This window comes from Solibacillus sp. FSL K6-1523, from assembly GCF_038005225.1.
Classification (GTDB): Bacteria; Bacillota; Bacilli; order Bacillales_A; family Planococcaceae; genus Solibacillus.
This window is the reverse complement of sequence record NZ_JBBOSU010000001.1, coordinates 3512615-3743300: the sequence shown is the minus strand read 5'-3', so window position 1 is coordinate 3743300 and position 230686 is coordinate 3512615. Positions and strand designations below refer to the sequence as shown.

Genomic DNA, 230686 nt, shown 5'->3' with positions numbered 1-230686 from the left:
CGCAAGCAATGAATGCCATGGATTTTACGATGATGCGAGAATTAGCCGAATGCTTTGAATCGCTACATAACGAAAAGGATGTGCAAATCCTTGTTGTTAAAGGAGAAGGTAAAGTGTTCTCTGCAGGTGGAGACGTAAAAATGATGGTGGCATCAGAAGACTTTTCTGATTTTGGCTCGATTATGGGGACGATTACACGTCTTGTAAAAGCTTACTATACGTTACCGATGATTACGATTGCACAAATTCATGGTGCAGCAGCAGGACTTGGTTTGAGCTTAGCGTTAGGAAGCGATATTATCGTAGCAGAACAACCGAGTAAAATTGCGATGAACTTCATTGGGATTGGTTTAATTCCAGATGGAGCGGGTCATTTCTTTATGAAAGAACGCTTAGGAACGGTACAAGCAAAGCAAATGATTTGGGAAGGCAAAGTGCATAATGGGGAAGAGGCACTTGCGCTTGGTTTAATTGATCATAATGTGGAGGAAGGGATGGCAGCAGCTACGGTTGATCAGCTCGTTGGAAAATTATTAGCCTCCCCGATTTTAGCGATGATTGAGACGAAGGGGATTTTACATCAAGCGAATTTAACAGAGCTTGAAATGATTTTACAAGGTGAGGCACAAGGACAAACGAAAATGCGCCAAACTACAGATCACCTTGAAGGGATTAAAGCTTTTGTTGAAAAACGAACACCAGTATTTTTAGGGAAATAACAAAAAAAGTATCTCGTCTTAACTGACGGGATACTTTTTATTATGAATACTCTTAGACGTGGAATAAAATTAACTTGCCCGCTGAATTCACTAAACGATGCGTTTTTTCAGTAACACCATTATCGTCAATCTGTTTCTGTCCTTCAATTTTTGCCGTTTCGTCGTTTGCAAAAGTCCATACTTCATCAAATAAAGTTTCTCCAGTTTTTTCGAATGCAGTAAAACGATAATTTTCCATGTAAACCACCCTTTTTAAGCAAGATAGGTTTAATTATACACGAAATAATTTGATAATTCACGAAATAATATGAAAAAATTAGTAAATAAATAGAATTTAAGGCATGTTTATGTACGAGGTTTCGACCTTTTTTATCGTAAACTAAACAGAAAGCATGTTACAATAAATAGTAATAGAGTATAAAGGAGCGATTGCTTGTGAATGAAATTACAAAACTCCAGCCTGGTGAACAAGTGGACCAATTTTTATTAATTAAAGAGGCAAAAAAAGGAGTCACGACGGTTGGAAAGCCATTTATGTCTCTTATTTTACAAGATCGTAGTGGAGATATTGAGGCCAAGCTTTGGGATACAAATGAAGAGCATGAAAGTTTATATCGCGCACAAATTATCGTCAAAGTGGGCGGAGAAATTCATGATTATCGTGGGAAAAATCAACTTAGAATTAAACAAATTCGTCCTGTACGAGGAGACGAAGGGGTTCAAATTAGTGATTTACTACCAACATCGGCTATACCAAAAGAAGAATTATACGAGCAGTTAACACAATTTTTCTTCCAAATTCAAAATCCGAATATTTCACGAATTACACGTCATATTATGAAGAAACATTATGAGGATTTAATCATTTTCCCTGCAGCAACGAAAAATCATCATGATTATGCATCAGGTTTAATTGATCATGTTGTTTCGATGCTAAAATTAAGTAGCGCAATTTGTGATCTATACCCAACATTGAACCGTGATTTATTATATGCGGGTGTCATTTTACATGATATCGGTAAAGTGATTGAGTTATCTGGTCCTGTGGGCACTGCCTACACAGTGGAAGGGAACTTATTGGGGCATATTTCCATTATGGTCAATGAGATCGGTCTCACGGCAACTGAACTGAAAATTGAAGGCGAAGAAGTGATGTTACTTCAACACCTAGTGCTGTCTCATCATGGGAAGGAAGAATGGGGGAGCCCGAAAAAGCCAATGATTCAGGAAGCAGAAATTTTACATTATATTGATAATATTGATGCGAAAATGAATATGCTAACGCGTGCTTTAGATAAAGCGAAGCCAGGCGAGTTTACAGAGCGTTTATTCCCATTAGATAACCGTTCGTTTTATAAGCCAACTATTTAAAAAAGGACATCCACGACTTTTCGAGTGGATGTCCTTTTTATATTTACTGTTTATTGATTTTCTTGTTGGAATTTCACCATGAAATCAGCTAATGCTTGGCAAGTTTCTACCGGTACAGAATTGTATGCAGATGCGCGACAACCGCCAACTGAACGGTGACCGTTTAAGCCAACAAATCCAGCATCTTTTGCTTCAGCTAAAAATTTCTTTTCTAAAGCTTCATCTGCTACGCGGAATGTAATGTTCATTAATGAACGAGAATCTTCCGTTGCGTGACCGTAATAGAAGCCATTTGATTGATCGATTGCATCGTAAATTAATTGCGCCTTATCTTCATTGCGTTTTTCGATAGCGTCTAATCCACCTTGTTCTTCAACCCATTTCAATACTTCACCAAGCATATAAATGCCGAATGTTGGCGGTGTATTGTATAAAGAGTTATTTGCAACATGTGTATCATATTTTAACATTGTTGGAATGTTTGGATTTGCTTTTTCTAGGAAATCTTTACGGATAATAACAACTGTTACACCAGAAGGACCTAGATTTTTTTGAGCACCCGCATAAATCATCGCGAAATTTGAAACATCTACTTTTTTAGATAAAATATCAGATGACATATCTGCAATCAATGGCACATCACCAGTCGTAGGGAATGTTTTCCACTGTGTACCGAAAATTGTATTATTTGAAGTTAAGTGCACATATGCTGCATCTTGTGTTACTTCAATGTCTTCAAGTGCAGGGATGTTTTTGTAATTATTTTCTTTCGTGCTTGCTGCTTCAACTGGTGTACCGAAAAACTTTGCTTCTTTGATCGCTTTTTCTGACCATGCACCTGTTTGAATATAGCTTGCTTTTTGATCTTGTGCCAGGAAGTTCATAGGGATCATCGTAAATTGAAGGCTAGCTCCACCTTGTAAAAATAGCACTTCGTAGTTTTCTGGAATTTCGTAAAGTTTGCGTAAACGTGCGATTGCCTCGTTATGTACCGCTTCAAATGTAGCGCTACGGTGGCTTAACTCCATTACTGACATACCTGTTTCTTTAAAATCAACAAGTTCTGCCTGTGCTTTTTGTAATACTTCAAGTGGTAATGCAGATGGACCTGCATTAAAGTTATATGCGCGATTCGTTGTTACTGTCATTGGAAACACTCCTTGTGTAATTAATAAATACCTACCTTGATATTATACTCTTTTCTTGAATATGTGGGAAAATTCGCGAAATTCTATTTGGAAAGTACATAAAAGAGAATAATGAATGTTAATTATACGAATTTTGGTGTGAATATACAATAAAATGTTCGTGTTTTAATGAATAATAATGTGTTAAATTTTATAAATAATTTAGAAAATGTCGAAAAGGTGAATATTCATATATTTCACACTTAAATGAGTTACATACATTATGAGATTATATTGTTATAATTTTGATGAATATATCGTAATAATGAGGTGGTCAAATGACTGAAACTTTTCACGCTATTGCAACAGTAGCAGAAAAAAAGGCGAAAATGATTCGAACGTCAAAGTTTGGATTTTTGATGCTCGCATTTTATGGGGGATTATTTATTGGATTCGGCATTATCACATTTATTGTAATTGGAGGATTGCTATCACCTTCCAATGTACCAAGCATGAAAATTATTCAAGGGTTAGCATTTGGTGTGGCACTTTGTATGGTGACACTTAGTGGAGCGGATTTATTTACAGGGAATAATTTGGTTATGGCTATTGGAACATTAGAAAAAAGGACGGGCATACGAGATTTAATTAATGTATGGACATATAGTTATGTTGGCAATTTTATTGGTTCGGTTATTTGTGCGTGGTTATTTTTTATGTCTGGTATGGCAATAGGAGAAACCGCCAATTTTGTTGGAAAAGTGACAACGGCAAAAATGTCTGCACCTGCGATGGAACTTTTCTTTCGAGGCATTTTATGTAATGCCCTCGTTTGCGTAGCAGTATGGTGTACGTATCGCTTAAAAAATGAAGTAGCTAAAATTATGATTATTTTTTGCTGTATTTTCCCGTTTATTATGTCGGGCTTTGAACATAGTATCGCCAATATGACGTTATTTACGTTAGCGTTCTTTATCCCACATGGGGAGGCAATTACTCTGAGCGGCGCCATTCATAATTTAGTGCCAGTCACTGCGGGAAATATTATCGGAGGTGCAGTCGTTTTAGGAGTAGGGTTATGGCTAACGGAGCAAGGGAAAAGGAATAGAGATTAAGAATATATATATGTTGAACTTATGAAACTAACATCACATTAGAATGAAAATCTGACTGAGAATACGTCGCCTCCCACGGCAGCGACGCACTCAATTGAGGAAGATCTTTTAGAACAGATAGATATTATACAGGGCTGGCCTCACACAAAGCACACAGATGAGTCGTATAGATTTGTGCTAACATTGTCTGTGCGCCTCATGTGCTTGGCCAGCCTAAACTAGCAAATACTTTATTAGAAGTTTTATTAGAACATTTACATCATAAGGATAGGATCTTTTGTTTAACTTATATAGCTCAGTATGACTAGTTGAGTCTGACAATAAGTTGAGTAGATTGTTGACCCGAATAGGGCTCAAATATACTTAGTTTTGAGCGAAAAAAGTACATTAAGCAGCATCGACTTGTTATTCGTTTGTAAATATGCCAGTATAGAGGAAGTATTAACTGGAGGTTAGGATAATGGAAAAATTACCAAATTGCCCGGAATGCGGCTCAGAATATACGTATGAAGATGGACAAATGTTCGTTTGCCCTGAATGTGCACATGAATGGTCACAAGCAGAAGTAGTTGTTGAAGAAGGACTCGTTGTTCGTGATGCGAATGGAAACTTATTAGCAGATGGCGATAACGTAACGGTTGTTAAAGATTTAAAAGTAAAAGGTAGTTCATCTACACTTAAAATTGGCACACGTGTAAAAGGAATTCGCTTAGTAGAAGGCGATCATAACATTGATTGTAAAATTGATGGTTTCGGTGCAATGAAGTTAAAATCAGAATTTGTGAAGAAAAACTAAATAATAGTTCATAAGAAAAGACACAGCCAAGGTTTTAATCACCTTACAAGCTGTGTCTTATTTTGTAGATTTATTTTGCTTCAATACCAGAAAAGGCATTTTTTAAGTCAGTATCTTTTACTTTAATATCTGCTTCTTTCAGTAATTCAGCTACTTTTGTATCCCAGTCGCCTTTAGAAGCTGCGATTACTTCACGGATTTCTTCTTTCTTATCTTCTAAAGTTCCGTAATCTTTCACATCGCGCTTCTCTGTTACTTGGATAATGTGGAATCCATTAACTGTTTGAACAGGCTCACTAATTTTATTTACTTCAAGTTCATATGCAGCGTCATTGAATTCTGGTACCATCATACCAACTGTAAACCAGCCTAATTCTCCACCTTTTTCAGCTGAACCAGGGTCTTTTGAAAATTCTTTCGCTACTGTAGCAAAGTCTTCACCAGCTTCAAGTTTTTTAGCTACTTCTTTAGCTGTTGCTTCATCTTCAACTAAAATATGACGAGCATTTAACTCTTGTTTCGCTTGGTCATAATATGCTTGAATTTCTTCATCTGTAACTTCAACATCCGCAATTGCTTTTTGTTGTAAAATACTCATGCGAATATTTGTTTTTAAGCCTTCTTCAGTTAATTTACTTTGGGCTAAAGCTGCTTCTAGACCTTCGCCTAATTGTTCTTTAACACCGTTAAATTCTTCTTCAACTTCTTCTTTTGTTACCTCATATTTTTCGTTTAAAATCTTCTCAATTACTACTTGCTGTAATAATTCATTACCAGCGATTTCTTTAATTTGATTGTAAAAGTCTTCTTGAGTAATGTCGCCAATATTTGTTGACACAACTACTTCATCGCCAGGATTACTACATGCTGCTAAACCGATTGAAGCCGCTAATGTTAATGCAAAAAGTGATTTTTTCATTTTTCTTTACGCTCCTAACTTTCTTTGAATGCATTAGTTACTATAACATAAACGATTTAAAAACAAAATGGTTGCATGCAGTAACTGCCTAAGTTTTACCAAGCAACGTGCATACGATAGATGATAGATGGGAGGTGACGTGATGGGTGGCGGAGGCTATAATGGTTCTGGCTCAGGCTTTGCACTATTAGTCGTATTGTTCATTTTATTGATCATCGTAGGTGCAGCGTTTATTTACTAATTTAAAAAATGGATAGATATAGCAAATGATGATTCCATGGATTTTTTAAAAAATTGAGGAATACCCATTTTAATTTACATTGGTAAATGAGATGCAAAAAAGGTGCTCACTTTAATGTGTGCACCTTTTTAATTTTCATTCAGCAATAAGATTGAATACTCTAGCCTAAGTATATTCCAAAATCTGAATGAGAGTTAGCCTTGGCGTAATGGAATACTATACGGCCATTAAAACTTCTACATATAAACAAATCAATAAAATCGTAATGAGTATATTAATTGTACGGAATATTTTTGGCTGCTTTTCTTCAGGAATGTCTTTTTGAATACAAAGAGCAGCTGTCATCCGATTAATTTGGAACAAGTATAAAATTGAAAATAGAATGACAATTAGTAATAGCAAATTTACTCCTCCCCCTTACAATCTTAAAATGTGTATGAAGTACCTTTTATAAGTTCAAAGGTACAAGAATTTCATAGCCTCTAGGTGTTTCCTCGATTATAGCATTCTTTGGTGCTGACATTAAATGTTTAACATATAAAATATCCATTAAACAAATGCAACAATGAAAAGCCAATAAAAAACTAATATAATGAGCGTATTGAGGGATATATAAACCTCCAATCACAAGTGCGGTGTTAATTAAAATAAACGGTGTGAGTAATGTAAATATATACAATTTTTTAGAAATGCTCTGTTGCAATTGCATATGAATAATCGGAATAAAAATGTAACGGATTTTAAAGTGAAAACCAATCGATTTTCGGTGTTTAAATAAAGCGAAATAGTGCAGCGCTTTATGAATTGGATAAATGAATGGGGTGATTAATATGATTAACCATAAATAATGAGCTTCATGACGCGCAATAAATTGAAAGCTCAATGCAATATAAGAAAAGCAAAACACTAAAATAAAAACAAGACAAGCCAATATATAGATTCTTGCTGTACCATATTCACGCTCAATATTAATTGTTTTCCAACAATGCACGAATATCCTCCTAACATGTAACGTAATGAATTGAATGAAAAATAAATCTATATAGGTTGAATAAAAGATTCTAACCTTTCATGTAAGTGTTCTCATAAAACTTCTAATTAAAGTATTCGCTAGTTAAGGCTGGCTAAGCACATGAGGCGCACAGGTTTGTTGCACAAATCTGTACGACTCATCTTTGTGCGCATGTAGCAAGGCCAGCCTCCATTTAAAAGTCGGCAATCTGAAACTTTCTGCACATGGTGCGTCGCTGCCGTGGGAGGCGACGTTTTCTTAATTAGATTTTCATTCTAATTGGATGATTGTTTCATAAGTGCAACATATATAGTTTAAATCGATTGTGTATGTTTTCCCATCATACTACATAAATTAGAGGCAGTCGTACAATATATCTCAATTGAAAAAAAGAGTGTAACGAGACACTCTTTTTTTCACTTCTATTAGATTGGAGTAGTATGTTTTACTTCTTTAAATGTATCTTTAAAATCTTGGAAGGATCTTTCGAAAATTTCGATAAAGTCCTCGCCATAAATATTACGAATAACCGCCATAACATCTAAAAACTCAGGAAACCTTCCGTAAAGTTCCTTTAATGGTAATGAGCCTTCTAAAATTGAATGCTCTGTATCATGGTAATGTTCATACATTCGTAAAATCAGCTCGGAGCCTTTTGGTGTAAGTTCTACGTAAGTATTGCGCTTATCATCATCACGTTTTGAAAACGTTAACAAACCACGCTCTTCTAACTTTTTAGAGAAGTTGAAAGCAGTCGATACATGCATAACGCCGAATTTAGCAACATCAGAAATGGAAGCGCCTTTTAAATGATAGGAAATCCACAAAATATGATGTTCATTAATATTTAAATCATAGGGTTTAATCCATGTTTGCCAATCTTTTTCAACAGCTTTCCAAAGCGCTTTAGATAGCTGTGCAATTCGTTGGCTAAATAACATAGCCTCTTTCTGTGTGTATAATTCATCAGACAAAGCAATCACCTTCTTCTTTCCATTGTATGTTTTGAAAATATTATAGCAATAAAAGAATAAAGTTTAAAGTTAGAAAAATTAAATAATTGGTAATTGACTGATAAATGATAAAAAAAGATATTTAAAGGGCTTAAATCGCAATAAAAATGATATGATGCACTTCTTTTTACCTATCGCTTCGAGCTACATTATTATTCGTTATTTCTATTAGAAGGGATATTTTTCTCGATTTCACTAATAGAATTCTGTAACTTCTCGATTTCTTGTTTTAAAGTAAAAGTTTCAGGTTCGATTTCTTGTTTAAACTGAGTCAAACTTACCTTTAAGTCATTTATTATACTAGGCATGTTATTTTGGGCTTCTGAAGAAAGAGTGGATATCGATTGTTTCACATTGCCGATTTCAGAAGCCAAATCTGCAAGCTTGGATTTGGCGCTCGCTAAATTTGTTGTGATATTTTTGCGAAGCTGTGTACCCGATTGGGGAGTAGATAATAAAATAGCAGCTGCACCTCCTACTAATCCAGCAGATAAACCAATTAAAAATGTTTTTGTTTGCATTTTGTGTCGTCCTTTCCTTTAAATATGTACATGAAGTAATTTCCATAAACTACTTATATTAAACCATGAAATGAGCAAATGAAAAAGAAGCTACGTAGCTATTAAATTATAGCTTCGTAGCTTCGAGAATTATGCTTGTGACAATGAAGTTTGGAAGTTAGAACGCTTCACTAACTTTTGGATGATTGGGTAAATGATGATGAACGCCACACCATTGAATACTACTGCTGGCAATACAACACCAGAAAATAAAATCAAGAAAGGTGAGCCCACATCTGTTCCCATTGCAAATAATGCAACAGATAAGAAAATTGTCCCTGAAATTAACGTACCAATTCCGACTGAAATTGTTGTAACGGCTAAGTTTGTAGTTAATTTTTTAATTACTAACACAATCGCTAGAAATACAAATGCTGTTACAAATTTATCAACTACATTCGGTAGGAATCCTGCAGGGAAAGTAGTAAATAATCCTGATAGAACACCAGAGCTTAACCCTAATAAGAAAGTTTCCTTAAATGTAGGGAATAGTAAAATCCCAATAAACATCATCGTTAATATGAAATCTGGTTTCATTCCTTGTACGATACCTGGGATCACAATATATAGTGCCGTCCCAATTCCAATTAAAAGCGCCATTAAAACTAAATTTTTTGTATTCATCTGTCTCGTCTCCTCTAACTTTTCTAAGCTAATTTGGTTCTCCTAATGTGCACTCATTGCCATTAGCGAAAACTTATACATGATTGTACGCAATGTTGAAGGAAATTGCAATCCTATTAAGTAGTTAATCTTATATATTTTCTTTAATTTGCCCTGCAATTGCAGTTAAAACTTCAGTAGGGAATTCAGCTTGTCTACTATTCCATTTCACTTGCAAACCATCTGTTTCATCGTAGCGTGGAATAAGATGGAGGTGGTAATGGAATACCGTTTGTCCAGCTGCTTCACCATTATTGTTCACCGTATTCATGCCTACCGGATTAAACGCTGCTTTAATCGCATTGGCCACTTTTGGTGCAGCTGCATATAAATTACGTGCCACTTCTTCCGGCATTTCAAATAAATCTTTGCAATGCGTTTTAGGGATCAGTAATGTGTGACCTTTCGTTAATGGCATAATATCCATAAACGCAAATACTTGCTCATCTTCATACACTTTTAAGCTTGGAATTTGACCGTCAATAATTTTACAAAATAGGCAATCACTCATCATGCTCGACTCCTTATAAGAAAGATTTTCTCTATTTTACCATATGTGAACTGAATATTTTTGGCTTTTTTGATAAAATACATTATATAAAGAGGAGTGACGACTGTGACAATTTTACACGTACAAAATGTAACAGGTGGCTATACGCGTAAACCTGTAATTCAAGATTTATCTTTTGAAATGAAAAAAGGGGAATTAGTAGGATTAATCGGGTTAAACGGAGCGGGGAAAAGTACGACGATTAAACATATTATCGGGACATTATTGCCGAGAGCAGGCGAAATCCGCTTAAATGGTGTGACATTAAAGGAAAACATGGATCAGTATCGTTCTAGTTTTTCTTATATTCCTGAAACACCTGTATTGTATGAAGAACTAACATTAAGAGAGCATCTAGAATTAACGGCAATGGCTTATGGTTTAGATGAAAAAACTTTGGCGGAACGTTCAGAAGTATTACTTAAAGAGTTCCGAATGGAAAAACGTTTAAACTGGTTCCCATCGCATTTCTCAAAAGGGATGCGTCAAAAAGTAATGATTATGTGTGCGTTTTTAGTCAATCCAAGCTTATACATTATTGACGAACCATTTGTAGGACTTGATCCACTTGGCATTCAATCATTGTTGGATCAAATGGACGCGAAAAAACGCGCTGGAGCCGCTATTTTAATGTCGACGCATATTTTATCGACCGCCGAAAAGCATTGTGACCGCATTATATTACTTCATGAGGGGCGTGTCCGTGCACAAGGAACGATGGACGATTTACGTAAAGCATTCCAAATGCCAAATGCGACCCTCGATGATTTATATATTGCGATGACGAAGGAGCAAGACAATGAACAGCATGCATAGTGTTTGGGCGAAGCGGTTTGAGCATTATATAGGCGAAATTATGAAGTATATGCGTTTCGTATTTACGGGACATATTGCCATTGTTTTTGTCTTTATTATTGGCGCGGGTGGCTATCAATATAGCGAATGGCTAAAAGTAGTGCAAAATGATTTCCCTGCAGAGTGGCTCGTGGCAATACTTGTCGGTTGTATACTTACACTTAGCCGTCCTATTACACTATTGAAAGAACCGGATCAAGTATATTTACTGCCACTAGAATCTCAAATGCCGCAGTATTTTAAAAAGGCGAAAAATTGGACGTTTTGGTCTCAGGTTTTATTGCCAGCAGTCATTTATATCATCACAATTCCGTTGTTAAAAGAAGTGACGGTGCTAACGACGAAGCAAATATGGTTCGGGGTATTGTTCGTTGCCATTTTGAAGTTTTTAAATGTTCGTAGTGAGTTTGCGTATCGTTATGTAAACCGCGGACACGCTATTTGGATGGACCGACTTGTTCGGGCAGTTATTTCAATTTTAGCAATTCAAACGGTATTAACAGATGGCATTTTTGCTATACTCTTTTTAATTATGCTTGCCTATTATGTCATGACATTGCACAAAAAGATGAAAAATCAACCGGTTCCTTACGAACATTTTATTAAGCTTGAACAAAATCGGATGATGGGCTTTTATCGTTTTGCGAATTATTTTACGGAAGTGCCCCATTTAAAAGGGTCTATTAAGCGCAGAGCTTGGTTAGATATCGCTTATAAATGGATTCCTTATAAAAAGGAAAACACCCAGGCGTATCTTGTATTCCGTACTTTCATTCGAACGGATGACCACTTTTATTTATGGGTTCGTTTGACTGCTATTTCCGCAATTATTGCGATGTTTGTCAACATTCCATTTGTCACGTGGATTGTTGTCGGTGCGTTAGCATTTGCTACGACTTTGCAATTGAAGTATGCGCTGTTATCAGCAGGGGAATTCCGTATGGATATGCTGTATCCGATCCCGAGAGAAACGCGAAAACAAGTGGTTACGAAATTGGTCCGATTACTTGCTATAAAACAGGCAATCATTGTGACGATTTGTGCGATCATGCAGCCGCAATTTTTTATTATCCCAGTTGTAATTATACTAGTAAGCGAACTGACAATCAGATTATCGAAATAAAAGAAGGGTCATTAGCTAGAGTTAAGCTAATGGTCCTTCTTTTTAATGCCCGTATCCAGTAATTGTAAAATAGAAAATGCTTGCTGCATATGCAGGCGCATGACATATTGACTTGCTTGCATTAAAATGCTCGCTTTTGTATAATTCATCATTTCTTTTGCAATGTCGGCATCTCGAATACGTGACTCGGCATCCGTTAAATTTTCAGCGGTATTCATCGTCACATTATAAGCATGCTCTAACCGATTTTGGTAAGCACCAAGGCGAGCTCGTTCCATTGACGTTTGTTTAAGCGAATCATCAAGTGCAGAAAGCGATTTTTCGGCATCTTCGCGTGTGGCAATCGATAAATCGTCCAAGCCTAGAGAATTGCTGCTAACCTCACCAATAAAAATATCGATGTTTTGCCCACTATTTGCCCCAACTTGAATTTTTAAAGGTTTATCTTTGTAATCACCATTTAAAAGTGTCCGCGTATTAAACTCGGTATCTTTAGAAATTCTTGTAATCTCTTTTTTTAACTCTTGGAATTCAATATCAATCAGTTTACGATCTTCATCTGTCATCGTATCGGACGAAGCTTGCACCGATAATTCACGCATCCGCTGAATGATGGCATGTGTTTCATTCAACGCGCCTTCCGCTGTTTGAATCATTGAAATACCATCTTGAATGTTTTTCCCCGCCATATTGAGCCCACGAATTTGTGCGCGCATTTTTTCGGAAATGGCCAAGCCTGCTGGGTCATCCGCCGCGCTATTTATCCGATAGCCGGTCGAAATTCTCAAAAGTGCTTTATTCATCGCATTATAATTTCGATTATAGCTATTATAAATCGTTAAACCCGTCGCCATCCAACTACCCATTCGCATATTTACTTATCACCTCACAAAAAGAACTTTCAATATATATCGACGAGTAATAAAAATTTTTGAATAAATATGGAAATAAAATGGAGGCTTTTCTGTTTTAAAGGAATAGTCCACCAATAATAAGCCCAGTCAAAATAACAAAAGCAGGATGGATTTTATATTTTTCCAATGTAAAATAGCTACCAACTACTAATAACACCGTTGGAATGATATTGATTAAATCATATGATGTTTTTAAAAAATCAAAAGTAAGCGTTAGTAATAAGACCGTAATTGCTGGTAAAACGAAACTGGATAAGCGTTTTACACGAGTAGAATGTCGATATTTAAATAGTAGATTTAATAAAACGAGCATCAATATTAGCGAAGGAGCAATTGTTGCAAAGAGCGCAATCACACTACCTGGAACACCTGCAATAGAATATCCGATAGAGCCTGCTAATTTAGTTGCAATAGGACCGGGTAAGGAATTCGCAAATCCAATTAATTCACTAAACTCTGTGTTTGTCATCCAGCCATACTTATCCACAACTTCATTTTCAATTAATGGGATGATAGAAGGACCACCGCCGTATCCAAGTATATTCGAAATAAAAAAGGCTAAAAATAATTGGAGATAAGTCATGAGGCATCAGCTCCTTTAACAGGTAATGCGAGTGCTAAAACAAGCAAAACAGCAATGACAATCCCTGGGTGAATATTTAGTAGTGCGATTGCAATAAAGCTCAAAATAAAAATCAAGCTAGCAATTTTCAAACCAAGTGATGTTTTTGCTTTTTTCATAAAATCCCAAGTAAGCACGCCCATCATAACTGCCACAATTGGGATAACGCCATTTGTCATTCCGCTAACAAATTTGGATTCGCTAAATTGTTTAAGCGTGCTAAGCAAAACAATCATAAGAATTACTGTAGGGATTACAGTTGCAATTAATGCAGTAATAAGTCCAAGCCAGCCACCGACACGATAACCAATGTAGCCCGCCATTTTAGTACCAATTGGCCCTGGCAATGTGTTGCCAATTGAAATGACATCTGAAAATTCTTCATCCGTCATCCATTCATAATTCGTTACGACCTCCTTATGTACGAGTGGAATCGTCGTAGGACCACCACCGAAACCTAAAATGCCAGATCTAAAAAAAGCAATAAAAATTTGAAGTTGCAAATTCAATGAATGACCCTCCCAAAAATTTTCGAGTATCTAAATATTCTGTAAATACCAATTTTATAGAAAAAAGCTACGAAATACAATCGTAGCTTTAAAAAAAGATATGAAATTACAGAGCGTTACTCTTTTGGTGGTGCACTGTAAGTTGTCATATAAAATGAAGTATCGAACATGGATTGAATAATCGAGGCTTTGCCTTCTAAAATCGGAGCAATTGTTTCCTTATAATTTTGGCTATTTTTCCAAACATCAAATGACGCAGGCCCTACCCACTGGATGATGAGAAGGTACGTATCTTCTTTAATCGGTCGTAAAAAACGATAGGCAATGACTGTACTATCATTTTTCAATGACGTAATGGTATCTGAAATGGTTTTCTCAAACAAGGGACGACCATCTGATAAAATCGGCATATTGTAAAAAGTGAAATACCCTTTTTGCTCGAATTGCCCCATTTCACCTAAAACTTCAAATTTGCGTGGGACGGCAAAAATTGATTTTTTTGGACTTTCATGAAGCACAACTGAATTTCCGTTTCCGTGTAATAAAATGAGTGGTTCTTTGTGGTTTTTAGCAATTAATTTTTCCATAAAATCGGGTGTTCCGGATGTAATATAAAAATTCATTAAGACAACCTCCTTTTAATCTAATATTTCCATTTATATTGAAGTTCAACCTATTTGTCAAAAAGCGGACGTAAGAAAGAACAATTTTATGACATTTGTATGAGAAAACTATACAATACTATTCGAACAGTTTATAGTCATGATGGATATCATTGACGATATAATAACAAATTTATAAGCAATCTGAAGGGGTTGGGATGAGTTTATGACAAAATTTAATGATACATTATTACGTGCTGCTCGCGGTGAGGAAGTAGAACATACTCCCGTTTGGTTTATGCGCCAAGCAGGTCGTTCACAGCCGGAGTACCGTGAAATTAAAGAGAAATATTCACTAGAAGAAATTACGATGCAACCTGAACTATGTGCATATGTAACACGTTTACCAGTTGATCAATATAATGTAGACGCAGCGATTTTATATAAAGATATTGTGACGCCATTACCTGGTATTGGTGTTGACGTGAAAATACAAGCAGGAATTGGCCCAGTTATTTCAAATCCGATTCGGACAGTTGCGGATGTGGAAAAGTTAGGTGAATTCAATGCGAAAGAGCATACACCTTTTGTACTGGATACGATTAAAATGCTTACACAAGAACAGTTGAATGTACCGCTAATTGGCTTTGGTGGTGCACCATTCACACTTGCAAGCTACATGATTGAAGGTGGTCCGAGTCGTAACTATGCAAAAACGAAATCATTTATGGTATCTGAGCCAAAAGCTTGGTTTACATTAATGGATAAGTTAGCAGATATGATTATTGCAGATATTACGGCTCAAGTAGAAGCTGGCGCAAAAGCGATTCAAATTTTCGATTCATGGGTTGGAGCTTTAAATGTTGAAGATTACCGCATTTTTATTAAGCCTGTAATGACACGTATTTTTGGTGAGTTGCGACAATTAAATGTTCCATTAATTCAATTCGGTGTAGGCGCATCTCATTTAGTGAATGAGTGGCATGATTTACCGATTGATGTTGTCGGTTTGGATTGGCGTTTACCAATTCGTGAAGCAGGAGCGCGTGGTGTAACGAAAGCGGTACAAGGTAACTTAGACCCGACATTATTAATTTCAGATTGGAACGCATTAGAAGCGCGAGCTAAAGATATCGTGGATCAAGGATTAGCACATAAAGGCGGCCATATTTTCAACCTAGGACATGGTGTATTCCCAGATGTAAGTCCAGCTGTCTTAAAACGCTTAACGACTTTTGTACATGAATACAGTCGCGAACAAATGGCAAAGCGTGGCTAATCGTTTAAAACTTGATAGAGGTGAGAAGGCATGAAACAAGTACGTGGTTTATTAGTAATGGCATACGGTACGCCGTATAAAGAAGAAGATATCGAACGTTATTATACACATATTCGTCACGGTCGCAAACCGTCTCAGGAACATATTGATGATCTAGCAGCGCGCTATCGTGCCATTGGTGGGATTTCACCACTTGCTAAAATGACCGTTGCACAAGCAGAAGCCCTTGGAGCACGTTTAAACGAAGTACAAGATGAAATCGAGTATAAAGTATTTATCGGATTAAAGCATATCGAGCCATTTGTCGAAGATGCAGTTGAGGCAATGGTTAACGAAGGAATTACTGAGGCTGTTTCCATTGTTTTAGCACCTCATTTCTCGACGTTTTCAGTGAAATCATACAATGGCCGTGCAATCGAAGCAGCTGAAAAATTAGGTGGCACATTAAAGATTACTTCTGTGGAAGCTTGGTATGATGAACCGAAATTTATTGAATTTTGGAAGCAAGCAGTTAATGGTGAATTAGCTAAAATGTCAGAAGAAGAACGGACAAATTGCTGTCTAATCGTTTCAAATCATTCATTACCAGAAAAAATTAAATTAGCTGGTGATCCGTATGAACAACAATTAGTGGATACAGCAAATTTAATTGAACAAGCTTCTGAAATTGAAAATGTTGTCGTTGGTTGGCAATCAGCAGGTCAAACACCCGAGCCGTGGTTAGGACCGGATGTTCAAGATTTAACGAGAGATTTATTTGAACAAAAAGGATATAACGCATTTATTTACACGCCGGTTGGTTTCGTAACAGAGCACCTAGAAGTTCTTTATGATAACGATTATGAGTGCAAAGTCGTTTGTGATGAAATTGGAGCTAGCTATTATCGTCCAACGATGCCGAATACGCATCCGTTATTTATCGATGCGATGGTAGATGCGATTAATAAAAAACTAGCGAATTAAGATAGAGAGTGATGATGAAGGTGACAGTAAAAAGACGAAAGGTTGTTATCGTTGGCGGTGGAATCACAGGCTTAACGACGGCATTCTATTTACAGCAAGAAGCGAAGGCGCAAAATTTACCTTTAGATGTAGTATTAAGTGAAGCGTCTCTACGTTTAGGGGGAAAAATCCATACAGTACGAAAAGATGGGTTTATTATTGAACGTGGCCCCGAATCGTTTTTTGATACAAGTAGCAGTGTCCGCGAGTTGGCACGTGAATTAAATATCGAACATGAAATGATTCAAAATAAAGATGGTCGAACATACATTGCAATTGGTAGCGAACTTCATCCAATCCCGGGTAATTTATTGCTCGGGGGGTCACCTGATATTTTCTCGTATATGACATCGAGTGTACTTTCTTTAAGTGGTAAGATTCGTGCGGCAGGAGATTTATTTTTACCAAAACTTCGCCATGAAGCAGATGAGCCAATAAGTGAATTCTTCCAACGACGCTTTGGTAAGGAAGTCGTAGAGAATTTAGTAGAGCCTGTGCTTGCAGGTACCTTTGCAGGAGATGTCGATCATATAAGTATGCAATCAATGTTCCCGCAATTTTACCAGTTAGAGAAAGATTATCGTAGTTTACTTTTAGGGATGAAAAAGACAGGGCGAGGGATTTATGCGTTAGATGGTGGCCAAGGTGAAATACATTATGAATCGTTTAATAATGGTCTTGAAACATTGGTGGAAGCACTGGAAAAAGAACTTGCTGACCAATCCATTTTAAAAGGAATTAAAGTAGATGCCATTGAAAAATTATCAGATGGTACATATCAAGTTAATTTAAATAGCGGTGCACCGATTCGGGCAGATATGGTCGTTGTCACAACGCCATTTAACGTAACGAAAAAAATATTTAGTGATTCAGAAGCAATGCAGCAAATCCCTCCTATGAATTATGCAACGATTGCAACGGTCACAATGGCATTTAAAAAAGGGCAAATGAGAAAGTATACAGATACGTTAAATTTCTTTGTTTCTCGCAATAGTGATTTTGCGATTACGACATGTACGTGGAATAATCGTAAATGGGATAATGTAGCGCCAGAAGGTCATGATTTATTGCGTGTTTATATTGGGCGTGTAGGGGATGAATCGATTGTTGAGCTTTCGGATAGCGAGATTGAGAAAATTGTCCTGCAAGATTTACGAAAGGCTGTTGGGTTAACGAGTTCGCCAATTTTTACGGTCGTTGCACGTTGGAAAGAATCGATGCCGCAATATATGGTCGGTCATGAAGCGCGTATGAAAAAAATGGACGAACAATTTCATAAAGAATATCCACAAATTCATCTTGTCGGAAGTTCGTATAAAGGAATTAGTGTGCCTGACTGTGTGACACAGGGAAAACAAGCGGCAGACAAAGTAATTCAAGAACTGTTAGAGTTGCCGGTTACTACGTAAATTTTATCTAAATGAGGGTGCTGTACTAAAGGAAAAATCCTTTTAGTACAGCATTTTTTTTAACCATATAAGTATAACCAAAGAATCTATCCTAATGATATAAATGTTCTTATAAAGTTTTTCAAGTTTAGGCTGGCTAAGCACATGAGGCGCACTGATTTGTTGCACAAATCTGTACGACTCATCTTTGTGCTTTGTGCAAGGCCAGCCTATTTAAAGTTTTGCCTTTCAAAAACTTTCTGCATTTTTTGCCGCTTGCCGTGGGAGGCGGCGTCATTCTTGCTAAATTTTGCCCATTGTGCAAGGAATATTCTAATTCTTTTGTCGAGTTTGTATTTCAATAAAAATATTGAGTAGCGAAAAACTAACATCATATTCGAAAAATTGATTAAGAGTTTTAGTCGTAGAAACTTGAATAGAAGAAGTTGATTGGAATGAAGGGGAGGCGACTCCTGAGGGAACAGCACGTGCGAAAAAAGTTAGTTGGAGCCGTGCCCGCGGAAAGCGTCCGACCCGGAATGGAAATCAACTTCCCCCTTATTAGAAAGGATTATTAATGATGGATTCTTTAATTAATTGTATCAAGTTATTTCGTATGTAAAAATATGTTCACAATTTTATCTCATGTCTTTCATGCAAATTTCACAATTATTTAGTACGCTTATTAGTGAGGTGGCGCATTATGAAACGAGCTCATTTCATTTTGTATTTTCTATTCATCATAATACTTACGGGTTGTTCGGATGACCGTTTCGATCGCGTTGATCCACATCAATCATTCGTCGCATCGGTCAATTTATTAGAGCCATCCATCACGTTTTTTGATCAATCAGCGAATGAAATTGCTTTATGGCCTTTGGAAAAAGCATATACAGGTGCCGTATTAATTGGTAAGGATGCTATATTATTGTATGGTCATCAACTGGCAGAAGCGGATTTATATGAGCTTTCTACGGGAAGGCCTTTGCAAAAAGTCAAAACAGGATTAGGTGTAACGAACGCTTATTTTGATGACCAATCGGAAAAAATATTTATAACGAATAGTAAAACAAATGAACTTACAAGTTACACGACGAAAGGGAAATTGCAGCATACAGTGAAGCTTCGTAATTATCCAATGTCAATGTTAGTGAGTGATGGCAAGTTATATGTGATTAATTACAAAGACACGATTCTTTCGGTCATTTCTACTGAAACAATGGACATCTTAGAAGAGTGGGAGATACCAAAATCATCGCATGGATTGGTCATTCCTAATAGTCGAGATGAATTATGGATTGGTGGGCATGGTGAAGGCAGTAGTCCCAATCAAACCGTTGATATTTATGCACAATCAACAGGTGAGAAGTTAAAGGAAATCCCGATGCCGCTAATGCCAGTTGGTTTCTCTCAAAAGGATAATGAAATTGCGGTTGTTAGTCATGGGGAAAATATTTTATATGTGGTGAATGGAGATGGAACAATTATGTGGCAGCTTGAAATAGGTGCGAATCCATTTACTGTAGCACATTTTAAAGATTCACTCGTTGTAGCAGGCTATGATGATCATGCGATTTATTTTATAAAAAGTAGAAGTATACAAAAAAAGGTGCAAACAGGAAAAGGACCATTTCATTTGCTTGTGAGGGAGGGATAGCAGATGGCAACTATATTAATTGTAGACGATGAAGAAAACATGAGACAGCTCATTGACGTTGTTCTATCCCAATCAGGTTTTACGATAGAAATGGCTGCGAATGGGACGGAAGCTTATCATATCCTAACACAGCAGAAAATTGATTTAGTATTGCTCGATGTGATGATGCCTGGTGAAGATGGTTTTGCAGTATGTGAAGCGATTCAAGCAATCGGGCAAGTCCCCGTCATCTTTTTAACAGCACGCGATGCAAATGAGGATAAAGTGAAAGGGCTAACAATTGGCGGTGATGATTACATCGTCAAGCCCTTTACGACAAATGAATTAATTGCAAGAATTCAAGCGGTATTACGAAGAACAGGGCTGGTCATGCAGCAAGTAGAAGCGAGCTTTTTACAATGCGGTGTTATAAAAATGGATGAAATATCTCGGAAAGTGTTCATTAATGAGGGCGAAGTGACACTTACTTTAAAGGAATTTGAGTTGTTGCATTCATTTATGCAAAATCCAAATACTGTATATTCACGAGAGCAACTTTTGGAACGAATATGGGAACTGAATTACGCAGGTGGAACTCGTACGGTGGATACGCATATAAAAACATTGCGTATTAAACTAGGGAAAAAATCAAAGGAAGCAAGCGACTATATTCAAACGGTGTGGGGAATTGGATACCGCTTTGAAAAAACAATATGAAAAAGTTGTCCTCAAAAATTTGGTTGCTCATTGTTTTGTTTTTGACTGCAACCGTTGTATTCATGTACATATTTACAAATTTCCTTTATGAGCAACTTTATGTTGAAGATACAAAGATTACGATGGTAGAAGTCGGTGAAAAGCTGCAAACGATGTATCAAGGTGGCAAAGTAACGGACGAGCTAATTGGGGCGATTGATCATTATGCGGCGTATTCAAATATTCCAATATTTGCGGTGAGAAATCCACGTGAGTTGAGTGCATGTGTCCCGTTTGATGTAGACTACGATGCTTTAGTAGGACCGACCGAACGTCAGCAATTAATAGCAGGAAATACGGTTATAAAAATGGGGTATGAGCCACGTTTTGAACGCCAAATTATTTCAGTCATTTTACCATTTACTGATCAAAATCGTTTAGAAGGAATTATTTATTTATACTATCCGTTAGCGAAAATTTCAGAACTGGCGAAAGATGAAGTGATATTGCTTATAACAGGTGCGGTGATGTTTTTATTAGTAGCAGCATTTTTTGTGTACCAAGGAATGCGCAAAATTTTAAATCCGTTAGCAAATTTACAACAAGCGGTGAATCGTATGGCGGGGGGAGAATATGCAACAAGAGTTGATGTAACATCCAAAGATGAAATAGGCACACTTTCCACTGCCTTTAACCAGATGGCAAGTTCCATACAACAGGAAGATGAAGCACAAAAGTCCTTTCTTGCAACGGTATCCCATGAGTTACGTACACCGATTAGCTATGTAAAGGGCTATAGTGAAGCGATTCAAAATGGCTATATAACGGAACAGAAACGGGATGAAGCAATCAGGCTCATTGCGCGTGAATCTGCCCGTATGGAACGTTTAACAAATGAGTTGATGCAGCTCGCAAGAAAAGATGAAAAAATCCAATTAGCTGAAGCCGAGCCACTTGTTTTAGCCGAAACGATACGGGATGCGGTGTCATTGCTACAAAATCTAGCAATTGCGAAACATATTCAAATTGAACCAGACCTTGAAGAAGAAGTGATTGTCATGGGTGATGAGGAAAAAATAAAGCAAGTGTTTATAAATGTTATCGAAAATGCGATCCGTTACTCTCAAGAAAACGCAGTGATTTTCATTGATTCGAAAGAAATTAATAATGAGGCTGTCATTAAGGTAACGGACAGCGGAATAGGAATACCTGCCGAAGATTTACCGCATATTACAGAACGTTTTTACCGCGTCAATAAAGCGCGTAGTCGTTCGGATGGGGGCAGTGGCTTAGGTCTATCCATTGTCGAACAAATTATTAAACAGCACCAAGGTAAATTAAAAATTGAAAGCACATTAGAAAAAGGAACGGACGTAATCATTACGCTCCCAACAATGGAGGAATTAGAATGAAAAAGTGGATGTATAGTTTAGTAGCAATTCCAGTATTATTATTTGGCTGTGGAGGAGAAGAGCAAGAAATCGACACATTAGATAATGGCGTTATGCCGGTAGAAGTTGTAGTTGAAATTCAAACACCTGAGCATTTAAATGTAAACGAAACAATTCAGCTTGCGGCGCGTGTGACACAAGGCGATGAAGCGGTAGATGATGCAGAGGAAGTAAAGTTTGAAGTGTGGGAATCAGGCTTGCGCGATGACGGTCAAATGTTAGACGGAAAATTAACAGAAGACGGGATTTATGCGGTCGATTATACATTTGATCATGACGGTGTATATTATATGTTTGCCCACACAACAGCGCGTGGATTACATGTCATGCCAAAGCAACAATTAGTCATTGGGGAACCCGATATGAGTAAAGTTTTAGAAGATAAAAGCTCAGCATCAATGGACCATGGCGCTGGACATGAAGAAAATACAGATTCTGAGGAAAAAGATAGTCATTAATCATTGCAATTCAATAATATCGGTGTATAATAATGACCAGATGACCGAAATGGTTTTATGGTCATTTCCGATAGTATCGTTTATTTATGGAGGTGGGTAAGTGGATCGACGACAGGAAATTTTACAGTCTGCAACGAAATCTTTCACGTTATTTGGTTATAAAGCAACAACAATCGAGCAAGTTGCTAAAATTGCGAACGTTGGAAAGGGAACAATTTATACGTTTTTCGCAAATAAAGAAGACCTTTTCCAAGAAGTAGTACTAAATTTAATTGATGAAATGAAGAGAGAAACAGATAAATCGATTGACTTCAATGCGAGTTTTATACACAAAGCTCATACTTCATTAATGACTATGCTTCAATTCAGGGAGCGTCATTTATTGTTTGCGAAACTCATAGAAGAGGAAAAAGAGCTACGAACGCCAGCAGTAAAACAGATGCTGTTAGAAATTGAGCGAGAAATTATTTCCTATATTTCTGCCCGCATTCAAAAAGGGATTGAAAGAGATGAAATAATTGATTGCAATAAAGAACATGTTTCTTATATGCTATTTAAAACGTATCTTGCATTCATCGTAGACTGGCAAACGACGCATGAAGAGCCATTAAAAGAAGAAGAGATTTTAGCATTATTTAAAGAAACAATATTTCGGGGTTTAGCGAAAAAGTAAGTATCACTTCTTACAGAGGTGATTTTATTTTTTAGCTAGATTGACCAAATGACGTTTTCGGTCAATGAGTATTTTATGGAGGGGAATTAATGATTAAAGCAGAATGGTTAAAGTTGTTAAAAACGCGAAAAATGCTTGTGGCGACAATTGCAGTACTATTTGTTCCGGTGCTTTACGCAGGGATGTTTTTATGGGCGTTTTGGGATCCATATGCCAATTTAAAAAGCTTGCCTGTAGCAATTGTCAACGAGGATAAAGGCGCTACGATGGAAGGCGAATCGATACAAGTCGGTGATGAACTCGTTGAAAATCTCTTGGATAGTAAGGAATTTAAATTTGAAAAAGTCGATCAAAAAGATGCAGAGCAAGCATTAAAAGATCGCAAATATTATATTTTAATTAAAATTCCAGAAAACTTTTCACAGCATGTCACAACATTATTAGATGATTCACCTCAAAAGTTAACAATTGATTACATTCCAAACGAGGGCTTTAACTTCTTAAGTGCTCAAATTGGGGAAACAGCAATGGACCGCATTAAAGCGGAAGTAAATGCACAAGTTTCGGCAACATTCGCTGAAAAGTTATTTGATTCCATTACAACTTTAGGTGATGGCTTTACGGAAGCGGCAGATGGTGCAGGTGAATTGGATGAAGGTGCACAAAAAATTGTCGACGGTGCAACAGATTTAAAAGGATATTTACAACAATTAGCTTCAAGCACAATTGAATTATCGGATGGTTCGTCTGAATTAACTGAAGGTGCAAAAAAAGCAGCAACTGGAGCAAACGCTTTAGCTACGGGTGTAGCAACAATTGCAGATGGTAGTAGTCAACTTGCGGAAGGTGCAACGACTGCATCACAGGGGGCGGATACCTTACAACAAGGGCTTAACCAATATGTTAATGGGGTTGGGCAACTAGCAAATGGTCAAAATGAATTGACTACTGGTCAAGAAAGCTTATCTTCTAATTTAGCAGCTTTAGCTCAAGGCACTGCCAATATAGATGATAAAATAAAAGCATTAGCGGACGGTTCTGCAAATGTTACAGGCGGTATTGATCAGCTAGCCGAGCAGTTACAGGCAGTTATCCCGTTATTGCCAGAGGAAAATCAAGCAGCAATACAAACAGCTTTAGCGCAATTACAAGCGGGCAGTACGCAAGTAAGTGGTGGATTAACACAACTTCATACAGGTACGAATGGTCTTGATGACAAAATTGCCGCACTGAGCGAAGGCGCAGAAAGTTTAAATGCGGGTCAAAAACAACTTGCAGCAGGTATTGAGCAGCTTACAAATAGTTCTCCACAACTGCTTGAAGGGGCCAATTCTTTAGCAGTTGGGAATTCCACTTTAGCAGAAAAATTACAGCAGCTAAGTAAAGGTGCTGTTGATGCGACACAAGGAGCAAATGATTTAGCATCAGGCTTAAATACACTTGTGGCAGGTTCGAATAAATTAAATGATGGTACGTCGTTATTAGCAGAAAAATCAGGTGAGTTGGCAGAAGGTTCTTCAACTTTAGCAGATGGTACAAAAGATTTAGCAGATGGTACAGCGACATTGACGGAAAAATTAACAGAAGCAAGTGATAAGGTCGATATTCATCCGACAGAGGATATGTATAATATGGTCGGTTCACCAGTGGAAGTTGAAAAAACGGCTGTGAATCATGTACCGAACTACGGAACAGGATTTGCTCCGTACTTTATTTCATTAGGATTATTTGTTGGTGCGCTATTAATTTCAATCGTTTTCCCATTAGTCGAGCCAGCGATTATTCCGAAAAATGGTGCGAGCTGGTTTATGAGTAAAGTGTCTATATTAGCGGTCGTAGGTATCATTCAATCAATCATTACGATTGCAATTGTTGTATGGGGATTAGGTTTAGAAGTTGGAAACATGCCTCAATTTATATTAACAACACTTTTAACAAGCTTTACATTTTTAGCATTAGTTCAAATGCTTGTATCAATGTTGGGAGATCCAGGTCGCTTCATTGCAATCTTAATTTTAATCTTCCAATTAGTAACAAGCGCGGGTACATTCCCACTTGAACTATTGCCAGAACAGCTTCATATTTTCAATACGTTTTTACCGATGACGTTCACAGTTCAAGCATTTAAATCTGCTATTTCAATGGGAGATAACTCATTCTTAATGATGAACTGGTCGGTTTTAGGTGCGTATTTAGTAAGTTTCTTAGCGATTACATTTGGCTACTTTGCGCTAATTCATAAAAAGCGTTATTCAAAACATCATGTGGAAAGTAAATAATCAATAAAAGGAAATGTCCTGTTGCGCTAATAAATGCAGCAGGGCTTTTTTTTCGTTGAGACGGATAAAAATACGAAAGTGTTCGATAGAAAGTGAAAAGTGACGGATAGAATCCGAAAAGTTTTGGATAGAATCCAAAATTTGATGGATAAAACCCGGTTTAGAAGGATAAATCAGTGATTATGGAACAAAAAAATCCACGAGCTTTGAGCGTGCCCGTGGAATGAATGTAAGCTATTTGTTATAGGTTCATCTTTATCTAAGATGAAGGTGTTAGCAAGTTGTTTTTTCTAATGGTGTATCAACGATGATTATAAAGAGTTGCATTTATCACAATTGTTGCTGTAGCACTCGCTTTGTTCTTCAATTTTGTCACCGCATTGTACACAAATTTTATCTGGTAAGTTTTTGAAAAATTCGACTACGTTTTCTAACATTGTGGCCCCTCCTTTTTTTAAGTCTGTTATATGACTTCTGTTGATATTACTTATTGTATTATAACAGTTTTATTTCGTCAACACAAAATGCCTAATTTGCGTTAAAATAAATATGGATAAATTGTGAAGGAGCGAGGAACCATGTATTTTATTGATAACAAAGGTATTACAGATCCACGAATTAACTTAGCAATTGAAGAGTATGTATTAAAAAATATGGACATTGAAAAAGATGATTACTTACTGTTCTATATTAATCAACCATCGATCATTATCGGAAAAAATCAAAATACGATTGAAGAGATTAATACAGATTACGTTGAAGACAATGACATCATTGTCGTTCGCCGTCTATCAGGTGGTGGCGCTGTGTACCATGATTTGAACAATTTAAATTTCAGCTTTTTAACAAAAGATGATGGGGACAGCTTTAATAACTACAAAAAATTTACGCAGCCGGTAGTAGATGCACTTGCGAAATTAGGCGTGAATTCAGAACTATCGGGTCGTAACGATATTTTAGCAGAGGGTAAAAAGGTTTCTGGCAATGCGCAATATTCTACGCGCGGCCGTATGTTTAGCCATGGTACATTAATGTTTAATTTAGATATTGATGCGGTAGTCAACTCGTTAAAAGTGAAGCAAGATAAAATTGAATCAAAAGGAATTAAATCAGTTCGTTCTCGAGTAGCGAATATTATTGATTTCCTACCTGAAAAAATTACAGTAGAACAGTTCCGCATGGAAATTTTAAAGTCAATTTTCGGTGGCGAAGAAAATATTCAATACTATGAATTAACAGAAGCCGATTGGACGGAGATTCATGAAATTTCAAAAAGTCGATATCAACAATGGGATTGGAACTACGGAAAATCACCGCGCTTCAATATCCAAAAATCACAACGCTTCCCATCAGGTAGCATCGATATTCGCTTAGAAGTAAATAAGGGAATTATTGAAGAAATCACGGTATTTGGAGACTTTTTCGGTGTAGGTGATGTGAAAGAAATCGAACAATTATTAGTCAGTACAAAATACGACCGAGCAGCAATTGAGGACAAGCTTAATACGGTAGATATTCCAAACTATTTCGGTGGCGTAACAAAAGAGGAATTTTTACAATTAATTTATTAATTCTAGACAACTAATAGGCGCTATTCTTCAAAAAGAAGAATAGCTCTTTCTTATGGAGTTAATAGGTAGATAATTTTGTAAGGATTACATTTAGGGGGAGTTAAATGAGTTATTGTTCATTCATTGCTACAAACTTTGAAATGCCAGAAGTGGAATCGAGAGTGAAAAGCATTACGGCTAAGGAAGCGATTGAATTAGGTGTAAAGCCAAATGAGTTTGTACCTTGGGAGAATATAGACCCGGACGCTCAAATATTATATGCCGAAAATGAAGATGATTTAAATGAATTGGTTGTTACAAAGGACACTTACTATAATGTGAGCGGCTATACAAGTTATCCATTTACTTATGAGGTGACGTTTGGCTATTCGGAATCGAGATTAAACCAATTGCTGGAGTACTTAAAAGAAAATATAAAAGAAGATCAGATAATAGAACTATGGAGAGTATGGATTGGTCATGATAATAATGACTTAAATATACCGTATAGTAGATATTCCTTTGGAGAACTAACCCTAGACCAACTTTTACAAATGTATGATAGGAATCATGAACAATATAAAGAGGAGTATTGTATCGTTTTGGAGAGGTGAAAATTAGTGCACTAATTATGTATATGAGTTTAACCAAAGAATCTATCTTAATGATATAAATGTTCTCATAAAGTATTTGCAAGTTTAGGCTGGCTAAGCACATGAGGCGCACCGATTTGTTGCACAAATCTGTACGACTCATCTCTGTGCTTTGTGCAAGACCAGCCTATATAAAGTTTTGCCTTTCTAAAAACTTTCTGCGTTTTGCGCCGCTTGCCGTGGGAGGCGGCGTCATTCTCGCTAAATTTTGCCCATTGTGCAAGGAATATTCTAATTCTTTTGCCGAGTTCGTATTTCAATAAAAATATTGAGTAGCGAAAACTAACTTCATATTCGAGCAAATGATTAGGAGTTTTAGTGGTACAAACTTGAATAGAAGGAGTTGATTGGAATGCAGGGGAGGCGACTCCTGCAGGAACAGCATGTGCGGAAAATCCACTTTTTTCGGGACGTGTCCCGTAAAAAGTTAGTTGGAGCCGTGCCCGCGGAAAGCGTCCGACCCGGAATGGAAATCGACTCCCCCTTTATTAGAAAGGATTATTAATGATAGATTCTTTAATTAATTTTATAGAAAAAGTACGCTCATAACTTTGAGTGTACTTTTTTTAGTGTTACTATTGAAAGAGGAAGCTTTCATTAATTAGAGAGGTGATCTTATGGAAAAGCACCGAATTTTCGTTGTAGAAGATGATGTGAAAATCGCATCGTTATTAGCAGAAACATTAAGGAAATACCAATATGAAGTGGCCATAGTAAAAGATTTTGAACAGGTGATTGAAGAATGCACATTATTTAATCCACACCTTGTACTGCTTGATATTAATTTACCTACATATGATGGCTATTATTGGTGTCGAAAACTGCGTCAATATACGAAATGTCCGATATTATTTATTTCAGCCAGATCAGGGGAAATGGATCAAATTTTTGCACTTGAAAATGGCGGCGATGATTTTATTACAAAACCATTTAACTATGAAATTGTGCTCGCTAAAATTCGTAGCCATTTACGTCGGACGTATGGGGAATATTCAATACGTCAAGAAGAACGAACGATTAAGCAAGGGCAACTAACACTTTATTTAGAAAGAATGGAATTACAAATAAAGGATTTAACTGTACCACTTCAAAAGAAGGAATGTGTTATTTTAGGGCTTTTAATGGGACAGGCACCAAAAGTTGTAAGCCGTGATCAATTATTAGAAGAGTTATGGGATGATCAAGCATTCGTTGATGAAAATACATTAAATGTGAATATGACCCGTGTACGAAAAAAATTAGCGGATTACGATATTCTTTCTAGTATTGAAACAGTTCGCGGTGCAGGTTATCGTTTTATGTTAAGTACGGAGGAAATGTAATGGCCGTCAAATTATTTTTGAAAGAGCACGGTTCTTACGTATTATTCCAATTATTTATGACGGTATTTTTAATCACATTGTTTTGGCTTGAAGGATTTCGCAGTAAGGAAACCGCAATTTATGCTATTGCGATTAATATGTTGTTAATTGCTTCTTTTTTAATTGTACGATATATGTTAAGGCGTCGATATTTAGCCAAAATTACACAGTGCCCAACAACGATGGAGGATGCACTTCAAAAAAATGCAAAGACCGCGGAATATGCGTTAACAGAGCGCTATTTACATGAATTATATAAATTGTATCAGCATGAAGTTCAATCGCTCTACGCGACGCAATCGAGACAATATAAATTTATGAATCAATGGGTACATCAAATGAAAACTCCTGTATCTGTATTAGAGCTGTTATTGCAAGAAGATGGGGAACTCGATAAAAAAAGTGTGCAAGAAGAAGTAGATCGCCTCAAGCGCGGACTTGAAATGGTGTTAATCAATGCGCGATTAGAAAACTTTGAAGAAGATATGCAAATTGTCGAAGTACCTTTAAAAGCGATTGTAACGGCTGTAATAAATGAAAATAAACGATTATTTATTGCAAATCGTGTGTTTCCCAATGTCGATGTGGATGAAAATGTAAGTGTGATGAGTGATCCAAAATGGCTCCGTTTTTTACTGGATCAATTTATTACAAATGCTGTGAAATACACATTTGAACCGAATAAGAAAATTACGATTTCAAGTACCAAGTTTGACCAGCGAATCATATTAACGATTCAAGATGAAGGCATTGGTATTCCAAAATCAGATTTAACACGAGTGACAAAAGCCTTTTATACTGGAGAAAACGGTCGCAAAACAGGTGAATCCACAGGAATGGGTTTATATATTGCGAAAGAAACTTGTGATAAGTTAGGGCATCAGCTGTTGATTACTTCAGAGGTAGGACAAGGTACAAAAATCGAAGTCATTTTTAATTCATAGGGGAAAGTAAAGCAAGGAAATGAAATGAACTTTGAAGTAGTGCTGCCTTGGGGATTTACTAACACGAAAACACAATAATTGAGGGATGCAAATGTCAATTTTACAAATTAATGAAGTAACGAAAGTGTATGAAGGAAAAGTAACGAAGCGTGCACTGAATCAATTAAGTTTTGAAGTTGAAGCAGGTGAATTTGTAGCCATTATGGGTCCATCAGGTAGTGGTAAAACAACATTGCTGAATATGATTTCAATGGTGGACATGCCGACTTCAGGTGAAATTATTTTTGACGGAACAAAGCCGCAAACGTTAAATAGTGAGCAGCTTGCCTATTTCCGCCGACGCCAGCTTGGTTTTGTATTTCAAGATTTCAATTTATTGCCGATGCTTTCTGTGGAAGAAAATATTATTTTGCCATTAACACTTGATGAGCAACCCGTTTCAGTGATGGAAGAACGCTTGCAACAATTAAGCAGGAAACTAGATTTAGCGGCTATATTGCAAAAAAGGCCTAATGAAATATCAGGTGGTCAAGCACAAAGGACAGCGATAGCGAGAGCGCTAATCCATGAGCCAACCATTATTTTAGCCGATGAGCCTACCGGTAATTTAGATTCCAATTCAACACGTGAAGTTTTACAGTTGCTCGGAAAAGTAAATAAGGAAAATGGTGCAACGATTGTGATGGTAACACATGACCCGATTGCGGCAAGTTTTTGTGATCGTGTGTTGTTTATTAAAGATGGCGAGTTTTTTAATGAAATTTATCAAGACGATCGACAACAAACATTTTTCCAACGAATTTTGAATGTATTGAGTTTATTAGGAGGACATGTCGGTGACTTTTCTTCAATTCGCTTACCGTAACGTTTTCCGTAATTTTCGTAACTATGCAGCATTTTTTATGGCGAGTTTCTTTTCTGTCTTTGTTTTTTTCATTTATTCCATGGTCATGTTTCATCCTGAAATTGAAAGAGGTTTTCTAGGGGAAGTTTCCATCGCGGGAATGGTGTTGGCAGAAGTCATATTAGTGTTGTTTTCATGGTTTTTTATTTTTTATTCAATGCGTGCATTTTTAGAGGCCCGTGCAAAGGAATTTGCTATTTTTTTACATTTAGGCATGAGCCGTAATCAATTGAGCAAATTAATCTTTATTGAAACGATGACAATCGGTATTCTTTCATGTATTTCAGGAATTCTTTTTGGTTTCGCATTTTCGAAATTCTTTTTCATGATTGTACGTGAAATTTTAAATTTAACGGATTTGCCTTTGTATTTATCATGGGAACCATTTGTTTTAACGCTATTTGTTTATTTAAGTGCGTTCACAGTTATTTCAGTAATTAGCGTTATATTCACGCCAAATATTAAAATTATTGACGTATTAAAGGGACCGAAAATTGTTGATGTTTCGGATGCCTATTCCAAAAAACAAGCTTTCTTTGGGGTTTTTTTAATCGCATTGGGCTATTTTTTAGCGCTAATTACGACGAAATCATCCATTTTTAATTACACGCTGCTCGTCCCGATTTTTGTGACAGTCGGGACGTATTTTTTCTTTACGGATACGACACTTTATTTTATGGATCTTATTAAAAGACGAAAACAGTATTATTGGAAAAAGTCACGGATGCTGGCAATTGCTGAGCAGGTGCAAATTGTGCGTGGAAATTCAGGGATGTTCTTTATCGTAACACTTGTATCAACAATGGCTTTTTTGACGGTCGGTATTCTGTCGGCGATGTCTTCTTATACTTCGCAATACGATAAACTGAATCCACTCGGGATGATTTATAAAGGGGAAGTTGACAATCCGTATGAACGAGAACATATTGTATCGTTAATTGAAAGCCTTGAGGACAATGGCATTAGCTATCAAATGACCCGTTTTTCGGTAAAGAGACAAACTTCCTCGTTCACATCAAATCCTGTGGAGGTTTTTAGAGAAACTGATGTGAACCATCTATTGTTCTCATACAAGTATCCGCTCGTTAATTTAAAAAGTGGAGAAGCTATGTTTATTCCATATTCAGAGGATTCAATAAAGGATTTAGCAAATACAGTTGTTGAAACGACGTTAGTGGAAAACAACGTCGAGCTGACAATTAATAGTGTGTATCCAAAAATGTTTTTCCCAACAGCTATTATAAGCAGTAACTCAATTATTATTAGTGACGAGGATTATGAAAACTTAATCAATCCGTTTGCTCATTATCTAAACTTGAAACCTGGCTATCACCTTTTCACATTCGATATACCAAAATGGATGGAGACAAAAGAAATCGGTGTCGACATTCATCATATGGTCGCGAGAGAGTATGTATTAAGCGATGTGTATTCACTTCCATTTTATTATGAAAATACGGGATTAAATTATTCTTATATATTAGCAACCTACTCTTTATTTACCCTTGTAGGGATTCTTGTTGTCGCTGTTTTTTTACTTGCTTCAGGAAGTTTTGTGTATTTTAAATTATATGCAAACTTAGATCAGAAGAAAAAACAATTTAATATGTTAAAGCGAATTGGCTTAACAGATCGCGAAATGAAAAATTTAGTCACTCGTTTTTTATGCATTCAATTTTTCCTTCCTTGGGGGCTAGCCCTCGTGCATAGTGCATTCGCGTTCCTTGTCATTCAAACGGTGTTACATGATGTGATGAATCTTTCCATCGTAAAAGAAGGGGTTATTTCCTTTACACTGATTGGATGCATTCAGATTGTCTATTTCTTTTTAATACGCTGGCGTTATATTTCACATATTCGAGCATAACAAGAAATTTGTTAATAGTAGATAAAAGTGGATTTTTTTAACGAATAATTGTAATGGTTGGTAAAATAGGTATTGTTTTATCAGAATACTTATTTTATAATGCTAATTAAGTGAATAGTTATTCATTTTACGCATAAGGGGATGGGTGTATTGAATTTAGTTGAAAACATTAGACAACAAGCTCTCGAACAACCAGAAAAAACAGCGTATTATTTTTTAGGACAAGGCACTACTTATGGCGAGTTTGAACAAACGATTGCCAGGTTTGCCGCAGCTTTACAAGATTTAGGGGTACAAAAAGGGGATCATATTGCCTTTTTACTTGGCAATACACCGCATTATTTAATTTCGCTCTATGCAACGATGCGAATTGGTGCGACAGCGATCCCGATTAATCCCATTTACACACCGGACGAAATTTCTTACATTATAAAAAACGGTGATGTAAAAGTTGTTATTGCACTAGATATGTTATTACCACTTGTGGAGGCAGGGGTGCAAGGATTCCCGCAAGTGACGGACTATATCATATGTGAAACAACACCAGATGTAGCAGAAAAATATGCAGCTTTAAGTGAAGCAGCAAAAGCGAAAACAAAATTATTTACACAAGTACTAAGCGCGACAAGTCATACGGTCGAGCCAGTAGCTGTTGATCTAGATGATACAGCAATTATTTTATATACTTCGGGTACGACTGGTCAGCCAAAAGGTGCGATGCTGACACATGAAAATATCTATTCGAATGCGCGTGATGTTGGTGAATATTTAAAAATGACAGCGGATGACCGCGTCGTTACAACGTTGCCGGTGTTCCATGTATTTGCGTTAACGGTTGTCGTCAATGCGCCATTAATGAAAGGTGCAACGTTACTACTTGCACCGCGTTTTAGCCCAGCTGAAATATTTGAACTGACCGCTGCTTATAAAGCGACAATTTTTGCAGGCGTTCCGACAATGTACAACTTCTTATATCAATATGATGGCGATGCAAATGCATTTTCAAGTGTGCGTTTAGCCATTTCTGGTGGCGCTTCATTACCGGTAACATTGCTTCATAGTTTTGAAGAGAAGTTTAATGTCCGAGTGTCTGAAGGTTACGGTTTATCAGAAGCTTCACCCGTTACATGCTTTAACCCAACGGATCGCGAACGAAAAGCGGGGTCGATTGGGACATCCGTTTTGAATGTCGAAAATAAAGTCGTTGATGAAAACGGTGAAGAAGTTCCAGTAGGTGAAGTAGGAGAATTAATTGTCCGTGGACCAAATGTGATGAAAGGCTATTATAAAATGCCTGAAGAAACAGCGGCGGCAATTCGTAACGGGTGGCTATATACAGGCGACTTAGCGAGACGTGATGAAGAAGGTTATTTTTATATTGTTGATCGAAAAAAAGATATGATTATTGTCGGCGGTTACAATGTTTATCCGCGAGAAGTTGAGGAAGTGCTCTACTCGCATACAGGCATTGTCGAAGCGGCCGTAGTAGGGTTCCCAGATCCAAATTTTGGTGAAGCTGTACATGCATACGTTGTCTTGAAAGATCATGATACGAAAGTGGAAGATATTCAAGCTTACTGTGCAAAGCATATCGTGAAATATAAAATTCCAACAGTGATCGAAATTATCGATGAGTTACCCAAAAATACAACGGGGAAAATTTTACGCCGTTCATTAAAAGAAGCTGTGAAACAATAAATATTGACAGAGCCCATCATTCGAACTGAAATGGTGGGTTTTTAGTTTGGATACTTCCTACAAAAAAATGATATTACAATATTCTAAAAATATAAAATAATCATTCCAATAATAAGTATTTAATGATAGAATAACTGTTACGAAAACCGAAATAAATAAGGGGTGTTTGAATATGACAACGTATTTAACAAAGGAAGATTTATACCGAATTCAATCGATTACAAGTCCAGTTTTAGCGCCAAGTGAACAAGAGGCTGTATTTGTTCGCACGCAAATAAATGAAAAAGAAAATAATTATAATGCACATTTATTCCATATCGATTTAGCTACAAATGAAGTCGTACAATGGACATTCGGCAATGAAGTGATTACAGCTCCTGCTTGGTCACCAGATGGGAAACAAATCGCTTACCTATCGAATCGCAATGAAAAAAATCAACTTTTCCTAATGAATCGTCAAGGTGGCGAAGCACAGGTACTTACGACGCTACCAAATGGCGTTCAAGAGTTTTTATGGAGCCCTTGTGGGGATAAAATTTGGATTGCTAGCTCAGTAAAAAGAGGGCTTTCCATTACACAAGAAGAGGAGAAGGAAGAATCTAAACTGCTAAAGCCTTACATAGTCGATAAGATGAAATATAAAGCGGATAGCGTTGGGTTATTGCAACAAAATCGCTTTTCACAAATTGCTACAATCGATTTAAAGACAAAAGAAATTACGCCATTTACAGAAGGGGATTATGCTCATTCTATTCAAGGCATTTCTCAGGATGGTAAATGGTTAGTCATTAGTGTGAATCGTGTAGAAAATACAGACGATGTTTTCCGCACACCACTTTATCTGGTAAATGTAGAAACGAAAGAAGAAAAAGTATTGGTAGAAGCAGATGGCAACTACGGAGGCGCAACATTTTCATTGGATGATCGTTATATTGCGTATAGAGGGGCAGATCAATCCTTCTTAAATGCTACTCATAGGCATATTTATGTATATGACCGTGAAACGGGTTTGACACAAAAATTAACAGAGAGCTTTGATGCCCCAGTTGGTGATTATTCAGTTGCTGATACGCAGCAAAATGTAGATGCGCCAGCCGTAATGTGGACTGAAAATAATGATTTGTATTTCCAAGTATCAACAAGTGGTGATGTACGTCTTTACTATGCAACATTGGACGGTGCTATTTATCCTGCATCACCTGAAAATGAACATATTTATGGCTATATGATTTTTAAAAATGGCAATCGTGCGTTAATAACGGCATCAAATGCTACGTTCCCAGGTGAGCTATTTGATTTTGATATTACGACAGGTGAGAAGAAGCAGTTAACGACATTTAATGAATCTTTTTTAAATGAAGTACAGCTTGTTACACCAGAAGCAATTTCATATGCATCAAAAGATGGCACAATTGTTCATGGTTGGATGATGAAACCAGCTCAATTTAAGGAAGGAGAAAAATATCCTTTAATTGTTGAAATTCATGGTGGACCACATACTTTATATGCCAATACATTTTTCCACGAGCTACAATTATTAGCGGCACAAGGCTATGGTGTACTTTATGTAAACCCTCGAGGTAGTCACGGTTATAGCCAGGTATTTGTGGATGCCGTGCGCGGTGATTATGGCGGTGGGGATTATGAAGATATTATGGCGGGTGTCGATTATGCATTGGCAAATTATTCATGGATAGATGACAACCGTCTTGGTGTAACCGGTGGAAGCTATGGTGGCTTTATGACGAACTGGATTGTAGGTCATACAAATCGATTTAAAGCTGCGGTCACACAACGTTCGATTTCAAATTGGATTAGCTTCAATGGTGTATCGGATATTGGTTATTACTTTTCGGAGTGGCAAATGCAAGCGGATATGGCTAATGTGGAAAAGCTATGGAAACATTCCCCGTTAAAATATGCTGCACAAGTTGAAACACCATTACTTATTTTGCATGGAGAACGTGATTTCCGTTGCCCAATCGAGCAGGCAGAGCAATTACATGTTACATTAAAGCGCATGGGTAAGGAAGTTGAATTTGTCCGATTCCCTGAATGTGATCATAATTTATCTAGAAATGGCGCACCAAACTTACGCCTTGAACGCTTAGCACAAATAACAGGGTGGTTTAAGCAATATTTAGCTTGATTCAGCGGATGTTACAGATTTTTAAGGGGAGCACATGCAACTAGTAGGCAATAAATTCGTCTTAACTATTGAAATAATGATGGGGATATAGCGCATCATAAATACGAATATGTTAAAATGGTAAAGAAAATTTAAGCCGAAAGTGAGAAATAAGATGTCAATAATTTATGGTTTGATTGATTTTATTTTAAATATTGATGAGCATTTAGTTGAAATCATTCAACAATTTGGGAACTGGTCTTACGGAATTTTATTTGGGATTATTTTTGTAGAAACGGGTATTGTTATTATGCCGTTTTTACCAGGAGACTCGCTTCTTTTTGCTAGTGGTACAATGGCGGCCTTAGGGGCATTTAATTTAACGACGCTATTAATTGTATTTTTTGTCGCTGCTGTTATTGGTGATACGGTCAATTATCACATCGGTAAAAAAGTTGGGATGTCGATTCCAGAAAAAAGTTTTATCGGACGCTTTATTAATCGAGAGCGCATGGAAATTGCCCAAAAATTCTTTAATAAACATGGTGGAAAAACGATCGTCATTGCCCGTTTCATGCCATTTATTCGTACATTTATTCCGTTCATCGCAGGTGCAAGCCGCATGAATTATAAATATTTCCTTTTTTATAATGTGTTTGGTGCATTTTTATGGGTAATGAGCTGCACATTATTAGGATACTTTTTCGGAAATATCCCGATTATTAAAGATAACTTCTCAACAGTTTTAATTTTAATAATCGTTATTTCAGTATTGCCAGCTATTATTGGGGCAATTGGTTCGAGAAAGAAAAAAGCGAAGTAAAAGTTTAAAAAGTGACTTAACAAAACGTGGAAATTGTTTTGTTAAGTCACTTTTTATCGTCCTTTAAATTTAGGGGGGCGTTTTTCTGAAAAGGCATTTAATGCTTCAATCCGGTCTTCAGTGGGTAAAGTAAGTTCATAGGCCTTTCGTTCAATCTGCAACCCTGTTTGGATATCTGTTTTCATACCTTGTTTAATGGCGAACTTTGCCTGTTGAATTGCAATCGGTGCATTGCGTAAGATGTTAGTAGCAAAGTCAGTTGTTGCATCATGTAAGTTCTCTGCTGATACAACTTTTGTTAAGATACCGTAACTTAATGCTTCATTTGCATTCATTCGTGCCGCAGTTAAAATAAGCTCCATTGCTTTTGCTTCTCCAATAAGACGAGGTAAACGCTGCGTGCCACCAGCACCAGGTATAATACCAAGACTGGTTTCGGTTAAGCCTAATGTAATATGATCGGCAGCAATGCGAAAATCACAAGCAAGTGCTAATTCTAAGCCGCCACCAAATGCGTAGCCATTTAAAACACAAATCGTTGGTTGAGGAAGTTGTTCAATTAAAGAAAATACTTCACCAAAGCGATTTAAGTTTCGCTTTACAAATGCATCAGGAAGTGTTTTACGTTCCTTTAAATCGGCTCCAACCGAAAAGGCCTTTTCACCAGCACCTGTAATAACGACAAGTCGAATATCGGGGTGAATTTGGATGGATTCAATTACTCTTCTCAATTCTTCAAGCATTTCGAAGTTAAAGGCATTCAGCATTGTAGGACGGTTTAACGTAATATATGCAACAAACTCTTTTTGCTCGTATTGAATCATATTCACAATGAGTACCTCCATATTTTTCTTTTTATTATTAATATAGTACAATGTTATCGGGAAATATTACAATGGAATAAAATATAACTTGACAGTAGTAAAAAAGACTGAAATTAAAATCGATTAGGAAATCTTGTTATTATAGATGAAGAGTTAAAATTGATCTTCGTATTTGTAGTGTGTGTAAACATGCTCTAAATGAAAAATATAAATTTATGGTGTGAAATGAGGAAATGATATGGAAGTTTTTATAGGAAGACAACCAATATTTAACGCTCAGGAACAAGTGGTAGCCTATGAGCTATTATATAGAAATAGCGAAAAAAATGTATTTCCAATGGTCGATGCTGATACAGCAACTGTTGATGTTTTAATCAACTCATTTTTATCAATGGGCATAGATAATGTAACAAATGGGAAGCCCTCCTTTGTGAACTTTACAGAAAATTTATTGATGGATACAACGCTTGATTACATAAATCCATCTCAAGTCGTTATAGAAGTGTTAGAAGATGTTCCGATTACGGAAGAGTTAATTCAGCGCATTATAGAACTGCGAAAACATGGCTTTAGATTTGCGCTCGATGATTTTATTATGAATGAAGAAGTTTTGATATACAATGATTTATTTGCGAACGTTGATTATATAAAAATTGACTTTTTATTAACGCCAATATTAGAACGTATGGAAATTGAAAATAAAATTAAGAAGCAATTTCCCAAAATCCAATTATTAGCGGAAAAAGTGGAGACACGTAAGCAATATGAAGTGGCAAAGCATTCTGGCTATGTTTTATTTCAAGGCTATTTCTTTGAACAACCACAAATTATTAAATCGACAGAAATACCTACCAATGCCCTTCAATATTTCCAAATTATTTCGATTTTAAATGATGAAGAGCCGAATATTAATTTATTAGCTGAAAATATAGAACGTGAAATTTCTTTAACTTATAAATTATTACAGCTCATTAATAATTCATCAAAACGTTCAATATCAAAAGTACGCTCAATTAAGCAAGCGATTTTACTATTGGGACTAACAGAGCTACGAAAATGGATTTATTTATTAGCGATGCGTGAAATTAATATCAATAAAGATGATGATGTATTTATTGAGTTAATGAGTGCTTCCTTATTCAGAGCGAAAGTTTGTGAAAAAATTGCTCGTTTAAATTATAAAGAGAACTTTTCAGAGTACTTTTTAATTGGCTTGTTCTCATTAATTGACGCCCTTTTAAAACGTCCAATGAATGATGTTTTAAAATACTTACCGCTATCAGAAAGCATTGTGGAAACAATTAGTGGTAATGACACAGAAATGCAGCCTTATTTACAATTTAGTATAGCTTTAAGTAAGTTAGAGTGGGCTCGAATGAATGAGCTTGCAGAAGGGTTAAACATTTCAAAAGATTGCATACTCCCAATGTATGAAGAGGTAAAAAGTTGGGTGGCGGATGCATTAATATTCGATTAAAGAAACAAGATAGTATAAGTAAGTGAGGATTTGTATGACAGAATTAAAAAGTAGCTCGTACAATACAGTGAAGGATACAATTTTAGAATATGTATTTGTACTTATTGGTGCGGCAGTTGTTGCACTTGGATTTAATCTGTTTTTATTTCCAAACCAAGTAGCATCTGGTGGCGTTAGTGGGATTAGTACGATTTTGAATGGTTTATTTGGTTGGAATGCGGGCATTGTCCAATATGCCTTTAACATTCCATTATTTATCGCTGGTGTACTCGTTTTAGGGAAAACATTCGGTTTGAAATCATTGGTCGGAACACTGACATTACCGCTTTTTGTAATTATTACAGGTGATTGGGATGCGTGGACGCTCAATCCTTTGCTCGGTGCTATTTTTGGCGGCATCGTTGTAGGGTTAGGAATTGGCCTCGTATTTAAGGGAAATGCGTCGACAGGTGGAACGGATTTACTTGCTCAAATTATTACAAAGTTTACGGGATTAACGTTAGGGACAAGTGTTTTACTTATTGATGGTGTTGTTGCGGTAAGTGCTGCACTCGTGTTTGATTTAGAAAAGGGCTTATATGCGCTTATTGGTTTATACGTTACGACCAAAACAATTGATATCGTACAATTAGGGTTTAGCCAGTCAAAAATGGTGTATATTATTACGAATGATGAAGATGAAGTTCGAGATGCAATTTATAAAGAAATTAAACGCGGTGTTACTAAAATTCCAGCAATCGGAGGATATACTGGAAAAGATCGCCCTGTATTGATGGTCGTCGTCTATCAAACAGAGTTCACAAAGCTGAAACAAGTGCTGAAAACAGTTGACCCGAAAGCATTTGTGATTGTATCGGATGCTTATGAAGTGTTGGGTGAAGGTTTCAAACGTGTATAAGTTTGGTATAATGAGTACTGTAGTTGTAATTCATTATTGGAGGGGTTCAAAATGAAAAAAAGTTTACTTACATTAATTTTTGGTTCGGCTCTATTTTTAGCAGCATGTGGTGGAGGCGATAAAGATTCATCTACTGGTGGCGAAACAGCGGAACCTAATGGTGAAAAATTAGTTGTGAAATCTTGTGCTACTTGTCACGGTGGTAAATTACAAGGTGCAAATGCTCCAGCATTGGACAAGTTAGGCGCAAAATATTCGGAACAAGAAATTTTGGATATTATTATTAATGGTACAGATAAAGGGATGCCGGCTGGTTTACTTAGAGGCGAGGAAGCTGAAGCTGCAGCAAACTATTTAGCAGGATTAAAATAATTAAAATAAAACGGTGGGGTACTCTTGTACTTCATCGTTTTTTTATTGGATATATAAGACAACTTTCATGTAGTAAATGCGCTATACATGATAAAATATTTACTAGATGAAAAATAGATTGGAGCGTACCTATTTATGATTCAAGTGATTACAAAAGATGTTATGGAAAAGTTTAACTTGCAGCTTGTAAGTGGACAAGAAGGAATTGGTCGATACATAACGACAGGCGATATTTCGAGGCCTGGTCTTGAGATGGCTGGCTACTTTACGCATTATCCTGCAAATCGAGTGCAGCTTTTAGGAAAAACGGAATTATCCTTTTTTGAAATGTTGCCAACAGTCGAAAAAAAGGAACGCATGAAACAACTTTGTTCGGATGAAACACCAGCGATTATTATTTCTCGCAATATGAGCGTGCCTCAAGAATTGATTGAGGCTTCCAATGAAAACAATGTGCCCGTTTTAGTGACACCGATTACTACGACAAGATTTTCAAGTCGCTTAACGGACTTTTTGGAAAGCAAGCTCGCACCAACTACGGCTATGCATGGTGTGCTTGTCGATGTATACGGAATAGGCGTATTAATTATTGGGAAGAGTGGCGTCGGAAAAAGTGAAACCGCATTGGAGCTTATTAAAAAAGGGCATCGTCTTGTAGCGGATGACAGCGTAGAAATACGCCAGGAAGCAGAAAGTATGCTCATTGGTAGCCCTCCACCATTATTAGAGCATTTACTTGAAATTCGGGGCATAGGCATTATTGATATTATGACACTATTTGGTGCAAGTGCTATTCGTCCATATAAACGAATAACGCTAATTGTCGAATTAGAAAACTGGGATCCCGAAAAGTTTTATGATCGTCTTGGTTTAGATGAAGAAAAAATGAAAATCATTGATACGGAAGTGACGAAGCTGACAATTCCAGTACAGCCTGGTCGAAATGTTTCGGTCATTATTGAAGTAGCGGCAATGAATTATCGTCTGAAAAAGATGGGCGTCAATGCTGCCGAAGAATTTTCACGTCGATTAGATGATATGATTACCGCAAATGATGAGATGGATGATTATTAATTTCAAGTTCCTAATTTTTTATAATTGAAGGGAGAATAAGATGGTCACACAGTTATTAACGATTAATCCTGTTGCATTTCACTTAGGTCCAATACCGGTGAATTGGTATGGGATACTTATTGGAATAGGAATTGTCCTCGCCTATTTCCTTGCACAAAGAGAAGCGGTCCGTTTAGGGCTGGACGATGAATTTATTGCAGACTTTTTAATTTGGGCTGTACCGATTGGCATTTTGTCGGCGCGTATTTATTATGTCGCCATGAAATGGGATTATTATGGTGCCAATCCAGGTCGCATTATCGAAATTTGGAATGGTGGTATTGCGATTCACGGTGCATTAATAGGTGCATTTATTACTGCTTATTTCTTCACGAAAAAACGAAAAGTAAGCTTTTTACGTCTTGCAGATATTGCCGCGCCAAGTATTTTGATCGGTCAAATTATTGGACGCTGGGGCAATTTTGTCAACCAAGAAGCATATGGTGGTCCTGTAACACGTGAGTTTTTAGAAGGCCTTTTCCTTCCTAATTGGATAATTGAGCAAATGTATATCCAATATGAAAAAACTTATGTGCACCCTACTTTTTTATATGAATCGGTATGGAATATAATTGGGTTTATCGTTTTAATTGTAGCGCGTAAATTAAATTGGCGTCGTGGGGAAATGTTTTTCTTCTATTTAATTTGGTATTCAATTGGACGTTTCTACATCGAAAGTTTACGTACAGATAGCTTATATTTAATTGGCGATTTACGTTCCGCTCAGGTTGTATCCATTATTGGTATTGCGGTGGGTATTATTGCGATTGTTTACCGACGTATGACTGTTAAACCAGTTGTACGCTATTTAGATAAAAAATAAAAGTAGAAAGCCGTTTGCATGATTGCGAGCGGTTTTTCTAAAAGAAATAAGGGGCATCGCGATGAAAACGAAAGCATTATTATTTGATTTTGACGGAACATTACTCGACACAAATGATTTGATTGTCCAAACATTTATGCAGATTTTTGACGAAATATTTCCTGGGCAATATTCGACGCAAGATTGCTTAAAATTCATCGGTCCGTCATTGCAGCAGACTTTTGACGAATTAACACCTGGTAAAACAGATGAAATGATTGTCAAATATAAAGAGTGGAATGCCCTCCATCACGATGAGCTTGTAAAAGGCTATGATGCGGTTTTAGAAACACTGGAGCAACTGCATGCAACGGGGATAAAATTAGCGATCGTGTCTACGAAAGGTCAGGACGGGTTAGCCCGTGGATTGAAGGTGTTAGGAGCAGGTCATTTATTTGATGTTATTGTAGGAATAGATGATGTTACACATGTAAAGCCTCATCCAGAGCCGATATTACTAGCATTGCAAAAATTAGGTGTAACGAAAGAACAAGCGATTATGATTGGTGATAATTCGCATGATATTGAGGGAGGCCAAAATGCCGGGGTACGAACGGCGGGAGTCGCTTGGTCTGCAAAAGGAGAATTATTTTTACAGCAATTTAATCCAGATTATATGCTCCAACATATGCATGATTTAATCGAAATTGTGAAAGGGGATTAAATATGAGAAGGACGGAGCGCTATCGCGTAGACGGAGCGAATTCACTTTGGAATATTTATAAAACAGTATCCTTTTGGAAGGTGATGAAGTGTTTTATCATTATTCAAATAGGACGTTTTGTGCCCTTTTTGTCTATGAAAAATTGGCTATATCGTACCTTTTTAGGGATGCGCATAGGTAAGCAAACATCCATTGCGCTAATGGTTATGCCTGATACGATGTTTCCAGAGCGTATTTCAATCGGCGATAATACAGTCATTGGCTTTAATACGACCATTTTAGCGCATGAGTATTTGATTGAGGAATATCGTCTCGGGGATGTTGAAATTGGGAGTCGCGTCATGATTGGGGCAAATTCAACGATTTTACCTGGTGTAAAAATTGGGGATAATGCAATCGTTTCTGCAGCAACACTTGTGCATAAAGATGTACCAGCTGGCAGCATGGTCGGTGGAAATCCAATGCGGATAATTTTCACAGCAGAGCAACAATTGGAGAGAAAAAAGCAGGATCAACCGATTTGGCATAATAAAAAATAGAAATAAAGAAAAAAGCAAAACCTATTGACTGGTTTTGCTTTTTTCTATTTATATATGTTGAACTTATGAAACTAACATCCCATTAGAATGAAGATCTGACTAATAATACGTTGCCTGCCACGGCAGCGACGCACTCGATTGAGTAAGATTTTTTAGAACGAAAAACTTTATACAAGGCTAGCCTTGCTACATGCGCACAAAGATGAGTCGTACAGATTTGTGCAAACATTGTCTGTGCGCCTCATGTGCTTAGCCAGCCTAAACTAGCGAATACTTTATTAGAAGTTTTATTAAAATATTTACATCATAAGGATAGAATCTTTTGTTTAACTTATATAGAAAGGAAATATCTACGGATCGCCACACGATTCACTTAAACAATCCGTACTCATATAGTAACGATTAAGGTATAATAAAAAGATATATCAGAAAATTTAAATAATGAAAATTTTGTGAATATGTTGACTATATGTAGAACTAGCAGTAAAATACTTTCATACACTAGTTATTTAACACTCTAGCATGGTGAAGTGTACTAGAGGATTTATATAAAAAGGTTAAGAAAAAGATAATAGCTTAGGATGTGTCAAAATGTCATCGATAAAAATGTTTGAAAAGCCGCTTGGGATGCGCGATACATTTCCACAAATATATGAAAAATTAGAGTTGATTCGATCTACGGGACGCAATCTTTTGAGAGCGCGCGGCTACGAATTTATAAAAACACCAACCGTCGAATATTTCGATACAGTAGGAAAAGCGTCTGCGATATCCGATGCATCATTATTCAAATTGGTCGATAGTCAAGGCAATACACTCGTACTTCGCCCAGATATGACAACACCAATTGCACGTGTGACGACGTCGAAATTATTAAAGGAAAAAATTCCACAACGCTTAGCTTATTTTTCGAACGTATTCCGGGCACAACAGCAAGAAGGCGGACGACCAGCAGAGTTTGACCAAATGGGAATCGAATTAATTGGGGATCAGTCGGTTTATGCAGATGCAGAAGTCATTATGACAGCCATTGATTTAATAAAGGCACTCGGTATTACTTCGTTTAAAGTAACGATTGGGCATGCAGGCGTATTAAGCTGTATTTTACAAGATTATACGGAAAGCGCGGAACAAGCAGGAAAGTTAAATGAATTGCTCGTTGGGCGCAATTTTGTAGGATTTGAAGAGGCAGTACATGCTTTTGATTTACCGAAAACAAAATCGGATGCATTGTTAGCTTATATTGAAGAAGCGATTAGTTTACCGTCAATGGAAACGATTGAGCGATATGTGCGTAAAAATGATGCACTCGAATATATGCAAAAATTATCACGTATTTTAGCACAAGCAGGATATGAGCAGTACATTGCCTTTGATTTTACACTTTCTAGTCATATGAGTTATTACACTGGCATGTTGTTCGAAATATTTGCAGCGGGTAGTGGATTCCCTCTAGGCAACGGCGGAAGATATGATGGACTACTAGAACATTTCGGCTCCAATGTAGGTGCAACTGGCTTTGGGTTACGGGTAGACAGACTATATGAAGTGATGCCCAAAATCGAAGTAGAAAATAATCATGTGCTCGTTCTATTTGCAGCTGACCGATTTACAGAGGCGCTTATACAGGCAAATTTCTTACGCGAGCAAGGAAAGCAAGTAACACTCCAAGCATATGAAGGAATTATCGATGTAGAGGCGTTAAAAGTGCAATTTGAAGTAGTGAATGAATTTCAAAGTAGGGAGGTGTAGGCGATGACAGAGTTAACAATTGCGATGCCAAAAGGGAGAATTTTTGAAGAAGCATATGAAATGTTAATTCAAGCAGGTTTTAACCTTCCTGAAGAAGTAGAAATGTCGCGCAAATTAATGATTGAAATACCTGAGGAAAAGATACGATTTATATTAGCAAAACCAATGGATGTACCTGTTTATGTGGAGCATGGTGTGGCGGATATCGGCATTGCGGGCAAGGACGTATTACTAGAGCAACGCCGTACAGTGCATGAACTTTTGGATTTAAAAATTAGTGCGTGTTACATCGCATCTGCGGGCTTACCGAATACGAAATTAAGTGAAATTGCGCCGCGCATCGCAACGAAATATCCGAATATTGCGATGAAATATTATAAAGGGATTGGCGAGCAAGTCGAAATTATTGAGCTAAATGGCTCAATCGAATTAGCGCCGATGATTGGTTTAGCTGATCGCATTGTAGATATCGTTTCAACGGGTAGAACGTTAGCGGAAAATGGACTTGTGGAGTATGAACAAATTGCAGATGTTTCATCTCGTTTAATCGCCAATCCAGTAAGTTACCGCATGAAAAGTGAGCGTATTCAAGATTTAGTAACACGTCTAAAAACATGTGTGAAGTAAAAGGGGTGGGAGCATGAATATTACAACGCTTACAGATGATATTTCTTTAAAACGTCAGCTTGAAAGTGGCAATGAAGAGCAACTTAAAACCGTGCGCCAAGTCATCTCGGACGTCCGCACAAAAGGTGATCAAGCAATTAAGTATTATAGTGAAAAATGGGACGGCTTTGCACCTGAAAACTTGAAAGTAAGTGTCGCTGAAATGGATGAGGCGGTCGCTGGCTTTGATGCACAATTATATAAAGATTTACAGGAAGCAGCAGACAATATTCGTCTTTACCATAAGGAACAAAAACGTGATGGCTATAAGCTACCATTAGCAGATGGGTCTTGGCTTGGACAACGCATTACACCACTGGATGCGGTAGGGCTCTATGTTCCGGGGGGGTCAGCGGCTTATCCTTCCTCAGTTTTAATGAATGTCATCCCTGCACAAGTAGCAGGTGTAAAGCGTATTGTCATTACTTCACCAGCTGGTAAAGACGGCAAGCTACCCGCAGCTGTGTTAGTAGCGGCATACATATTAGGTGTGACAGAAATTTATAAAGTTGGTGGCGCACAGGCAATTGCTGCCCTTGCTTATGGTACGGAAACGATTGAACCGGTTGATAAAATTACAGGTCCTGGCAATATTTTTGTTGCTTTGGCGAAACGAGAAGTATTCGGTGAAGTCGCGATTGATATGATTGCTGGACCTTCAGAAATTTGTGTACTAGCAGATGATTCCGCGTATGCCGATGAAATTGCAGCCGACTTACTATCACAAGCAGAGCATGATGCATTGGCATGCGCGATTCTTATTACGACGAGTGATGACTTAGCGGATGCGGTGGCGGAGCAAGTAGAAATTCAATTGCGCAAACTGCCACGTGAAAGCATTGCCCGCCAATCAATTGAAAATTTCGGTCATGTTTATATTGCTGAATCAATAGCAGAAGCGGTAAGAGCTGTTAATTCATTAGCACCTGAACATTTAGAAGTGATGACAGAAAACGCAGAGCAAGTAGCACAAATGATTACCCATGCCGGAGCTATTTTTATCGGGCGCTACAGCTCAGAGCCTGTAGGAGATTATTTCGCAGGTACGAACCATGTGTTGCCAACAAATTCAACAGCACGTTTCGCAAGTGGCTTAAATGTAGATGATTTTATTAAACGGACGAGCGTTGTTTATTATAGCAAAAAAACATGGGCACAAAATGCACCGAAAATTGCCCGTTTAGCCCGATTAGAAGGATTAGAAGGACATGCCCGTGCAGTAGAGTCACGCAGCTGGGATAAAGGAGAATGAAAGATGACACGTTTTGCTAAAATTGAGCGTAATACAAATGAAACGAAAATCGAGGTAGAACTAAATTTAGATGGTACAGGTCAAGTAGAAATTAAAACAGGCATTGGCTTTATGGATCATATGCTCGATTTATTTTTTAAACACGGTCTATTTGACGGGAAAATTATTGCAAATGGGGATACATGGATTGATGACCACCATACAGCAGAAGATATTGGCATCGTGCTTGGGCAAGTTTTCCGTGAAGCATTAGGGGATAAAAAAGGCATTAAGCGCTATGGCACGTTCTTTGTACCGATGGATGATGCACTAGCACAAGTTGTTGTTGATTGCTCAAACCGTCCACATTTAGAATATCGCATTGAACCAACATTAAATGCGAAGGTCGGCACATTTGATACGGAACTTGTCCATGAGTTTTTATGGAAGTTTGCACTGGAAGCCCGTATTAATTTACATGTCATTGTACCTTATGGACAGAATACGCATCATATTATTGAGGCGATTTTTAAAGCATTAGCACGTGCACTTGATGAGGCGGTTCAAATCGATCCACGCGTTAAAGGAGTGCCTTCAACAAAGGGGCTGTTAACGTGAAAATTGGTGTAATCGATTATGGCATGGGCAATTTATTTAGTGTCGAACAAGCATTGAAACGTTTAAATGCAGAAGTCATTGTGACGAGTGATAAAGCGCAGCTTGATCAGGCAGATGCCCTTGTATTACCAGGTGTTGGTGCTTTTCCGGATGCGATGAAAAGATTACAGGAAACAGATTTAATTAACTATATTAAGAAAACAAAAAAGCCGCTATTGGGTATTTGTCTTGGGATGCAGCTCCTATTTGAGGGAAGTGAAGAAGTGATGCCAACAAGCGGCTTAGGCATTTTTAAAGGACGTATTGAGCGCTTTAAAGGGGTATCGCGTATTCCTCATATGGGGTGGAATGATTTAACGCTTCAACAAACACCAAGCTGGCTACAAAATAAATCATTACCAAAAGATCAATTCGTCTATTTTGTGCATTCCTTTTATGCAACGAATATGGCGCAGCAGCAATTAGTTGCAGCCGCACAATATGAAGGGGTAAGCGTGCCAGGAATTGTTGCCAAAGATAATTTTACAGGCATGCAGTTTCACCCAGAAAAATCAGGACAGTTCGGTGTTTTTTTATTACGTGAATGGGCGAATGGAGTGGAGGAAACCGTATGCTAACGAAACGAATTATTCCGTGCTTAGATGTGAAAGACGGACGTGTTGTAAAAGGAATACAATTTGAAGGACTTCGCGATGCAGGGGATCCTGTTGAACTAGCGAAGTTTTATGATGAGCAAGGTGCCGATGAGCTCGTATTTTTAGATATTTCAGCATCTCATGAAGGGCGTAAAACGATGGTCGATGTTGTGCGCGAAACTGCGGCGACTTTGGCGATTCCATTTACAGTTGGCGGCGGTATTCGCACGCTCGATGATATGAAGAAAATTTTGCGCGCTGGTGCAGATAAAGTATCGGTCAACACTTCAGCATTAGAACGACCACAGTTAATTAAAGAAGGCGCGGATTATTTCGGTGCACAATGTATCGTTTGTGCCATTGATGCACGTTATTCAGAAGAAGATGGCACATGGATGGTGTATACGCATGGTGGACGCAATAAAACAACATGGCAAGCTGTAGAGTGGGCGCAAGAAGCGGTTCGTCTTGGTGCGGGTGAAATTTTATTGACGTCGATGAATCAAGACGGTGAAAAAGCAGGCTTTGATTTAGCGTTAACAAAAGCAATTCGTGACGCGGTTACGGTGCCAGTCATTGCAAGTGGTGGTGCGGGCAATGCCGAGCACTTTAGAGAAGTACTGCAAGATGTGGATGCAGATGCAGCTTTAGCGGCAAGTATTTTCCACTACAAAGAAACAAGTGTAGCGGAAGTGAAGCGTTATTTAAAAGAAAAAGGAGTTCCTGTCCGATGAACGTAAAATTTGATGAACAAGGTTTAGTACCTGTCGTTGTCCAAAATGCACAATCAAAAGAAGTATTAACAGTAGCTTATATGAATGAACAATCTTTAGCGAAGACGATTGAAACAGGCGAAACATGGTTTTATTCCCGTTCACGCGCGGAACTTTGGCATAAAGGAGCAACGAGCGGAAATACGCAGCTAGTTGTCTCTATTAAAACGGATTGTGACCAAGATGCACTTGTTGTAGAAGTAATTCCTGCTGGACCAGCATGTCACAACGGTACAATGTCTTGCTTCACAGAGAGCATCGTTGAAAAACCGCGCTCTGGCTCAGTCGGCATTTTACCACAGCTTGTAGAAGTCATTAAGCAACGCGAAATTGATATGCCAGAAGGTGCGTACACAACGTATTTATTTGATAAGGGTATCGATAAAATTTGCAAAAAGGTTGGGGAAGAGGCAACAGAAGTTGTGATTGGTGCCAAAAACCGCGATAAAGAGGAAGTGAAGTGGGAGTCCGCGGATCTTCTATATCACCTTTTAGTATTGCTTCAAGAACAAAAAGTAGACCTTTACGAAGTGTTAGAAGTTTTACAAAAGCGCCATGAAGGCAAACCGCAAAATTAAGAGATAAGAACAATCTTCGCTGAAGTTCAATTTATGACATTAGTTCTGAATATGCTATAATAAAACCAATTATTTAAGGAACGTGAAATTATGCGTTCCTTATTTCTTTGTTTATTAAAGATATCTTGAAAAAATGATTACTTTGCCAAACTTTAGGGTAAAGTATGTTTTTATTAATAGGAAAGTAAATAAGGAACAGAAAAGAACTTTCTAGTTTCGGAGGAATTTGATTGGAAAATAAACGTTTACAAGCAACGGCAAATAATCTTGTATCATTTGTACCGAATGGTGATTATTATTACGGAAAAGCTTTAAAGGCAATTGACCGTGATGAGATGGATAAAGCGTATAAATACATTAAACGCGCGGCAGATTTAAGCCCAGATGATGCGCATGTATTACTACAGTACGGTATTTTGGAAATGGAATTACAAAATTTTGATCATGCATACGAATTAATTCATACAGCGTATAGTTTAGAGCCAAATGAAGCGGAAATTATTTTTATGTTGGCAGAAATTTCTGGGTGCCTTGGCTTAATTCATGAAGCAAAAAAATACGCTGCACAGTATTTAGAAATGGAACCAGATGGCTTATACAATGAAGATGCCATGGAAATATTGGATTTTGTAGACTATGTTGCAGATGTAGAACAAGATATTGATGAGCATGATGCAGCTAAAATGATTGCACAGGAAAAAGCGAGACGTTTAATGGAGAAGGGCGATTTCCAACAAGCGATTGAAGCACTTGAACAAGTAATTGAAGAATATCCGCAACTTTGGACTGCTTATAATAATTTGGCGCTGGCGTATTTTTATATCGGGGAAGCAGAGCAAGCACAGGCATTATTGCATGAAGTTTTGAGAGAGAATCACGGTAACCTTCACGCACTTTGTAATTTAACCGTCTTTGCTTACTATGAAAAAAATGAAGCAGAGTTAGAAAAATTAATCGCGCTGTTAAAAAAAATACAACCATACGACTGGGAAAATCGTTACAAGCTTGGTGCAACATTGGCGCTAATTGGCCAGTATGAGGAAGCTTTTAAATGGTTGCGTTCGATGGCTAAAAAAGGTTATGAAGGCGATACTGGTTTTTATTTTTGGCTCGCACAGTCGGCTTACTTTTCGGGGCAGGAGAAATTTGCGCAAGATACATGGCAAATTCTTTTGGAACTAGATCCTACAAAAGAAGGATTAGAACCGTGGGCAGATGTTGAAGGAGCAAAATATCAAGATACTGCAGAAAATAATAGAGAGTTCCTAATTCGCCAATTATCAAATGAAAATGAATCAGGTCGTTTACTTGGCTTGTTTTTATTGAAAAGGTCAGCGCATAAGCAAGAAATTGTCGCCCACCCAACGATGTTGAATGTGACGAGTTTTACAGAATTAGAAAAACTGTCATTAGCGTACGCATTGGAATATGAATTCAATGAAAAAGTGAATGCTGAGAAGTCTTTCCTTCGATTGATGAAAGTGGCGGAAGAAATTGTGAATGCGAACAAATCAATTTCGATTGAAGTCGTACAAATTTTAAGTACTTGGTTTGCCCTTGGCGAAATCGCTTTTAACGAAGGATATGATTTTAAAAATACATCCGCATTAGCAGCTGCGGTCGAGTATTCTTACTATGATTCATTGGATAAAAATGTGACGAAAAAGGCAATCGCTGAAAAATATAGTATTACTTCAGCGACACTCACAAAATATAATGATATTCTTTACGATTTTATTCCTACAAATAGTAAATAAAACAGTTTAATTGAAATCCTACTATGTATGGCATACGATATAAAGGAAGCTGTGTTAAATCGGTAAAAGTTATAAAGAAATTCACAAAAAGGCAACATCTCCACGAATTGAGTGTGAGACGTCTTTTGGATTGAAAGAGGGGTATTATTATGACAGAAGAGAAAATTTATGATGTAGTCATTATTGGTGCAGGTCCAGCAGGGATGACTGCCGCTGTGTATACATCTCGCGCAAACCTTTCAACATTAATGATTGAACGTGGTATTCCAGGTGGGCAAATGGCCAATACAGAAGAAATAGAAAACTACCCAGGATTTGAAATGACTTTAGGTCCTGAGCTTTCTACAAAAATGTTCGAGCATGCGAAAAAATTCGGTGCTGAATATGCATATGGAGACGTTTCAGAAATTATTGATGGTGAAGAATATAAAACAATTATTTCAGGTAAAAAACAATATAAAACACGTACAATTATTGTTTCAACTGGTGCGGAATATAAAAAACTAGGTATTCCTGGTGAAACAGAGCTTGGTGGACGTGGTGTAAGTTATTGTGCTGTTTGTGATGGCGCATTTTTCAAACAGAAGAATTTAATCGTTATCGGTGGTGGCGATTCAGCGGTAGAAGAGGGTATTTTCTTAACGCGTTTTGCTGACAAAGTAACAATCGTTCACCGTCGTGATAAATTACGTGCACAAAAAATTATTCAAGACCGCGCATTTGCCAACGAAAAAATTGATTTCATTTGGAATACGACAGTGAAAGAAATTCATGAAGTTGACGGCAAAGTAGGAAAAGTAACGTTAGTATCAACAGTAGATGGCGAAGAAAAAGAAGCGGTAACAGATGGTGTATTCGTATATGTTGGAATGCTGCCATTAACAGCACCTTTTGAACCATTAAATGTATTAAATGAGTTAGGCTATATTGTAACAAATGATCAAATGGAAACAACTGTACCTGGTATTTATGCAGCAGGCGATGTGCGCGAAAAAACTTTACGTCAAATCGTAACAGCAACAGGCGACGGAAGTATTGCAGCACAATCAGCACAGCATTATATTGAAGAATTGAAAGAAAAGTTTAATTTTTAAAAATATTTAATATGAATGTCATCGAATTGAAATATAAATAGGTTAAACTAAAATTGTAAGTGATTAACCCCCTGATATTCTAATATTTTTAAGGTTGTTTCCATGTAAAGAATCATGGAAGCAACCTCTTTTTATTGTAGAAATGGAAAGTAATCACCTTGATACGCACGTTCTTTTACGGAATGCATTTGACAAGGTATAATATAGATAGGATCAAATGAAGGAGTGAGGTGTTATTATGCAACGTATTACAAACTTATTGGCAATTAAAGATGGCAAAGTATTATTACTACAAAAACCAAGACGAGGATGGTTTGTTGCGCCAGGTGGGAAAATGGAGCAAGGTGAATCCATTTATGAATCAGCAGTACGTGAATTCCAAGAAGAAACGAACTTAACACCAAACTATGTTCATTTAAAAGGCACATATACAATGGTTATAAAAGATGGTGACAACGTAGTCGATGAATGGATGCTTTATACATTTGTTGCGACAGATGTGGAAGGAACGCCATTTGAGGAAACGAGAGAAGGGAAGCTCGGCTGGCATTCAATTGAAAGTTTGAAAACACTACCAATGGCAGCAGGAGATCGAACGAATTTGTTATTCGCGGCATTAAAGGATGGTATGCAATATGGTACATTTGAATATACTGAGGATTTTGAGTTAATTAGCGAAAAAATCCAAAATTCAATGGAACAATAAAAAAGGAGATGATTTTGTGGGTAATAGTTCAAGCTATACACATGAGCTAGTTATTATTACAGGGATGTCCGGAGCAGGTAAAACAGTAGCTGTACAAAGCTTTGAGGATTTAGGATATTACTGCGTTGATAATTTACCACCAGAATTATTAACGACTTTTTTAGCCTTAATGAAAGATTCTGCAAAGAAAATGACACGCATTGCGGTTGTGATGGATTTACGTGGACGTGAATTTTTTGAATCACTTATTGAATCCCTCGACACTTTATTAGAAGAAGAGGAGATTTCACCGCGCATTTTATTTTTAGATGCAGATGATGCAACACTCGTCCGTCGCTACAAAGAAACGCGTCGAGCACATCCGCTTGGACCACAAGGATTATTACTTGAAGGAATTCAACTTGAACGTCAGCTACTTTCAGAAGTAAAAGGACGTGCCAAAACAGTTGTAAATACTTCGAAATTGAAACCACGTGAATTACGAGAGCGCATTACGACAGAGTTTTCGAATATGAGTAGCCCGACATTTTCAATTAATGTCATGTCATTTGGCTTTAAGCATGGCATTCCGATTGATGCAGATTTAGTTTTTGATGTCCGATTTTTAAAAAATCCATATTATATAGAAGAGCTTCGTCACAAAACAGGGTTACAAACAGAAGTTTCCTCCTACGTATTAGCAACGGAAGAAACACAGGAACTCATTATGAAGCTAACAGATTTATTTTCATTTATGATTCCACAATACCGGGATGAAGGGAAATCACAGTTAGTCATTGCATTTGGCTGTACAGGTGGTCAACATCGCTCTGTGACTCTAGCGGAATATTTCGGCAAACTTATTGGAAACAATCATCACGCCGTTATTTCGCATCGAGATATCAATCATAGAAAGGATTGATGTAATGAAAAAAAAGAAGACACGTATTGTAGTTATTGGTGGCGGTACAGGGCTATCAACTATTTTACGCGGCTTAAAACAGCACCCATTTGATATTACGGCGATTGTAACCGTAGCTGATGATGGGGGCTCATCAGGACGATTACGCGATGATTACGACATTCCACCACCAGGAGATGTTCGGAATGTCATTGCGGCACTATCGGATATAGAGCCCTTGGTGGAGCAAATGTTTCAATACCGATTCTCTCAATCGACGGATTTAGAGGGGCATTCATTAGGAAATTTAATGCTGACTGCTTTAACGGATATTACCGGTGATTTTAATCATGCCATTGCTGAGATGAGTAAGGTGTTAAATGTCCATGGCAAGGTCGTACCCGCCGCCAACAAAAAAGTAACACTCCATGCGGAATTACAAGATGGTACGAAAATCATTGGGGAATCTAAAATCCCATCTGGTCATGCACCCATAAAGCGTGTGTATTTAGAGCCGGGCAATGTGAAGCCATTGCCCGCTGCGATTCATGCCATTGAGCGCGCGCAATTTATTTTAATTGGTCCTGGAAGTCTTTATACGAGCATTATCCCTAATTTACTTGTAAAAGGAATTGGGGAGGCTGTTGTGCGCGCAAAAGGACAAAAAATTTACATTGCCAACTTAATGACGCAGCTTGGGGAAACGATTCATTACACAGCATCACAACATATCGAAGCGATTCATGCGCATGTGGGGCAACCGTTTATCGAGGCTTTGCTCATTAATGAAAAGAAATTACCTCCATCAATTTATGAAAATTATCGTGAAGAAAATGCAGAACCCGTGCAATTTGATGTCGATAAATTAGAGGAAATGGGCATTAAGGTAATTCAAAAAGAGATTGCTATTATTCAAAATGGTGTCGTCCGGCATGATGCAAAAAATTTAGCCGATTGGTTATGTGAATATGCTTGTCAAAATAAAGAGTAATCAATAATAAATAATGAAACTTGTAAGCGTAAGTGTACATAGTTTGCTAGGAAAGGGGGAACAAATTCATGTCGTTTGCATCAGAAATGAAAAAAGAACTCACACAAATTGAAGCGGATGACAACAGTTTAAAGGCAGAAGTGTCTGCTCTTATTCGCATGAATGGTTCATTAAGCTTTGCCAATCGCCAGCTCAGTTTAGATGTACAAACGGAGAACGCCGCGATTGCGAGAAGGCTTTATACCATCGTGAAGAAACTGTACCCATATACCGTAGAATTACTTGTTCGAAAAAAGATGCGTTTGAAAAAGAACAATGTTTATATTTGCCGTATTCGTGATGGCGCTCGTGAACTATTAGCAGATTTAGAAATACTATCCGATACATTTGAACTGAATCATACAATATCCGATGTATTTATTGAGAAAAATAATCAACGCCGTGCTTATTTACGAGGAGCATTTTTGGCGGGGGGATCGGTCAATAATCCAGAAACATCTTCCTATCATTTAGAAGTATATTCTTTATATATGGAGCATGCAGAAGCATTAGCCGACCTGATGAACTGTTATGATTTGAATGCGAAAACGATTGAACGAAAAAAAGGCTTCGTAACCTATTTAAAAGAAGCAGAAAAAATATCTGATTTCTTAAATTTAGTAGGGGCACACCAAGCGATGTTAAAGTTTGAGGATGTTCGCATCGTTCGAGATATGCGCAATAGTGTCAATCGCATCGTTAATTGCGAAACAGCGAATTTAAACAAAACAATTGGTGCCGCATTAAGACAAGTAGAAAATATCCGCTATATTGATCAAGCGATTGGTTTAGATCAGCTACCAGATAAACTACGTGAGATTGCAAGATTGCGTGTGGAATATCAAGATGTTACTTTAAAAGAACTTGGTGAAATGGTATCTGCTGGCGTGGTAAGTAAATCAGGTGTCAATCACCGTTTACGAAAAATTGATGAAATCGCCGAAGCAATACGTCGCGGTGAGCATGTAATCAAATAAAATGTGAACGATTTCATAAATCATGTATTCATTGATTGTTCTTTTTGGATAATTTAGATAAGATGAAGTATATAGAGTAAGGAACGGTTGTGAAAGGGAGTTTTTCATATGGTAGAAAAGCAAGTTGAAGTAAAATTAAAATCTGGCTTACAAGCTAGGCAAGCAGCATTATTCGTACAAGAGGCAAACCGATATAAAGCAGATGTCTTTTTGCAAAAGGACCATAAAAAGGTCAATGCCAAATCAATTATGGGCATTATGAGCTTAGCTGTTGCAAAAGGAACAGTTGTCACATTAGTAGCAGAAGGCCATGATGAAGAAAAGGCAATCGATTCATTGCAAGCATTAATTGAAAAAGAAGATTAATCAAGCAAGTTCACATGACACAAACAAATGGAATGATTCCAATTGTTTGTGTTTTTTGTGCAGGATAAAAAACGCCCTTCACCATGAGTAAAAGGTGAGGGGCGTTTTAGTTTACATTTTTACTTCTTCAAATCGTTGCGATTGTAAATTTTATCAATTAAACCGTACTCTTTTGCTTGTTCGGCAGTCATGAAGTTATCACGATCTGTATCGCGAGCAAGTGTTTCGTAATCTTGACCAGAATTTTCAGCCATGATGCGGTTTAATTTTTCACGTAGGAATAAAATACGTTTTGCAGCAATTTCAATTTCAGTTGCTTGACCTTGTGCGCCGCCTAAAGGTTGGTGAATCATTACTTCTGAGTTAGGTAATGCAATACGTTTACCTTTTGCGCCCGCAGATAATAGGAAAGCACCCATTGAAGCAGCCATACCGATACAAATTGTTGAAACGTCTGGCTTGATGAAGTTCATTGTGTCATAGATGGCCATACCTGAAGTAATTGAGCCACCTGGAGAGTTAATGTAAAGGTGAATATCCTTATCTGGATCTTCTGCTTCTAGGAATAAAAGTTGTGCAACGATTGAGTTTGCTACGTTGTCATCAATCGCACTTCCTAGTAAAATAATACGGTCCTTCAGTAAACGTGAATAAATATCATAAGCACGCTCACCGCGGTTTGTTTGTTCAATAACTGTAGGAATTAAATTCATTGTAAAATCCTCCCCTGTTAAAAGCTAAATTCGTTTACTTGTGCTGAAATTGGTAAGCATTCCAGCTGTATACCTATAATACACGTGTTAGTCAAGGATGGTCAAATATAAAGTCTGATTTTCGTAGTTGTAAAATAAGCCAAGCCTTTGTATAATAGGAGGGTCGTCAACAATAACTTGACTCTGCAAAATTCCTCCACATCTATAAGTGGGGGGAAATTCCAAAAAGTGCAATTGGGTATTCAAACCCTGACTGAATCAAGTTAAGCCTCAGCGGATGTCACAGATTTTTAAAGGAAGTTTTTCGAGAGAGCTCGAAAAAATCTGGACGCAATTACGCAAGGTGTAATTGATTAATGAAGCCCTCGTGGTGTAATGGATAACACGTAAGATTCCGGTTCTTGCGCTGGGGGTTCGATTCCCTCCGAGGGCGCCAACTAACTTATAAAGATTCAATAATGATTACATATAAATCCCTCTAGATGTTGAATTATCAGCATTTATGGGGATTTACTTTATACGAACGTATTTTCAAAAAAAGCGTTTAAAATGAAAAGGAACTTCCCATTATATTTGACTCCAAAACCGTGTGGAACATTACAACTTCCCCCAAGTTTTAACCGAAAGTTCACAAACTTAAAAATCTTTCTAAAAAAAATTGTAATTGCTTGAAAAACTGCTCAATAATTAGTACATTAATAAATGGTATATTTGTTGTAAGAAAAAACGACTTTTTTCGACAATAAACAAAAGCTACGCATCTATTTAAAAGATAATGCGATGTAGCCATTCTATTATGCCTTTTATGGGCACCATTTTACTGTTTTAATATACTTATATATACCAATTGTAGAGATAGTGCCGTAAACTGTAATCTACAATGGGGGATGAAGGTTAAAGGGATAAGATAATCACTGTACCGATTCATTTTATCCCAAACTCAATCTTTTTAAACTTATAATTAACTTTCTAGCGCAACACATCTATTAAATGTGTTGCGTTTTTTTTGATTCTTCAATAGATTTTCCCGTTTCTCCGTTATAACTAGCCAAACTTTTCCATAAACTAGCCATTAATCTGTTGAAACTAGCCAATTTTCATGCCTCTCAAAGTACGACTTCAATTTTTAAAGCTACGTAATTACAATAAGACTGCGCAAATTTATTTCAAGAATAGATTTCGGAGTTGACCTCTTTTTTTGTTGTACCTTTATAAGGGGAATATGCATGTTTAACATAGGGTTTCATTAGAGTGAATGAATAATTATTTATAAAACATAAAAATAATGCTTGTTTAGTACATAAAAATGCATTAATATACATTAATAATCAATATTTTAAAAATTTCATGTTGTATATTAATTGTGAAATTATTATAATAGGTGAAACTAATTAAAAACAATGAATGGAAAAATGAAACCTTAGGAGGAAATAGATTATGAAAAAGAATAAATTATTTAAACTAATTGCACCATTTGCAGCAGCGACAATGATTTTAGCGGCGTGTGGTGCAGACAAAGGTTCTACAGGATCATCAACAGATGGAGATGGAGATGGAGATGGAGAAATTACAAAGATTGTTGCGGGTACAGAAGCAACATATGCACCGTTTGAATATTTAGACACGAAAGGGAATGTTGTTGGATTAGATGCAGAAATTTTAGCGGCGATCGGTGAGGAAATGGGCATCGAAACAGAAATGAAAAATACTGGCTGGGATGCGATGTTGAGCCAAGTAACTACTGGTGGAATTGATATGGGGGCAGCGGCTATTACCATTACAGATGACCGTAAAGAAACATATGACTTCACAGCACCTTACTATGAAGCGTCATTACTAATCGTGACGAAAGAAGATTCAGAGATTGAGTCACTAGCTGACCTAAAGGATTCAAAAATTGCTGTGCAAATGAATACAACAGGACATAAAGCTGCACAAGATTTACAAGGGAAAGCGAGTAAAAATATTTTAGCGTATGAAAACTTTTCGGTAGCGTTAACAGAAGTACTGAATGGTTCAACAGAAGCAGCCATTGGTGATAATGCCGTTATTTTAGAATATATTAAAAATAATCCAGATGCGGGCTTAAAAACAATTGAAGATGATTCATTTGAAGTCGATTATTTTGGATTCATCGTTAAAAAGGGCAATAAAGAATTATTAGACGTATTAAATGAAGGTTTAGCAAAAATTAAAGAAAACGGTAAGTTAGCGGAAATTACAGGAACAGAAATTGAATAATATTTAGGAGGTGTTTCAGATGGATTTTTTTAGATGGGATATAATCTGGGACTACCGTGAATTATATTTAAGTGGTTTTTTAACGACAATTATTTTAACAATATGCGGTTATATTGGCGGGGTAATTTTCGGTTTGTTACTCGGATTAGGTCAAGTTTCAAATAAAAAGTGGATTTACTGGCCAGCGAAAATTTATATTGATGTATTCCGTGGGACACCGATGCTTGTTCAATTACTATTAATTCATTTAGCGGTAATCCCGACAATATTTGGTGAATCGATGAGCTGGTGGGTTTCTGGGATTGTCGGTTTAATTTTAAATAGTGCGGCCTACAATGCGGAGATTTTCCGTGCAGGTATTCAGTCGATTGATAAAGGGCAAATGGAAGCCGCTCGTTCACTTGGATTAACGCACTCACAAGCGATGAAGAAAGTTATATTACCGCAAGCTTTCCGCCGTATGATTCCACCGCTTGGTAATGAATTTATCGCGTTATTAAAAGATTCTTCCCTTGTGACCGTTATTGCAGGGATGGAAATATTATACGTGAGTAAAGTAGTGGCAGGGACGTACCAACGATTTTGGGAGCCATATTTATTTGCAGCATTCCTCTATTTAGTTTTAACTTATACAGCAACGAAGATTATTGCCATTGTTGAAAAGCGTGTCGACATTAATTATAATCCTCGAAAGAAAAGGGGCGCGCATAAATGATTAAAGTAGAAAATTTACACAAGCATTTCGGCAAGCTCGAAGTATTAAAAGGGATTGATTATGAAATTCATGAAAAAGAAGTCGTATGTGTCATCGGTCCTTCAGGCTCGGGGAAAAGTACGTTTCTTCGTTGCATGAACTTGCTTGAAGAAGTGACAAAAGGTGCGATTTATATTGATGGTGTAAAAATTAATGACCCGAAAACGAATATTAACGATATCCGCACAGAAGTGGGCATGGTGTTCCAACAGTTCAACCTATTTCCGCATATGTCAGTCATTGATAATATTATGATGGCACCAATGCAAATTCGTAAAATAAGCAAAGAAGATGCCGAAAAGCTGGCATTAGAATTGCTTACGAAAGTAGGGTTACGTGAAAAGGCCGATAATTTCCCGCAGCAGTTATCAGGTGGACAACAACAGCGTGTTGCCATTGCACGAGCGCTTGCGATGAAGCCGAAAATTATGCTATTTGATGAACCAACATCTGCACTTGATCCAGAGATGGTAAAAGAAGTGCTGGAGGTTATGAAAGATTTAGCGAAAGAAGGCATGACGATGGTTGTTGTGACGCATGAAATGGGCTTTGCACGTGAGATGGGCGATCGTGTATTATTTATGGATGGTGGCTATATCGTTGAAGAAGGTCACCCAAATGATGTATTTGGCAACCCACAAAATGAACGGACAAAAGCGTTTTTAGGTAAAGTATTATAAACATTTAGCGGCATATACTAGTGTATAATGCTCTTTCAAAATTAAATGAACTGCACCCCAATTGTTAGACACATCTAAACAATAGGGGTGCAGTTTTTTTCACCTTTTAGTTAGGCATGTTTTTCGCTTGCTGAGCTTGACCGTACATATTGAGCATCGTGTTCATATCTGCTTGTGAAAGTTGTGCAACTTGGTAAATCCCTTTTTTGTTTTGGTAAAGTGAGATTTCGTAAGCCATTTCAATACAGTTGGGCACGGAATCTTGGAGAACACGACGTAAAACGGGGTTTGTCGCTTCGAGTGCAGCAGATGTTTTCCCAGTAGCGCTTGCTTTATGACAGCCAAGCATGAAACCAGAAATTACGCCGTCACAAATTTCACTTGGTGTTTGTATCGGCTTTTTCGGTTCACCGGGTTTTAGCCCATAAGTGAAGTCATTGCCCGTTTGCATATTATAGCTTCGTGTCGGATGCTGAGGATCGCGCCCAGTTTTGTATGCTTCCATCGTAATATTGTATTCATCGAGCATAAACGCATACTGACGGTCCATAATGGTAAGGAGTTCTTGGTCTTGTACTTGATCTCTTAATAGTACATATTGATTGAGACCAGCAATCATTGAACCTAATACCTCGTGTGCGTCAAAAAGTTCATGCGCACCATGATTCATTGAAAGTGGCATGGAATTGTCCTGAGATTGAGAAGATTGGGTATGCATATAATAACCTCCATAACAAAATTTTCGTACACCATTATTGTGGCAATTAGTAAAAAAATTATGCATGATAGAAAATGAATTAAGAAGGAAAAGAGGGATTTTTTATGATAAAAAATAATAAAGGTAATGCATTAGTGGCAGTACTTATCATTATTGCAGTCATTGGAATAGTAGCAATGTTCACGATTCCAAAATACAATAAATTAATAGAAGGTGAAGAACAAATTGATGCATCTTGGGCACAAGTGGAAAATCAGTTGCAAAGACGGTTTGATTTAATTCCGAATTTAGTCAATTCAGTTAAAGGTTACGCTGCACATGAAGAAGAAATTTTTACACAAATTGCGAAGGCGCGCACAGATTACGGAAATGCGAGTTCTGTTGAACAAACAGCTACTGCAAATAATGAGCTATCAGCGGCATTGGCACGTTTACTTGTTGTTGTGGAAAACTATCCAGACTTAAAAGCGGATGTTCAATTTACACGTTTAATGGATGAACTGGCTGGAACGGAAAATCGATTGGCAGTTGCCAGGAAAGATTATAACGAGACGGTCCAGCAGTTAAATAATAATGTTCGAACATTTCCAGGTAATTTAATCGCAAAAATGTTTGGCTTTGAGAAAAAAGCTTATTTTGAAATTAAAGAAGGTGTTGAAGAAGCACCGACCGTTGATTTTGGAAGTAACGATTAACTTGATTCAGCTCGGGTTCAAACCCCAGCTGAATTGGGGAACAAAGGCTAAACCCATCACGTCCTGTGACAACGCCTTTGTGACCAACATCATGTTGGCCTAAGCCCCGGCGGATGTCGCGGATTTTTTTAAGGTCAAGTCACTGTAAGGAAAGGGGGGATGATATGAGATTTTTAGTTTCATTTATAATATGTATGCTCGTTATGCCATTTACGACAATGGCAGCAATTCCGCAAAAACCTGCATACAATTCGTATGTTTATGATAATGCCAATGTCATTTCAGATGATGTGGAGCAAAATTTGATTCAAGCAGCAAAGGCTTTGGAAGGTTCAACAGGGAATGTAATTGTCATGATGACGATTGATACGATTGGCGATTTGGCTCCGTATGAATTTGGCACAGAAGTAATCCGTAAATGGGGGATTGGAGATAAGGAGCTAAACAATGGGATGCTCATTTTTGCGACGACGGATCAAGGACCTGGGAAAAATGACGTTTGGATTTCGGTAGGCGATGGTCTAGAAGGAGACTATCCAGATGGATTGCTAGGAAGTATGATTGATACGTATATGATGCCCTATTTAGAAAAGGAAGATTATACAAATGCATTTGCCAACATATTTAGCATTTTCTATGAGGAAATGGGTGGGGATGCTGGTGGCGCGGATTTGGTGAAACCCATTAATGACGATGATGGGGATTGGCCGATTGCAGTCATCATTTTTATCGTGATCATTTATTTAAGTCTTAGCAAATTTGGTGGCGGTGGTCCTGGTGGCCGTAGACGAACAGCAAGACGTGTTTACCGTGCTGGTGGATTCTCTACAGGAAGTTTCGGTGGCGGTGGTCGCGGTCGCTCATCCGGAGGTTTTGGAGGATTCGGTGGAGGCAGTTCATCCGGTGGCGGAGCGGGACGGAAGTTTTAACTTTGCAGGATAACAAACATTTACTAAGGTATAATTGATATTTACCTTAGTAAATGTTTTGCATTTCAAATGTAGCAAGGAGACAGCAAAAATGATTGTACAATTTTATTCCAGACCGAATTGCGAATTATGTGTGGAAGGGTTGCAAATATTAAAATTAGTTCAAGAAGATATTCCGTTTCAAATCGAACAAGTTAATATTGAAGAGAATGACGCATTGCACGGAAAATTTATGGTGATGATTCCGGTTGTAGAGCTTAAAGGGGAAGTTATTCAATTTGGGCGATTGGATTACCCGACGTTAATGATGGCGCTAAGTGACTGAAATTAGCGCCTAAACGATAAAATATAACCAGATTTAATAAAAAATAATTGCAGAAAATTTCGTTATCCTTTATACTGTAGTTAGGAAATATTTTTTTGCGCCAAGCGGGACGTAAAAGTAACTATAGGGACAAAAAACGTCCAACATAAAGTTAGTAGGTGGTTTTTTGGACAAAAGCTCCTTTTTGGATGCAGGGCGTAAGTTAATGCCAGAAATCGAACAAATTTTTAAAAAAAGATTTCGCGTTTTACAAGCAATTGAAATGTACGGTCCGATTGGCAGAAGAGCTTTAGCGGAGCAGCTGCAATGGACAGAACGAGAAGTGCGCAATGAAACAGATATTTTAAGCGAGCAACAATTAATTATCATCAGGCAAAAAGGTATGATTTGCTCGGTACAAGGGTATAGCATACTAGAACAGCTCAAAGCATTGTTTCAAGAAATATCGGGTATAACAGTGAAAGAGCAGCAACTTGCAAAACTCTTTAAAATTGAACGAGTTATTATCATTCCCGGTAATGTGGAAGAAGATGCAACGATTAAAAATGTATTAGGGAAAGAAGGCGCGAAAATCATTACGCAACACGCCGATGAAAAATGCAATATTGCAGTTACGGGTGGAAATTCCGTTGCAGCAATTGGTGATTTCTTAACATCGACATCACCACTTAATTCGGCATGCTTTATTGCAGCACGGGGTGGGATGGGCGACGAAATGAGCTTTCAGGCAAATACAGTAGTCGCAAAGTTTGCGCAGGCATGTAGTTCAACGTATCGCACCTTATTTTTACCAGAACATTTAAGTGAGCAAGCGTATCAAGCAATGAAAAGCGAACCAATGATCCAAGAAATGATGGCTTTATATGAAGAAATCGATATCGTTGTTCACGGCATTGGCGCGGCGCAAGAGATGGCTATTAGACGCAATAGTTCTTCTGAAGAACAGCAACTATTAGAAGAAAAAGGTGCTGTTGGGGAAGCTTTTGGCTATTATTTCAACAAATTGGGCGAAATTGTTCACCATATTCGAACGATTGGCATTCAGCTTGAACAAGTAAAAAAGGCACAGCATATTATTGCGATTGCAGCAGGTAGTAACAAAGCAACTGCGATACAAGCGTACTTTAAAAATGCTGCCTCCCAGACAACATTTATTACAGATGAACAAACGGCAAATGAGATTGTTGCCAAAATTAGGTGAGTTTTTTACGGTGCGCTCAAGCATAGACTGTTTAACTTGATTCAGCTGAGTTGTGGAGCAAAGGCTAAACCCGTCACGTCCTGTGACAACGCCTTTGTGATCAACATCATGTTGACCCAAGCCCCGGCGGATGTCATAGATTTTCAAGGGAAGTTTTTCGAACTCGCTCGAAAAAATCTGGACGCAATTACGCTGAGGCGTAATTGATATAATTTAATTTAACTGGAGGAATTACACATGGTATTAAAATTAGCGATTAATGGATTTGGCCGAATCGGACGTTTAGTATTCCGCGAGGCGATGAAACATGAAGAATTTGAAGTAGTTGCAGTAAATGATTTAACAGATGCAAATCAACTAGCACATTTATTAAAATTTGATTCAGTCCATGGCGTATATGATGCAAATGTAGAAGCGGAAAACGATGCATTCATCGTAAACGGTAAACGCGTTCAAGTATACTCGGAGCCAGATCCAGCAAAATTACCATGGGGTGAACTCGGTGTAGACGTTGTATTAGAATGTACAGGTAGATGGCGTTCTATGGAAGAAGTGGCGAAACATATCGAAGCTGGTGCGAAAAAGGCCATTTTATCAGCGCCTGCTAAAGGGGATATGCCAACCTATGTAATGGGCGTAAACCATACGGAATATGACTCATCACAGGATGTTATTTCTAATGCTTCTTGTACGACAAACTGTTTAGCACCATTTGCAAAAGTATTGGATGAAAAATTCGGGATCAAGCGTGGTATGATGACTACGATTCACTCATACACAAATGATCAACGCATTTTAGACTTCCCGCACTCAGATCCACGTCGTGCACGTGCTGGCGCGGTGTCAATGATTCCAACAACAACAGGTGCAGCTGTAGCCGTTTCGAAAGTATTGCCACAGTTAAAAGGAAAATTAGATGGTTTCTCAATGCGTGTGCCAACACCAAACGTATCATGCGTGGACTTAGTAGCAGAACTAAATGCAGATGTAACGATTGAATCGGTTAATGCGGCGTTTAAAGAAGCATCAGAGGGCGAGTTAAAAGGAATTTTAGCTTACAATGAATTGCCGTTAGTATCGATTGACTATAATGGCAATCCAGCATCATCTACAATTGATGGGCTTTCAACAATGGTCATGGAAAATCGTATGGTAAAAGTCGTATCTTGGTATGATAATGAAATCGCTTATTCAACACGTTTAATGGACTTAGCTTTATACATTGCCAAGCAAGGATTTAACGAAAAGTAAGGTTGAATGTGTCATACTTTATCTAAAGTGAAGAAAAAGTGTGACATATTACTGGTTATTCGTCATAAAAAGTATAGCCTTTAAAAGAAGCAACCATTATAATATATGAGGGTATAGAGCGGAAGGGATTACCTAACCGCTCTTTTTTTAACATGAAATAAAATAAATAACAGAAATATATAGAGTCTGGAAAAGACAAGTGATATTAGATTTTGTTACTATTTAAACGAGAAAATAAATAGCTGATATAAATTTTAAAGGAGGATTTTCTTTATGTTTTTAAAGAAATCAATGAACGATGTAGCAGTAAAAGGGAAGCGCGTATTTGTACGTGTCGATTTTAACGTACCGATGGAAGACGGGCGCATTACAGACGAAACGCGTATTCGTGCAGCGATTCCGACAATCGCGCAATTAGTTGATAATGGGGCAAAAGTGATCTTAGCTTCTCACTTAGGCCGTCCGAAAGGCGAAGTAAAAGAGGATATGCGATTAACTGCGGTTGGCGTACGTCTTTCTGAATTAATGAATCAACCTGTAACAAAGCTAGATGAGTCAATTGGCGAAGCGGTTGAAGCAGCGGTTAACAACATGCAAGAAGGCGACATCGTGTTACTTGAAAATGTACGCTTCCATAAAGGCGAAGAAAAAAATGATGCAGCTTTAGCAGAAAGCTTTGCAAAATTAGCAGACCTTTATGTGAATGATGCATTCGGCGCAGCTCACCGTGCCCACGCTTCAACAGAAGGTATCGCGAAATTCGTGCCAGCTGTTTCAGGTTTATTAATGGAAAAAGAATTAGATGTTCTTGGGAAAGCATTATCAAATCCAGAGCGTCCATTTACGGCAATTATCGGTGGGGCGAAAGTGAAAGATAAAATCGACGTTATCGAAAACTTATTAGATAAAGTAGATCACTTAATTATCGGTGGCGGTCTGTCATTTACATTTGTGAAGGCAATGGGTCATGATATTGGGAAATCTTTATTAGAAGAAGATAAAATCGAATTAGCGAAAAGCTTTATCGAGCAAGCGAAAGCAAAAGGTGTCGAGTTACATATGCCAGTTGATGCCGTTGTAGCAAATGAATTTTCAAAAGATGCGGATACACAAGTTGTTGCGATTGATGCGATTCCAGCTGACTGGATGGGCTTAGATATCGGACCAAAAACAGCTGAAAACTTTGCAGAAGTCATCGGGAAATCAAATTTAATCATTTGGAACGGACCAATGGGTGTATTTGAAATCGACAAGTTTGCAAACGGTACGAAAACGGTTGCAGATGCAATGGCACAAACAAATGGCTATACAATTATCGGTGGCGGTGACTCGGCTGCAGCAGTAGAAAAATTCGAAGTAGCATCACAAATGAACCACATTTCAACAGGTGGCGGTGCCTCTCTTGAATTAATGGAAGGTAAACAATTACCAGGTATTGTGGCATTAAACGATAAATAATAAAATGGAGGGATTTTTGATGCGAAAACCAATCGTAGCAGGAAACTGGAAAATGTATAAAACATTTGATGAGGCGGTTGACTTTGTTGAAGCGATTCAACAAGCGATTCCTTCTCCAGAGAAAGTAGATGCAGTTATTTGTGCTCCGGCATTGTATTTACCAACGTTAGTAGTGGCGGCAGAAGATTCTTCATTAGCAATTGGCGCACAAAACATGCATTTTGAAGATGAAGGTGCCTTTACAGGAGAAATTAGCCCAGCGATGCTATCAAATATTCACGTAGATTACTGTGTTTTAGGCCATTCAGAGCGTCGTGAAATGTTCAATGAAACAGATGAAGCAGTAAACAAAAAAGTACGCGCGGCATTAAATCATGGCATCGTACCAATTATTTGCTGTGGCGAAACGCTTGAAGAACGTGAAGCGGGTACTACAGAGCAAAAAGTAGCGGGTCAAATTACGAAAGCTTTAGAAGGTTTTACATCCGCAGAAGTACAGCATATGGTACTTGCATATGAGCCAATTTGGGCAATCGGTACAGGTAAAACAGCAACAGCTGATGATGCGAATGCTGTATGTGGTGCAATTCGTGCCGTTGTTGAAAAATTATACGATACAGAAACAGCACAAGCGATTCGCATTCAGTATGGCGGTAGCGTAAAGCCAGAAAATATCGTAGAACTTTTAGGAAAAGAACATATTGATGGAGCACTTGTTGGCGGTGCAAGCTTACAAGTAGACTCTTATCTAAAATTATTGGAGGCAGCAGCAAATGCCTAAAGAGCCCGTTGCATTAATTATTTTAGATGGCTTTGCCTTTCGTGATGAAGTAAAGGGTAATGCCGTAGCACAAGCAAATAAACCAAATTTCGATCGTTTTTGGAACGCTTATCCGCACGCGACATTAACAGCGAGTGGAGAATCAGTAGGGTTACCAGAAGGACAAATGGGAAATTCTGAAGTAGGGCACTTAAATATTGGTGCAGGGCGCATTGTTTATCAAAACTTAACGCGTATTAATAAATCGATTCGTGAGGAAGACTTCTTCCGCAACGAACAGTTTTTAGCTGCTGTGGAGCATGCAAAAGCACATGGCTCTAAGCTTCATTTAATGGGCTTACTATCAGATGGCGGCGTTCATAGTCATTATGAGCACTTGTTTGCCTTGTTAAAATTAGCGAAAGACAATGGCTTGGAAGAAGTATATGTCCATGGATTTTTAGATGGCCGCGATGTAGGTCCTGCGACAGCACGTGACTATATTGCAGAAACTGAGAAGCAAATGGCATCCATTGGCATCGGGAAATTTGCGAGCGTTCATGGTCGTTATTTCGCAATGGACCGTGACAAACGTTGGGAACGTGTTCAGTTAACGTATAAAGCGTTAGTGGATGGCGTCGGTGAAACAGCTACTTCTGCATTAGCAGGTGTGGAATCATCTTATGAGCAAAACGTTTATGATGAATTTGTTCAACCGGTTGTCATTACGCAAGATGGTGCGCCAGTTGCGACGATCGATACAAATGATGCGGTCATTTTCTTTAATTTCCGTCCAGACCGTGCAATTCAGCTTTCTACTGTATTTACGAATGAAAATTTTGCCGGTTTTGAGCTGTCAGACAAGCAACCAACTAACGTAAAATTCGTCTCATTCACGCATTATAGTGATGAGGTGCATGCTGAGGTTGCGTTCCAATCAAACAACCTTGATAATACAGTAGGTGAAGTCATTTCGAAGGCAGGTAAAACGCAATTGCGCATTGCCGAAACGGAGAAATATCCACACGTAACATTCTTTATGAGCGGTGGACGTGAAGCGAATTTTGATGGGGAAGAGCGTATTTTAATCGCTTCGCCAAAAGTAGCGACATATGACTTACAGCCTGAAATGAGTGCTTATGAAGTGACAGATGCACTGCTTGAAGCAATTGCAGCAGATCAATTTGATGCAATCATTTTAAACTTTGCAAATCCAGATATGGTTGGACATTCAGGAATGCTAGAACCTACAATTAAAGCAATTGAAGTAGTCGATGAATGTTTAGGGAAAGTAGTCGATGCGATTATCGCAAAGGGCGGTAAGGCAATCATTACGGCGGACCACGGAAATTCAGATGAGGTCGTAACGCTGGATGATAACCCGATGACAGCCCATACGACAAATCCAGTGCCTGTTATTGTGACAGAGCCGGATGTTGTGTTACATCAAGATGGCATTTTAGCGGACTTAGCGCCGACAATGCTACAGTTATTAACGATTGAACAACCTGTTGAAATGACAGGGAAATCATTAATTATGCCAAAGGAACAAAACTAACTTGTTTCAGCAGAATCAAGTTAAGCCCCGGCGGATGTCACAGATTTTTAAGGGGAGCTTTTTGAGTGAACTCGAAAAAAATCTGGACGCAATTACGCCGAGGCGTAATTGATTTAATACTTTGGCTTATTATAAAGCTTGTGCAACTTACCAATTTTACTTAAAGAGGAGATTTTTATTATGCCATTCATTACTCAAGTATATGCTCGTGAAGTTTTAGACTCTCGCGGTAACCCAACAGTAGAAGTAGAAGTATTTACAGAATCAGGTGCATTCGGTCGCGCAATCGTACCATCTGGTGCATCAACTGGTGAATATGAAGCAGTAGAATTACGCGATGGCGACAACAGCCGTTATTTAGGTAAAGGCGTTGAAAAAGCAGTTGAAAATGTTAACACATTAATCGCTGAAGAATTAGAAAACCAATATTCAGTATTAGACCAAGTTGTAGTTGACCAAGCGTTAATCGCACTTGACGGTACAGAAAACAAAGGTAAATTAGGTGCCAACGCAATCCTTGGTGTATCGATGGCCGTTGCTCATGCTGCAGCAGATTACCTTGATGTGCCATTATACCAATACCTTGGTGGCTTCAACTCAAAACAATTACCAGTACCAATGATGAATATCATCAACGGTGGTGAGCACGCAGATAATAACGTAGACGTGCAAGAGTTTATGATTATGCCAGTAGGTGCTGAAAACTTCAAACATGCATTACGTATGGGTACTGAAATTTTCCACCATTTAAAAGCGGTATTAAAAGAAAAAGGTTACAACACAGCTGTAGGTGATGAAGGCGGTTTTGCTCCAAACCTAGGCTCAAATGAAGAAGCGATTACAGTTATTTTAGAAGCAATTGAAAAAGCCGGTTACAAAGCAGGCGAAGAAATTCGTTTAGCAATGGACGTAGCATCTTCAGAGTTATTTAACAAAGAAGACGGCAAGTACCACTTAAAAGGTGAAGGCGTAGTTCGTACTTCAGAAGAAATGGTAGCTTGGTACGAAGAATTAACTTCTAAATACCCAATCATCTCAATCGAAGACGGCTTAGACGAAAACGACTGGGCTGGTCACAAATTATTAACAGAGCGCATCGGTAACCGCGTACAATTAGTAGGTGACGATTTATTCGTAACGAACACGGCTAAACTTGCACAAGGTATCGAGCAAGGCGTTGGGAACTCAATTTTAGTTAAAGTAAACCAAATCGGTACATTAACTGAAACGTTTGAAGCAATCGAAATGGCAAAACGCGCTGGCTATACAGCAGTTATCTCACACCGTTCTGGTGAATCAGAAGACGCAACTATTGCAGACATCGCAGTAGCTACAAACGCTGGTCAAATCAAAACAGGTGCACCATCTCGTACAGACCGCGTTGCGAAATACAACCAATTATTACGCATTGAAGATCAATTAGGTGCAACAGCACGCTATGAAGGATTAAACTCTTTCTACAATATTAAATAATTTTTTTGAAGCACTCAAACGCGGGGGATGATCCGTATGAACTGCCCCGTAAAAGTTAGACACCAATCTAACTTTTACGGGGGTTTTTTTAATGGCAAAAGTAAGTGTTGAACAACGTATCCAAGCAGTTCAACGATATATATTTGGACATGAATCTATGAATGAAATTGCGAAAGATAACGGTGTTACAAAACGGGTTATCGGTGACTGGGTTCGTCTTTATGAAGAAAATGGTGTAGAGGCATTTTTAAAATCCTATACAAAATACTCAGCTGAATATAAAATGGATGTACTCAATTATATGAACGAAACAGGTACATCTTCGATTGACGCAGCTGCTCGATTTAATATCTCATCTCCTGGTATGATACGAAATTGGAGAAAGAAGTTTGAGATTGGCGGTTATGATGCCCTTGTTTCTAAGAAAAAGGAGCATCTATCCGTGAAAAAAGAAACAAAAAGATTAGCCAAACCAACTCCAGCTGAAGGATCTGTAGAGGCATTAGAAGCACGTATTAAACAATTAGAAATGGAGAATGCGTACTTAAAAAAGTTGAATGCTTTAGTTCAAATACAAGAAAAATTACCAATCAAATCAAAGCGCAAGTAATTTATGAACTAAAGGAAATTTATGAAGTAGTGGAATTAATCAAAGTCGCTGATATTTCACGTAGTACGTATTATTACTGGGAAAAACGCTTGAATCGTGTTGATAAATACGCAGATGTGAAAGTCGCAATTCAGTCCATTTATCATGAACATAAAGGGCGTTATGGTTATCGTCGAATTGCCAAAGAACTGAAAAAATACGGCTTTCATCATGATCCTAAAACGATTAACTGTTTAATGAATACTCTTGGTATAAAATGTGAAGTCCGTATGAAGAAATATCGTTCGTATAAAGGAAACGTTGGGAAAATTGCTCCAAACGTATTACAACGTGATTTTAAAGCGGAGAAAATGAACAAAAAATGGGTAACAGACGTGACAGAATTCCATCTATTTGGAGAAAAACGTTATTTATCGCCTGTACTTGATTTATGTAATGGTGAAATCATTGCCTATACGGTAATGAAACGTCCAGTGTATAAACTAGTCCATGATATGTTAGAACAAGCATTGGTGCGCCTTCAACCAAGTGATCAAGTCATTCTTCATTCGGACCAAGGCTGGCACTATCAAATGAAAAAGTATCAACGGACATTAAAACAACATGGGATTACGCAGAGTATGTCCCGTAAGGGCAATTGTTTGGACAACGCAGTCATCGAAAACTTCTTTGGCTTATTAAAATCTGAACTCCTGTACCTACAAAAATTTGAATCCATGGCGCATTTTGAACAGGAACTCCAAGACTATATTTACTATTACAACAACAAACGAATGAAGGAAAAATTAAAAGACCTAAGCCCGGTGGAATACCGAACTCAGGTCTTAGAAGCTGCTTAACTAAATATGTCTAACTTTCTTGGGTCAGATCAAAACTAGCCAATTAACGAATGCTGCGGCAGCGGAAAACGAAAACTAGCCAAAATCTGTGTGAAACTAGACAAACGAGTAGCAGAACTAGCCGAAAATCAATGTGAACTAGCCAATTAACGAATGCTGCGGCAACGGAAAACGAAAACTAGCCAAAACTTGTGCGGAACTAGCCGAACAAGCGGCAGAACTAGCCAAAAATCACCGGAAACTAGCCAACTTAAGGCATAAACTAGCCAAACTGCGATTTACTAGCCAAAATTGATGTTAAACTAGCCAAACTACGATTTACTAGCCGATTCCATCTCCCGACCAAACATATCTAATTCAAAACACAATTCAATATACTTCTCCTCGCCTAAAATATTTTCCGGAATAATATAATAGGTCCCGCGCCCATTGCCCACCATCTCTAACCCAAGGCGCATCAAAATTTTTGAAGCGGTATGCATCGAATCAATACCTACAAAATCGCGGAATTCACGGTTAGTAATCTCGGGTTTTATCAAAATACGATAATGATGGAGCGTTTCCTTTAATGCATTTTTACTTTTAAAACGACAGATTGGGCAAACCCAACTCCCACTCACATAGTGCATCACATGTAAATACTTACAATCCCTACACAGCACACCTCGGCGCAAGCGACTACTTTCCACGGTTCTACGCGGTGGCAATCGGAAATACAGAGCATCCAATTTCGAACGAATGAATGACAAATTGCCTCGTTTCATCGGAAAACGCTTGTTTAAGTTTTCTAAAAATCTAGGGAGTCCACTAATGTGGAAAATCGGGAAATTTTGCAGAGAATTGTCTAACTTTGCGCGGTAGTTCGCGATAACAACCGTATAAAGTAAGGGGATGTCCAATTTCCAGGACGCAAACTGGTTTTCTAAAAACAGCTGATGTCGATACGCTTGATCAAATGGGTTGGGGAAATTTTCATGAATGCCATCATCTTGAATCCGGTAAAATTCATGTTGCGCAGGTTTGTAGAACAGGGTACCAGCAATTTGCTTCACTTCGAGGATAAGAATAAAGCTAGCGGTTAAAATAAGGGCGTCCATCTGGTGGGTAGAACCTTTTTCATTTTTGCATTCAAAATTGTAAATAATTTGGGCGTCATGCTTAAAAGAATACTCCGATAAAATTTGCTGAAGCCTCATTTCACCTGCAAGACCAGCTTCCAAACGGTAAAATTCATCTTTCACAGCAACTGCATCCAAATCTTCTATTCGCAAACGATTTGCGAGTGCTTCGATGAAAAGATAGTGTGAAGATTTTTGCTGAATCATTATTTTGTCACCTCCACTTTCAATGTACAATGATTGTAAAACTTATACAAATTGGGTCAAATGAAGTATATCAAGCAGAAATGTAGCATAAAAATCTATTATAGCTCAAAAAGAGGTTTCAAATTAACCATTTCAATTTATAGTAAATTCTATATACTATTAAAAAGGGATAATTTAGGAGGGGTATTGTTGGTTAAATATATTGAAGAAGAAGTAGCTTTGGAAAATGAGTCTAGCCCAATTCAAAATGAAGAATCGCAACAAAATTTAAATGAAACTAGTAAAAACTCAAAAACTAAAAAAGCCCTTCGAAAATTAAAAAAACGTCAGCAGCTTGAGCAGAAGAAAAATGCCTTGCCTGCGCCGAAAAAAGTACTGTATACATATGATGTAGCAGGTGAAAGCATCATTGTAAAAGGTGAAATTGACGAATCCAACGCAAAAAAAGTAGCAGCCAATTATTTGATTCGCTTTAAATTAAGTGGGCAAAAGGATTTTTTAGAATTTGGTTATCAGGCAAAAATTCCAATTACAAAAAACAATCAATTTCAATTTGAAGTGTTAGAAAGCGCATTATTGGCACAAGATGTTATTGCCATTCAACTGTACAGTGATGCGGGACATTATTCTGAAATCGTATTTTGTACGTATGAAAGAAAACAGGGGTCTAGTGAAGGAACAGTTGCCAGCGCGGAGGATCCATTGAGTCGCTTTAAAAAAGCCAAACAATTAAATCATACTTCTAACAAATAATTCACACAAAAAATGGTTCATCACACCAATGTTTTATTGTCAGTACACTATGTATTTGTTATACTAATAGGTATTGTAACGTCCGTGTCTAGGAGGTGGAGCAAATGCATACAATATTTACAGTATTACTTATTATCGTAGCTTTATCTTTAATCGTTATTGTATTATTACAATCAGGTAAAAGTGCTGGTTTATCAGGTGCCATCTCAGGTGGAGCTGAACAACTATTCGGTAAACAGAAAGCTCGTGGGATGGATCTAGTGTTACACCGTATCACGATTGTACTTGCTGTTTTATTCTTCGTATTAGCATTAGCTATTACAAAATTCTAATCGAATGAAATCAATCGCCTAACCGAGCGCCACGCATGGTTGGGCTTTTTCTTTTAGTCCGAAGCAAAAAAACGTATAATAGAATTATCCAGATTAGGAAGACCGCGATTCTGCAATAATGCACGAATCGTATTTTTCTAAGGAAACATTTCGACAGGAGTAATTGCGATGAAAAAGGCAATGTCTGCACCATTTTTATTTGAAGCTGGATCACGAGCGGTTTTATTATTACATGGTTTTACAGGAAGTTCCGCGGATGTACGGATACTGGGCCGTTTTTTAGAGAAAAATGGGTATACTTCACATGCACCTCATTATAAAGGGCATGGTGTACCGCCAGAAGAACTGATTGTCACAAGTCCCGAAGATTGGTGGCAAGACGTCATGAATGGATACAATACATTAAAACAAGCAGGCTATGAAGAAATCGCCGTTGCTGGACTTTCTTTAGGTGGCGTTTTTTCATTAAAATTAGCACTGCAACAGCCGGTAAAAGGCGTTATTACCATGTGTTCACCGATGTCGATGCGCACAACCGATATTATGTTTCAAGGTGTCATCGAATATGCACAACTATATAAAAAACAAGAAGGTAAAAATGAACAGAAAATCGAACTAGAAATAGAAGCGATAAAAAATACAGGAATGGCTTCTTTACCACAGTTGCCACAACTTATTCAAGAAGTGCGACAGTCCATTGATCTGTTATATGCTCCGATTTTGGTCGTACAATCACGCCAAGATCGGGTCATTGATCCACAATCAGCAAACGTAATTTATAATAATGTGGAATCAATCCAAAAAGAGCTGAAATGGTTTGAGCAGTCCGGGCATGTCATTACACTTGATAAAGAAAGAGATCAGCTACACGAGGATGTTCTTGCGTTTTTAAATTCATTAGATTGGACAGTCTAATGAATGAATCAAGAATTTCTGTTCAAAGGAGGGTAAAAAATGACTCAAAATAATGATTTTCAAAAGCAAATCCTTATCTTTATGAAGGAAGAGGATTATAACCCAATGACAGTTTCTGAAATTGAGGAAGCCTTTGAATTAGAGGAAGCGGATGATTTCCGTGAACTCGTAAAAACACTCGTTAAAATGGAAGCGCAGGGCCATATTGTTCGCTCGCGTTCCAATCGATATGGATTGCCAGAACGTATGAATTTATTGCGCGGTAAGTTTATCGGACACGCGAAAGGATTCGGCTTCGTGGCACCAGAAGAGCAGGGCATGGATGACATTTTCATACCACCGTATGAAATTAATGGCGCTCTCAATGGCGACATCGTTTTAGTCCGTGTATTAAAAGAGACTTCAGGGGATCGTCGTGAAGGAACAATTGTAAAAATAGTCGAACGCAGTAAAACGACATTTGTCGGGACGTACCAAGCAAATCGTGGCTTTGGTTTTGTCGTGACGGATGATAAAAAGCTAAACATGGATATTTTTATTGCAAAGGAAGACGCTTTAGGTGCGGTAGATGGCCATAAAGTTGTTGTAGAAGTAACACATTGGCCGGATGAAACAAAATCGGCTACTGGGATGATTACGAAAATTTTAGGACATCGAAATGATCCAGGTGTGGATATTTTATCGATTCTTTATAAATATGATATTCCACCAGAGTTTCCAGAAGAAGTTGTGCAAGCTGCAACAGAAGTAACGGATGAAATTTCTGAGCAAGATTTAGTCGGTCGCCGCGATTTACGTAATGAAGTGATCGTGACAATCGATGGCGCGGATGCGAAAGACTTAGATGATGCAGTAACTGTTGTTAAAAACGCAGATGGTACGTATAAGCTAGGCGTTCATATTGCGGACGTTAGCTATTATGTGACACAAGGTTCAGTCCTTGATCTAGAAGCGTATGAGCGTGCGACATCTGTGTACTTAACAGACCGTGTGATTCCAATGATTCCACATCGTTTATCGAATGGCATTTGTTCTTTAAATCCACAAGCTGACCGCTTAACATTGTCTTGTGAAATGACGATTGATGGTAGTGGGCATGTGATTAAGCATGATATTTTCCAAAGTGTCATTAACACAACGGAGCGTATGACGTATACCGATGTGTACAATATTTTAGAGCAGCCAGATGAACATCCGGAATTAATGGAGCGTTATGCAGATTTAGTGCCGATGTTTAAAAATATGGCGGAACTTGCACAAGTGTTGCGCAATAAGCGAATGTCGCGCGGTGCGATTGACTTTGATTTCAAAGAATCGAAAGTGCTCGTATCAGAAGAAGGCTGGCCGACTGAAATCGTGTTGCGTGAGCGTACAGTTGCAGAACGTTTAATTGAAGAATTTATGTTAGCTGCCAATGAAACGGTTGCTGAACATTTCCATCATTTAGAGCTACCATTTATTTACCGTATTCACGAAGATCCAAAACCTGAAAAATTACAGCGTTTCTTTGAGTTCGTGACGACTTTTGGTCTAGTTATAAAAGGTACAGGAAATTCAGTCCATCCAAAAGCATTACAGGAAATTATTACAGCTATTGAAGGGTTACCAGAAGAGCCAGTTATTTCGACGATGCTACTGCGTTCAATGCAGCAAGCTAAGTATTATCCGGAATCCCTTGGTCACTTCGGCTTATCGACAGACTTCTATACACATTTCACTTCACCAATTCGACGCTACCCGGATTTAATCGTGCATCGCTTAATTCGCACGTATTTAATTAATGGCGATACATCGAAGGAAACGGTATTCCAGTGGAGTCAAGTGATGGATGAAATTGCGGATCATACATCGGGTCGCGAACGCCGTGCAGTAGAGGCAGAACGCGATACAGATGCACTGAAAAAAGCACAGTTCATGTCCGATAAAATAGGGGAAGAGTTTGTAGGGATTGTTTCTTCAGTTACAAACTTCGGGATGTTTATAGAGCTAGAAAACACTGTAGAAGGTCTCGTGCATATTTCAAATATGGCCGATGATTACTACCGATTTGATGACCGTTCGATGATGATGATTGGCGAACGTACAGGACGTCAATTCCGCATTGGTGATGAAGTGAAAATTCGTGTAGCCAATGTAGTCATCGAAGAATCTTCAGTAGACTTTGAAATTGTCGACATGATTTCTAATGCACGCCCATTCAGAAAACCAACTGCAAGAGTCATTCATGCAGGACGTCAAGAAAAGCGCCGTACAGAACGTACTGGTGAGAAACGTGACCGCAAATCGCGTGGTGGCAGCAAGGAGCGCCCAGCAAAAGAGAAAAGAAGCAGTCGCTCTGATGAACGTGATCCACGTGGTCGTAGAAAAGATGGCAAATCAAATGATAAGCCAAAGTTCTATGAAGGCATTGCAAAAGGCAAAAAGAAAAAGAGTAAAAAGAAGAAATAATGTTTGAAGCTAGGATCGAAATCCGAAATCCGAAATCCTAGCTCTTTCCTAAGGGGTGTTAATAATGGCAAAAGGCGCAGGTAAAGTAATTGCACAAAACAAAAAAGCAAATCATGATTATTTCATAGAAGATACAATCGAGGCGGGTATGGTGCTGACTGGTACTGAAATTAAATCGGTTCGTGCAAGTAGAGTCCAGTTAAAGGATTCTTACGTGCGTCTACGAAATGGCGAAGCGTGGATTATTAATATGCATATCAGCCCTTTTGATCAAGGAAATCGTTTTAATCACGACCCACTTCGCGAACGTAAGCTGCTCTTACATAAAAAGCAAATTGGTCAACTAGTTGGCGCAGTAAAACGAGATGGCTATACGATTGTTCCATTAAAAATGTATATTAAAGATGGCTATGCCAAACTTCTCATCGGAACCGGTAAAGGTAAAAAGGATTACGATAAACGCAATGATATGCGTAAAAAAGAAGCAAAACGCGATATGGAACGCGTTTTCAAAGACCGTCAACGTTAATAAAAAGAGTGCCTCATCATAAAAAAAAGATGAGCGCGCTCTTTTTATTTTTAGGAGAAGATTTGAAGAATATGTCTTTTTGTAGCGTAAAATGCAGAAAACTAAGAATCTTTAGTCTTTTTTGAGGAAAAGTGACTTTTTTCAATGATTTATATTTTTAATTAGTGTAAAATAAAATTCTTGGAAAAGGAGTGGTAACAAAAAGATGGAGCTTTTAAGGCAGATAGAGGTAGTAGATAGGATCATTTTTCACATTGAAAAAAACTTTCACGAAATGAACTGCTTAAAGGATATACATCACATGAATTTTGTGGATTGTCCTATTTATGAAAAGATTTTTCAAGAACAAGTCCATTTAACAATACATCAATACATCAATAAACGACGGACGGAGCAAGCAGTACAATTGTTAGAAGAAACACAATTAGATGTAAAGGAAGTGGGATCGGTTGTTGGTATTAACGGCTATTTCGAATTTGCACAGATTTTCGAAGAGCAAATGGGTGTCAGTCCTAGTAAATACCGAAATCAAATTTGCAATGGAAAAGTTAATAATTAAAATCCAATTAGTTGCATGCTAAAATGTTTCTTTACAGGTAGTGACATTTACGTGCAAGGATTATTTAGGGACATGTATTAAGGGATTGTTATTGCTTGCTAGTTTAGCTAATTTGTCATATAATTTATTATAGATAGCCAGTGTATGTCTACTCATACGGCATACGTTTAGGAGCTTTGTCTCCAGCCGAACTTTTCTCGGGTTTTTATACTCGGGGACGTTACGGATTCGACAGGGGTGGTTCGAGCTCTGGTCGCGCGTCGGAGGTCTCGTCTTCGTCATCAACGGAAGTTATTTATAACTGGCAAACAACAAAACTTAGCTTTCGCAGCTTAATTGCTCGAGGCGCTCTACCTCTGTATCGCCCATGTGCAGTACGTAGGGCCTAACTTTAGTGGGATACGGTCTGTGGTGCCGCTTGAGTCACCGGCAAGAGATTTCCAAGCTAGCGTGCAGGACGCCTGTTTACTGGCATAATGCCACGCGAAACTTTAAATAAGTAAACTACACGCGTAGAAGCCGGAGTATTGGAGCTTCTGGACGCGGGTTCGACTCCCGCCGTCTCCATACTTAATATGGCTACAAACGTAGTCATACCAACGATTTCCATGATTAGGGATATTGAACGGGAGTTGAACTCTTGTTGAATATCCCTTTTCTTATCCCTATGGAAAAATGACATATTTGAGCTTATTCTTAGACCTTCTAATCAAAATGATTGGGAGGTTTTTTGTTTGTCTAATAGAAAACGAAAGCATGGTATTTTTGCTGTTAGTGGTGATGTGGTGGAGCTATCTAGTAGAAAAGAAGAAGCTCGTAGGGATTGTATGTTAATAAGCGCGGCACTTGTTACGATATTTAATCAAATGCGTATAGGTGGGAATAGACCGCGCACTATTGAGAGCTACGAATACATTATTAAACAATTTGTAGATGTTTGTCAGATTGACTATGTAGAGGAAATTGACCTAGATAAGCTATATCACTACCTTGATGTTCTAAAGGTAAAGCCTGCTACTAAGCTAATTCGCTTGAAATCAATTAAGGCTGTTCTAAGTAAGTTTTATAACAATGGTTGGATTAAAGACCGTTTTTGGAGCAACATTCAAATCAAGATTGATAAGGAAGTAAAGAAGGGAGCGAAGGAATCTGATATAGATATGCTACTTCAATTGATAGACCAAACAACGTTCATCGGTTTTAGGGATGCTTGTGCAATCAAGTTGATGTACAAGACAGGTATTCGTATTCGCACGTTAGGAGAGCTTCGAGAGCGTCATATTGACCTAGAGAATCTATGCCTGAATCTTGATGGCTCAACATTGAAGAACCACAAATTTTTAAAATTACCGATTGATGAAGAAATCGCAGATATATTGAAAATGTTGATTAAGCTAAATGAAGGGATACGAAGTTATTATGGTAGGGACAATAAAAATGTGTTTATTACACAAAATGGAGCAGCGATGAATTCGAGTAAATCATCAAATTGTGCTATCTCAAAGCAGTTAAACAAATATGCTAAGCGCTTTGGACTAGAAAACATTAATGCTCATGCCATTAGGAGAGCGTATGCTAAGAGATTACACGATAAGGGAGCGAGCATAGCTATCATTTCAAAAGCTCTCGGTCATAGTGATTTGGCTGTCACAACACAGTATTTGGATTTAGATGTTGAGGAAGTGGCGAAAGATTTGAGGGAGTTTCTATAAATTATTATGGCTATCTATGTCTAAAATTTTTAGATTTAGATTGCCTTTTTGCACTAAGCCGTTATCGCAAATTATAGATTCATAAGGAGAAGACATAAAGTTTTTTTGGAATAATTTATAAGAATTTTTTACTATTAATAAATTTATAGGTAGTATAGTTATATAGGGCAATAAAAAATCTTATAATTTTACATTAAGATAATTATAAAAAATTAGGAGGGAAACAGTATGAGCAAATAATAAAATCGGTGCTAGGAGAGTATATACAAGCAGAAAAAAGTAGAGAAAGGAATTGAGTATATGCAAGACAAGGTACAAGGATTAGTAGGGGTTATAGACAAAGAAACTTCGGAAAGTGACCACAATATTACAGGGAGTTTTGTGGAAAATACAGTCCTGTTAGAACAACTAAATGAACAGAATGAGTTATTTGAAAAGGAAGTTAAAGCATTTATTAAAGAGAATCGAACAAAGGCTTTCAATAATGCATTAGAATCTGCTAACTTATCATCGTTCAAGGGTATTGAGAATATCGACAATCTATCTCAAAAAGAACAAATTGAGTTTATTCAAAAGGCAGTCAATGAAATTCTAGTACAGCACTCTTATAATGCTAAAGATGTAGCACAGCAAGACGCATTCGCAGAAGTTTTATAACAAGGTATCGTTAAGAAAGCAATTGACCTTAAACTTAGCAATATAAATTTATAAAGCATAAGCCAACCTTAGTTGGCATTGCTAAGCGAAAATTATTACAGTGTCACTACGAGCGTGTAGCGAGTAGATGACACTGTTAAATTAACGCAATAGTGTAAGAGGTAAAAAACTGGGGGAGCATAACCTTTGCAAGCAAAGCTTTATTGCTTTTACATCCCCCAGACCCCCTGCACGATAACTAATTAATAAATGAGTGAAAAAATTCCCACACATTGATTGTATATAATAATTAAATATATATTTATATACAGGTTAAGTGTGGGAATTTTAAAATCAAATTACAGGAGAATTGAATTAATGGCGGAAATCGAGTTATCAGAAAGTGAAGCAATTAAATTAACAATAACTCATAACTATGACGGAGAAGAATTTGAGTCTGCAAAATTCAAAAAATTGGGTTGTCTTGATGGTCAACGTGATAAGGAAACAGGTGAGTTTAATAATCGAGCAATGGTTAAATTCATTCGTAAACTTCAATCAATTTATGAATCAGTGAGAGTAGAGGGGAAAGGTAAAAATCGTAAATATATCCTTGAAGGGAAACGGAATGTCATTCTCCCTATGGAAGATAAGCGTAAGAATAACGGCACTACAATATTTGATGTTATTATATCTCGTTTCTTCTTTAATAGGCTTGTCCAGAAGAATACAGATAAACCTAAGTCAACGTATAATTGGGCTGTTGATATTGGTGCATATAATCCTAAATTGATTAAATTTGAAAGAGTAAAGCAGATTTTTGGTGAAATGTATTATGGACAGGATAATCACTTTATCTATAATCAATTCGTAGATTATATTAAAAATCGAAATAGAGCAGTAGCGGCAAATTCATTTAAACTATTGAAACGTTGCGGACTTATTAACACTATTGAACATATGATGGGTTTAAATGAAGAGGATAAGGTGGTCAATATTTATCGATATGAATACGAAACCTACACTTCAAGGAAAAATGAAATCCTAAAAAGCCGTAATTTAAATAATTTTAATTATGAATATCACCTATTGAAGAATGATTTATTAAAGAATGATATAGATAAATTGATAGAAGATACTGGATATAAAAGGGTATGGATTGCATATGAAGTAACGCTGTTATCAACAGAGCTGTTCGTAGATGCTAATTACTATTCATTTCAAGAAGCGTATTGGAATAAAACTGCAATGTTGATTAACGATTTAAAAGCAGAAGAGAGCAAGTTATATTCATTTGCTAACGTTAATAAAAAGTTTAATCTTGCAAAAATCATTAAATCAGCAGGATTTGACTATGAGGCAATTGATAGCATAATCGAAAAACATAAACCAACTCAAGATAATATAGAAAGTACGATGAATGCTAGAAACGATAAATACTTTAAGATGCCAGATAGTTGGACTATTAAACAAGCCAATAAGGCAATTGAAAGTTAATTTTCAACGTGTTACTCTCAGGCGCACGTTGATACATGTCAGTCTCACCAACCTGTTGCGCAACATAACACGATTGATAAGTGGTATTGGTCAGGGAGATTGATTTAACTCCGATAGTATGTCACAGGCTCAAAAAGTGATAGCGAATTTTAACGTTTCCTAGAGTAAGTTACGTGTCCATATGGGAAATTGGTACATTGCGCTCCTATGAGTAGTTCTGTGGGTAAGTAACCGAATTAAGTATTGCGTATGTACACACATGTTATATCCCGATACCGATTTTATTTAAAAATGGCACTATTAAGCTAACATGAATATATTCGCTATCCATTAAAATACATGTATTAAAGGGATTTACACTAGCCGACAAATTGTGAAATATATTATTATCAATCGTACAAGCACTCGAATAAACCCGACTAAAACACTGTGTTTAATAGAGTTTAATGGAAATGGAAATCATGTAAATTTGCCAATTTCTCAATTTTTATTGTTAAAATAGGCTTCAAAATGGATTTATAAAGGTTTTAGTCGACACCTATAAAACAATCATTTTATTGTAAATTTTTTTAATAATATGTATTCTAAGATACCTAACGTAATTATACAGAGGTGTTAGCGATTGGTGGGTAAGATAAATCCTGTTACATCAAACACGCTTATATAATTATGCTAGGTATTAAATACGGGGGGATATTTAATGTTGATTAGGTGCTAGGTAATTAATCAGAATGCCCTACCACCTACACCTCCACACCATGAATAAAAAATAAAGTGATAGTCTTTGTTTAATAGCCCTTATTTATTATCTAATGTTGAATGATTTCTAATTCATGCTTTTCATATTCATCTATCCCTTTTGCAGTAATTTTATAACAATTTCTATCAATATCAAACTCAACAAGGGTTTTATCACACAAGTAGGATAAGGTGTTTTTAAGGGTGATATTCATGTCTTCTGTTTTATTGAAATGATTATCATAGTGAGTTTCATTTCCGTGATGTATTGAATATAAATATTGAAGTATTAAATTTCTATAAGTTTGCTTCTCGTTAATACTCAAAGATAACTCTTGTTCATAGAACTCTAACAAGTGCATTTTACCTATAGCCATACTATCTTCATAGTAATGATACTCCTCAGGTACGTTGATTATATTATCTATAATTTCCGTATCACTATTTGGTGAAATCAATCGGGATAAAAATATTCTAAATTCATCATCTTGTTCGATAGTGATGATTTTTAATAAAGATTTATAAAGCTTTTTGTCCATTAGTTTTTCATTAAACTGATATGTGTATTTTAGTACCTCACCGCAGACCGTGTAGTTTATGTTGTTGAGCAAGAATGTGATTCTCCAAATTTGTATTAAGCAAAGAGTCTTATACGTTTCATCTTTTGGTTTATATAGTTTTGCATAGTCATCTAAAATTTCAGTAAAAAGCTTTACTTCTAAGAAGTCTTGAGAATAACCTGTAGAATCTTCAAATAGTTGAACTTCCTTTAGCTCTTGGTAAACCTTAAAAGATTTTTCTTCTAATGATTTTTTGTTATCTTCAATAAATTGCATTAGTTTATCTTTTTGTTCATATGGATTCGATGTTAGATAATCCGTCCTAAAAGCGTTCATAGTTTTGTATAAGTTGTCAATATCATGTACAACTTCTTGATAAAAAGAATCGTAAATCTTTTTTTTGTCCTCTTTTTTTGACTTCCTATTTTGATAGAGGAGATTAAGAGTTTGAGTTATTACAGCTGTAACAATGGCAATAGTAACTTTTTGGGCAGGTTCACTAAATAATATTTCAAAATTCATAAATTACCTCTTTTCTGATGTAAGCACAAATAAAGTTTTATTGTTTTACAGGTTTATGCGTACCAATTACTTGTCTATGATGATAACTGTCAGATAGCCAATTTAACATCGGATGTTTATAGCTATCAATAACAACTTTAGAATCTATATACTCAATTTCTTTTGATTTCAATGATGTGATAACTAAGTCAGCTTGTATAAATTCCCCATGAAGGTAAAGTATTTTAAATACACGAGAATCAGTTGGTGCTAGATAGTCAAATATTTCCCTGCGTTTAATTGATTTAAAAGGTACATATTTCTCGGCTATTACATCTGCTTCATCTATACCAAATTCCATCTCGACTTTGTACACTGTAATTTCATATTCAAGTTCTATGGATGTCGCTGTATGTTCTCCGTTATTGTGAACTTGAAGCTCCCAAACAAGCGGTGCGTGATATTGAGATGATTCGGGGAAACCACGTTGCTCGAAATCAATCTTATTTAAGTCAGAGTTTATTACCTTATGTAAACCATCATAGGCATCAAATAGACTATATTCATCATCTTCGTATTTATAGTCTAAGGGTTTTCTTTTTAAAGGAACTAAATGGAGCTTGGGGTTTATGTCTTTACGAGTTAGTTTGTAAACTAAATAAACAATCAACACATTTATTAATGTTGCTAATACTTGAATAATATCAGTTATATTGATATTTAAAAAATCTTTCATTTCTTTTCCCTCCTGCATATAGTAAATTGTGAAAATTATACCATACTTTTCAAGTGATAGCCGAAGAACTGTGTTCTTAGGTGCAATCATTGACTCAGTGGAAAGAATTCCAAACCTACTAAAATAACTTCCGGTGTCATAACTTTTGAGTAATAATATGTTTGATTGAACTAGAATTATTAGAACCTTAAAAGGTGTCATATGTCTGTATCACAACTATACGTATCTACATTATTTCCGTTTTATGGATTTATGTTAATATATAGTTATTCATTTAAAATAGGTGGTGTTAGTATGGCAATTGATTCAGCTAAGGACTTGGGAAAAGAATTAAAAAAAGAACCAAGCACAATTGAGGTATCTATCGAAATTGGAAAAATAATTATTAAGTTAAAAGGAATAGGTAAGGTCGCTTGGTTAGTAGCAGTTGGTGCTATTGGAGTAGCTGTAATGGCGGTTCTTGCAACTCCTGCAACAGGTGGTACAAGCTCTATTGTAGCAGCGGCAGCAGCTCCAGCAGCGGTGTCTATTTTAGGGGTTAGTGCAACAACAGCAGCTATTTCGATTGCAGTAGCAGGTGGCGGAATTGCAGTATTAAATAAATTACGTAATTACGAAATAGTTGAGAAACATGCTACTTACATGGTTTTAAAAAGAAAATAATAGAAGGATATTTATATGCTAGCACAACTTACATAAGTTTGTAGTTGTTGCAAAAAAATAAAACCTTGAGATGACTTCTATCATAATAGTACAAAGAGTTACTTTCATAAAGGGATATGTAAAGTATGTCAATTAGAAGTTAATAATGAAAATAAAGAATAACAGAAGGCTTAGTTCAGATTATAGAACTAAGCCTTTATATTTAATAAGCTTAAGGATTCAAAGAAATCATAATTATTCAAGGAGGTTTTAGTATGCCTATATCAATTAATAAAATTATTAGATGTAGAAAATGTGGTAAAAAGATTGGAGTAATAAGGTCTGGTGATGTATTAAATCCAAAAGAAGGGAAGTTAATTTACAATTCTTATTGTGCAAAATGCAAAATTAAGAAAGTGATTGGGGGATTTAAATAATATTTCTCAAAATTTATTCAATAGAAATGTTTTATTGAATGTATGCTTTTTACAATTAGCATACATATGAAATGTTGATATAGAGCCATTAACATATTGCCGCGCCAATGAATGTATGGTATTTTAATAATAGCTATATTAGCATACATAGAAAGGGCGATGAATTAATGGCAAATATGAGCGAGAAAAAAGGTATGTTGATTGATGTACAACCACTAAAAACTAAAAAAGAAATAAATGATTTAATAGAAGCACTTGGAATGTCACAAAATGGATTGCGCGACCAATTATTATTTAAGTTAGGTGTTTCAACTGGTTTACGATGTGGCGATTTAGTGGCTCTAAAAATTGAGCAAGTAAAAGGGAAGTCGAATTTTAAAATTCGCGAAGGAAAAACCAAGAAAGAAAGAACGGTTTACTTAAATAACTTAATGGCTGATATTGCGGATTATATTGAAACGCTGCCAAAAGAAGCGGTTTATTTATTCACTAGCCGAAAAGGCGATAATCCTATTACAACAACGCAAGCGTACCGAATTATTGCAAAAGCTGGTGATATGATAGGTAATGAATCAATCGGTACACATACAATGCGCAAAACATTTGGTTACACGTATTACCAAGCAACGAAAGATGTTGCTACATTAATGGAAATCTTTAATCATTCATCGCAAAAAACAACGTTACGTTATATTGGTATTACGGAAGAAGCGATTGAGGATAGTATTAAGGGGATTTCGTTTTTTTAATGCTTAACTTTATTAATATCTATAAGAAAGAGGTAATAAATTGATTAAAATTGAAGAAATTATATTGCTTGGAATCGGAATTGTATGTTTCTTTTTTGCTTTAAATAAAAAATATAAATTGAAAGGGAAATTTCTGGACATTACAATTACAATACTCTTTATTGATTTGTACTTTTTTGCGGTATTAGAGGTTATAGAACCTAATGAAACTTTGTTGAATGGGATTTACAGGAGTTACCTTGCACTTCTTCCGTTTGTATCACTAGCTTTTGTATTAATTATTATGATTTGGAGGTTTGGAAATAAGTTAATAGAAGAAAAACAAGTTACTTATCTAATTTGGATGCTTAGTTACATAGTATTAATATTTTCATTTATTTATTTCCTTATATACAATAATAATAAGTGTGCATTTATGTATGTTGAAAATACGAAATGGTACGAACTCGCTTTTGATTTTCTTTACTATTCATTTAGTAGGGGATTAACGTTTGGTGGAGGAACATTAGAACCTATGTCTTTTTTAGCGAAATTATTTTCAATGCTACAAACTGTGATATTTTATTTTGTTATTGGTAAAGGATTGGTCGCTTATAATAGAGGTAAGTAATTGAGGATATAAATTTAAAAGTTAGAGCATCGTGGAAAATAAAGGGGAATAATGTAAATGGATACATTAATTATTGAGCATTTAGCTTGTATGGAAGTTAATAGAATTATTTTACAAGAACCTTATAGGTTGGTAAGTGAAGTCCAATTTAATGATAAGAGTCCTTGTTTTGATGGAGAAATTATTGTCTATAATTCGTCTGAATTAAAAAAGCAGAATATAGAGGACACTGTTAAAGTACAAATAAAAGGAACTACAAAGAATAAAAAGGTTAAGGGGAATAAAACATCTCATCCTATTGAGAAAGCGGATTTAGAAATTTATAAAAAAACAGGTAAGGGTGTTTTATATTTATTAGTAGTAATAGAGAAAAAAACTACAAAGATGCAAGCTTTTTATAAAGCTTTAACGCCATTAGAAATTGAACGTCTATTAAATATTATAATTGAAAAAGGACAAAGTTCATTATCAGTCGATTTTAAAATAATTGAAGATGGTCAATTAGAACAAATATGCAAAACTCAAATTTCGAGAGTGAGAAAACAGCCAAGTAGCTTTATAGATGTGGGGAAATCAAAAGATTTTTCTACTTATAGGTTAGAGTATGATATTTTATCGAATGAATTTAAAAATTTTAATCCATTGGAAACACCTGTACATATTTATGGTATTGAAAATGGAAAGGAATTTCCCATAGAAGCAGCAATACCGGATGCATTAAATATAAGTATGAACGAAACTTTCGAATTATTAGAAGAAAAAATAGACATTAAATTTAATATAATTGATTCCCGAGAAGAATTGCATATTTTGATTGAAGATACACTTGAATTTGTTTTTTCTAAAAAGAATAAAAAAGGGAAGTTAAATATAATAAGAATGAAAAGTCTAGATTCCTATATAAAATCATTAAAGACTTTAAAATACATTTCTCTAAATAATAAATTTCCCTTTAAGATTTACCATATTAGCAGCTTTTTTGATGATAAGAAACAATTTATAAATATTGATGAAGAAATAAATAAGTATGAGAAATTAATGAAGGTTTGTAAAAGAATAGGCATTAGCGAAAGGTATGAATTCGATGAAAGAGAGAACTTCGATTTCTTATTCGATAGCATTTATAATATTTTTGAAGAGAAAAATTACGCTAGATTTACCGCGAAACAAGGTTTTGAAGAGCATACAATTCTTCGTATAGAACTTTCAGATTATATTACGCTGATTTTAATTAAAGATACTGACGATTTATTCTATAGTATATTTAATAGGAGAACATTCAAAAAAATTGGGGCTTTTATTCCTAAAACAAAAGAAATGTTCAATCCAAATACAGATGCCCATTATAAAGTAAGTCTCTTTAGTGGATATCAATTAAAAGACTTAATCACATTAACTAATTTTGATTTTGAAGTTTATAATGAATCATTTAGAAGCGACTCTCACGATAAGTCATTAACTTCAAATAATGAAATATCATTAGGAATAGTTGCGGCATTTGATGAGAGTGAAGATGTGAAATTTCTAGATTTAGCAAAATATTTATTGGATGAGTTGATTTCTGCTACTGAAGATAATGAAATCTATAAATTGAATCTTTTACAAATAAAAAAGAGATTATCAGAGTCAATAACTGAAGAGGAAGAGGAATTTTTATACTCTATAATAGATGGAGATAATCAACCAATGAGATTTGTTGCTTACGTTATTTTAGGGTTAAAAATCCCTGCTCAAAAAATATTTAGTTGTTTAAATGATGAGCAAAAGCAAGGTATTGTTTCATTCCCGATTTATACATTGTACTCAAATCTATAAAATAATCGAATTCTAGTTTTTATATAATTCATTCTTTTGGAATGTAGTTTTCTCTTTTCTATGAATTGAAGATGTTATGGTGGGCTTTTATTTGATGAATATTTGATATACAATGGAAATAGTAAGGTCTTTGAACCAAGTTCGTAAATATGTAATACTCCCTAGTGGATAAAATTGTTGAGTATGGATGGATTAGGAAGTTCCTAAACGCTTGTGGCTCTAAGGTCGGCATAAAGGCTCGCGAATCGCAAATGGACAAACTACACGCGTAGAAGCCGGCGTATTGGAGCTTCTGGACGCGGGTTCGACTCCCGCCGTCTCCATAAAAAAGAAATAAATACGTTGTGTAAAGTGTCGAAACCCTTGATATGTAAGGGTTTCGGCGCTTTTTAAATATAAAAAGTTTCAATGGATTTCAGGACTTTTTGGGTCGTTCCTAAGTCAAATACAGTTAGAATTGGGTTAGAGGATATTGTATTTACACCCAACACACGACATATTTCAGTTAGAAATAAATTTCCAATCGATATTAATCAGTTCCATACTTAACCTTTTCTTCAGCCACTAACATCCTTTTCACTTCCATTTGCTCTACATAAACCCTTATCATTCGCTCTTTCAAATACTCTGCTAGCGCTGTATCTGTACAGTACACATAGCAACCCTTTTGTCCACGAGTCATGAGTGTACGGTATGTATTGCGAATAATGGCATCAACTTCTCGACTCGCAATTTCAGGCTGCTCTTTCATTTTCTTCTTTATTCCTTTAATCGATTGATCTGTTTTGGCGCGTTTCGTGTAATCCGTTACAACTTTTCCATCTTCAAATCGTAAATCATCACCAATGATGACGCCTATATAATCAAATTCTAAGCCTTGGCAAGTATGGATACAGCCAGCTTCATAAACTGATTCATCACTCAATGCCCATATGTCGTTACCTAAGTTCCAACTGATTGAAAAGTTGTGCTCGGGAATAACAATATCGTGTACATCGCGATTGTTTTTGCCTTCGGTAATCCAGTCCCAGCAATAGCCTGCTACAATGCGAGCTTTGTTATTTAGGCGGTTTTTGTCGACAATCATTTCAAGTAATGTATTTGGATCATCTATAACTTGGAAATCATAGTCCATTCCTAAATCATTTTCATTTGCTGTTTCGCGGATTTCTAGGATGTCATCTAGCCAAGCGATATAGCCGTCTGAACCATCGCAGCGGAATTGAGAAGCTAATTCACCTTCGAATATTTTTACATCTAATTCCTCTGCAAACCGTTCAATCATTTTGACACTTCCAATATCCTTTAACGTGACACGTTGAGCTTCATCGATAAAGAATACACTGAATTTGGCACTATTCATTAGTTCCTTCACTTGATTTTCCCCTAGATTACTAAATAGGCCTGACTTTTCATTTAAGCGGTGTGCCTCATCTACAATGAGTACATCAAATTCATTTTGATCAGTAGAATGGAAACTTCCTGAACCTTTAAAAAGATTGTCGATACTTTTCTTTTTCATAGTTCCTTTTAGCTTTGTGGCATACACGTCGCGTGGGGCACTATTTTTCGTTACGTACATGGCAAAGTAATCTTCTTGAATCATTTGGACTAAGAGGTTGATAGCCAATACCGATTTTCCAGTACCAGGGCCACCTTGTACAATAAACACACCTTTTTCATTTTTTTCTATACATGTTTTAGCGAAATGTAAAATTTGTTCATAGACGATTTTTTGGTCATCAATCATGATAAATTCAGGGTTACCTTGCAGCATACTTGCCATGCTATCTTGCAGGGACTTTGAAGGCTTGATACGACCACTGTCAATTTTGTATATAATATTATTTTTGTCACCATATTTAACAAATTGTTTAATATACGAGCGTAATTTTTCCATTTCACCTTTACGAAATACCGGTGCTTTTTCAATATGTTCTTTATAGTGTATGTCTGTTAAAGGGTCGTTTTCTTGAATTAGGTAGTTATGTAAATAGGCACATGGCTTAAGTTTAATTGGGATTTCACGTACATCTTGATTAAAGTCTTCGATAAGGCTGACATAGCTCCAAGCTTGATAAGATGGGTGAGTTGTATGTCGTTGTGCGCCACCTATATAAGTTTCCACTACGACGGCATCCATACGGTCATTTTTTTGTACGGTTTCCCATTGCTTTAATTCTACTATGACCGCATGATCATGCTCACCATCATGTCCAGCAATAATAAAATCTACACGTTTACCTGTATTCGGTATTTTAAATTCAATCGCAACAGCAGCGTCCTTCGGTATATCACGGTCACGGAGTACATTCGACATTCGTTGTAATGAATTATCCCAGGAGCGAATTTCACTTTTAGAAGTGCGCCCAATTTTTTGCTGATAGACATTATATAAACGGTCAACAATGACTTCGTTTGCCACATCATCTAAAAAACCAGATGTAGTTGATTCATAAATAATCATCTGAGTTGCTCCTTTAAGAGGTTTATTATTTGTATATACAATATATTACCATATTGATTTATCTTTATATGATTTAGTATGAATATACTAACTTTCTATGGTGGTAAGATGCCCTTTATAGATGAAAAAGCACTATTTAAATCAAAATATCCCCAAATAACAGTTTATTTGAACAAAATATTAATAGTAATAAATAGATTAGAATCTGATAATTATATAAAAGTGGGGTATTTCCCTATACAATTCAAGCCGAAAAGAAATCGAAAAACATCATATTTCAACTGATTCTTTGTTTTAATATACATAAAAAATTGCTTCACCTATTAAAAATGCATGGCTTATTTTTTTCTAACCACTGATTTAACAACTAAATAAAAAAGTTTGGAAATTTCTCAAACCCTCTTTCTCCCATTCGACCAAATTGACATACAACTTAAATATAAATAAGCGACAAACGCCTATTTTTATCAACATTAGCACTTATTTTAAAATATGTTGTATATGAAATCCGCCAAATCAAGAATATACGAAAAAATATGTAGAACAAAATAATTTTCATACGCTTAAAAAATTGCTTGAAGATTGTAACGCCAGCTTTTTAACGCACGTACTAATAAAACGTTGTTATTGTATGTAACCCTGGTACACGATAAAATCGCATAAAAAATCCTCTCGTGCTTAGTACATGAGAGGATTTGTCTGTGTCAATATCGTATAAAAGAAAAGCCCCAGCGTAACTATAATATACTGTCTTGGAATGTAAGTGGGGTTTCCTTTTGTTAGTTATTTACATACATTAAAATTTAAATGGTGATTTTAATGTATATAAAGAAAGTTTTTTGTGATACAGATTATACTACGGTAAGAAAAATTGTGGTTAAGAAGTTAAAATACTATTTGTTAGTAAAAAGTGATAGTTTTGTTTGCTATATAAAGTAATGGATGTATAATTAAGGTGTTCTGTGAAAATAGTCGCAGAAGTGTTAAGTTTCACGCTTGTCAAGGTTATAAATATTTAGAACCTCAACAAGCAACCTAGTAACTTCTATTAAGAACAGCACTAGCTGAACTTCTGAATTACTGAACAAACTTAGCAACATTGTAATTACCTCCACATGGTAAGTATAGTGTATTGTTTTAGAGTAGGAATTCCGTTATATGCGGGGCGAGTGGTCAGCAGAGCATTCATCTTCGGATGGATGACACCAAATTAGGCTAGGGGGTTTTTTGGTTATGAACCATAGTAATGGACCACAACAATTACATAACCTCTCTAGCTCTTCTGTTATAAAATGGGGGAAGTACAAGACTAAAGGTTATTTGCATTTTGATGAACGAATACATATAGGGCATATGAAAGCAAATCTCTTGAATGAAGATTGGATAGCTTCGTATGCTTTTTTACCATTTATACATTTTGAAATGGATTTTAAAAGATATGTAACGATCAAAGAAATCGATGAGCAGGGGCAAGTAACTAAAAGAAAAGAACGAGGGAAACCTAAAAGTCGTAAAATATTTTATGCTGCCCATAAGGATGGCTACATTTATAAATATTACGGCGACTTATTAAACAATGCTTACAATATCTATGCATCTGAAAATAATATTGATGATAATGTCGTAGCATATAGAAATAATAAACTTGGAAAAAATAATATCGATTTTGCATTCGAGGTATTCGAACATCTATTTAAATTTGAAAATGCTGTGGTCATTTCGAGTGATTTTACTAATTATTTCAATAATATTTCACATAAAACATTGAAGCAGAATATAAGAAGGGTTTTAGGTGTAGAAAACTTAAAACTAGATTGGTATCAAGTGTTTAAGAACCTCACACAATTTACTTATGTAAATAGGGAAGATATTGATATGTTTTTAGAAGCGAAGCATGGAAGAACATTTAATAAAAAAATCAAGACATATCAAATTAATCGAATTATGACTTCAAGTGAATTTAGGGAGTTTAAAAATGGGAAATTAGAACCGAATCCTAATCCCAAATCTTATGGAATACCACAAGGGTCAAGCATGAGCGCAGTTTGCTCTAATGTCCATTTAATTGATTTTGATAAAGAAATAAGTGAGTGGTGCAAGCAAAAGTCTACTAATGCGATGTATAGAAGGTATTGTGATGATTTAATTGTAATTATACCTATTGAAAACCAAAATACAGATGAATTCGCTATAATACGAAATGAATTATTTGGAATCATTGATAAATATAAAAGTGACGGTTTAGTTGTGCAACCAGAAAAAACAGAAATACGGTTGTGGAATGGGGAAAAAATACTTGATGAGCAGCTACAGCCATCTAAATTAGATTACCTAGGATTTGTGACCGATGGGCAGATGATTCAATTGAGAGAAAAAAGTCTGTTTAATTATTATACCAGAGCATATCGCAAAGCTAAAACAGTAAAACGTATTGAATATGCTACAGAACGGTCAGGACCGAAAAGGTCATTATATGATTTATACACTCATCTGGGGTTCGATTACAAAAAGCGTGGGAACTTTGTTACCTATGCTTATAGAGCGCATAAGAAGATGTGTCGATTACCGGTGAAGAGCCTGATTAAGAAGCAGGTTAAGAGGCATTGGGGGAGGATACAAAGAAGATTAATTTAAATGGAGAAGATAGGAAATCCAATTTTAGAAATAAGGTACAACCATTTAATAATCTTTTTAGATAATTTTAAATGGATGATTTTGAATGTATTGAGGTGTATTATGTCTGAAGCAAAATTTGAAAGTTTGGTACCAAATGAAACACTAGATGATAAAAAACAGATTTATATTGATGCGTTGACGTGGGCAATAAATGATCAAAGAAATAAAAATATTGCTATAACTGGATCATATGGTGCAGGGAAGAGTAGTATAATTAATACTTTTGTAAAAGAAACAAACATTGAAGAACAGACTGTAAAGATATCAATAGCAACTTTTGAAAAAGAAGCCTATGAAGATCATGATAAAGACGGTGGCAAAGTTGTATTGGAAAATATTTTAGAACAACAAATACTGCAGCAACTCTTCTATAATATTTCGCCAAATATAATTCCGCTTTCTAGATTTACAAATTTAAAAGAAATAGATAGTTACAAAGCTTTATCAGGTATTGGTTATTTTTTATTTATCATAATGGTTTCATATGTTTTAATCAAAATTAACTTTTTTGAACAAACATTGGGTATATATAGTTCAGGAAACATAACAAATACAATATTAATCACTTTATTATGTATTGCCTTATTTATAATGTATACATATGCCATCTATTATATAGGGCTTTTTATTCAAAAATTAGGTTTAACCAAATTTGGATTTGGAACTACCTCAATAGAAGTAGTGACAAAAGATAATAATACAGTTTTTAATAGATATTTAGAAGAAATTATCTATCTATTTCAAAAGGCTAAATATAAATATGTAATATTTGAAGACTTAGATAGATTTGAAAATATAATTATTTATGAACGTTTAAAAAGCTTGAATTTTATATTGAATTCCACGGAACAATTAAAAAACCAACATATTATATTTATTTACGCGTTAAAAGATGACCTATTTATTAACAATGATGATAGCCATGAAATATATAATCGGACAAAATTCTTTGATTTTATTGTCCCTACAATAAAAGTCGCTCATAGCTCCAATGCTGAGGGGATTTTGATGAAAAACTTGGAGGGTGAGATTGAAAAAGGTCTAACTAAAGAAACAATTAAAGAATTATCATTTTATATAAATGATATGCGGATTTTAAAAAATATTTGCAATGAATATATAATTTATAAGAGTGCATTAAAAGCCAATGGCGTAACACCGGATAAAATCTTTGCTTTTGTTGTATATAAAAATATTTATCCTTGGGATTATTCTGAGCTATTGAACTCTAAAGGCGAGCTTTATGAACTAATTAATATAAAAAGTAAAGCAATTAAATATTATGAAGAAAAAATTACATCTATTGAAGCTAAGATTGAAGAAGGGAAATTAGCGCAGAATTATAGTAAAGATGAAGTTGAAATATTATTTTATACTAAAAAATATAAATCGAGACAACGCTATGTAATGGAATATATATTAAAGGTTAATTTTGAGGGGCAAGAAATTTCGTTTAATAAAGGAGATCATAGTAATTTTCAGTTGGATGTTTTTACGGGGTTATTTGAATGGTGTTTAAAGAATGCAAAAGAGGATACAACTTTATTGCTATACGATTATAATAGGTATTTAGGGAATTGTCTGGTGAATGACTTTTTTACAGTTGATGGAATAAATTATTTATTAAAGTATAAAGCCATAGCAAATATAAAATCTGATAGTCTCTTATTAAACAAAAAGAAGTTCTTTGAACAAAAATTAACTAATCTTAAAAATAAATCTCTACAATTTAATATTGACAAAGGTATTTTAAAAGTGATTTTTGGTAAGGTTTATTCCAATGGGGATTTATTGTATTTTTTAATTTCTAATGGTTATATAGATGAATCGTATGCTGACTATTTGTCGTATTTTGAAGAAGGTTCTCTTTCTCAAAATGATAACAAGTTTATTAGATTAATAAGAAATAATGATGCCCCCATAACAACTTTAAACTTAACTAATATATCAGAAATTGTAAGTCGGATTAAAAATGAGGATTTGAGTTCTAATGCCATTCTTAATTTTAATTTTTGGGAGTACCTTATTGAAAATGAAGATTTAAAATTAAATTTAAGCTTGAATACGATATTTAATAGTGTTGAAGGAATCCAATTTTATTTAGCATTAGTAAAACACTTAACTATTCAAAGGTTGGAATTGTTGAGTCTATTATTTAATAAAATTATAGTTAACGGGCATTTTCTAATAAAGAGCATATCTGAGGTTACGGATAGAGAAGCTTTTAATGAGTATATTGAATGTATAGTTAAACATCTTATTGATGTAAATCAGTTGGCTAGTGAGGATAAATCAGCTCTAATTAATTCCTTAGAGGCTGGTGATTTAGAGCGAATTATTAATGAATGTGGATTATCAAATGTAGAAAAAATAGCAGAGAAGCTGGATTTGAAGTTTGACGATCTTCAAAGTGCAAACTTGGTTAAAGGGACAAAATTACACTCAAATTGCAATTTTAAGATAACCAAAAATAATATACAATTACTTTTTGAAACGATAAGTTTTTCAACTTGTTTAAGTGATGAAGTAGTTGGCGAATATTTAGAGACTAATAAAAGTGCATTTATAGAAAATGTAATTTTAGAATTGAATAATATTAATGATGATCAAAACATCGTTGTTCAACAGTTAAACGATGAAGAATTAGCGGATGATTTAAAAGAAAAATTAATCAGAAAACTAAATTTCCAGTTCGAAAAGATTGATAGAATCGGAAATATTATCACTATTGTAAAGTATAATAAGTTCAAATGGACGTTAGAAAATTATAGTGTGTTATTTAATCGTGCTGATTATAAAGAAGGGAAAATAGATTTAAGTGAATTAGTTTATGATATTGAAAATCAACAAGCATTATTTGATTCTATTCAGTCTAGAGGTCGGCAATCTAGTGTTTTAATAGATAAAATATTTAATGAAATTTTATTAAATTCTAATTATAATGTGGATCTATTTTCGGAACTATTGGCAAATATGTATAACTTAAAGTTAGAGCCTGATAATATTACAAATACTACGTTAGCAAAAATAGACTTAATAATTGAAAAAAGAGTACTTTTTTGGGAGAATGATGTTTATCAAAAGTTGATTGAACTTAATGATGAAGCAACTTTATTAGCTCATGTATATTTAAATATCAGTATAGAGGATGCAGAGATTACTGAAGGGGGGCATCCTTTAGCAAATGATATTATAGCATTAATTGATGAACATTTAATAAAATGGAATCAAGAATTTTTAATGAATATTAATAATAATGTTAAACTCAGCTATGATAACAAAGTAGATTATATATATTCAATTATAGGAGATATTCCAGATGAATTTTTCCTTGAAGAAATCGGTAACGAAATCCCTATTTCAGTTAGTCTGATAAAACTGATAGAAAATCTAAAAATAAAAGTTCCATATATATTAAAATGCTTAGAGGAATATGCAGTCGAAGAAGTAATAGCTAAGGTGGATTTTTGGTCTTATAATATTTTCGAAGCGTTGAAAGACCTTGCAGTGGATAATGCTAGAAGTTATTTTGTAAGCTATCAATCTAATATAGATTATAAAAAGATTACTCAGAATGATTTAGAATGTTTATTAGTTAAAGAATTATACGATCAATTAAATGTTGATGTGATTATTGAAATATATAATCAAAATAATATGCTTCCGATTGTGGAGTTCCGAAATTGGCTATTAACTATAGGTTTAAGAGAGCATATTTTAAAGTTGTCTAATGGGCCAAAGATTATAAAGTCAATGAAAAAAGATGAAAATATAGCGAGAGTTTTACTAGCTTATCTTCAGGAAAAGCAACTTTCAAAAATGGAAGTATATGATTTACTTAGTGAATTAAGAAGTCCGTTTAATGAAATTAAATTAAAAAATGGACATGGGAAAAAGTTCAAACGTGGAGTCGATATGTTAAGCCTAATTAAATATTTTTATGAGAGAGAAATAATTTCTAAATTCGAACTTGATGAAGTTAATGGGTTAATATTGGTGAACAATAAGAGGGTAAATAAATAAGGGGCAAATATTTAAAGCCATTAATAATCTAATACACTGAATTTATTTTGATTAGTATTTACTAATGGGATTTCATTATATGCTCTTTTAGAGAGAAAGAGCATATAATGAATATTCGTCTCCGTAAGCGATTTTTAGCAAACCTTATTAATTCCTTTGTAAGAGCAATTTTCGATGGTCCAAAAAGCTCTCTAAACCCTGATTTATCAAGGTTTGTTAGATTGATAGATAGAAAACCCGCCGTCTCCATACTGTGAAATGTAGATTGAAGAAACCAAAATCCATGTAAAATTAGGGTTTTGGTTTTTTTATACTCTAAAAATTAGATTTTAAAAATTAGCAAGACAAATGTATCAATTAAATTAGTAAATTGCGAAGAATTCATAAATGGGGGCTTATTAGTGATGGGATTGTGTGTCACAGGGACAATTTTTAGTTTGTTCGTTGGTATGAGAGCACTTCCTTTAATTGATACATTTATAGTCCTGGAGGTGCTAAGTACCTTATATGCATTATTTGATGATAGGCTTACGTTAATTTTGTTTAATACACATGTTTTTAATTGCATCTTATTTTACGATTAAATGCTTAAAATAAATAACTATCATATTTTAAGCTGTTTCTTTGTTTTTAGACAGCAAAAAAACGCTTAAATAATCTACAAGGCGCTATCTATTTTTTTAGCACTTGCTATTACAATGTTGGAAAAAAAACTTGTGCTTTTTTCAAATCAAATTATCACATTTTTGTCCAATTCGATATACTACTAAAATATAAATAAGTGATATTGTCTGTGCACCCGGTACACACAATTCACTTCCGATCATGAACCTTCATAACCAGTACGCCAAATGAGGTAGCAAATGGAAGGACCAGAAGTGAAGAAATGACATTGAATAGAACACCTATATAGGCAAGTTGTGTATCCACTTCACTTGCAAGCTGTACGCCAATTGTAGAGAGCAAGCTGATAAAGGGATAAAAGGCGATAACTCCGATGATATTCAACCAAATATGAGCATAGGCCGACAATCTAGCTTCCCTGCCAGCACCAATCGCAGCTATAAAAGCAGTGACGCATGTACCGATATTGGAACCTAGCATAATTGCGATTCCAGTGTCTAATTGCACAACGCGATTTGTGAGGAATCCCATGATAATGCCTGTAGTCGCCGTGCTCGATTGAATAATCGCCGTTATAAATGTACCAGTAAGAATACTATAAAGATAACTGTCATCCAAATGGAGAAGTAAATGATGAACAAATTCAATGGAGCTAAGTGGACCTGCTAAGCGTTCAAAGCCATTCATGGAAGTAAATACAGAGGCGATGCCGAAAATGATGAGACCGATACTTCGTAACTTTCTTTTTCTCATTAATATTAAAATAGCCCCACAAATGGCTAAAGGGACAAGGAATCGCTCTAAATCAAAGGTGATGAGTACAGTCGTTAATGTCGTTCCGATATTTGTCCCTAAAATAATGCCAATCGATTGTGGGAAAGTAAGTAATCGTGCAGAAATGAGTCCAATCGTAATGACCATGACCGCCGAACTACTTTGCAAAATGCAGGTAATAACAATCCCCGCCAGTAAACCTTTCCAGGGCGTATCCGTTAATTTCGTCAGCCATAATTTTAAGGAATGGGCCGATAAATTGAAAAGCCCCAATCTTAGTAATGTCATTCCATAAATAAATACGCCGATTAAAAATAAAAAAAGAAATATTTGCGACAAGCAGCCACCAGCCTCCCTATCTATTTCTATGGTAGAAAGGGTCTGGACATGCATGGTTTTTGGATGTGTCTGCACCCGGTACACACAATTCTATAGTAATTTCAATTATTATCCATTTCCAAATTTTTCAATTTAGGTTGAACGATAAGAGCGTAGATAGTTGACGCTCTTTTTTCACGTATGCGAATCATGCTATACTGAAGACGAGAAACGTATTGAAAGTGGTGGTTTTTTGTATAAAACGATTGGAGTTTTAGCACATGTTGATGCTGGGAAAACAACTTTTTGTGAGCAATTGCTTTATCATACAGCTGCGATAAAAAAGCGCGGTCGAGTGGACCATCAAGACACTTATTTAGACAATCATACGATTGAGCGGCAGCGAGGCATTACTATTTTTGCTGAACAAGGTAGATTTGAATTTAATAACACCATGTATACACTAATTGATACACCGGGTCACGTCGATTTTGCACCGGAAATGGAGCGTGCTGTTCAAGTAATGGATGCAGCCATTTTAATTGTGAGTGCAGTCGATGGCATTGAGGGACATACGGAAACCGTGTGGCAACTATTAAAAAAGCATCAGATTCCTACATTTATCTTTATTAATAAAACAGATCGTGAAGGTGCGAATTTACATGAAGTGATGGAAGCGATAACACGTGATTTGACTCAAAATGCACTGCTATTCAATCATAAAATTGATACAACTGTAAAAGAATGGGTGGCTGAAAGAGATGAAGCACTAATGGAGCTTTACTTTGCGAATCAATTAGAAGATACAGAGTGTATACAAGCGCTGAGAAAGCTCATTGAAAAGCAACAAGCGGTAATTTGCATGGCCGGTTCCGCATTAAAAGACGAAGGGGTTATTGAATTTTTCCAATGGCTAGATCAATTTACCTTTAGCAATTATGATTCGACATCAGATTTTCAAGGGAAAGTATTTAAAATCCGACATGACGGGCAGCAACGTCTTACATTTTTAAAGGCTCTGTCAGGAACAATGAAGGTGCGCGATGAATTCACATTTGGAGAAGTGGTCGAAAAGATTACAGAAATCCGACTCTATAATGGAAGTCATTTTGTGACCGTTCAACAAGTAAATGCAGGCGATATTTTTGCAGTGAAAGGCTTATCCACACCGGAGATTGGTGATGTCATTGGCAGTGAACAACAATCAATTACGTTTGAGATGATCCCAACACTTCAAGCAAAAGTACTTTATAATGGATCATTACATATGAAAGAAGTAACTCGAATCTTTCGTGAGCTTGAAGCCGAGGAGCCAAGCTTACATGTAGTTTGGAGCGAACAATTTCAAGAAATATCTGTTCATGTAATGGGTGTAATTCAATTAGAAGTATTAACAGAAGTGGTAAAGGAACGTTTTGATATTAATGTTTTATTTGGAAGGCCGCAAATCCTTTATAAAGAAACGATTTGCGAAAAAACAGTAGGCTATGGTCATTTTGAACCTTTAAAACATTATGCTGAGGTGCATTTACAACTTACGCCAAATCCCCGTGGACAAGGAATCACGTTTATGAATGTTTGTCATGCCGATCATTTATCGGTAGGACATCAACGGGTAATCGAGCAGCATTTATTTGAGCAGGAACATCACGGACTGTTAACTGGTTTTCCGGTAACGGATATCGAAGTGACGCTATTAACGGGGCGAGCTCATAATCAGTATACAGCTGGAGGGGATTTCCGCGAAGCAACATGGCGCGCATTACGGCAAGGGCTTGAACAAGTAGAAAATCGATTGCTTGAGCCATATTACCGTTTTAAAATGAAGGCAACGAATGATCATATTGGCCGTATGATGAGTGATATTCAAAAAGCGAATGGCACATTTGAAGCACCGATTTTAACCGAACAAACGGTCATCATTACCGGACGTGCACCAGTTGCAACCTTTATGGATTATAGCACTCATTTTGCCGCTTATACGAACGGTAAAGGTGCACTTTCTATGCAGTTTGACGGCTATGATTTTTGCCATAATGAAGAACAAGTAATCGAACAAATCGGTTATAACAAAAACGCGGATCACATTTATACATCCTCTAGTGTTTTTTTAGCAAAAGGGAAAGGCTATAGTGTCCCTTGGCAAGAAGCTAAACAAGCCATGCATTGTGATGTGGAGTAATGAAAAGACTGAATCTTATTTAGGATTCGGTTTTTTTCATTGTTAAGGAAACTATAGATTTTGGCATTGTGGTTCAAAGGAATTATTAGCTTGGCTAGGAAGTGACGACCCATTTGATTTAGATGAGCCAATGGAACTCGCTTCTTTTGTATGTACAGAATGTGGAGGAGTTGATGAAGTTCCAGCTTATATCATTGGAGAATTTATGGTAGATAAAAAGCCAGAAGGAGCAGTAACACTTGAGTGCCAAAAGTGGAACGGTGTTATGTATGAAGCGAAAAATGACCCGCTAGCGTTTTTGTCCCTGTTAGGAGTGAGCGAGTTTCATCTATAAACGCAAATTGACGGCATCTTAACCCATATTGATAAAACAGGAACTCCCCCCTAAAATTAGCAACTCCTTTTCCACAAACAAACTCCCAATCCCGACAAAACTCTCAAATCCCCCAAATTAACTATTCAAATATTCCAACTATTTGTTATCATATAAAGAAAACCAAAAACAAACAAAGGGGAATCAACAATGCTTAAACATATTCCAAAATGTCTTTCGCCAGATTTATTAAAAATTTTAATGGAAATGGGGCATGGGGATGAGATTGTTATCGCCGATGGAAACTTTCCAGCTGCATCGCATGCGCAAAACCTGATTCGTCTAGATGGCTTGAACATTCCAGAAATACTGGAAGCAATACTTACACTAATGCCACTTGACCCATACGCAGACGCTGCTATATTTTACATGATGCATGGCCCAGAAGTAGCCACACCACCTATTTGGTCTGAGTACGAAGCCATTCTCACAAAAACAGAAAACAGCAACTTTACACCAACCAAGCTCGAACGATTCCAATTTTACGATCAAGCGAAACAAGCATATGCAATAATCGCCACGAGTGACCAAGCGCTTTATGCAAACGTCATTCTAAAAAAAGGTGTCATTATTTAAAGAAAGGGGTCATTCAATATGTTAGTTCCAGAACGACATAAAAAAATTATTAGCATCGTCAATGCCAATAAAACAGCACGTGTTTCCGAACTGAGCAAAAGCCTAAAAGTGACAGAAGAGACCATTCGACGAGATCTTGAAAAGCTTGAAACTAAAGGCAAGCTTGCACGCACGCATGGTGGTGCTGTTTCGACAGAGGAGGAAGAGGGGGACATCCCATATTTTCAACGTGAAGTGATGAATAAAGAAGAGAAATTAGCGGTCGCAAAAGAAGCCGTCAAGCTCATACAAGAGGATGATATTATTTTCCTCGATGCCAGTACAACGGCGCTATATCTTGCACGCCTCATGCCGAATCACAAGATGACCGTGCTTACGAACTCAATTCGTGTTGGGGTTGAGCTTGCGAACCATTCGAATATCCAAGTGGTCGTTGTTGGCGGCAATTTGTCTCCATCATCGCTTTCGTTAGTTGGTCCACTAACTTTAAGTGCACTCGAGCGTTACCATGTCAATAAAGTCTTTTTCTCCTGCAAAGGTTTACACAAACAATGGGGGATTAGTGACTCCAATGAACAACAAGCAATCATCAAACGAAAAATGATCGAAATGGCGGATGAAAAAATACTCTTACTTGATCACACAAAACTGGAGAAAAAAGCATTTGCCTTTATCGCAAAAGAAGATGTAATCAACACGATTATTGTAGATAACCAAGCAAATAAAACATATTTAAACAATTTTGAAGAAAAAAAAATATCAATTTTATATGCGCAAATGGGTTGAAGCACATTTGCGTATCATATATTGAATTTAATATTCAGAAAAATATGAAAACTGTATTGATTTTTAAAAATACTTGTTTTATAATCAACAAAAATACAGAAAACCAAAAGTAAAACAACAAAGGTGGGAAGAAAAGTGGAACCTTTATTAAAAATGGAGCATATATCGAAGTCTTTCCCAGGAGTTAAAGCGCTTTCGGATGTTCAAGTAGACTTACGACACGGCGAAGTGCTTGCATTAGTAGGAGAAAATGGAGCCGGAAAATCCACCCTTATGAAAATATTAACCGGCATTTATCAAAAAGATGAAGGAATGATTACACTCGAAGGGAACGAAATCAACGTTACATCACCGAAACAAGCGCAAGAATTAGGCATTTCAATAATTCACCAAGAGCTCAACTTGATGAAGGACCTTACCGTAGCTGAAAATATTTTCATAGGCAGGGAACCAAAAGGAGCATTTAACCTTCTTGTAGACGACAAAAAACTCAACAACCAAGCAAAAGAACTTTTTGAAAAACTCAACATAGACTTAGACCCCAAGACAAAAGTGCAGAATTTAACCGTAGCGAAGCAGCAAATGGTCGAAATAGCAAAAGCACTTTCCTTCAATTCCAAAATACTTATCATGGACGAACCAACAACAGCCCTAACCGAAATAGAAATCGAAGCACTCTTTGAAATTATTAATAGCCTTAGAGAAAAAGGCGTTGGGATCATCTACATCTCTCACAGAATGGATGAACTCAAAAGAATTACCGATCGAATTACCATTATGCGAGACGGGACATATATTGACACACTGATAACTGCTGAAACAGAAATGAGCAAAGTAATTCAACTTATGGTCGGCAGACATGTGTACATAGAATCGAAGCCGAACATCGCAGCGGGCGAAAAAGAAACGGTCCTTCAGATGAACAACATTTCAACAAAAGCATTATTAAAAGATGTTTCATTCGAATTGAAAAAAGGAGAAATACTTGGATTTGCCGGTTTAATGGGAGCGGGGCGTACAGAAGTTGCGAGAGTATTATTCGGGGCAGACCCAGCAACAACTGGAACAATCAATCTTCACGGCAATGAAGTGAAAATAAAATCTCCGGCAGCGGCAGTAAAACATGGGATCGGTTACTTATCAGAAGACCGAAAGCAGTTTGGTTTACTCGTGAGCATGGATGTCAAATCGAACATTGCCCTTTCAACGATTAAAGACTATCAATCTAAGGCGCTATTTGTAAGCGATTCCAAAATCAAAAAAATTGCCGCCAAATATGTTGAACAACTAAAAATCAAAACACCATCCGTTGACCAACAAATACGACTTCTCTCTGGAGGAAACCAGCAAAAAGTCGTTATCGCAAAATGGCTGCAACGAGATTGTGACATCCTCATATTCGACGAACCTACGAGGGGAATTGATGTAGGAGCAAAAGGGGAAATTTACAAACTACTCGACGAACTTGCGGCAAGTGGCAAATCAATCATTATGATTTCATCGGAGCTACCTGAAATACTGCGAATGAGTCACCGAATTGTTGTCATGGCAGAAGGGAAAATTACCGGAGTGCTTTCATCTGAGGAAGCAACACAAGAGAAAATAATGGAGTATGCAACACAGCTCCACTAAGAATAGGGGTGAAGTGAGTGAATATCGAATCAGTAATTGAAAAAAAACAAGAGAAGAAAAAGATTATACCGCCTAATGCAATTCAGCAAACACTTGCTTTCGGGAGTTTAATTGCCTTAGTTGTATTTTTCTCCTTTGCATCGAGTAGCTTTCTACAATGGAGCAACATCATTGGGATTTTATTATCCACGGCAGTCATTGGTATTTTAGCACTGGGCGCTACATTTGTTATTATCACAAGCGGAATTGACTTATCGGTAGGTACAGTAATGACACTATCGTCCGTAATTACTGGGGTTGTAATCGTAAATGCGGGGCTTCCGATTTTCGTTGGGATATTAGCAGGTATTGCAACGGGTGCGTTTTGTGGATTCCTTTGTGGTATCGCCATCACGAAGCTGAAAATCCCACCATTCATTGCAACGTTGGCAATGATGATGATTGCAAAAGGGTTAGCGCTTGTCATTTCAGGAGCGGCTCCAATTTATTTCACGGATCATAAAATTTTTACGAAAATCGCACTTGGCTCGATTATTCCAGGCGTTAACATTCCGAATGCGGTTCTTATATTCTTTATCTCTGCCATTATTGGGGCAATCATTCTTTCGAAGACAATTTTAGGACGTTATAATTTTGCGATCGGAAGTAACGAGGAAGCGACAAAGTTATCAGGGGTAAACGTCGACTTCTGGAAAGTGTCCATTTATTCATTAGCTGGGGCTTTCACAGGAATTGCCGGAGTTATTATGGCATCACGCTTGAACTCGGCACAACCAGCACTCGGTCAAGGATATGAATTAGAAGCGATTGCTGCAGTAGTAATTGGTGGTACTTCTCTAAGTGGTGGTAAAGGAACAATTGTTGGAACGGTAATTGGGGCATTAATTATGAGTGTTCTAACAAATGGACTGCGCATTATGTCAATTCCGCAAGAATGGCAAACGGTCGTTGTCGGCTTAGTTATCATTCTAGCAGTGTATATGGATATTCTTAGAAGACGTAAAGAATAATTTGATTCAGCTGGGGTGTAATTGATTAATGGTTTTTAGTCCAAGTGACTTCAAATGTAAAAATAATAGGAATGGGGAGAAATAAATGAAGAAAAGATCTTGGTTTTTAGGAAGTATGCTAGCTGTGTCGATGATTTTAGGTGCATGTAATTCAGATGATGCAGGAACTGAAAGTAACAGCTCAGACGGCGGAGAAAAACAACCTTATGTAGCCATTGTTTCGAAAGGATTCCAACATCAGTTCTGGCAGTCGGTTAAGCAAGGGGCAGAAAAAGCGGCAGATGAATTTGACGTGAAAATTACATTTGAAGGACCTGAAACAGAATCACAAGTTGATAAACAAATTGAAATGCTTCGCGCGGCACTCGACAAAAAGCCAGACGCAATCGGCTTTGCGGCACTTGATTCACAAGCAGCAACTCCATTATTGGAAGAAATGAAAGAAAAAAATATTCCAGTCATCGCATTTGACTCAGGTGTAGACAGTGAAATTCCACTAGCAACTGCATCTACAGATAACAAAGCTGCAGCAGCACTTGCAGCAGATAAAATGGCTGAGTTCATCGGCGAAGAAGGAAAAATTGCGATGATCGTGCATGACCAAACTTCTGTAACGGGCGTACAACGTCGTGATGGATTCAAAGAGCAAATCGAATCGAAATACCCAAATATCGAAATTGTTGATATTCAATACGGCGGTGGAGATCACTTAAAATCGACTGACTTGGCAAAAGCAATTATGTCTGCTCATAGCGACCTTAAAGGAATTTTCGGTTCGAATGAAGGGTCAGCAATCGGTGTAGTAAATGCTGTACAAGAGCTAAACAAATCAGGGGACCTCGTTGTTGTAGGCTTTGACTCTGGTAAACAACAAATTGATGCGATTAAAGACGGTTTAATGGCTGGAGCAGTAACACAAAACCCAGCAGGTATTGGCTATGAAACAGTGAAAGCTGCAGTTGAAGCGATGAACGGTAAAGAAGTAGAAACAACAATCGACACAGGCTTCTACTGGTACGACAAAGACAATCTAGATGATGCGGACATCAAATCAGCAATTTACGAATAAAAAAATGGGGGCTGGCTATGGTCGGCTCCTAAACTTTAACTTGATTCAGTCGGGGTTCAAACCCCGACTGAATCAAGTTAAGCCCCGGCGGATGTCACAGATTTTTAAGGGAAGTTTTTCGAGCAAGCTCGAAAAAATCTGGACGCAATTACGCCGAGGCGTAATTGATTATGGAAGCTCCAAATACCATTAGCTTGAATTAAACGTTAAAAACAAGGGGGCTTGCCTTCAATGAAAAAACTGCGATGGGGTATTATCGGTGCAGCTAATATTGCTAAACAACAAGTTATTCCAGCAATCCAACAAACAAACGAAGCAGAAATCATAGCAATTGCAAGTCGAAGTGAAGAAAAGGCGCAGCAATTCGCAATCAACTTCAATATCCCAAACGTATACAACTCATACGAAGCATTAATCGAATCGCCAGAAGTTGATGCAGTGTACATAGCACTTCCGAACACGCATCACAAAAAATGGGCACTTGCAGCTATCCAAGCAAAAAAACATGTGCTTTGTGAAAAGCCAATTGTTCTACAGGCAAGTGATCTCAGGGAGCTTCAAAGTGAAAGCGACAAACACGGTGTCATTCTAATGGAAGCATTCATGTACCGTTTTCACCCACAAATGGCAAAAGCAAAAGAGCTTCTAAAGCAAGGAGTAATCGGTGACGTACTAACAATCCGTTCCAGATTCCATTTCACAATAGAAGACTGGGACAATGATATCCGTCTGAATCCAAATCTCGGCGGAGGGGTATTCAATGATATCGGCTGTTATCCGTTAAATGCAATTCACTACTTAATAGAAGAAAGTCCGGTAAATGTCCAAGCATTGGCCGGTAAATCTGACAAGCAAGTTGATACACATGTTACAGTACAGCTCAATTATCCATCGGGCATTCTTGCTCAAGTCGATGCTAGTTTTTACGCTCCGATGACAAATACGGTCGATATTATCGGGACAAAAGGTACGATGCAGCTACCATTTGCATTCCGCTCTGACTTAAATGGTCACGAAGGAATCATTCAATACGAATCAAACAACGAAACGTATTTCATTACCGAACTAGCTGCAAATGCATACGTAGAGCAAATAAAAGCATTTCAATTAGCTATCCAAAATAACGAATTACCTTTAAATTACACAGCGGCACAAATGCTGCAACAAGTGATAGAACTCGAAAAAATTAATCGATTACTGCATTAGAAAGGGAGTGTCCAAATGTCTAAAGTCATTGAAGAACTAACGAAATATGCTCATAAACTTGTAGATCAAGGACTAGTTGTAGGAGCAGGTGGAAATTTAAGTATGCGCGATGGAGACGATATGTATATTTCTCCAAGTGGCTTTGACTTGAAGGAAATTGAACCGCATCAATGGGTTAAGGTGAATATTACAACTGGGGAAGTAGCAGGAGATTTACGCCCATCATCCGAAGTTCTCATGCATTTGGAATGTTTCCGAAAAAGTGATGAAATTCAAGCAGTGCTTCATGCACACCCTACCTATTCAGTCGGTGTTTCTTCTGCAGGAAAAGATATCCCTGCTTTATTTCCAGACTTTCCGGCGATGGTGAAAAGTGTTGGGTATATCGATTATGTTATACCAACGACAAATGTTCTTGCGGAGAAAGTGGCGGAACTTGTTGGAAAGCACGAAGTAATGATCATGCGTAATCACGGCGTTTTGACGTTAGGAAAAACGATGAAAGAAGCATATTTCTTCATGCAACTAACTGAAGAATCTGCAAAAGTGTATACGATTAGTAGCATTTTTGGAGGACCAAGAGTTTTAACGGACGAAGAATGTGTGGAGCTACGAAACCTTTCAGCGGAAAGATATCGCTCTAAATTGCTTAAAGAGTAGGAGGCTAACTTTATGAAAACGGTTCTTGCCTATGATTTAGGTGCTTCCAGTGGTCGACTCGTTGCCCAAGGGTTCGATGGGGAAAAGCTTGAAATGACTGAAATTCATCGTTTTACAAACAAGCCAGTTTATGAAAATGGGCATTATTTTTGGGATTATGAGCACCTGATTCGTGAATTGAACATTGGCATAAACAAAGTCGACTTTCAAGCAGAATCTTTAGGTATCGATACATGGGGCGTAGATTTCGGGTTGCTCGGGCAAAATGGTGCACTCGTTTCCAAACCCTTTTCATACCGAGATACGTATACGGAGCCGCATGTTCAGCAAGCAACAAACAGTATTCCGGCCTATGAATTATTCAGGCAAACGGGCAATGAAATATCCGCCATCAATACATTATTTCAGCTACTAGCAATCCAGAGCCACTACCCGCATTATCTAGAAAAAACAGCACAAATATTAATGACGCCAAACTTACTCATGCATGCATTATCAGGTGTTGCAATGAACGAATTTACGATTTCATCCACATCACAGCTCGTAAATGCAAACAAGCAATGGGACGAACAAATTCAAAACACTTTTTTCAATAAAACACTACCATTTGCATCTATTGAAATGCCGCACCAAGTTGTCGGTAATTTAATAGCGAATAAAAACATCAAAATGGCACTCGTACCAGGACATGATACAGCATGCGCATTGTCGGCGCTCCCGATCCAAAAAGCCAACTCTATTTTCATGAGCATTGGCACATGGGGGCTTATCGGAAAAGAAGTGAAAACTTCAATAATAACAAGAGAAGCGTTTCAAGAAGGTTTTACAAACGAAGGAACGAGCGAAGGGCACTATCGATTCCAAAAAAACGCAATGGGATTTTGGATTTTACAAAAGTTGAGAGAAGAGTGGAAGCAACAAGGAATCCACTTCACATATGATCAAGAAATTCACGAAATCACAAAAGCAAAACCGTTTCAAACATTCATCGACCCAGATGACGCAGCATTTTTTAACCCAACGTCGATGACTGAAGCGATCAAAAACTATTGCAGCAAAACAAATCAACAAGCACCCGAAACACCTGGAGCGCAAATTCGCTGCTTCATCGAAAGTTTGGCACTAAAATATGCACACACGATCAACCAAATCGAAAAAATTACGAACTCCAACGCATCAGAAATTTATATCGGTGGTGGAGGAACGCAAAATGCAAAACTATGCCAATTTATCGCGAATGCAACGGGGAAAATAGTTTTCACTGGACCGCCAGAAGTGAGCTCTATTGGCAACGGACTTTCTCAGCTCCGTGCACTTGGAGAAATTCATACGATTGAAGAAGGTCGTCAACTTGTCGCGGACTCTTTCAGAATGAAGGAATATGAGCCGCAACAAACAAGTGAATGGCAAGCAGCAACGAAAGAATTTCAAAAACTACTACATACCTGATGGAGGGGACAAATATGTCAAAAGAACGTTATATTGGAACACTACCAAAAATAGGAATTCGCCCAACGATAGATGGTCGTCGCAATGGAGTACGTGAATCACTTGAAGATACTACGATGAATATGGCAAAAAACGTGGCAAAGTTTTTATCTGAAAATCTAAAATATTATAACGGCGAACCAGTAGAATGTGTAATTGCTGACACATGTATCGGTGGAGTAAGGGAAGCCGCACAAGCCGCAGAAAAGTTTAAAAAAGAAGGAGTCGGCGTTTCCATTACCGTTACCCCTTGCTGGTGCTACGGAAGTGAAACGATGGATATGGACCCACATTTACCAAAAGCAGTATGGGGCTTCAATGGAACAGAGCGTCCAGGTGCAGTTTATCTTGCTGCTGTACTAGCAGGCTATAACCAAAAAGGACTTCCTGCCTTCGGGATTTACGGGCATGATGTGCAAGATGCTGGTGATCCAAACATTCCAAATGACATTCAAGAAAAACTTCTACGCTTTGCGAAAGCAGGACTCGCTGCTGCCATGTTAAAAGGAAAATCCTATCTGTCAATTGGTTCGGTTTCGATGGGGATTGCGGGAAGTATCGTAAAGGATGATTTTTTCCAAGAGTACCTTGGAATGCGCAATGAATACATTGATTCGAGTGAATTGATCCGCCGTATGGAGCTTGAAATTTACGATACTGAAGAATACGAAAAAGCGCTTCAATGGGCGAACGAAAATTTAATTCGCGGTGAAGATAATAATAAAGAAGAATTCAAACGTACCGATGAAGAAAAACAAAGTGACTGGGAACGTTCGATTAAAATGGCCCTCATTTCAAGAGACTTAATGATTGGCAATGAAAAGCTGAAAGAAATGGGCTTTGAAGAAGAATCAAACGGGCGCAACGCTATTATTGCTGGATTCCAAGGGCAGCGTCAATGGACGGATTACTTCCCGAATGGAGACTTTATGGAAACAATTTTGAACTCATCATTTGATTGGAACGGTAAACGTGCACCGTATTTACTGGCAACGGAAAATGATAGCTTAAACGGCGTCACAATGGCAATGGGTCACTTGCTAACGAACACTGCACAAATCTTCGCAGACGTTCGCACATACTGGAGTCCAGAAGCAGTAGAACGCGTAACAGGTAAAAAACTAACTGGCAGAGCGGAAAATGGCTTTATTCATCTGATTAACTCTGGCTCGGCTGCACTGGATGGAACAGGTCGCCAAAAAATCGATGGCAAACCAGCGATTAAACCATTTTGGGAAATTACAGACGAAGAAGTGAAAGAAACACTTGAAAATGTACAGTGGCGTCCGGCGTCGACCGAATATTTTAGAGGTGGTGGCTACTCGACAGACTTTACAACTAAGGGAGATATGCCTGTCACAATCGCGCGTCTCAATTATGTAAAAGGCTTAGGACCAGTGCTACAAATTGCAGAAGGTCATACAATAGAACTGGAAGACGATATGCACGATACACTCGATCTTCGTACAGATCCAACATGGCCAACAACTTGGTTTGTACCGAACTTAACGGGCGAAGGTGCATTCACAGATGTCTATTCTGTTATGAATAACTGGGGTGCAAACCACTGCGTCGCGAGCTACGGACATATCGGTGCAGACTTGATTGCACTTGCTTCCATTTTGCGAATTCCTGTTAACATGCATAACATCGAAGCATCGAGCATTTTCAGACCGAGTGCTTGGAACATGTTTGGAACAGATCAAAGCGAAGCAGCGGACTTCCGTGCATGTCAAAATTTCGGTCCTCTTTATAAATAAGGAGGTAACTTTCATGAAATACGCAATCGGTATTGATTATGGAACTGAATCAGGTCGTGTTATTTTAGTAAACATCGAAAACGGCGATATTGTCGCAACTAGTGTGACGCCATACCCCCATGGCGTCATTACTGGGAAAGAAGGAAAAGAATCCGCACTTCAAGTGCCGCAAGATTATCTAGATGTACTTGCAAAATCGATTCCAGAAGTACTCAAAAACATCGATCCAACTGATGTAATCGGAATCGGCTTAGATTTCACATCGTGTACAATCTTACCTGTGAATGAAAAGTTAATACCGCTATGTGAATTACAGCAGCATAAAGACAACTCGCATGCCTATGTGAAATTGTGGAAGCACCATGAAGCAGAGGACGAAGCGAAGCAACTAACGAAAATAGTACAAAACGAAAAATGGATTCAACGATACGGGGGCATCATTTCATCTGAATGGATGCTCCCTAAAATAATGGAAATAGCAAACGACGATCCAGCACTTTTTGAAGAAACCGCATTTTTCCTAGAAGCGGGAGATTGGGTCGTTTCCAAGCTAACGAACACACTTACACGCAATAGCTGTTCCGCTGGCTACAAAGGAACATGGCATAAAGAAACAGGTTATATTGCAAATGAAACATTAAAAAAGATCCATCCTGCACTCGACAATATATACAATACAAAGCTTGCAGGAGAAGTGAAATCAACAGGTACAAAGGCAGGTACCTTGTCTAAAAAAATGAGCGAACTTACAGGGCTACGCGAAGGAACACCAGTAGCAGTTGGAATTATTGATGCACATGCAGCATTGCCCGGGGCAGGAGTAAGTGAACCCGGAACACTTGTGATTGTAATGGGTACTTCATCTTGTCATTTACTTCTAAGTGACAAAGAAGTACTCGTCCCTGGAATTAGTGGCGTAGTAGAAGACGGTATCCTACCAGGATTTTACGCGTACGAAGCAGGGCAAGCGGCTGTTGGTGATTTATTTGCACACTTCATAAAAAAATATAACGCAGATTTTCAAACGTTAACAGAACAAGCGCGGCTACTTAAACCAGGAGAAAGCGGACTTATAGCACTCGATTGGCATAACGGCTGCAGAACGCCTTATGTAGACGCAACTCTTTCTGGACTCTTAATAGGGGAAAAGCTTTCTACACAACCGTATGAAATTTACCGAGCTTTATTGGAAGCAACTGCTTTTGGAACGCGTGTCATTATCGAGCTTTTCGAAAACAACGACATTAAGGTAAACAAAGTAGTGGCAACGGGAGGAATCCCAAAGAAAAATACGTTACTTATGCAAATTTACGCAGATATTTTGCAAAAGGAAATTACCGTTATAGAGAACGACCAAGCACCAGCACTTGGAGCAGCAATACTTGGAGCGGTTGCAGCAAATGCCTACAACTCATTCCCAGAAGCAATCAACCAAATGGCATCCAAAGAGTACATCACCTACAAACCAAATAAAGAAAACGAACAAACTTACAATGAATTATTTGATATGTACGAAAAACTAAGTACATACTTTGGAAAACAATCATCCATTATGTACGACTTGCACAAATTGAAAGGGGAGAAACAACAATGATTGAAAATCTATGGGAAACGTCTACTCAAACAGTCGAAGCAAACACACTAGAGGAACTAACATTCCGCTCGAACCTAATCGGAACTGATCGTCGTGTTTGCAACTGGGGAGGCGGCAACACTTCTTTCAAAACAACAGCACTCGATTTTCGTGGGCAAGAAGTAGAAATTATGTGGGTAAAAGGGAGTGGCTCTGATCTTGCAACGATGAAAGAATCGAACTTCACAGCACTCCAACTCGAACATATTCTTCCACTTCAAGAACGTGAAGACATGACGGACGAAGAAATGGTCAATTTTCTGGGGCATTGCATGATTGATAAATCGCATCCTCGTGCTTCCATTGAGACGCTTTTACATGCATTTCTTCCATATAAACATGTGGATCATACACATCCAGACAGTATTATTAGCATTTGCTGTGCACCAAACGGAAAAGAAATTGCCAAAGAAATTTTCGGCGACCGATTTGTGTGGGTTCCCTACATACGTCCAGGATTTCTACTATCGAAAATGATTGCAGACGGCGTAAAAAATAACCCAAATGCAGAACTCGTCCTAATGGAAAAACACGGTCTCGTTGTATGGGGGAAAACAGCGCGCGAAAGCTACGATAAAACGATTCAAATCATTAACGAAGCAAAAGCATATATTGACGAAAAATTAGAGACAACACCTGCATTCGGTGGTCAAATAGTAGAAGCATTATCACCAGAAAAACGCCTTGAAGTATTAAATGAAATTCTCCCAATTATTCGTGGGCAAGTATCGAAAAATAAAGGAATGATTGTCTCTTATGACGATGCAGATGATGTACTCGAATTCGTCAACAGTGCACGTGCAAGTGAATTATCGCAAGTTGGAGCAGCATGTCCAGACCATTTAGTGCACACAAAACGTGTTCCACTATTCGTCGACGATATCGCAACAATTAAAACGAGCATTGAAAATTACCAAAACGATTACAAAAATTATTTTGAAACATACGCGTTAGAAAATGACGAAATGTTCGACCCATCCCCACGCGTTATTTTAATAAAAGGCATCGGTATGATTAACACAGGTAAAGACAAAGCATCGGCATTAGTAAGTGGCGCTCTTTACCATCGAGCAATTTCTGTTATGAAAGGCTCTGACGCACTAGGTGGATTCACATCCCTATCAGCTGAGGAATCATTTGGCATCGAATACTGGCCACTTGAATTATACAAATTATCACTAGCTCCAAAAGAAGCCGAATTCTCTAGGAAAGTAGCATTTGTCACAGGAGGGGCAGGCGGAATCGGGAGTGAGACTTGCCGACTACTCGCATCACAAGGCGCACATGTAGTCCTTGCAGATCTTAACCTAGAAGGTGCAGAAAAAATCGCGAGCGACATAAACGCAACATACGGAGTGGGTCGTGCAATCGCGGTGCAAATGGACGTGACGAATGAAGAGCAAATTATCGCATCGTTCCAGCAAGTCATCCGCACATACGGCGGCATCGACATATTGGTCAACAACGCAGGGCTCGCAACATCTAGTCCATTCGAAGAGACAACATTAAAAGAATGGAACTTGAATATGAACGTGCTAGGAACAGGCTACTTCCTCGTATCGCGCGAAGCATTTAAAGTAATGAAAACACAACAAACGGGCGGTAGCATGATATTCATTGGCTCGAAAAATTCAATCTACGCTGGCAAAAATGCATCTGCCTATAGCGCGGTAAAAGCACTCGAAGTTCATCTCGCACGATGCATCGCGGCAGAAGGTGGAGACCTCGGCATCCGTGCTAACTCTGTCCTACCAGACGCAGTATTACAAGGTTCCGCAATTTGGGGCTCCAAGTGGCGTGAGGAAAGAGCCGCAGCATACGGCATTGAGCCAGACGAACTAGAAAATCACTACAAAGAACGCACCGTACTAAAAGAAAACATCTACCCAAGAGACATCGCCGAAGCAATCGCTTTCTTTGCATCTAGCAAATCAGCGAAAACAACGGGCTGCATGCTAACGGTAGACGGTGGTGTAGCGGCGGCATTTACGAGATAAATTTTGAAGGTAGAAAGTTAACTGGCACAATACGGAAATTCAAACAGCGGAGTAAATTTAACTTAATTCAGCAGAAGTCCCCTACTTCTATAAGTGGGGGATGAATGCCAAAAAGGCAATTCTATTCAGTGGGGGTTCAAACCCTGGCTGAATCAAGTTAAGCCCCGGCGGATGCCACAGATTTTTAAGGGAAGTTTTTCGAGCGAGCTCGAAAAAATCTGGACACAATTACGCCGAGGCGTAATTGATGTTTGGTGTCGCATATAATAAAAATCCTCTCAAGCTTACTGCGTGAGAGGATTTGTTTGTGTCATTATCGTGTAAAGGGAAAGCCTTGGTGTAATTAATTTAAATAATCAAAATCCATTGATACGTAATAACTACCCAATAGAAACCGAATAGTAGTAATAAAGCTACTGCGTAAGCAATTGGTGTTTTTGCAAGATTCCAAGCAATCCATCCAAATAGCAAACCAAAAATAAAATCGAAAATAACAGCGATGGGTAATAACATAAATGGTGTCGCCAAATAGCCTACCATATTTATTATAGGTTCCATCAAAATAACTACCGGTAAAACATGGATCACATCATATACATGGGCCATGTTGAAGAAAATAATATACAGACAATTGAGCACCAGAGAAGCAATTCCAAATGCTATACCTCCAAATAGAACCGGTCTATTTTCCATAAAAGTCTTCATCATTGATCACTCCTTAATACGTATCTACGACTGCTCCTAAAACAGCCGCTTTTACAAAATTCTCATTTTGTACGCTTAAAATATCCTTTGGGCTGCCTGTAATTACAGCGCCAACAATCATGATATTATCGGTGTTGATTTTTCCGTTTTCTTGTTTTAGAAAATCATCTACCACTTTTAAGTCGTTATAGTAATTCGTTTTATTTCTTAAAGCTAATTCTAAGTTTTCAACAAATTGATCTACTGGTTTTTCGATTGCCTCCCCAACTTTATTATACAAATGGAATCCCGCAGCATTTACTTCCGATATAACAATTGAAGGCACTCCATCCGATGATTGCAAACCTTGTAAGCTCGTTTCATCATAAGTATCTATCCATGCCCACTGAAAATTTACGTTTTCCGGTAACATATTCTGAACTTCTTTTAATGTGTATGATTTATCGAATGAAATTCCCATCTCTACTTTTTTGTAATCAGGAATATCTGCTACTAAATTCATATCGTTTTTATATGCTTCGTAAGTTATAGCTGGGTGATAGAATTGAAGTTTTCTAACGCCGTCGTAAGTGAATACATCCTTTGTATCTGTTGTTGGCCAGTTAGCATTTAGTGAGAATTCATTAAAGTTCACTTTCCCTGGCACCTTTACTTCTCCTAAGCTTACGGGTTTCCCATCAATGATTTTATATTTGGGAGCTGAAGCACTACTACCAATGAAACGATATTCTTCATCCCACATGCCTAGGTGAGTATTTGCGCCAAACACATTGTAATAAGAATCTATTTCTGAAATATTATTATCAACTAGATAAGGTGTAATTTGTATCTTTTGTAAATAAATTAAACCAAAAATATAAACCGCCATACTTAGACTAATTAAAGCAATTCGGGCGTAATTTTTCCCTTTTGCTTCTTTTATCATTTTTTTTGTATCAGCATTTTCAAAATCAAATAAATCATCCATCTTAGAGTTTTTCATCATTTGTCTCCTCCCATTTCTTTTTGAACGCTAAACGAGCCCTATACAAATAGGTTTTAATCGTTTTTTCATCCATATCTGTTAGTTCTGCAATTTCTTTATAGGACAGCTCCATTTCATATCTTAAGAACAACAAGTTTCGTTGATTAGCATTTAGCAGATCAAGGACTTTTGTTATTTCTTCACCTTTTTCTTTCGCTAAAAACAACATTTCTCCATCAACTTCATCTGCTATTCCGGTGAAAAATTGCTCTTCATCTTCTATGGAGTAGCTCGGATATCGCTTGCTTTTTCGACATAAATCATAATAAGTATGCAGCGCTACCTTAAAAAGCCAAGCTGAAAGATTTTGTTCATGAAGATCCACCATATATTGAATTGCCTTTACAAATGTTCCTTGTACAATATCTTCAGCATCTAACAAACTACATCCATTCTTTATTAAATACTTTTTGATAATGACTGCCTTTTCTATATAAAGTGATGTAATTAAATCATCTGTCAACGCTACCCTTCTCGCTTTCGTATTTTCATTGCCCTCACATTTGTAACGAATGAGGAGATAAAAAGTATACACTTTCGTTAAAAAAATTTTAAAAAAAGTGCTTAATTAAGTGTAGTCTCTCCAAATTTGAAGGAGAGAGGTGGGTAATTAATGGGTAGAAAATTATTTGATTTAATAAATGTTATATATTGCATTGTGAATGAATGTCAGTCATAATGGATTTAAGTGATTAAACTGCTTTATAGGAGGAAGAAAATGAATAAATCATGGATATTTGTTATTCTCACAAGTTTGTGTGAGTTGTTGTGGATTTTTGGTTTTAACGTAGCAAGTACATGGTGGCATTGGGCTATCATTATCCCAATTATCGTAATAGATTTTTGGTTTTTAGCAAAGGCTTGTGAAGGTCTACCAACAGGGACGGTATACGCGGTTTTCGCTGCAGCAGGAACAGTTGGAACAGCGTTAATGGATGTATTTCTATTCAATCACACATTTACTACTATGAAAGTCGTATTCATTTGTGTCATTGTAATTGGTGTCATGATGTTAAACATTGCAGATACTTTGTCTGAGCGTAAACAACAAAAGGAGGCAGCTTAAAATGGGTTGGATATTTGTAATTCTTGCTGCAATTTTCGAGACGATTGGCGTAATTGGACTTAAAAAATATAGTACAACAAAAAATTTACTTAACGCAGTCATATTAATCGCAGGATTTGGTGGGGCCTTTTATTTTTTATATGCTTCATTTGACTATTTACAAGTGAGTATTGCATATGCAGTTTGGATCGGAATCGGGACGACTGCTGCTGTGATTATTAACATGATATTTTTTGGAGAATCGAAAAGCGTCGGTAGATTTGTTGCGGTTTTGGTCATTGTAATCGGTGTTTCTGGACTAAAATATGTTTCGTAATGAGTAATAGAGAATAAACTCTTTCACTTTTTTTGGAAATGATCGATATTGTTCTTTTTAGAAAAATTCGTTATGATACAAGTAAATATGAATGAATTTCATTCAATAATTTGAGGTGATACAATGTTGGATAAAAAACAAAAGATTATTGAAGCCACAATTGAGCAGTTTGCATCTAAAGGTGTTGAAAATACAAAAATATCGGATATTGTTAGGGCGGCGGGTATAGCCCAAGGTACATTTTACTTATATTTTCCATCAAAGTTTTCTGTCATGCCGGAAATTGCAAAATATGCTGTTGAAGAGATTATGAAAGAAATCCATTCAAGTATTGATTTATCAGGTGATATTGATAAGAAGATAGAAGATTTAGTAAGCGCAGTTTTTCGGATTACTGACAGTAAGAAAGAAATTTTTGCAATGGTATATGCCGGATTAGCGCAAAGTGAGCATTTAAAGCAATGGGAATCTATATATTCACCATTTTATGATTGGATGTATACATTCTTACAACAATCGATGGAAAAAGGAGAAATCCGAAAGAATATTAATTGTGCGCGTACATCTCGTATTTTAATTGGCCTAATCGAATCTACTGCAGAACAATTATATTTATATGATTCTCCTTCGAATGATGAAATTGTAGCGCAGTATAAAGAATTAGTTGAATTTACTAAAAGTGCATTGAAATAATATGCACTTTTTTTGTATTTATTTTAGTCAAAAATATTTTAATAGTATAATTTCAAAACACCTAATTAATTAAATTTACGTTATTTCGAGAAAAAAGTATTGTAAACGTAATAATATATGTTAATATGAATGATAATCAGTCATTGATATTTTTTTAATTTAAAAATGAATGATAATCAGTCATAAAGATTGGAGGGGTTTTATGTCAGAAGTAAATTTAGTCAGAAGATTAACAGGTAAAGAGCTTGTCGTTTTTGGTTTATCATTAATGGCTCCGATTACTATCTTTACTACATTTGGAATTGCATCAGAAGTGACGGATAGTAGAGTGCCACTAGCGTATATCTTTACTGCATTAGCTTTATCATTAACAGGATATTGTTATGCACAAATGGTCAAGGCTTTCCCTATTTCAGGATCGGCTTACTCCTATGTACATCGGGCTGTCAATTCAAAAGTAGGTTTTTTAGTAGGATGGGCGCTATTAACAAGTTACGCGTTATTGCCAATGGTAAACTATTTAGTCGCAGCAATATTTTTACATTCTATTTTGCCACAAATACCCTATGCTTTTTGGATTATCTTGTTAATAGTTTTGAATACATTTGTTAATATTAAAGGTACAAAAATGGCATCATGGGTAAACACACTTCTTTTAATCTATTCGCTTTTAGTCGTGAGTATATTTTCAATCTTATGTATTCGTTATGTATTAGCAAGCAATGAGGCTTCAACTTTATTTACATTAACACCTTTAATGGGATCTGGATTTGACATGTCTATGATTATGGCGGGTGCCTCGCTCCTATGTTTCTCATACTTAGGATTTGATTCAATTACAACATTAGCAGAAGAAGTAATTGAACCAAAAAAGACAATTCCAAGAGCAATTTATTCAATCATTGCGATTGGAACGTTAATGTTCGTAGTTGTTTCATATTTAGGGACACTTGTCCAACCCAATTATCGGAATTTTACAAATTTAGATTCAGCAGCTGTAGAGTTAGTGACGATGGTAGGAGGAAATTTATTTGTTTCATTCTTTTTAGCTGGGACGTTAATCGGATGTTTTGCATCGGGTCTTGCATCTCAAGCAAGTGCTTCGAGAGTACTGTATGCTATGGGACGAGATAACATGCTACCACAAGTATTTGCTTCTTTAAGTCCAAAATATAAAACACCAGTCTTTAATTTATTATTAATCGCTGCAATTTCGTTATTATCGTTTGTTATGACACTAACATTAGCAACTTCATTTATTAATTTCGGCGCGTTAATCGCATTTTTATTTGTAAACGTGTCTGTTGTTTTTCATTACTATATCAAAACAAATAGTCGCTCATTTGGAGCAACAATAAAATATTTAATCATCCCGAGTCTTGGGTCATTGTTTATCATTTATCTATTATTTAAGTTGGATAGTATATCAATTATATTTGGAATTGTATGGGGGGCTATAGGTGTATGCTATTTAATTTATTTAGTGAAATTTAAAGGAATGAATAAAATTAATTTACAATTTTCTGAGGAGGGGTAAATATGCAACAAGTATTAATTAGTAATCAAGTATTTACAGGAATAAACGATACACCAGTGCCAGGTGCTATTTTAGTTGAAGGAAATAAAATCATTAAGATTGCGTCATCCATCGAGGAGTTAAAACCCCTTTTAAATGAAAATGTATTGGTTCACAATTTTGATGACCAATTAGTCATGGCAGGGTTTCATGATTTTCATCTGCATCTTTTCCCTGGTGCACTACAATTACAAAGTGTTGATTTGAGTGAAAATAAATCAGCGGAAGAAGTCATTCAAGTTTTAAAAAGGGATTGGGATCAACATCAACATAAAGATTGGATTATTGGATTTGGTTGGGACAATGGTGGTTGGGAAGATACTGCACTACCAACGAAAGAATTATTAGATGTACATTTTCCAAACCATCCGATTATATTAAATCATTTAGAATGTCACTATTGTTGGGTAAACAGTAAAGCGCTTGAATTAGCAGAAATTACAAAGGAAACGCCAGACCCTGAATTTGGTGAAATTATTAAAGATGAAAATGGGGAAATTACAGGTATTTTAATGGAAAAGGCGCAAAGTCTTGTGCAAAAATTAGCTTATAATTTTAGTAAAGAAGAAAAGACTTCCATGCTAAATAACTTTTTTGACTATACGGCACGCCACGGCATTACATCTTTAAATGATATGTATGCTCCTTTTTCTGAATTTTTAGATGACTTTGATTTACTCTATGAATTAGAGGGAAGTAAACAATTAAAAGCGAGAGTTCATTTACAACCTAAAATGGATGGTAGTTTAGATCAAGCTAGATTATTTAAAGAACAATATAATCACCCAAAAATTAAAATGAATGGTTTGAAGCAATTTATTGATGGTGTTATAACTGGTCATACTGCATATATGTTAGAAGATTATACAGATGCTTCTCATCGCGGTCATACGACTTATCCGTTACAACAACTAGAAGAATGGATTATTGAGGCTGATAAAAATGGATTTAGCGTACGTTTACACGCAATCGGTGACGGGGCTGTGAAGTTTTCGTTAGATGCTTTTGAAAAAGCTAGAAATTTAAACGGTAGCCAAAAAACGCGCCATACAATTGAACATATTGAATCGATCCGTGATGAAGATATACCACGTTTTAAAGAGTTAAATGTAATTGCATCTGTGCAACCATATCATTTAGCAGCTTTAGAGCAAAAAGTATACTTAGAAAGACTTGGCGAGGAGCGTTTTAAAAATACGTATTTAAGTAAATCATTTATAAAAGCCGGAGCGATGGTAGCTTTAGGGAGTGATTTTCCTGTAGTTCATATCTCACCAATGAAAGAAATATATCATGCGATAACTAGAAAAGATAGTACGCTAGTGAATGATTGGAATACTAATGAAAGTTTGTCTATGACAGAAACATTAAAAGCATACACATATGCACCAGCTTATGGATGCTTCCGTGAAGATAACCTAGGTACTTTAGAAGAAGGGAAATTAGCTGACATCATTGTACTTAATAAAAACTTATTTGAAATTCCATCAGAAGAAATTTTAGAAACGGAAGTAGTATTTACAATGTGTGACGGAGAAGTTGTTTACGAGTTGAAAGGTGCAATTGTTTAAATTAGTTATAAATCATACCCCAATATGATATAACATATATCTCATCTCCACCTGGTATAATATAGGTGGAAAAGAGAAGGTAACCGTTACGGCCGAACTTATTAAAATGAGTTCGGCCGTAATTTATTTAGATCCGATACTAGGCACAGACCATATCATTATAATTGTTAGTATATTCGGTGCAGGTATTGTATTTGCACCGGGTGCACGGTAAGAAAAAATTAAAAGGGAACTAGATGCATCTAGTTCCCTTAAGTGCAAGCTGAAGCAATGCACCGCTATTAGTTAATTTTATTCTACTATACCTACAATGTGTCGCCAATAAATCAAAAAGTTTTTGGTGGCTTCAAGTAATTCAAGGAAATTTAGCAAAATTAAATAGAATAGGAAGAAATAGTTTTCTAAAGATCCACACTTACTATAAAATCTAGTTAAATTCAATTAAGGAGCGACAACGATGATAGCATTTATCGAAAAAGTACGACCGTTTTTACTAACAGATGATGAGCTTTTAAGGGAAGAGTGGCTATTTCATATAAGCGACTTTCCACAAGTACCTGCAAATCTAACGAATGATTTGATGCATTACGCAACGGAACATAAGAAATCTAGAACGAAAATACTTTCGCATGGTCGCTCATTTGGGAAAGATGAAACGACATTGACAATACTAGTTAGCTGGCTAGGACAGTTAAAAGTTAATCAAAAGCTGTTAGTGCAGGGATTTCTAGAAAATGTACCACTACCATTATTTTTTCAGCACGAGCAAATATTTGAGCAGTATGTGACAAAGGATTTCATGCAATTGCAACGACAGCTCTATGCTTTTGAAGGTAAGCAAGGAGAAGAGGTGGCTCCATTAAAAGAGTTATTTATGGCACATATGAAAGCAATGTTTAGTGACTTTTCGATGGACCGCTATCGTCAAGCTGAGAGAATACTAAATCAGTTGATTGCAGCTGGTCTGTATGATGCAGATGAAGCGTATCGTGCGGTTTTAGCGGAAATAGATGACGATTATTATGGGGATTTTGGACTTTTAGGCATTTATGCTTGTGGTAAGTTGCAAGTGCAAAAAGCAATTCCATTATTAGTGCAGCTACTTGAGCGCCATGATGAAGATCTTCTTATGGAAGAGTTGGAAAAAGCATTAGCGGCTATGCAATCAGATGAAGTAGTAGACGCGATTGCTCCGTTTGTTTTGGATAATGCAAAGGGGATTTATGTAATTTCAATTTTGAAGCATATTAAAACACCGTTATCAGAACAAGTGTTACTTGAAGCATTCCCAAAAACTACTGATATCGAATTACAGGAGTTTTTACTCGATGCATTAGTGAGTCATTTTTCGGAGCACGCCATTCCTTTTATTGAACAATTTATCGAGCAGGATAGCTATGCGAACGTATTTGATATGGCCGAAATGTTTTATGCGCATTATAAAACATTAGGGAAATCGCACCCATTATTAGATATATGGCGTAAGGAAAGCCTTGAAAAAAATGCACGCCTTGATTATTCAATGACTATGAATACATTTCCTAATAATCCTACAAATCAAGTCGCATTTTCAAAAATGGAGCCAGTCCAAGTAGAGAAAATTGGCCGCAATGATCCATGTGTTTGTGGAAGTGGGAAGAAGTATAAGAAGTGTTGTGGGAAGTAGGGTTTTAAGCAGAAGCTGTATTTATCACAGAGTTAATTAAAGTACTAACGTGAACGATTTACAACATAACTTTTGATCAATGGACAGTTTCTTATATTAGGAGACTGTCTTTTTATTTTGGTAATACTCAGTTGCTCTAGAGGCAAGTAACAACGAATGTACCTCATTTAAAAATACATAAAATTAGTTGTGTCATACTAAAAATATATGATTTTAATACTTAATATATATTTTACATCTATATATAAGTAGATTAAAATTTATGTTGGTTATTCATAATGTTTACTTTATCAATGTGTAAAATATCCACATATAAATTATATGACGCATTAACGAAAAATTAATAGAGGTGACTAAAATGAAGTATGCAAAAGAGATTGCACGATTTATAGAAGAACGAGAGGTTGAGGCTAAAGAATATTTAAAGCGAATGGTGAATACAGATTGTTATTCTTATGATAAAGAAGGTGTCAATCAAATCGGAATGATCCTTCAAGAGTTTTTGAAAAAATATGATATTCCATTTGTTACTAGAGAAAATAAAGATTTTGGGAATCATATTATTGCAACGATTAAAGGGGGAAAGCCAGGTAAAATCGTATTAATGGGGCATCAAGATACAGTTTTTCCAAAAGATACTGTCAGTGAGCGCCCTTATTTTGAGGATGGAAAGTTTGCTTACGGTCCAGGTGTTTCAGATATGAAGGGCAGTTTAGTGAGTATGATCATAGCGGCTGCAGCGGTAAAAGAATATGCCGGTGCACATATGTGTGATATTGAATTAGTATTTACACCTGATGAAGAAATTGGTTCACCTATTTCAAAATCTGTCATTCAAGAAAGAACGAGAGATGCACTAGGTGTATTTAATATGGAAGCAGCTCGGCCAGACGGTTCGGTAGTTACAGCAAGGAAAGGTTCTGCTCATATGCGCTTTGATATTGAGGGGAAAGCATCTCATTCAGGTGTTGCCATTGAGGATGGAATTAGTGCGATTGACGAATTAGCACATAAAGTATTGAAAATTAAATCATTAATGGACAATGAGAAAGGTGTTACTGTCAATATTGGTACAGTCACAGGTGGAACGGCAAATAACACTGTTGCACCTAACGCAACGGGCACTGTACATGTCGGGTTTTGGCGCTTGAAAGACTATGAAGAGTTAACAGGAAAGGTTCAAGAGATTGTTGATGAAAGTTATGTGGAAGGGACTCATGCTACATTAACATTAGGTGCGGGGATATTACCGATGGAACGAACAGAAAACGTACAGAAAATTTATGATGTTGTTAAAGACGCAGCTAACTTTTTAAATCTTCCAATCACAGAGACGGAGACAAAAGGAGCGGCTGATGCTGGGTTTGCTGCATCATTAGGTGTCCCAACGATTTGTGGAATGGGCCCTGTTGGTGGCAAGTGGCATTCTAAAGATGAATATTTAGTGCTAGATACACTTATACCTCGGATGCAGTTATTAGCAATTAGCATGGTATTATACAGCAAATCTTGCCAGTTAAATTAAATATTAAAGGACGAATTTTATGGATTTAGGCATTGTATTTCAATCAATTTTTCTAATTGCATTGCTCATTTTTTTAGGTTCAATTGTTGCGAGGTTTTATGTATTTAATGAGGATACGAAAAAAATGTATATTACCTTAATAACGAATGTAGCGATGCCTTCGATTATTTTATCAAGTATATTTAGTGTTGAGATTGATCAAAAAATGGTTAAAACACTGGGACTTATTTTTGTTTTTTCGATTATTATCAATTTGATAGGCTTGTTAATAGGTTTTCTTGCGACGATTATTTTTAAAAAATATACGGCTAGAAGTATTGAAGTGGCCATTTTATCTGCGTTTGGAAATACTGGATTTATCGGGATACCGCTCTGTGCTGTATTATTTGGACCAGAAGGCGCACTTTATGCAGCTATATTTGATGCGGGCGTGGACTTTACGATATGGACATTTGGTGTTTATTTTTTGCAACAAGAAAAGCGATTCAGTTTTGGCCTGTTAAAAAGTATGGTAAATCTACCTCTCATAGCAATTGTTTTAGGCTTATTAATCGCCGTTTCAGGTATTCAAGTACCTATTTTAGTTACTGAGTTTACAGGTACTTTAGCAGCTTTAGCAGTCCCATTAGCGATGTTTTACATTGGAGCTACTGTAAATACGATTCGGTCTGCTCGAGTGCGTATTAGTTATTTTGAAGTGATGGTTCCAGTGTTCATTAAATTAGTGTTACTTCCATTAATCGTTGTTTTTATCATAAATGTAAACAATTTAAAGGGATTACTAATAAACGTGATCATCATTCAATCGATGATGCCCGCATTAACATTATCATCTGTATTATTTGCCAAATACTCAAGGGATTACAAAATGGGGGCGCTTGTAACGATTGTATCAACTATTGCTTCTCTATTAATTATTCCAGTAATGTTGTATTTTATTAACGAATATTTGATTCATTTGAGTTAGTTGAAAGGTGGCGTGCTAAACGTTGCCTTTTTTGCATTTGTAATGGAACTAAAAAAGGAATCCGATATTATCATCGAATTCCTACCTATTTAATTAGCTTTATTTACTACTGAATCGTCTTCTTGTATTTTCGAAATCCCAATTCCTGTGTAACCTAAAATTATTGCGAAAATAAAGCCAGTGTAGCATAATACTGCCCATGGAAGGTAGCTAAATGTGGATACACCTAATGTTCCAGCTATAAAGACACCTGACGTAGACCAAGGTACTAATGGGATAATGACAGTGCCTGAATCTTCTAATGTTCTAGATAAATTTTTGGCAGCTAAATTACGTTTTTTATACGTATCTTTATATAATTCACCTGTAATAATTAATGGTAAGTATGTGTTTGCTGTTACAAGTGCAGTCGTGATACAAGATAAGACCGTCACGAGAATTAAATCGCCTGTGCGTTTTACTAACTTTAATAATGCATTAACAATCACTTCGAGACAACCTGATACAGAAACGATACCTGCAAAAGTGAATGCACATAAAGCAATTAAGACAACGCCTGTCATTGATTGCATTCCACCTTGGTTGACAAGCCTTAATACTTCAGGAATGACCAATTCGGAATTAAACCCTACCTTTTCAACCATCGTAACGTTAAAGCCACTAACAGTAGCTAAGAAAACATTTTTTACTGAAAACCCTTGAACAAATACTGCAATAATCCCTGCGACAAAAGAAGAAAATATGATGACCGGTAATGTCGGTAATTTTTTGATTGTACCGTAAAGTATGATAATGGCAGGGAGAACTAACCAAATACTCCACGTGAACATTTCTCCTAAACCGTTTAACATGGCAGTAGTTTGTTCACTTTCAATCACTTTAGTTGAAGAAGAACTAAAGCCGACAATTGTATAGACAATTAAGGCAACAACAGCGGCAGGAATCGTCGTATAAAGCATATGTTTTATATGTTCATGTAGTTCGGTTCCAGCTACTAAAGGCGCTAAATTTGTTGTATCTGAAAGAGGAGATAGCTTATCTCCAAAATAGGCACCTGAAACAATCGCGCCAGCAGTTGCTGCTAATGACACGTCCATTCCAGTAGCAATACCCATTAAAGCTACTCCGACAGTTCCAACTGAACCCCAAGATGATCCAGTTACAATCGAAACAATTGCTGAAACGATAAATGCGATTAAGACAATAAATGAAGGGTGAATTATTTTAAGTCCAAAAAATATCATTGCAGGAATCGTTCCTGATATTGTCCACATTCCAATTAATACGCCAATAGATATTAAGATTAGCAAAGCAGGCATTGCAGCATCAATCTTTTCTCGGATACCTAACATCATATCATCCCAAGAAGCACCGACTCTTAAAGCAATAATACCAGCAAAAAGTGATGCTAGAATTAACAGGGGTTCAATTTTAATACCATATCCTGCAAATCCAATTGATGTTAACAAAAGCATTGCAATAATTGGAAGAGTCGCTTCCAACAAAGTAGGTTTTCTTTTCATATATATTCCTCCAATGGTTTGTGAGTATTAAAGTTACTCAAAATAGTTAACAATTAATTTAACTTGACTCATTGTTTCTAGCATTCGTAGTAAAACGCTCCCAAACTTTAGAATCGTATTTATAGCCTCTTTAATTCAAAGACTGAGAAAATTCATACTTTTAATTATAATTAGACATTAGTATAATTGAAAATATATATTAAGTGTATACTTGATACTTTTTATGTATGTTTTAATTTCTAGTAAGGGAAGTGAATATAGATGAATTTACACCGACTTCATTGCTTTGTAACGGTAGTAGAGGAAGGTAGTGTGTCAAAGGCAGCGAAAGTGCTCAAGATGTCACAACCACCGTTAAGTATGTTAATACGAAAACTAGAAGAGGAATTAAATGTAACTTTATTTGAGAGATATAAAAAAAGACTGCTCGTAACTGAAACTGGGCAACTACTATATGAGCGCGCTAAAGAATTACTATCATCATCGGAAAATATTGTGAAAGAAATTACAGAACATAGTGAAGGAGTAAAGGGGATTGTTCGGATAGGAACATCAACATCCGCAAATATTACTATCATACCAAGCGTTATCGAAGAAATTAATAAACAGTCATTAAATATTACATTGGACGTAAGGGAAGGCAAGTACACAGATATTTTACGAGAGCTTAGGAATAATGAAATTGATATCGGTCTCGTGCGAAATACTTATCAACCAGAAGATATAGAAATAATTAAACTATTGAAAGAACCATTATTATTGGCTTTACCTCCAGATCATCATTTATTACAAAAATCTACTATTGAACTAAATGATCTTCGCAACGAAAAGTTTTTAATGCAAAGAACAACCCAAGGACAAAACATTTCGGATTTCATATTAGAAGCTTGTCATATGAGTGATTTCACACCAAATATTGTCTACTGGGGAACTACCTCTTTACCAATATTATTAATGGTGAGAAAAGGTGTAGGTATCTCTTTTGTGCCCCAAAGTTTTTTACAGCTACAAGAAGAAATGAAATTACCTCCGATGGTGAAAGTATCTTCAAGTTACTTGTATAGCTATCAAAGTTTGATTATGTTAAAAGATCGCTACAGGACATCGGCTTCAAATAGAATCATAGAAATAATAAAAAAAATAGCAGTTGAGGCGAGCGATTTAAGGTGATACTAAGAGAAAGTTACATTTATTTAGGGCACGAAAAACTAAAATTCGCATGAGGACTTATAGATAAAACCTAGTCAAAATAAGGACAGAAATTAGTCGTTTTAAATGATAAAAAGTATTAGTTTATCCGCCATGACGTTTTCATAAGAGTATCCTCTTTAGCATAGCGAACACTGCAAGAGAGGATATTTTTCATCTTTGAACTTAATTCAATCAACCATCTTACGCCACTGCGCAACTCGCCCAAGTTCAATCACTTCATTTTTTCGCAATTAGAAGCACTTTCTGAGGGCAAGCTTTCCTCTATCTTACTTTTACTAGCCAGAGATCTTCGTAAACTAGCCATTAATCAGTTAAAACTAGTCGATTTTTAAGGGGAACTCGCCAAAACACATGGAAAACTTGCCGAATTGGTGTAGGAACTAGCCAAACCCCATTTTGAGGGGATTATCAAGTCACCCTCCTTTGCTTAATCAAATGCAACCAACTATAATAATACGAAAGTAAGTTAATTGAAGGAGCTTGTTTCATGAACACACGATATAAAATTACACGTCTTGATAAAGAAGGAAATCCAACGTTGAGCATAGAGGAATGCCAAAGCTTTTTCGCGAAAAAGTCGGATTTCGAATATAATGATTCATTTGGTGCGAGCCAAGATGGGGTGCACATGAAGATTGCAGGTCACTTTTTTATGTGGCATTTCGAAGATGTAAAAATCCCATTCCGCTTTTTCGAAGGTGAAATTTATGTAGCGGTTTCTCATCCAGATGTTTTAGAGAAAACAATGGAAATCGCGCGTTTACTTGAAGCGAATTATGTGGAAGGGTAGACTGGATTAACAAACAACCATAATAAAAGCCGCGCAATCAATAAGGTTGCGCGGCTTCATTCGTTTAAACTAAGATTTTGATAGCTCAATAAAGCCTTTTCCAAATACATCTCGTACATCATGGACTGCAATAAAGGCATCTGGGTCTAACGCTTTTACGATATTTTTAAGCTTTATAACTTCTTGTCTGCTAATTACGATATATAAAATTTCCTTTTGTTCCTTCGTATAATAGCCGTGCCCAGATAAAACCGTGACACCACGATTCATTTTAGAGCTTACTTGATCTGCGATGGCATTTGGATTTTTTGAAATAATGGTCACCGCTTTTTGAGGGTTCACACCTTCAATCACGAATTCCATCACCTTTGTTCCAATGTAAAGCATCATAATCGTGAGCATAAGTGCTTCTGCACCAATAATGAAATACGATGAAAAGGCAACGATTAAATCGAAAAATAGGAGTGCATAGCTAATATTCCATCCAAGGAATTTATTCGCGATTCTTGCTAAAATGGTCGTGCCGGCAGTTGTACCACCGACGCGGATAATTAATCCAATCCCAACACCAACAAAAACCCCACCGAAAATCGCATTAATCATAATTTCATCGGACTTGATGGACCAAGATTCTGTTAAATGTAAGAAAATAGAAAGCAATGTTACGGCGATAATGGTATAAATCGTCGTTTGTCTACTAAGAAATCGATAGCCGATCGCGATAAGGACAGCATTAATTGCAAAGCTGACAATACTCGGTGACCATTCCATTACATAATAAAGAATAATCGTTACACCTGTTACACCGCCCTCACCTAATTCGTTTGGAATGACGAATAAGTTGATCGCCAGTGCAAAGAGGAATGCGCCAATCATCATAATCAAAATATCTATTGTAACTTTTTTCATTTTTACACCACCGTTTGTGAATGAATTTTTTGAGCGAATAGCTTTTTCTCAAACAACAATTAAATTAATTTGAGTGGTAAAAAGGCATAGTTCTCTTTTCGAATAATTTCGCACGGTTGGAAAGCAATCGGCTGTTTAAAAATAAGTCCATCAATTACGGTTGTATGGAACTCGCCACCTTCTCCACAAGGATCAATGCCTCGAGATTTTAGCTCTTGCACATACTCATATGTTAATACTTTCCCTAAATCATCCTCCTGCATACCTAGTGTTAAGTTAACAGTCGTGATGATTGTTTTAAAACCTAAATGAATGAAGCGTTCCACTACTTCTAAATGATCAACTTGCCATAAAGGCATGCCGAGTTTTAAGTTTGCGATGTTTGCGACTTTTTCATGCCAACAACCGTGCTCAGGCATATCAAGATCACCTGTCACAAGTGCATCTGCTCCCAAACTTTTCATCTTATGTAGCATTTCAATAAATGTTTCTTCATAGTTTGCCCAACTAGCAGCCGCCAAATGAATCGGTAAGCCAATCGACTCGGCTTGTGCTTTTATAAAATCGACGGTCATACCATGTGAGCGGGAGCGTTTCCCATCTTCCTCTAGCACAATAATTAAACCGACTGCATGCCCCGTTTTCATGGCCTCGTATAAAGCGAGTGTACTATCTTTTCCCCCACTAAAGGAGGCAACAAACGTTTGACTGTCAGCCCCCGTTTTCCAATCTTTCAAACTTCCCATTATTAGTGACTCCATTCATCTAAGCATTCGTTTTAATCGTTTTGGACGACAAACTCAATGGATAATTCTTCATCGGTAAGCCGTGTTAATATCCCCTTAATTAAATGACTAAAATGATTTTCAAGCCAATCACGAGCAAAGGCATTCGGTGCAGTAATTGTCACCGTTGCATTGTTTTCATTATAAGACAATAATTTTGAAGACTTAATCCATGTATCAAAGCTTGGTTTCGAAACTTCCTGGCTCACTTGCGATAAAACATGATTCCATAGTTCCCCTAAATTTTCAAAGCTGATTGTTTCATTTATAGGAATTATCGATGACTCATTCGATAATTGTTCATTTGCTTCAAAGTAGTGCGTTGTGGATTCGTTTTCCTCCATTGTTGGAGTGACTGTATGCATAGACAGCTTTCCGATTTCGCCAGCGAGGAATGCGACGTTTTCATCCATTTCATCAAAACGTATGTGTAATCTTTGCTGCTCTTGTTTTATTTCTTGTAACAATTCAATGATCCGTTTTTCGTTCTCCATTTTAAATCACCTCTTGTTTTATAATATCATTAACTGTAAGCAAAATAAAAAATCCATAGTTTCTATTTGAAATAGTACTTTTTGATTATTTTTGAAACCCTCTATTTTTTTAACCCAGTTTTAACCTTTGCGATTTAAAATGGAAGAGATGACTGAATATTTAATCATCTAAACGATTAAAAAGAAAGGAGAATCAAAATGGGGAATCATAAAAAATTCTTGAAAGCAACAGTAGGTATCACATTAGCGGTCAGTTCTGTTCCGATCGTTGCGCCCGTATACGCACAAGCAGCCGCTTTTTCAGATGTTCCCGAATCCGCTTATTACTATGACGCCGTGCATGAACTAGCTGAGCGCGGGATCGTAGCGGGATATGGCGATCAAACGTTTAAGCCGAATACAGCGATTACACGTGGACAACTCGCGAAGATTATGGCAGGGATATTAGGGCTAGAAACGGAAGATATAGTGAATCCAGGATTTACCGATGTTACACCAAGCAATCCTTATTACGGGGCGATTGCTGCTTTAGCACAAGCCGGCATTATTAACGGCTACGAGGATCGAACATTCCGCGCGAACGAACCACTCCAGCGCAATCATTTAGCGAAAATATTGGTGGAAGCCTTTCATTTACAGTCACCAAAAGGCGCAACAATGCCATTAACGGATGTGCATAAAGATTACGAGGATTATATTTTAGCGCTTTACACAAATGGCATTACAACAGGACAAACGGCAACTGAGTTTGATGGGACCTCGCACGTAACACGCGGACAACTAGCAGTCTTTGTCGTGCGTGCAGAGGAAATTATTCTATCAATGGTAAGCCAGGAGGTAGAGGAAGAACCGAATATAGAACAGCCCCCTACAACCGAGCCAAAACCAGCACAGAATTTAACATTTAACGTGTCAGTAGAAGGTTTGGCGGAAATGTTTTCAACGGATCAAGAAATTGAAGTGGTGACAACAGGTGTCATTGCGCGGATGTATCGGGACGGGGATGTTGTCAAAATCACCTTTGTGTCAGAGGAAGCCATTCCGAAAGAGTCGTTTAAAGTGAAGATTCGCGGTGTCGAATATGAATTCTCCTTTAATAAGGAAGGGAACGAATGGATCGCAAAGAAATTGAATGAAACCGTTTCATCGGATTCAGGGTGGGAGCCAGCACCAACACCAAGCCCACCACCGACACCACCGCCCAATCCATCTCCGCCAAGTACGATTTCGGTAACGGTAAAAACACCACCAAAAGAAACTTACTTTGAAGGGGAATCACTAGATTTAGCAGCTTTAGTCGTCACGTTGCACAAATCGAATGGGACGGAAGAAGAAGTTGGTTTTGGAGCGTTTGCATCAAAAGGAATTACGGTAAGCCCAACTCAAGGGACACCGTTAACAACAGCGGATACAGCGGTAATCATTACTGTCGAGGGACGAACGGTGAGTCAACCGATTATCGTTAACGCAGCATCTGTTCCATCGAATCCTGTAACCGTTGTATCAGTAAAGACACCACCAACAAATGTATATATTGAAGGGGAAAAACTAGATTTAACAGGTTTAAAAGTGACGTTACAAAGATTAGATGGAACGACCGAAGATGTAGCATGGGTGGACTTCCCGTCAAACGGAATTACTACAAACCCAATCGATGGTGCGGTATTAACAACGGCAGATACGGAAGTAATCATTACTGTAAATGGGGAAACAGCTCGTCAACCAATTACTGTAAATAGCATGATTGAAGATGGAAGTGCCGCAAAACCATATTTAATCGATTCTGTCGCCAAATTACAAGCAATGGAAGGCTTAGATGGGGCTGGTGTTTACTTCAAACAGACTGCCGATATTGATATGACAGGTGAAAGTTGGACACCATTTGTCTTTGAAGGACATTTTGATGGAGACGGGAATAAAATCAGTTATGTAACGATTAATCAGCCAAATAGTGATAATATTGGTTTCTTTAGTGAGCTGAATGGAGAATTGCAAAATGTTCACTTGGAGGATGTGGATGTAAAGGGAACTCGTAATGTAGGCGGTTTGGTCGGTTTAAGTTCTGGAAGCATAACAAATAGCTACACGACAGGTAGTGTGGAGGGAACTCGTACTGTAGGTGGCTTGGTCGGAAATAGTTATGGAAGCATAGAAAATAGCTACGCGACAGGCAGTGTGACTGGAACTGGTGATTATGTAGGCGGCTTGGTCGGTAGTTCTGCTAGTAGCATAACAAATAGCTACGCGACAGGCAAAGTGGAGGGAAATAACGATGTAGGTGGCTTGGTCGGTATTGTAAATATTAATGGAAGCATAACAAATAGCTACGCGACAGGCAGTGTGACTGGAACTGGTGATACCGTAGGCGGCTTGGTCGGATATAGTTCTGGAAGGATAATAAATAGCTACGCGACAGGCAGTGTGGATGGAATTAGTGATGTAGGCGGTTTGGTCGGGTATAGCGGTGGAAGGATAACAAATAGCTACGCGACTGGCAATGTGACTGGAACTGGTGATGTAGGCGGCTTGGTCGGATATGTAATTAGTGGAAGCATAACAAACAGCTATTACGACAGTGATACAACAGGACAACCAGATAACAGTCACGGAATCCGACGTACAACTGTCGAAATGAAAGAAGGAACACCATCAGCATCAATCTACACTAACTGGGATATTAACATCTGGAATTTCGGCACAACATCAGATTACCCAACATTATGGGAAAAACCAGCAGTTACAACACCAATAACAGCTATTGATGCGATTACAGGCACGACTTTATTGGGAGAGGTGTTAACAGCAGGTGCAGTAACACCAGTAGGCGCACCAGTAACTTATCAATGGCAAATTGCGGATACGGCAACTGGAGAATTTACAGATATTCCAACAGCAAAAAGCAAAACATATATTCTAACTGCAAATGATGTAGGTAAATTCATCCGAGTTGTAGCAACAGGAGCAGGTAATTACTCAGGAACAGTTACAAGTAACGCAACAACAGCAGTAATTTCTAATATAGGAAGTGCCGCAAATCCATATTTAATCGATTCTGTTGCCAAATTACAAGCGATGGCAGGCTTAGATGGACCTGATGTTTACTTCAAACAAACCGCTGATATTGATATGTCAAGTGAAAGTTGGACACCATTTGTCTTTAATGGTCATTTTGATGGAGACGGGAATAAAATCAGTCATGTAACGATTAATCAGCCGAGTAATAATAATGTTGGATTCTTTAGTCAGCTGAATGGAGAATTGCAAAATGTTCACTTGGAGGATGTATATGTAAAGGGAAGTTATTTTGTAGGCGGCTTGGTCGGGCTTAGTTCTGGAAGCATATCAAATAGCCACGCGACAGGCAGTGTGGAGGGAACTGGTCAAGTAGGCGGCTTGGTCGGATGGGTTAGGTCTGGAAGCATAGAAAATAGCTATGCGACAGGCAGTGTGGAGGGAACTGATTATGTAGGCGGCTTGGTCGGATGGGTTAGTTCTGGAAGCATAGAAAATAGCCACGCGACAGGCAGTGTGATTGGACAGTATCAAGTAGGCGGCTTGGTCGGGCGTAGTTCTGGAAGCATAAAAAATAGCTATGCGACAGGCAATGTGACTGGAACTAGTAATAATGTAGGCGGCTTGGTCGGATATGTAATTAGTGGAAGCATAACTAGCAGCTATTACGATAGTGATACAACAGGACAATCAGATATTGGAAAAGGAACGCCACACACAACTGTCGAAATGAAAGAAGGAACAGAAGTAACAATCTACATTGGTTGGGATACTGATATTTGGGATTTTGGTACGATTACAGATTATCCAAGGTTGAAGAAGCAATAGAACAGAAATCACGCGTATGTATATGATCAGATACGAAGGTACAGGAAGAAATGAGTGCAAGATCGGCTCATTTCTTTTTTATGCCTAGCAATACATATTTTAAATAAGGAATCAAATACTAGAATGGGAGAAACGATTTTTTGCATGTATACGTCTGTATCGACTTCGAATTTCTCCCAACCTAGTACTATACAATAGTTTTTATACATTCGTCATAACGGTTAAAGCATATTGTTGTTCTTCACTTTTTCATATTGGGACCGCTGAATGGTTATTCATGTTTCTTATGCTGCTTCATCCGTTTAACCAAAAAACCGCCTTTAAACGATTTCGGCTCATAGGAAATAATAAACGCAGTTGGCTCATAATGCTGCACGAGCATAAACAATTCCTTCTCGCGATTACGATTTGTTAAAATTTCGTATTTATATCGCTGACTGTCGCGTCCTTCGCCTACGTATGTCGTTAGGGCAAATCCTTCTTCACGAATAATTTTGATTAATTCTTCATTGCGATTTTGTGTATTAATCATTACGTAAATATAGCCAATTGCGAGTTTTTGTTCAATGCGCGTTCCGATAATAATCCCAATACCAAATCCGACAGCATAAACGACCATTGCAAGGAACCCTTGATCGCCACTAAATACAAGTGACAGACCGAACACATAAATGAGCATCTCGACAATCCCAATTAACGATGCGAGCATAGTAATATTCTTTACTAGGAAAATCGTACGAAGTGTAAATAAAGGTACATATATTAGTTGAAGTAATAAAATAAGTATAATTTCTTTCATTGAAATCGAATCCTTTCCTACTAGAATATGCCCATCATATATGGAACGGATTTTAAATGCAATTTATATGTATAGTCTTTTAGTTCTACTGTATACGTTTGTTTAATAATCTGTATAAGTTCTATTTATGATGGTTTGAGGAAGGCTAAATACCCTTAATTTTTTAAATAACGACTGATTATTATTTTAAAATAATAATATTATACGAAAATGAAAATGATACACCTAATATTTGTATACTAGAAATAATAACCAAATAGTCTAAATTATTCTTGGGAGCAAAATTTTATTATGCTATTGTATGGATTAATCAATCAAATAGGCAAACCTTGAGAAATCTCGGGACGCAAAGCTATAGGGACTACGGTGAAAAACTATGTCAGCCAGTTGCCAAAGAGTACATTTTACTTTTTGTTAATATAAAGTTATGTAAACTTTATAAAAATAGAAGCTACTCTTTTTTAGGGTGGCTTCTATTTTTATGTGCTTTTTTGGGATTAAGTCATTAGGAGGAAATGAATATGAAGGTCGTAAAAATTGCAACAGCTGCGGCAATGACATTAAGTTTAGTCAATGCGCCAATCCATGTATTCGCAGATCAGCATCAACAATCGAAAGTGACAACAACGGTTATTAGCAATCAGGTGGAACAAGTTCCGCATGCGACTGTTAATAAGTTTAGTTTATATGGCAATGATTTATTACATGCCTATAATGAAACGTTTAAAATGGCGAATGTCAATATTACATCCATTACAAACAACGGTGGAAATTATCCGAATTCTCAACTTGAGAAAGCAATCGATGGAGAGATGAATACGCATTGGGAAACAGGGAGAGCAAACAGTGCAACATTCACAAATGAAGTGACATTTAACTTTGACGAAAAAACTTCATTAAATCGCATCGTATATGCAGCTCGTCAATCAGGTGCAAAAGGGAAAGGTTTTGCACAAGAATTTGAAATTTACCGTTCATCAACGAATGATGGTGATGATTTTACTCTTGTTACTTCTGGTGAGTACAAAGGGTCAACAGGAGATATCGTTGAAATTCAATTTGCACCAGCAGATTTTAAGCGTTTAAAATTTGTTTATAAAAAAGCAAATCAAAACTGGGCAAGTGCAGCCGAGATTGGTTTTTATAAAGAAGATGCGGTATCTGAAAAGATGGCTACATTATTTACAGATGATACTTTTAGCGCAGTAAGCGAAGAATTTAATTCGGCTGAGGCAATTCATCAATTAACAGAAGAAGTGAAAAATCACCCACTCTATCCGTTATTTAAAGAGGATTTAGAAAATGCTTATGCATTAATAAATCAGGGTGAAATCGAAGCAACTACAGCTGCAACACAAACATTCTCACACTTTGCGAATGAAGATTACTCAAAGCTATATAGAATGGACTACGAAAATATTAAAAGTATCCGAAACAATGCGGGGCACTATTCTACTGCTGTCATCGGAAATGCTATTGATGGGAATTTAGATACATATTGGGAAACGAACAAGGCGAATTCAGCTAGTTTCTCAAATGAAGTAGAAGTAGAATTCAAAGAAGCAGTAAAACTAAATCGCATTATGTACGGGGCAAGAAACTCTGACCGAAAAGGGTTTGCTGAGGAATTTGAAATTTATGCATCAGGGACATCTACAGGTGATACGTACCAGCATGTTGCAACGGGTCGACATGGAATGATTTCAGGTTTAATAGAAGCAAAATTTGAACCAACGACATTTAAACGCGTGAAGTTTAAGTTCAAAAAATCAAATCAAAACTGGGCAACATTGAATGAATTAGCCTTTTATAAAGAAGACGTAATCCAAGACAAGGTCAATAGCATCTTCACGGACGGTACAATGAGTGCGCTTGTGCCTGAGTTCAATAACATCGATCAAATCAATGCTCTAGAAAATGAAGCAAAAGAGCATCCTTTATATAATATTTTAAAAGAACGCTTAGATTTAGCGAAATCGATTGTAAATGGTGAATTAGCTGTTGGAGGAACGATTGTTGAAGCGGAACAACGCGGAGATATGGTGAAGCATGCGAAGGATAGGTTGAAATTTGGTTTCGGTAACAATCTTCAGCCGACTGGATTTGCAGCTCAGCCAGGAGATAAAATTACGGTATATGTGGATGCAGATACAAATGGTCCATTACCGAAGTTAGCATTTGCTCAACAAGAAGGTTCTTTCGCCAATTGGAGAAGAGAAGTTACACTGTCACCAGGTAAAAATGAAATAACTGTTCCAAAAGTGAATAAAGATAATTGGTATAAAAATGATATAACACCTGGTGGAAGTATTTACATTAGTAATCCATATACAAAAGAACAACAAGGCAAAGCTCCTAAAATTCGATTTGAAGGTGCTATAAAAATTCCGTTCGCAACAAAAGGTACGGACGTTGCACAATTTAAAACATTTTTACAAGAATATAAAATGAAAATAGATGAAGATATTGCGAAACATCCAAATAAGGAAAATCGAGAAGTTTTAGATGTTTTCGAATTTGTAAGTGATCATATTGTATGGACAGGTACTGCAACAGGTGCATATAAAACGTATATAGAAAATGGCTATAGCCCGTTACAGACGATAGAATCATACAATACACATATGGAAGAAATATTTAACTATTACGGATTAGATGCGAGAAGTGAAAGTCACGATCCGAAATTCATTCGGGAAAATGTACGACTTGCACAGCCATTCGGTTATATGTATGCGTATACGGACCATATCGGTATACAAGGCGATGTGATGGCGAATCTTTTACTTCCGTTTGAAGTGGGAGGTCCTAACTGGGGCTTAACTCATGAAATTGGACATAGAATGGATATGAACGCTCGATTATATGGTGAAGTAACGAATAACATGTTACCTCAATATATGTCGGCATATTACGGTAAGATTGATCAACGTATTCCATATGAGGCAAAAATTTATAAAAACGTCATCGAAGAAAATTTAAAAGATTACATCAGCCAAGATTACTTTGAAAAGTTATCCGTATTTTGGCAGCTAGAAATGCTGAGTCCGGGCTATTGGGCAAAATTAAATAGTCTGTACCGAGAGCGAGACGTACAACTAACAGATGGCGAATTTTCTAAACAACAATATTTAGTTGAATTCTCATCTGAAGTAGTAGGGCTTGATTTAAGTGAACATTTCGCAAGACACGGATTTATCGTTAGTGATGAAACGAGAAAATTGACGAGTAAGTACAAGAAGCCTGAGGGGAAAACATGGTACTTAAATAACTCAGTAGTAGATTACAAAGGGAAAGGCATTCAAGATAAAAAAATCTCTATTGGAACGAATGTACTTCCAGATGCAGCAAAAAATATAAATAAATTAAACTTTACAATCGATAAAAGTTACGCGGAAGATTTTTTAGGATTCGAGGTAATAAGAGATGGTAAAGTAATCGGATTTACTGCGACGAATAGTTTTGAAGATACAAATGTGGATACTACTAAAAACTATTCGTATCAAATTGTTGTTTATGATAAAAAATTGAAAGCTTCAGAACCTGTAGAGTTTAATTCATTCAAACCAACAATTGCAGTGGAAGACCAAGTAACGCTAAAATTAAACGAACAATTTGACCCAATGGATTATGTAAAAGCATTAAGCTTTGAAGGAAAAGATATTACAAAAGACATCGTTATTAAATCAAATAATGTTGATGTGACGAAAAAGGGTAACTATGAAATTGTTTATGAAGTAAAAAATGCAGATATTACGGCTACCAAAACAACTAACGTAACGGTAACGAGTGATTTTACGTATATTTCTGATATGGAAGCTAAATTAGCAAATATCCAGTATGGTGGTTTGAAAAAAGACGTAGCGCCATCTGGTAAAGCCATTACACTTCTTAGACAAGGTCTCGATGCAACGTATACGAAAGGCATCGGTGCACATGCGAATTCGGAAGTTGTTTACGATATCGAAGGAAAAGGCTTTAACTTCTTTGAAAGCTATATCGGCATCGACCAAGCGATGAAAGGGAGACCTTCATCAGCAACATTTGAAGTATGGGTAGATGATGAGAAGATGTTTGGGAGCGATGTATTTAAAGCAAATACCGAACATGAATTTATCAAAGTTCCTGTAGCAGGTGCAAAAGAAGTGAAACTAATAACGACGGATGCCAATAATGGGAACGCATCGGATCATACCGTATGGGCGGATGCGAAGTTTACAGTTGATTCTAGCCAACCTACATTAAACGTATTTGATGAGCTTACATTTGTGAAGTTAAACAGCGATTTTGATTTTATGCAAAATGTTGAAGCATTTGATGCAGAAGATGGCAATTTAATCGAACACGTAAAAGTAACATTAAATGACTTTAACGTAAATAAAACAGGCACATACACTGTACAATATTCTGTTACGGATAGTGACGGTCATACAGTTACTCAGACAAGAGAAATTTATGTATACAGCGATGCTACATTCGCAAGTGATACAGAGTGGAAATCGGCACAAACGGCTTGGAAAACGGTGAATAAAGATAAGTCTTCGAGTGGGGGATCCATTAAAATACTTGTAAATGGCGAAACAAAAGAATTCGCTAAAGGGATTGGTACACATGCGAATTCTGAAATTGTGTACGACCTGGAAGGCAAAAACTACGATTACTTTGAAATGCTTGTAGGGGTCGATCAAAATATTGAGGCAAACACAAAGTCAAGTGTGACATTTAAAGTTTTAGCAGATGGCAAAGAAGTATTTAACAGCGGTGTGATGAAGTATGACACAGAAGCAAAAGCTGTGAAAATTCCAGTAAAAGATGTGAAACAATTAACACTCATTGCAAGTGATTCGGGTAATGGGAATCAATCTGACCATGCAGACTTTGCAGATGCGAAGTTTTATATTTCAAACGGACTTCCGCAGCTTACAATTCCTAAGTCAACTGCAACAAAAGTAGGTACGCCGATTGACATCAATGAAGAGTATTCTGCAATGGATGCAGAGGATGGCGATTTAACGGCTGCTGTACAAGTGACAGGCATCGAACAAGTCAACTTTGACCGCGCTGGTAAATATGAAATTACTTATACGGTTACGGACAGCGACGGCAATGAAATCACAATGAATAGAACGATCTCCGTTGTTAATATGGATGATTACAACTATGTATCTGATTTCGACTGGACATCTACTCAAAACAGCTACACAGCGCCAAGGAAAGATGTATCTGTTAGTGGCAATACGTTACGATTAACGGGAGAAGACGGCAGTGAAAAATCGTACGAAAAAGGTATTGGTGCACACTCTAATTCCACGATTGTTTATGATTTAACAGATAAAGATGCAGATTACTTTACTTCATTTGTCGGTGTAGACCGCCAAATGTATGGTACTGTTGGTTCTGTTGTGTTTCAAGTGTTTGTTGATGGCGAAATGCAATTCGACAGTGGTTTAATGAACTCAAGAGACCCTCAAAAATTTACGGAAGTGAATATTAGTGGTGCCGGGGAACTTAAATTAGTTGTAACGGATGGTGGTAATGGTAATGGCTCTGACCATGCAACCTGGGGAGATGCTAAATTACATTTCGCTAACGCAAATAGTGTATGGACACAACATTTAAAAACAGCAATTGAAGAAGCAAAATCAGTTCAAGCGGAAGACTACACAGAAGAAAGTATCGCAGCTTTACAAGCGAGCATCACACAAGCAGAAGCGATTTTAGCAAATAAAAAGGCAACACAATCAGAAGTTGATGAAGCGGTTGAAATGTTAAAACAAGCACAACAAGATTTAGTATCCGTGTATTTAGATACACAACAATTAATAGCGGCTCTAGAAGCGGCGAAGTCAATTCAAGCGGATGGCTATACAGAAGAAAGTATCTCTGTCTTACAAGCAAGCATTGCACAAGCAGAAGCCATATTAGCTAATAAGAAGGCAACACAATCAGACGTTGATGAAGTGGTTGAAATGTTAAAACAAGCACAACAAGATTTAGTATCTGTGTATTTAGATACACAACAATTAATAGCGGCAATAGAAGCAGCGAAGTCAATCGAAGAGGAAGACTATACGGAAGAAAGTATGGCTACCTTACAAGCAAGTATTGCACGAGCAGAAGCCGTTTTGGCAAATAATCAATCTACACAAACAGACATAGATCAAGCAGTAGAGATGTTAAAACAAGCAGAGGAAGCTTTAATAGCGATTGATATGAGTCAAATAATCACGATACCAGATCAAGCTTTAAGCACATATATTAAACAAACATTAGACATTACAGGTGATATTACACTAGAGGATATGTATAAGCTAACAAGCCTAACTACGACTTCATCTCGAACAGAGCGCGTAACAGATCTTGAAGGCTTACAATATGCGGAAAACTTAATAACATTGGATATTACGGGCAATGAAGTGACAGACTTCTCCCCATTACAAGGATTAAAGAAATTAGAAAATCTAATGGCTGATCCTCAAGTAATCGAAATGCCTGCTATAACTGGACAAGATTCTATCTTTACTGTAGAAAATGTAGTAAAAGGTTTAGATGGCAAACATGTAAACCCTTCTCAAATTGCGATTAGACATAATCAAACATTTGAAGAAGTTGTTATTAATGTTGATGATCTAGAAGCAAATGCAGATCAATATACGATTGATCTAACAGAAGAGGATAAAGGTCTTTATACTCTCTACATGGTTTATGAAGTAGAAGGCAATTCTATTCAAATTATCTCGATGATTGAACATCAGTAAGCGACTGTAAAATAATCTAATCAATTACGCCTCGGCGTAATTGCGTCCAGATTTTTTCGGGCTTGCTCGAAAAACTTCCCTTAAAAATCTGTGGCATCCGCCGGGGCTTAACTTGATTCAGCCGGGGTTTGAACCCCCACTGAATAGAATTGCCTTTTTGGCATTCATCCCCCACTTATAGAAGTAGGGGACTTCTGCTGAATTAAGTTAAATAACTGTTAAGACCTAAGTGCGGTATTATGCTGAGCTTAGGTTTTTTCGTGTGTTCAATGGGTGTAAAATATTCTTGATGCATAAATTTGTCAGAAAGCTAAAGTTATAAATTGAGTGATTTTTCACTTAAATGTATAATAATTCAAAATGGATGTAAAACAGGAGATGAAAGCAATTGTTTCGTATTTTGTACATTGAAGATGAAAAAGAAATTGGGGGATGGGTGACGAAAGAGTTAACAGAAAGAGGATTTGCTGTTACATGGCTAGAGTCTGGTGAAGGTGTTGAGCATTACATTGGATCTGCCGATGTGGTCATTTTGGATGTGATGCTGCCTGGACTAGATGGCTTTTCAATCGGAAAAAGAATAAAGAGGGAAAATAATGAATTGCCTATTTTAATGCTTTCCGCCCGCACAGCGGTGGAGGATAAAATTGAGGGGTTAAATTTTGCGGATGATTATTTAACAAAACCATTCCACCCAGATGAATTAGTAGCGCGGGTTGAAGTATTACTTAGAAGATATCAAAAGAATGATGATGTATTAGACTTGCAGCACTTAAAAATACATACAAAAGAGATGCGAATTATGGACAATTTGACGAATGAAGAAATTCAATTAACGAACAAACAGTTTTATTTATTTCAATATTTTATTCGCCACTTAAATCAAATTCTTACAAAAGAACAGCTTTATGAAGGGGTTTGGGAAGAGGCTTACATAGAAGGGGATAAAACATTAATGGTTCATATCCGATATTTAAGAGAGAAAATTGAAGTAAATCCAGCGAAGCCACTCATTATCGAAACGATTCGTGGCATCGGATATCGGGTGAAACTATGAAATTTTTCCGTTCATTATTAGCGAAATATATGCTGATTATTGTATTAGCGATGTCCATTGTTCAAATAGCGTATTTAATTATTGGTATTTTTGTATTAGGGATAGCTAATAAAGAAAACTTAAATGTAAGATACGGTGAAGAAATCATCCATGAAAATAAAATTGAAGAAAAATGGCATGCAGAAGCGAATGAAATAAAAAACGTTGATCCTGAAGCAATCTCCCGGCATTTTAAGAGCTGGGAACAGCAATATCCTGAAGCAACTATGATTTGGGTAAGTGAGCAGGGGGCATTACTAACAAAAGTAAATGTGCACGAGCAACTTCCTGCTCAGTGGACACCTGCCTATACGACTAAGTTTATTAAAGCACGATATGGAGGAGACCCTTTTACCGTTATTGCGTTTCTTGGAGAAGATGAAGCGAATGGCTTTATTGTTTTAGAAATACCAAAATCGCTGTTTTCTCCACCACTAATGACTGTATACAATCATTATGGGTCTATTTTATTTTTCGGGGTTATTGCGATTATTTTATTTTTTATTAGTGTATCCTTTTTATTTTTTAGAAGCATACGAAAGCGTTTATTAAAGCTACAAGATGCGATGGAAATCCGTGATGTAGATGGATTACCAATCGAGATACCTGTGAAAAAGAAGGATGAAATTGGGCAACTGGAACATAGCTTTAATCGCATGGTGTTCGAGCTAAGGGAAAGTGAAAATCGTGAGCAACAAGAAGAACAATTGCGGCGGGAATTAATCGCGAATTTATCTCATGATTTACGAACGCCATTGACGAAAGTACGGGCACAAACGTATACGATTAGTAAAGAGGAGTTATCAGCTGAAGGAAAAAACGCAGTGAAAGCTTTGGAAACGTCGATTGTTAATATTGATGGATTAATGGAAAATTTAATGTCGTATACATTACTCATGGCAAGTAAATATAATTTTGAACCAAAAGAAATCAATGTCATTCGTTTTGCACGGGAGCATATGACGACGTGGTATCCTGTCTTTGAAAAGGAAGGCTTTGAAATAGATGTAGCGCTCCATTCATTTGAGGACAATAACTGGCAAGTAGATCCCCTTTGGTTAGGTCGTATATTTGATAATTTCTTTCAAAATGTATTACGGCATGCGAGCAGTGGACAATATATTGGGATTAAAACAGAATCAACAGCGCACTATGATGCATTTATCATTTCCGATTGTGGTAAAGGAATGAACAACGAATCCGATGCAAAAGGTGCAGGAATTGGATTGTCCATTGTGGATATTATGGTGAAGGGGATGGAGCTTGATTGGGACATCACCTCAAGTGAATCTGGCACCATCATTAAAATTATACGACGTAAGAAGCTGTCCGAATGAATTTTCGTGCAGCTTTTTTGGCCCTTCACTAATATCTTGCTGTAACTAGCCAACTTTTTCAGTAAACTAGCCATTTACCAGTTGAAACTAGCCGAATTAGTGCAGTTACTAGCCAAACCACGCTCACTACCTGAATTACTTTCAAAATCCTCTTTTTTTAAACGAAATTTAAACTTCGCACATACCTCGTTTTAAACTTCATTCCTTATGCTAAATAAAGAGGTGAGGGAAATGGAATATATCGTACAAACAGAAAATTTATCAAAACGATTTGGGAAAGAGCTAGCGGTATCGGGGTTAGATTTAAAAATTCGTAAAGGGGAAATATACGGATTTTTAGGCCCAAATGGTGCGGGAAAAACAACGACCATTCGTATGCTTTTAGGATTAATGAAGCCAACATCTGGCAAGATAAAAATTTTCCAAAAGGATGTAACGAAGGATCGAATTGAAATATTATCGAAAATTGGTTCGTTAGTTGAAAATCCATCCTATTATCCGCATTTAACGGCATACGAAAATTTAGAAGCGTTACGGAAAGTTTTAGGTGTGCCAAAAGCGCGCATTGATGAAGTATTAGCCATTGTACGTTTAACAGAGGCAGCGAACAAAAAAGTGAAAGGATTTTCGCTTGGTATGAAGCAGCGTTTAGGTATTGCTGCCTCTCTATTACACAATCCAGAATTATTAATTTTAGATGAACCAACAAATGGGCTTGATCCATCTGGCATTATTGAAATCCGAAATTTAATTAAGCGACTACCTTCTGAATATGGGATGACGGTTGTGATTTCGAGTCATTTATTGTCTGAAATTGATCAAATGGCGACGACGGTTGGGATTGTGTCGAAAGGGAAAATGATTTTCCAAGATTCAATTGAAGCAATGCGAATGCATGCACAACCAAAAGTACTGTTCAAGGTGAATAAAAGTGAGCAAGCATGGCGTTCGTTAGTGGCGAATGGTATTAAAGCAGAATGCAAAGAGGGACAAATTGTACTCGATGAATGCTCCGATGAAAAAGTAGCACAAATTTGCCAAATTCTTGTGCAAGACGGCTTCTCGATTTATCGCATAGAGGAAGAAAAACAATCATTGGAAGAAATTTTCCTTCAAATGACGGCAGGAGTGCAAGCTGTATGATGGGCAAACTGTTGACATCTGACTTCCTAAAAATTAAACGAAAGGGCTTATGGTTTTTAACCGTTTTAGGTCCTGTTGGTGTAGTGGCGCTACAAATGGTCAATTACGGAATAAGAAAAGACTATTTACTACAGCAAAGCGAGGATGATTGGGGCTATTATTTAGGCAATGTCCATGGGTTTACCCCACTTGCACTTATTTTGGGAATCGCCATCTTAACATCTTTCATGGCGAGTATTGAAAATGAAACGAATGCATGGAAGCAATTAATCGCTTTACCAGTATCCAAAATGACGGTGTATTTATCTAAATTTACAGTGCTCACGATCTTATTATTTGTATCTTCTTCGCTGTTGATGGTTTTATCTTTTGCTTACGGAGTGTATTTAGATTTGGGAGCGGATATTCCATATACGGAGCTAATCAAGTCTAGTTATTATCCATTTTTGGCGTCATTACCAGTATTGGCATTGCAGCTTTGGATTGCCACTGTTAGTCAAAATCAAGCGATTCCCATTACTGCTGGGGTGTTTGGTGTGATCTTTGCTTTTTCAGCATACTATTTGCCAGATTGGATGATTTGGAAATGGCCATCGTTAATGAATGAATGGAATGAACCACTCATCAATGTCGCATTAGGTATAGGTGTAGGGGTTCTATTATATATCGTTGGAATGATTGATTTCACGAGAAGGGATGTGAAATAATGCACAAGATACTGCAGTCTGAATGGTATAAATTAAGAAAATCGAAAATGATCCCGCTAATTTTTGCGGCACCGATAATCGGGCTTTTTATAGGATTAGCGGTCAATTATGAGGAATATCTCGGTATGAATAAATGGTATTTTGCATTAATTTCGATGAATTTAACGTATGCATTATTATTTTTGCCACTTATTTCGGGTATTTTAGCAAGCATCATTTGTCGATATGAGCATCAAGCTGGTGGCTGGAAACAACTTTTAGCATTGCCTGTCACTAGGGGAAGAGTATTTGTAGCGAAGTATGTATTAATCATGCTACTAATTATGACGATGCAAGTATTATATTTAATGTCTATATACGCGGTAGGCATGGTAAAAGGTTATACAGATCCATTTCCGCTCGAAATTGTTTGGAAAAGTATTTTTGGAGGATGGGTAGCGACTTTTCCCTTAGTTGCATTGCAATTGTGGATGTCCATCATGTTTAAAAGCTTTGCTGCTCCGTTTGCAGTGAACGTCATTTTTACCTTACCAGCGATAATCGTTGCGAATTCTGAACAATTTGGTCCTTACTATCCGTGGGTACAACCCTTTTTTATGATGAATATAGGAGGGAACACAGGCGATGTATTTTTTGTACCATGGGATCAATTATTAACGGTTGTAGGTGGTAGTTTTCTGTTATTTTTCATTGGCGGCTATTTATACTTCCAACGAAAAACGATTTAACTTTTAGGGGAGGAATGTTTGTGTTAAAAAAAGATTGGTTTTTAACGGTATCAATCACCCTTTCTGTTTTTCTAGCGGGGTGTGGCAGTGGGCAGGCGGAAGAGGGTGTAGCTCAATATACATCGACAATCGAAAATATCGATATTCCTGATGATGTGAAAGTCATTGGTTTTGGTGAAGCGACACACGGTAATATTGAATTTCAGGAATTGAAAAAGGATTTATTTCAAGCATTAATAGTGAATGAAGATGTTCGTGTTTTTGTGTTAGAAGGGGACTTTGGCGGTGCGCAGCAAATTAATCAGTTTATTTTAACTGGTAATGGTACAGCGGAAGAGGCGGTTAATGCACTTGATTATAGCATTTACCGAACAGAGCAGATGATCGCGTTTGTGCAATGGATGCATGATTATAACAAGTCGGTAGATGAAAATGAGAAAGTTTATTTTTACGGCAATGATATGCAGCGCTATGACTATAGTAAAGAAGGATTACTAAGTTATTTTGGAAAAGTGAACGGGGATGAGGCGAAAGGTTATGCGGCAAAGTCGGAGCATGTTTCGAATGAGACAATGCGTGAATTAACGAACAGCCAGCTGGAGGAACTAGATGCCACAATGGATGCAATCCTATCAGATTTACAAGCAAATCGTACAGCATATATTCGGCAATCATCTGAAGAAAGCTTTGCGATGGCTTCACAATACGTACAAATAATGAAGCAACGTACACAGCTATTTTTAAATGATAGTAATTATGCCCATTTGCGAGATCAATATTTAGCAGAAAACTTGCAATGGATTGTTGATTTTGAAGCAGCGTGCGGGCATGATAAAGTGCTCATTTCGGGACATAATGGGCATATTGAAAAAACATCGGCGTCATTAGCAGGTTACAAAGCAATGGGCGATTATTTAGATGAGATTTACGGCGAGGCATATTTTGCGATTGGCACAGACTTTATCGATAATACATTCCAAGCACTAAATGGCGGATCGGGGGAGCGAGAGAATTATACACTGGTACATCATAATGATTTAGTAGATGCTTTCCGGGACGTAGAGGAAAATATTTTTTATGTAGATTTTGAGAAAGCGAGTGCATCACAAAAGTTAAAAGCAATCCTATCAACTGAACAGAAAATGGGGAATGTTGGGGATGATTTTCGCTCTTGGTATAAGTTCACAAAGATGTTTTATACGATTGAAATGATACCGAACGAAGCTTATGATGGCTTAATCATCGTGAAAGAGGCGACACCGACGACGGTTTTTAATTAATTTTTGTTACTAGTGAAGGAATTTTATAATAATAAGAGGGGACCGGTAAGTCAGATGATACTAGCTGATTGGTCCGCGAGCAAAGCGGTTTTGTACTAACAAAAGAAAGGACATGTGTATGTAATTATTTTATGCACATGTCCTAAATTAATATTATCGAGTTGGTTATTAATTTGAACATTATGAGTGGTGAATCCTATGAGCAAGTTTCATAGGGTTTTGTTTTTCAGTATAATAATCCTCTGCTTTCCAATATCTATTTTGATATTTCCTTAAACGTTCTTCAAAATCGCCTATATATGTGTCACGTTGAAGTACACGTTCATATCGCACTTCCTTAGGACAATCTAGGAATATTATATAATCATAATATGACTTCCATTCTTCCCTCAAAAGAAAAACACCTTCAATGATTACAATACAATTTAATGGAATAGTAATAGTTTGGAATGTCGAGGTATCGTCCTCTTTATTGTAAAATGGCAAACGCAATTGTTTACTGTTTTGATGTAGTTTTTCGAATAAATTTTCTTTTAAATAAATACCATCCCATTGTAACTGAAAATATTCAAACCATTCATTATGACCCGTATTATATCTTAAAGCTTTTTCAACAATAAGGTCGTCAATATGAATAATAACTACATGATCTAGTTCATTTTTTAGTTGATGAACAAGCGTAGTTTTTCCAGCACCACCTAAACCGTCGATTGCTACGATAAAAGGTCTATTTAAGTATTGTCTTTTATATTCTTCTTTGATTTCTCGTGTTAAAGTATTTTTCAAAGCCATTATATTTAAATCCCTTTCGCTAAATTGATTGGAAATTAACTTTATAATGGAAGAATAACATATTGATTGTGTAACATGTGCAAGCCCGATTAATTCTCACCCTTACTCAACTCAATCGTTTCAATAAATTTTTCAAGCGTTGAAGTGAGGTATGAGTTGGATCTTCTAACGAAAACCGTGTTGATTTTGCTATATTTTTCAGGGAGAGAATGGCAGTGAATGAGTCCCTTTTTCTCTAAATGTAAAACGGTTGATTTTGGAACAAATGTAATACCAAGGCCGACGACAACACTGCTTAATATCGTTTCTAATGTGCCAAACTCCATTACTTTTTGAGGGATAATATGTTGATCTTTATACCAGGCTTCAAGTCTTGCGCGGTAACCACATCCCTTGCCAAAACATAAGAATGGCTCATGTATGAGTTGCTCGATAGATGTCGTGTTTACATCGGATATTAATACAAGCTCTTCTTGAAAAACATCATGGTAAACAAGCTCTGGGTGGGGGGCTATTTCTGTCACAAAAGCCCCGTCAATCTGATGTTTTAATACATCATCTTGCAACTTTTCAGTCACACCAGAAAAAAGCGACAAATCCACATTTTTATACTTTTTCGTGTACGTTGAGAGAATGGTCGGTAGTTTAATGACCGTTTCAACTGTACCGATTTCTAACTTCCCAGAAGGTTCCTCTTTACTTTGCACAACTTTTATCATCTCGTTTGTTAAGGATAATATCTTATCGCAATATACTAATAATTTTTTCCCCTCAGGTGTTAAACTCATGCCCCGATTATGTCGGTTGAACAAAGGTGTATTTAGTTCCGCTTCGAGCTTTTGGATTCTCGATGTAATATTTGACTGTACATAACTTAATTCTTTTGCGGCTTCGGTAACGGTTCCTTTTTCGGCGACCTTTTGGAAAATCTCAAAATCTTTTAATTCCATTGTTTCACCTCATTCGTCATTTTCTTTATGGTATCACTAAAAATGATATTAAACATCATTTTAGTTCATTTTACATGATGGATGATTGTGGGGTTTAATGAATATGGCGATATTGTGAAAGGGGCTAATAGTGGGATGAAGAATAATATTTTATTAGGTGCTTTTTTATGTTTTATTGCAAGTGTGTCATGGGGAGCGATGTTTCCAGTAGCTCATCATGCTTTTCAATATATTGATCCCTTCTACTTTACTATTTTCCGTTACGGGGCAGTGACGGTTATTTTAGTAATAATTCTCTATTGGAAGGAAGGGAAAGAGGCTTTTCAATTCGAAGGAAAAGCAACATCGCTGTGGTTTTTCGGAACAATGGCATTTACAGTTTATAATTTACTCATTTTCTGGGGAGAAGATTTATTAGGTGAGCCAGGGGTAATGGTTGCATCGATTATGGAATCATTAATGCCGATGATATCCATTGTTATTGTATGGATGTTACATAGAAGTCGCCCTTATGCATTTACTCTGTTATGTGTTTTAGTAGCCTTTATCGGCGCAATGCTTGTTATTACAAAAGGGAATATCGTCGCGTTTCTTTCGGCAACGGATGATATTATTCCATCCCTTCTGATCTTAATTGCAGTCATTGGATGGGTCATTTATACAATGGGAGGAAATCAGTTTAGAGGATGGTCTGTGCTCCGCTATTCCGCGTTAAGTTGTTTAATGGGCACTTTGACTGCAGTTGTCATTGTGTTTGCAATAACGCTGATGGGATATGTTACGCCACCAACAGTTGAAACGATTAAACTGGTAAGTCCCCATTTATTATTTATGATTATTTTCCCAGGTGTTATTGCATTAGTAGGTTGGAACATTGGTGTCAGTATTTTAACGCCATTGAATGGACTGTTGTTTATTAACTTTGTTCCGGTAACAACACTTGTTATTTCATTCATCCAAGGGAATCAAGTAACTTCCATTGAAATTATTGGAATCACTTTTATTCTAATCTCTCTCATCTCGAATAATATATATATTCGAATGAATCAGAAGAAAAAGGTGTCAGAGCAATCGTATCCTGCGAACAAAATGATGAAAACTGGAAAGTTACTAAGCGAATAAAAGGATTTATCTAATTTTAGGAAACAAATGAACCTCTCCATCAAATTCAAAATGGTAGGTTCGTTTTCTTTATAATCAAATCCCGGCTTTTGCCTAATCAAATTCGACCGTTTATAATGAAGCGATAATTAGGATTTCAGGAGTAGCTTGTTTGATGAATACACGATACAAAATTACACGTCTTGATAAAAAGGGGAATCCAACACTAAGCTTAGAGGAATGCCAAAGCTTCTTCGCGAAAAAATCAGATTTCGAATACAAAGATTCATTTGGTGCGAGTCAAGACGGTGTACATATGAAGATTAAAGGCGACTTTTTCATGTGGCAATTAGAAGATGTAAAAATCCCATTCCGCTTTTTTGAAGGTAAAATTTACGTAGCAGTTTCACATCCAGTTGTTTTAGAAAAAACGATGAAAATTGCACGTTTACTCGAAGCAAATTATATTGAAGGATAAGCAATTTCAATTCAATCTGCATAATCTAACATAAGAAAACCACATTTCACACGCCAAATCGTGCGAAATGTGGTTTCTTAATTAATCGTCTTTTTTATCTTTGTCAAAATCCAGAATTTTACCTGAAAGTGCGTCGATATCGAAGTCGTATTCATTTGTATTGCTTTCAATTTCAATTTCATAGATGACGCGATTATCGTCATTTTCCAATGCCACTTTTACGACAGTGCCCTTTGCTTTTTTTAACGCAATTTTCTCAGCAGCTGCAGCTGTAATAAACTTCTTATTGAATTTAATCACATCATCGTCATCTAAATCATCTAGGTCGTCTTTGTCTTTACTCAAAATTTTCCCTGTTTTCGCATGGATTACAAGTTCATATTCGTAACCTTTCGATTGAACCTCAACCTCGTATGTCCCACCTGATTTTTTACGCTTTAATTCAATATCCGTTACGTTTCCACCGACTGATTTTACTGCAATTGCTCTTGCTTTTTCCATTGCGATGAACCCATTAGTAGAAGCTTCCACCGTGTTTCCAGTCATTGCAACGCCGCTAAGCGCAAGTACACCCGCTAATGCTGGTATCATTATCATCTTTTTCATTTTACATAACCTCCGCTAGTTGATATTACAAGTATAAAGGGAGAAGATGAGAGAATAGTGTAAATATTATTAAAATTCGGTGAGAAATGTGAAACAATAATTAACTAGGACCAGATTATTTTGCGCGAAAAAAATAGGCGGAATTTATTGACTAAAGTAACAACCTCTTGGTAATATGAAGTTGTTACTTTTTGATCGTTAGGTAATTTTTAGGGAAAAATCCTTTCCTCGAATTGCTTGAGGTTGAACTCAATCTTTTAATAAGGGAGATGTTAACATGAGGAAATTAAAGTCGTTAAGCGTTACTTTAGGGGTTGCTATTTCATTACTTTTAACAGGGTGTGGTAATGAAGATAGTAAGCCAAATAACGAGAATTCATCAGAAAATACTGCAAGCATTGGGGAACAAGTAGAATATAAGATTATAGGTATTGAACCAGGAGCAGGGTTAACTGAACTTTCAAGAAATACTTTAGAGGAATATGAAAACTTAAAGGGTTGGGAACTTATAGAAAGTTCAACGGCTGGAATGTTAGTTTCATTGAAACAAGCTATTGATAATAAAGAACCAATTATTATTACCGGATGGACACCACACTGGAAGTTTACAGCACACGATTTGAAATTTTTGGAGGATCCTAAAGGGACATTAGGTGGAGTGGAAAATATCAATACACTTGTGCGAAAAGGCTTGGAAAATGACCTACCTGAGGCATATACAGTTCTTGATAGATTCTATTGGGAACCAGAAGATATGGAAGCTGTAATGTATGATGCGCAAAACGTTTCTTTTGAAGAGGCAGCGATGAAATGGATAGAAGAAAACCGAGATAGAGTGAATGAATGGACAGAAGGTATCAATAAAGTAGATGGAAAAGAAATTGAAATCGTGTCTACTCCATGGGATACAGAAAGGGCTTCTAGTAGTGTAATTGAAGCAGTATTAGAAGAACTAGGATACGTTGTTAAAGTGACACCAGTTGATCCTGCAATTATGTTCCAGGCAATCGCTACTGGTAAAGCGGATGCAACGGTAGCTCCTTGGTTACCGTCAACACACCAGTCTTTTTATGAAAAACTTAAGGAAGACATTGTCGATTTAGGAGAGAACTTAAAAGGTACTAAGAATGGATTTGTTGTACCGGAATATATGAATATCGACTCAATTGAGGATTTGCAACCTAAAGAATAAGGATAAGTTCACTGTATTGGAAATGTGATTGATACGAACGAAAGAATTGTCCTTGTACCTGGTACTATCGTAAAATAGAAATAAAGTTTTATAAATAAATGACTCCACAGCGCTTAAAGTTATGTATTATGCGTTAGAAAACATTAGTTAGGCAGCAATGGGAAATAGTTCAAAAAACATTTATATCAACTAAAAGATGGTTTCTTGTATTGCACAGGAGCCATCTTTTATTGTTTGTGCACCCATTACGTTATTCACGTTCAGATTGATAATCTAGCGTTATAATCAATTTATTAGTCTTTCATTAAAACGTGTATCTATTTCAAATGAATAAAGGGGCGTTACAGTACTACCGTTTGAAATTTTTATAGTCAAAGCAGCTAGTTTGCTATAAAAATCGACTAATTTCAACGTTTGTTCATCTGGTTTTCCTACTAAACTACTATAAATTACCATTGTTCTTAATCATTATTTTTTTGAAGAGAGCAAAGGTGTTGAATAACAAGTTTGAATTGAAATCATCATTATGCCCTCTTTTCAAATAAATAATGGATTTGTCGGAGTGATCTTATCTACTATTATTACAATAAATAATAATATTTACTATAAGGAAAACCCCTAACTGTCTTTTATAAAAATCCTTATACTCATCTGGTGTATTCCCTATTGGGACAGCGCATTGTTATTGCTTCTTAAAAAGTATGGCTTTTGCTCGTGAGTTGACACCAAGCTTACTATAAATAGTCGATAAGTAAACGCGCACAGTCCCTTCTGATAGGTGTAGCTGGTCTGCGATTTCACGATTCGTAACTCCTTCAGCTAATAAATTGAACACTTCTTGTTCACGTAATGTCAGTACATTGTCAAAGCTAATGTTTGTGCTTTTATCTATTTGAAGCTGTTGTAAATAATACAGCGAAATAGATTTCCGTTTAGAATCATCTTCTTGCAATTGTTTAAAATAACGTTCTAGAAGAGGATGGATTTCTTCTTCATCTAAAAATGTACGAATGTAGAAATAGGGAGCGCTTTGTTCTAATGCTTCATGTAAAATGGCTAATGCAATGTCTGTATTCCCCATTCTGTTATGACAAATTACCTCAAGAACAGAAGCCTCTATAATAGTAGCAACTTGATGGTCGAACTGTGCTTTTGTTTTCGTTTGGATGACAATCATTAAAGCATCCTCAGGTTGTTCCTTCAATAGTAATAATCGCGCGTTTACAAGCATCCAAAAGGGCTGATTTGTTTTCGTTGCAAGTAATTCCATCTCGGCATTCTTAATATCACCTGCTAATACATAACAATAAGCCTGCATTATACGGAGGGTCATCAACCAATGTTTTTCCTTGACGCTTTCCGTTACTTGTCTCAGCATAGCTTGAGCAGAAATTAATTGCTTTTCGTATATATAAATTTTCGCCTTTAATAAATACATAGGGATCAGTAGGCCAGGGTCCTTATACTGGTAACCGTATTGAATCGCTAATTCGACTTCTTTCTTTGTAAGGTCGATTAAGTTCCGTTCATATAAAGATTCTGCTGATACACCATAGCTAAATGCTGTGATAATAGTAGTAGTTTCTCGAAAGAAATTGGCAATGGCTGTTCCATCTTCCATTGTTGGCAGTTTTCCTTTCGAGCCTATACTTGTACGTAACAGTTTATATTCGAAAAGATTATATTGCATCGGTACTTCATCCCAACGAGAGGGCACAGTTTCTTTGGTAAGTTGTTTTTGGATAATTTCTTTGGCTAGTTGTAAATCTCCACCTGTCGATATGATGGCATATGCCTTTACAGTTTCATAAATATTCGCTATGGCTTCATTTTCTATCTGATCCATCCATTGCTCCGTATGTTGGCGAATTTCAAGTTCCTGCATAAGTGAGGAAGCTACTTCTATATCTGATGTAGAAAGAGAAGTGATAACGCCCATGACGAGCATTTCATAGGGAACGGTATAGGAACTACTCCGTAAATGATGCAACCAACGCATAAAGGTTGCCGTTTGGCCAGACAAGTAAAGCTCCGTAAGATGTTCTGTAATCCATAAATCCGCCTGTTCGAAAAAATCATGTTGCAGTGCGAGTTCAATAGCTGAGACGAAATCCCCAACGTCATGCAAGAGAGTAGCTGTTTCAGAAGCAAATTGTGTTACTTGTTGTACTGAATACCTTCTTTTGAATTCGTTTTGCAAAACTTCCGCAAATAAATGATGGTAGCGAAAAACTGATTTTGCTGACTGTAATCGAATGATAAAAAGCCCTTTCTCTTCTAATTCTTCAAGCAGTTCATAGCTATCAATTCGCTGCGTAAGTGTATTACAAATAGAAGGATCTAGCTCATTTAATAACGATGTACGTAGAAGAAACTCTTGTGTAGGTGGTGAGAGAGTCGTAATAATTTCCTGCAATAAAAATTCAGAAACATATGGCTGTTCTGGCATATTCCAATGCTGTTCCGACTCTGGATTGGTAGATAAACTAGCCAACAATAAGCCTGCTATCCAACCTTCCGTCCGTTCCACAATGAGTTGAAGATTTTCCTGGTTGTGTAAGGTTAAATTTTTCATGGCATAAAATTGTCTTGCTTCCTGATAGGTAAAGCGTAATTGATCCGTATTCAACTCACATAACCATTGTTTAGCTCGCCATTTTGCAATAGGTAGTGGCAATGCTGTGCGTGTCGTTAGATAGACGTGGACATGTTCAGGGAGCTGCTCGATAAGTTGCGTCATCATTTGGTGAATTAAAGTATTTTCTATTAAATGATAGTCGTCCATTACAATATGTAAGTTTTCTTCCATAGCATTGAACTCATGTAATAGCGCGTCAATTAGAAATTCAAAAGTAGCCACGTCTTGTGATTGAAAGAGTGGTTTGAGCACTTTGTCAAGATCGGATTGACTAGCATTAGCTACCGCATGTACAACGTATGTCCAAAAACGAATGGGGTCATTATCGGCAAAATCTACAGACACCCATGCGATTTGCTCTTTTGTATGTTTGAGCCATTGATTGAGTAGTGTTGTTTTTCCATAGCCTGCGGGGGCACGTAATATCGTTACCTTTTTGAGCGTATTATTTCGAAAAGTTTCATATAATCTCGTTCTTTCCACAGTTTCAGGCATACTTTGAGGGATATTTGTTTTAGAAGATCGTAATAAAATTGGCATTTTGTAGCCTCCTTATGTTCAAAAAATATCTTGTGAACATCAGTTGTTTTTTAGAAATATTTAGAAATATATCTTATATATAATTCTAATATAAAATCTACAAATTTTATAGATGTTAATAGTAAAATATTAACATTCGTCAGTATTGCATATGTAATTTCTATTTTACAGTAGAAGATAGGTACTAAGGAAAGGACAGTATCAAACTAAAAGGAAGGAGTTTTTCTTTTATCAACATTTAAAGATGTAGAATTCTCTCAACTATATAGATGAGAGGGATTTACATTGAACAATTTAGCCATGTTCACGAACGCGAGTATGATAATTGTAAAAATCATTGGAGGTTAGTAATTTATGCACACTACAATTGATATTGATCTTAAGTTAAAACAGGGGTTCCGTTCTTTATTCCCAGATTATGCAACAAAGCTTGAGAAGGCAACTTCCCAAGAGGAAATCAATAAGCTTCAAGCTGCTTTTATTGAAGAAAGCAAGCAAGCTTTGGCTGATGCTCTAGGGAAGGATATTTCTGAACTGGCGGCAAATGATCAAACAGCACCAATTCTTTTGAAAAAGGAGACTTATGAATTTCTCGTAAATGCGACTGGTGATGATATAAAAAATCAAATGAAAATACTTATTGATGGTCTAGGACGATTAAAAGGTATGGAAAACGACGAGGCAGGTATTGTGGCTGCAAAAATTCTCCTTTCTGGTGCGCTAGGAATTGGCTCTTTAGCCACTTCAGAAGCTATAGCAATATTGGTGGCTGGAGCAGCAGAAGCGGTCGTGGCTCTTGCTGGTGTTGCATTTGCAACAGTTCAAGTAGTTGTCGCGGTAGCAACTCTTGTCATCGTATCTGTCATTATTCCAATTATTTATTTTATGGTAAAACCAGCAAATGCTCTAGTGTTGCTAATCAATGAATTGGACAAGCCTCTTACGTTTGTAGGGGATCACAATGTTCACGGAAAGCCAGTGCTAATGACATCGCCTATTCCAGCCGGTATCGAAATCCCTGGGGCTAGTAAATACCCTGTTGCGGGATTTATTGCAACGGAGAAGAAAGAAATGGCTTTAGTAGGAACACAATATGGCTTTACAATGAAATATGGTAATACAAGTACTCAACTTTCTTTCGGCGTAGAATGTCCGTTAACTTCTATTATGAAAGATAATAACTGTTACTGTGCCATAGATGAAAATGCTAAAACAGTTGCTGAAAAGACTACAGTTAAGAATAAGCAATTCTGGGAAGATGAAAAAAACGGCCTCAAATTAAGCATTCGTTGCAACTCAGGAAACGGTTCAATCGCTTATTACGTAGCAAGAGCATATAAAGCGTAGATAGAAGAATGTGCTTGGCTATCTCACTAAATCAGGTGGATAGCTAGGCATATTTTTTGTCTGCATATTTTCAAATGTTAATAGTCCAATCATTAACATTCGTCAGTATTGCAAATTTTTTTTCTGTTTTATAGTGGAAGTGAGCAGGCTCTTTTTTTAGAGAATGAGTGTTAGCACTCTTGTTTTGCTACAGTGGAAAAGAATAATAGAGGGAGAATGATTATGAAAAACAGTCTTCATAAAACACTGTCAATGTTGGCCATCTGTTTACTACTCTCGCAAACCTTATTAGGGAGTTTGCCAGTGTTCGCACAGACCAACAGTAACGAATTGACCATTATAATGACGGAGAACGGACAGCCTTATGTAGAAGGTAATGTCGCGACAAGTCCTGTCACGATTCAAGTGGCGATAACTTCTCCTGATAGTGCGGGCATAGAACTATCACAAGATCTAGGTGCTACATGGAAATCATATGATCCAACTGAGCCACTACTATTGGAGGATACGGGCGAACACGATATTTGGTTCAGGGTAACAGATCAAACAGTCATCGAAAAGCGCCGCATTCAAATTGCAACGGCGCCTATGCTCTCGCCACCAACTTCCCAACTTAGTAGTTTGGAAGTCCAAGCAATAGCGAATAAGGAATCGGACTTTAAAATTGAAAATAGTATCGGGGGGGTTTCTATTTCCAAATATATAGGACAATCAACAGATGTAGTAATCCCGGATACAATTGGAGGAAAACTAGTTACAGAAATAGGAACTAGTGCGTTTGATAATAAAAAGCTAGAAAGCGTGATAATTCCTGAAAGTGTCACGAGAATAGGGCATTCTGCATTTTCTGGTAATCAACTTAAGAATGTGATAATCCCCGAAGGTGTCAAAAGTATAGAGAAGCATGCATTTTCAAGCAATTTGCTAGAGAGTGTGACGATCCCTGAAAATGTCTCAAGTATTGGGAGTTTTGCATTTTCTCATAATAAACTAAAGAGCGCGAAAATCCTTGCAAAAGCTGGGTTTATAGGAGATCATGCATTTTATTTGAATCAGTTAGAAAGTGTAACAATGTCAGAAAGCCTCAAGTATATAGGAAATAATGCATTTTCAGAGAATCAGCTAAAAAATGTGACGATTCCGGATAATATCGTAAGTATAAATGTGGGTACATTTTCAAAAAATAAGCTAGAGAGTGTGACAATTCCCGAAAGTGTTACGAGAATAGAATCTGGTGCATTTTCTCAAAATCTACTAAAAAGCGTAACAATCCCTGAAAGTATCAAGGAAATAGGGGGGGGGGCATTTTCGAATAACCAGTTAGAGAGTGTGACGATTCCTGAAGGTATTACGGTTTTAGAGTCGGGTGTATTTGCTGGAAATCTTTTAAAGAGTGTGGTAATTCCAGCAACGGTCACGAGTATAGAGAGTTCCGCATTTTCTAAAAATCGGTTAGAGAGTGTAACAATTCCCGAAGGTGTCACGAAAATAGGAATCCAAGCATTTACTGAAAATCTTTTAAAGAGAGTGATAATCCCTGAAAGCGTTACGAGTATAGGAAGTTCTGCATTTTCTGGTAATCAGCTAGAGAGTGTGGTAATCCCCGGAAATGTCGCGAATATAGGGGTGTATACATTTTCACATAATAAATTAAAGAGTGTGGTAATTCCAGCAAGCGTCACTAATATAGAGTATGGTGCTTTTTATCAAAATCAGTTAGAGAGTGTGACAATCCCAGCAAGTGTCACAAGTATAGGGGGAATGGCATTTTATCAAAATAAGCTTGAGGATGTAACGATTCCCGAGGGCGTCACGATTATTGATAAACATACATTTGCTGAAAATCAATTAAAGAGTGTAACAATTCCCACAAGTGTTACGAAAATAGGGGATTCTGCATTTTCTAAAAATCAACTAGAGAATGTAACGATTCCAGCAAGTGTCACAAGTATAGGAGAGTCTGCATTTTCTTATAATAAGCTAGAGAGTGCGACAATCCCCGAAAGTGTCACGAGTATAGGAGCTTATGCGTTTTTTAAGAACCGTCTAAAGAATGTGACGATTCCCGAAAGCATCATAAGTATAGAGAAGTATACATTTTCAGATAACCAGCTAGAGAATGTGATAATCCCAGCAAGTGTCAAGAGGATAGTAGATTATGCATTTTCTAGTAATCAGCTACATCAAGTTCAATTTAACGGAAAACTAACAATATCTCCGTATACGTTTTATGGTCAGGTCAAACCTTCTCCTTTTATAGGATGGTATGTGGATCAAGCATATACAGTTCGATGGGATAACCTAGTTCCAGCACCGATGACGATTTATTCGAAACAGGGATATACAGTAAGTTATGACGGAAATGGGTCTACAGGAGGACATCCCCCAGTAAATAATCAATTATATAAGTATGGGGAAAGTGTAGAAGTAGCAGGTAATACTGGAGGTTTGGAAAGGGTCGGATATACTTTTAAAGGTTGGAATACAAAAACAGATGGTAGTGGAACAAACTATATGCCAAATGAGACGTTTAATATAAAATTAGTAACTACTATGTTGTATGCAAAGTGGGATGTAGCGCAGTATACGTTATCGTTTGATACAAATGGAGGTAGCACTGTAGCGAAGCAGACGCTAGCATACAATACTAAGGCTAAAGAACCTACTGTACCAACGCAACCAGGATATACATTTGGTGGCTGGTATAAAGATGATATGTTCACAAATAAGTGGAACTTTGAAACCGATGTAGTGACTAAGGATATGATGTTGTATGCGAAATGGGGATATAAAATAAACTATGACGAAAACGGAGCTACTGGAGGGCATCCCCCAGTAGATAGTTTAATCTATAAATCTGGAGAAAGTGTCAAAGTCGTCGGCAATGTAGGAAGTCTAGTGAAAATTGGATTTACATTTAACGGCTGGAATACAAAAGCAGATGGTAGCGGAATAAACTATATGCCAAATGAAACGTTTGATATAAGTGCAGCGAATGTCACGCTATATGCAATATGGGAACATGCAGTTACATTCGATCCTACTGGAGGTACAATGATACCCGGGATTATTGTAGCAACTCAATCATTAATTCCAGAGCCAATAGTATCCCCGACGAAAACAGGCGCTATATTTGCGGGTTGGTATACAGATACTGGTTTCAAAACGAAATGGAATTTTGCGACAGATGTAGTGAAGAAAAATATGACGTTATATGCGAAGTGGGAGCATACAGTTACATTTGATACGAATGGTGGAACAGCAATACCAGAAATCGCGGTGGAGCCTCAAACATTCATCCCAGAGCCAATAGTGCCTCCAACGAAAACTGACTCTACATTTGCAGGTTGGTATGCAGATGCAGGTTTAACAACGAAGTGGAATTTTGCGACAGATGTAGTGATAGCAAATACGACATTGTACGCGAAGTGGGAACATACGGTTATATTTGATACCAATGGAGGAACGTCGATATCAGATGTTAGAGCATTGACTCAATCAATCATCCTAGAACCAGCAGTACCCCCAACGAAAACGGGCGCTACATTTGCAGGTTGGTATACAGATGCAGATTTAACAACGAGGTGGAATTTTGCGACAGATGTAGTAACGAGAAGTATGACGCTATATGCGAAGTGGGAACATACAGTTACGTTTGATACCAATGGAGGAACGGCGATATCAGACGTTATGGTATTGAGTCAATCATCCATTTCAGAGCCAACAGTGCCTCCGACGAAATTAGATTATACTTTCGCAGGTTGGTATGCAGATGCAGGTTTAACAACGAAGTGGAATTTTGCGACAGATGTAGTGACAGCAAATATGACGCTGTATGCGAAGTGGGAACATACAGTTACATTTAATACGAATGGTGGAACAGCGATACCAGAAATCGTGGTAGAGCCTCAATCATTCATCCCAGAGCCAATAGTGCCACCAAGGAAAACAGACTCTACATTTGCAGGTTGGTATGCAGATGCAGGTTTAACAACGAAGTGGAATTTTGCAACAGATGTAGTGAAGGCGAATATGGCGCTGTATGCGAAGTGGGAACATACAGTTACATTTAATACGAATGGAGGAACGGTGATACCAGAAGTCGTGGCAGAGCCTCAATCAATCATCTTAGAGCCAACAGTACTTCCAACGAAAACGGGCGCTACATTTGCAGGTTGGTATGCAGATGCAGATTTAACAACGAAGTGGAATTTTGGGACAGATGTAGTGAAGGCGAATATGACGCTGTATGCGAAGTGGGAACATACAGTGGCATTTAATACGAATGGAGGAACGGTGATACTAGAAGCCGTGGTGGAGTCTCAATCAATCATCCTAGAGCCAGCAATACCTCCAACGAAAATAGGTTCTACATTTGCTGGCTGGTATGCAGATGCAGATTTAACAACGAAGTGGAATTTTGCGACAGATGTTGTAACGGAAAGTATGACGTTGTATGCGAAGTGGGAACATACAGTGACATTTAATACGAACGGAGGAACGGCGATACTAGAAGCCGTGGTGGAGTCTCAATCATTCATTTTAGAACCAGCGATACCTCCAACAAAAATGGGTTTTATATTTGCAGGTTGGTATGTAGATGCAGATTTAACAACGAAGTGGAGTTTTGGGAAAGATGTAGTAATAGCAAATATGACGTTGTATGCGAAATGGGAAGTCGGAAGTTATGAGTTATCTTTTGAATCAAACGGAGGAAGCACGGTCGTTACCCAAACGGTTGCTTATGAAAAAATGGCAATACCTCCAGTAACACCAATGAAACAAGGCTCTACATTTGCTGGCTGGTATAAAGATGCAAAATTCGCAACAGTGTGGGATTTCACAAAAGATGTTGTAACGGAACCGACAACTTTATATGCCAAATGGACTTTGAATAGTACTTCAGGTGGCGATGGTGGGAGCTATGTTCCGACCCCAGAGCCAAGCCCAACACCAGAATCAGAAAAAGAATCAACACCAAAATCCGAGCTTGAATCAAAGCCAGAGCTCAAACCAGAATCCGAGCTTGAATCAAAACTAGAGCCCAATCCAGAATCCGAGCCTAAATCAACACCAGAGTCAACACCAGAACCGCAACAAGAGCTAAAATCAGATCCAGCTCCAATTCACTTTTCTGACATCACACCAGATTACTGGGCTGCAGATTTTATTCAACAAGCCGCAGCAATGGGCATCTTTAAAGGGTATGATGACGGACGTTTTGGACCGAAAGACAACTTAACACGCGCTCAGTCCATTTCGATTCTTGTGCGGATGCTTCAGTTAGAGCCTAGTTATACAACGAGCTTCACGGATATAAAAGATTATACGAAAGAAGTGCAGGCAGAAATTAATGTGGCTTTCCAATTGGGACTTGTAAAAGGCGATAATGGCAAGTTTAATCCAACGAGCCAAATTACTCGTGCACAATTTGCATTAATTTTGTATCGCACGTACGAAATGCTTACAGGCAAGCCATACAGCCCAATGCAAATCGCTCCATTTAGTGATATCGGCAAGTATGATAAAGAAACAAAAAATGCGATTTCTATGTTGTATGAACTGGGCATCGCAGAAGGTTCAGAAGGCAATTATATGCCAAGTAAGCCAATCACGCGTGCAGAAGCAGCAAAAATACTTGTCAATACGGCAAAAATAGTGGAACAACTAAAAAAGAGTAGCAACTAAATAAAAGGGTATCTACAAGCTGAAATCCAAGCTTGTAGATGCCCTATTTTGTTCTATAAATTAATGACGACTAGGAGCTTTGTGCCAAATATGCAATTCTATTCTGTTTTCCCTTTACCTAATAACTTATTAGAAATCACCAGCCCGATTGCACCGATGAAAATAAATAAAATGGAACGGATCAGAATATCGAGTGTAGATAGATCAAAGAAAATCATTTTAATGATCCCGAAAAATAGTAGGACTATGCCGGTTAATTTCAGTTGTTGGTAGCTTCGTTTTGATGCTAAAAAGAGCGATAAACAAGCAATAATGAAAATCGAAACGGTATTCAAAATAACAGCCGAGCTCCAATTAATGAGCTCATGAAAATTCATGAAGTGTGTCACGCCGAAAAGCCAAACAATCGAAATAATCATTCCAGCAAGCGTAAACGACTCTGTATACTGGGTGGAAAGAGGTTCATATTGCTTAGAAATCCTACCAAGCTTCCATAAGTCTGCAATAACAGCCCAAAAAATCGCGATATATAAAATGCGCATGATGAGTGCAACTAAAATTGCTCGTTCATCAATCCAAACAGTTGTTATTAATACGAGTGCTGCGAATCCGTAAATTATCGAAGCAAGAACTGGAAGGAACCGGCCAATCTGCGCATGATTTCCAATCAGAATTAGTACAAGGCCAATCGCAATCGCACTAAACAAGAAGTAAGAAGTAAACCCTACTGGCATATAAGCCCAATCCAATTTCCAAATGTAAAGAAGTGCGACTACATATAAAAGACATGGATAAACATCCTCTAAACCAATCAGCCATTCTTTGTTATCACTCGGAGCATGCTCATAGTGGCGAAGAATCCAGTATAATGCGAACAGCATGACAGTGACAATCACAATCGTCAAATGCTCTATAGAGAAAAATGGTTGAACTTCATAAAACATCAGAACTAAAAATGATAGTATTGAAAATGTAATGCCTTGTAAATATTTCATGAACACAATCGCATGCTTCACTGCAAGGGTCAACCCAGAAAATGACACGATAATCATTAAAAGGAACATGACTTCGCTTGAAATATTGAGCTGTGCAATAAAGTTTAATATTGTGATCATAGATAATGTACCGAACATGTCGATTAATAGTCGGTCTTTACGTTTAAATACAATGTACAAAGCACTTGCTAAAATCCCAAGTAAGAGAGCAAGCACGATAAGCAGCGTAACCTCTTTTTGTAAAAGCATTCCGTTTATTAATGCTAAGATAATGATTGTAAAACTAAATAGTAAACTTGCATGTTTCGTGCTTCTACTAGAGTATAAGCGTAAATAGCTTGCTAAAAAGACGCTATATAGCACTACAACTGCGAGTGCGAAAAAGCCATTTTGCCCACTGTTGAATATGAAAACAATCCCAAATGCTAAAATCGAAAAAGCCATTCCTATATAGAGTGCTTTACGTTGTGTATGTTTCCAAATAACCATTTGCACAACTGTGAATAGTAGCACGATGAAAACACCGATAATTATTGCGCTGAATTTCATATATTCAAGTAAATATGGTAGTAATAATGAAGTAAAGATAACGAGCGCAGTTAATGCTTCGTTTCCTTTTACATAACTAATGAAAACCCCATATGCTATATAGACAAGTGCGATTAAGAGAGCAACATATAGATGAAGGAAGTCATATAAAATGGCACCAGCCGCCGTCACTAAAATACCGACAATAAATGCACCACCATAGAGCGATAAGGCGACAACGCGCGAACCTTTTTGTCTTTTCTCCATCATAAACGCACATATCCCGAGACCGATTGATAATGCGAAACCAGCGATTATTTTTACACTGTCTGATAAAAAGCCGTAATCATTTACAAGCTTCAAGCCCCACAAAACACCGAGCACTAAAATGACCATAAAAATTCTTGGTAAGGCCCTTGTAAACGTTTCTTCAAGTGAGCGTTTTTCCTCTTTAGGAATACTTTCTTCTTGGACGATAGCTATTTCTTTTTGGATAGGTTGTTTTGGTGGAACGATTGTTTGTGCTACTATTTTTTGAATAGGTACAGTTTGCTCGAAATGTACATGCTTTTTTAAATGCTGCACTTCTGTACGTAATGTGTGGAGTTCTTTTTCCAGCGTAGCAATCCGTTCTAACAACTTAGAGTCCTTTTCCATGCAATCCACCTCTTTCATTGAAAGTAATGACATGCGAGTACTATAATTTTACACTTTGGTTTAATGTATGTAAAATGTTTCCTGAAAACTCGCTTATTGTATGTAATAAATAACGAGTAATTGGCACCAGTTACTTTTTAAAATACTGTATCCGCTATTAATCAAACACACACAATCCAACCGCTTAATTTCATTATTTGTTATGATGGGATTATATAGTAAAGGGGGCGTGAACGATGAATCAGGATTTATTTTTTGACCGTTATTTTTTGAAGATTAACGAAATTCTTGAAGCGCCTGTCGAAATTAGACCAGCTATTTTTGAAGCGTATATTACGAAAAAAACAGCGCGAACATTTAAAAGAATCGCCGTATTAAAGTTTGGTGAATTGCACGAAGGAACACCACCAGCTGAAATTTTACAGGCAAAATTAACACTTCATAATAAAAGGGTTTTACAAGCACCCCTTCATACGCTCGAAACTTGGATCCAACAAGGGTGGGTTATAGAGGAAGTTCGTTTTCATACAGACGGACAAACCGTTAAAGAAGCGTATTTTAGAATGGGTATTAGTTTATATACATATTTTGAACACCAAAAGAACGAAAAAAATGACCAATTTAGAGTTACTTATAATAAATTGATGGACCAGTTTCCAAAGGGAGATGGTGAACTGCTTGAGCTATTACAACGAAATACATCAGAAACGGAGCTAAAGCAATGTCCACTTTTTCCTACTACATGGCCAACTGTAAAGCGGCTGACGTTTCTTGAATTTTGCGTTGCGTTTTTTCAATTAGTCAGTCGCCAGCAACTGTTTGATTTTAAAGAAATTGGTGCGACTTATTTTAATACAATTGGCGGCTCGAAAGTGTTTGATTCATATAAGAAGGAATTTATTGCTCAGCTTGAACAATGGTTTGACATGAAGGTAAGCGACTATGGGTTAGTGAGCTTAGGGCAGATTACACCACTGTTTTTTAGTGGGCAATTAGAAGGTAACTTTAGCAGCTATAAATATGGCTCGATTCATGCGTTGACGGATCATGATATGGTGCAGGACCACTTTACGTCAGCTTGCACGAATATTTGGTTGGTGGAAAATCGTGCAATTTTAACACGGATGAGTACTGAAATGGCGTTTTTACAACGTACGAATAGTTTTGTATTAAGCGTAGATGGTCAGTTACGAACAGCGCATAAAACATTGATAAGACAGCTTATGCAATCGACAATAAACGTATTTATATGGACCGATTATGATGCTGCAGGCTTGTCGATTAGTCGTGGGCTTGATGAGTTAATCACGACAACAAATAAACGTTTTATTGCACGTGATCAGCTAATTTCTTTAACCTTTACGGAATATGAAGAGTGGTTAACAGAGGAGCTACAAATTGCTTTTCATGAACAAGAACAGCAGTTAGGAGATGTTGCACAATGGACCCGATGGATGAAAGTGTAAGAGCACCTATTTCAATTTTTAATAGTGAAGCGGATATGCCTGAGTTGAAAATGACGATGCGAGATTTGGCTTCGTTAGGTGGTGTTTTAAAAGATCTAGGTGGCGAAAAGATGTATGATGCGCCGCTCGAAATTTTGCGTTTTATAAATATTATCCAGTTATTAAATGAAGCGGCACTTGGTATAAGAGAGCCAATTGAAGATGAAAAAATGTTGTACTACCGTTATGTGAATACATATAACGATTTGACACCGCCCGATCCAAAGGATATTGAGCACGTCGTTCGTCTACTGCAAACGAATAGTTGGATTGCCAAACAGTCCCGTCAAATTAAGCTGCAAGACCGTGGGAAGCGGTTAATGGATGCGCTCATTCGATTAGCGAACGATACACTAGCTTATTATTTGAAAGATGATATTGGTCGCTCGTTATTTCAAGCAAGACGTGATGCGGAAATTAGTGAAGCTTATGATGATAAAGGGATTTCTGGCGGAAACCGTATTGCTTCCATGATAGTGAATGTAGAAGATGCCGTGCAAACATTGGAAAACCGGCAGCTAGAGTTCTTAGCAGAAAAAAATGCGTTGCCACAATTGCAACTTATCCATGAGCTCATGATGGAGTTAGAGCAAAAAATGAAGGAGCGTCTAGCCCAATTCCAAACGATTGAAGAAAGTTTAATTATGACGAATTTAATTCAGCGTGGTACAGTGGCGCTAGCAAAAGGTACGACATTGAGTACAAGTTTGTTGAAGAAGTATGTACGCTTTGTCACGATGCAAGAAATTGAAATTCATCAAAATGTTTCACCTGAAAAGTTTCGTCAATATATTTTCAAAATGTACAACACTGAAACCGAAACGAATACACCGAACGTAGAAGATATTTTAAGTTTTATGGAACAAAATTTGTACACGGATGAAGCAATGGATGGCATTTGGCTGCCAGTGAAATTTACATCGCCTATTGGTGGGGCAGATATAGATTTGGCCATTGACTACCTAGAGCGTTATGAGCCGAAAATAAATGAACCTTTGCCTGAAACAGAGCCAGAGCATTATGAAGAACAGTATGTGGAAGGGCAATCCATCGAAGAAATTTTTAAAAATGCGGCATGGGAAGTGACGAAATCTAAAATGGATACGGAAATGATGGAGCAGCATTTAGCTGAGCATGGTGAAACAGAAATTGAAGAGCTTATTATTCAAACATCTTCTAGCTCTTGGAGTGATGCGATCAAGTCCTTATTTGTCGTCTCAGCTATGCAAGCGAATAAAAAGATCGTTTATGCCCCAACAGAAAAAACAACTGATTATGAAAAAGAATGGGAGTGGATAAATGATGACGACCGAAAATACATCGTTTCCCCAAGAGAACTTCGAACAAAACCGCCTGGACGTACTGAATAATTTAAAAATCTATTTATCTATTGAAGAAGAATTAGTGTTTATGCGTCTGTTGTATTCATCATCCTCCACGACGATGCGCCAAAATTATGGTTTGAAGCGTAATGAAATTGAAAAAATCCTAAAAATAAAGGGAGAGGATGCCTTTTACTCCTTTATTGAACGCGTAAATCTTGTAACAGGCCGGTATTTCCAAGTGATTTATGATGACAAGCGGGACCGGGCCGTTGTTTTAATGCGCGTGCCAGCGCGTGAAGCGAAATCGACGCTCAATAAGGAGTCCCTTGCGATCTTGCTCTACATGTTTTATCAGCAGGAAGTGTTAAGTCATGAGTTTACGTTGTTAGACCAGTTAATAGCGGATTTTGGTCATGAAAATTACAATGCGACACGCAAAATGGTGGCGAATATTAAGCCGTTAGAATCGATTGGCGCCGTAGAAAAATACGATATTTCTGCCACTGAGGAAGCGTATAAACTAACGACAATTGGTGTTCATATGTTTTCCGATTCATTTTTACGTCGTACGCTAGAGTTTTCTCAGGAACGTCAACTTAGTAAAGAAGAAGTGCTGAAGTTTTTCAAACGCTATAACTTGTATTTAAAGGAGGATGAGCTATGATTCCATATCGTCTAGCATTTTCAGGTGTACGCGATTTTCCAGCAACGCAATTAACATTTGGTGATGATTTCGAGCATGTGCTCATTACGGGTCCAAATGGTACAGGGAAATCAACATTGGCCTTTTGTTTTGGCGCGGTTTTAAATTCCTCACGTGTGTCGTTAGAAGGAATTCGTTCGAACAATATTCCAGATACACACATATGGCGTGCTTCGATTACGTTGACGTTTAAAAATACAGGTAGTTCTCAAGTGGACGGGCCCCCATACATTGCATTTCGTGTGAATATTGATCAGCCGAGTGCCAATTCGATTCCGCAGCGGGAATATGAAATTTTGTATGGCGAAACATTGGACGATTTAGTGTTAGAAGATATTTTTCGTTCGGGTGATAGTCAACAGCGCAACTTTTCGTTGTATACGGAGCAATTGAAAAAGAAATACAAGATTTTCCCAGATATGTACTATTTAATTTGGTATCAGCAGGAGGTCAATCAATTTGCGGCCTATTCACCTGAAGAACGCTTTCGCCGATTTAGCGATATGTACGGTATTTCAGATATTCAGCAAAAATGGGAGACCCAAATTGCTCAACTAAGTGAGCTCGCTGTTGTACTGAAAGAATCGCAGCAATTTGTGAATAATGCCAACCACGAGTTAAATCGTGCACAAAATGAATTAAATGATTATCATGCCAATCAACAAAGAATGGCTACATCTGGTAAACAGCTAATTTTAACAACGAACACATTAAAGCATATTGAGCAGCAGTTGATTACTGATAGTGAGAAGAAATTGGCGGAAATGAACGGCAATATTGAGGACAATACACAAAAAATAAAGGTTATTCAGGAGCAGCAAGGGCGATTACATATAGACTTAACGATGAAACAAAAACAGCTTCAAGATATGCAATTGACAAAAAGTAAGAAACAAGGGCAAAGGGATCGTTTTGTTGAGGAAATTGCGACACTAGAAAACGAGATAACGAGATTACAAAAACAGTTAGTAGAAACTGAGCGGGAACAAAAAAGGCTGCGTTATTCAGAAGATGAAACGCAACAACTTTATCAACAAATGAGCGAACAGCTAGTAGAAAGTACGAACTTTATTGATCGTTTACAGGATGCGCAAAATGAGCTATCGGATGCAATGCAACAGCACAATCAATCCATTGCTAAAAAAGAAATTGAGATTAAACAAATTCACGAGCAAAAAGAAGAGATGGAGCGAATTAAAAAACAATTTCGCAGTTCCTTTGTCGTGAAGGAACAAATCCAAAAGTTTGAGCAATCTTTAGAAAAGTATTTTGAAAAACGTTCGAAATTAGTCGCTGCTAAAAAAGCAGTAGAGGCTGAAATTCATTCATTTGAGCAAAATCAAGTGTACTCACAGCGCCAGGAAAAGGGCTTGCAGGCACTACGTCAACAAAATATAGTTGCCTATGCTTTGCGAGATTTAGTGGAGTTAACAGAAGATGCAATGCCAGTGGATGAAAAACGTTTAGATACGATTAAATATAGTGTTTTTTACGATGCCAAAATGATTCAACCTACCAATGATTTGTATTATGTATCGCTAAAAAGCATTATTCCAACCCGGTTTATTAAAGATTTACCGCAATTAAAATTAACAACGCGCGGCAATTTAAGCCAAGCTGAGCAAGTCTTCTCCTCAAAAGTGTTGTACTGGATTGAGCAATTTTTCATTCAAATGCCGAAAATCTCAGGCAATTTGCTCGTTGATGAGCGTGGAAGTCGTGGTGTCCAAGAGCGGGATACTTTCATTTTAAGTGAAAAAGCAATTGCACAAAGCTTGCTACGTCTGCGGAAGGAACACATGGAAATTTCGAAGCAGTTAGAGCAATTAGAACAGAGCTATCAGCAAAATAGTGCCGAGCATAGTAGGCTGCGAGATGCATTGCCAGAAATTTTGAGAGCAGAATCCTATTTCACACAAGCAAACGACCTTGTGAATAATGAAAAATATTTAGCCATTTTGAAGCAGGAACTTGCACAACTGCAAACGAGTATGAAAGACAATAATCAACAGTTGACCACACATAATAGGGAAATTGCTACTGTGGAATACGAACAGAAGCAATTGGCGGAGGAACTGGAGATTTATAAGAAGCTTGGTGCTTTGACAGAGCTTCAAAATCAGTATACCGCCCTTAAGAAAAGTTTTGATGAAAAGAAAAACCAATACAATCAGCTCCAAAAGGATATTCGCACGCTGGAAAATTCAATCCATCAGTTTGAAGAAGATATTCGCAGAGTGAAAGATCATGAATACCAATTAAAAATAGATTTAACGGATACACAGCGTAACTTAGAAGGAGCTAATCGTTCGAAAACGTCACTAGAGGATACAATCGAGGTAGCGCAAGAGCAAGTAACAAAACATGAAATCAATCTTGCTGAATTAGCTAGTATTGTATCTGATTTATACACCGAAACGATTTTGGAACCGATCATTACAGAGTTTTCGAAAACAAAGATACTGCAAATGAATATGAATGCAAAGGCCTCGTTTTTCGATGCACGCCAAGCGAAAATCAATCCGCAAGCCCCACAAAATTTTGAGGTCATTCAAAAGGATTATATAGAAAAGCGTGACACAGTACTAAAAACGGAAAAAATGATTGAAGAGCAGCAGCAACATACAGATGAGCTAGCTACGAATCTAGAAAATACGATTAGTATGCAAGTACGCGCGCTTCGTCATTTATTTGAAGGCTATATGGATGAGTTTGGCTTTGAAGGGGCAATAGAGTGGGAACGCTATACCGATAAGCGCGGCCGCACAATTTTCCAACTATTTTTAAAAGTACGGAAAAAAGGGCATCGAGGTAATTTAACAGAAGTTAGTATTAAAGCGCGTAACGGCAAGTTTGGGAAAGGCGTTTCGGGTGGCGAAGAATCGCTAAGTTCACTTCTTTTTGCGTTAGCTTTACTAAAAAACCTCCAAACATCGCCAGGCTTTATTTTACTAGACGAGTTCGACAGTGCGCTAGATGAAAACCGTAAAGAAAAGGTATTCGCCTTATACAATCAGGAATTACAGCGCAAATTATTTATTTTATCACCTAAAACACATGATGAGCAGTATTACCGTAATTTTTCGCGTGCTTTCATTATTGATCACGACGCACAAATTCCGATTAGTCGTGTGAAAAGTTTGATGATGAGAGAGAGTTTCTAGATGTTTTATACACCCGCCGCAACTTATTTCAACAAAAAACCACTACTTCTATAAGTGACGGGTGAATGCTAAATATGCGATGTTATTCAGTGGATATTCAAACTTTACAAAATGAAGTGAATGTTTCAGATTACTAGAAAAGCGTACGATAAAGGGAGAGAAAATATTGAAATATTTTACAATTTACGCGTCTTTAAATGATATTGACGATATTGGAAACAACATTTTACATGTTTTCGCGAAAGATTTTCGAATTAAACAAAATGAAAATGACTACAAAATCCAGTCCAAAAAGCTTTTTAATAAAGAGAAGATGATCATACGAGTCAGTTCAGAAGATAGCGATCCCTCTTATTTTGAAAAAAATATACCTGGAATGATGGGATTTTATGATGAAATTCCTTTTGAAGATGAGCAGCTAAAAGAGCTTGTATTAACACAAATATCTGTATTGAATACGATGATTGCGATTGAAGTAGAAAAGGATATTGAGGAAGAACTGCTTCAATTATTTACGAACCTCCTCGCACAAATCGGTGGAATTGGTTTTTTACCAAATGGAATTTTGCTCGATCAAGAAGGGCTTGTAATCGTATACCCTGATGGCAAGTCGGGTCCTGCTCAATTTAGACCTCATGCGTGCACTAGAAAGATAATGGGACCTGAAGTCATAACGGAAGAAGGGGAACGAAGAAAGAACAACACGATTATGTATTTAAATGAACATGGAATTCCATTTAATCAAGGGCTTCCTCAGCTGCTACCGTTAGCACATTATTCGTTTAAAACACAGGAACAAATCGCAAAAAGAGCAGTCGCATTATTAATTATTATTCAATATGCTTGCGATGTTGCACAAGACAGTGATATTCATGAATCGAGGGATTTCTTTACAGGCATGCTCAATAAATTTGGTGTGGAAAAATACTTAACGGATAATGAACGGAACTTTTTGCAATCGGAAAATCCAAATAAGCAAGAAGCGGGTAATATATCTTGGCAATATGAAGCATACTGGGTGCTTATTTGGGCGTTAGGGCTTGTCGATACACTTGATTTTCCAGATGATATTTGTGACTGTGAATATGCCATTCAAGTTGTTTCAAGCTGCGAGTCGTTCGAACAATTTTATGGTGAAACGACGATGCGTAACATAGAGGTAATTTTGGATGAGGCGGATAAAATTTATCGACTACACTGGGCTTGCGTAAATAGTCGCATACAAGAACAAGAAGCGCCAGCAAGTTTAAATGAAAGTGTCGTTATGGAAAGACGTAGAGGATTGTTTTGGATAATCGGGCATCGCGATGAAGAATGGGACTATATTTCGATGGACACGTGATAAGCGTTTAAAAGACCGACTAGCAGTAATAGTCGGTCTTCGTTGTTTAAACTTATTCAAGCTTTACGCAAACTAACAACTGCAATTCAAATCAATTTTGATTAGTTGTTGATCGAGCACCGTATTTCCTTCTTGGGCTACCGAAGTAATACTCCTTCCAAAACAATTCGCAATGATCCTTCTAGCCTTCAGATGAATAATTCGGATTTCATAAAATAAAACACCTGTTAAACTTGCGTACATTTCTGCAAAGGTTACAGGGGGAAGTCGATAAGGAAATATTACAGGTATATTGTTACCTGTAAGAACAGGGAGTTTTACAGGATTAGAAAAAGAAGACAAGTCCCAAACTTCGACCTCAACATCCTGAGCTTTACGAACTAAATTAACTAGATTAATGACAGCACTAACAGCTCGAGGTGCTTTTTCCAGTACGCCAGTTGGTAATACATAATTGCCCATATTTATCCCTCCTTTCGTCTTCATAAGTTATGAAAGAGCTTCGAATAAAACTCGTATAATAGTTTAGTTTGCCAAAATAAATTATCATTTTATATTGTTAGATGTATATATACTCTTCTAAAAAGAGGCTCGACTGTATCGAACATAAGAATATTAAGTTGGTATTTTCGGAGTCTTTACCGAAATATGCGCTTGGAGATTTTAAAGGGAAACGATGTAGGTAATAGTTAGCCTTGTAACTATGCATAAGATCAATACATTTTGCTTGCTACACGAAATAATTGTGTGTGATTCCCTACCACCAAAGTGCAAATTGCGAAGTTTGTTAGAAGTTAATGTTCATTCGGGCTCATATTCGTTATAATGACAATGGCTATCTGTTTTGAAGAGGTACACAAGCATTGTGGAAATCAGCCTTCAATACATGAAATTACTATTGAAAGGGGAAATATTCCTTGACTAATATAAAAGAAGAAACGCTTATTGCGACAATTGACCATTTAGATGATAGAGGGAATGGACAAGCAGTAATTTGGCGTGAAAGTGATAGAGGTTTTAATCCTAGAAAGCTAAAGTTAACGATTCCGCAGACACTTAAAGGGGAGTCTGTGAAAGTTGTCGTTGATGATCCTGATAAGAAAAGACGAAAAGTAGAGGCAGGAGAAATTTTAGTAGCAAGTCCTGAGCGAACAGAAGCTCCTTGTCCACATTTTGAACTTTGCGGCGGTTGTGTGTGGCAGCACTGGACGTATGAAGGTCAATTGAAGCATAAAACGGAGCAAGTGAAAAACGCATTGGAAAGTGAAGGGTTAGATTCTGGGCTAGTGCTAGACACGATCGGTGCAGACAATCCTTGGAACTATCGTAATAAGATGGAGTTCACGTTTTCACCTGAGGGGGAAATGGGACAGCATGAACAAGGAAACTTCCGCAAAATCGTTCCATTAGAAACATGTTTAATCGCTGGTCAAAATATGGTTGATGGCATGCTAGAAGTCGGCCAATGGGTAAAAGAATTCGGATTGAAAGGCTATAACAAAGATAAACATGAAGGGCTTCTGCGTCATTTAATGGTGCGTGAATCGTTTGTAACTGGCGAAATGATGCTGGCATTATTTGCGACACAAACGCCGGACGGAGAGTTAGCAGCGGCTGTTGAAAATCTTGTTGAGCGCATTACGAAGAAATTACCAAATGTGAAAAGTCTTCTTTGGCTTGTCAACACAGACTGGGCAGATCGAACACAATCCGAGGATACACATTTACTAGCGGGGCGTGATTTCATTTATGATGAAATGGCGGGGTATCGCTATCGTCTTTGGTTTGATACATTTTTCCAAACGAATCCAAAACAAGCACAAAAACTTGTTGAGCTTGCACTAGAAATGGGTAAACCAAAGGAAGATGAGAAAATGATTGACCTGTTTTGCGGTGTCGGCACGTTCTCATTACCATTTGCTGCGCGCGTGAAAGAATTAGCAGGAATCGAAATTGTCGAAACATCGATTGAATCGGCAAAACGCAATGCCATCGATAATGATTTGCATAATACAATATTCCTTGCGCGTGATGCACGTAATGGATTAGCGGAAATGCAAGAGCAGTTCGGATTCGCTGACATACTATTGATTGATCCACCACGTTCTGGAGCTGGCGGAAAAGTGATGCGCCGTATCGGCCGTTCGAAACCGAAACGAATTGTTTACGTATCTTGTAATCCAGATACATTCGCGAAAGATGTAACGGAATTACTGCCATTTGGTTACGTACTTAAAACCGTACAACCTGTCGACTTATTCCCACATACGACACATGTAGAATTAGTTACATGGTTGGAGTTAGTTTAATTTATTTATTAGTACAAATAGCTGTGCCGGAAACCCAATTTCAATAGGGATTTTTGGCACGGCTTTTCCTTTTTCTCGCCAAATTTTTCGCAATACTCGCCATTCTCCTATCGAAACGCGCCACTCTTTTTGCGTTACTAGTCAAAATATATCGCTTACTAGCCGGAACGATGCAGTAACTAGCCAAAACACGTTTTACCCCCAATATCTCCACTTCAAAAAAGTTTCTCGGAAATTTTTCGATCCAAACGAACCCTAAATCTTAAGGATTCTTAAGAATTTTTCACACTGTTTCTTTATGTTTGAAATGTATTGTAAAAACCGTAGTAGAAAAATTCAAATCTATGGAGTGTTCGCATACATGAAATCTTTAAGTTTTATTTTTCAATATTTATTAAACCCAAGGAAAACGGGTGCAGTTTTGCCAAGCTCAACGTATCTTGCGGAAAAAATGGTACATAGCATTGACTTCAAAAATGCAAAATACATCGTTGAATTGGGTCCCGGTACGGGAGTCTTCACAGATCAGATTATGAAAAACAAAATGCAACATACGGTAGTCTTACTAATTGAGAGTAATACAGATTTTTGTACGTTATTAAAAGAAAAGTATAAGGACGAAAAAAATCTAATTATTATTAATGGCTCTGCTGAGGAAATCAATAAGTATTCAAAGATTTGTAATATCCCTTATGTTGATTATGTCGTTTCGGGCCTACCTTTTGCGAGTTTGCCGAAAGATGTTTCCAATACGATTTTAAATAATACCAAAAAGCTGTTGAGGAAAGATGGTGTTTTTATTACTTTCCAATACACGCTATTGAAAAAAGATTTTATTCATCACTATTTTAAGCATATTGATATAACGCGCGAGTATCGAAATATGCCCCCAGCATATGTATTTCAATGTTGTAATTAATATGTATTTTTTCGGATGAATTTAAGGGATATCCCTCCAATTTTGACTTTCGTAGTATATTATATATATAGCGAATTGGAGGTGTTATTTTGGTTGTTACATTTATAAATAGGAAAAAAACGATTGAAAGTAGCGATAACTGGGTTTTGATAAATGGCAATGATGGAAAAAGCACATTACCGAAAATCTACAAAGTTGTTGAATCAATGGATCGGCAGCTTGTTGCCAATTTATATTATGAGTATGAAATTATAAAACTCCTTCAATCACAATTTACATTAACACCTGTAGAAATTGTTTTAGAGGATATGAAGCATCTTTTAGTTTTTGAAAATGAAGAGATGACCTCATTAAATAAATACATTATGCAACCTTTACCGATTTTTATCTTTTTAAAAATTGCGATAGAAATTACAAATGGCTTCATAGATATGCAACATTCTTCTGTAATTTACCGAAACATCCACCGTAGAAATTTTCTCATAAACGAAAAAACATATGAAGTGAAAATAATTAATTTTGAACATGCATATAAATTTCATCACGAAACATCATTAAATCAAGAAGTGAAGTACATACATACCGACCGTTTAAGTTATTATGCACCTGAAGAAACAGGCCGTTTGAATGAAACGATTGATTTTCGAACGGATTTATACAGTTTAGGTGTGTTATTTTATGAGATGCTTACGGGACAATTACCATTTCAAAATAATGAACCGCAACAATTAATTTATCAAATTATGACGAGTGAGCCGAAAGCTATTTACAAATTGAATCCCGCCGTTCCCCAAGTGGTTTCAGCAATTGTTGACAAATTACTAAGCAAAAATAAAGCCGATCGTTATCAAAGTGCGACCGGTTTAAAGGAAGATTTAGTTTATTGTTGGAATTTGGTCATAAACAATAAAAAAATTCCACCATTTAATTTAGGAACGCATGATAAGCCGAGTTTTATCACGTTAAATGTTGAAATCCCAAGTCAAATAAAATTAGCGAATGAGGTTTTACATCAGTATATAAAGCGCGATATGAATAAAAATCCATCCATTTTCATTAAAGGGCACACAGGGAGCGGAGAAAAGGAACTTTTAAATAAGTTAAAAAATGAGTGGACACAACAAAATGCGGTTGTGTTAGATACATCCATTGAATTAGCTATGCAAAATGTGAAGCTTGCGCCGATTATTTTATCGATTCGAAACCAGTTAAATACTATTTATATGGAAGGGGTAAGTTACGTCGAGCAAATCCAGGAATTGTTTGCAAAAGAAAATATTCATTTATACGATGAACTTTTAAAATTGATTCCAGAGCTTGAATGGTTTTTCGCGAAAGACGTAATACAATCAAATTTGCTAGTTGAAGTTAACCCTGTTGAACTAAATCACTATTTTAACCTAGCGATAAAAGGAATTCTTTCAGCGTTATTAAAAAGTAAGGGCTCCCTTATTATGATAATTACGAACGCGGATTTAATGGATACGAGCATGCTTGATTGGATTCGAACGGTGAACAGAGAATTAACTGGTATTTGTTTCGTTTTCACATATAAAAATACGAATGAAATGATAGTAGAATTACAAAATTTATTGCCTGAACATCAAACATTTGAACTTGTACCTTTAACTGAAGGAGAAGTATTTAGTTGGGTTGCAGAATCCCTTAAGGAATCGTCCGAGCCTGTACGTAAAATGGCCCGTTTACTGTTTGATTTAACGAAAGGGAATCCAGTATATATTCAGGAATTATTCAATCAATTTATGAAGCTTGAATTACTATATTACAGTTTACAGTCTAGAAGTTGGAAATTTGATTTGAAAAAGATGGAAGATTTCAATGTGAGCAAAAACTTAAGTGAATTTTTCACAAGGCGTGTAGATGATTTATCAGAAAAACAAAAAATGGTTCTTAAAGTCGCGGCTTGTATCGGCATTACGTTTGAACAGCAACTACTTGAACGGTGTTTAGATTTAACGCGCGCCGAAATTGCGCAAGTAATGCTATCTCTTATTCAAGAAGGTTGCATTGTACCATTAAATAATCGCTTGTTATTAGCATCTACATTCAATCATTTATCGCTGTTTGATAGTTCAGAGCTCGCATTCCGCTTTGTTCATCGTGATATTCAAAAAGTAATTTATAAGCAAATCGATGGAGAGCTGTTAATGCATACGCATTACAATGTAGCAAAATTATTGGAGGAACTAATAGAGCAACCGATTGCAGATGAAGCGCTCATTGAAATTGTTCAGCATTATAATAAGAGTCTTCCATTATTAACAAAAGCCGAAAAATTTAAAGTTGCAGAATGGAATATTAAAATTGGGAGGAATACAACCGCTAGCGGATTATTTCAAAATGCCGGTCATTTTTTGGATGTGGCGATTGCGTTATTGAAAAATAATGGGTGGGAAGAGCATCGAGAATTAATGCTTGAGTTATGGCGCATAAAAGGAATTTCGGAGTACATGAACAATGCGAATGATGAAGCTGAACGCTATTTTAATGAAGCGTTGAGTCATGCAAAGACGAAAATCGAAAAGTTAAAGCTTTATAATGAGAAAATTTTGTTTTACACTTCGATTTCGCCGGCGCTGGATGTGGGGGATATATATTATATACAAAATGCGATTACTACCGCGGGTGATGCATTAAAACTATATGACATTGATTTAAAAGAAAAAGTATCGACTGCAGCAATTTTAAAGGAGTTTTCGCTTTTAAATATTGCTCTTCGAAAAAAACGCACTCAAGAATTATTGCATTTAAAGCGCAATGAAGATGAGTCCATTTATTTAATTATGACTGTATTAGTAAACACGATGGGCAGTGCACTTATTATTGATAAAAAGCTTCATACATGGATGATCATCCGTATGATGCGCCTTATCTTGAAGCATGGAGATGTAGAGTTTTCCTCCATTATTTATATTATGTATGCAAGCGTATTAAAGGCGGGATTCAAAGATACAAATGGTAGCTATGAATTTGGTATGTTAGCGATTCAACATATGGAAAGAGAAAATAAAATCCTTTATAAAACACATGTATATATGAACTATGGCATAACGATTGGATATTGGAAAAAGCCATATGTGAATAGCGTTTATTATTTAAAGTTAGCACTGGACTATTGTTTGAATAGTGAGCTACATGATTTATTTGCAAGTGTGACAACGACGTTTTTAATCCAAATAAGGCATGTTCAAAATATGCCTATTGATGATATATTACAAGAAATTAATCACTATAAAAGTTTTCTGAATCGAACAAAAAACATTGCTTCAATTGAATACGTAACGGAATATGTGGATTGGTTACAGCTATTAAAAACGCCAACGAATGCTGCGGTTTGGGATAAACCTGTAACCAATAAAACAGATGTATCATTCTGGGAGAGTCACGTCGTACTACGGCTTCAAATGAGCTATTTATTGTATGAAGAACGTGTAGCGAGTTCAATAATAGACGAACTCAGAACATCGGTGAAAATAGAGGTTGAGACCGTTTCGCGTCCACAATTATATTTCTATAGTGCTTTATGGATGATAAAGCTATTGCGAAACAATAAAAATGTATCGGTAAAAACGAAGCAACAATATAAACGTCACATACAGAAATCGATTAAACAGTTTAAGCAATATTCGAAACATGCACCAGAAAACTTCGAGCATTTATTGTATTTACTGCAAGCAGAGTATCATTCTTATGTGAAAAAAAATGAGGATGCGGTTTTATTTTATGATCGCTCAATTCAACTTGCCAAAGTGAATGGATTTATTTGTGATCAGGCAATTGCAAGTCATTGTGCTGCAGAATATTATAGGCACCAGGATGAAATGCATCGCGCCTCGGAATATATGAAGCAAGCCGTTGAGTTAATGTATGAATGGGGAGCCCAGCACGTGGCGGTCAAATGGGAGAATCAATATGAAAATTTCATTCCGAATCAAATTGGGACGTCAAAAAAAGAGGTGCTCATACCATTTGATATGAATACGGTCATTGAGGTTAATCAAATCCTTGCAAATGAGACGAAAATGGATGATTTAATCCGTCAAGTTCTTTTGTTAATGATGAAGCATGCCGATGCCAATATTTCTTATTTTTTCAAAAAAGAAAACGACCAAATGCATTTTATCGGCAAGGCGGAGTTGCAAAATAACTCCTTTACACTTGCGCACGATCGAGGCGCGGAAACGGAAAGTATTTCTTTGCAGTCGATTATGCAATATGTGCTGAAAAGTGAGCAGCATGTTTTAATCGACAATACGTCTATGTTATCTCCGTTCCATCTTGGTGGGGAGGAGAAGACGATTTTGTGCTTGCCGATTATGTATCAAGGCAATATGACTGCGATTTTATATTTAGCCAATACTCAAATGCCTTATGTTTTTAGGAAGGATAAAATTGAATTATTAAAAATGATTTCATCACAAATTGCGATTTCCATTGAACATACGAAAATGTATGAGCATTTAGGAGAGCAGGTACGTGACCGAACAGAGGAGCTTCAGTCTGTTAATAGTTATTTGAATGAAGTAAATGAACGGTTACAGCAAAATGAAATTGAGCGCAAAGTACTCCTACAAAATGTGTCGCATGATTTACGCTCACCCATTACATCTGTATTAGGCTATATTGAAGCAATATTAGATGGGATTGTGTCAGATCCTAAGCAGCAGCAAATCCATTTAATACGTAGCAAGGAGCGCTTAATTTCGTTAAATTATTTAATTCATGATTTATTTGAATTATCGAAGTTAGAATCGGGTCGCACAAAGCTAGAACTAAAGAGTTGGCCTGTCCAGAGGGTATTTGATTTATTTGATGAGAAATACAGAGCGGATATTGAACAAGCAAACATTGAATATGAAAGCTTATTTTCTGCGGAACGAGAAGCTTATATCATGCTAGATTTAGAACGAACTTGGCAAGTGTTAAATAATTTAATTTCAAATGCGATTAAATATACCCCAGCTGGAAAAATCCAGTTTTCGATGGAAATAGTCGAAAGTAATGTAATATTTGCAGTTGAAGATAATGGAATGGGTATACCAGAGAAGGATTTGCCTTATATTTTTGATATGCATTTCCGTGCAACCAATAATCAAATGACCAACTCTTACGGCATTGGGTTGTCGATATGTAAGCAAATTGTTGCATATCAAAATGGTGAGATTTTAGTAGAGAGTAAAGAAGGAATTGGATCTATATTTAAAGTGATTTTGAAATTGGAAAGTTGAAATTGTCTGGGGTTTTATAGGTGTTCCGTAATTAGAAAAATTCTCGAAAATAAATCCCACAGAAAAGCCGACAAGTCGACTATTTTCTGTGGGATTTTGTGTTGGTTGATGAATAAATCTAAATATAAGAAAAAGCATTTTTACATGGCGATAACGTTGTTTTAGAGTAGTCATCCGAAATTAAGGCAAGGATGTATTTTTGGGGTAAAGTGCTTAAATCGATAAAACGTTAAGCATTACCTAATATAATATGAACTGTATACATTGTTCACGTGTTAGCACGGTTTGTTAACAAAAGAAGCACCAACAATAATTAATAGGATGAACAGAACAACTAAAAGTACGAATGAGAACTTGTTGCCTCCACCATATCCTCCATTATAGTTATTGCAACTACAATTATCATATCCACATGCATTATTAGAGTAACCCATAATAACTCCTCCTCTCTTCTGTATAAAATATGTCATGAATGGAAAAGGAGGGGGGATAAACAACCAATAAAGCCGTCTATTTAATAAAACTGTTGGATTGATATGAAGTGCAAATGCTTTCTTTACATTTTAATGACGATTGGAATCCTTTGCTGTACTAATACTTCTGCCACCGTCATCTTCCCATCGATCCATATCCCAGCCATCAGTTATCTGTTTGTCGTTATAAAGGGGATATACTTTAGTCATTGAATTTCACACCAAATCAACAATGTCATTTTATACATCATCCTTTTATTTTTTTATCTTTCTTATTTATTTTATGCAATATAAAACATTTCGTTAATATTCGACCTGTTGTCGCGTATGTGTTTTAAATGCTTCTTCTGATGGCTCAAAGAAATCCTCTGTATAGTTTGCGACGAATATACCTTTATCTATATAACCCGAACCCCATGTCGGGTCCATTGTTAGCCATTCACCATCAACTTTTACTTCCACCCAAGCGTGGCGGGAAAAATTAAAACCGGCTCCAGCTGTACCTGCCACATACCTTGCTTCCATGCCACCTGCTCGAAGTAGGGCGAGGGCAAGATACGTATAGTCTTGGCAAATTCCTGTTTTTAAATTGAGCACTTTTAACGCACTATCATCCCACTCAAACTCGCTGTTCTTCAACTTCTTCACATCATAGGAAATTGTTTTCGCTGTGTATTCATAGATCGCTTTTGCTTTATCACGATCTGACATTGTATCGGTTAGGAGCTTATCCGCTATTGCCATAATTTCAGGAGAATCGGATTGAACACCTCGTGATGGTAGAGAATCGCGTTGGTCTTCAGGTGCCGTGTTCTCAACTGTAAAATTGGCCACGTGATAATAAAAGTATTGCGCACTATTTTTTTCTTTTATCTTCGGAACACTTACCGTTACTTCATATGTTCCTGGACCAAAACGTAAATAAAATTCGTCATCGAATGTGTAATCAGTAACAGGGATAACAGCCAATGCCTCGTCGCTATCTTTTTTAGTCGTAATGTAGAGGTGATTTGTTTCTTTTGCAAAAGGCGCATCTTTGTCAATTGATCCTTTAATTCGATAAGTAAGATTGGTTTCTCCACCACCATAAGTAGGCGAAGAGAGTGTGACTCCCCGTTCAGCGTAAGTCGTGGTATATGTGATTGGTTTAGAAATAAAGTCAGACTCGTTATCAATGTATAGGATGGAGCCTTCTTGGTAATAGTTTTCTTTCACCTTATCAGGTACGTAAATTTTTAATTTGTGGACTCCTTTACCGTAAAATAAAGGAAGATTATATGTGAATTCATCATTTTTTATCGGAAGTACATGCTTCCATGATTGACCCTCTTTTATGAGTTCGAGCATTACGGTTTCATTTGGACTGTTTATTGTATCGATTTTCCCTGTTAAAAGGAAAACCTCGTTTGCATTTACGTAGCCACTATCCGGGTCTTGAATTGATAAACCTGCTTCTTGGCCAAAGGAAGTATAAGTAATATCTCGCTGGAGGTTTGGATTTACATTAAAAACATTAAATTTCGCCAAGTCATAGTAATAGTTCTCTCGGTCTTTACTTGGCACCATTACAGTGATGTAATAATCTCCCTCTCCATTAAAGAGTGTCATCTGCTGTTTGAACTTCCCATTTTGTATTGGTGCGTAATATTCTAAAGTGTTATCAGCAAGTGAATCGCCATTGAACTGAATTTTAATCCATACAAAATTCTCTTTTACTTGTTCATGCTGTTCAATTGATCCTTCAATTGTTACAAATTCACTGACTGCAAAATTGGTGTGGGTTGGCTGTGTTAACTTTGCACCGATTTCCTCGCTATAGCTTGTGAGCTCTAATGGTGCTAATTCCAATTCGGTATTTTTCTTTTCAATGGCAGCGTCAAAATTAACCTTTTGCTCTTGCTCTTCGCGTGGTGGTTGTACTTCTTCTTTCGTTGGCGCAGTCTCGTTTGTACATGCACTCATCAACAGTAAGCAAAGTAATGAAACAATCCAAATAGGTAATTTGTTTAATGACATCGGATTCCTCCTAAATCTTTTCACTTTATTATATAGACGATTTCAAAATAATTCCAATAAAAGTGGTGGGCAGTAGTATTTCCAGCAATTCAATCGCGAAATGTTTGAATGAAAAATAGGAGGACAATCCGTTTTAAAGGCGAATAGTAACAAGTGTAGTGACAATGAGAAATGAGGGATTGAAAATGAGCGTAACGTTTCCAATTGGGAAATTACAAGTACCTGACAAAGTAACAGCAGAAAAACTACAACAATGGTTAAAGGAAATCGAAACGTACACAAATCGATTAAGAGAAGTGGTTGATCCGTTAAGTGATGAGGAATTAAGCAAAACATATAAAGATGGCAGCTGGACAATACGTCAACTTGTTCATCATATTGCAGATTCACAGTTAAATATGTATCAACGTTTGAAAATCGCTTTAACAGATGAAAATCCAACAGTACCAGGATTTGATCAAGATAAATGGGCAATTCAACCAGACACGAAACTTCCGGTAAAAAGTTCGATTAAAATGTTAGAAGGAATCAATGAACGCATCGTATGTTTAGGTGCTAGTTTAACCGAAGAGCAATTGGATCGAATTTTTACTCATCAGGAAAATGGAGAAATAACAGTAGCGAAAAAAATGGCAAAATTATCATGGCATGAAGAGCATCATTTAGCACATATCCAATTAGCATTGTCGAAATAATTCGATTGATTTTGAATGCGTAATACCGATCGAATTTAGGTGCTAAATTAGAAAACCCCACTGAATTTAATATTCAGTGGGGTTATTTTATCAATTACGCCTCGGCGTAATTGCGTCCAGATTTTTTCGAGCTAGCTCGAAAAACTTCCCTTAAAAATCTGTGACATCCGCCGGGGCTTGGGCCAACACGATGTTGGTCACTCAGGCGTTGCCACACGATGTGGCGTTCTTAGCCTGGGTTCATCTCCTTCAGCTGAGATTTGAACCCCCGCTGAATAACCTTCCCTTTTTGGCATTCAACCCCCTTATAAGTAGGGGATTTCTGTACCTGCCGCTTCGCTTTCGGTACAAATAAATTTGCTGAATTAAGTTAAACTTTAAAGCGATTAATTGCTTTCGTTAAATCTTCACTTAAATTTGTTAATGTTTCTGCCGCAGTTGTGACCGAATGAATCGCATGGAGCTGTTCCGTTGTCGAGGCATTCACTTCTTCACAAGTTGCAGCAGTCTCTTGAGAGGTAGCCGCCATTGTTTGAATGGTTTCAGCAACATTATTTTTGTGCAATGCGACTTTTTGGAGCTCTGCATAAACAGTATTAATCGAGTCGTGCATGCTTGCCATTAATGTAGAAATCTCCTCGAAAGTCACTCCAGTATCGTGAACAACTATACTTTGAAGTTGGAAATTTTCACGTGTGTCATTCATTTGTTTCGTTACTAATTTAGATTCCGATTGTAATTCTTGAACCGTTACTTTTACTTCTTCTGTAGCACGTGCAGATTGTTCAGCCAGCTTACGTACTTCTTCGGCAACGACTGCGAAACCTTTCCCATGCTCTCCAGCGCGTGCAGCTTCAATACTCGCATTTAATGCTAATAAATTTGTTTGTGACGAAATTTGAGTAATTGTTTCCATAACACCGCCAATTGCTTTTACTTTAGATTCTAGCGTATGAATTACTTCAGACATCGATTGTAAATTGGATTCCCAATCATCGAAAGAAGTTTTTAGTTGTTGCATTTGAGCTTGTCCGCTCATATTCATATCATCGGCTTCTGTCGCAATATGGGACATCATTTCAGCTTTCGTAGTGATTTCATTAATTTGCTGACCAAGAAGCTCTGTGCGTTCTGTAACAGTTTCAGCATCTTCCGCTGATTTTGAGGCACCTTCAGCGATTTCCGTCATAGCAAGTGCAATTTCTTCACTTGATGCATTTGTTTCTTCGGCAACGGCACTTAAGCTTTCAGAGCTAGCGCGGACATTGGAAGCAGAGTCATTAACAACTGCAATAATCGTATTCATATTATCAATCATTAGATTGAAATTATCGCTAAGTTCACCAATCTCATCGTTTGTTTTAATCGTGGAGCGAACAGTGAGATCCCCTTGTGATACCGAATGCATAGAGGATTTTAATTTACCAATCGGTTGAATGATTCGCTTTATTGTAAAATATAATGCAAGAGATATTAGTAATAATGTAACAAATGCAACGACTAACATTGAATTTCGTAAATCATTGGCTGTCTCATTAATATTTTTTTCTTCATAAATAGCAGATATTTTCCAGCCAATGTCAGGTAGTGTTGTATGGACGTTGACAAAATCAATCCCATCACTTTCATAGTAAGAAATATTTTGATCGTTTCCATCTTCATACATAGCCGCAATGAACGGCATGCTCATATAATTTTCCCCGGTTCTATATGGGTGAGCGACAACTGTCCCGTTTGTATCTAGTACCATTGGAAAGCCTTTGTAGCCGACATCACTAGCCTCAATTTCAGTTACTAATGTAGAAAGTTGAATATCAAGTGAAAGAACACCGATAAATTGATCATTTGAATAGACAGCTTTCGAAACAGCCACAACAAACTCATTCGTTACCGTATCGATAAACGGTGTTGACCATTGAATCACGTCTGGATTTGCAATAGCATCTTTATACCATTCACGTGTTGTCGGATCAAATTCAGCGCCAAGATTCGCTTGTGGCATAATGAGCATTTCCTTTGTAGGAAGAGCTAGGTAAATGGAAGATGCTTCTTCATAAAATTTTAAAAAGTTACTGAATTCTTGCTCAATCGCATGGATGGGGTTACTTGTTAGAGGATCTTCGTTAGAAATAGAGAAATTTGTTACTGTTGGTGTCATAGACAAATGCCCGATCGCTTTTGCATATTGACCAAGGTAATTCTCGATTGCTAAACTAATTTCATTGACGAGTGCTGCGCTCGCATCCGTAGCTGTTTCTTTCGTCGTATTTTTAACTTGCGTACTACTAATAACTGTCATTGAAGCGATGCCTATAAGAAATAACACTATGACAACCGAAATAATTTTCGTTTTTATAGATTTAAACATATATGATGGACTCCTTCTCTTTCATTTAAGTTAAGTTAGAACAGAATTACTGTAAAACTATCGGTTGTAAATTTAAATAGTTTAGATGTAAACTATTAGTAATATAATTCAGAATATACAGATTGTCGTGTTGTGGAAGAAGAGGGAATGGGAGCTTTTTGATGGAATAATTTATACAAGGAAAAATTAAAATGAATAAAACAAGGGATATTGAACTTTTAGGCAATGTCCTTTGTTTTATCACGATAGAAAATTAATTCTGTACACATCTCTAAATTAGTTGAATACAATAAACTAAAACAATGGGGGTGTTCGCCTATGCTTCATCTCGTGCCAGTAAGTATAAGCACTTATATTATTAGAAATGGTGCAAAACAAATGGTTCTTTATCCTCAAGTGGAATATTTACATCGACCACAATGGCAGGCGAAGATGAATCATGCGATTGTTGAGCAAACAAGACAGCTCATGATTGAACAATATGGGAATATGCCGACAACTGTGGACGAAATGTTAGGGTATTATGAAATAAAAAACAACCAAAGGCAAGTGCTCAGTTTAACGCAAACGAATTATACGTATCATAGTCATGCTGCCAATGGAATGAGTTATTTAAAGTCTTTAACCTTCGACATGCTAAAGGAACGTATTTGTACGTTAAAGGATTTGTTTATCCCGAATAGTGATTACATTGCAAGAATTTCGGCGCTTATTCATGAACAAATTAAACGGCGGAATATCCCGTTAATTAATCCGTTTACCGTAATAAAGCCAGATCAAGATTTTTATATTGCGGATAAGACGCTTGTCGTTTATTTTCAGTTGTTCGACATTACACCACATTATTTTGGCTTCCCAATATTTCCGATTTCGGTCTATGACTTAGCGGATATTATCGATGAAAATGGTCCACTCGGTCGGTTAGCGGAAAATAATTGATCGTGTGCGTACAGGAATATAAATTAATTTGAAGTAAGATGGGCTAATTTTTATAGTCCATCTTTTTGCTGTGTATTAGCATATCTGCATATGTTCTCCATAATTATTCGATATAATAGTATGGAAATTTGATGAAAAGGGGAGCTAAGAGTAGAGTGAATAAAATTTCGACAAAATTAGCTACTTATTTTTTTATTGTGGTACTTATCATGGATTTATTTTTAATGTTTTATTTACATCGAAATATCATCAATTCAAAAGTGGATGAGCAATTTGAGACATTGCTAGCGAATGGTGCGAATCACCGAGATGTATTAATGGAATATTATTCGAATACGACAATTAAACATATCGTCTTAATGGAAAGAGATGCCAATCGGGAAGTTATCATCACCGATCAGCAAGGAGAGATACTAGGGATTTCCGAAATAAATGCAGAGTTGATCGATCAAGTAAAACCATACTTAGTAGGCTTACAAACAGACAAAGATAAAGTTTTAGTTTCGGATTGGCATGATTCACCATATATTGTAAGTGCCCATCCATACGATATAAATACAGGACAAAGTGGCTATGTCATCATGTTGTCTAGTACGATCTCCATTCATGAGATGGTAGCCGATTTGAGTTTACATTTTGCTATAGCAGGTGTGACAAGTTTTATTGTGTTATTTATTGTTTACGCAGTGTTGTCCAAAGTCATTACGCGACCATTAATTCGCATGAAAGAAGCGACTGAAAAACTAAGTGAGGGCGATTTTCAAGTTCGTCTGTCGGTTAGCAGTAAAGACGAGCTGGGAGAATTGGCAGGATCCATTCAGAAATTGGCGAATGATCTTGAACGCTTAAAATCGGAACGTAATGAATTTCTTGCTTCAATTGCCCATGAATTAAGTACACCTTTAACTTATTTAATCGGCTATTCAAAAGTAATGTCGAGGGGCAATTTGACGGAACAGGAGCGACAACAATATCTAGAAATTATTGTTGAAGAGTCTAATCGAATGAAAGAGCTCATGAAAAACTTATTAGATTTGGCTAAAATGGATGAGAACTCATTTACAGTAAAGAAAGCTTTTTTTGCCGCTCGTCCATTTTTTGAAGGCATACATAAGCTTATTGAGCCTTCATTTGCTATGAAAAATATGAAGCTCACTTTGCTCTGTGAGGGAGAATATCAACTATTTGCTGATGCGTTACGGCTCGAACAAATTGTTATTAATTTATTGGATAATGCGTTGAACTATTCAGATGAACAGTCTGAGGTTATTTTGCAAGTCAGTCAAAATGAAGAAAAAACAATTATTTCAGTAATGGATTCGGGTATAGGCATCCCTGCAAATGAGATTGCCTTCATTTTTGAAAAGTTATACCGCGTCGAAAAATCACGGTCGCGTGCATTTGGAGGGTCGGGTATTGGACTATCTGTTGTGAAGGAACTTGTCGAAGCACATGGCGGTACAATTGAAGTCAAAAGTAAGCGTGGCAAGGGGAGTACCTTTACAATAACGATTTAACTTGATTCAGCAGAATTCCTCTACTACTATAAGTGGGGATGAATGCTAAAAGATGCAATTCTATTCAGTGGGGGTTCAAACCCCGGCTGAATTGGGGAACAAAGGCTAAACCCGTCACGTCCTGTGACAACGCCTTTGTGATCAACATCGTGTTGACCTAAGCTCTGGCGGATGTCACAGATTTTTTAATGGAAGTTTTTCGGGCGAGCCCGAAAAAATCTGGACGCAATTTCGCCGAGACGTAATTGATTGGGAGGCTTGAGAGTTTATATGCAAACGATTTTATTAGTCGATGACGAGCAAAGAATGTTAGATTTAGTGGAATTATTTCTCAAACCACATGGCTATCAATGCATTAAAGTAACGGGTGGTAAGAAGGCTATTGAAACATTAAAGAAAACAAAAATTGATCTTGTTTTACTCGATGTGATGATGCCAGAAATGAATGGCTGGGAAGTTTGTAAAGCGATTCGTGAATTTTCGAATGTACCGATCATTTTGCTAACAGCGAGATCAGATAAGTTGGATTTAGTGAAAGGTTTGGATACTGGAGCGGATGATTATGTGACCAAGCCTTTTGATGAAGGGGAGTTGGTGGCAAGAGTAGGTGCACTTCTTCGCCGAGTTGCTCAAGATGCAGGAGCAAAGGAGCAAATACAATATCTTGATTTTTCTTTAAATACGGAAGCATACGCTTTAAATTACAAAGATTTAACTGCACAGCTTACACTAAAGGAATTTTTGATTATAAAGGCGTTAATTTCTAGACCAGCAAAGACATTTACACGGGAAGAGCTTATGGCAAGTGGCTGGGAATTTGATACGTATACAGATGTGCGCACAGTGGATTCGCATATTCGCAATTTAAGAGAGAAATTACGAAACGGTGGATTTCCCATCGAAGAATTTCTTAAAACGGTGTGGGGCATAGGTTATAAATGGAGTTGAATTATCTATAAATGAACGCAAGAAGGTGGTTTTTACATGTATAGTTGGCTGTCCCAAATAAGTCAAACGATTAGTGGACCGGTTTCTACATTTCTACATTCGTATGAGCATTCACCAATTATTATTGCAATTCTACTTGGTTTAATTGGCGCATTGGCACCGTGTCAACTGACAGGCAATATGAGTGCGATTACTTTATACGGAAATCGTGCCATACAAATGGATAATAACTGGGGAGAAATTATTGCTTTTATGTTCGGGAAAGTTGTCGTTTACACGTCCATTGGTTTGCTTGCTTGGGTTTTTGGGCAGTCATTTGAGACAAAGCTGACAGAATATTTTCCGGTATTCCGTAAAGCAATGGGCCCACTGTTCATCGTGACGGGATTAGTTTTACTTGGCTTTTTAAAGTTGCGGTTTCTTGATGGGCTTTCAAAATATATGCCAAAGATTTTAAAGCAAGGGAAAATGGGTTCCTTTTTACTTGGAGCTAGCTTTGCAATGGCATTTTGTCCGACAATGTTTGTCCTCTTTTTTGTATGGCTAATGCCGACCGTTATTGCCACACCTTATGGCATTGTATTGCCTGCTATATTCGGCGTTATGACGTCTTTGCCGCTGCTCATCATTTTAGGGCTTATTTGGTACTTTGGCGTAAGAGGAATTATTATGAAAAAGAGTATGAAAATCGGACGGTTAATTCAAAAAGTCGCTGGTGTTCTCCTAATTATCATCGGCATATTGGATACAATTACATATTGGTGATTATGCGTTACCTCTCCATATTTTCTCCATAATTGTTTGTTATCTTTGAGATATAAGAATTATGAGGAGGAACAGTATGAAATCATCGACAAAAGTTATTGGAATATTGCTTAGTGCTGCATTGCTTGGTGGGTGTAGTGTGGGGAAATCGGAGTCGCATGACATGATGGATCACCAGAATATGTCTGAGGATGAAATGCATAATATGGCTGGTGAGATGGAGAACGGTCACATGAGCCATACGAATCCGCTCGCACTAAATAATTCAACTGGAGAAAATGAACTTGCGATTCCACCATTATTGAAACCACAAGATGGAGGAGGGAATATTTATCCGATTACTGCGCAAAGTGGGCAAACGGAAATTTTCGACGGTATTCAAACAAAAACATTAGGCTATAATGGCTCATTTTTAGGACCTGTACTTCAAGTGAATGAAGGGGAAGAGGTTACATTTAGAACGAAAAATGAGTTGGATGAAACGACAACATTTCATTGGCATGGACTAGATATTCCAGGAGCAGGTGATGGCGGTCCACACAATCATGTGAAGCCGGGCGAAACGAAGGATGTAAAATTTACGGTGGATCAAGGAGCGGCAACATTATGGTTTCATCCACATCCTGAAGGAGCAACGGCATCGCAAGTATATGAAGGGTTAGCGGGATTGATTTATGTGGAGGATCAGCAAACGAAAACAAATGGATTACCAAATGATTATGGTGTGAATGATTTCCCTTTAGTTTTCCAAGATAAGCAATTTGATGACAATAAGCAATTAAATTACCAACTTGTGCGCAATGAGGATGGAACGATTGGTGATACGCTGTTAATAAACGGTACCATTAATCCGAGGCTTACAGTAGGTAAAGAAAAGGTTCGTTTGCGTTTAGTAAATGGATCGAACGCGCGGAATTATACGTATCGACTAAATACGGGGGATACATTCCAACAAATTGCGACAGATGGCGGTTTTGTCAATAAACCAAATGATTTGCAAGAAATTACGTTAACTCCAGGTGAACGCGCTGAAATTATTGTAGACTTTTCGAAATATGATGCAGCGAGTGATATTGCACTATTAAATGAAAGCGGCGCCATTTTATTACCATTTACGATTAATGAACAAAAAACAAATGGCTCAGATGAAATAGCGGTAAATTTAAATAACTATCATGTTACAGATGAGGAAAGAAATTTACCTGTTACGAAGAAGCTTGAGCTTTTTGGGATGGGCAGAATGGTAACGATTAATAATAAGCAATTTGATATGAACCGAATTGACTTTACGCAAAAACAAGGAGACACAGAAATTTGGGAAATTTACAATAAGCCAGATATGATGGGTGGCATGACGCATCCGTTCCATATTCATGGGACACAGTTTAAAATCGTATCTATTGATGGTAAAGAACCACCAGCGAGCGAACAAGGTTGGAAAGATACGATCGCCATTGACGCTGGAGAAACATTTAAGTTAGCGGTAAAGTTCAATAATAAAGGGATTTATATGTTCCACTGTCACATCCTTGAGCACGAAGAAAACGGGATGATGGGGCAGGTAGAGGTTCTATAAAATAAAAAATTAAGCCTGAGCTAAAATGCTCGGGCTTAATTTTTTTATCTTATTTTTTGCTTTCGCATCCACTGTGTCGCAACCCACTTTTCACCCGTAATAACAGGTGCGCCTCCGTGTAATGTTAACTCGTTTACATTTTCGTCGTTATAAAAATACTCGAAATAAACCGCCATTCCCTTTTGTGGTATTACGGATAAATTCAGTTTTGGGAAGAAGGTTTCGCCCCCTTCTTCGACATCATTTAAGTACATAACGAGCGTGCTAATTCGATTATTATTTGCTAATTTACTAGTTGATGAAAAGAAATCATAATGAGCCTTATACTCTTGCCCCGGTGTATACTGAAGGATTTGGATACCTTCTCCGTGTTCAATAGGAATATTCATAATAGAAGAGATTCTTTGTTCAATGGTCGTAATCAATTCGTTTTCACTTTCTTCAAAAAACATGCTGCTACTTGTCCTCTGTGCATTGACTTCACGTGTAGCGCCGATTTTGGAACGCTGCAATTTATCTTTTGATAAACGAATGAGTTCATCGCATTCTTCATTGCTTAAAACATTACTTAAAGTCACGATCAATGGTTCTTCCAATCGAGTGAGAATATCAATTTCTCTATCCAATATTATTTTATTTCCTACATGATCAAAAATTGTTTGCTCTTTATTTTCCATTATCAACTTCATAAATCACCTTATCCTTTTTATGGAATTATTTTTCGTTTTATTTTATCACGATATTTATATATAATTTAAAAACGTGAAAATTATGACAATTGAATTATGTGTAATTACGACGAGTAAAGTGAATTATCAACAATAAAAGGCCCCGTTGATTTAATCCATCAATGGGGGCTGTCATTATTTTAACTGCGAAAACAAATATGGATTTTAAATTTTTAGAATATTTTATAAAAGCGGTTGAATTCATAGTAAGTTAGGTGGTATTATAACAGATAAGATTACTAAGGTATTGAGAAAGGTGTGGTTATATGATTCAAATGATTATTTCAGGACTAATTTGTGGAGCGTTACTCGGATTTGTTATGCAACGAGGGCGCTTTTGTTTAACAGGTGGATTTCGTGACATGTACTTGGTGAAAAATAATCGCATGTTTTATGCATTACTTCTTGCGATTGCCATTCAAAGTGTTGGCGTGTATACATTAATCAGTTTAGGTATCTTTGAATTTAGTGCAGGTAGTTTACCGGTTGTGGCGGTTATTGTAGGTTCATTTATTTTCGGACTTGGCATTATTTTTGCTGGGGGCTGTGCAACGGGTACTTGGTATCGTGCGGGTGAAGGGTTACTTGGTAGTTGGATTGCTTTAGCTGGTTACATGCTCGTAGCTGCAATGATGAAGTCAGGTGTACTGTTACCAATCGATACAGCTGTTAAAGAAACACGCATTGAAACAAATTCAATCGCCGACACATTCGGTATCAATAATTGGATCGTCATTGCGATTTTTGTAGGTATTGTTTCAATTATTATGTACCGTGAGCTAAAAAAGCCACGATTAAAAATTCCAGGTTTAAAGCCAAAAAAGACGGGCTTAGCACATATTTTATTTGAAAAACGTTGGAATCCGTTTGCAACTGCTGCAATCATTGGGGTCATTGCAACATTAGCATGGCCATTAAGTGTCGCTACTGGGCGTATAGGTGGATTAGGAATTACTACACCGTCAGCGAACATTTTACAATTTTTAGTGACAGGTGAAATTAGCTTCATCAACTGGGGCGTTTTCCTAGTGCTTGGTATTTTCTTGGGGTCATTATTTGCTGCGAAAATGAGCGGCGAATTCCGATTCCGTATGCCGGATACGAAAACAGCCATTAGCAGTTTTGGTGGAGGTCTAATGATGGGCTTTGGTGCAGGATTAGCGGGGGGCTGTTCAATTGGTAACGGTTTAGTCATGACAGCTATGATGACTTGGCAAGGTTGGATTTCATTAGGGTTTACAATATTAGGTACATGGACCGCTTCTTATTTTGTATTCGTTCGTCCACGTAAAAAGGCAAAGCAAGCTGTTCAAGTTGCGACAGCATCATAAAAAGGAGTGTTTAATATGAAAAAGACATTAGAAGTAATGGGGATGGTTTGTCCATTTCCTTTAGTAGAAGCAAAAGAGGCCATAAAAGATTTAAATTCGGGTGACGAACTTGAAGTGCAATTTGATTGTACACAAGGGACAGAATCTATACCTCGCTGGGCAGCTGAAGAGGGGCATGAAGTAACAGAGTATGAGCAAGTAGGAGAAGCTGCTTGGACCATTACGATTAAAAAGAAATAATGAAACTGTGCGAATCATCTCCCCGAACGATAGGGAGATGATTTTTGTTGTTAGAAAAAAATGAATCCTTCTATATAAACGAATAAGCAAGCATCTGTCGCCACTATAAGTGGGAGAAGCTTGCCTAGTAATAAGACAATCTACCATAACAAATAAAATGAAGAGTTTGTTTATACCCGTTTCTCCAAATCACGCGCAGTTTGGCTTTTGGCAACATCCTTGCTCACTTTAAACGTGCCCAATGTTTTATCGAGCGATGTATGTGTGACACCGAACCAGTAATTTTCATTTTTAAAGTGATGTAATAGATGATGTTTTTTTATGTTTTTGCCTAATTTCGTTCGAGGTTGAATCGGTCTGTGTGCGATATAGTGCTTCCACTCATAATAAAGGAAGTAAGCGACCAAGCCAGTTGCAAATGCGAGTGTCAAACTTGTGCTATCCGTTAATAGGAAAGCTATAAGGCTATAAATCACAAAACCTGGGATACTAAACCATAACGGTAAAAATAATAGTTTTAAATTGTCTGGATCAACATGGTGGTCATAATGTAACCGCTTAATCACCTTCAGCATGTACGGATTTTCTGGCTTCTTAATATGAAATAAAAATCGGTGGATTATATATTCACTCGTAGCATACGTCAGCATCCCCGCAGCTAAAGCAACCCACGTCCAAAAATGAAGCACATATGGGACGGTGAAAGAAGCGCACACGAATAAAATTAATAACATGACAGTGACATCTGGAAAAGTTCCGAACTCCTTCAAGTATTTCTTCATTTATACAATCATCCCCCTTTTAATAATTGTATGTTGATAATCCAGACAATACAATTATCCTCGAAATTCTAATAAATAAGTACTTCGGGATTTTGAATGGGGAATAGCTAATCAATCCAGATAGTTAAATATATTTTTAAAGCATTGTATAAGTCCTGAGGTTTTGTATGTATTTTAGAAGGAAAATTACATATTTACTGAGAAAGTGATAAAATTATGTAATTATCAATTTGAATGCAGTTTAATTGTTATATTCGTGCTAATAGAATGTGAAAATGATAATTTTTTAAATAATGAGGGTATATTAATTAAACTTTATATAAAAAAACTACGATATATAAGTGAAAGAAATTTTCAAATTATTAATCTAGAATTTAGAAGAAACGAGGAGAGATAGAATGCTGAATTTTAAGACGGTTAATGCAAGAATTATATTTGCGTTTAGTTTAATAGTAGCGATCATTTGTTTAAATATTGGATACAATGTGTATTCAACGAGTCAAAGTAATCAGGCGACGAAAAATATTGTTGAGGAAGATTTACAACTATTAATTGCAGATTATGAATTAGCTTCAACTGTTGGATTACGTATTGCTGCGGCGAGAGGTTATGTATTATCGGGTAATGAAGAATATAAAGAAATTTTTGCGGAAAATAAGGAACGGGCGCTTAAAAATGAGGAAATTCGCTTAACACTTACGGAATCAGATGAGTTCAACAAATACTCTGTGATGGTGAAAGAGTGGAGTGACTCTATTTTAAAAGATGTATTTGAAGTGTACGATCAAGGGAAGGCGGATTTAGCGTATCGTAATTTAGTAGCGATGGACGATAAAGGAACAGAAATTCGTCAAGGCTTTGAAAAGTTAGCCAATGAAACAAAACAATCCATTAGTGTTTCTGGAGAAGTTGTAATAAAAGATGGAGAAACTTCGCAAGTTGCAAGTGTGGTTGTTGGGATTGTGATTGTGATTATTTCAATATTAACGGCAATCGTTTGTGCGCGAATTATCTCAAAACCTATTAAGGTCGTTACAAAGCGTATGCAACAAATTGCTGATGGAGACTTAAGTGAACCAGCATTAGAAGTGAATTCAAGAGATGAAATTGGTCAACTAACAGAGGCTACAAATAGTATGACAAAGACGATGAATGGATTATTAAAGGATATTCAAACGGTATCAAATGACGTTGCTGCACATAGTGAAGAACTGATGCAATCGGCAACAGAAGTGAAAACAGGCACTGAACAAATAGTAGATACAGTTACCGAAATTGCAAGCGGTACCGAAATTCAAGCAAGTAATGCCTCGGATGTTGCGACAGCGATGACGGACTTTACAACAAAGGTAACGGATGTAAGTACAAGTAGTAATGAAGTTAATCATTACTCAGATGAAGTGATGAAACTAACCGAAGAAGGTAGAGGTTTGATGGAAGCCTCAACGAATCAAATGATGACAATTGACCATATTGTAAAAGATGCGGTTGTAAATGTAGATGAATTAAGCAAACAAACACAAGAAATTTCAACATTAGTTTCTGTCATTCATAATATTGCGGATCAAACGAATTTATTAGCACTTAATGCGGCCATTGAAGCTGCACGCGCGGGTGAGCATGGAAAAGGGTTTGCAGTCGTTGCAGATGAGGTCCGTAAACTAGCAGAGCAAGTAGCTGTTTCAGTTGGCGATATTACAAACATTGTACAAAAGATTCAAAAAGACTCTGTAATAGTGACTACATCTTTAGAAAATGGCTACGAGGAAGTAGCAAAAGGCACAACACAAATTGCTTCTACAGGCGCAACATTTACACAAATTGCTGAAGCGGTTTATGCGATGTCGGAGCGCATTGAAAATATGTCAGAAAAGCTTGAGGACGTCGTGCATAATACTGGGACAATTAATAAATCAGTTGATGAAATTGCCGCTGTATCAGAGCAGTCTGCTGCGGGTATTGAAGAAACGTCAGCAACCATTCAACAAGCAGCGAGTTCAATGGATGAAATTACAAATAGTGCCGTCAACTTAGCAACAATGGCGGAAACTTTAAACGAAACAGCTCGAAAGTTTAAATTGTAAATAATTCTGACCACAAGGCATTTATTAAACGTTTTGTGGTCTTTTTATCTTTATATGGGGTGAGATTGTTTACGTTTTGGGAAAGTACAAAAATTTGCTATGATAAATGAAACTAAACTTCTACCTTAAACGTATATTATAGAGAAGCTTAATGATTTGCAGACTGGAGTGAAGGAATGATGCGATTTAAACCACATGATTTTGAAGACAATTTAAAAACATGGGAAGAAATCATTTCAACAAAATTACATACAAGACCAATCTATTTGGAAACGAATGGCGAATTACAATATTCACGCGTCGCAAAGCAATTATTAGGTATTTACGATAGTGAATATGACATGCAAGAGTATTTATACACGTTAGCGAATAAAGAAATTGATTGGACGTTACTTTTTCATAATATGCCGAAAGTAATTGATCCTCAGATGCGCACAGAAATTGTGAATATTTTGCAAATGCATCGTGAAAATCCGATTTCAATTAATCGCTTTATGGCGTTTTTTGCAGGGAAACAATTATTGCCCCTGATGAATACACCGTACCGAAATCATTTTGTGAACACATTACAAAGTTGGCTAGAGCTTATACAAGTGCGCTATCCAGGTCTCGTTAGTAATCAGCTACAACGGATCTTTTTAGATTTTGTAAAGTGGTCCAATCATTTTTTCCCATTATGGCTAGAGCAAGAACCCTTTGAGTCTTCGATGCCGCGCATACTGTGGTATGGTCCTGCAAAAGAAAGTGAAGTGTATTTCTTATACTTCCTCTATTTATTTGGCTGTGACCTCGTTATATTTGAGCCAGACGGTGAAAATATATTTGAACCATTTGGGCTTACAGATATTCCAACTGAAGTGCTTGCTAATAAAGGGACACTATTTGATTTTCCATTCGATAAGCCGATGCGTGTGCAAACGGTTACATCGCGAGCTTCTGAGCAAGTAAGTGAGCATCTGTATAATAATTCGGCACTGAACTATCCGTGGAAATATGCAGAGTATGAAACACGAACAAGAATATTAAATACAACATACGATGAACTATTTATTTTGTCGGATGCTCATTTGTATTTACGAGATGGCTTTGAAGAGGAAGATGGCGTCATTTATTTGCCTGTGTTATTTGCAAAAGTAGAAGGGCTATCACTAGATCAGGCAGATTATGCACGGAAAATTCGCAAGCTACATGAAGGGGAAATGACTTATACCGCTACTAGTTTCCCACTATTGCCTCTGCAAAAAAGTAATATGCAATTTCATATGCGCGATGCGAGCACAGATGGCCAACTAGATGCGGAAAAAATAATGCAATTGTCGATATGGCCATGTAAAGATATGCCGCTTGGTGCACAGCGCAATGTTGCCAATACAATGATTCGTTTTATCGAAAGTGACTATGTTCAACCACTCCCACAGCAATCAAAAGTGGAGCATGCGCAATATTTATTTGGGCAACTCATGTTAATGCCTGAAGAAATCATTCGGTTGTATCAACAGTTTGACTATAGTTATTTAAACCCAACGATTCTCATATTTAAAGAAGAAGCAAGTGGGCAAATGCAACGCCAAGATGCGGTGTTATTATTATTTGTAAGTATGCTTGGGTTTGATGTCATTATATGTAGTCCCGGTGGTTCGCGCAGCATTGAACATTTTATTACCGGACAGCTGCTTAATACACATCGCCTCGAAAAAATTAGTTTTGATGAAACGCTTACTAAAACATTAAGCACATCATCTGTAAAAGATGCATTAGATCGAAAATTAGATTTAAAGTCAATGTTTCGCCGAATTTCCAAAAAGTTAAAATAGCGGGCAGGATAATTTGTATTATTATGTCAAGAAATATAAAGTAAATAGTAGGCTATATAACTTGATTCAGCTGGGGTTCAAACCCACAGCTGAATCAAGTTAAGCCCCGGCGGATGTCACAGATTTTTAAGGGAAGAAGGAAGTCAGCCTAAAAACGTCACATCGTGTGACAACGGCTGACTGACCCACGTCCTGTGGGCCCTCGAAAAAATCTGGACGCAATTACGCCGAGGCGTAATTGATCAAAATTGCTAGGAGGAGTTAGTATGACGATTAACTTACAAAAGGGTCAACGAGTTGATTTAACAAAAGGCAATACAGGATTAAATAAAATTACAGTTGGATTAGGATGGGATCCTGTTCAACAAAAGTCGAGCGGTGGTTTATTCGGCGGATTATTTGGAGGTGGTGGCTCTAAAGGGGCAAATGTTGACTGTGATGCTTCCGTTATTCTGTTGAAAGATGATCGTTTAGCGGCCAAAGAGGATGTTATCTATTTTGGTAATTTAAAAGGGGCAAACGGTGCAGTTGCCCATTCAGGAGATAACTTAACAGGTGATGGTGATGGAGATGACGAACAAGTTGTTGTAGAGTTAAAGTCGATTCCAGCAGATTATAATCGCTTAGTTTTCGTTGTTAATATTTATGAAGCGGCACAACGTAAGCAACATTTTGGTATGATTCAAAATGCATTTATTCGTGTTGTAAATGGAGCAACGAATGAACAGTTATTAAAATATAATTTATCAGAAGATTATTCAGGTCAAACAACATTAATTACGGGCGAAATTTACCGACATGAAAATGAATGGAAATTTGCTGCAATCGGTACAGGTACGCAAGATAATTCAATCGGTGAAGTCGTTCGAAAATATCAATCATAATTGAGGAGTGAATTAAACATGGTCGTTTCATTAGCAAAAGGTCAAAAAGTAGATTTAACAAAGTCAAATCCAGGATTAACAAAGGTAAGTGTTGGTTTAGGTTGGGATACAAATAAATATGATGGCGGAAAAGATTTCGATCTAGATGCTTCTATTTTCTTATTAGAAGGAACTGGAAAAGTGACAGGCCCAGAAGGTTTTGTTTTTTACAATAATACAACAGGTGCTAACGGTTCGGTTGTCCATTCTGGTGACAACTTAACAGGTGATGGTGCAGGAGATGATGAAGTTGTCCACGTTGATTTACAAGCAGTGCCAGCAAACATTGAAAAAGTAACATTTGCGGTTACAATTCATGATGGTGAAAGCCGCGGACAAAACTTCGGAATGGTTTCAAATGCATTTATTCGTGTATTCAACGATTCTGGCGAGTTAATCCGGTATGATTTAGGAGAAGATTTCTCAATCGAAACAGCGCTTGTTGTTGGAGAATTATACCGTCATAACGGTGAGTGGAAATTCGCTGCAATCGGATCTGGTTATCAAGGCGGATTAGCGGCATTATGTAATGATTTCGGCTTACAGATTGGTTAATTTGCTTTGCATCGAGTAGAAGCAAGCTAACGCTGAGGCTTAAATGAATTATATATTTATAAGTGATAGGGGGAAATTCACATGGCAATTCAATTAAGCAAAGGCCAACGAATTGATTTAACTAAAGGCAATCCAGCACTGCAAAATATTATCGTTGGTTTAGGCTGGGATGTAAAAAACTTTGATGGAGGCGCCGCATTTGATCTAGATGCTTCGGTATTTCTACTAAATGAGCAAGGCAAGTGTCGCCAAGATTTAGACTTCATTTTTTATAATAACTTAGTAAGTAGCGATGGTTCTGTAGAGCATACGGGCGACAATTTAACAGGTGAAGGGGACGGCGATGATGAGCAAATCAAAGTCCACTTAAATAAAGTTGCGTCTGATGTAAACCGTATCGCCATTACTGTTACAATTCACGATGCTGAAAATCGCCGTCAAAACTTTGGACAAGTCACGAATGCATTTGTTCGCCTTGTAGACGAAGATTTAGGGACAGAAATTTTACGTTTCGATTTAGGAGAAGATTTCTCGATTGAAACAGCCGTTGTTTTTTGTGAATTATATCGCCATGGCAATGAGTGGAAGTTTAATGCGATTGGGTCAGGCTATCAAGGCGGCTTAGCTGCACTTGTAAATACTTATGGATTAAACGCGTAATAAAGTTATAAATTGAAAAAGGGCACATTCTGTTCAAATCGAACAGAATGTGCCCTTTTTGGTTGAGCTAGCCTAATAAGTCCATACTTCATCAACAGAGCCTTTCTAATTAAAAGATTATAGGAAAAGTAAAGATAACGAAAGCCGCCCAAAGCCCGTAGACTGGCAAATACTTAGTAACTGCATCTTGAATCGTTGCTGGTCCAGATTTGTTTTGTAGAAAACGCATATAGGAAAGCATAATCCAAATTAGATTTGCCCAGATCAGTATATTTACTCCCAATACAGCAAGTCGATTAGGCGTAATCCCATACTCAGAAAGTCTGAACACGATCGCTGACAAAGCTACACTGTCAATGATAAGCGCAAGAACAATTAAAGCAAAACTTATATAATGTGAAATGTTCTTTTTCTCGTCTGAGTCACTCTCTGTAATGGAAAATATAGTAACGGCCAATACACCAAGAAGTATTCCATTAAAGGCTATTAGGAAATTGCGGTCCAAAAATGGATTATTTCCGACCCATACAACTGTTATAAGATAGACCACCAATGTAATCAGAACAAGGGGGCTAAAAATTTTCGCTATATATGGTGTAATATTTTTAGCAAGTTTAAGATTCATTGATACTAAGTATGCAGCCACAATTGCGAGAGCGGCAGCACCAAATAAAACGACATTACTAAAATAGAATTCTTCTATACCCAAACCAACAAAGCTAAATAACTGCATCGTTAATGCTGCGAGTACCATTCCGCTAACTGCCATGCTGGCGTAAAGAATACCATATTCCAAATTAAATTTAATATAGGCTAATCTTGTACTGCCTTTTGAATATTCATTTCCTGTAAATGCAAGCCCTACTAATACCCATAAGAATATGGGAAGGTGTAAATAAGCAAGGATAATACTGTCTTTATAATTGATCGGCAGCATATTAAGATAAATTCCGGAAATTAGGAACAATGCTATAAGGGAATAAATCACATTTTTTTTCGGTCTATTATTGTAAATAAAATAGGCGGCAATAAAGGGAATGATACCAAAAGCTAGGTTAATTGGAGCAATTGCTTCCTGTTCGACAAAATGAAAAATGATCCTCGTGCATATTCCTGCCATAATGGCTAAAATGCCCATGAATAAGAATCCTTTTTGAAGCATGGGGGATTTCCCTGTATTTGACGTCTCTTTGAAATGCAATCTTTCATACCAAGCACCAAGCACCTCAGAATCAGGATTTTGTTCCCATGCGTGTGAGAATGACTTTTTAAAAGCTTTTGGGTCTGTTCTATACATTCTCTCTAGCTCATGAGGGTTCGTAATATTTTCGGTAATCCAATTGTTAATGCCCATCGTTATACCTCCTTTAATAATTGTTCTTTTAAGTTTCCTCTAAAATGTTTAACTGTCCTCGTCACTTTTGTATTCTAAAATATCTCCAGGCTGACACTCTAAGGCTTTACAAATTGCCTCTAAAGTGGAGAATCGAATTGCTTTTGCCTTTCCATTTTTCAATATAGAAAGGTTCGCCATTGTTATTCCAACCTTCTCTGAAAGTTCTGTAACACTCATTTTCCTTTTTGCTAACATCACATCAACATTGATTATAATTGCCATTGTTATTCACCTCAGACCGTTAAATCATTTTCAGATTTGATCGTAATTGCTTCTTGTAAAAGTTTTTGGAGAACAGCTGCAAAGACTGCAATAACCATCGAAGCAAAAGGAACGATCAATCCGATAAAAATAACTCCTGGTGCATCGTCTACTTCCGCAAAGATATAGTAGAGCGGCCAAACTAGCACATGCAAAATACTGATTGTGATGGCACAGTATTTGATTTTCTTTAAAGCTGTTACTGATAAATCAGAGAAAGCTTTATTTTTGTCAATATAGCGTAACAATTTGAAAGCCTGATACAAAGCAAAGTAAAAAGGGATTGCTGATGCATCAAAAGCGATGAAAACGACATATTTTATAAAAGCAAAATTTGGAAGCAATTGTGCTGCAACATTTGCTATCTCAGGAACCAAAAAGATGCATAGAGCAAGAACTGGGACTCCCAAAAGAATAACTGCTATTTTTAAAAATAACGTTGTTACGTTTTCCATAAAAAGCACCTCACTTATTTAATAATATATTGATTCTAATATAAAATTTATCGAATATCAATAAAATTTTGTTGAATAATAAAATATTTTTATTGTATATTTATGTTCTAAATAAAATGAAAAGCAATTCTTATTCAAAGAAATGCTCTATAACTTGTGCAGCAGACCTGCAACTTTATAGTGATCATCTGAAAGTATTTTGAAAGCAGATATATGTGTATAATAAAGCCAGTAATCATTTTAATGGAGGGCTTGGAAATGGTACCGGAAGAACAGTTAAATACATGTGTAGCAGCTATAAAAAAGCGATTCTCTCCAACTTTCATTATTCTATTTGGCTCTTATGCAAAAAATACGCAGCGTGAAGATTGTGATATCGATATTGCTTATTTTAGTGAGGTGGCATTATCTCCATATGATACATTTTTATCATTATCCGACAGAAGACTTCCACTTCAAGGAATGTGTAGGGCATAGCCCAATAAGTAAGTGGGAGATGAATGTCGGTAGGCGGTAGCCTAAAGTTTTTTCTTACACTTGCGAACGTATATTCTGTTTGATAGAATGTAAGAAATGGAGGTGAACCGATTGTTGACGTATAAAGCGTATAAATTCCGTCTCTATCCGACAAAGGAACAGACGACATTGATTAATAAAACAATAGGCTGTTGTCGCTACATTTTCAACCATTGTCTTGCTGAGTGGCAAGCCACATACAAGGAAACAGGTAAAGGCTTGTCGTATGGAAAATGCTCCGCGATGCTGCCAACATTAAAAAAACAAGAAAAAACAAGCTGGCTAAAAGAAGTAGATAGCATTGCCCTTCAAACAACAGTACGACATTTAGCGGATAGCTATGACCGTTTTTTCAAACAGCAAAACGAAGCACCGCGTTTTAAATCGAAGAAAAACCCCACACAAAGCTATACGACAAAAATGACGAATGATAATATCAAAATAATCAAAGGTCGCATCCAACTCCCGAAACTAGGTCATGTGAAATTCGCAAAATCCAAAGAAATTACAGGAAAAATCATGAGCATAACCATTAGAAGAAGCCCCACAGGTAAGTATTTCATCGCAGTTTTAGCTGAAACAGACATCCAAGCCTACCCAAAAACAACGAAAAACGTCGGCATTGATGTTGGTCTCAAAGAATTCGCAAAGTTATCTGACGGTACAACCTACGCCAACCCGCAGTTTTTCCGTAAGCTAGAGGCAAAATTAGCAGAAGAACAACGCATTTTAGCCTGTAAAAAAGAGGGGGCCATCAAACGAAACTGTCCATTAGATGAAGCGAAAAACTATCAAAAACAGCGCATAAAAGTAGCAAAAATTCATGAGAAAATCCGCAATGCACGGCACGATTACTTACACAAAATATCCACTGAAATTGTCAAAAACCACGACGTCATTGGAATTGAAGATTTGCGTGTCAGTAAGATGCAAAAAAATCCCCAACTTGCCAAAGCCATTAGTGAGGTGAGCTGGTCAGAATTCGCGCATATGCTCGAGTACAAAGCACAATGGCACGGCAAACAGGTGATTCGAGTAGGTAAAACATTTGCCTCTAGCCAGCTTTGTTCACATTGTGGCTATCAACATAAAGACGTAAAGAATCTCGCTATCCGAACATGGACGTGTCCAAACTGTCATACGCAACATGACCGAGATCTTAACGCAAGCATCAATATTCTACAAGAAGCATTAAGGCTTCAAACCGTAGGGACTACGGGGATTGCTCGGTGAATCTCCATCTAAAAGGGGTTTCAGTCAAGAATCTCCCTCCTCTAAGCGATAGCGTAGGTGGGAGTAGTTCAATTACAGGTGATTTGGCGGACATTTTAGGTGTTGAGGTGAATCTTGTAGAAATTAAAACAATTGATACTGTATTTTCCATGCAAATTTTTTCAGAAGGTAAGCTATTAGACTGTCAGGATGAAAATGAATTTGTGAAGCAACAAATGAAAGCTTATTCCATGTATGTGACATTAAATGAACAAAGAGCAGAAATCTTTCAAAATATAAATGAGCGAGGAAGTGTATTTGGTGAATGATATTGTAATTAATAAGGTCACGACAATTGAGCGATGTGTTAATCGTATCCAAGAAGAGTATGCAGGAAACGCAGAAAATCTAAAAAATTTCACAAAACAAGATAGTATCATTCTGAATATTTAACGAGCTTGTGAAGCGAGTATTGACTTAGCGATGCACCTTGTTAGTACAAGAAAATTAGGTGTACCAAAAGCCAGTCGAGAGAGCTTCCAGTTACTGGAGGAAGCAGGTGTTATAGATGCAAATTTATCGGAAATATTAAAAAATATGGTAAGTTTTCGTAAGATTGCGGTTCATGATTACCAGGCACTAGAACTAAGTATTCTTGAAAAACACTTAGATGAATTTAAAAAGTATACCCATATTATTTTAAAGTTGGAAAATACTAAATAACAATAAAATAGCCTCACCTGAAAATCCGAAAACATTTCATTCCACCTAACTACAACAGTAATCAAAAAAATGCTATAATAGAGCACTTAGATGGATTAGGGTATGTTAAGCCTAATTGGAAGGATGTTTGAAGATGAATAAAAAATGGACGATTGACAAGATCCGTGAGTTTGTAGTGAAAAATTCAGAGAGTAAATTACTTTCTACTGAGTATCATGGATTTTCGCAAAAGTTATTATTTAAATGCGCATGTGGGCAAAATTTCGAAAAAACATTTACGAAATTTAAAAATAATAATCAAAGAAAATGCGAAGTGTGTGTACCACCAAGAGAATCACGATAATCTAACTTGATTCAGCAAATTCATTTGTACCCAATGCAAAACGATAGGTATAGAATTCCCCTACTGCTATAGGTGGGATTCCAACCTTAGCTGAATCAATTTATGCCCCGGCGGATGTTATAGATTTTTTCGAGTGAGCTCGAAAAAATCTGGACGCAATTACGCCAATGCGTATTTGATTAAAGAGCTGTCGAAGTATGATTTCGGCAGCTTTTTCCATACTACTAATAATTCTAAAAACGCCATTTCAAACAATGAAATGGCGTTTTTAGCATTGAGGCATTTATTTATCAGTTAAATGATCGCAATTTAAAATCTAATTCGGAAATAGTGTATAGTCGTTAAAATGAAGTAAATAGTAGTATTAAAATGAAAATTGATAAAAAAATATCCATTATTTAAATTAAATAGATTTGATATACTTTTTTGTATCTAATTAAAGAGACAGGGGAATTGAAATGGGGAAAATAATTCGTGTGAAAAGTGCTCGCATTCATCATTTAAAAAATGTAAAAAAAGGTGAATTTAAAACAAATTCTGACTTCAGTAAATACGAAGCGGATGTCATTGGCTTTTATGGTCAAAACGGCTCGGGGAAAACGGCCGTTGTCGAAGCGTTTAGTTTATTAAAAAGTTTATTAAACTCCTATACATTACCAATGAATAAAGAAAAATTGATTTATTTTAAAGAAAAACAGGTAGAGCTACAATTTGAATTTTTAATTACAAATGAGTTAGGGGAGTATTTTGTTAAATATCATGTCATATTGCAAGAAGGTACGGATAATCTAAGCGTTTTAGGTGAAAATTTATATTATAAAGAAAATACGAGTGGCAAAAGATATAAGGAAATCATCTCGAAAAACGAACGAAATATTTCATTTCGAAATAAAAAGATGGAAGCATTTTCAGAAATGAATCGTGTAAACATGATGGTAGCGGACCGGATGGCAGAGGAAAATGCCACGTCATTTGTTTTTCGGAAAGAGCTGAAAGACGTATATGAAGCATTTTTGAGTGAAGAAGAACGAGAAATAATTATCAATTTACGCCAAGATTTTAATAAGGATTTTCATGTCATTGATACAATTCAATATGGCTTATTAGTCGCTAATCTTATTATGCCCTTCAGTATTCATCTTGAAAATTTAAGAGGGAACATTCCTTATGAATTGCGAGATACAATGCTGTTGTCTGAGGAAATGTTTGCAACGATCCAAAAGGTAATTGATCAAACAAATGTCGTATTAAGAACGATTATCCCAGGACTTCACGTGAAAGTTCGTAAAATTAATCTTGAGAAAATGAGCAACGGGAAAGACGGCATTCGCTTTGAATTTTTATCGGTGAAAGATGAAATTGAGCTGCCGCTGCGTTGTGAATCACAAGGTGTACTGAAGATTATTTCTATATTAAGTACGCTAATTGCGGTGTATAACAATCCGAATGCATGTGTGGTCATTGATGAATTAGATGCGGGCATTTTTGAATATTTATTAGGTGAGATGTTAGAAGTCATTAGTGAAAATGGTAAAGGGCAATTATTTTTCACATCACATAATTTACGTATTTTAGAAGTTCTTCCAATTCATAACTTATGGTTTACGACACTAAATGAAGAAGAACGTTATTTACAATTAAAAGGCGTAAAGAAATTAAGCAATGCGCGGGATATTTATTTACGAGCTGTTCAGTTAGGCGGACAGGATGAGCAGATTTACAATGAAACAAATATGTATGACATTAAGAAATCATTTAGGAAAGCAGGGAGGATCATTGACTAATGCCCAAAAGAAAGTCGTTATTTTACTAGTTGAGGGCGATACGGATGAGACATTACTAATTGAGCGATTAAGGCAATTATTTAATGATAAAGAAATTCGGTTTGAGCCGTACAGAGGGGATATTTTTTATCAAATTGACCAAAAATCAAAACCAATTAAAAAACTAATTGGAGATAAAGTGAAAGAAGTATTAATTAAAAGAAGGTTTAACTCGTCGGATATATTAGTTGTGCTGCATATTTTAGATACGGATGGCTGTTTTGTAGGACCGTCTAATATTACGATTGATGCCGAGCAAAATGGTTTAACGAAGTATTTAGAAGGCTGCATTAGTGTCAGTTCTGAAACGCAAAAGGGAAAAATGGAAGAAAGAAATTTAGTGCGTTCTAGAAATATTCAAATAATGAAATCGGCAGCGTATATTTCCACGTTTAGCTATCAACTTTATTATTTTTCAAGAAATTTAGAGCATGTATTATTCAATGAAATGAATCCTGAAAAAGGTTCCAAGATGGAAAAAGTGGAGGATTTTTTAGATGATTTGACGATGCCGGTTGAAGAGTTTTTAAATCAATTTATGCCCGTCCCAAGAAATGAAAGTTGCGAGGATACATATAAAGCAAGCTGGGATTTCATTTCTGAGGACATTAATTCATTAAAGCGTGCAACGAATGTGCCGTTAATTTTTGATTATTTGAATGAGTTGGGATAGGGGGAAATGAAAAAAACTGAGCTGGTTAGTAGCTCAGTTTTTTCATAATCAAAATGGATTTGTTGTAATCATTGTTGCGTTCTTTAAGTAAACGCGTTTGTTTAGTTTTAGCTGGGAAACAATCAGTTCAGCCATATCTTCCGCTTGCATTAATCGTTCAGCTTTCGCCTCGTCGATTAAGTTCATATCGCGTGCTAAGTCAGTTACAACCGTACTTGGTGTAAGTGCAGTTACACGAATGTTGTGACGGCGAACTTCTTGTGCTAATGATTCAGTTAGACCAATCACACCGAATTTTGACGCACTGTATGCACTTGAAGTAGCTGCGCCTCCAAGACCTGCTGTTGACGAAATATTAATAATATCGCCACCGTTTTTCTCGATGAGCTGTGGTAAAACAGTACGTGTCACATTGTATGTTCCGAATAAATTCACATCCACGATTTCTTTCCATTCTGCCGGATCCATGTCTAACACGCTAGCAAATTTACCGATACCTGCATTGTTTATTAAAATATCAGCAGAACCAAGCTGCTCTGTTAAAGAAGCAATCGCTGTTTCTACTTCTTCTAAATTCGCAACGTTTGCACTCGCATACGCTGTGTTCACGCCAAGTTCTTTTAACTGCGCTGCCACCGTTTGTAATGCATCTTCGTTACGTGCGATTAAGCCGATATGCACCCCTTCGTTCGCAAGTGCAAAAGCTGTTGCCTTCCCGATACCTCGTGCTGCACCTGTAATAAAGGCGATTTTCCCTTGTAATGACTGTGCCATATGAACAACTCCTTGTTTTCTAAGTATAGCTCTATGATAACATGTTTACTCAATTAATCCTGTTATTTGCACACGGGATGGGTAGGATGAAAACCGGGATGGGCGGATAGAAAGTTGAAAGTGACGGATAACCATGAAAATCGGTAGACCCATTACAACCAAACGGTGAGGTCTATATAGAATAGACGTGCACCTTCAGGAAATCCAATACCGCTAATGGTTTGTGTTATGATAAATAAAAAATGGACCTAGATAGAAGGAGCGGTGAGCATGGATATTAAAATCAATCCAAAAATAATAAAAGAAATGTGCGGGACTGTCTCCTTCAAAAGAGGGGAAACGTTCCTTCGCACAGGTAAAGTAAGCATACAGGATCAAAATTCAGACATATGCAACGCGACTGTACAAGGAGCAGAAACTTTTCATGTCACAATCGAAAAAGATAAGCATGATAAGATTCAAACATCTTGTAGCTGTCCGACACTCGCAGGCTTTGATAAAAGTTGTCAACATGTGGCGGCTGTATTAATCGCGCTTCATGAACAGCGACAACTCGGACATTTTTCGGGTAGAAATGAGTTGTCAGCGGGATTCATGAGGCTCTTTCAACAGGAGCCAACAAGAAAAAGTCGCCACCAGCTCCATTTTGAAAACAGACAAATATTAGAAGTTCAATTATTACTGAAGCCTATCTCGATTGGGCAAGGACAATATTTATTTAGCACCGAAATTTTAGTGGAAAACATGAAAATCATACCGATTCGCGATTTTCTTCAGCAATTAAGTAAAGGGAAACCTTATCCAATAACTTCAAACTTCACTTTTAATCCAAATGAACATTGCTTTGTTAACGAAGTAGACGCGGTGCTGCATCAATTGATTCGTGTTGCCCGTGATGAACAAATGTTTATCGAGACGTTACCTTATGAGGCGAGCAGTAGTCTGGAAGGCTTACTTATACCGCCATCTGCTTGGAAAGGGCTTTTATCTTTACTTACTCAAACAACAGATGTATTACTTGAACAAGACAAACACATCAAACAGCCATTACGATTAGCAGAGGGTGTCCCACCATTACAATTTTTAGTGGAAGAACAAGGTGAGCACTATCAATTACTAGTGAAAGGCTTTGAAGGAATGACGCTCTTCAGTGCCTATCAATGTGTTGTTAGTAATGGCTGTATATATCAATTAGAAGAACAGGATTGTACACGCTTAACAGAGCTGCAACATATGCTTGTTGCGCCAAATACGAGCGTTGTGCCGATTTCACAGGAACAAATGCCTCAGTTTTTAAAAACGGTCATCCCTGGTTTGCGCAAATTGGGGCATGTCACATTAAGCGAGCAGCTAATGAAGGAAATGATGACAACCCCACTCGTTGCGAAACTTTACTTAGATCGTCTGAAAAATCGATTGTTGGCTGGGCTAGAATTTCATTATGATCATGTCGTGATTCAGCCGCTTGAAAACGCTGATGACATAGCAAATTTGACGGTTATCCGGGATGAACAAAAGGAACGGCAAATACTTGAGTTAATGGATGCAAGCGGTTTTACGAAAACAGATGGCGGCTATTTTATGCAAAATGAAGAGTTGGAATACGCCTTTTTATACCATGTCATGCCAGAACTTCGACAGCTTACGCAAATTTATGCGACGACTGCTGTGCGAAATCGGCTCGTTAAACCAACGACCTTTCCAAAAATAGTCGTCAAAGTGAAACAAGAACGAACAAATTGGCTCGAATTCAAATTTGAGATGGATGGCATTACAAATAAAGAAATAAAAAGCCTTTTACAAGCGCTTGAAGTGAAGCAAAAATATTATCGCTTGCCGAATGATTCTTTACTTTCACTTGAAACGAAAGAAATGGAAGAAATCCGTCGTTTCTTACTAGCAGGTCCGGTACAGGATGATCAATATGAAGCGACATTAGCAATGCCAATTTTAGAAAGCTTAAAGTTTTTAGAAATGATTGATGATAGTAATGTATTCACACCAGAACAATCATTCCGCCAGTTTCTTGCACAATTAATGCAACCTGAGCTATTGAACTTTGATGTCCCCCCGAGTTTAGCAGGTGTTTTAAGAGGCTATCAAAAGCAAGGATTTAACTGGATGAAGCAACTAGCAAGCTACGGATTTGGCGGTGTTTTGGCGGATGATATGGGGCTGGGGAAAACGGTGCAAAGTATTGCGTTCATCGTTTCTGAATTAGCATCTATTCGCGCAAACAAGCAACCTGTTTTAATTGTGTGCCCGTCGTCTTTAACGTACAACTGGCTCCATGAAATGATGAAATTTGCACCTGAATTGCAAGTGCTTGTCATAGATGGCGACCAAGCGGCAAGGAAGGCATTGCAAAAAGATTGGGGCGAGTTGGATGTCTTTATTACTTCTTATCCATTATTGCGTCGTGATTTAGCGTGGTATGAAAAGCAAACATTTCATACTGTTTTCTTTGACGAGGCGCAGGCATTTAAAAATCCAATGACCCAAACAGCAAGAGCCGTTAAAAAGTTAAATGCGGATTATCGTTTTGGGTTAACGGGAACACCTGTTGAAAATAATCAAGAGGAGTTATGGTCGCTGTATCATGTAATTTTCCCACAATTATTTCAAGGCTTGGAGGCATATAGTCCCTTATCAAGAAAAGATATCGCACGGAGAGTACGGCCTTTTTTATTACGTCGATTGAAAGAAGATGTCCTCGCAGAACTGCCTGCTAAAAATGAACTTTTAGAATCTTCAGAGCTGTTGGATGAACAAAAGCAATTGTATGCGGCGTATTTGGCGAAGCTGCGAGAGGATACATTTAAACACCTCGACAAAGAAACGTTCAAGAAAAATAAAATTCGCATATTAGCAGGTATAACGAGACTGCGCCAAATTTGTTGTCACCCAGCCTTATTTGTTGAAGGTTACAAAGGAGGTTCTGCAAAATTTGAGCAGCTGCTCCAAATACTTGAAGAGTCGAAACATTCGGGCAGAAGGGTGTTAATCTTCTCGCAGTTTACAAAAATGCTGGAGCTAATTGGGCGAGAGCTAACTCGTCAAAATGAAGCGTATTTTTATTTGGATGGACAAACAGATTCAGAGGAACGTGTGCAACTATGCGACCGATTTAACGATGGGGAGCGTGATGTGTTTTTAATTTCTTTAAAAGCAGGTGGAACAGGGTTGAATTTAACTGGTGCAGACACGGTTATTTTATATGACTTATGGTGGAATCCAGCGGTTGAAGAACAAGCAGCAAGTCGTGCGCATCGAATGGGGCAGAAAAATACAGTGCAAGTTATTAAGCTCGTTGCACGCGGCACAATTGAAGAAAAAATGAATGCGCTACAAGATAGAAAGCGGCATCTCATTGCAGATATTCTTGATTTTGAAGGGAATTCGACGACTACTTTAACAGAAGAAGATATTCGGGAGATTTTAATGATTTAAAAAAGCACGATGAAGCCGGTTTTAATCCAGCTCATCGTGCTTTCTTTGTTAACTATTTTTTTCTTTATCTTTTTTAACCTCTCTAAATAGATGGATGATCAATAAAATAATACCAACCGTACATAACAATATACTTAAAATAAAGATGGCACCCCATACCCAAATATTTAAATTTACCGTTACAAATACAGAAATAGCTAGTAAAATAATCCCGATTAGTAAAAAGAAGTAGCCACGTTTATAAAGCGACAATGGTTTTCCCTCCCTATAAAGTAAATATACTCTATTAAAATAACATAGTCAGACTGTTTGTTTCTATTTATAAGTAACTCGATCTGTTATTTTCAGTTGAAATCGGGAGAGTAAAATAGAATTTGGAGCCATGATTATGAATACTATCCGCAAAAATCTTCCCACCATGCTGTGTAATGATTTCTTTACAAATCGCTAATCCAATCCCGTGCGAATTCAATTGATTTGAATTTGATGCGCGGTAATAGCTATCAAAAATAAATGGTAGTTCATTTGAAAGAATACCAATCCCGCTATCTTCAATGACACAAAGAAGCTCATTATTTTGAATAGACATCGAAAGTGAAATTTGCCCCTCGTTCGTATATTTTATAGCATTAGAAATTAAATTAGACAATACTTGCTCGATTCGCAATAAATCCACTTGAACATATAAGTCAGACTGTAAAGTGCTAGAAGCGGAGTAAGCGAGATTTGCTTGATGAACCTCCTCCTCAAAGCGGTAAGCAAAATCTTTAAAAAAGTGTTGTATAGACATTTTTGTATAGTTAAATTCTGATCGTCCTGCTTCAAGCTTTGTCAGTTCAAATAAATCTTGAATGAGACGATTTAATGCGATGAGCCTTTCGCGACTGCGTTGCAAATATTGAATTTGCTGTTCAGGATCTTGAACAACACCATCCAAAATTGAATCAATAAAGCCTAATGTTGATGTGAGCGGGGAACGTAATTCATGCGATATACTTTGGATTAACTTTTTACGTTCTTGCTCATTCATAGCGAGACGATCATTGGCATCTTTTAAGTAAATATTCATTTCATCTAAGGCGGCTGTACGCTCTTTTACGCGGCTTTCTAAATCAGAATAGATTTCTGCATTTTCGAGTGTAACGGCCAGTTGAGTTGCAATAATGCGTAGTAATTCTAGTTGAACGGCATTAAAGGCATTCTCAAGTAAGTTATTTTCTAAGTATAAAAAGGCCTGAATTTTCCCTTTATAATGAATGGGCATACATAAAAATGATTTTGCTTGTACACTTAAATGGCTAAAATATTTATTATTTACTAAATTACCTTCTACGAGTGGCTCGTTTACTAGTAAGGAATAATCTACAACGCCTTTTATTGCGAAATCGATTTGCTCTGGTAATACTGTGAACTGAAATTGATCATGCTCCATAGCAACTTTAGCAAATGTGTAAAAATGATTTTCAGCATAACGAATAAAGTGGCAAGAAGTTGCATTTGCCTGTTTTATTATGGAAATTAATAGTTTTTGTAGCAATTCTTCGATACTAATATCATTTGCTAGCGCATGCGTTGTTTCTAATAAGCTAATTATGTCAAATGAAACAGTCGGTTGAATTGGTTGTGTTTGTTGAATGACAAAATTAGAATATTCATTTTCCCAATGATTGGCAATCGTAATGGCACCCCATTCGCGTAATTTGTTAATACTTTGCGAAATATAATAGCGCGCTTTTGCGGCTTGATTTAACTCAATGAATAGTTTTCCAGCACGTTCATAAATCATTGCTTCATCTTGTGGGAAATGATACATCGTTGCTAGTTGTAATGCCTGGTCATAGTACAATGTGGCCTGTGCATAGTTTTTATTCAAATATTGAAACTCAGCGAGCAACGTTAAGTACAAATGTTCATAAAGATGAGGTGCTTCCTTTGCCCATTTTTTAAAACGACGCATACTATCTTTTAGCTCTGATAATAGCATCTTTTTAGAACAAGGAGGCGCCATATGACCCTTTAAAAAATCAATATGACAAAGTCCACGTAAAAAGTAATAAACGGGTGTCGTTGGCAAAGAGTACACTTCTGAACTTTGCTTTGCTAAATAGTTGAGCAACTGCTTTAATTGCACCTCATTTTTAAATAAATAAGCCATCCGTAAACGTAAAGTATAGTGCATAACAGTAACGGCTTCTTCATCTTTTAATGTAATGGGTGCGTGCCAATGAGGCTGTTGTTCAGGAGATTTTAATGCCTCCATCCAATCTTTCATTTCCGCTAAAAAATCAATTGCGAGAACACTTGGATATTTTTCATATTGCGATTGTTGATAAGTGATTTCTTCTTGAATTTCTTGAATCGAACGCCCATCAATTAATAGCGCGCTACATAAAAAACATGAAGTAGCCGTCACTGTATAGTACATCCCAAGCTGTTCCATATAGTGCTGAGTTGTTCGCATATAATGAATACTTTGCTCAAAGTCCTTTTCCCAATGGGTTAGGAAAATCCCATAAATAAAATAGACACGGGATTTAATATAGGAGTTATCTTGATCTTCTGCCATAGATAAAGCGATTTTAGCAAAGCGTAGTGCTTCCTTCACATTATCAAAACCAGAAATTAATAATAATGCATAATTAATAAATACAATGGCACTCTCAGTTGGGGTACCATATTTTAGCTGAAGACGCATTAAACGCAGTAAAATCATCCCCGTTAAATTAGGGCTCATGCGGAATGAATTACTAACAATATTAATCATTATTTGAATAACAACGTCAATTTCTTCGTTTTCAATGGGTGATAAATTTAGTATTTGTTCATTTGTTTTGTTACGTAATGCTACCTTTAATAATAAAAATTCTTGCACTACATGCCATTTTGTTGGTTCTCGGTGGATGTTCAAGTTGCATAATTCCATGGCCTTAAAGCCAGCATCAATGACTAATTCGCTATTTTCTACCTCAATAAAAATAAGTGACATTAAGCGGTAAATCTTCAACTTTTCAAGTGCTGTTTCAGTATGCTTCAGCGCTTCGTATATATAGATTCGGGATTGCTCATAATTGCCAACTAAATATTCACATTCACCGATTTCCATAAATAGTTGAATTGTCTTTTCGCGAAACTTTGTCCATTTATCTTTAGGTAGAAATCGTAAGCTATCTTTATAATACTGTCGTGCTGTACTATATAACCCAGCGTTTTTAGCTTGTATGCCAAGCTCAAAGTTCCAAATTGCAAGTTGCTGTTGTTCGGAAGGTGAAAGCAATTCGTTACAATAGTTTAACTGCCTGACTAGCTCATGGAGAAACGGCATAAAGTCGTCTTCCTTTTGCAACAGTTGGCTAATCGAAAAATGAATTTCCAATCGTTTTTCATGACTAAGTGCTTCATAGGCTGACTGTTGGATACGATCATGAATAAATTGAAAATGCATAGAAGAAAGCTCTTGTTCATTTTGGGTTATTGTCGGACGAGTAAAACTGAATTGACTATCAACGGTAATAATAAAGCCTTGTAATATTAGCTCTTCCAAATGGATTAGTAAGTCGTAAACTGGGATATTAACCACTTTCGATAGTAAATTAAAATTAAAAATACGTCCAAAGCAGGAAGCATTTTGCAAGATGTCTTGAACTTCAGGTGACAACTTGCTTATACGGTTTTCAATAAATCCGAATAACTCATTGTTAGCGATGCTTTCATGTAATTGCTCCACATCATATTCCCAACCGGAACTGTTAATATTATAAAAAATGACTTTATTCTTTAATAGCATACGAAAAGCTTCTTGAATAAATAAAGCATTTCCTTGCGTCATTTGATATAGGCGTTGTGCAATATGATGGGCAGTATCACATTGGGATTGCAGAGAATCGCAAATCCAATTTAAAACGGCATCTTGATCGAGCGAATGAACATGAATGCTAGTGAAAGTATGTAGTTCTTTTTGCCATAAGAAATAAGGTTCATCTAAATCGCAATTTTCTTCACGCTTGGCAATAATTAAAAGAAAGTAACCACTGTTATATTGTTCGTAAATGTTTTGCAAAATCTCGATAGTTTCTTGTTGGGCCCACTGGATATCATCAATAAACATGACAATCGGCTTTTGCGCGCGTGCAAAAATGGTTAAAATCTTTTGGATGGACGAAAAAATATAAGCGTTCATTTGCAATGTGTATTGCTTACTTTCTTTGACGATGCGTATTTTATCATTCATAAAAAAATGTAGTTCAGGGAGTATATGTACTAAGCTTTCAGTCAACATCAGTTCAACATCGAGCAAACTTTTTTGAAACGCAGCCATTGTTTGTTCGCCTTCTAAATAGGTTTGTCGTAATAGCTGTTGAAGCGGTTCGATAATTGGTTGGAATGTATGTTGTTCTTGTAATTGGTCGAATTTCCCTTCAAGGAAATAACCTTTTGCTATTAATGTATCTTGCATTAAGAATTGGGCAATAGAGGACTTTCCACTGCCTGAAGCTCCTTGAATAAAAACAAGTTCTTTGCTTCCATTTTGTACTTTATGAAAAATGGAACTTAATAAATTTTGTTCGGTTTGTCGGCCATATAGTTTGGTAGAAAGCTTAGGCTGTAGTACAGAATCGTTTTGGCCGATGCTAAATTCATCCGTTAAATTACCCGTAATGAGTAATTGCATCGCTTGAAGTAAGTCTAGTCGTAAGCCAAAAGCAGTTTGAAAACGTTCTTCTTTATTTTTACTTAATAATTTTAGTATAATTTTGCGCAATATAATAAGTGGACAATGCTGCTCGAGTAAAGAATAATCTGGAGACTTTGTTAAAATATAATATAAATTATCCATTGTGTTATTTGTCTGGAATAGCGGTGTTCCGGTAACCATTTCATATAGAACAGCACCAATTGAATATAAATCCGTACGTTCATCGATATTTAATGCAACGCGCCCTGTTTGTTCAGGCGCTAAATAGGGGAGTTCATCCATTTTTAGTGGAACTTGAAATGTTTGTTCATTTGCGATATTCCAACGAATTGCAATCGGTGCAAGCATTTTTACTTTATTTGTTTGTGGCTGAATATATATGAGTGAGGGATAAAAATGCTCAATAATATCGCCGTGCTGATGAATATTAACACAGGCGTTAGTTAGTTCAATAACAATTTCTAGCACTTGATGAATAGGAAGGGGCATATCCTTCAAATGCTGCTGCAATGTTTGCCCTGTAAAATCTTCATAAGCAATGACATAGTGCTGATCAAGTAAGGCATATCCAACGGGCTGAAATAACCAAGGATTATCCTTTGATTTTAATGATAATAAATCTAACTGTGTTTGAGCCTGCTCATCTGTGACAACTGAAGGCATTATTTGAACAAACATCATGCGATCATATTTTTGGACATATCTACGGCTAAGTAGTGTTTGTAAGTTTCGCGTTTCATTAAACATTTGCAACAGCACCTTTCCTAAATAGATGGGAATAGCGGATTATTACTGATAAAGTATTTTAAATCATTTGTAAGGTTTAAATTTAGCGTAGTTGTACCATTATAACGAGAAAGTAATGTTTCTAATTGTTGCTCTGTAAGATGATAATGCTCAATTGTACTTGGCAGACGTACATTTAACTTTTTCCCAATACTAATGACTACCCCAGCATGACATTGGGCAATGAGATGTTCTATTTGTACATTAGATTGAGCAAGGTCGGCTGGAAATGGATAAAAATTATAATTATGCAATAAACCTTCAAAAATCCGTGCATGAATAGAGGTTTCAATATCTTTAGTAAAAATAATGACTTTTTTCTTTTCAGCATCGCGATGGCGATAATGTGTTAACGATTGTTTAATTAAAGATAAAAATTTAATTTTAATGGCTTCTGAACGGGTTATCGGGATCATTTTATTATTTTCAACGACGTTTATGATTTGGAAGACAGGAAGATAAATTTGCGTGAACCATTCAGATTGTTCGAAATGATCTTTTAGTCGAGTGTAGTAATAATCTGTTTGAATGTCATCATTTAAAATAAGATAATCGGAAAATTTTACGAATAAACTTTCTGGAGAATCAATAGGTAGCGTTAAAAACTTTTGAATCGTAATACTTAAATCGATTGGTAATGTCAACCGATGCCCTGTGTTTACTAATTTAATTTCAGGGAGTAGGGGGTATAAAGGATTCACTTTTTCGACAATCGCTTGATTAGAGTCAGATAAAAGGACGACTGCATTTTCAGGGTAGATTCCAAGAAAATCGATAAACCGATGAACTAAATCACTGTCAAATTGAGCCGATTGTTTGAGCAACTGTGTAAGTGCGATATTAGCTGAAACAGCATCCCTATAAGGTCTATCCATTGTCATCGCAGAATAGACGTCAATTATTTGTAAAATTTGTAATTCTATTGGCAGCTGATGGGCGATTAAGCCTTCTGGATAACCAGAACCATCTAATCGTTCGTGATGAGACTTTGCTAAATAAGCAATATTTTCAAAACCAATATCAGTTAATATTTGAAAACCATCGAGTGCATGGAGTTGGATCGTCGTATACTCTGTCTTTAATAAATTTTTTGGTTTCAATAAAACTCTTTCTTGTACCATCAGTTTCCCAATATCATGAAATAAATAGCCCAATGCCGTTTCCTGAATGTCTGTTAACCCTTCTGAAAGCGCAAATAATGTAGCCATCGTAAAGACATCTATAGAATGCAAATACGTACATTCATCATGCGATTTGAGATTTTCAATATATCTGTATAATATCGGGTTTTTCATATAGTCAATAAATAAATTTTTTAAAAATTGAATGTCCAGTGAATTATTTAAAATTCGACCATAACGTCTTTCCGAACTTAAAGAGCCCAATACATGTAAATAGTCATAGCCAAGTTGTATTTGAATTTGATTGAAAACAGGTTTAGTGAAATGTACTTCGGGTTCCATCTCTGTATTGCAATTGTCCATCTGTGTTTTCTGTATGCATATTTCTTTTACGTTGCGATTTTTTAATAAAGTAATGATTCGATCTGTCAGTACATGGCCCTTTGATAGTAGTCGGCGGTTCTCTACATATAAATCCTCGTTTACGACATCTCCAGGCTTTAAAAATTCGATTGTACAGTATTCAAGATATGGCTGTATTTTATTGTTTGGCATTTTCATTCACTCCTAATTATTATCTACTTAGTATCAATTTAAAGAGTAAAGGTTAAAAATAGGTTAAAAATAATAATAAAATTTAAAATAAACAGTTAAAAAGGAAGTGTTCTATTTCAATATAAGGAGTATTGTAATGGTTTTAGGGGTTATTTTTCGGGATAAAAGTATTAACATGCAGATTACCCTATATAAACAGAGTTAATGTGTGCGTCTCAAAAATACAGTTGTATTTTATATAAATACAATGTATTATTTTGATATAAATAAAATTGAATTGAAATCATATAGACTATTAATTCACTATGTACATCGGATAATTTTGGAGGAGAAAAATGAAAAGTTTATTTGAAAAATGGAATAGCATCAACCTCGTTAACCGAATCATTGCAGGGATCATACTTGGTGTTGTGTTTGCTTTATTATTACCTGATCAATTGTCGGTTATTTCAATATTTGGTTCACTATTTATCAATGCATTAAAAGCAGTGGCACCAATCCTCGTATTTATATTAGTCATTCATGCGATTGCCTCTCACGTAGGGGGCAAGGCGACAAATATGAAAATGGTTGTCATGTTATATATAGTAGGTACATTTGTAGCGGGCTTTGTAGCTGTAGTTGTAAGTTACATTTTCCCAACGACACTAGTATTAAAGACAAGTATACAGGAAATTGAACCACCGAGCGGCATTGCAGAAGTACTAGAAAAGTTATTGTTTAATATGGTATCGAATCCTGTGAGTGCTTTAATGGACGCCAATTATTTGGGGATTCTTACGTGGGCTGTTATTTTAGGTTTCGCATTTAAAGCAGCAAATGACACGACAAAAACGTTTATTTCAAACGCATCAGATGCCATTACAAAAGTTGTACAATGGGTGATTAGTTTAGCACCACTTGGAATTATGGGACTTGTTTTTGAAACAATTTCTACGACTGGTTTTGATACATTATCATCGTATGGACGTTTAATAATGATTTTAGTCGGTACAATGTTCTTTATTGCTTTAGTTATCAATCCACTACTTGTATTTATTGTTGCACGTCGCAATCCATATCCACTTGTGTTTGCAAGCTTAAAAGAAAGTGGTGTGGCGGCATTTTTCACGCGAAGTTCTGCAGCCAACATTCCAGTAAATATGGCGTTGGCAGAAAAGCTTGGGCTAAATAAAGATACGTATGCAATTTCGATTCCTTTAGGCGCCACAATCAATATGGGGGGCGCGGCTGTTACGATTTCAATTTTAACGATGGCGGCGGCTCATACTTTAGGCGTTGAAGTAGATCTTTTAACGGCTGTTATTTTAATGATTCTATCAGCTGTTTCAGCAACGGGTGCATCAGGTGTAGCGGGAGGATCGCTGTTATTAATTCCGTTAGCATGTAGCTTATTAGGGATTTCAGATGATATTGCTATGCAAGTTGTGGCAATTGGCTTCATCATTGGGGTCATTCAAGATTCATGTGAGACAGCACTAAATTCATCATCAGACGTTGTATTTACTGCGGCAGCAGAATATGCAAACGAGCGAAAAGTGAAATAGGAACCAAATTAAAACACATCATCTCAACCTTTGTTGGCATGGTGTGTTTTTTTATGTTTCTAATAGCATCTAAATTGTACGAAATGGATGTGTCTGTTTGAAGGAATTATTCAAATTGTTTTGAAATTGGCGAGTCTTTTTTATACATAGGCATAAAAATTACTGAATTATTGCCGTTATAAAGTATAGGAAGTCTTGTAAACGAAACAACTTTTGGAGGTACAGCATGTCAATATTACAAAATTTACGACAAGTTAAAAAGGAATTATTAAACGAAAAACACCCACTGGCTCATGAAAATATACAATTTCGTAAAACGTATGCAATTGGCTTTGCGATGTTAGTCTGTGTGAACGGCTATCCGAGTGAGATGGCAAAGGAAGTTTTAAAAAAGCAAATTTCTGTATTAGATTTACCACTTGAATTTAAAAAGTTAGCCATTTCAGCTGCAATAGAGGCCGATACGGGGACAATCCATAATGTATTACAAACGCTACATGAAACAGAGCATAAATATATTTTCATGCTCGATTTATACGGTTATGCACAAAAGGATCATAAAATAACAGAAAAAGAGCAGGAGTTACTTGTCTTATTTGAGGAACTATTTCAGTTAAGTTATGAGGAAGTTCAATTTATTCGAGGCTTCCGTTTAGCAATGCTCAAAAAGGATACAGAGCTTGCAACTAAAGTTGTGCAAACGGCTTTTGAGCAAAACGTATCTGTTCCTTTACAAAAGCTTTCATACTTCTTGCCAGGTTTTGAATATCAAGAACGCCTCACACAAATGACGTTATTGGCGGGGCATAAGAAAAAGTTAGGACATGCGACTTATTTAACGGGCGAGGTCATTGTTGGAAAAGGTGCCGAGCTGGACTTAAATGGTATGAATGTAACATTTGGCAATGGAGCAACAATTATTGTTGATGGCGGTGTTTTAAAGGCGGATGGCGCTCGTTTTATAGCCTCAATGGATGCCAATAAAACGATGCTGAGCTTACGTAATATGGGGATTACAAAAATTAATGATGCTCATTTTTTGGGTGCAAACAATGTAAGAGCGATTGAAATGAATAACGCAAAAGTGGAGTTGGATAGCTGTTCGTTTGAGAAGTGTTTTACAGAGGAACGTGGTGGCGCGATTTACTTTACGAATAGTGAACATTTTGTATTGCGAAACTGTATTTTTGAGCATAATTCTACGCTTGGCAAAGGTGGGAGTATGTATATTGCGGGTACAGAGGCAAAGCATATGACATCAAAGAGTTTCTTTAGTCGAATAACTGGTAAAGTTCAAAAAGTGAAGCTCGTTATAGAGGGGGGGCATTTTAAAGAAAGTCGCGCGGATCAAAGTGGTGCGCTTCATATGTATGATGCAGAAATTTCGATTCGAGATACGGTGTTTGAAAGTTGTAGTTCTCGTACAGGTGGCGCCGCAATTGATACATTAAACTGTACAATGAATGCATCTCACAATACGTTTACAAAATGTCGAGCATCATTAAATGAAGCGGTTGTTATTTTAGGAAATACAAAAGGGGCTACCGAGGATTCTCTTGGTCGTTTTGAATTATGTGAACCGAAAAATGTTGTGATGAAATAAATATTCAGGAGGCGGGCGAAATGGGCAATTAGATTTCACCCGCCTTTTTTATGTCAAAGAAAATTTTATCGAAATAGACAAAAGCCAGCGACCAATTCGATTAGTCACTGGCTGTATGAGTACTTGTGAAATCATCATTTACAAGCGCGTATGCAAAATCAGAAAAATTCATATTGTAAAATGGCAAATCTCCAATGACTTCATTTGCCGTATAAATTTGCGCCGCTAGCAGTAAGGTATTGCAGCTATTTGGGGAAATTTTTAGGCTATGGCAAATTTCATCGTGGATATCTTCGAGTGCAGGGAATTGGTTCAATTGAAAGTTTGCTAGAGCAAGCAAAGCGATTGTGCTGTAGTGACAGTATTTTATAATAGCTTGAATTGAAAAAATAAGTTTTGCTAGTTTTTGTACATGCTGAATCGTGTTTTCGCAAAATATCCCAGTGCCAGCCGTTAATAAAAGTGCCATTTGAATCGTATCTTTCCCACGGACAAAACCGATTGTAATAAGTTTATTATAATATTGCGTATATGTATTGGCTAAAATATGTGCTTCTTCGGGGCGGGTCGCTAAAATAGCGCAATGATGTGTAGCAAGTGAAGTAAGCTTTAAACTAGGCTGCTGCATCAATTCGTTTATAAGCACCTGAAGCTTCGTAAATGCCGCTTCATCCGTTAAATACATCGCTGTTAGATAACTTTGTTCCCCGCGAGTAAATTGCTTTGTTACTATTTTATATTGTTGAAAAGCGATTGGAATTTGTTCTGGATTTTTTGCGAAATGGACATAATAAGCGTGATTCAACGTGGAGCTATTCCGTGCAAATTGATACCATTTCGTGTGCTTTTTAATTTGCTGCTGTACGTTTTCATAATCTTCGTAATAAAAATGAATATTACGAACAGTTAATTTGAGCGCCAAATGTTTTGCAAAGCTGTCCACATCCGAACCGAAGTAAAGCTTTATTTTCTCGATGTTGTCAAAAAATAATTGTAATCGATCATTCATCTTTATCACCTCTCTAATAAGTACGTTCCAAATAGGAGGAAGTTTCAGAAAGCTTAAGATTGTTTCTAATATCGGGGAAATGGGATAATCTTTTCACTTGTAAATTAAGGCATAATTTGAAAGAGTATTGTATGATATGTTAGTGGACATCTGCTTGAGAAGTCTTCTATTAAACCAGGAAAAGCGTATTGCTAGTTAAGCTAGTTGAACATATCGAGAGGAAGAGTTTTATGAGCAAACAACCATTTTTGCCTATCATTGTAGGGACAGACATTAACGCGTACAATATGGCGATTTCATTTCATGAAGAATATAATATCCGCCCGATTTTAGTAGGAAAGGGCGTACTACCTTTTACGAATTTAAGTACAATTCCACGTGCGATTGAATATGATAAAAAATTGGGTGAACCAGACCAATTTGCAAAAATCTTAATAAGTGTTGCAAAAAAATATGGTGATGATGCAGATAAGCTTATACTGATTGGGACAAATGATTTATACGTCCGTTTAATTATTGAAAACCGCACTA

At 36.9% G+C, this 230686-nt stretch carries 191 protein-coding genes, 1 tRNA gene, 1 other RNA gene, 1 pseudogene and 1 riboswitch (2 of these 195 cut by a window edge); of the genes and pseudogenes, 145 read left to right on the top strand and 49 right to left on the bottom strand.

Going from position 1 to position 230686, the window contains the following annotated elements:
* Positions 1-719: the 3' portion of an enoyl-CoA hydratase gene (locus MHI10_RS18000; RefSeq protein ID WP_340787870.1), read on the top strand. The gene continues 64 nt to the left of window position 1, outside the view; only the last 719 of its 783 coding nucleotides appear in the window; its start codon lies off the left edge, out of view; the stop codon is at positions 717-719.
* 52 nt (positions 720-771) lie between these two features.
* Here MHI10_RS18000 and MHI10_RS17995 read toward each other — a convergent pair whose 3' ends face one another.
* The gene (locus MHI10_RS17995) at positions 772-957 is read right to left on the bottom strand and encodes a YhzD family protein (protein WP_099425189.1); all 186 of its coding nucleotides are present in this window, start codon (positions 955-957) and stop codon (positions 772-774) included.
* 197 nt (positions 958-1154) lie between these two features.
* On the opposite strand from MHI10_RS17995, the gene yhaM reads away from it, so the two are divergent.
* Positions 1155-2090 (top strand): 3'-5' exoribonuclease YhaM, encoded by a 936-nt coding sequence (yhaM, locus tag MHI10_RS17990; protein WP_340787862.1) that lies wholly within the window; start codon positions 1155-1157, stop codon positions 2088-2090.
* Between the two features lie 50 nt (positions 2091-2140).
* On the opposite strand, the gene serC is transcribed toward yhaM, so the two are convergent.
* Entirely contained in the window at positions 2141-3238 is a 1098-nt protein-coding gene (gene serC, locus MHI10_RS17985; RefSeq protein ID WP_340787857.1) for a 3-phosphoserine/phosphohydroxythreonine transaminase, read from the bottom strand.
* A gap of 317 nt (positions 3239-3555) precedes the next feature.
* Between serC and MHI10_RS17980 the strand changes: the two genes are divergently transcribed.
* Both MHI10_RS17980 and MHI10_RS17975 read left to right on the top strand, forming a co-directional pair.
* Positions 3556-4332 (top strand): formate/nitrite transporter family protein, encoded by a 777-nt coding sequence (locus MHI10_RS17980; protein WP_340787854.1) that lies wholly within the window; start codon positions 3556-3558, stop codon positions 4330-4332.
* A gap of 460 nt (positions 4333-4792) precedes the next feature.
* Entirely contained in the window at positions 4793-5128 is a 336-nt protein-coding gene (locus tag MHI10_RS17975; protein ID WP_340787851.1) for a zinc ribbon domain-containing protein YjdM, read from the top strand.
* Between the two features lie 70 nt (positions 5129-5198).
* On the opposite strand, the gene MHI10_RS17970 is transcribed toward MHI10_RS17975, so the two are convergent.
* Positions 5199-6047 carry a peptidylprolyl isomerase gene (locus MHI10_RS17970; RefSeq protein ID WP_340787850.1) on the bottom strand — a complete coding sequence of 283 codons (849 nt, stop codon included), beginning with the start codon at positions 6045-6047 and terminating at the stop codon, positions 5199-5201.
* Between the two features lie 142 nt (positions 6048-6189).
* Here MHI10_RS17970 and MHI10_RS17965 point away from each other — a divergent pair, with 142 nt between their 5' ends.
* Positions 6190-6288 (top strand): YjcZ family sporulation protein, encoded by a 99-nt coding sequence (locus MHI10_RS17965; protein WP_083493702.1) that lies wholly within the window; start codon positions 6190-6192, stop codon positions 6286-6288.
* Between the two features lie 216 nt (positions 6289-6504).
* Here MHI10_RS17965 and MHI10_RS17960 read toward each other — a convergent pair whose 3' ends face one another.
* From MHI10_RS17960 to MHI10_RS17935, 6 genes are all read right to left on the bottom strand, one after another.
* Positions 6505-6690 (bottom strand): hypothetical protein, encoded by a 186-nt coding sequence (locus MHI10_RS17960; protein ID WP_340787848.1) that lies wholly within the window; start codon positions 6688-6690, stop codon positions 6505-6507.
* Between the two features lie 46 nt (positions 6691-6736).
* Entirely contained in the window at positions 6737-7279 is a 543-nt protein-coding gene (locus MHI10_RS17955; protein WP_340787846.1) for a DUF3267 domain-containing protein, read from the bottom strand.
* 446 nt (positions 7280-7725) lie between these two features.
* A complete protein-coding gene (locus MHI10_RS17950) occupies positions 7726-8280 on the bottom strand; it encodes an HTH-type transcriptional regulator Hpr (RefSeq protein WP_340789280.1) in 555 nt (184 codons plus the stop codon).
* A 185-nt stretch (positions 8281-8465) separates the two neighbouring features.
* Positions 8466-8834 (bottom strand): YtxH domain-containing protein, encoded by a 369-nt coding sequence (locus MHI10_RS17945; RefSeq protein ID WP_340787843.1) that lies wholly within the window; start codon positions 8832-8834, stop codon positions 8466-8468.
* A gap of 129 nt (positions 8835-8963) precedes the next feature.
* Positions 8964-9497 carry a tryptophan transporter gene (locus tag MHI10_RS17940; RefSeq protein ID WP_340787840.1) on the bottom strand — a complete coding sequence of 178 codons (534 nt, stop codon included), beginning with the start codon at positions 9495-9497 and terminating at the stop codon, positions 8964-8966.
* Between the two features lie 130 nt (positions 9498-9627).
* Positions 9628-10047 carry an HIT family protein gene (locus MHI10_RS17935; protein WP_340787839.1) on the bottom strand — a complete coding sequence of 140 codons (420 nt, stop codon included), beginning with the start codon at positions 10045-10047 and terminating at the stop codon, positions 9628-9630.
* A 105-nt stretch (positions 10048-10152) separates the two neighbouring features.
* Between MHI10_RS17935 and MHI10_RS17930 the strand changes: the two genes are divergently transcribed.
* Positions 10153-10902 carry an ABC transporter ATP-binding protein gene (locus MHI10_RS17930; protein ID WP_340787835.1) on the top strand — a complete coding sequence of 250 codons (750 nt, stop codon included), beginning with the start codon at positions 10153-10155 and terminating at the stop codon, positions 10900-10902.
* Entirely contained in the window at positions 10886-12064 is a 1179-nt protein-coding gene (locus MHI10_RS17925) for an ABC transporter permease (RefSeq protein ID WP_340787834.1), read from the top strand. The genes MHI10_RS17930 and MHI10_RS17925 overlap by 17 nt, the downstream gene beginning before the upstream one ends.
* A 26-nt stretch (positions 12065-12090) precedes the next feature.
* On the opposite strand, the gene MHI10_RS17920 is transcribed toward MHI10_RS17925, so the two are convergent.
* From MHI10_RS17920 to MHI10_RS17905, 4 genes are all read right to left on the bottom strand, one after another.
* Positions 12091-12936, bottom strand: coding sequence for a flagellin N-terminal helical domain-containing protein (locus tag MHI10_RS17920; RefSeq protein WP_340787833.1), 846 nt, complete (start codon positions 12934-12936; stop codon positions 12091-12093).
* Positions 12937-13033: 97 nt separating this feature from the next.
* Positions 13034-13561, bottom strand: coding sequence for a chromate transporter (locus tag MHI10_RS17915; protein WP_340787830.1), 528 nt, complete (start codon positions 13559-13561; stop codon positions 13034-13036).
* Positions 13558-14109 (bottom strand): chromate transporter, encoded by a 552-nt coding sequence (locus MHI10_RS17910; protein WP_340787827.1) that lies wholly within the window; start codon positions 14107-14109, stop codon positions 13558-13560. The genes MHI10_RS17915 and MHI10_RS17910 overlap by 4 nt, the downstream gene beginning before the upstream one ends.
* Before the next feature lie 116 nt (positions 14110-14225).
* Positions 14226-14732, bottom strand: coding sequence for an antibiotic biosynthesis monooxygenase family protein (locus MHI10_RS17905; RefSeq protein WP_340787824.1), 507 nt, complete (start codon positions 14730-14732; stop codon positions 14226-14228).
* A 205-nt stretch (positions 14733-14937) separates the two neighbouring features.
* Here MHI10_RS17905 and hemE point away from each other — a divergent pair, with 205 nt between their 5' ends.
* From hemE to MHI10_RS17860, 9 genes are all read left to right on the top strand, one after another.
* On the top strand, positions 14938-15990 hold the full coding sequence (gene hemE / locus MHI10_RS17900; protein ID WP_340787822.1) for a uroporphyrinogen decarboxylase: 1053 nt from the start codon (positions 14938-14940) through the stop codon (positions 15988-15990).
* A gap of 30 nt (positions 15991-16020) precedes the next feature.
* Positions 16021-16953 carry a ferrochelatase gene (gene hemH / locus MHI10_RS17895; protein ID WP_340787820.1) on the top strand — a complete coding sequence of 311 codons (933 nt, stop codon included), beginning with the start codon at positions 16021-16023 and terminating at the stop codon, positions 16951-16953.
* An 11-nt stretch (positions 16954-16964) separates the two neighbouring features.
* Positions 16965-18401, top strand: coding sequence for a protoporphyrinogen oxidase (hemY, locus tag MHI10_RS17890; RefSeq protein ID WP_340787818.1), 1437 nt, complete (start codon positions 16965-16967; stop codon positions 18399-18401).
* A gap of 682 nt (positions 18402-19083) precedes the next feature.
* Positions 19084-20037 carry a YncE family protein gene (locus MHI10_RS17885; RefSeq protein ID WP_340787817.1) on the top strand — a complete coding sequence of 318 codons (954 nt, stop codon included), beginning with the start codon at positions 19084-19086 and terminating at the stop codon, positions 20035-20037.
* A gap of 3 nt (positions 20038-20040) precedes the next feature.
* Entirely contained in the window at positions 20041-20733 is a 693-nt protein-coding gene (locus MHI10_RS17880) for a response regulator transcription factor (RefSeq protein WP_340787814.1), read from the top strand.
* Positions 20730-22124 carry a sensor histidine kinase gene (locus MHI10_RS17875; RefSeq protein ID WP_340787811.1) on the top strand — a complete coding sequence of 465 codons (1395 nt, stop codon included), beginning with the start codon at positions 20730-20732 and terminating at the stop codon, positions 22122-22124. The genes MHI10_RS17880 and MHI10_RS17875 overlap by 4 nt, the downstream gene beginning before the upstream one ends.
* Positions 22121-22621 carry a FixH family protein gene (locus tag MHI10_RS17870; protein WP_340787809.1) on the top strand — a complete coding sequence of 167 codons (501 nt, stop codon included), beginning with the start codon at positions 22121-22123 and terminating at the stop codon, positions 22619-22621. The genes MHI10_RS17875 and MHI10_RS17870 overlap by 4 nt, the downstream gene beginning before the upstream one ends.
* 100 nt (positions 22622-22721) lie before the next feature.
* Positions 22722-23294, top strand: coding sequence for a TetR/AcrR family transcriptional regulator (locus MHI10_RS17865; RefSeq protein WP_340787807.1), 573 nt, complete (start codon positions 22722-22724; stop codon positions 23292-23294).
* An 89-nt stretch (positions 23295-23383) separates the two neighbouring features.
* Positions 23384-25573, top strand: coding sequence for a YhgE/Pip domain-containing protein (locus MHI10_RS17860; protein ID WP_340787805.1), 2190 nt, complete (start codon positions 23384-23386; stop codon positions 25571-25573).
* Between the two features lie 311 nt (positions 25574-25884).
* Here the strand turns inward: MHI10_RS17860 and yhfH are convergent, their stop codons facing one another.
* Positions 25885-26010, bottom strand: coding sequence for a protein YhfH (gene yhfH / locus MHI10_RS17855; RefSeq protein WP_008406441.1), 126 nt, complete (start codon positions 26008-26010; stop codon positions 25885-25887).
* 141 nt (positions 26011-26151) lie between these two features.
* On the opposite strand from yhfH, the gene MHI10_RS17850 reads away from it, so the two are divergent.
* From MHI10_RS17850 to MHI10_RS17810, 9 genes are all read left to right on the top strand, one after another.
* Entirely contained in the window at positions 26152-27144 is a 993-nt protein-coding gene (locus tag MHI10_RS17850) for a lipoate--protein ligase (RefSeq protein WP_340787803.1), read from the top strand.
* 104 nt (positions 27145-27248) lie between these two features.
* Positions 27249-27737, top strand: coding sequence for a magnesium transporter (locus MHI10_RS17845; RefSeq protein WP_340787801.1), 489 nt, complete (start codon positions 27249-27251; stop codon positions 27735-27737).
* 656 nt (positions 27738-28393) lie between these two features.
* Positions 28394-29098, top strand: a complete 705-nt coding sequence (locus MHI10_RS17840) for a response regulator transcription factor (RefSeq protein WP_340787800.1) — start codon at positions 28394-28396, stop codon at positions 29096-29098.
* Entirely contained in the window at positions 29098-30081 is a 984-nt protein-coding gene (locus MHI10_RS17835; protein ID WP_340787796.1) for a sensor histidine kinase, read from the top strand. The genes MHI10_RS17840 and MHI10_RS17835 overlap by 1 nt, the downstream gene beginning before the upstream one ends.
* Positions 30082-30172: 91 nt before the next feature.
* Positions 30173-30946 (top strand): ABC transporter ATP-binding protein, encoded by a 774-nt coding sequence (locus tag MHI10_RS17830; RefSeq protein ID WP_340787794.1) that lies wholly within the window; start codon positions 30173-30175, stop codon positions 30944-30946.
* Positions 30918-32852 carry an ABC transporter permease gene (locus MHI10_RS17825; protein ID WP_340787793.1) on the top strand — a complete coding sequence of 645 codons (1935 nt, stop codon included), beginning with the start codon at positions 30918-30920 and terminating at the stop codon, positions 32850-32852. The genes MHI10_RS17830 and MHI10_RS17825 overlap by 29 nt, the downstream gene beginning before the upstream one ends.
* Positions 32853-33002: 150 nt before the next feature.
* The gene (locus tag MHI10_RS17820) at positions 33003-34550 is read left to right on the top strand and encodes a fatty acid--CoA ligase family protein (protein ID WP_340787791.1); all 1548 of its coding nucleotides are present in this window, start codon (positions 33003-33005) and stop codon (positions 34548-34550) included.
* A 172-nt stretch (positions 34551-34722) separates the two neighbouring features.
* Positions 34723-36699, top strand: a complete 1977-nt coding sequence (locus MHI10_RS17815) for a S9 family peptidase (RefSeq protein WP_340787790.1) — start codon at positions 34723-34725, stop codon at positions 36697-36699.
* Positions 36700-36853: 154 nt separating this feature from the next.
* The gene (locus MHI10_RS17810) at positions 36854-37501 is read left to right on the top strand and encodes a VTT domain-containing protein (RefSeq protein ID WP_340787788.1); all 648 of its coding nucleotides are present in this window, start codon (positions 36854-36856) and stop codon (positions 37499-37501) included.
* A 53-nt stretch (positions 37502-37554) separates the two neighbouring features.
* Here the strand turns inward: MHI10_RS17810 and MHI10_RS17805 are convergent, their stop codons facing one another.
* The gene (locus MHI10_RS17805) at positions 37555-38331 is read right to left on the bottom strand and encodes an enoyl-CoA hydratase-related protein (RefSeq protein WP_340787786.1); all 777 of its coding nucleotides are present in this window, start codon (positions 38329-38331) and stop codon (positions 37555-37557) included.
* Positions 38332-38563: 232 nt separating this feature from the next.
* Between MHI10_RS17805 and MHI10_RS17800 the strand changes: the two genes are divergently transcribed.
* The 21 genes from MHI10_RS17800 (at position 38564) to MHI10_RS17700 (ending at position 57313) form a co-directional block, all read left to right on the top strand.
* On the top strand, positions 38564-39802 hold the full coding sequence (locus tag MHI10_RS17800) for an EAL and HDOD domain-containing protein (protein ID WP_340787785.1): 1239 nt from the start codon (positions 38564-38566) through the stop codon (positions 39800-39802).
* A gap of 34 nt (positions 39803-39836) precedes the next feature.
* Entirely contained in the window at positions 39837-40700 is an 864-nt protein-coding gene (locus MHI10_RS17795) for a YitT family protein (protein ID WP_340787783.1), read from the top strand.
* A 51-nt stretch (positions 40701-40751) separates the two neighbouring features.
* Positions 40752-41072 (top strand): c-type cytochrome, encoded by a 321-nt coding sequence (locus MHI10_RS17790; protein WP_340787780.1) that lies wholly within the window; start codon positions 40752-40754, stop codon positions 41070-41072.
* A 135-nt stretch (positions 41073-41207) separates the two neighbouring features.
* On the top strand, positions 41208-42146 hold the full coding sequence (hprK, locus tag MHI10_RS17785; RefSeq protein WP_340787777.1) for an HPr(Ser) kinase/phosphatase: 939 nt from the start codon (positions 41208-41210) through the stop codon (positions 42144-42146).
* A 40-nt stretch (positions 42147-42186) separates the two neighbouring features.
* On the top strand, positions 42187-43008 hold the full coding sequence (gene lgt, locus MHI10_RS17780) for a prolipoprotein diacylglyceryl transferase (RefSeq protein ID WP_340787774.1): 822 nt from the start codon (positions 42187-42189) through the stop codon (positions 43006-43008).
* A gap of 61 nt (positions 43009-43069) precedes the next feature.
* Positions 43070-43711: a pyrophosphatase PpaX gene (gene ppaX / locus MHI10_RS17775; RefSeq protein ID WP_340787772.1), complete on the top strand. Its 642-nt coding sequence runs from the start codon at positions 43070-43072 to the stop codon at positions 43709-43711.
* A gap of 2 nt (positions 43712-43713) precedes the next feature.
* Positions 43714-44250: an acyltransferase gene (locus MHI10_RS17770; protein ID WP_340787769.1), complete on the top strand. Its 537-nt coding sequence runs from the start codon at positions 43714-43716 to the stop codon at positions 44248-44250.
* A 591-nt stretch (positions 44251-44841) separates the two neighbouring features.
* Positions 44842-46002 carry an ATP phosphoribosyltransferase regulatory subunit gene (locus tag MHI10_RS17765; protein ID WP_340787767.1) on the top strand — a complete coding sequence of 387 codons (1161 nt, stop codon included), beginning with the start codon at positions 44842-44844 and terminating at the stop codon, positions 46000-46002.
* Positions 46003-46005: 3 nt separating this feature from the next.
* Positions 46006-46629: an ATP phosphoribosyltransferase gene (gene hisG, locus MHI10_RS17760; protein ID WP_340787765.1), complete on the top strand. Its 624-nt coding sequence runs from the start codon at positions 46006-46008 to the stop codon at positions 46627-46629.
* Between the two features lie 13 nt (positions 46630-46642).
* The gene (hisD, locus tag MHI10_RS17755) at positions 46643-47920 is read left to right on the top strand and encodes a histidinol dehydrogenase (protein ID WP_340787764.1); all 1278 of its coding nucleotides are present in this window, start codon (positions 46643-46645) and stop codon (positions 47918-47920) included.
* A 3-nt stretch (positions 47921-47923) separates the two neighbouring features.
* Complete coding sequence (hisB, locus tag MHI10_RS17750; protein ID WP_340787761.1) at positions 47924-48517, top strand: imidazoleglycerol-phosphate dehydratase HisB; 594 nt, start codon at positions 47924-47926, stop codon at positions 48515-48517.
* The gene (hisH, locus tag MHI10_RS17745; protein WP_340787759.1) at positions 48514-49134 is read left to right on the top strand and encodes an imidazole glycerol phosphate synthase subunit HisH; all 621 of its coding nucleotides are present in this window, start codon (positions 48514-48516) and stop codon (positions 49132-49134) included. The genes hisB and hisH overlap by 4 nt, the downstream gene beginning before the upstream one ends.
* Positions 49128-49886, top strand: a complete 759-nt coding sequence (gene hisF, locus MHI10_RS17740; RefSeq protein ID WP_340787756.1) for an imidazole glycerol phosphate synthase subunit HisF — start codon at positions 49128-49130, stop codon at positions 49884-49886. The genes hisH and hisF overlap by 7 nt, the downstream gene beginning before the upstream one ends.
* On the top strand, positions 49883-50503 hold the full coding sequence (hisIE, locus tag MHI10_RS17735; RefSeq protein ID WP_340787754.1) for a bifunctional phosphoribosyl-AMP cyclohydrolase/phosphoribosyl-ATP diphosphatase HisIE: 621 nt from the start codon (positions 49883-49885) through the stop codon (positions 50501-50503). The genes hisF and hisIE overlap by 4 nt, the downstream gene beginning before the upstream one ends.
* Before the next feature lie 230 nt (positions 50504-50733).
* Positions 50734-52260, top strand: coding sequence for a tetratricopeptide repeat protein (locus MHI10_RS17730; RefSeq protein WP_340787751.1), 1527 nt, complete (start codon positions 50734-50736; stop codon positions 52258-52260).
* 149 nt (positions 52261-52409) lie between these two features.
* Complete coding sequence (gene trxB, locus MHI10_RS17725) at positions 52410-53354, top strand: thioredoxin-disulfide reductase (protein ID WP_340787750.1); 945 nt, start codon at positions 52410-52412, stop codon at positions 53352-53354.
* A 238-nt stretch (positions 53355-53592) separates the two neighbouring features.
* Entirely contained in the window at positions 53593-54060 is a 468-nt protein-coding gene (locus tag MHI10_RS17720) for an 8-oxo-dGTP diphosphatase (RefSeq protein WP_340787748.1), read from the top strand.
* A gap of 16 nt (positions 54061-54076) precedes the next feature.
* Complete coding sequence (rapZ, locus tag MHI10_RS17715) at positions 54077-54961, top strand: RNase adapter RapZ (protein ID WP_340787745.1); 885 nt, start codon at positions 54077-54079, stop codon at positions 54959-54961.
* A 4-nt stretch (positions 54962-54965) separates the two neighbouring features.
* Entirely contained in the window at positions 54966-55931 is a 966-nt protein-coding gene (locus tag MHI10_RS17710; protein WP_340787743.1) for a gluconeogenesis factor YvcK family protein, read from the top strand.
* 68 nt (positions 55932-55999) lie between these two features.
* Positions 56000-56947: a DNA-binding protein WhiA gene (gene whiA, locus MHI10_RS17705; protein WP_340787742.1), complete on the top strand. Its 948-nt coding sequence runs from the start codon at positions 56000-56002 to the stop codon at positions 56945-56947.
* A 108-nt stretch (positions 56948-57055) separates the two neighbouring features.
* Complete coding sequence (locus MHI10_RS17700) at positions 57056-57313, top strand: HPr family phosphocarrier protein (protein ID WP_340787740.1); 258 nt, start codon at positions 57056-57058, stop codon at positions 57311-57313.
* Positions 57314-57432: 119 nt separating this feature from the next.
* Here MHI10_RS17700 and clpP read toward each other — a convergent pair whose 3' ends face one another.
* Positions 57433-58026, bottom strand: a complete 594-nt coding sequence (clpP, locus tag MHI10_RS17695; RefSeq protein ID WP_340787738.1) for an ATP-dependent Clp endopeptidase proteolytic subunit ClpP — start codon at positions 58024-58026, stop codon at positions 57433-57435.
* A 361-nt stretch (positions 58027-58387) separates the two neighbouring features.
* Here clpP and MHI10_RS17690 point away from each other — a divergent pair.
* From MHI10_RS17690 to MHI10_RS17675, 4 genes are all read left to right on the top strand, one after another.
* A tRNA-Arg gene (locus MHI10_RS17690) sits at positions 58388-58462 on the top strand.
* Positions 58463-59463: 1001 nt separating this feature from the next.
* Complete coding sequence (locus tag MHI10_RS17685; RefSeq protein WP_340787737.1) at positions 59464-60267, top strand: basic amino acid ABC transporter substrate-binding protein; 804 nt, start codon at positions 59464-59466, stop codon at positions 60265-60267.
* A gap of 19 nt (positions 60268-60286) precedes the next feature.
* Positions 60287-60982 (top strand): amino acid ABC transporter permease, encoded by a 696-nt coding sequence (locus MHI10_RS17680; protein ID WP_340787736.1) that lies wholly within the window; start codon positions 60287-60289, stop codon positions 60980-60982.
* Entirely contained in the window at positions 60979-61701 is a 723-nt protein-coding gene (locus MHI10_RS17675) for an amino acid ABC transporter ATP-binding protein (protein WP_340787734.1), read from the top strand. The genes MHI10_RS17680 and MHI10_RS17675 overlap by 4 nt, the downstream gene beginning before the upstream one ends.
* Positions 61702-61807: 106 nt before the next feature.
* Here MHI10_RS17675 and MHI10_RS17670 read toward each other — a convergent pair whose 3' ends face one another.
* Complete coding sequence (locus tag MHI10_RS17670) at positions 61808-62419, bottom strand: spore coat protein (RefSeq protein WP_340787732.1); 612 nt, start codon at positions 62417-62419, stop codon at positions 61808-61810.
* Positions 62420-62523: 104 nt separating this feature from the next.
* On the opposite strand from MHI10_RS17670, the gene MHI10_RS17665 reads away from it, so the two are divergent.
* The 10 genes from MHI10_RS17665 (at position 62524) to MHI10_RS17620 (ending at position 73518) form a co-directional block, all read left to right on the top strand.
* Complete coding sequence (locus MHI10_RS17665; protein ID WP_340787731.1) at positions 62524-63114, top strand: LemA family protein; 591 nt, start codon at positions 62524-62526, stop codon at positions 63112-63114.
* 164 nt (positions 63115-63278) lie between these two features.
* Positions 63279-64043 (top strand): TPM domain-containing protein, encoded by a 765-nt coding sequence (locus MHI10_RS17660; protein WP_340787730.1) that lies wholly within the window; start codon positions 63279-63281, stop codon positions 64041-64043.
* A 91-nt stretch (positions 64044-64134) separates the two neighbouring features.
* Complete coding sequence (locus MHI10_RS17655) at positions 64135-64368, top strand: glutaredoxin family protein (RefSeq protein ID WP_340787728.1); 234 nt, start codon at positions 64135-64137, stop codon at positions 64366-64368.
* Between the two features lie 166 nt (positions 64369-64534).
* Positions 64535-65569: a sugar-binding transcriptional regulator gene (locus MHI10_RS17650; RefSeq protein ID WP_340787726.1), complete on the top strand. Its 1035-nt coding sequence runs from the start codon at positions 64535-64537 to the stop codon at positions 65567-65569.
* Positions 65570-65806: 237 nt separating this feature from the next.
* Positions 65807-66820: a type I glyceraldehyde-3-phosphate dehydrogenase gene (gene gap / locus MHI10_RS17645; protein WP_340787725.1), complete on the top strand. Its 1014-nt coding sequence runs from the start codon at positions 65807-65809 to the stop codon at positions 66818-66820.
* 273 nt (positions 66821-67093) lie between these two features.
* Positions 67094-68278, top strand: coding sequence for a phosphoglycerate kinase (locus MHI10_RS17640; RefSeq protein WP_340787724.1), 1185 nt, complete (start codon positions 67094-67096; stop codon positions 68276-68278).
* 19 nt (positions 68279-68297) lie between these two features.
* Entirely contained in the window at positions 68298-69059 is a 762-nt protein-coding gene (gene tpiA / locus MHI10_RS17635; protein WP_340787722.1) for a triose-phosphate isomerase, read from the top strand.
* Entirely contained in the window at positions 69052-70596 is a 1545-nt protein-coding gene (gene gpmI, locus MHI10_RS17630) for a 2,3-bisphosphoglycerate-independent phosphoglycerate mutase (RefSeq protein ID WP_340787720.1), read from the top strand. Before tpiA ends, gpmI begins: the two co-directional genes overlap by 8 nt.
* Before the next feature lie 180 nt (positions 70597-70776).
* The gene (gene eno / locus MHI10_RS17625; RefSeq protein WP_340787717.1) at positions 70777-72069 is read left to right on the top strand and encodes a phosphopyruvate hydratase; all 1293 of its coding nucleotides are present in this window, start codon (positions 70777-70779) and stop codon (positions 72067-72069) included.
* 91 nt (positions 72070-72160) lie between these two features.
* Positions 72161-73518 (top strand): IS3 family transposase gene (locus MHI10_RS17620; RefSeq protein WP_340787714.1). Its coding sequence is split into 2 segments (ribosomal slippage): positions 72161-72614 and positions 72614-73518, totalling 1359 coding nucleotides; the frame shifts between segments, so codons are not numbered across the junction.
* 311 nt (positions 73519-73829) lie between these two features.
* Here MHI10_RS17620 and MHI10_RS17615 read toward each other — a convergent pair.
* Complete coding sequence (locus tag MHI10_RS17615) at positions 73830-74843, bottom strand: nuclease-related domain-containing protein (RefSeq protein WP_340787712.1); 1014 nt, start codon at positions 74841-74843, stop codon at positions 73830-73832.
* A 189-nt stretch (positions 74844-75032) separates the two neighbouring features.
* Here MHI10_RS17615 and MHI10_RS17610 point away from each other — a divergent pair, with 189 nt between their 5' ends.
* The 10 genes from MHI10_RS17610 (at position 75033) to MHI10_RS17565 (ending at position 84224) form a co-directional block, all read left to right on the top strand.
* Complete coding sequence (locus MHI10_RS17610) at positions 75033-75596, top strand: hypothetical protein (RefSeq protein ID WP_340787709.1); 564 nt, start codon at positions 75033-75035, stop codon at positions 75594-75596.
* A gap of 104 nt (positions 75597-75700) precedes the next feature.
* On the top strand, positions 75701-75928 hold the full coding sequence (gene secG, locus MHI10_RS17605) for a preprotein translocase subunit SecG (protein WP_057987356.1): 228 nt from the start codon (positions 75701-75703) through the stop codon (positions 75926-75928).
* Between the two features lie 168 nt (positions 75929-76096).
* Entirely contained in the window at positions 76097-76843 is a 747-nt protein-coding gene (locus MHI10_RS17600; protein WP_340787706.1) for an alpha/beta hydrolase, read from the top strand.
* A gap of 39 nt (positions 76844-76882) precedes the next feature.
* On the top strand, positions 76883-79291 hold the full coding sequence (rnr, locus tag MHI10_RS17595; protein WP_340787704.1) for a ribonuclease R: 2409 nt from the start codon (positions 76883-76885) through the stop codon (positions 79289-79291).
* Positions 79292-79355: 64 nt separating this feature from the next.
* On the top strand, positions 79356-79820 hold the full coding sequence (gene smpB, locus MHI10_RS17590; protein WP_340787702.1) for an SsrA-binding protein SmpB: 465 nt from the start codon (positions 79356-79358) through the stop codon (positions 79818-79820).
* A 301-nt stretch (positions 79821-80121) separates the two neighbouring features.
* Entirely contained in the window at positions 80122-80379 is a 258-nt protein-coding gene (locus tag MHI10_RS17585; protein ID WP_340787700.1) for a helix-turn-helix domain-containing protein, read from the top strand.
* A 213-nt stretch (positions 80380-80592) separates the two neighbouring features.
* Positions 80593-80949, top strand: a transfer-messenger RNA (tmRNA) gene (gene ssrA / locus MHI10_RS17580).
* A gap of 164 nt (positions 80950-81113) precedes the next feature.
* A complete protein-coding gene (locus MHI10_RS17575; protein ID WP_340787698.1) occupies positions 81114-82091 on the top strand; it encodes a tyrosine-type recombinase/integrase in 978 nt (325 codons plus the stop codon).
* A 300-nt stretch (positions 82092-82391) separates the two neighbouring features.
* A complete protein-coding gene (locus tag MHI10_RS17570) occupies positions 82392-82748 on the top strand; it encodes a hypothetical protein (RefSeq protein ID WP_340787696.1) in 357 nt (118 codons plus the stop codon).
* Between the two features lie 357 nt (positions 82749-83105).
* The gene (locus MHI10_RS17565; protein WP_340787693.1) at positions 83106-84224 is read left to right on the top strand and encodes a hypothetical protein; all 1119 of its coding nucleotides are present in this window, start codon (positions 83106-83108) and stop codon (positions 84222-84224) included.
* Between the two features lie 809 nt (positions 84225-85033).
* On the opposite strand, the gene MHI10_RS17560 is transcribed toward MHI10_RS17565, so the two are convergent.
* Complete coding sequence (locus MHI10_RS17560) at positions 85034-86044, bottom strand: hypothetical protein (protein WP_340787691.1); 1011 nt, start codon at positions 86042-86044, stop codon at positions 85034-85036.
* A 37-nt stretch (positions 86045-86081) separates the two neighbouring features.
* On the bottom strand, positions 86082-86759 hold the full coding sequence (locus MHI10_RS17555; RefSeq protein WP_340787690.1) for a hypothetical protein: 678 nt from the start codon (positions 86757-86759) through the stop codon (positions 86082-86084).
* A gap of 294 nt (positions 86760-87053) precedes the next feature.
* On the opposite strand from MHI10_RS17555, the gene MHI10_RS17550 reads away from it, so the two are divergent.
* The 5 genes from MHI10_RS17550 to MHI10_RS17530 all read left to right on the top strand — a co-directional run bounded on the left by MHI10_RS17550 (position 87054) and on the right by MHI10_RS17530 (position 91012).
* On the top strand, positions 87054-87422 hold the full coding sequence (locus MHI10_RS17550; protein WP_340787689.1) for a hypothetical protein: 369 nt from the start codon (positions 87054-87056) through the stop codon (positions 87420-87422).
* Positions 87423-87676: 254 nt separating this feature from the next.
* The gene (locus MHI10_RS17545) at positions 87677-87838 is read left to right on the top strand and encodes a hypothetical protein (RefSeq protein ID WP_340787687.1); all 162 of its coding nucleotides are present in this window, start codon (positions 87677-87679) and stop codon (positions 87836-87838) included.
* A gap of 167 nt (positions 87839-88005) precedes the next feature.
* A complete protein-coding gene (locus tag MHI10_RS17540; protein ID WP_340787685.1) occupies positions 88006-88587 on the top strand; it encodes a tyrosine-type recombinase/integrase in 582 nt (193 codons plus the stop codon).
* 40 nt (positions 88588-88627) lie between these two features.
* The gene (locus tag MHI10_RS17535; protein WP_340787682.1) at positions 88628-89197 is read left to right on the top strand and encodes a hypothetical protein; all 570 of its coding nucleotides are present in this window, start codon (positions 88628-88630) and stop codon (positions 89195-89197) included.
* A gap of 57 nt (positions 89198-89254) precedes the next feature.
* Positions 89255-91012, top strand: a complete 1758-nt coding sequence (locus MHI10_RS17530; protein WP_340787679.1) for a hypothetical protein — start codon at positions 89255-89257, stop codon at positions 91010-91012.
* A 529-nt stretch (positions 91013-91541) separates the two neighbouring features.
* Here the strand turns inward: MHI10_RS17530 and MHI10_RS17525 are convergent.
* Positions 91542-93479, bottom strand: coding sequence for a DUF2075 domain-containing protein (locus MHI10_RS17525; RefSeq protein ID WP_340787675.1), 1938 nt, complete (start codon positions 93477-93479; stop codon positions 91542-91544).
* A 1233-nt stretch (positions 93480-94712) separates the two neighbouring features.
* Here MHI10_RS17525 and MHI10_RS17520 point away from each other — a divergent pair.
* A complete protein-coding gene (locus MHI10_RS17520) occupies positions 94713-96113 on the top strand; it encodes a reverse transcriptase domain-containing protein (RefSeq protein ID WP_340787672.1) in 1401 nt (466 codons plus the stop codon).
* Between the two features lie 102 nt (positions 96114-96215).
* On the top strand, positions 96216-100178 hold the full coding sequence (locus MHI10_RS17515; RefSeq protein WP_340787670.1) for a YobI family P-loop NTPase: 3963 nt from the start codon (positions 96216-96218) through the stop codon (positions 100176-100178).
* A gap of 813 nt (positions 100179-100991) precedes the next feature.
* On the opposite strand, the gene MHI10_RS17510 is transcribed toward MHI10_RS17515, so the two are convergent.
* Positions 100992-101915, bottom strand: coding sequence for a Na/Pi symporter (locus MHI10_RS17510; RefSeq protein WP_340787667.1), 924 nt, complete (start codon positions 101913-101915; stop codon positions 100992-100994).
* Between the two features lie 232 nt (positions 101916-102147).
* Between MHI10_RS17510 and MHI10_RS17505 the strand changes: the two genes are divergently transcribed.
* The 13 genes from MHI10_RS17505 to MHI10_RS17445 all read left to right on the top strand — a co-directional run bounded on the left by MHI10_RS17505 (position 102148) and on the right by MHI10_RS17445 (position 118266).
* Positions 102148-104076 carry a translation factor GTPase family protein gene (locus tag MHI10_RS17505; protein WP_340787664.1) on the top strand — a complete coding sequence of 643 codons (1929 nt, stop codon included), beginning with the start codon at positions 102148-102150 and terminating at the stop codon, positions 104074-104076.
* A gap of 130 nt (positions 104077-104206) precedes the next feature.
* Positions 104207-104410, top strand: coding sequence for a hypothetical protein (locus tag MHI10_RS17500; RefSeq protein ID WP_340787661.1), 204 nt, complete (start codon positions 104207-104209; stop codon positions 104408-104410).
* Between the two features lie 189 nt (positions 104411-104599).
* Positions 104600-105025, top strand: coding sequence for an RbsD/FucU family protein (locus MHI10_RS17495; RefSeq protein ID WP_340787658.1), 426 nt, complete (start codon positions 104600-104602; stop codon positions 105023-105025).
* An 18-nt stretch (positions 105026-105043) separates the two neighbouring features.
* A complete protein-coding gene (locus tag MHI10_RS17490; protein ID WP_340787656.1) occupies positions 105044-105811 on the top strand; it encodes a DeoR/GlpR family DNA-binding transcription regulator in 768 nt (255 codons plus the stop codon).
* A gap of 153 nt (positions 105812-105964) precedes the next feature.
* Positions 105965-107443 carry a sugar ABC transporter ATP-binding protein gene (locus MHI10_RS17485; RefSeq protein WP_340789278.1) on the top strand — a complete coding sequence of 493 codons (1479 nt, stop codon included), beginning with the start codon at positions 105965-105967 and terminating at the stop codon, positions 107441-107443.
* 17 nt (positions 107444-107460) lie between these two features.
* Positions 107461-108453 (top strand): ABC transporter permease, encoded by a 993-nt coding sequence (locus MHI10_RS17480; RefSeq protein ID WP_340787655.1) that lies wholly within the window; start codon positions 107461-107463, stop codon positions 108451-108453.
* A gap of 85 nt (positions 108454-108538) precedes the next feature.
* Complete coding sequence (locus MHI10_RS17475; protein WP_340787652.1) at positions 108539-109522, top strand: ABC transporter substrate-binding protein; 984 nt, start codon at positions 108539-108541, stop codon at positions 109520-109522.
* Between the two features lie 231 nt (positions 109523-109753).
* Positions 109754-110728, top strand: a complete 975-nt coding sequence (locus MHI10_RS17470) for a Gfo/Idh/MocA family protein (RefSeq protein WP_340787649.1) — start codon at positions 109754-109756, stop codon at positions 110726-110728.
* 15 nt (positions 110729-110743) lie between these two features.
* The gene (locus MHI10_RS17465) at positions 110744-111388 is read left to right on the top strand and encodes a class II aldolase/adducin family protein (protein ID WP_340787647.1); all 645 of its coding nucleotides are present in this window, start codon (positions 110744-110746) and stop codon (positions 111386-111388) included.
* Positions 111389-111400: 12 nt separating this feature from the next.
* Complete coding sequence (locus MHI10_RS17460; protein ID WP_340787644.1) at positions 111401-112837, top strand: rhamnulokinase; 1437 nt, start codon at positions 111401-111403, stop codon at positions 112835-112837.
* Positions 112838-112851: 14 nt separating this feature from the next.
* Positions 112852-114636: an L-fucose isomerase gene (locus MHI10_RS17455; protein ID WP_340787641.1), complete on the top strand. Its 1785-nt coding sequence runs from the start codon at positions 112852-112854 to the stop codon at positions 114634-114636.
* A gap of 13 nt (positions 114637-114649) precedes the next feature.
* Positions 114650-116230, top strand: coding sequence for a ribulokinase (locus MHI10_RS17450; RefSeq protein WP_340787637.1), 1581 nt, complete (start codon positions 114650-114652; stop codon positions 116228-116230).
* Positions 116227-118266 carry a bifunctional aldolase/short-chain dehydrogenase gene (locus tag MHI10_RS17445; RefSeq protein ID WP_340787634.1) on the top strand — a complete coding sequence of 680 codons (2040 nt, stop codon included), beginning with the start codon at positions 116227-116229 and terminating at the stop codon, positions 118264-118266. The genes MHI10_RS17450 and MHI10_RS17445 overlap by 4 nt, the downstream gene beginning before the upstream one ends.
* A 348-nt stretch (positions 118267-118614) precedes the next feature.
* Here the strand turns inward: MHI10_RS17445 and MHI10_RS17440 are convergent, their stop codons facing one another.
* Genes MHI10_RS17440 through MHI10_RS17430 form a run of 3 tightly spaced genes read right to left on the bottom strand, consistent with a single transcriptional unit; the run spans position 118615 to position 120458 of the window.
* Positions 118615-118971, bottom strand: a complete 357-nt coding sequence (locus MHI10_RS17440; RefSeq protein WP_340787632.1) for a hypothetical protein — start codon at positions 118969-118971, stop codon at positions 118615-118617.
* 13 nt (positions 118972-118984) lie between these two features.
* Positions 118985-119953 (bottom strand): anti sigma factor C-terminal domain-containing protein, encoded by a 969-nt coding sequence (locus MHI10_RS17435; protein ID WP_340787629.1) that lies wholly within the window; start codon positions 119951-119953, stop codon positions 118985-118987.
* Positions 119940-120458, bottom strand: coding sequence for an RNA polymerase sigma factor (locus MHI10_RS17430; protein ID WP_340787625.1), 519 nt, complete (start codon positions 120456-120458; stop codon positions 119940-119942). The genes MHI10_RS17435 and MHI10_RS17430 overlap by 14 nt, the downstream gene beginning before the upstream one ends.
* Before the next feature lie 255 nt (positions 120459-120713).
* Here MHI10_RS17430 and MHI10_RS17425 point away from each other — a divergent pair, with 255 nt between their 5' ends.
* The 8 genes from MHI10_RS17425 (at position 120714) to MHI10_RS17390 (ending at position 129375) form a co-directional block, all read left to right on the top strand.
* The gene (locus MHI10_RS17425) at positions 120714-121061 is read left to right on the top strand and encodes a DMT family transporter (protein ID WP_340787623.1); all 348 of its coding nucleotides are present in this window, start codon (positions 120714-120716) and stop codon (positions 121059-121061) included.
* Between the two features lies 1 nt (position 121062).
* Positions 121063-121377, top strand: a complete 315-nt coding sequence (locus MHI10_RS17420; protein ID WP_340787621.1) for a DMT family transporter — start codon at positions 121063-121065, stop codon at positions 121375-121377.
* A 123-nt stretch (positions 121378-121500) separates the two neighbouring features.
* Positions 121501-122070 carry a TetR family transcriptional regulator gene (locus MHI10_RS17415; protein WP_340787618.1) on the top strand — a complete coding sequence of 190 codons (570 nt, stop codon included), beginning with the start codon at positions 121501-121503 and terminating at the stop codon, positions 122068-122070.
* Positions 122071-122272: 202 nt separating this feature from the next.
* Complete coding sequence (locus tag MHI10_RS17410) at positions 122273-123607, top strand: APC family permease (protein ID WP_340787615.1); 1335 nt, start codon at positions 122273-122275, stop codon at positions 123605-123607.
* A gap of 2 nt (positions 123608-123609) precedes the next feature.
* Positions 123610-125217 (top strand): amidohydrolase, encoded by a 1608-nt coding sequence (locus MHI10_RS17405; protein WP_340787612.1) that lies wholly within the window; start codon positions 123610-123612, stop codon positions 125215-125217.
* Positions 125218-125674: 457 nt separating this feature from the next.
* Positions 125675-126883 carry an SEC-C metal-binding domain-containing protein gene (locus tag MHI10_RS17400; RefSeq protein WP_340787610.1) on the top strand — a complete coding sequence of 403 codons (1209 nt, stop codon included), beginning with the start codon at positions 125675-125677 and terminating at the stop codon, positions 126881-126883.
* 358 nt (positions 126884-127241) lie between these two features.
* Positions 127242-128408 (top strand): M20 family metallopeptidase, encoded by a 1167-nt coding sequence (locus MHI10_RS17395; protein ID WP_340787608.1) that lies wholly within the window; start codon positions 127242-127244, stop codon positions 128406-128408.
* 19 nt (positions 128409-128427) lie between these two features.
* Positions 128428-129375, top strand: coding sequence for an AEC family transporter (locus tag MHI10_RS17390; RefSeq protein ID WP_340787605.1), 948 nt, complete (start codon positions 128428-128430; stop codon positions 129373-129375).
* An 89-nt stretch (positions 129376-129464) separates the two neighbouring features.
* Here the strand turns inward: MHI10_RS17390 and nhaC are convergent, their stop codons facing one another.
* Positions 129465-130898, bottom strand: coding sequence for a Na+/H+ antiporter NhaC (gene nhaC / locus MHI10_RS17385; RefSeq protein ID WP_340787603.1), 1434 nt, complete (start codon positions 130896-130898; stop codon positions 129465-129467).
* A gap of 261 nt (positions 130899-131159) precedes the next feature.
* Here nhaC and MHI10_RS17380 point away from each other — a divergent pair, with 261 nt between their 5' ends.
* Positions 131160-132068: a LysR family transcriptional regulator gene (locus MHI10_RS17380; protein WP_340787601.1), complete on the top strand. Its 909-nt coding sequence runs from the start codon at positions 131160-131162 to the stop codon at positions 132066-132068.
* 529 nt (positions 132069-132597) lie between these two features.
* Positions 132598-132900, top strand: coding sequence for an excinuclease (locus MHI10_RS17375; RefSeq protein ID WP_340787597.1), 303 nt, complete (start codon positions 132598-132600; stop codon positions 132898-132900).
* A 69-nt stretch (positions 132901-132969) separates the two neighbouring features.
* Here the strand turns inward: MHI10_RS17375 and MHI10_RS17370 are convergent, their stop codons facing one another.
* The 3 genes from MHI10_RS17370 to MHI10_RS17360 are packed head-to-tail and all read right to left on the bottom strand — an operon-like array spanning position 132970 to position 135088.
* On the bottom strand, positions 132970-133809 hold the full coding sequence (locus MHI10_RS17370; protein ID WP_340787594.1) for a YitT family protein: 840 nt from the start codon (positions 133807-133809) through the stop codon (positions 132970-132972).
* Between the two features lie 59 nt (positions 133810-133868).
* Positions 133869-134555, bottom strand: a complete 687-nt coding sequence (locus MHI10_RS17365) for a Dph6-related ATP pyrophosphatase (protein ID WP_340787592.1) — start codon at positions 134553-134555, stop codon at positions 133869-133871.
* 32 nt (positions 134556-134587) lie between these two features.
* Positions 134588-135088, bottom strand: a complete 501-nt coding sequence (locus tag MHI10_RS17360) for a DnaA N-terminal domain-containing protein (RefSeq protein WP_340787589.1) — start codon at positions 135086-135088, stop codon at positions 134588-134590.
* Positions 135089-135286: 198 nt separating this feature from the next.
* Between MHI10_RS17360 and MHI10_RS17355 the strand changes: the two genes are divergently transcribed.
* Positions 135287-138928, top strand: coding sequence for a GLUG motif-containing protein (locus tag MHI10_RS17355; protein ID WP_340787588.1), 3642 nt, complete (start codon positions 135287-135289; stop codon positions 138926-138928).
* 271 nt (positions 138929-139199) lie between these two features.
* On the opposite strand, the gene MHI10_RS17350 is transcribed toward MHI10_RS17355, so the two are convergent.
* A complete protein-coding gene (locus tag MHI10_RS17350) occupies positions 139200-139727 on the bottom strand; it encodes a DUF5698 domain-containing protein (RefSeq protein WP_340787587.1) in 528 nt (175 codons plus the stop codon).
* A gap of 311 nt (positions 139728-140038) precedes the next feature.
* Positions 140039-140122: riboswitch (cyclic di-GMP riboswitch) on the top strand.
* 126 nt (positions 140123-140248) lie between these two features.
* On the opposite strand from MHI10_RS17350, the gene MHI10_RS17345 reads away from it, so the two are divergent.
* The 7 genes from MHI10_RS17345 (at position 140249) to MHI10_RS17315 (ending at position 152773) form a co-directional block, all read left to right on the top strand.
* On the top strand, positions 140249-146482 hold the full coding sequence (locus MHI10_RS17345; protein ID WP_340787585.1) for an NPCBM/NEW2 domain-containing protein: 6234 nt from the start codon (positions 140249-140251) through the stop codon (positions 146480-146482).
* A gap of 388 nt (positions 146483-146870) precedes the next feature.
* Complete coding sequence (locus tag MHI10_RS17340) at positions 146871-147539, top strand: response regulator transcription factor (protein ID WP_340787584.1); 669 nt, start codon at positions 146871-146873, stop codon at positions 147537-147539.
* A complete protein-coding gene (locus tag MHI10_RS17335) occupies positions 147536-148915 on the top strand; it encodes a HAMP domain-containing sensor histidine kinase (RefSeq protein ID WP_340787582.1) in 1380 nt (459 codons plus the stop codon). Before MHI10_RS17340 ends, MHI10_RS17335 begins: the two co-directional genes overlap by 4 nt.
* A 231-nt stretch (positions 148916-149146) precedes the next feature.
* Positions 149147-150058, top strand: coding sequence for an ABC transporter ATP-binding protein (locus MHI10_RS17330; RefSeq protein ID WP_340787581.1), 912 nt, complete (start codon positions 149147-149149; stop codon positions 150056-150058).
* The gene (locus MHI10_RS17325; RefSeq protein WP_340787580.1) at positions 150055-150765 is read left to right on the top strand and encodes an ABC transporter permease; all 711 of its coding nucleotides are present in this window, start codon (positions 150055-150057) and stop codon (positions 150763-150765) included. The genes MHI10_RS17330 and MHI10_RS17325 overlap by 4 nt, the downstream gene beginning before the upstream one ends.
* A complete protein-coding gene (locus tag MHI10_RS17320; RefSeq protein ID WP_340787578.1) occupies positions 150765-151493 on the top strand; it encodes an ABC transporter permease in 729 nt (242 codons plus the stop codon). Before MHI10_RS17325 ends, MHI10_RS17320 begins: the two co-directional genes overlap by 1 nt.
* Before the next feature lie 14 nt (positions 151494-151507).
* Positions 151508-152773, top strand: a complete 1266-nt coding sequence (locus MHI10_RS17315) for an erythromycin esterase family protein (protein ID WP_445683194.1) — start codon at positions 151508-151510, stop codon at positions 152771-152773.
* Positions 152774-152953: 180 nt separating this feature from the next.
* Here the strand turns inward: MHI10_RS17315 and MHI10_RS17310 are convergent, their stop codons facing one another.
* The gene (locus MHI10_RS17310) at positions 152954-153565 is read right to left on the bottom strand and encodes a kinase (protein WP_340787574.1); all 612 of its coding nucleotides are present in this window, start codon (positions 153563-153565) and stop codon (positions 152954-152956) included.
* Between the two features lie 89 nt (positions 153566-153654).
* Positions 153655-154515, bottom strand: coding sequence for a LysR family transcriptional regulator (locus tag MHI10_RS17305; RefSeq protein WP_340787573.1), 861 nt, complete (start codon positions 154513-154515; stop codon positions 153655-153657).
* A gap of 135 nt (positions 154516-154650) precedes the next feature.
* On the opposite strand from MHI10_RS17305, the gene MHI10_RS17300 reads away from it, so the two are divergent.
* Both MHI10_RS17300 and MHI10_RS17295 read left to right on the top strand, forming a co-directional pair.
* Positions 154651-155637 (top strand): DMT family transporter, encoded by a 987-nt coding sequence (locus MHI10_RS17300; protein WP_340787572.1) that lies wholly within the window; start codon positions 154651-154653, stop codon positions 155635-155637.
* Between the two features lie 154 nt (positions 155638-155791).
* Positions 155792-156094, top strand: a complete 303-nt coding sequence (locus MHI10_RS17295) for an excinuclease (protein ID WP_340787569.1) — start codon at positions 155792-155794, stop codon at positions 156092-156094.
* 81 nt (positions 156095-156175) lie between these two features.
* On the opposite strand, the gene MHI10_RS17290 is transcribed toward MHI10_RS17295, so the two are convergent.
* A complete protein-coding gene (locus tag MHI10_RS17290; protein ID WP_340787566.1) occupies positions 156176-156700 on the bottom strand; it encodes a PepSY domain-containing protein in 525 nt (174 codons plus the stop codon).
* Between the two features lie 277 nt (positions 156701-156977).
* Here MHI10_RS17290 and MHI10_RS17285 point away from each other — a divergent pair, with 277 nt between their 5' ends.
* The gene (locus tag MHI10_RS17285; RefSeq protein ID WP_340787564.1) at positions 156978-157892 is read left to right on the top strand and encodes a glycine betaine ABC transporter substrate-binding protein; all 915 of its coding nucleotides are present in this window, start codon (positions 156978-156980) and stop codon (positions 157890-157892) included.
* Positions 157893-158574: 682 nt separating this feature from the next.
* Here MHI10_RS17285 and MHI10_RS17280 read toward each other — a convergent pair.
* On the bottom strand, positions 158575-161070 hold the full coding sequence (locus MHI10_RS17280) for a LuxR C-terminal-related transcriptional regulator (RefSeq protein ID WP_340787562.1): 2496 nt from the start codon (positions 161068-161070) through the stop codon (positions 158575-158577).
* A gap of 354 nt (positions 161071-161424) precedes the next feature.
* Here MHI10_RS17280 and MHI10_RS17275 point away from each other — a divergent pair, with 354 nt between their 5' ends.
* Positions 161425-162417 carry a hypothetical protein gene (locus tag MHI10_RS17275; RefSeq protein ID WP_340787561.1) on the top strand — a complete coding sequence of 331 codons (993 nt, stop codon included), beginning with the start codon at positions 161425-161427 and terminating at the stop codon, positions 162415-162417.
* Between the two features lie 222 nt (positions 162418-162639).
* Complete coding sequence (locus MHI10_RS17270) at positions 162640-168105, top strand: InlB B-repeat-containing protein (RefSeq protein ID WP_340787558.1); 5466 nt, start codon at positions 162640-162642, stop codon at positions 168103-168105.
* Between the two features lie 98 nt (positions 168106-168203).
* Here the strand turns inward: MHI10_RS17270 and MHI10_RS17265 are convergent, their stop codons facing one another.
* Positions 168204-170285 (bottom strand): DUF2339 domain-containing protein, encoded by a 2082-nt coding sequence (locus tag MHI10_RS17265; RefSeq protein ID WP_340787556.1) that lies wholly within the window; start codon positions 170283-170285, stop codon positions 168204-168206.
* Positions 170286-170521: 236 nt separating this feature from the next.
* Here MHI10_RS17265 and MHI10_RS17260 point away from each other — a divergent pair, with 236 nt between their 5' ends.
* The 5 genes from MHI10_RS17260 (at position 170522) to MHI10_RS17240 (ending at position 178324) form a co-directional block, all read left to right on the top strand.
* A complete protein-coding gene (locus tag MHI10_RS17260) occupies positions 170522-171751 on the top strand; it encodes a DUF2399 domain-containing protein (RefSeq protein ID WP_340787554.1) in 1230 nt (409 codons plus the stop codon).
* Complete coding sequence (locus MHI10_RS17255) at positions 171727-173160, top strand: hypothetical protein (RefSeq protein ID WP_340787553.1); 1434 nt, start codon at positions 171727-171729, stop codon at positions 173158-173160. The genes MHI10_RS17260 and MHI10_RS17255 overlap by 25 nt, the downstream gene beginning before the upstream one ends.
* Positions 173093-173779 carry a hypothetical protein gene (locus MHI10_RS17250; protein WP_340787551.1) on the top strand — a complete coding sequence of 229 codons (687 nt, stop codon included), beginning with the start codon at positions 173093-173095 and terminating at the stop codon, positions 173777-173779. Before MHI10_RS17255 ends, MHI10_RS17250 begins: the two co-directional genes overlap by 68 nt.
* Complete coding sequence (locus MHI10_RS17245) at positions 173776-176982, top strand: hypothetical protein (protein WP_340787550.1); 3207 nt, start codon at positions 173776-173778, stop codon at positions 176980-176982. The genes MHI10_RS17250 and MHI10_RS17245 overlap by 4 nt, the downstream gene beginning before the upstream one ends.
* Positions 176983-177148: 166 nt before the next feature.
* Positions 177149-178324: a DUF4272 domain-containing protein gene (locus tag MHI10_RS17240; protein WP_340787548.1), complete on the top strand. Its 1176-nt coding sequence runs from the start codon at positions 177149-177151 to the stop codon at positions 178322-178324.
* A gap of 72 nt (positions 178325-178396) precedes the next feature.
* On the opposite strand, the gene MHI10_RS17235 is transcribed toward MHI10_RS17240, so the two are convergent.
* A complete protein-coding gene (locus tag MHI10_RS17235) occupies positions 178397-178786 on the bottom strand; it encodes a hypothetical protein (protein ID WP_340787546.1) in 390 nt (129 codons plus the stop codon).
* Positions 178787-179241: 455 nt separating this feature from the next.
* Between MHI10_RS17235 and rlmD the strand changes: the two genes are divergently transcribed.
* The 3 genes from rlmD to MHI10_RS17220 all read left to right on the top strand — a co-directional run bounded on the left by rlmD (position 179242) and on the right by MHI10_RS17220 (position 186801).
* Positions 179242-180633: a 23S rRNA (uracil(1939)-C(5))-methyltransferase RlmD gene (gene rlmD / locus MHI10_RS17230; protein ID WP_340787545.1), complete on the top strand. Its 1392-nt coding sequence runs from the start codon at positions 179242-179244 to the stop codon at positions 180631-180633.
* A gap of 361 nt (positions 180634-180994) precedes the next feature.
* The gene (locus MHI10_RS17225) at positions 180995-181552 is read left to right on the top strand and encodes a class I SAM-dependent methyltransferase (protein ID WP_340787543.1); all 558 of its coding nucleotides are present in this window, start codon (positions 180995-180997) and stop codon (positions 181550-181552) included.
* 89 nt (positions 181553-181641) lie between these two features.
* The gene (locus MHI10_RS17220; RefSeq protein ID WP_340787542.1) at positions 181642-186801 is read left to right on the top strand and encodes a protein kinase domain-containing protein; all 5160 of its coding nucleotides are present in this window, start codon (positions 181642-181644) and stop codon (positions 186799-186801) included.
* Positions 186802-187076: 275 nt separating this feature from the next.
* Here MHI10_RS17220 and MHI10_RS17215 read toward each other — a convergent pair whose 3' ends face one another.
* Both MHI10_RS17215 and MHI10_RS17210 read right to left on the bottom strand, forming a co-directional pair.
* The gene (locus MHI10_RS17215; protein WP_340787541.1) at positions 187077-187235 is read right to left on the bottom strand and encodes a YjcZ family sporulation protein; all 159 of its coding nucleotides are present in this window, start codon (positions 187233-187235) and stop codon (positions 187077-187079) included.
* 342 nt (positions 187236-187577) lie between these two features.
* The gene (locus tag MHI10_RS17210) at positions 187578-189290 is read right to left on the bottom strand and encodes a transglutaminase domain-containing protein (protein ID WP_340787539.1); all 1713 of its coding nucleotides are present in this window, start codon (positions 189288-189290) and stop codon (positions 187578-187580) included.
* A gap of 185 nt (positions 189291-189475) precedes the next feature.
* Between MHI10_RS17210 and MHI10_RS17205 the strand changes: the two genes are divergently transcribed.
* Positions 189476-189985, top strand: coding sequence for a YfiT family bacillithiol transferase (locus MHI10_RS17205; protein ID WP_340787537.1), 510 nt, complete (start codon positions 189476-189478; stop codon positions 189983-189985).
* Positions 189986-190355: 370 nt separating this feature from the next.
* On the opposite strand, the gene MHI10_RS17200 is transcribed toward MHI10_RS17205, so the two are convergent.
* On the bottom strand, positions 190356-192353 hold the full coding sequence (locus MHI10_RS17200) for a methyl-accepting chemotaxis protein (RefSeq protein ID WP_340787535.1): 1998 nt from the start codon (positions 192351-192353) through the stop codon (positions 190356-190358).
* Positions 192354-192671: 318 nt separating this feature from the next.
* Between MHI10_RS17200 and MHI10_RS17195 the strand changes: the two genes are divergently transcribed.
* The 5 genes from MHI10_RS17195 to MHI10_RS17175 all read left to right on the top strand — a co-directional run bounded on the left by MHI10_RS17195 (position 192672) and on the right by MHI10_RS17175 (position 198098).
* Positions 192672-193292 (top strand): RsiV family protein, encoded by a 621-nt coding sequence (locus MHI10_RS17195; RefSeq protein WP_340787534.1) that lies wholly within the window; start codon positions 192672-192674, stop codon positions 193290-193292.
* 209 nt (positions 193293-193501) lie between these two features.
* Entirely contained in the window at positions 193502-194809 is a 1308-nt protein-coding gene (locus MHI10_RS17190; protein WP_340787532.1) for a sensor histidine kinase, read from the top strand.
* Between the two features lie 270 nt (positions 194810-195079).
* On the top strand, positions 195080-195757 hold the full coding sequence (locus MHI10_RS17185) for a response regulator transcription factor (protein ID WP_340787530.1): 678 nt from the start codon (positions 195080-195082) through the stop codon (positions 195755-195757).
* 36 nt (positions 195758-195793) lie between these two features.
* Positions 195794-196522 carry an urease accessory protein UreH domain-containing protein gene (locus tag MHI10_RS17180; RefSeq protein WP_340787529.1) on the top strand — a complete coding sequence of 243 codons (729 nt, stop codon included), beginning with the start codon at positions 195794-195796 and terminating at the stop codon, positions 196520-196522.
* A 76-nt stretch (positions 196523-196598) separates the two neighbouring features.
* On the top strand, positions 196599-198098 hold the full coding sequence (locus MHI10_RS17175; protein WP_340787528.1) for a multicopper oxidase family protein: 1500 nt from the start codon (positions 196599-196601) through the stop codon (positions 198096-198098).
* A gap of 44 nt (positions 198099-198142) precedes the next feature.
* Here the strand turns inward: MHI10_RS17175 and MHI10_RS17170 are convergent, their stop codons facing one another.
* The gene (locus MHI10_RS17170; RefSeq protein ID WP_340787526.1) at positions 198143-198787 is read right to left on the bottom strand and encodes a 2OG-Fe(II) oxygenase; all 645 of its coding nucleotides are present in this window, start codon (positions 198785-198787) and stop codon (positions 198143-198145) included.
* A 305-nt stretch (positions 198788-199092) separates the two neighbouring features.
* On the opposite strand from MHI10_RS17170, the gene MHI10_RS17165 reads away from it, so the two are divergent.
* Positions 199093-200157: a YeeE/YedE family protein gene (locus tag MHI10_RS17165; RefSeq protein WP_340787522.1), complete on the top strand. Its 1065-nt coding sequence runs from the start codon at positions 199093-199095 to the stop codon at positions 200155-200157.
* Between the two features lie 15 nt (positions 200158-200172).
* Complete coding sequence (locus MHI10_RS17160; protein WP_249074808.1) at positions 200173-200397, top strand: sulfurtransferase TusA family protein; 225 nt, start codon at positions 200173-200175, stop codon at positions 200395-200397.
* A gap of 170 nt (positions 200398-200567) precedes the next feature.
* On the opposite strand, the gene MHI10_RS17155 is transcribed toward MHI10_RS17160, so the two are convergent.
* Positions 200568-201179 carry a sterol desaturase family protein gene (locus tag MHI10_RS17155; RefSeq protein WP_340787515.1) on the bottom strand — a complete coding sequence of 204 codons (612 nt, stop codon included), beginning with the start codon at positions 201177-201179 and terminating at the stop codon, positions 200568-200570.
* A 398-nt stretch (positions 201180-201577) separates the two neighbouring features.
* Here MHI10_RS17155 and MHI10_RS17150 point away from each other — a divergent pair, with 398 nt between their 5' ends.
* The 5 genes from MHI10_RS17150 (at position 201578) to MHI10_RS17130 (ending at position 207215) form a co-directional block, all read left to right on the top strand.
* Positions 201578-203263: a methyl-accepting chemotaxis protein gene (locus MHI10_RS17150; protein ID WP_340787514.1), complete on the top strand. Its 1686-nt coding sequence runs from the start codon at positions 201578-201580 to the stop codon at positions 203261-203263.
* A 176-nt stretch (positions 203264-203439) separates the two neighbouring features.
* A complete protein-coding gene (locus MHI10_RS17145) occupies positions 203440-205077 on the top strand; it encodes a YceG family protein (protein WP_340787512.1) in 1638 nt (545 codons plus the stop codon).
* 266 nt (positions 205078-205343) lie between these two features.
* Complete coding sequence (locus MHI10_RS17140; protein WP_340787509.1) at positions 205344-205961, top strand: TerD family protein; 618 nt, start codon at positions 205344-205346, stop codon at positions 205959-205961.
* A gap of 18 nt (positions 205962-205979) precedes the next feature.
* Complete coding sequence (locus tag MHI10_RS17135; protein WP_340787507.1) at positions 205980-206555, top strand: TerD family protein; 576 nt, start codon at positions 205980-205982, stop codon at positions 206553-206555.
* A gap of 81 nt (positions 206556-206636) precedes the next feature.
* Positions 206637-207215: a TerD family protein gene (locus tag MHI10_RS17130; RefSeq protein WP_340787504.1), complete on the top strand. Its 579-nt coding sequence runs from the start codon at positions 206637-206639 to the stop codon at positions 207213-207215.
* A 109-nt stretch (positions 207216-207324) separates the two neighbouring features.
* Here MHI10_RS17130 and MHI10_RS17125 read toward each other — a convergent pair whose 3' ends face one another.
* Genes MHI10_RS17125 through MHI10_RS17115 form a run of 3 tightly spaced genes read right to left on the bottom strand, consistent with a single transcriptional unit; the run spans position 207325 to position 209327 of the window.
* Positions 207325-208569: a DUF4153 domain-containing protein gene (locus tag MHI10_RS17125; protein WP_340787501.1), complete on the bottom strand. Its 1245-nt coding sequence runs from the start codon at positions 208567-208569 to the stop codon at positions 207325-207327.
* A 48-nt stretch (positions 208570-208617) separates the two neighbouring features.
* Complete coding sequence (locus MHI10_RS17120; protein WP_340787500.1) at positions 208618-208833, bottom strand: helix-turn-helix domain-containing protein; 216 nt, start codon at positions 208831-208833, stop codon at positions 208618-208620.
* Positions 208834-208844: 11 nt separating this feature from the next.
* Positions 208845-209327, bottom strand: coding sequence for a DUF2975 domain-containing protein (locus MHI10_RS17115; protein ID WP_340787498.1), 483 nt, complete (start codon positions 209325-209327; stop codon positions 208845-208847).
* Between the two features lie 258 nt (positions 209328-209585).
* Between MHI10_RS17115 and MHI10_RS17110 the strand changes: the two genes are divergently transcribed.
* The 7 genes and pseudogenes from MHI10_RS17110 to MHI10_RS17080 all read left to right on the top strand — a co-directional run bounded on the left by MHI10_RS17110 (position 209586) and on the right by MHI10_RS17080 (position 214617).
* A complete protein-coding gene (locus MHI10_RS17110; RefSeq protein WP_340787497.1) occupies positions 209586-209804 on the top strand; it encodes a nucleotidyltransferase family protein in 219 nt (72 codons plus the stop codon).
* Positions 209805-209900: 96 nt separating this feature from the next.
* Entirely contained in the window at positions 209901-211076 is a 1176-nt protein-coding gene (gene tnpB, locus MHI10_RS17105; RefSeq protein ID WP_340787494.1) for an IS200/IS605 family element RNA-guided endonuclease TnpB, read from the top strand.
* On the top strand, positions 211073-211384 hold the full coding sequence (locus MHI10_RS17100; protein ID WP_340787492.1) for a hypothetical protein: 312 nt from the start codon (positions 211073-211075) through the stop codon (positions 211382-211384). The genes tnpB and MHI10_RS17100 overlap by 4 nt, the downstream gene beginning before the upstream one ends.
* Positions 211374-211778: pseudogene (gene hepT / locus MHI10_RS17095) on the top strand (type VII toxin-antitoxin system HepT family RNase toxin). Before MHI10_RS17100 ends, hepT begins: the two are co-directional and overlap by 11 nt.
* Before the next feature lie 133 nt (positions 211779-211911).
* Positions 211912-212121: a hypothetical protein gene (locus MHI10_RS17090; protein WP_340787490.1), complete on the top strand. Its 210-nt coding sequence runs from the start codon at positions 211912-211914 to the stop codon at positions 212119-212121.
* 458 nt (positions 212122-212579) lie between these two features.
* On the top strand, positions 212580-213905 hold the full coding sequence (locus MHI10_RS17085; protein WP_340787488.1) for an AAA family ATPase: 1326 nt from the start codon (positions 212580-212582) through the stop codon (positions 213903-213905).
* Positions 213898-214617 carry a hypothetical protein gene (locus MHI10_RS17080; protein WP_340787486.1) on the top strand — a complete coding sequence of 240 codons (720 nt, stop codon included), beginning with the start codon at positions 213898-213900 and terminating at the stop codon, positions 214615-214617. Before MHI10_RS17085 ends, MHI10_RS17080 begins: the two co-directional genes overlap by 8 nt.
* A 48-nt stretch (positions 214618-214665) precedes the next feature.
* Here the strand turns inward: MHI10_RS17080 and MHI10_RS17075 are convergent, their stop codons facing one another.
* On the bottom strand, positions 214666-215391 hold the full coding sequence (locus tag MHI10_RS17075) for a 3-ketoacyl-ACP reductase (RefSeq protein ID WP_340787485.1): 726 nt from the start codon (positions 215389-215391) through the stop codon (positions 214666-214668).
* 270 nt (positions 215392-215661) lie between these two features.
* On the opposite strand from MHI10_RS17075, the gene MHI10_RS17070 reads away from it, so the two are divergent.
* Complete coding sequence (locus MHI10_RS17070; protein WP_340787483.1) at positions 215662-218841, top strand: DEAD/DEAH box helicase; 3180 nt, start codon at positions 215662-215664, stop codon at positions 218839-218841.
* A gap of 48 nt (positions 218842-218889) precedes the next feature.
* Here MHI10_RS17070 and MHI10_RS17065 read toward each other — a convergent pair whose 3' ends face one another.
* From MHI10_RS17065 to MHI10_RS17055, 3 genes are all read right to left on the bottom strand, one after another.
* On the bottom strand, positions 218890-219093 hold the full coding sequence (locus tag MHI10_RS17065) for a hypothetical protein (protein WP_340787482.1): 204 nt from the start codon (positions 219091-219093) through the stop codon (positions 218890-218892).
* Between the two features lie 67 nt (positions 219094-219160).
* A complete protein-coding gene (locus MHI10_RS17060) occupies positions 219161-224281 on the bottom strand; it encodes an AAA family ATPase (RefSeq protein WP_340787481.1) in 5121 nt (1706 codons plus the stop codon).
* Positions 224282-224298: 17 nt separating this feature from the next.
* The gene (locus MHI10_RS17055; RefSeq protein WP_340787480.1) at positions 224299-225996 is read right to left on the bottom strand and encodes an HD-GYP domain-containing protein; all 1698 of its coding nucleotides are present in this window, start codon (positions 225994-225996) and stop codon (positions 224299-224301) included.
* A gap of 335 nt (positions 225997-226331) precedes the next feature.
* Here MHI10_RS17055 and sstT point away from each other — a divergent pair, with 335 nt between their 5' ends.
* Entirely contained in the window at positions 226332-227543 is a 1212-nt protein-coding gene (sstT, locus tag MHI10_RS17050; RefSeq protein WP_340787478.1) for a serine/threonine transporter SstT, read from the top strand.
* Between the two features lie 226 nt (positions 227544-227769).
* Positions 227770-229146, top strand: a complete 1377-nt coding sequence (locus MHI10_RS17045) for a right-handed parallel beta-helix repeat-containing protein (RefSeq protein ID WP_340787476.1) — start codon at positions 227770-227772, stop codon at positions 229144-229146.
* A 100-nt stretch (positions 229147-229246) separates the two neighbouring features.
* Here the strand turns inward: MHI10_RS17045 and MHI10_RS17040 are convergent, their stop codons facing one another.
* Positions 229247-230155, bottom strand: a complete 909-nt coding sequence (locus tag MHI10_RS17040; protein ID WP_340787473.1) for a DUF4003 family protein — start codon at positions 230153-230155, stop codon at positions 229247-229249.
* Between the two features lie 230 nt (positions 230156-230385).
* Here MHI10_RS17040 and MHI10_RS17035 point away from each other — a divergent pair, with 230 nt between their 5' ends.
* Positions 230386-230686 carry the start of a carboxylate--amine ligase gene (locus MHI10_RS17035; protein ID WP_340787472.1) on the top strand. The gene runs 914 nt beyond the window's last position, so 301 of the gene's 1215 nt are visible here — the first part of the coding sequence; it begins with the start codon at positions 230386-230388; the stop codon falls past the right edge of the window.

Coding starts and splice junctions, on each gene's coding strand:
- MHI10_RS17360 (WP_340787589.1), bottom strand. CDS start 135,088: ATGGAGAACGAAAAACGGATCATTGAATTGTTACAAGAAATAAAACAA.
- MHI10_RS17440 (WP_340787632.1), bottom strand. CDS start 118,971: ATGAAGACTTTTATGGAAAATAGACCGGTTCTATTTGGAGGTATAGCA.
- MHI10_RS17665 (WP_340787731.1), top strand. CDS start 62,524: ATGATAAAAAATAATAAAGGTAATGCATTAGTGGCAGTACTTATCATT.
- MHI10_RS17355 (WP_340787588.1), top strand. CDS start 135,287: ATGGGGAATCATAAAAAATTCTTGAAAGCAACAGTAGGTATCACATTA.
- MHI10_RS17515 (WP_340787670.1), top strand. CDS start 96,216: ATGTCTGAAGCAAAATTTGAAAGTTTGGTACCAAATGAAACACTAGAT.
- MHI10_RS17420 (WP_340787621.1), top strand. CDS start 121,063: ATGGGTTGGATATTTGTAATTCTTGCTGCAATTTTCGAGACGATTGGC.
- MHI10_RS17790 (WP_340787780.1), top strand. CDS start 40,752: ATGAAAAAAAGTTTACTTACATTAATTTTTGGTTCGGCTCTATTTTTA.
- MHI10_RS17545 (WP_340787687.1), top strand. CDS start 87,677: ATGCCTATATCAATTAATAAAATTATTAGATGTAGAAAATGTGGTAAA.
- MHI10_RS17335 (WP_340787582.1), top strand. CDS start 147,536: ATGAAATTTTTCCGTTCATTATTAGCGAAATATATGCTGATTATTGTA.
- MHI10_RS17250 (WP_340787551.1), top strand. CDS start 173,093: ATGACGACCGAAAATACATCGTTTCCCCAAGAGAACTTCGAACAAAAC.
- MHI10_RS17365 (WP_340787592.1), bottom strand. CDS start 134,555: ATGGGAAGTTTGAAAGATTGGAAAACGGGGGCTGACAGTCAAACGTTT.
- MHI10_RS17145 (WP_340787512.1), top strand. CDS start 203,440: ATGATGCGATTTAAACCACATGATTTTGAAGACAATTTAAAAACATGG.
- tpiA (WP_340787722.1), top strand. CDS start 68,298: ATGCGAAAACCAATCGTAGCAGGAAACTGGAAAATGTATAAAACATTT.
- MHI10_RS17675 (WP_340787734.1), top strand. CDS start 60,979: ATGATTAAAGTAGAAAATTTACACAAGCATTTCGGCAAGCTCGAAGTA.
- MHI10_RS17810 (WP_340787788.1), top strand. CDS start 36,854: ATGTCAATAATTTATGGTTTGATTGATTTTATTTTAAATATTGATGAG.
- MHI10_RS17425 (WP_340787623.1), top strand. CDS start 120,714: ATGAATAAATCATGGATATTTGTTATTCTCACAAGTTTGTGTGAGTTG.
- MHI10_RS17195 (WP_340787534.1), top strand. CDS start 192,672: ATGCTTCATCTCGTGCCAGTAAGTATAAGCACTTATATTATTAGAAAT.
- MHI10_RS17555 (WP_340787690.1), bottom strand. CDS start 86,759: ATGAAAGATTTTTTAAATATCAATATAACTGATATTATTCAAGTATTA.
- MHI10_RS17870 (WP_340787809.1), top strand. CDS start 22,121: ATGAAAAAGTGGATGTATAGTTTAGTAGCAATTCCAGTATTATTATTT.
- MHI10_RS17465 (WP_340787647.1), top strand. CDS start 110,744: ATGTCTAAAGTCATTGAAGAACTAACGAAATATGCTCATAAACTTGTA.
- MHI10_RS17565 (WP_340787693.1), top strand. CDS start 83,106: ATGGCGGAAATCGAGTTATCAGAAAGTGAAGCAATTAAATTAACAATA.
- MHI10_RS17045 (WP_340787476.1), top strand. CDS start 227,770: ATGTCAATATTACAAAATTTACGACAAGTTAAAAAGGAATTATTAAAC.
- MHI10_RS17640 (WP_340787724.1), top strand. CDS start 67,094: ATGTTTTTAAAGAAATCAATGAACGATGTAGCAGTAAAAGGGAAGCGC.
- MHI10_RS17155 (WP_340787515.1), bottom strand. CDS start 201,179: ATGAAGAAATACTTGAAGGAGTTCGGAACTTTTCCAGATGTCACTGTC.
- MHI10_RS17965 (WP_083493702.1), top strand. CDS start 6,190: ATGGGTGGCGGAGGCTATAATGGTTCTGGCTCAGGCTTTGCACTATTA.
- hisG (WP_340787765.1), top strand. CDS start 46,006: ATGACAGAGTTAACAATTGCGATGCCAAAAGGGAGAATTTTTGAAGAA.
- MHI10_RS17415 (WP_340787618.1), top strand. CDS start 121,501: ATGTTGGATAAAAAACAAAAGATTATTGAAGCCACAATTGAGCAGTTT.
- serC (WP_340787857.1), bottom strand. CDS start 3,238: ATGACAGTAACAACGAATCGCGCATATAACTTTAATGCAGGTCCATCT.
- sstT (WP_340787478.1), top strand. CDS start 226,332: ATGAAAAGTTTATTTGAAAAATGGAATAGCATCAACCTCGTTAACCGA.
- MHI10_RS17375 (WP_340787597.1), top strand. CDS start 132,598: ATGAACACACGATATAAAATTACACGTCTTGATAAAGAAGGAAATCCA.
- MHI10_RS17320 (WP_340787578.1), top strand. CDS start 150,765: ATGCACAAGATACTGCAGTCTGAATGGTATAAATTAAGAAAATCGAAA.
- hisB (WP_340787761.1), top strand. CDS start 47,924: ATGACACGTTTTGCTAAAATTGAGCGTAATACAAATGAAACGAAAATC.
- MHI10_RS17655 (WP_340787728.1), top strand. CDS start 64,135: ATGATTGTACAATTTTATTCCAGACCGAATTGCGAATTATGTGTGGAA.
- MHI10_RS17135 (WP_340787507.1), top strand. CDS start 205,980: ATGGTCGTTTCATTAGCAAAAGGTCAAAAAGTAGATTTAACAAAGTCA.
- MHI10_RS17205 (WP_340787537.1), top strand. CDS start 189,476: ATGAGCGTAACGTTTCCAATTGGGAAATTACAAGTACCTGACAAAGTA.
- MHI10_RS17090 (WP_340787490.1), top strand. CDS start 211,912: ATGAATAAAAAATGGACGATTGACAAGATCCGTGAGTTTGTAGTGAAA.
- smpB (WP_340787702.1), top strand. CDS start 79,356: ATGGCAAAAGGCGCAGGTAAAGTAATTGCACAAAACAAAAAAGCAAAT.
- MHI10_RS17235 (WP_340787546.1), bottom strand. CDS start 178,786: ATGGGCAATTATGTATTACCAACTGGCGTACTGGAAAAAGCACCTCGA.
- MHI10_RS17600 (WP_340787706.1), top strand. CDS start 76,097: ATGAAAAAGGCAATGTCTGCACCATTTTTATTTGAAGCTGGATCACGA.
- MHI10_RS17860 (WP_340787805.1), top strand. CDS start 23,384: ATGATTAAAGCAGAATGGTTAAAGTTGTTAAAAACGCGAAAAATGCTT.
- MHI10_RS17405 (WP_340787612.1), top strand. CDS start 123,610: ATGCAACAAGTATTAATTAGTAATCAAGTATTTACAGGAATAAACGAT.
- MHI10_RS17225 (WP_340787543.1), top strand. CDS start 180,995: ATGAAATCTTTAAGTTTTATTTTTCAATATTTATTAAACCCAAGGAAA.
- MHI10_RS17305 (WP_340787573.1), bottom strand. CDS start 154,515: ATGGAATTAAAAGATTTTGAGATTTTCCAAAAGGTCGCCGAAAAAGGA.
- MHI10_RS17585 (WP_340787700.1), top strand. CDS start 80,122: ATGAATTTTGTGGATTGTCCTATTTATGAAAAGATTTTTCAAGAACAA.
- MHI10_RS17290 (WP_340787566.1), bottom strand. CDS start 156,700: ATGAAAAAGATGATAATGATACCAGCATTAGCGGGTGTACTTGCGCTT.
- secG (WP_057987356.1), top strand. CDS start 75,701: ATGCATACAATATTTACAGTATTACTTATTATCGTAGCTTTATCTTTA.
- MHI10_RS17245 (WP_340787550.1), top strand. CDS start 173,776: ATGATTCCATATCGTCTAGCATTTTCAGGTGTACGCGATTTTCCAGCA.
- MHI10_RS17125 (WP_340787501.1), bottom strand. CDS start 208,569: ATGGGCATTAACAATTGGATTACCGAAAATATTACGAACCCTCATGAG.
- nhaC (WP_340787603.1), bottom strand. CDS start 130,898: ATGAAAAGAAAACCTACTTTGTTGGAAGCGACTCTTCCAATTATTGCA.
- MHI10_RS17995 (WP_099425189.1), bottom strand. CDS start 957: ATGGAAAATTATCGTTTTACTGCATTCGAAAAAACTGGAGAAACTTTA.
- MHI10_RS17815 (WP_340787790.1), top strand. CDS start 34,723: ATGACAACGTATTTAACAAAGGAAGATTTATACCGAATTCAATCGATT.
- MHI10_RS17700 (WP_340787740.1), top strand. CDS start 57,056: ATGGTAGAAAAGCAAGTTGAAGTAAAATTAAAATCTGGCTTACAAGCT.
- MHI10_RS17075 (WP_340787485.1), bottom strand. CDS start 215,391: ATGGCACAGTCATTACAAGGGAAAATCGCCTTTATTACAGGTGCAGCA.
- MHI10_RS17215 (WP_340787541.1), bottom strand. CDS start 187,235: ATGGGTTACTCTAATAATGCATGTGGATATGATAATTGTAGTTGCAAT.
- MHI10_RS17550 (WP_340787689.1), top strand. CDS start 87,054: ATGGCAATTGATTCAGCTAAGGACTTGGGAAAAGAATTAAAAAAAGAA.
- MHI10_RS17885 (WP_340787817.1), top strand. CDS start 19,084: ATGAAACGAGCTCATTTCATTTTGTATTTTCTATTCATCATAATACTT.
- MHI10_RS17170 (WP_340787526.1), bottom strand. CDS start 198,787: ATGAAGTTGATAATGGAAAATAAAGAGCAAACAATTTTTGATCATGTA.
- hemH (WP_340787820.1), top strand. CDS start 16,021: ATGAAACAAGTACGTGGTTTATTAGTAATGGCATACGGTACGCCGTAT.
- MHI10_RS17060 (WP_340787481.1), bottom strand. CDS start 224,281: ATGTTTAATGAAACGCGAAACTTACAAACACTACTTAGCCGTAGATAT.
- MHI10_RS17680 (WP_340787736.1), top strand. CDS start 60,287: ATGGATTTTTTTAGATGGGATATAATCTGGGACTACCGTGAATTATAT.
- MHI10_RS17295 (WP_340787569.1), top strand. CDS start 155,792: ATGAATACACGATACAAAATTACACGTCTTGATAAAAAGGGGAATCCA.
- MHI10_RS17380 (WP_340787601.1), top strand. CDS start 131,160: ATGAATTTACACCGACTTCATTGCTTTGTAACGGTAGTAGAGGAAGGT.
- hisIE (WP_340787754.1), top strand. CDS start 49,883: ATGAACGTAAAATTTGATGAACAAGGTTTAGTACCTGTCGTTGTCCAA.
- MHI10_RS17905 (WP_340787824.1), bottom strand. CDS start 14,732: ATGAATTTTTATATTACATCCGGAACACCCGATTTTATGGAAAAATTA.
- MHI10_RS17935 (WP_340787839.1), bottom strand. CDS start 10,047: ATGAGTGATTGCCTATTTTGTAAAATTATTGACGGTCAAATTCCAAGC.
- MHI10_RS17410 (WP_340787615.1), top strand. CDS start 122,273: ATGTCAGAAGTAAATTTAGTCAGAAGATTAACAGGTAAAGAGCTTGTC.
- hemE (WP_340787822.1), top strand. CDS start 14,938: ATGACAAAATTTAATGATACATTATTACGTGCTGCTCGCGGTGAGGAA.
- MHI10_RS17880 (WP_340787814.1), top strand. CDS start 20,041: ATGGCAACTATATTAATTGTAGACGATGAAGAAAACATGAGACAGCTC.
- MHI10_RS17920 (WP_340787833.1), bottom strand. CDS start 12,936: ATGCGAATGGGTAGTTGGATGGCGACGGGTTTAACGATTTATAATAGC.
- MHI10_RS17180 (WP_340787529.1), top strand. CDS start 195,794: ATGTATAGTTGGCTGTCCCAAATAAGTCAAACGATTAGTGGACCGGTT.
- MHI10_RS17395 (WP_340787608.1), top strand. CDS start 127,242: ATGAAGTATGCAAAAGAGATTGCACGATTTATAGAAGAACGAGAGGTT.
- gpmI (WP_340787720.1), top strand. CDS start 69,052: ATGCCTAAAGAGCCCGTTGCATTAATTATTTTAGATGGCTTTGCCTTT.
- MHI10_RS17435 (WP_340787629.1), bottom strand. CDS start 119,953: ATGAAAAACTCTAAGATGGATGATTTATTTGATTTTGAAAATGCTGAT.
- MHI10_RS17495 (WP_340787658.1), top strand. CDS start 104,600: ATGCTTAAACATATTCCAAAATGTCTTTCGCCAGATTTATTAAAAATT.
- trxB (WP_340787750.1), top strand. CDS start 52,410: ATGACAGAAGAGAAAATTTATGATGTAGTCATTATTGGTGCAGGTCCA.
- MHI10_RS17310 (WP_340787574.1), bottom strand. CDS start 153,565: ATGGCTTTGAAAAATACTTTAACACGAGAAATCAAAGAAGAATATAAA.
- MHI10_RS17260 (WP_340787554.1), top strand. CDS start 170,522: ATGAATCAGGATTTATTTTTTGACCGTTATTTTTTGAAGATTAACGAA.
- MHI10_RS17455 (WP_340787641.1), top strand. CDS start 112,852: ATGTCAAAAGAACGTTATATTGGAACACTACCAAAAATAGGAATTCGC.
- MHI10_RS17670 (WP_340787732.1), bottom strand. CDS start 62,419: ATGCATACCCAATCTTCTCAATCTCAGGACAATTCCATGCCACTTTCA.
- MHI10_RS17765 (WP_340787767.1), top strand. CDS start 44,842: ATGTCATCGATAAAAATGTTTGAAAAGCCGCTTGGGATGCGCGATACA.
- hisD (WP_340787764.1), top strand. CDS start 46,643: ATGAATATTACAACGCTTACAGATGATATTTCTTTAAAACGTCAGCTT.
- MHI10_RS17275 (WP_340787561.1), top strand. CDS start 161,425: ATGCACACTACAATTGATATTGATCTTAAGTTAAAACAGGGGTTCCGT.
- MHI10_RS17185 (WP_340787530.1), top strand. CDS start 195,080: ATGCAAACGATTTTATTAGTCGATGACGAGCAAAGAATGTTAGATTTA.
- MHI10_RS17400 (WP_340787610.1), top strand. CDS start 125,675: ATGATAGCATTTATCGAAAAAGTACGACCGTTTTTACTAACAGATGAT.
- MHI10_RS17770 (WP_340787769.1), top strand. CDS start 43,714: ATGAGAAGGACGGAGCGCTATCGCGTAGACGGAGCGAATTCACTTTGG.
- MHI10_RS17540 (WP_340787685.1), top strand. CDS start 88,006: ATGGCAAATATGAGCGAGAAAAAAGGTATGTTGATTGATGTACAACCA.
- MHI10_RS17325 (WP_340787580.1), top strand. CDS start 150,055: ATGATGGGCAAACTGTTGACATCTGACTTCCTAAAAATTAAACGAAAG.
- MHI10_RS17685 (WP_340787737.1), top strand. CDS start 59,464: ATGAAAAAGAATAAATTATTTAAACTAATTGCACCATTTGCAGCAGCG.
- MHI10_RS17070 (WP_340787483.1), top strand. CDS start 215,662: ATGGATATTAAAATCAATCCAAAAATAATAAAAGAAATGTGCGGGACT.
- MHI10_RS17500 (WP_340787661.1), top strand. CDS start 104,207: ATGGAACTCGCTTCTTTTGTATGTACAGAATGTGGAGGAGTTGATGAA.
- MHI10_RS17345 (WP_340787585.1), top strand. CDS start 140,249: ATGAAGGTCGTAAAAATTGCAACAGCTGCGGCAATGACATTAAGTTTA.
- MHI10_RS17980 (WP_340787854.1), top strand. CDS start 3,556: ATGACTGAAACTTTTCACGCTATTGCAACAGTAGCAGAAAAAAAGGCG.
- MHI10_RS17255 (WP_340787553.1), top strand. CDS start 171,727: ATGGACCCGATGGATGAAAGTGTAAGAGCACCTATTTCAATTTTTAAT.
- MHI10_RS17040 (WP_340787473.1), bottom strand. CDS start 230,155: ATGAATGATCGATTACAATTATTTTTTGACAACATCGAGAAAATAAAG.
- MHI10_RS17800 (WP_340787785.1), top strand. CDS start 38,564: ATGGAAGTTTTTATAGGAAGACAACCAATATTTAACGCTCAGGAACAA.
- MHI10_RS17115 (WP_340787498.1), bottom strand. CDS start 209,327: ATGGAAAACGTAACAACGTTATTTTTAAAAATAGCAGTTATTCTTTTG.
- tnpB (WP_340787494.1), top strand. CDS start 209,901: ATGGAGGTGAACCGATTGTTGACGTATAAAGCGTATAAATTCCGTCTC.
- MHI10_RS17485 (WP_340789278.1), top strand. CDS start 105,965: ATGGAGCATATATCGAAGTCTTTCCCAGGAGTTAAAGCGCTTTCGGAT.
- MHI10_RS17615 (WP_340787712.1), bottom strand. CDS start 74,843: ATGATTCAGCAAAAATCTTCACACTATCTTTTCATCGAAGCACTCGCA.
- MHI10_RS17390 (WP_340787605.1), top strand. CDS start 128,428: ATGGATTTAGGCATTGTATTTCAATCAATTTTTCTAATTGCATTGCTC.
- MHI10_RS17160 (WP_249074808.1), top strand. CDS start 200,173: ATGAAAAAGACATTAGAAGTAATGGGGATGGTTTGTCCATTTCCTTTA.
- MHI10_RS17285 (WP_340787564.1), top strand. CDS start 156,978: ATGAGGAAATTAAAGTCGTTAAGCGTTACTTTAGGGGTTGCTATTTCA.
- MHI10_RS17520 (WP_340787672.1), top strand. CDS start 94,713: ATGAACCATAGTAATGGACCACAACAATTACATAACCTCTCTAGCTCT.
- MHI10_RS17970 (WP_340787850.1), bottom strand. CDS start 6,047: ATGAAAAAATCACTTTTTGCATTAACATTAGCGGCTTCAATCGGTTTA.
- MHI10_RS17845 (WP_340787801.1), top strand. CDS start 27,249: ATGAGTTATTGTTCATTCATTGCTACAAACTTTGAAATGCCAGAAGTG.
- MHI10_RS17150 (WP_340787514.1), top strand. CDS start 201,578: ATGCTGAATTTTAAGACGGTTAATGCAAGAATTATATTTGCGTTTAGT.
- MHI10_RS17200 (WP_340787535.1), bottom strand. CDS start 192,353: ATGTTTAAATCTATAAAAACGAAAATTATTTCGGTTGTCATAGTGTTA.
- clpP (WP_340787738.1), bottom strand. CDS start 58,026: ATGAATTTAATTCCTACAGTTATTGAACAAACAAACCGCGGTGAGCGT.
- MHI10_RS17850 (WP_340787803.1), top strand. CDS start 26,152: ATGTATTTTATTGATAACAAAGGTATTACAGATCCACGAATTAACTTA.
- rnr (WP_340787704.1), top strand. CDS start 76,883: ATGACTCAAAATAATGATTTTCAAAAGCAAATCCTTATCTTTATGAAG.
- MHI10_RS17940 (WP_340787840.1), bottom strand. CDS start 9,497: ATGAATACAAAAAATTTAGTTTTAATGGCGCTTTTAATTGGAATTGGG.
- MHI10_RS17175 (WP_340787528.1), top strand. CDS start 196,599: ATGAAATCATCGACAAAAGTTATTGGAATATTGCTTAGTGCTGCATTG.
- MHI10_RS17330 (WP_340787581.1), top strand. CDS start 149,147: ATGGAATATATCGTACAAACAGAAAATTTATCAAAACGATTTGGGAAA.
- MHI10_RS17450 (WP_340787637.1), top strand. CDS start 114,650: ATGAAATACGCAATCGGTATTGATTATGGAACTGAATCAGGTCGTGTT.
- MHI10_RS17210 (WP_340787539.1), bottom strand. CDS start 189,290: ATGTCATTAAACAAATTACCTATTTGGATTGTTTCATTACTTTGCTTA.
- MHI10_RS17055 (WP_340787480.1), bottom strand. CDS start 225,996: ATGCCAAACAATAAAATACAGCCATATCTTGAATACTGTACAATCGAA.
- MHI10_RS17525 (WP_340787675.1), bottom strand. CDS start 93,479: ATGATTATTTATGAATCAACTACATCTGGTTTTTTAGATGATGTGGCA.
- MHI10_RS17945 (WP_340787843.1), bottom strand. CDS start 8,834: ATGCAAACAAAAACATTTTTAATTGGTTTATCTGCTGGATTAGTAGGA.
- MHI10_RS17445 (WP_340787634.1), top strand. CDS start 116,227: ATGATTGAAAATCTATGGGAAACGTCTACTCAAACAGTCGAAGCAAAC.
- MHI10_RS17270 (WP_340787558.1), top strand. CDS start 162,640: ATGAAAAACAGTCTTCATAAAACACTGTCAATGTTGGCCATCTGTTTA.
- MHI10_RS17120 (WP_340787500.1), bottom strand. CDS start 208,833: ATGGCAATTATAATCAATGTTGATGTGATGTTAGCAAAAAGGAAAATG.
- MHI10_RS17840 (WP_340787800.1), top strand. CDS start 28,394: ATGGAAAAGCACCGAATTTTCGTTGTAGAAGATGATGTGAAAATCGCA.
- MHI10_RS17265 (WP_340787556.1), bottom strand. CDS start 170,285: ATGGAAAAGGACTCTAAGTTGTTAGAACGGATTGCTACGCTGGAAAAA.
- MHI10_RS17830 (WP_340787794.1), top strand. CDS start 30,173: ATGTCAATTTTACAAATTAATGAAGTAACGAAAGTGTATGAAGGAAAA.
- MHI10_RS17560 (WP_340787691.1), bottom strand. CDS start 86,044: ATGAATTTTGAAATATTATTTAGTGAACCTGCCCAAAAAGTTACTATT.
- MHI10_RS17085 (WP_340787488.1), top strand. CDS start 212,580: ATGGGGAAAATAATTCGTGTGAAAAGTGCTCGCATTCATCATTTAAAA.
- MHI10_RS17110 (WP_340787497.1), top strand. CDS start 209,586: ATGGTACCGGAAGAACAGTTAAATACATGTGTAGCAGCTATAAAAAAG.
- hemY (WP_340787818.1), top strand. CDS start 16,965: ATGATGAAGGTGACAGTAAAAAGACGAAAGGTTGTTATCGTTGGCGGT.
- MHI10_RS17915 (WP_340787830.1), bottom strand. CDS start 13,561: ATGACTTATCTCCAATTATTTTTAGCCTTTTTTATTTCGAATATACTT.
- MHI10_RS17165 (WP_340787522.1), top strand. CDS start 199,093: ATGATTCAAATGATTATTTCAGGACTAATTTGTGGAGCGTTACTCGGA.
- MHI10_RS17350 (WP_340787587.1), bottom strand. CDS start 139,727: ATGAAAGAAATTATACTTATTTTATTACTTCAACTAATATATGTACCT.
- MHI10_RS17475 (WP_340787652.1), top strand. CDS start 108,539: ATGAAGAAAAGATCTTGGTTTTTAGGAAGTATGCTAGCTGTGTCGATG.
- MHI10_RS17315 (WP_445683194.1), top strand. CDS start 151,508: ATGTTTGTGTTAAAAAAAGATTGGTTTTTAACGGTATCAATCACCCTT.
- yhfH (WP_008406441.1), bottom strand. CDS start 26,010: ATGTTAGAAAACGTAGTCGAATTTTTCAAAAACTTACCAGATAAAATT.
- MHI10_RS17490 (WP_340787656.1), top strand. CDS start 105,044: ATGTTAGTTCCAGAACGACATAAAAAAATTATTAGCATCGTCAATGCC.
- MHI10_RS17795 (WP_340787783.1), top strand. CDS start 39,837: ATGACAGAATTAAAAAGTAGCTCGTACAATACAGTGAAGGATACAATT.
- MHI10_RS17660 (WP_340787730.1), top strand. CDS start 63,279: ATGAGATTTTTAGTTTCATTTATAATATGTATGCTCGTTATGCCATTT.
- whiA (WP_340787742.1), top strand. CDS start 56,000: ATGTCGTTTGCATCAGAAATGAAAAAAGAACTCACACAAATTGAAGCG.
- MHI10_RS17130 (WP_340787504.1), top strand. CDS start 206,637: ATGGCAATTCAATTAAGCAAAGGCCAACGAATTGATTTAACTAAAGGC.
- eno (WP_340787717.1), top strand. CDS start 70,777: ATGCCATTCATTACTCAAGTATATGCTCGTGAAGTTTTAGACTCTCGC.
- hisF (WP_340787756.1), top strand. CDS start 49,128: ATGCTAACGAAACGAATTATTCCGTGCTTAGATGTGAAAGACGGACGT.
- MHI10_RS17710 (WP_340787743.1), top strand. CDS start 54,966: ATGAAAAAAAAGAAGACACGTATTGTAGTTATTGGTGGCGGTACAGGG.
- MHI10_RS17875 (WP_340787811.1), top strand. CDS start 20,730: ATGAAAAAGTTGTCCTCAAAAATTTGGTTGCTCATTGTTTTGTTTTTG.
- ppaX (WP_340787772.1), top strand. CDS start 43,070: ATGAAAACGAAAGCATTATTATTTGATTTTGACGGAACATTACTCGAC.
- MHI10_RS17530 (WP_340787679.1), top strand. CDS start 89,255: ATGGATACATTAATTATTGAGCATTTAGCTTGTATGGAAGTTAATAGA.
- lgt (WP_340787774.1), top strand. CDS start 42,187: ATGGTCACACAGTTATTAACGATTAATCCTGTTGCATTTCACTTAGGT.
- MHI10_RS17570 (WP_340787696.1), top strand. CDS start 82,392: ATGCAAGACAAGGTACAAGGATTAGTAGGGGTTATAGACAAAGAAACT.
- MHI10_RS17720 (WP_340787748.1), top strand. CDS start 53,593: ATGCAACGTATTACAAACTTATTGGCAATTAAAGATGGCAAAGTATTA.
- MHI10_RS17835 (WP_340787796.1), top strand. CDS start 29,098: ATGGCCGTCAAATTATTTTTGAAAGAGCACGGTTCTTACGTATTATTC.
- hprK (WP_340787777.1), top strand. CDS start 41,208: ATGATTCAAGTGATTACAAAAGATGTTATGGAAAAGTTTAACTTGCAG.
- MHI10_RS17140 (WP_340787509.1), top strand. CDS start 205,344: ATGACGATTAACTTACAAAAGGGTCAACGAGTTGATTTAACAAAAGGC.
- MHI10_RS17300 (WP_340787572.1), top strand. CDS start 154,651: ATGAAGAATAATATTTTATTAGGTGCTTTTTTATGTTTTATTGCAAGT.
- MHI10_RS17925 (WP_340787834.1), top strand. CDS start 10,886: ATGAACAGCATGCATAGTGTTTGGGCGAAGCGGTTTGAGCATTATATA.
- MHI10_RS17190 (WP_340787532.1), top strand. CDS start 193,502: ATGGATTTATTTTTAATGTTTTATTTACATCGAAATATCATCAATTCA.
- MHI10_RS17460 (WP_340787644.1), top strand. CDS start 111,401: ATGAAAACGGTTCTTGCCTATGATTTAGGTGCTTCCAGTGGTCGACTC.
- gap (WP_340787725.1), top strand. CDS start 65,807: ATGGTATTAAAATTAGCGATTAATGGATTTGGCCGAATCGGACGTTTA.
- MHI10_RS17370 (WP_340787594.1), bottom strand. CDS start 133,809: ATGAAAAAAGTTACAATAGATATTTTGATTATGATGATTGGCGCATTC.
- MHI10_RS17280 (WP_340787562.1), bottom strand. CDS start 161,070: ATGCCAATTTTATTACGATCTTCTAAAACAAATATCCCTCAAAGTATG.
- MHI10_RS17975 (WP_340787851.1), top strand. CDS start 4,793: ATGGAAAAATTACCAAATTGCCCGGAATGCGGCTCAGAATATACGTAT.
- MHI10_RS17470 (WP_340787649.1), top strand. CDS start 109,754: ATGAAAAAACTGCGATGGGGTATTATCGGTGCAGCTAATATTGCTAAA.